Annotated in this window: 202 protein-coding genes, 7 tRNA genes, 2 pseudogenes and 1 riboswitch (1 of these 212 only partly in view); of the genes and pseudogenes, 64 read left to right on the forward strand and 147 right to left on the reverse strand. The window is 73.1% G+C overall.

Features of this window, described 5'->3' with window-relative positions:
• Positions 1-73 precede the first annotated feature (73 nt).
• Both OG309_RS06335 and OG309_RS06340 read right to left on the reverse strand, forming a co-directional pair.
• Positions 74-967 (reverse strand): hypothetical protein, encoded by an 894-nt coding sequence (locus OG309_RS06335; protein WP_329418833.1) that lies wholly within the window; start codon positions 965-967, stop codon positions 74-76.
• A gap of 22 nt (positions 968-989) precedes the next feature.
• Positions 990-2270 (reverse strand): MFS transporter, encoded by a 1281-nt coding sequence (locus OG309_RS06340; protein ID WP_329418834.1) that lies wholly within the window; start codon positions 2268-2270, stop codon positions 990-992.
• A gap of 41 nt (positions 2271-2311) precedes the next feature.
• On the opposite strand from OG309_RS06340, the gene OG309_RS06345 reads away from it, so the two are divergent.
• Positions 2312-3637: an aminotransferase class I/II-fold pyridoxal phosphate-dependent enzyme gene (locus OG309_RS06345; RefSeq protein WP_443067544.1), complete on the forward strand. Its 1326-nt coding sequence runs from the start codon at positions 2312-2314 to the stop codon at positions 3635-3637.
• Positions 3638-3689: 52 nt separating this feature from the next.
• Here the strand turns inward: OG309_RS06345 and OG309_RS06350 are convergent, their stop codons facing one another.
• Positions 3690-5663 carry an acetoacetate--CoA ligase gene (locus OG309_RS06350; RefSeq protein WP_329418838.1) on the reverse strand — a complete coding sequence of 658 codons (1974 nt, stop codon included), beginning with the start codon at positions 5661-5663 and terminating at the stop codon, positions 3690-3692.
• Between the two features lie 215 nt (positions 5664-5878).
• Here OG309_RS06350 and OG309_RS06355 point away from each other — a divergent pair, with 215 nt between their 5' ends.
• Positions 5879-8233, forward strand: a complete 2355-nt coding sequence (locus tag OG309_RS06355) for a glycoside hydrolase family 31 protein (RefSeq protein ID WP_329418839.1) — start codon at positions 5879-5881, stop codon at positions 8231-8233.
• A gap of 162 nt (positions 8234-8395) precedes the next feature.
• Here OG309_RS06355 and OG309_RS06360 read toward each other — a convergent pair whose 3' ends face one another.
• Entirely contained in the window at positions 8396-8908 is a 513-nt protein-coding gene (locus tag OG309_RS06360) for an NUDIX domain-containing protein (protein WP_329418840.1), read from the reverse strand.
• 67 nt (positions 8909-8975) lie between these two features.
• On the opposite strand from OG309_RS06360, the gene OG309_RS06365 reads away from it, so the two are divergent.
• The 3 genes from OG309_RS06365 (at position 8976) to OG309_RS06375 (ending at position 11581) form a co-directional block, all read left to right on the forward strand.
• Positions 8976-9785 (forward strand): M15 family metallopeptidase, encoded by an 810-nt coding sequence (locus tag OG309_RS06365; RefSeq protein ID WP_329428179.1) that lies wholly within the window; start codon positions 8976-8978, stop codon positions 9783-9785.
• A gap of 69 nt (positions 9786-9854) precedes the next feature.
• On the forward strand, positions 9855-10397 hold the full coding sequence (locus OG309_RS06370) for a Zn-ribbon domain-containing OB-fold protein (RefSeq protein WP_329418842.1): 543 nt from the start codon (positions 9855-9857) through the stop codon (positions 10395-10397).
• A complete protein-coding gene (locus OG309_RS06375; protein WP_443067545.1) occupies positions 10394-11581 on the forward strand; it encodes a lipid-transfer protein in 1188 nt (395 codons plus the stop codon). The genes OG309_RS06370 and OG309_RS06375 overlap by 4 nt, the downstream gene beginning before the upstream one ends.
• A gap of 172 nt (positions 11582-11753) precedes the next feature.
• Here OG309_RS06375 and OG309_RS06380 read toward each other — a convergent pair whose 3' ends face one another.
• Genes OG309_RS06380 through OG309_RS06395 form a run of 4 tightly spaced genes read right to left on the reverse strand, consistent with a single transcriptional unit; the run spans position 11754 to position 15901 of the window.
• Positions 11754-12359 (reverse strand): GTP-binding protein, encoded by a 606-nt coding sequence (locus OG309_RS06380; protein ID WP_329418843.1) that lies wholly within the window; start codon positions 12357-12359, stop codon positions 11754-11756.
• Positions 12340-12768: a DUF742 domain-containing protein gene (locus OG309_RS06385; RefSeq protein ID WP_402546809.1), complete on the reverse strand. Its 429-nt coding sequence runs from the start codon at positions 12766-12768 to the stop codon at positions 12340-12342. The genes OG309_RS06380 and OG309_RS06385 overlap by 20 nt, the downstream gene beginning before the upstream one ends.
• Positions 12765-13205 carry a roadblock/LC7 domain-containing protein gene (locus OG309_RS06390; protein WP_329418848.1) on the reverse strand — a complete coding sequence of 147 codons (441 nt, stop codon included), beginning with the start codon at positions 13203-13205 and terminating at the stop codon, positions 12765-12767. The genes OG309_RS06385 and OG309_RS06390 overlap by 4 nt, the downstream gene beginning before the upstream one ends.
• Complete coding sequence (locus OG309_RS06395; protein ID WP_329418850.1) at positions 13202-15901, reverse strand: sensor histidine kinase; 2700 nt, start codon at positions 15899-15901, stop codon at positions 13202-13204. Before OG309_RS06395 ends, OG309_RS06390 begins: the two co-directional genes overlap by 4 nt.
• A gap of 432 nt (positions 15902-16333) precedes the next feature.
• Between OG309_RS06395 and OG309_RS06400 the strand changes: the two genes are divergently transcribed.
• Entirely contained in the window at positions 16334-16684 is a 351-nt protein-coding gene (locus OG309_RS06400) for a hypothetical protein (RefSeq protein ID WP_329418851.1), read from the forward strand.
• Positions 16685-16753: 69 nt separating this feature from the next.
• On the opposite strand, the gene OG309_RS06405 is transcribed toward OG309_RS06400, so the two are convergent.
• From OG309_RS06405 to OG309_RS06425, 5 genes are all read right to left on the reverse strand, one after another.
• Positions 16754-21466 carry a hypothetical protein gene (locus tag OG309_RS06405; protein ID WP_329418853.1) on the reverse strand — a complete coding sequence of 1571 codons (4713 nt, stop codon included), beginning with the start codon at positions 21464-21466 and terminating at the stop codon, positions 16754-16756.
• Between the two features lie 84 nt (positions 21467-21550).
• Entirely contained in the window at positions 21551-22447 is an 897-nt protein-coding gene (locus tag OG309_RS06410) for a hypothetical protein (RefSeq protein ID WP_329418854.1), read from the reverse strand.
• The gene (locus tag OG309_RS06415; protein WP_329418856.1) at positions 22444-23154 is read right to left on the reverse strand and encodes a hypothetical protein; all 711 of its coding nucleotides are present in this window, start codon (positions 23152-23154) and stop codon (positions 22444-22446) included. Before OG309_RS06415 ends, OG309_RS06410 begins: the two co-directional genes overlap by 4 nt.
• Complete coding sequence (locus OG309_RS06420; RefSeq protein ID WP_329418857.1) at positions 23151-24677, reverse strand: hypothetical protein; 1527 nt, start codon at positions 24675-24677, stop codon at positions 23151-23153. The genes OG309_RS06415 and OG309_RS06420 overlap by 4 nt, the downstream gene beginning before the upstream one ends.
• An 86-nt stretch (positions 24678-24763) precedes the next feature.
• The gene (locus tag OG309_RS06425) at positions 24764-25459 is read right to left on the reverse strand and encodes a GntR family transcriptional regulator (RefSeq protein ID WP_329418858.1); all 696 of its coding nucleotides are present in this window, start codon (positions 25457-25459) and stop codon (positions 24764-24766) included.
• Between the two features lie 195 nt (positions 25460-25654).
• On the opposite strand from OG309_RS06425, the gene OG309_RS06430 reads away from it, so the two are divergent.
• From OG309_RS06430 to OG309_RS06450, 5 genes are read left to right on the forward strand one after another with little or no spacing between them, the layout of a single operon-like run.
• Positions 25655-26935: an MFS transporter gene (locus OG309_RS06430; RefSeq protein ID WP_329418860.1), complete on the forward strand. Its 1281-nt coding sequence runs from the start codon at positions 25655-25657 to the stop codon at positions 26933-26935.
• A complete protein-coding gene (locus tag OG309_RS06435; protein ID WP_329418862.1) occupies positions 26932-27057 on the forward strand; it encodes a hypothetical protein in 126 nt (41 codons plus the stop codon). Before OG309_RS06430 ends, OG309_RS06435 begins: the two co-directional genes overlap by 4 nt.
• A 56-nt stretch (positions 27058-27113) precedes the next feature.
• A complete protein-coding gene (locus OG309_RS06440) occupies positions 27114-27878 on the forward strand; it encodes a LamB/YcsF family protein (RefSeq protein ID WP_329418863.1) in 765 nt (254 codons plus the stop codon).
• On the forward strand, positions 27875-28501 hold the full coding sequence (locus OG309_RS06445) for a 5-oxoprolinase subunit B family protein (protein ID WP_329418864.1): 627 nt from the start codon (positions 27875-27877) through the stop codon (positions 28499-28501). Before OG309_RS06440 ends, OG309_RS06445 begins: the two co-directional genes overlap by 4 nt.
• Positions 28498-29361 carry a biotin-dependent carboxyltransferase family protein gene (locus OG309_RS06450; protein ID WP_329418865.1) on the forward strand — a complete coding sequence of 288 codons (864 nt, stop codon included), beginning with the start codon at positions 28498-28500 and terminating at the stop codon, positions 29359-29361. Before OG309_RS06445 ends, OG309_RS06450 begins: the two co-directional genes overlap by 4 nt.
• A 9-nt stretch (positions 29362-29370) precedes the next feature.
• Here OG309_RS06450 and OG309_RS06455 read toward each other — a convergent pair whose 3' ends face one another.
• The 6 genes from OG309_RS06455 to OG309_RS06480 all read right to left on the reverse strand — a co-directional run bounded on the left by OG309_RS06455 (position 29371) and on the right by OG309_RS06480 (position 38599).
• Positions 29371-32964 carry a hydantoinase B/oxoprolinase family protein gene (locus tag OG309_RS06455; protein ID WP_329418866.1) on the reverse strand — a complete coding sequence of 1198 codons (3594 nt, stop codon included), beginning with the start codon at positions 32962-32964 and terminating at the stop codon, positions 29371-29373.
• A gap of 4 nt (positions 32965-32968) precedes the next feature.
• Positions 32969-33928, reverse strand: coding sequence for an SGNH/GDSL hydrolase family protein (locus OG309_RS06460; protein WP_329418867.1), 960 nt, complete (start codon positions 33926-33928; stop codon positions 32969-32971).
• On the reverse strand, positions 33925-35145 hold the full coding sequence (locus tag OG309_RS06465) for a glycosyltransferase (protein WP_443067546.1): 1221 nt from the start codon (positions 35143-35145) through the stop codon (positions 33925-33927). Before OG309_RS06465 ends, OG309_RS06460 begins: the two co-directional genes overlap by 4 nt.
• A 119-nt stretch (positions 35146-35264) precedes the next feature.
• Entirely contained in the window at positions 35265-36398 is a 1134-nt protein-coding gene (locus tag OG309_RS06470) for a glycosyltransferase family 4 protein (protein ID WP_329418869.1), read from the reverse strand.
• 138 nt (positions 36399-36536) lie between these two features.
• The gene (locus OG309_RS06475; protein WP_329418870.1) at positions 36537-37958 is read right to left on the reverse strand and encodes a HEAT repeat domain-containing protein; all 1422 of its coding nucleotides are present in this window, start codon (positions 37956-37958) and stop codon (positions 36537-36539) included.
• Between the two features lie 242 nt (positions 37959-38200).
• Positions 38201-38599, reverse strand: a complete 399-nt coding sequence (locus OG309_RS06480; RefSeq protein ID WP_329418872.1) for an ankyrin repeat domain-containing protein — start codon at positions 38597-38599, stop codon at positions 38201-38203.
• 294 nt (positions 38600-38893) lie between these two features.
• Between OG309_RS06480 and OG309_RS06485 the strand changes: the two genes are divergently transcribed.
• The gene (locus tag OG309_RS06485; RefSeq protein ID WP_046907412.1) at positions 38894-39088 is read left to right on the forward strand and encodes a hypothetical protein; all 195 of its coding nucleotides are present in this window, start codon (positions 38894-38896) and stop codon (positions 39086-39088) included.
• A gap of 37 nt (positions 39089-39125) precedes the next feature.
• The gene (locus OG309_RS06490) at positions 39126-40763 is read left to right on the forward strand and encodes a hypothetical protein (RefSeq protein ID WP_329418875.1); all 1638 of its coding nucleotides are present in this window, start codon (positions 39126-39128) and stop codon (positions 40761-40763) included.
• A 135-nt stretch (positions 40764-40898) separates the two neighbouring features.
• On the opposite strand, the gene OG309_RS06495 is transcribed toward OG309_RS06490, so the two are convergent.
• A complete protein-coding gene (locus OG309_RS06495; protein ID WP_329418877.1) occupies positions 40899-42398 on the reverse strand; it encodes an SCO1417 family MocR-like transcription factor in 1500 nt (499 codons plus the stop codon).
• Positions 42399-42511: 113 nt separating this feature from the next.
• On the opposite strand from OG309_RS06495, the pseudogene yczE reads away from it, so the two are divergent.
• The 4 genes and pseudogenes from yczE to OG309_RS06515 all read left to right on the forward strand — a co-directional run.
• Positions 42512-43144, forward strand: a pseudogene (gene yczE, locus OG309_RS06500) (membrane protein YczE); the annotation flags it as partial.
• A gap of 191 nt (positions 43145-43335) precedes the next feature.
• Positions 43336-44100, forward strand: coding sequence for a glycerophosphodiester phosphodiesterase family protein (locus OG309_RS06505; protein ID WP_329418878.1), 765 nt, complete (start codon positions 43336-43338; stop codon positions 44098-44100).
• A 49-nt stretch (positions 44101-44149) separates the two neighbouring features.
• A complete protein-coding gene (locus tag OG309_RS06510) occupies positions 44150-45547 on the forward strand; it encodes an MFS transporter (RefSeq protein ID WP_329418879.1) in 1398 nt (465 codons plus the stop codon).
• 255 nt (positions 45548-45802) lie between these two features.
• Positions 45803-46177: an RNA polymerase-binding protein RbpA gene (locus OG309_RS06515; RefSeq protein WP_015032218.1), complete on the forward strand. Its 375-nt coding sequence runs from the start codon at positions 45803-45805 to the stop codon at positions 46175-46177.
• A 94-nt stretch (positions 46178-46271) separates the two neighbouring features.
• Here the strand turns inward: OG309_RS06515 and fxsA are convergent, their stop codons facing one another.
• From fxsA to OG309_RS06535, 4 genes are all read right to left on the reverse strand, one after another.
• A complete protein-coding gene (fxsA, locus tag OG309_RS06520) occupies positions 46272-46865 on the reverse strand; it encodes an FxsA family membrane protein (RefSeq protein WP_329418881.1) in 594 nt (197 codons plus the stop codon).
• A gap of 47 nt (positions 46866-46912) precedes the next feature.
• On the reverse strand, positions 46913-47692 hold the full coding sequence (locus OG309_RS06525) for a polyprenol monophosphomannose synthase (RefSeq protein WP_329418883.1): 780 nt from the start codon (positions 47690-47692) through the stop codon (positions 46913-46915).
• 402 nt (positions 47693-48094) lie between these two features.
• On the reverse strand, positions 48095-49705 hold the full coding sequence (locus tag OG309_RS06530; protein WP_329418885.1) for an amidohydrolase: 1611 nt from the start codon (positions 49703-49705) through the stop codon (positions 48095-48097).
• A gap of 67 nt (positions 49706-49772) precedes the next feature.
• Complete coding sequence (locus OG309_RS06535) at positions 49773-50213, reverse strand: Lrp/AsnC family transcriptional regulator (protein WP_329418887.1); 441 nt, start codon at positions 50211-50213, stop codon at positions 49773-49775.
• A gap of 223 nt (positions 50214-50436) precedes the next feature.
• On the opposite strand from OG309_RS06535, the gene OG309_RS06540 reads away from it, so the two are divergent.
• A complete protein-coding gene (locus tag OG309_RS06540; RefSeq protein ID WP_329418888.1) occupies positions 50437-50805 on the forward strand; it encodes a hypothetical protein in 369 nt (122 codons plus the stop codon).
• Between the two features lie 3 nt (positions 50806-50808).
• Here the strand turns inward: OG309_RS06540 and OG309_RS06545 are convergent, their stop codons facing one another.
• Together OG309_RS06545 and OG309_RS06550 are read right to left on the reverse strand one after the other, a co-directional pair.
• Positions 50809-51909 carry a phosphotransferase family protein gene (locus OG309_RS06545; protein WP_329418890.1) on the reverse strand — a complete coding sequence of 367 codons (1101 nt, stop codon included), beginning with the start codon at positions 51907-51909 and terminating at the stop codon, positions 50809-50811.
• A 15-nt stretch (positions 51910-51924) separates the two neighbouring features.
• Entirely contained in the window at positions 51925-53046 is a 1122-nt protein-coding gene (locus OG309_RS06550) for a DUF7064 domain-containing protein (RefSeq protein ID WP_329418892.1), read from the reverse strand.
• Between the two features lie 180 nt (positions 53047-53226).
• Between OG309_RS06550 and OG309_RS06555 the strand changes: the two genes are divergently transcribed.
• The gene (locus tag OG309_RS06555; RefSeq protein ID WP_329418893.1) at positions 53227-53613 is read left to right on the forward strand and encodes a hypothetical protein; all 387 of its coding nucleotides are present in this window, start codon (positions 53227-53229) and stop codon (positions 53611-53613) included.
• Here the strand turns inward: OG309_RS06555 and OG309_RS06560 are convergent.
• On the reverse strand, positions 53576-54748 hold the full coding sequence (locus tag OG309_RS06560; protein WP_329418894.1) for an acyl-CoA dehydrogenase family protein: 1173 nt from the start codon (positions 54746-54748) through the stop codon (positions 53576-53578). The genes OG309_RS06555 and OG309_RS06560 overlap by 38 nt on opposite strands.
• A 276-nt stretch (positions 54749-55024) precedes the next feature.
• Between OG309_RS06560 and OG309_RS06565 the strand changes: the two genes are divergently transcribed.
• Positions 55025-55354, forward strand: a complete 330-nt coding sequence (locus tag OG309_RS06565; protein WP_329418896.1) for a DUF6114 domain-containing protein — start codon at positions 55025-55027, stop codon at positions 55352-55354.
• Here OG309_RS06565 and OG309_RS06570 read toward each other — a convergent pair.
• Both OG309_RS06570 and OG309_RS06575 read right to left on the reverse strand, forming a co-directional pair.
• Positions 55332-55478: an SCO1431 family membrane protein gene (locus tag OG309_RS06570; RefSeq protein WP_329418898.1), complete on the reverse strand. Its 147-nt coding sequence runs from the start codon at positions 55476-55478 to the stop codon at positions 55332-55334. The genes OG309_RS06565 and OG309_RS06570 overlap by 23 nt on opposite strands.
• A gap of 75 nt (positions 55479-55553) precedes the next feature.
• Positions 55554-56945: a peptidase C39 family protein gene (locus tag OG309_RS06575; protein WP_329418899.1), complete on the reverse strand. Its 1392-nt coding sequence runs from the start codon at positions 56943-56945 to the stop codon at positions 55554-55556.
• A 176-nt stretch (positions 56946-57121) separates the two neighbouring features.
• Here OG309_RS06575 and OG309_RS06580 point away from each other — a divergent pair, with 176 nt between their 5' ends.
• Together OG309_RS06580 and OG309_RS06585 are read left to right on the forward strand one after the other, a co-directional pair.
• Positions 57122-57751: a uridine kinase family protein gene (locus OG309_RS06580; protein WP_329418900.1), complete on the forward strand. Its 630-nt coding sequence runs from the start codon at positions 57122-57124 to the stop codon at positions 57749-57751.
• A gap of 307 nt (positions 57752-58058) precedes the next feature.
• Positions 58059-59957 carry an AAA family ATPase gene (locus OG309_RS06585; protein ID WP_329428183.1) on the forward strand — a complete coding sequence of 633 codons (1899 nt, stop codon included), beginning with the start codon at positions 58059-58061 and terminating at the stop codon, positions 59955-59957.
• On the opposite strand, the gene OG309_RS06590 is transcribed toward OG309_RS06585, so the two are convergent.
• From OG309_RS06590 to ribD, 10 genes are all read right to left on the reverse strand, one after another.
• Positions 59954-61084 carry a hemolysin family protein gene (locus OG309_RS06590; protein ID WP_329418901.1) on the reverse strand — a complete coding sequence of 377 codons (1131 nt, stop codon included), beginning with the start codon at positions 61082-61084 and terminating at the stop codon, positions 59954-59956. The genes OG309_RS06585 and OG309_RS06590 overlap by 4 nt on opposite strands.
• Positions 61081-62421 (reverse strand): hemolysin family protein, encoded by a 1341-nt coding sequence (locus OG309_RS06595; RefSeq protein WP_329418902.1) that lies wholly within the window; start codon positions 62419-62421, stop codon positions 61081-61083. The genes OG309_RS06590 and OG309_RS06595 overlap by 4 nt, the downstream gene beginning before the upstream one ends.
• Positions 62422-62642: 221 nt before the next feature.
• Entirely contained in the window at positions 62643-63101 is a 459-nt protein-coding gene (locus OG309_RS06600; protein ID WP_329418903.1) for a PH domain-containing protein, read from the reverse strand.
• A gap of 59 nt (positions 63102-63160) precedes the next feature.
• Complete coding sequence (gene hisG / locus OG309_RS06605) at positions 63161-64009, reverse strand: ATP phosphoribosyltransferase (protein WP_329418905.1); 849 nt, start codon at positions 64007-64009, stop codon at positions 63161-63163.
• A gap of 88 nt (positions 64010-64097) precedes the next feature.
• Entirely contained in the window at positions 64098-64370 is a 273-nt protein-coding gene (locus OG309_RS06610) for a phosphoribosyl-ATP diphosphatase (RefSeq protein WP_046907435.1), read from the reverse strand.
• Between the two features lie 81 nt (positions 64371-64451).
• Positions 64452-64937, reverse strand: a complete 486-nt coding sequence (gene ribH, locus OG309_RS06615; RefSeq protein WP_329418908.1) for a 6,7-dimethyl-8-ribityllumazine synthase — start codon at positions 64935-64937, stop codon at positions 64452-64454.
• 36 nt (positions 64938-64973) lie between these two features.
• Positions 64974-66251, reverse strand: coding sequence for a bifunctional 3,4-dihydroxy-2-butanone-4-phosphate synthase/GTP cyclohydrolase II (locus OG309_RS06620; RefSeq protein WP_329418909.1), 1278 nt, complete (start codon positions 66249-66251; stop codon positions 64974-64976).
• Positions 66248-66838, reverse strand: a complete 591-nt coding sequence (locus OG309_RS06625) for a nicotinamide mononucleotide transporter family protein (protein WP_329428185.1) — start codon at positions 66836-66838, stop codon at positions 66248-66250. The genes OG309_RS06620 and OG309_RS06625 overlap by 4 nt, the downstream gene beginning before the upstream one ends.
• Before the next feature lie 44 nt (positions 66839-66882).
• Positions 66883-67491, reverse strand: a complete 609-nt coding sequence (locus tag OG309_RS06630; protein ID WP_329418911.1) for a riboflavin synthase — start codon at positions 67489-67491, stop codon at positions 66883-66885.
• Positions 67492-67493: 2 nt separating this feature from the next.
• Complete coding sequence (ribD, locus tag OG309_RS06635) at positions 67494-68585, reverse strand: bifunctional diaminohydroxyphosphoribosylaminopyrimidine deaminase/5-amino-6-(5-phosphoribosylamino)uracil reductase RibD (protein WP_329418913.1); 1092 nt, start codon at positions 68583-68585, stop codon at positions 67494-67496.
• 176 nt (positions 68586-68761) lie between these two features.
• Positions 68762-68892, reverse strand: a riboswitch (FMN riboswitch).
• Between the two features lie 255 nt (positions 68893-69147).
• Here ribD and OG309_RS06640 point away from each other — a divergent pair.
• The gene (locus tag OG309_RS06640) at positions 69148-71526 is read left to right on the forward strand and encodes a chitinase C-terminal domain-containing protein (protein ID WP_329418914.1); all 2379 of its coding nucleotides are present in this window, start codon (positions 69148-69150) and stop codon (positions 71524-71526) included.
• 164 nt (positions 71527-71690) lie between these two features.
• Here the strand turns inward: OG309_RS06640 and OG309_RS06645 are convergent, their stop codons facing one another.
• The gene (locus tag OG309_RS06645) at positions 71691-72818 is read right to left on the reverse strand and encodes an ROK family transcriptional regulator (protein ID WP_329418916.1); all 1128 of its coding nucleotides are present in this window, start codon (positions 72816-72818) and stop codon (positions 71691-71693) included.
• Positions 72819-72935: 117 nt separating this feature from the next.
• Between OG309_RS06645 and OG309_RS06650 the strand changes: the two genes are divergently transcribed.
• The 3 genes from OG309_RS06650 to OG309_RS06660 all read left to right on the forward strand — a co-directional run bounded on the left by OG309_RS06650 (position 72936) and on the right by OG309_RS06660 (position 76404).
• Positions 72936-74150, forward strand: coding sequence for an MFS transporter (locus OG309_RS06650; RefSeq protein ID WP_329418918.1), 1215 nt, complete (start codon positions 72936-72938; stop codon positions 74148-74150).
• 78 nt (positions 74151-74228) lie between these two features.
• Positions 74229-75629, forward strand: a complete 1401-nt coding sequence (locus OG309_RS06655; protein WP_329418920.1) for a uracil-xanthine permease family protein — start codon at positions 74229-74231, stop codon at positions 75627-75629.
• Between the two features lie 73 nt (positions 75630-75702).
• Positions 75703-76404 carry a DUF5995 family protein gene (locus OG309_RS06660; RefSeq protein WP_329418921.1) on the forward strand — a complete coding sequence of 234 codons (702 nt, stop codon included), beginning with the start codon at positions 75703-75705 and terminating at the stop codon, positions 76402-76404.
• A gap of 73 nt (positions 76405-76477) precedes the next feature.
• Here OG309_RS06660 and OG309_RS06665 read toward each other — a convergent pair whose 3' ends face one another.
• Together OG309_RS06665 and OG309_RS06670 are read right to left on the reverse strand one after the other, a co-directional pair.
• Positions 76478-78190, reverse strand: a complete 1713-nt coding sequence (locus OG309_RS06665; RefSeq protein WP_329418922.1) for a flavin monoamine oxidase family protein — start codon at positions 78188-78190, stop codon at positions 76478-76480.
• A gap of 56 nt (positions 78191-78246) precedes the next feature.
• The gene (locus tag OG309_RS06670) at positions 78247-79065 is read right to left on the reverse strand and encodes a carbon-nitrogen hydrolase family protein (protein ID WP_329418923.1); all 819 of its coding nucleotides are present in this window, start codon (positions 79063-79065) and stop codon (positions 78247-78249) included.
• A gap of 291 nt (positions 79066-79356) precedes the next feature.
• On the opposite strand from OG309_RS06670, the gene OG309_RS06675 reads away from it, so the two are divergent.
• Positions 79357-79902: a Repetin gene (locus tag OG309_RS06675; protein ID WP_329418925.1), complete on the forward strand. Its 546-nt coding sequence runs from the start codon at positions 79357-79359 to the stop codon at positions 79900-79902.
• A gap of 88 nt (positions 79903-79990) precedes the next feature.
• On the opposite strand, the gene OG309_RS06680 is transcribed toward OG309_RS06675, so the two are convergent.
• Both OG309_RS06680 and OG309_RS06685 read right to left on the reverse strand, forming a co-directional pair.
• Positions 79991-80446, reverse strand: a complete 456-nt coding sequence (locus tag OG309_RS06680) for an Lrp/AsnC family transcriptional regulator (RefSeq protein WP_030691274.1) — start codon at positions 80444-80446, stop codon at positions 79991-79993.
• Between the two features lie 10 nt (positions 80447-80456).
• Positions 80457-81920, reverse strand: a complete 1464-nt coding sequence (locus OG309_RS06685; protein ID WP_329418928.1) for an amino acid permease — start codon at positions 81918-81920, stop codon at positions 80457-80459.
• Positions 81921-82254: 334 nt separating this feature from the next.
• Between OG309_RS06685 and OG309_RS06690 the strand changes: the two genes are divergently transcribed.
• On the forward strand, positions 82255-83301 hold the full coding sequence (locus tag OG309_RS06690; protein ID WP_329418929.1) for a GDSL-type esterase/lipase family protein: 1047 nt from the start codon (positions 82255-82257) through the stop codon (positions 83299-83301).
• Between the two features lie 15 nt (positions 83302-83316).
• Here the strand turns inward: OG309_RS06690 and OG309_RS06695 are convergent, their stop codons facing one another.
• The 7 genes from OG309_RS06695 to fmt form a co-directional block, all read right to left on the reverse strand.
• Positions 83317-84759, reverse strand: a complete 1443-nt coding sequence (locus tag OG309_RS06695; protein WP_329418931.1) for a GuaB1 family IMP dehydrogenase-related protein — start codon at positions 84757-84759, stop codon at positions 83317-83319.
• A 105-nt stretch (positions 84760-84864) separates the two neighbouring features.
• Positions 84865-85206 carry a barstar family protein gene (locus OG309_RS06700; protein ID WP_329418932.1) on the reverse strand — a complete coding sequence of 114 codons (342 nt, stop codon included), beginning with the start codon at positions 85204-85206 and terminating at the stop codon, positions 84865-84867.
• Positions 85193-85681, reverse strand: coding sequence for a ribonuclease domain-containing protein (locus tag OG309_RS06705; RefSeq protein ID WP_329418934.1), 489 nt, complete (start codon positions 85679-85681; stop codon positions 85193-85195). Before OG309_RS06705 ends, OG309_RS06700 begins: the two co-directional genes overlap by 14 nt.
• Positions 85682-85766: 85 nt before the next feature.
• On the reverse strand, positions 85767-86816 hold the full coding sequence (locus OG309_RS06710; protein ID WP_329418936.1) for a sugar-binding transcriptional regulator: 1050 nt from the start codon (positions 86814-86816) through the stop codon (positions 85767-85769).
• A 186-nt stretch (positions 86817-87002) separates the two neighbouring features.
• Positions 87003-87686 (reverse strand): ribulose-phosphate 3-epimerase, encoded by a 684-nt coding sequence (gene rpe, locus OG309_RS06715; protein WP_329418938.1) that lies wholly within the window; start codon positions 87684-87686, stop codon positions 87003-87005.
• Positions 87687-87793: 107 nt separating this feature from the next.
• On the reverse strand, positions 87794-89215 hold the full coding sequence (locus OG309_RS06720; protein ID WP_329418939.1) for an RsmB/NOP family class I SAM-dependent RNA methyltransferase: 1422 nt from the start codon (positions 89213-89215) through the stop codon (positions 87794-87796).
• Between the two features lie 234 nt (positions 89216-89449).
• The gene (fmt, locus tag OG309_RS06725; protein WP_329418942.1) at positions 89450-90382 is read right to left on the reverse strand and encodes a methionyl-tRNA formyltransferase; all 933 of its coding nucleotides are present in this window, start codon (positions 90380-90382) and stop codon (positions 89450-89452) included.
• Between the two features lie 264 nt (positions 90383-90646).
• On the opposite strand from fmt, the gene OG309_RS06730 reads away from it, so the two are divergent.
• Positions 90647-91171 carry a hypothetical protein gene (locus OG309_RS06730; protein ID WP_329418944.1) on the forward strand — a complete coding sequence of 175 codons (525 nt, stop codon included), beginning with the start codon at positions 90647-90649 and terminating at the stop codon, positions 91169-91171.
• Positions 91172-91258: 87 nt separating this feature from the next.
• On the opposite strand, the gene OG309_RS06735 is transcribed toward OG309_RS06730, so the two are convergent.
• Positions 91259-93406: a primosomal protein N' gene (locus OG309_RS06735; RefSeq protein ID WP_329418946.1), complete on the reverse strand. Its 2148-nt coding sequence runs from the start codon at positions 93404-93406 to the stop codon at positions 91259-91261.
• 181 nt (positions 93407-93587) lie between these two features.
• Here OG309_RS06735 and OG309_RS06740 point away from each other — a divergent pair, with 181 nt between their 5' ends.
• From OG309_RS06740 to OG309_RS06755, 4 genes are read left to right on the forward strand one after another with little or no spacing between them, the layout of a single operon-like run.
• Positions 93588-94931 carry a helix-turn-helix transcriptional regulator gene (locus OG309_RS06740; RefSeq protein ID WP_329418948.1) on the forward strand — a complete coding sequence of 448 codons (1344 nt, stop codon included), beginning with the start codon at positions 93588-93590 and terminating at the stop codon, positions 94929-94931.
• Positions 94924-95673: a toll/interleukin-1 receptor domain-containing protein gene (locus tag OG309_RS06745; protein ID WP_329418950.1), complete on the forward strand. Its 750-nt coding sequence runs from the start codon at positions 94924-94926 to the stop codon at positions 95671-95673. Before OG309_RS06740 ends, OG309_RS06745 begins: the two co-directional genes overlap by 8 nt.
• Entirely contained in the window at positions 95670-97580 is a 1911-nt protein-coding gene (locus tag OG309_RS06750) for a hypothetical protein (protein WP_329418951.1), read from the forward strand. Before OG309_RS06745 ends, OG309_RS06750 begins: the two co-directional genes overlap by 4 nt.
• Before the next feature lie 54 nt (positions 97581-97634).
• On the forward strand, positions 97635-98771 hold the full coding sequence (locus OG309_RS06755; RefSeq protein WP_329418952.1) for a hypothetical protein: 1137 nt from the start codon (positions 97635-97637) through the stop codon (positions 98769-98771).
• A 79-nt stretch (positions 98772-98850) separates the two neighbouring features.
• Here the strand turns inward: OG309_RS06755 and metK are convergent, their stop codons facing one another.
• The 13 genes from metK to pyrR all read right to left on the reverse strand — a co-directional run bounded on the left by metK (position 98851) and on the right by pyrR (position 113325).
• The gene (gene metK, locus OG309_RS06760; protein WP_329418953.1) at positions 98851-100059 is read right to left on the reverse strand and encodes a methionine adenosyltransferase; all 1209 of its coding nucleotides are present in this window, start codon (positions 100057-100059) and stop codon (positions 98851-98853) included.
• Positions 100060-100419: 360 nt separating this feature from the next.
• Positions 100420-101634, reverse strand: a complete 1215-nt coding sequence (gene coaBC, locus OG309_RS06765; RefSeq protein ID WP_329418955.1) for a bifunctional phosphopantothenoylcysteine decarboxylase/phosphopantothenate--cysteine ligase CoaBC — start codon at positions 101632-101634, stop codon at positions 100420-100422.
• A gap of 131 nt (positions 101635-101765) precedes the next feature.
• Positions 101766-102038: a DNA-directed RNA polymerase subunit omega gene (rpoZ, locus tag OG309_RS06770; protein ID WP_046907460.1), complete on the reverse strand. Its 273-nt coding sequence runs from the start codon at positions 102036-102038 to the stop codon at positions 101766-101768.
• A 28-nt stretch (positions 102039-102066) separates the two neighbouring features.
• Complete coding sequence (gene gmk / locus OG309_RS06775; protein ID WP_046907461.1) at positions 102067-102630, reverse strand: guanylate kinase; 564 nt, start codon at positions 102628-102630, stop codon at positions 102067-102069.
• A 73-nt stretch (positions 102631-102703) separates the two neighbouring features.
• A complete protein-coding gene (locus OG309_RS06780) occupies positions 102704-103027 on the reverse strand; it encodes an integration host factor (RefSeq protein WP_030693098.1) in 324 nt (107 codons plus the stop codon).
• Positions 103028-103330: 303 nt separating this feature from the next.
• The gene (pyrF, locus tag OG309_RS06785) at positions 103331-104176 is read right to left on the reverse strand and encodes an orotidine-5'-phosphate decarboxylase (protein ID WP_329428187.1); all 846 of its coding nucleotides are present in this window, start codon (positions 104174-104176) and stop codon (positions 103331-103333) included.
• 11 nt (positions 104177-104187) lie between these two features.
• The gene (locus OG309_RS06790; protein WP_329418957.1) at positions 104188-105297 is read right to left on the reverse strand and encodes a quinone-dependent dihydroorotate dehydrogenase; all 1110 of its coding nucleotides are present in this window, start codon (positions 105295-105297) and stop codon (positions 104188-104190) included.
• Between the two features lie 80 nt (positions 105298-105377).
• Entirely contained in the window at positions 105378-108686 is a 3309-nt protein-coding gene (carB, locus tag OG309_RS06795) for a carbamoyl-phosphate synthase large subunit (protein WP_329418958.1), read from the reverse strand.
• The gene (gene carA, locus OG309_RS06800; protein WP_329418960.1) at positions 108679-109833 is read right to left on the reverse strand and encodes a glutamine-hydrolyzing carbamoyl-phosphate synthase small subunit; all 1155 of its coding nucleotides are present in this window, start codon (positions 109831-109833) and stop codon (positions 108679-108681) included. Before carA ends, carB begins: the two co-directional genes overlap by 8 nt.
• Positions 109830-110402 (reverse strand): PH-like domain-containing protein, encoded by a 573-nt coding sequence (locus OG309_RS06805; RefSeq protein ID WP_329418962.1) that lies wholly within the window; start codon positions 110400-110402, stop codon positions 109830-109832. The genes carA and OG309_RS06805 overlap by 4 nt, the downstream gene beginning before the upstream one ends.
• A complete protein-coding gene (locus OG309_RS06810; protein ID WP_329418963.1) occupies positions 110399-111685 on the reverse strand; it encodes a dihydroorotase in 1287 nt (428 codons plus the stop codon). The genes OG309_RS06805 and OG309_RS06810 overlap by 4 nt, the downstream gene beginning before the upstream one ends.
• A gap of 5 nt (positions 111686-111690) precedes the next feature.
• Complete coding sequence (locus OG309_RS06815) at positions 111691-112680, reverse strand: aspartate carbamoyltransferase catalytic subunit (RefSeq protein ID WP_329418965.1); 990 nt, start codon at positions 112678-112680, stop codon at positions 111691-111693.
• Positions 112681-112761: 81 nt separating this feature from the next.
• A complete protein-coding gene (pyrR, locus tag OG309_RS06820; RefSeq protein ID WP_329418967.1) occupies positions 112762-113325 on the reverse strand; it encodes a bifunctional pyr operon transcriptional regulator/uracil phosphoribosyltransferase PyrR in 564 nt (187 codons plus the stop codon).
• Between the two features lie 244 nt (positions 113326-113569).
• On the opposite strand from pyrR, the gene bldD reads away from it, so the two are divergent.
• Positions 113570-114070: a transcriptional regulator BldD gene (gene bldD / locus OG309_RS06825; RefSeq protein WP_189976704.1), complete on the forward strand. Its 501-nt coding sequence runs from the start codon at positions 113570-113572 to the stop codon at positions 114068-114070.
• A 305-nt stretch (positions 114071-114375) separates the two neighbouring features.
• On the opposite strand, the gene nusB is transcribed toward bldD, so the two are convergent.
• From nusB to OG309_RS06895, 14 genes are all read right to left on the reverse strand, one after another.
• Positions 114376-114813 carry a transcription antitermination factor NusB gene (gene nusB, locus OG309_RS06830; protein ID WP_329418970.1) on the reverse strand — a complete coding sequence of 146 codons (438 nt, stop codon included), beginning with the start codon at positions 114811-114813 and terminating at the stop codon, positions 114376-114378.
• 2 nt (positions 114814-114815) lie between these two features.
• Positions 114816-115382 carry an elongation factor P gene (gene efp, locus OG309_RS06835; protein ID WP_329418972.1) on the reverse strand — a complete coding sequence of 189 codons (567 nt, stop codon included), beginning with the start codon at positions 115380-115382 and terminating at the stop codon, positions 114816-114818.
• Positions 115383-115430: 48 nt separating this feature from the next.
• Complete coding sequence (locus tag OG309_RS06840) at positions 115431-116537, reverse strand: aminopeptidase P family protein (protein ID WP_329418973.1); 1107 nt, start codon at positions 116535-116537, stop codon at positions 115431-115433.
• 284 nt (positions 116538-116821) lie between these two features.
• Positions 116822-117646, reverse strand: coding sequence for an AAA family ATPase (locus OG309_RS06845; RefSeq protein ID WP_329418974.1), 825 nt, complete (start codon positions 117644-117646; stop codon positions 116822-116824).
• 126 nt (positions 117647-117772) lie between these two features.
• Positions 117773-118219: a type II 3-dehydroquinate dehydratase gene (aroQ, locus tag OG309_RS06850; RefSeq protein WP_046907476.1), complete on the reverse strand. Its 447-nt coding sequence runs from the start codon at positions 118217-118219 to the stop codon at positions 117773-117775.
• Positions 118216-119310 (reverse strand): 3-dehydroquinate synthase, encoded by a 1095-nt coding sequence (aroB, locus tag OG309_RS06855; protein WP_329418976.1) that lies wholly within the window; start codon positions 119308-119310, stop codon positions 118216-118218. Before aroB ends, aroQ begins: the two co-directional genes overlap by 4 nt.
• The gene (locus tag OG309_RS06860; RefSeq protein WP_329418977.1) at positions 119307-119828 is read right to left on the reverse strand and encodes a shikimate kinase; all 522 of its coding nucleotides are present in this window, start codon (positions 119826-119828) and stop codon (positions 119307-119309) included. Before OG309_RS06860 ends, aroB begins: the two co-directional genes overlap by 4 nt.
• A complete protein-coding gene (gene aroC, locus OG309_RS06865) occupies positions 119825-121009 on the reverse strand; it encodes a chorismate synthase (RefSeq protein WP_329418979.1) in 1185 nt (394 codons plus the stop codon). Before aroC ends, OG309_RS06860 begins: the two co-directional genes overlap by 4 nt.
• A 491-nt stretch (positions 121010-121500) precedes the next feature.
• Positions 121501-122328: a shikimate dehydrogenase gene (locus OG309_RS06870; protein ID WP_329418981.1), complete on the reverse strand. Its 828-nt coding sequence runs from the start codon at positions 122326-122328 to the stop codon at positions 121501-121503.
• Position 122329: 1 nt separating this feature from the next.
• Positions 122330-124195 (reverse strand): endolytic transglycosylase MltG, encoded by a 1866-nt coding sequence (gene mltG / locus OG309_RS06875; protein WP_329418983.1) that lies wholly within the window; start codon positions 124193-124195, stop codon positions 122330-122332.
• 101 nt (positions 124196-124296) lie between these two features.
• Positions 124297-124761 (reverse strand): Holliday junction resolvase RuvX, encoded by a 465-nt coding sequence (ruvX, locus tag OG309_RS06880; RefSeq protein WP_030316278.1) that lies wholly within the window; start codon positions 124759-124761, stop codon positions 124297-124299.
• Between the two features lie 2 nt (positions 124762-124763).
• Positions 124764-127433, reverse strand: coding sequence for an alanine--tRNA ligase (gene alaS, locus OG309_RS06885; RefSeq protein ID WP_329418984.1), 2670 nt, complete (start codon positions 127431-127433; stop codon positions 124764-124766).
• A complete protein-coding gene (locus OG309_RS06890) occupies positions 127433-127783 on the reverse strand; it encodes a hypothetical protein (protein WP_329418986.1) in 351 nt (116 codons plus the stop codon). The genes alaS and OG309_RS06890 overlap by 1 nt, the downstream gene beginning before the upstream one ends.
• A gap of 5 nt (positions 127784-127788) precedes the next feature.
• Positions 127789-128220 (reverse strand): DUF948 domain-containing protein, encoded by a 432-nt coding sequence (locus tag OG309_RS06895; protein WP_329418988.1) that lies wholly within the window; start codon positions 128218-128220, stop codon positions 127789-127791.
• Between the two features lie 184 nt (positions 128221-128404).
• On the opposite strand from OG309_RS06895, the gene OG309_RS06900 reads away from it, so the two are divergent.
• The gene (locus tag OG309_RS06900) at positions 128405-130573 is read left to right on the forward strand and encodes an ATP-binding protein (protein ID WP_329418990.1); all 2169 of its coding nucleotides are present in this window, start codon (positions 128405-128407) and stop codon (positions 130571-130573) included.
• A 56-nt stretch (positions 130574-130629) separates the two neighbouring features.
• On the opposite strand, the gene rpsD is transcribed toward OG309_RS06900, so the two are convergent.
• On the reverse strand, positions 130630-131244 hold the full coding sequence (gene rpsD, locus OG309_RS06905) for a 30S ribosomal protein S4 (protein ID WP_046907488.1): 615 nt from the start codon (positions 131242-131244) through the stop codon (positions 130630-130632).
• A 206-nt stretch (positions 131245-131450) separates the two neighbouring features.
• On the opposite strand from rpsD, the gene OG309_RS06910 reads away from it, so the two are divergent.
• Positions 131451-132146 (forward strand): DUF2470 domain-containing protein, encoded by a 696-nt coding sequence (locus tag OG309_RS06910; RefSeq protein ID WP_329428188.1) that lies wholly within the window; start codon positions 131451-131453, stop codon positions 132144-132146.
• Positions 132147-132171: 25 nt separating this feature from the next.
• Positions 132172-132270: pseudogene (locus OG309_RS38130) on the forward strand (pentapeptide repeat-containing protein); the annotation flags it as partial.
• An 81-nt stretch (positions 132271-132351) separates the two neighbouring features.
• On the opposite strand, the gene OG309_RS06915 reads toward OG309_RS38130, so the two are convergent.
• From OG309_RS06915 to OG309_RS06930, 4 genes are all read right to left on the reverse strand, one after another.
• Positions 132352-133704 (reverse strand): replication-associated recombination protein A, encoded by a 1353-nt coding sequence (locus OG309_RS06915; RefSeq protein ID WP_329428189.1) that lies wholly within the window; start codon positions 133702-133704, stop codon positions 132352-132354.
• Positions 133705-133747: 43 nt separating this feature from the next.
• A complete protein-coding gene (locus tag OG309_RS06920) occupies positions 133748-134374 on the reverse strand; it encodes a vitamin K epoxide reductase family protein (protein WP_329418991.1) in 627 nt (208 codons plus the stop codon).
• 170 nt (positions 134375-134544) lie between these two features.
• Positions 134545-135807, reverse strand: a complete 1263-nt coding sequence (hisS, locus tag OG309_RS06925) for a histidine--tRNA ligase (protein ID WP_329418992.1) — start codon at positions 135805-135807, stop codon at positions 134545-134547.
• A 10-nt stretch (positions 135808-135817) separates the two neighbouring features.
• On the reverse strand, positions 135818-136525 hold the full coding sequence (locus tag OG309_RS06930; RefSeq protein WP_329418994.1) for an MBL fold metallo-hydrolase: 708 nt from the start codon (positions 136523-136525) through the stop codon (positions 135818-135820).
• 153 nt (positions 136526-136678) lie between these two features.
• On the opposite strand from OG309_RS06930, the gene OG309_RS06935 reads away from it, so the two are divergent.
• Positions 136679-137464, forward strand: coding sequence for a peptidylprolyl isomerase (locus OG309_RS06935; RefSeq protein WP_329418996.1), 786 nt, complete (start codon positions 136679-136681; stop codon positions 137462-137464).
• A gap of 209 nt (positions 137465-137673) precedes the next feature.
• The gene (locus OG309_RS06940) at positions 137674-138903 is read left to right on the forward strand and encodes a DUF349 domain-containing protein (protein WP_329418998.1); all 1230 of its coding nucleotides are present in this window, start codon (positions 137674-137676) and stop codon (positions 138901-138903) included.
• Positions 138904-138997: 94 nt separating this feature from the next.
• Here the strand turns inward: OG309_RS06940 and OG309_RS06945 are convergent, their stop codons facing one another.
• The 16 genes from OG309_RS06945 to pgsA all read right to left on the reverse strand — a co-directional run bounded on the left by OG309_RS06945 (position 138998) and on the right by pgsA (position 154719).
• Positions 138998-141469, reverse strand: a complete 2472-nt coding sequence (locus OG309_RS06945; protein ID WP_329419000.1) for a RelA/SpoT family protein — start codon at positions 141467-141469, stop codon at positions 138998-139000.
• A 227-nt stretch (positions 141470-141696) separates the two neighbouring features.
• The gene (locus OG309_RS06950; protein WP_329419002.1) at positions 141697-142248 is read right to left on the reverse strand and encodes an adenine phosphoribosyltransferase; all 552 of its coding nucleotides are present in this window, start codon (positions 142246-142248) and stop codon (positions 141697-141699) included.
• Positions 142245-143324, reverse strand: a complete 1080-nt coding sequence (gene secF, locus OG309_RS06955; protein WP_329419003.1) for a protein translocase subunit SecF — start codon at positions 143322-143324, stop codon at positions 142245-142247. The genes OG309_RS06950 and secF overlap by 4 nt, the downstream gene beginning before the upstream one ends.
• A 1-nt stretch (position 143325) precedes the next feature.
• The gene (secD, locus tag OG309_RS06960; protein WP_329419005.1) at positions 143326-145080 is read right to left on the reverse strand and encodes a protein translocase subunit SecD; all 1755 of its coding nucleotides are present in this window, start codon (positions 145078-145080) and stop codon (positions 143326-143328) included.
• A 147-nt stretch (positions 145081-145227) separates the two neighbouring features.
• On the reverse strand, positions 145228-145650 hold the full coding sequence (gene yajC / locus OG309_RS06965; protein WP_329428192.1) for a preprotein translocase subunit YajC: 423 nt from the start codon (positions 145648-145650) through the stop codon (positions 145228-145230).
• Positions 145651-145829: 179 nt separating this feature from the next.
• Positions 145830-146909: a Holliday junction branch migration DNA helicase RuvB gene (gene ruvB, locus OG309_RS06970; protein WP_329419007.1), complete on the reverse strand. Its 1080-nt coding sequence runs from the start codon at positions 146907-146909 to the stop codon at positions 145830-145832.
• Between the two features lie 33 nt (positions 146910-146942).
• On the reverse strand, positions 146943-147575 hold the full coding sequence (gene ruvA / locus OG309_RS06975) for a Holliday junction branch migration protein RuvA (protein ID WP_329419008.1): 633 nt from the start codon (positions 147573-147575) through the stop codon (positions 146943-146945).
• Positions 147572-148102, reverse strand: a complete 531-nt coding sequence (gene ruvC / locus OG309_RS06980; protein ID WP_132914534.1) for a crossover junction endodeoxyribonuclease RuvC — start codon at positions 148100-148102, stop codon at positions 147572-147574. Before ruvC ends, ruvA begins: the two co-directional genes overlap by 4 nt.
• Before the next feature lie 109 nt (positions 148103-148211).
• Positions 148212-148964, reverse strand: coding sequence for a YebC/PmpR family DNA-binding transcriptional regulator (locus OG309_RS06985; protein WP_329419012.1), 753 nt, complete (start codon positions 148962-148964; stop codon positions 148212-148214).
• Positions 148965-149026: 62 nt separating this feature from the next.
• Positions 149027-149614: a pyridoxal 5'-phosphate synthase glutaminase subunit PdxT gene (gene pdxT / locus OG309_RS06990; protein ID WP_329419013.1), complete on the reverse strand. Its 588-nt coding sequence runs from the start codon at positions 149612-149614 to the stop codon at positions 149027-149029.
• A gap of 6 nt (positions 149615-149620) precedes the next feature.
• Positions 149621-150526, reverse strand: coding sequence for a pyridoxal 5'-phosphate synthase lyase subunit PdxS (gene pdxS / locus OG309_RS06995; RefSeq protein ID WP_329419015.1), 906 nt, complete (start codon positions 150524-150526; stop codon positions 149621-149623).
• Between the two features lie 126 nt (positions 150527-150652).
• Positions 150653-151195, reverse strand: a complete 543-nt coding sequence (locus OG309_RS07000; RefSeq protein ID WP_329419017.1) for a hypothetical protein — start codon at positions 151193-151195, stop codon at positions 150653-150655.
• A gap of 11 nt (positions 151196-151206) precedes the next feature.
• The gene (locus OG309_RS07005) at positions 151207-151833 is read right to left on the reverse strand and encodes an MBL fold metallo-hydrolase (protein WP_329419018.1); all 627 of its coding nucleotides are present in this window, start codon (positions 151831-151833) and stop codon (positions 151207-151209) included.
• Positions 151834-151937: 104 nt separating this feature from the next.
• Positions 151938-153095, reverse strand: coding sequence for a glycosyltransferase family 4 protein (locus tag OG309_RS07010; RefSeq protein WP_329419019.1), 1158 nt, complete (start codon positions 153093-153095; stop codon positions 151938-151940).
• Positions 153092-154063, reverse strand: a complete 972-nt coding sequence (locus tag OG309_RS07015) for a phosphatidylinositol mannoside acyltransferase (RefSeq protein ID WP_329419021.1) — start codon at positions 154061-154063, stop codon at positions 153092-153094. Before OG309_RS07015 ends, OG309_RS07010 begins: the two co-directional genes overlap by 4 nt.
• On the reverse strand, positions 154060-154719 hold the full coding sequence (pgsA, locus tag OG309_RS07020; RefSeq protein ID WP_329419022.1) for a phosphatidylinositol phosphate synthase: 660 nt from the start codon (positions 154717-154719) through the stop codon (positions 154060-154062). Before pgsA ends, OG309_RS07015 begins: the two co-directional genes overlap by 4 nt.
• Before the next feature lie 382 nt (positions 154720-155101).
• Between pgsA and OG309_RS07025 the strand changes: the two genes are divergently transcribed.
• Positions 155102-157315: an elongation factor G-like protein EF-G2 gene (locus OG309_RS07025; RefSeq protein WP_329419024.1), complete on the forward strand. Its 2214-nt coding sequence runs from the start codon at positions 155102-155104 to the stop codon at positions 157313-157315.
• Positions 157316-157502: 187 nt separating this feature from the next.
• Entirely contained in the window at positions 157503-159161 is a 1659-nt protein-coding gene (locus tag OG309_RS07030; RefSeq protein WP_329419026.1) for a hypothetical protein, read from the forward strand.
• 49 nt (positions 159162-159210) lie between these two features.
• Here the strand turns inward: OG309_RS07030 and OG309_RS07035 are convergent, their stop codons facing one another.
• A complete protein-coding gene (locus OG309_RS07035) occupies positions 159211-159774 on the reverse strand; it encodes an HIT family protein (protein WP_329419028.1) in 564 nt (187 codons plus the stop codon).
• Positions 159775-159839: 65 nt separating this feature from the next.
• Here OG309_RS07035 and OG309_RS07040 point away from each other — a divergent pair, with 65 nt between their 5' ends.
• Positions 159840-160526: a potassium channel family protein gene (locus tag OG309_RS07040; RefSeq protein WP_329419030.1), complete on the forward strand. Its 687-nt coding sequence runs from the start codon at positions 159840-159842 to the stop codon at positions 160524-160526.
• A 16-nt stretch (positions 160527-160542) separates the two neighbouring features.
• Here the strand turns inward: OG309_RS07040 and thrS are convergent, their stop codons facing one another.
• From thrS to OG309_RS07055, 3 genes are all read right to left on the reverse strand, one after another.
• Positions 160543-162519 (reverse strand): threonine--tRNA ligase, encoded by a 1977-nt coding sequence (thrS, locus tag OG309_RS07045; RefSeq protein ID WP_329419031.1) that lies wholly within the window; start codon positions 162517-162519, stop codon positions 160543-160545.
• 114 nt (positions 162520-162633) lie between these two features.
• Complete coding sequence (locus OG309_RS07050; protein ID WP_329419033.1) at positions 162634-163809, reverse strand: hypothetical protein; 1176 nt, start codon at positions 163807-163809, stop codon at positions 162634-162636.
• Positions 163809-164381 carry a DUF4365 domain-containing protein gene (locus OG309_RS07055; protein ID WP_329419035.1) on the reverse strand — a complete coding sequence of 191 codons (573 nt, stop codon included), beginning with the start codon at positions 164379-164381 and terminating at the stop codon, positions 163809-163811. The genes OG309_RS07050 and OG309_RS07055 overlap by 1 nt, the downstream gene beginning before the upstream one ends.
• A gap of 120 nt (positions 164382-164501) precedes the next feature.
• Here OG309_RS07055 and OG309_RS07060 point away from each other — a divergent pair, with 120 nt between their 5' ends.
• Entirely contained in the window at positions 164502-165230 is a 729-nt protein-coding gene (locus OG309_RS07060; RefSeq protein WP_329419036.1) for a 3'-5' exonuclease, read from the forward strand.
• Positions 165231-165321: 91 nt separating this feature from the next.
• Here the strand turns inward: OG309_RS07060 and OG309_RS07065 are convergent.
• A tRNA-Val gene (locus tag OG309_RS07065) sits at positions 165322-165393 on the reverse strand.
• A gap of 39 nt (positions 165394-165432) precedes the next feature.
• Complete coding sequence (locus OG309_RS07070; RefSeq protein ID WP_329419037.1) at positions 165433-165879, reverse strand: SRPBCC family protein; 447 nt, start codon at positions 165877-165879, stop codon at positions 165433-165435.
• Positions 165880-165961: 82 nt separating this feature from the next.
• Here OG309_RS07070 and OG309_RS07075 point away from each other — a divergent pair, with 82 nt between their 5' ends.
• Positions 165962-168376 carry an SCO7613 C-terminal domain-containing membrane protein gene (locus tag OG309_RS07075; protein WP_329419038.1) on the forward strand — a complete coding sequence of 805 codons (2415 nt, stop codon included), beginning with the start codon at positions 165962-165964 and terminating at the stop codon, positions 168374-168376.
• Positions 168377-168453: 77 nt separating this feature from the next.
• Here the strand turns inward: OG309_RS07075 and OG309_RS07080 are convergent.
• Positions 168454-168528 (reverse strand) — tRNA-Val (locus tag OG309_RS07080).
• Between the two features lie 53 nt (positions 168529-168581).
• Complete coding sequence (locus tag OG309_RS07085; protein WP_329419040.1) at positions 168582-169040, reverse strand: TIGR02611 family protein; 459 nt, start codon at positions 169038-169040, stop codon at positions 168582-168584.
• Between the two features lie 189 nt (positions 169041-169229).
• On the opposite strand from OG309_RS07085, the gene OG309_RS07090 reads away from it, so the two are divergent.
• Together OG309_RS07090 and OG309_RS07095 are read left to right on the forward strand one after the other, a co-directional pair.
• Positions 169230-169643: an SsgA family sporulation/cell division regulator gene (locus OG309_RS07090; RefSeq protein WP_015032345.1), complete on the forward strand. Its 414-nt coding sequence runs from the start codon at positions 169230-169232 to the stop codon at positions 169641-169643.
• 190 nt (positions 169644-169833) lie between these two features.
• Positions 169834-170391: a CGNR zinc finger domain-containing protein gene (locus OG309_RS07095; RefSeq protein WP_329419042.1), complete on the forward strand. Its 558-nt coding sequence runs from the start codon at positions 169834-169836 to the stop codon at positions 170389-170391.
• A gap of 30 nt (positions 170392-170421) precedes the next feature.
• On the opposite strand, the gene OG309_RS07100 is transcribed toward OG309_RS07095, so the two are convergent.
• Both OG309_RS07100 and OG309_RS07105 read right to left on the reverse strand, forming a co-directional pair.
• Positions 170422-170598: a hypothetical protein gene (locus OG309_RS07100; protein ID WP_329419043.1), complete on the reverse strand. Its 177-nt coding sequence runs from the start codon at positions 170596-170598 to the stop codon at positions 170422-170424.
• Positions 170599-170731: 133 nt separating this feature from the next.
• The gene (locus OG309_RS07105) at positions 170732-171157 is read right to left on the reverse strand and encodes a hypothetical protein (RefSeq protein ID WP_329419045.1); all 426 of its coding nucleotides are present in this window, start codon (positions 171155-171157) and stop codon (positions 170732-170734) included.
• 135 nt (positions 171158-171292) lie between these two features.
• On the opposite strand from OG309_RS07105, the gene OG309_RS07110 reads away from it, so the two are divergent.
• The gene (locus tag OG309_RS07110) at positions 171293-171805 is read left to right on the forward strand and encodes a DsbA family protein (protein ID WP_329419047.1); all 513 of its coding nucleotides are present in this window, start codon (positions 171293-171295) and stop codon (positions 171803-171805) included.
• A gap of 22 nt (positions 171806-171827) precedes the next feature.
• On the opposite strand, the gene OG309_RS07115 is transcribed toward OG309_RS07110, so the two are convergent.
• From OG309_RS07115 to OG309_RS07125, 3 genes are read right to left on the reverse strand one after another with little or no spacing between them, the layout of a single operon-like run.
• Positions 171828-172667 carry a GNAT family N-acetyltransferase gene (locus OG309_RS07115; RefSeq protein WP_329419049.1) on the reverse strand — a complete coding sequence of 280 codons (840 nt, stop codon included), beginning with the start codon at positions 172665-172667 and terminating at the stop codon, positions 171828-171830.
• 55 nt (positions 172668-172722) lie between these two features.
• On the reverse strand, positions 172723-173553 hold the full coding sequence (locus OG309_RS07120; protein WP_329419050.1) for an aminotransferase class IV: 831 nt from the start codon (positions 173551-173553) through the stop codon (positions 172723-172725).
• Positions 173550-174602, reverse strand: coding sequence for a chorismate-binding protein (locus OG309_RS07125; RefSeq protein WP_329419052.1), 1053 nt, complete (start codon positions 174600-174602; stop codon positions 173550-173552). The genes OG309_RS07120 and OG309_RS07125 overlap by 4 nt, the downstream gene beginning before the upstream one ends.
• A gap of 314 nt (positions 174603-174916) precedes the next feature.
• Between OG309_RS07125 and OG309_RS07130 the strand changes: the two genes are divergently transcribed.
• From OG309_RS07130 to OG309_RS07150, 5 genes are all read left to right on the forward strand, one after another.
• Positions 174917-174989, forward strand: a tRNA-Gly gene (locus OG309_RS07130).
• A gap of 39 nt (positions 174990-175028) precedes the next feature.
• Positions 175029-175102: transfer RNA gene (locus OG309_RS07135), tRNA-Cys, on the forward strand.
• Position 175103: 1 nt separating this feature from the next.
• Positions 175104-175175 (forward strand) — tRNA-Val (locus tag OG309_RS07140).
• Between the two features lie 34 nt (positions 175176-175209).
• Positions 175210-175281: transfer RNA gene (locus OG309_RS07145), tRNA-Val, on the forward strand.
• Between the two features lie 47 nt (positions 175282-175328).
• Positions 175329-175403 (forward strand) — tRNA-Val (locus tag OG309_RS07150).
• Positions 175404-175570: 167 nt separating this feature from the next.
• On the opposite strand, the gene OG309_RS07155 is transcribed toward OG309_RS07150, so the two are convergent.
• From OG309_RS07155 to OG309_RS07165, 3 genes are all read right to left on the reverse strand, one after another.
• Positions 175571-175849, reverse strand: a complete 279-nt coding sequence (locus tag OG309_RS07155; protein WP_329419054.1) for a TFIIB-type zinc ribbon-containing protein — start codon at positions 175847-175849, stop codon at positions 175571-175573.
• A 40-nt stretch (positions 175850-175889) separates the two neighbouring features.
• The gene (locus OG309_RS07160; RefSeq protein ID WP_329419056.1) at positions 175890-176846 is read right to left on the reverse strand and encodes a phosphotransferase family protein; all 957 of its coding nucleotides are present in this window, start codon (positions 176844-176846) and stop codon (positions 175890-175892) included.
• A 175-nt stretch (positions 176847-177021) separates the two neighbouring features.
• Positions 177022-177189: a hypothetical protein gene (locus tag OG309_RS07165; protein ID WP_329419057.1), complete on the reverse strand. Its 168-nt coding sequence runs from the start codon at positions 177187-177189 to the stop codon at positions 177022-177024.
• 436 nt (positions 177190-177625) lie between these two features.
• Here OG309_RS07165 and OG309_RS07170 point away from each other — a divergent pair, with 436 nt between their 5' ends.
• Positions 177626-178882: a serine/threonine-protein kinase gene (locus tag OG309_RS07170; protein ID WP_329419059.1), complete on the forward strand. Its 1257-nt coding sequence runs from the start codon at positions 177626-177628 to the stop codon at positions 178880-178882.
• 114 nt (positions 178883-178996) lie between these two features.
• Here the strand turns inward: OG309_RS07170 and OG309_RS07175 are convergent, their stop codons facing one another.
• The 8 genes from OG309_RS07175 to OG309_RS07210 all read right to left on the reverse strand — a co-directional run bounded on the left by OG309_RS07175 (position 178997) and on the right by OG309_RS07210 (position 189785).
• On the reverse strand, positions 178997-179815 hold the full coding sequence (locus OG309_RS07175) for a TrmH family RNA methyltransferase (RefSeq protein WP_329419060.1): 819 nt from the start codon (positions 179813-179815) through the stop codon (positions 178997-178999).
• A 65-nt stretch (positions 179816-179880) separates the two neighbouring features.
• On the reverse strand, positions 179881-181122 hold the full coding sequence (cobA, locus tag OG309_RS07180) for a uroporphyrinogen-III C-methyltransferase (RefSeq protein WP_329419062.1): 1242 nt from the start codon (positions 181120-181122) through the stop codon (positions 179881-179883).
• Positions 181123-181353: 231 nt separating this feature from the next.
• Positions 181354-184701 (reverse strand): nicotinate-nucleotide--dimethylbenzimidazole phosphoribosyltransferase, encoded by a 3348-nt coding sequence (gene cobT / locus OG309_RS07185; protein WP_329419064.1) that lies wholly within the window; start codon positions 184699-184701, stop codon positions 181354-181356.
• 308 nt (positions 184702-185009) lie between these two features.
• Positions 185010-186218: a precorrin-6y C5,15-methyltransferase (decarboxylating) subunit CbiE gene (gene cbiE / locus OG309_RS07190; RefSeq protein ID WP_329419066.1), complete on the reverse strand. Its 1209-nt coding sequence runs from the start codon at positions 186216-186218 to the stop codon at positions 185010-185012.
• A gap of 68 nt (positions 186219-186286) precedes the next feature.
• The gene (locus tag OG309_RS07195) at positions 186287-186919 is read right to left on the reverse strand and encodes a GNAT family N-acetyltransferase (RefSeq protein ID WP_329419068.1); all 633 of its coding nucleotides are present in this window, start codon (positions 186917-186919) and stop codon (positions 186287-186289) included.
• Positions 186920-187087: 168 nt separating this feature from the next.
• Positions 187088-187942 carry a MetQ/NlpA family ABC transporter substrate-binding protein gene (locus OG309_RS07200; protein WP_329419069.1) on the reverse strand — a complete coding sequence of 285 codons (855 nt, stop codon included), beginning with the start codon at positions 187940-187942 and terminating at the stop codon, positions 187088-187090.
• 92 nt (positions 187943-188034) lie between these two features.
• Positions 188035-188703: a methionine ABC transporter permease gene (locus OG309_RS07205; RefSeq protein ID WP_329419070.1), complete on the reverse strand. Its 669-nt coding sequence runs from the start codon at positions 188701-188703 to the stop codon at positions 188035-188037.
• Complete coding sequence (locus OG309_RS07210) at positions 188700-189785, reverse strand: methionine ABC transporter ATP-binding protein (RefSeq protein ID WP_329419072.1); 1086 nt, start codon at positions 189783-189785, stop codon at positions 188700-188702. Before OG309_RS07210 ends, OG309_RS07205 begins: the two co-directional genes overlap by 4 nt.
• 618 nt (positions 189786-190403) lie before the next feature.
• On the opposite strand from OG309_RS07210, the gene OG309_RS07215 reads away from it, so the two are divergent.
• The gene (locus OG309_RS07215; RefSeq protein ID WP_329419073.1) at positions 190404-190766 is read left to right on the forward strand and encodes a hypothetical protein; all 363 of its coding nucleotides are present in this window, start codon (positions 190404-190406) and stop codon (positions 190764-190766) included.
• A gap of 2 nt (positions 190767-190768) precedes the next feature.
• Positions 190769-191191: a hypothetical protein gene (locus tag OG309_RS07220; RefSeq protein ID WP_329419075.1), complete on the forward strand. Its 423-nt coding sequence runs from the start codon at positions 190769-190771 to the stop codon at positions 191189-191191.
• Between the two features lie 34 nt (positions 191192-191225).
• Here the strand turns inward: OG309_RS07220 and OG309_RS07225 are convergent, their stop codons facing one another.
• The 3 genes from OG309_RS07225 to OG309_RS07235 form a co-directional block, all read right to left on the reverse strand.
• On the reverse strand, positions 191226-191708 hold the full coding sequence (locus OG309_RS07225) for a GNAT family N-acetyltransferase (protein WP_329419076.1): 483 nt from the start codon (positions 191706-191708) through the stop codon (positions 191226-191228).
• A 37-nt stretch (positions 191709-191745) separates the two neighbouring features.
• Positions 191746-192267, reverse strand: coding sequence for a sigma-70 family RNA polymerase sigma factor (locus OG309_RS07230; RefSeq protein WP_329419077.1), 522 nt, complete (start codon positions 192265-192267; stop codon positions 191746-191748).
• Between the two features lie 248 nt (positions 192268-192515).
• A complete protein-coding gene (locus OG309_RS07235) occupies positions 192516-193718 on the reverse strand; it encodes a glycerophosphodiester phosphodiesterase (protein WP_329419078.1) in 1203 nt (400 codons plus the stop codon).
• 234 nt (positions 193719-193952) lie between these two features.
• On the opposite strand from OG309_RS07235, the gene OG309_RS07240 reads away from it, so the two are divergent.
• Positions 193953-194624 (forward strand): lysophospholipid acyltransferase family protein, encoded by a 672-nt coding sequence (locus OG309_RS07240; RefSeq protein ID WP_329419080.1) that lies wholly within the window; start codon positions 193953-193955, stop codon positions 194622-194624.
• 138 nt (positions 194625-194762) lie between these two features.
• Here OG309_RS07240 and OG309_RS07245 read toward each other — a convergent pair whose 3' ends face one another.
• From OG309_RS07245 to argH, 3 genes are all read right to left on the reverse strand, one after another.
• Positions 194763-196304: an MFS transporter gene (locus tag OG309_RS07245; protein WP_443067627.1), complete on the reverse strand. Its 1542-nt coding sequence runs from the start codon at positions 196302-196304 to the stop codon at positions 194763-194765.
• Positions 196304-196855, reverse strand: a complete 552-nt coding sequence (locus tag OG309_RS07250) for a TetR/AcrR family transcriptional regulator (protein WP_329419082.1) — start codon at positions 196853-196855, stop codon at positions 196304-196306. Before OG309_RS07250 ends, OG309_RS07245 begins: the two co-directional genes overlap by 1 nt.
• 141 nt (positions 196856-196996) lie before the next feature.
• Entirely contained in the window at positions 196997-198424 is a 1428-nt protein-coding gene (gene argH / locus OG309_RS07255) for an argininosuccinate lyase (protein WP_329419083.1), read from the reverse strand.
• Positions 198425-198634: 210 nt separating this feature from the next.
• Here argH and OG309_RS07260 point away from each other — a divergent pair, with 210 nt between their 5' ends.
• The 3 genes from OG309_RS07260 to OG309_RS07270 all read left to right on the forward strand — a co-directional run bounded on the left by OG309_RS07260 (position 198635) and on the right by OG309_RS07270 (position 201289).
• The gene (locus OG309_RS07260) at positions 198635-199894 is read left to right on the forward strand and encodes a hypothetical protein (RefSeq protein ID WP_329419084.1); all 1260 of its coding nucleotides are present in this window, start codon (positions 198635-198637) and stop codon (positions 199892-199894) included.
• A gap of 62 nt (positions 199895-199956) precedes the next feature.
• On the forward strand, positions 199957-200562 hold the full coding sequence (locus tag OG309_RS07265; RefSeq protein ID WP_329419086.1) for a pyridoxamine 5'-phosphate oxidase family protein: 606 nt from the start codon (positions 199957-199959) through the stop codon (positions 200560-200562).
• 37 nt (positions 200563-200599) lie between these two features.
• Positions 200600-201289: a L,D-transpeptidase family protein gene (locus OG309_RS07270; RefSeq protein WP_329419087.1), complete on the forward strand. Its 690-nt coding sequence runs from the start codon at positions 200600-200602 to the stop codon at positions 201287-201289.
• Between the two features lie 49 nt (positions 201290-201338).
• On the opposite strand, the gene OG309_RS07275 is transcribed toward OG309_RS07270, so the two are convergent.
• The 8 genes from OG309_RS07275 to OG309_RS07310 form a co-directional block, all read right to left on the reverse strand.
• Complete coding sequence (locus OG309_RS07275; protein ID WP_329419089.1) at positions 201339-201875, reverse strand: arginine repressor; 537 nt, start codon at positions 201873-201875, stop codon at positions 201339-201341.
• Between the two features lie 7 nt (positions 201876-201882).
• Positions 201883-203088: an acetylornithine transaminase gene (locus tag OG309_RS07280; protein WP_443067547.1), complete on the reverse strand. Its 1206-nt coding sequence runs from the start codon at positions 203086-203088 to the stop codon at positions 201883-201885.
• Positions 203085-204017, reverse strand: coding sequence for an acetylglutamate kinase (gene argB / locus OG309_RS07285; protein WP_329419091.1), 933 nt, complete (start codon positions 204015-204017; stop codon positions 203085-203087). Before argB ends, OG309_RS07280 begins: the two co-directional genes overlap by 4 nt.
• Complete coding sequence (argJ, locus tag OG309_RS07290) at positions 204014-205189, reverse strand: bifunctional glutamate N-acetyltransferase/amino-acid acetyltransferase ArgJ (protein WP_329419092.1); 1176 nt, start codon at positions 205187-205189, stop codon at positions 204014-204016. Before argJ ends, argB begins: the two co-directional genes overlap by 4 nt.
• Entirely contained in the window at positions 205186-206214 is a 1029-nt protein-coding gene (gene argC / locus OG309_RS07295; RefSeq protein ID WP_329419094.1) for an N-acetyl-gamma-glutamyl-phosphate reductase, read from the reverse strand. Before argC ends, argJ begins: the two co-directional genes overlap by 4 nt.
• 237 nt (positions 206215-206451) lie before the next feature.
• Positions 206452-208818 carry an excinuclease ABC subunit UvrA gene (locus tag OG309_RS07300; protein ID WP_329419095.1) on the reverse strand — a complete coding sequence of 789 codons (2367 nt, stop codon included), beginning with the start codon at positions 208816-208818 and terminating at the stop codon, positions 206452-206454.
• A 175-nt stretch (positions 208819-208993) separates the two neighbouring features.
• Positions 208994-209413, reverse strand: a complete 420-nt coding sequence (locus tag OG309_RS07305) for a VOC family protein (protein WP_329419097.1) — start codon at positions 209411-209413, stop codon at positions 208994-208996.
• 10 nt (positions 209414-209423) lie between these two features.
• Positions 209424-209930: a helix-turn-helix transcriptional regulator gene (locus OG309_RS07310; protein ID WP_329419098.1), complete on the reverse strand. Its 507-nt coding sequence runs from the start codon at positions 209928-209930 to the stop codon at positions 209424-209426.
• A gap of 124 nt (positions 209931-210054) precedes the next feature.
• Between OG309_RS07310 and OG309_RS07315 the strand changes: the two genes are divergently transcribed.
• Both OG309_RS07315 and OG309_RS07320 read left to right on the forward strand, forming a co-directional pair.
• Positions 210055-210843 carry an RNA polymerase subunit sigma-70 gene (locus OG309_RS07315; RefSeq protein ID WP_329419099.1) on the forward strand — a complete coding sequence of 263 codons (789 nt, stop codon included), beginning with the start codon at positions 210055-210057 and terminating at the stop codon, positions 210841-210843.
• Between the two features lie 191 nt (positions 210844-211034).
• The gene (locus tag OG309_RS07320; protein WP_329419101.1) at positions 211035-212636 is read left to right on the forward strand and encodes an ABC-F family ATP-binding cassette domain-containing protein; all 1602 of its coding nucleotides are present in this window, start codon (positions 211035-211037) and stop codon (positions 212634-212636) included.
• 27 nt (positions 212637-212663) lie between these two features.
• On the opposite strand, the gene OG309_RS07325 is transcribed toward OG309_RS07320, so the two are convergent.
• The 4 genes from OG309_RS07325 to OG309_RS07340 all read right to left on the reverse strand — a co-directional run bounded on the left by OG309_RS07325 (position 212664) and on the right by OG309_RS07340 (position 216534).
• Entirely contained in the window at positions 212664-213821 is a 1158-nt protein-coding gene (locus OG309_RS07325) for a methyltransferase (protein ID WP_329419103.1), read from the reverse strand.
• 86 nt (positions 213822-213907) lie between these two features.
• Positions 213908-214483, reverse strand: coding sequence for a histidine phosphatase family protein (locus OG309_RS07330; RefSeq protein ID WP_329419104.1), 576 nt, complete (start codon positions 214481-214483; stop codon positions 213908-213910).
• Between the two features lie 69 nt (positions 214484-214552).
• Positions 214553-215005, reverse strand: a complete 453-nt coding sequence (locus OG309_RS07335) for a GNAT family N-acetyltransferase (RefSeq protein WP_329419105.1) — start codon at positions 215003-215005, stop codon at positions 214553-214555.
• Between the two features lie 92 nt (positions 215006-215097).
• Positions 215098-216534, reverse strand: a complete 1437-nt coding sequence (locus tag OG309_RS07340) for an aminotransferase-like domain-containing protein (RefSeq protein WP_329419107.1) — start codon at positions 216532-216534, stop codon at positions 215098-215100.
• Between OG309_RS07340 and OG309_RS07345 the strand changes: the two genes are divergently transcribed.
• The gene (locus OG309_RS07345; protein ID WP_329419108.1) at positions 216533-217465 is read left to right on the forward strand and encodes a DMT family transporter; all 933 of its coding nucleotides are present in this window, start codon (positions 216533-216535) and stop codon (positions 217463-217465) included. The genes OG309_RS07340 and OG309_RS07345 overlap by 2 nt on opposite strands.
• Before the next feature lie 174 nt (positions 217466-217639).
• On the forward strand, positions 217640-217849 hold the full coding sequence (locus tag OG309_RS07350) for a DUF1918 domain-containing protein (protein WP_329419110.1): 210 nt from the start codon (positions 217640-217642) through the stop codon (positions 217847-217849).
• A 12-nt stretch (positions 217850-217861) separates the two neighbouring features.
• Here the strand turns inward: OG309_RS07350 and OG309_RS07355 are convergent, their stop codons facing one another.
• The gene (locus tag OG309_RS07355; RefSeq protein ID WP_329419111.1) at positions 217862-219133 is read right to left on the reverse strand and encodes a glycoside hydrolase family 10 protein; all 1272 of its coding nucleotides are present in this window, start codon (positions 219131-219133) and stop codon (positions 217862-217864) included.
• Positions 219134-219303: 170 nt separating this feature from the next.
• Between OG309_RS07355 and OG309_RS07360 the strand changes: the two genes are divergently transcribed.
• Positions 219304-220164, forward strand: coding sequence for a 3-hydroxybutyryl-CoA dehydrogenase (locus OG309_RS07360; RefSeq protein ID WP_329419113.1), 861 nt, complete (start codon positions 219304-219306; stop codon positions 220162-220164).
• Between the two features lie 77 nt (positions 220165-220241).
• Here the strand turns inward: OG309_RS07360 and OG309_RS07365 are convergent, their stop codons facing one another.
• The 4 genes from OG309_RS07365 to pheT all read right to left on the reverse strand — a co-directional run.
• Complete coding sequence (locus OG309_RS07365) at positions 220242-220772, reverse strand: NUDIX domain-containing protein (RefSeq protein ID WP_329419114.1); 531 nt, start codon at positions 220770-220772, stop codon at positions 220242-220244.
• Between the two features lie 121 nt (positions 220773-220893).
• Positions 220894-222264: a transcriptional regulator gene (locus OG309_RS07370; protein ID WP_329419116.1), complete on the reverse strand. Its 1371-nt coding sequence runs from the start codon at positions 222262-222264 to the stop codon at positions 220894-220896.
• Positions 222265-222509: 245 nt separating this feature from the next.
• The gene (locus OG309_RS07375) at positions 222510-223574 is read right to left on the reverse strand and encodes a PP2C family protein-serine/threonine phosphatase (RefSeq protein WP_329419118.1); all 1065 of its coding nucleotides are present in this window, start codon (positions 223572-223574) and stop codon (positions 222510-222512) included.
• 252 nt (positions 223575-223826) lie between these two features.
• Positions 223827-226272 carry the 3' portion of a phenylalanine--tRNA ligase subunit beta gene (pheT, locus tag OG309_RS07380; protein WP_329419120.1) on the reverse strand. It continues 86 nt past the right edge of the window, so 2446 of the gene's 2532 nt are visible here — the last part of the coding sequence; its start codon lies off the right edge, out of view; its stop codon occupies positions 223827-223829.

The raw sequence follows: 226272 nt of genomic DNA on the forward strand, positions 1-226272 counted from the left end.
CCCGGCCTGCCGTCGTAGGTCGTCGATGAAGGGGCTTCCCGTCACTCCGGTGACGGGGAGCCCCTTCGTCGTGTCAGTGGGGGTGGGTGTCGTCGTCGTCGGGGGTGAGGGGGAATCCGGCGCGGTAGTCGACGCCGGGTTCCGGGGAGATGGGTTCGCCTGTGCGGGCGTCGGTGCAGTAGGCGTCGAAGACCTCGGCCTCGGTGAGGGGGTGGAGGCGGCCTTGGTGGAGGCGCCAGCCGTGCAGGCGGGCGGGGGCGTCGGGGGCGTGGGTGCGCAGGACGACTCCGCCGGGGGTGCCGAGGGCGATGCCGGTGGCGAGGACGGTGACGAACTCCGCGCCTTCGGAGCTGTCGAGGCGGGCGGGGCCGGTGGTGTCGCGGCTGGTGTGGAGGACGGCGAGCAGCTGTTCGTCGCCCGCGGGGACGCTGCAGACGAGGTGGTGGGTGCCGGGTCCTGCCGTGTCGAGGAGGCGTACGAGGAGGCGGGAGGCGCGCTCGAAGGAGGCGTGGCCGATGTCCTTGCCGCAGTCGGCGCAGGTGCCGGCGTCGGTGAGGAGCATCGTCGCGTACTCCCAGGTGGCTCGGCGCACGGCCGTGTCGACGAGGGCGGGGACGAGCGTGGCGAGGGGTTGGCCCGTGTAGGCGAGGCGGGCTCCGGTCGCGGCGCGTTCGGCGGTGTAGCGGCCGCGGCTGGTGGGGTGGTCGGGGTCGAGGCCGGTGTCGGCGCAGTAGTCGGCGAACTCCTCGGGGTCGAAGAGGGCGAGGGTGGTGGGTCCGCCTTCGGCGGCGAGGGTGCGCAGGAGCTCCTCGACGTGGGCGAGGTAGCGGGTGTGGTCGTCGAAGGCGAAGGTCCCGTACTGCCGCATGGTGGTGAAGTCCTCCTCGTCGGCGAGGAGGGCGACGGTGCTGGGTACTTCGCTGCGCAGGGCGCGGCGCAGGGTCTCCGTGGTGCGGTGGTCGGTCATGTCTCCCCCTGAGCTCTGTCGATCAGTGCTCACTCACCGTAACCGTGGGCACTGACAGTGACGGCCGGGTCGGGGGCGTGACGCGGTCGCGGATGACGCGGCGCTGGGCGGCTCCGGCTCCGACCAGGGCGAGGCCGAGGAGGGGCCAGGCGAGGGGGCCGGCCGACATGACGCCGGTGATGAGCAGGGGGCCGACGAAGCGCTGGCTGGACTGGGCGAGTCCGTGGACGCCGAGGTAGGCGCCCTGGGCCTCGGCGGGGGCGAGGGCGACGGAGAGTTCCCAGGAGGCGGTCGCGTGGATGATCTCGGCGAAGGTCAGGGCGATGACCGCGACGACCAGGGCCGTGATGGCGAGGGGCCGTCCGCCGGCCGCGGAGGCGGCGAGGGCGAGGGTGCCGACGACGAAGAGCCCGGACAGGGGGACGAGGAGGCTCCGGGCCGCCGGGGCGGTCGCGCCGAAGCGGGAGAGGGGCACCTGGAAGAGGACGACGAGGACGGTGTTGAGGACCAGGAGCAGGGGGGCGAGGCCCACGGGGGCGGCGGTGGCGTGGACGATCCAGAGGGGTACGGCGACCTGGAGGATCGTGTCGTCGAGGAAGAGGGCCGCCTCGGTGGCCGTGTAGGCGAGGAAGGTGCGGTCGCGCCAGGGACTGGTGGGCCGGTCCTTGGGTGCCTCGTCCGAGGTGGCGACGGTGCGGGAGGGGGCGGGGGGTTCGGCGCAGCGCAGGGTGAGGACGGCGATCACCAGGTAGGTGAGGACGTTTCCGACGAGGAGGACCGTGTAGGCCCGCGGGCTGCCGGTGGCGAGGGCGGCGGCCGCGCCGAGGCCGCCGATGGACCAGCCGATGTTGACGGTGGTGCGCTGGATGGCCTGGTAGCGGACGCGGTCGGAGCCCGCGAGCCGGGCGGCGTAGAGCTTGATGAGGACGCTGCCGGCGCGGTCGGGGAGGGCGCCGAGGGCGGAGTAGAGGGTGAGGAGGAGGAAGTTGTCGGTGGTGAGGAGGGCGAGGAGGGCCGCGCCGCGCATGAGCTGGGCGCCGACGATGACGCGGACGAGGGGGAAGCGGTCGGCGAGGCGGCCCGCGAGGGGGGCGCCGGCGATGCCGACGCCGCCGGAGACGGTCATGAGGAGGCCCACCTGGCCGAGGCCGAGGCCGGAGACGTAGGTGAAGTAGAGCGCGGTGCAGCCCGCCCAGAGTCCGGTTCCGGTCTTGTCGATGATGCTGACCAGGAGCATGCGGCGGCCGTCGCGGCCTCCGGGTATGCGGTCGAGCGCGGCGCGGTGCCAGGTCGTGCGGTTCACTCGGTTCCCCCTTGACGCGAGTTATGTATTGATACATAGTTATGTACGTGGCAACACAATATTCGATCAAGGGGACGACAGCCAAGGGGATCGCCGCGTCCGTCGAGCGCGGCGTGACCGAGGGGGAGCTCGCACCGGGCGACGCACTGCCCCCCGTGCGGCGGCTCGCCGACGAGCTGGGTGTCAGTCCGGGCACGGTCGCGACGGCGTACAAGGAGCTGAGGCAGCGCGGGCTCGTCGTCACCCGCGGCCGTGGCGGCACGGTGGTCGCCGAGGCCCCCTCCGTCGCGTCGCGGCGTCCGCCGCGGGTGCCGGAGGGCCTGGTGGACCTGGCCGGCGGCCATCCCGACCCCGCCTTCCTGCCGGTGCTCAGGCCCCCGGCCGAGGTGCGGCCGGTCTACGGCTCGCACCGCGCGGCGCCCCGGCTCGCGGCCCTGGAGGAGGGGACGCGGGCGTGGTTCGCCCGGGACGGCGTCCCGGCGGATCGGGTCACCTTCGCGCACGGAGCCCTCGACTGCGTCGCCCGGCTGCTCTCCACGGAGCTGCGGCCCGGGGACGCCGTGGCCGTGGAGGACCCCGGGTTCCACCATCTCCTCGACCTCGTGCCGGCCCTCGGGCTTCGGATGGTGCCGGTGGCCGTGGACCGCGCGGGGCTGACACCCGACGCCCTGCGGGCCGCGCTGCGCGCCGGCGTGCGGGCCGTGCTCTGCAGTCCGCGCGGCCAGTCCCCCACCGGGGCGTGCTTCACGCCGGAACGGCGGGACGAACTCGCGTCACTCCTCGGGGAGTTCCCCGAGGTGCTCGTGGTCGAGGACGACCACAACGCGGAGATCTCCGGCGTCGCCGCGGTCTCCCTGGCGGCGGCCGGTCTGGAGCGCTGGGCCCAGGTACGGACGGTGTCCAAGCACCTGGGCATCGACCTGCGCTGGGCCGGGGTGGCCGGCGATCCGGTGACGCTCGCCCGGCACGACGGGCGGATGCTCATGACGTCCGGCTGGGTCAGCCACGTCCTTCAGGAGACGGTCGCCGGGCTGCTCACCGATCCCGGGGTCAGCCGGCTCGTCGCGGCCGGCGAAGCCGCGTACGCGGAACGGCGGCGGGCCCTGATCGACGCCCTCGACTCGTACAGCATCCGCTCGACCGGGCCCAGCGGCCTGAGCGTCTGGGTGCCGGTGCGGGACGAGTCTGCGGTGGTGAACGGGCTGCGGACGCAGGGCTGGTGGGTGGCCGCCGGTGCCCGCTTCCGGATCGCGACGCCCACCGGCGTGCGGATCACGACGGCGACGCTGCCCCCGGCCGACGCGCAGCGGCTCGCCGCGGACTTCGCCGCGGTGCTGGGCGACGCGCAGGCCACCTACGGGGGATGAAGAGGCCGTGTACGAAGGGCCCCGCGCGGGTGCGCGGGGCCCTTCCGTCGTCCTACTCGCCGGTGCGGGTGCGGGCCAGCTCCTCGTAGAAGCGCAGCAGGTCGAGGTTGTCGACCGAGCCGGCGTTGACGGCCCGCTCCATCGGCGTGCCCTGGAGGAGGCGCTTGACCGGGACCTCGATCCGCTTGCCGGTGAGGGTGTGCGGGACGCCGGGGACCTCGATGATCTCGTCGGGCACGTGGCGCGGGGAGAGTTCGGTGCGGATCGTGCTCTTGATCCGGCCGATGAGCTCCTCGTCGAGCGTGGCACCCTCTGCGAGATGGACGAAGAGCGGCATCCAGTAGCCGCCGTCCGGCTCCTCCAGGCCGATGACGAGGGACTCGCGGATCTCCGGGAGGCGTTCGACGGCCTCGTAGATGTCGGCGCTCCCCATCCGGACGCCCTGCCGGTTCAGGGTGGAGTCGGAGCGGCCGTGGATGACGACCGAGCCGTGGTCGGTGATCGTGATCCAGTCGCCGTGGCGCCACGCCCCGGGGAACATCTCGAAGTAGCTGTCGCGGTAACGGCTGCCGTCCGGGTCGTTCCAGAAGCGGATCGGCATCGACGGCATGGGGTTGGCGACGACCAGCTCGCCGACCTCGCCGACGAGCGGCTTGCCCGACGGGTCCCAGGACTGCAGGTCGGTGCCGAGGCCGGCGGCCTGGAGCTCGCCGATGTGGACCGGCAGGGTGGGCACGGCGCCCGCGAAACAGGAGCAGACGTCGGTGCCGCCGCTGACGGAGGCGATCCACAGGTCCGCGCGGACCTCGTCGTGGAGCCAGCGGAAGCCGTCCGGGGGCAGCGGGGAACCCGTGGTGGCGACGCACTTCACCCGGGACAGGTCGAAGTCGCGGCCGGGGTGGACGTCGGCCTTCGCGCAGGCCATCACGTACGCGGCGGAGGTGCCGTACAGGGTGGCGCCGGTGCGCTCGGCGACGCGCCACTGGGCGCCCGTGTCGGGGTAGCCGGGGCTGCCGTCGTACAGGACCACGGTGGTGCCCGTCAGGAGGCCGGAGACGAGGAAGTTCCACATCATCCAGCCGGTGGAGGTGTACCAGAAGAACACGTCGTCCGGGCCGAGGTCGCAGTGCAGCCCCAACTGCTTGACGTGCTCGACCAGGATGCCGCCCTGGGACTGCACGATCGCCTTGGGCAGACCGGTGGTGCCCGAGGAGTACAGCACCCACAGCGGGTGGGAGAACGGGACCTGCTCGAACACCGGCTCGGTGTCGGCGGCGGTGAGCTCGGCCCAGGCCAGGGCGCCTTCGGGGGCGGGCGTGCCGAGCAGCGGGATGTGGACGACCGCGCGCAGCGAGGGCAGTTCCGCGCGCAGCTCGCGCACGGTGTCGCGGCGGTCGTGCTCCTTGCCGCCGTAGCGGTAGCCGTCGACGGTGAACAGGACGACGGGCTCGACCTGCTGGAATCGGTCGAGGACGCTGCGGGCGCCGAAGTCGGGTGCGCAGGAGGTCCAGACGGCGCCGACGGCGGCGGTCGCGAGCAGGGCGACGACCGCCTCGGGGATGTTGGGCAGGTAGCCGCTGACCCGGTCGCCGGGGCGGACGCCGAGACCGCGCAGTTCGGCGGCGAGCGAGCCGACCTGGCGGCGCAGTTCGCCCCACGTCACCGGAGTGGGGCCATGTGTCTCGTCCACATGGAGCAGCGCGGTGTCGTGGGGGCGCTCCTCGGCGGCGCGCAGCGCGTGCTCGGCGTAGTTGAGGGTGGCGCCCGGGAACCACTCGGCGCCGGGCATGCCGCGGCTGCCGAGGACCCGCTCGTACGGGGTCGAGAAGCGGAGGTCGAACCACTCGGCGACGGCGGCCCAGAAGGTCTCCAGCTCGTCGACGGACCAGCGGTGCAGGGCCGGGTAGCCGCCCTCGGCGGGCGCCCCGTGGCGCTCCGCGGCCCAGGCTTGGAAGCGGGTGACGGCGGCCGCGGCGATGCGGTCCTCGTCAGGCTGCCAAAGCGGCTCGGTCTGCGCTGATGTCATGCTGTGGCTCCCTGGCTGTACGCGGGGTCTGCGTGTGTCGCGCGCACGTGCTGGGGTGTGCGCGTGACGCGGCTGACAGGGACGATGCCATGTGAGGGCCGATCGCACCAGGGTTCCCCACCCATGGTCGGGCACCTGAACATGTGCTCCCACCACGGGTGAACGGCAGTTGAACGAAGCCGGTTCGCCGTGGTCCGGATGGCAGGGTGAGCGTCATGGACGGTCGTGAGCTGGTGCGCTCGGTGAAGGTGCTGGGTTCGGTGCAGGGACTGCGTGCGGCGCGGGCGGCGTGGCGGCAGCGCCGCACCGACGCGCGGGCGCTGCCGCCGAGGGGGGCGGAACGGGCCCGGATGCCGGGTCCGATGGGTGAGGTGGAGCCTCTGCCGGGCGGGGGGATCGTCCGTTTCGCCCGCTCCGAGCTGCGGATCTCCGTGTCGGCGGGCGGCACCGTCTTCTGGGGCTGGGACGGGGCGGAGCCGCTCCCCTCGTACGCGCTGGCCGGCGAGGCGCCCGAACCCGACCCGCGGGCCGTGTTGGAGCCGGACACCGAGGGCGGCTGGCGGGTGGTGTCGGAGCGGGTGACCGTGGCGGTCTCCCGGCACGGGGCGGTGGAGGTGCGCACCCCGGGCGGTGTGGTGCTGCGCCGGGACCTGCCACCGCGCTGGTGGGAGCCGGTGGGCGGCGGCCGGGCGCGGTGGGTGCAGCGCAGCGAGGTGGCCGCGGACGCGCGGTTCTTCGGCCTCGGCGGGCGCGCGGGCGGGCCGCGGCTGCGGGACGGCTCGTACCGGCTGTGGAACACCGATCCGGGCGGCGGCTTCTCCCCCGGCGACGATCCCCTGTACATCACCATGCCGGTGCAGCTGGTGGTGGCGGACGCGGGGACGCACCTCGCCTTCCACGACAACTCCTGGGACGGGCGGGTGCTGCTCGCGGAGGGCGAGGAGGGCGCCGGGTCGGGGCACGACCGTCCGGGGACGAGCGAGGTGCGGATGGACGGCGGGCCGCTGCGGTGCTGGGTCGTGGTCGGCACGCCCGCGCGGGTGCTGCACGGCTGGGCGGCGCTGACCGGGGCGCCGGCGCTGCCGCCGTCCTGGGCGCTGGGGCCGCAGCACGCCCGTTGGGGCTTCGGCAGCGAGCGGGAGGTGCGGCGGGTGGTGGACGGCTACCGGGACCGGGGGCTGCCGCTGTCCGTGCTGCACCTGGACATCGACCACTACGACGGGCACCGGGTCTTCACCGTGGACCGGGAGCGGTTCCCGGACCTGCCCGGGCTCGCGAAGGAGCTGCGGGAGCGCGGGGTGCGGCTGGTGTCGATCGTGGATCCGGCGGTGAAGGCGGAGCCCGGCGACGCGGTGTACGAGGGCGGGCGGGCCGCCGGGGCGTTCGTGCGCGACGACCGGGGCGAGGAGGTGCGCGGGGTGGTGTGGCCCGGTGAGTGCGCCTACCCGGACTTCACCGACGCGCGGGCGCGGACGTGGTGGGGCGGCCTGTACGAGGAGCGGCTGCGGCAGGGCTTCTCCGGGGTGTGGCACGACATGAACGAGCCGGTGTCCTTCGCCCCGTTCGGCGACCGGACGCTGCCCCGCTCGGCCCGGCACAGCCTGGAGGGCCGGGGCGGGGACCATCGCGAGGCGCACAACGTGTACGGACTCGGCATGGCCCGGGCGGGGTACGAGGGGCTGCGGCGGCTGCGGCCCGACGAGCGGCCCTTCCTGTTCTCGCGCTCGGGGTGGGCGGGGATGCAGCGGTACGGCGGGACGTGGTCCGGCGACGTGTCGTCGGGGTGGCCGGGGCTGCGGGCCTCGCTGGCGCTGGTGCTGGGGCTCGGGTTGTGCGGGGTGCCGTACTCGGGGCCCGACGTGGGCGGTTTCGACGGGAGCCCGTCGCCGGAGCTGTTCCTGCGGTGGTACCAGCTGGGCGCGTGGCTGCCGCTGTTCCGTACCCATGCGGCGATCGACGCGGGGCGGCGCGAGCCGTGGGAGTTCGGGGCGGAGGTCCTGGAGCACGCGCGGGCGGCGCTGGCCGAACGGGAGCGGATGCGGCCGTACTTCGTGTCCCTGTCCCGGCTCGCGCGGCTGACGGGCGCGCCGTACGTGCGCCCCGTCTGGTGGGGCACGCCGGAGGACCGGGCCCTGCGGGACTGCGAGGACGCCTTCCTGCTCGGCGACTCCCTGCTCGTCGCGCCGGTGCTGTCGCCGGGCACGGACCGGCGTGCCGTGCGGCTGCCGCGCGGGCACTGGTACGACACGGCGACCGGGCGGGCGTACGACGGCCCGGGGCAGGTCCTGCTCGACGCGCCGCTGTCCCGGGTGCCGGTGCTCGCCCGCGCGGGTGCGGTGATCCCGGTGCGGGACGAGCGGGGCGAACTGTCGCTGGAGGTATGGGCCCCCGTCGCGGGCCGCACGGGCGGCGGCCTCGTCGTGCGCGACAACGGCGACGGCTGGGAGCCGGCGGAGGTCGAGCGGTACCAGTCGCGGCTGGTGGACGGGCGGGTCGTGGTGGAGCGGGTGACGGAGCGGGGCGCGGAGGAGGCGGGGCTGCCGGTGCGGGTGCGGGGCCTGGAGAGCTGAGCGGGTCAGGACAGCGCCGGCCCGGCCGAGCGCGGGCGCGTACGGCAGACCGTGCGAAGGGCGCGGGGCCGCCGGGCCGCCCGGGCGAATGGGGCCCGGCCGCCCGGGCGAAGGGCGCGGGGCCGCCCGGCCGGCCCGGCGAAGGGCGCGGGGCGCCCGCCCCTACGCGTACGCCCCCGTGAAGAACCTCCGCACCGCCTCCGTGTGCAACGGAAAGGCCAGCTCCTCGGCGGCGTGGAGCACATGGTGTCCGGCCGTCTCGTCGGTCGGGACCGACGGCGGCAGGGCGGTGGCGGGGCGGGGCGGGAGGAGGCCGAGGACGAGGAGGTGGCCGGCCGGGGAGCTGAGGGCGTCGGCGAGGCGGACGTCCGGGGCCTCGGCCTGGATGCCGGTCTCCTCGCGCAGTTCGCGCACGACGGCCTCGCGCCAGTCCTCGCCGAAGTCGACGAATCCGCCGGGCAGGGCGACCCGGCCGGCCTGGGGTTCGATGGTGCGGGTGATGACGACGAGCCCGGTGCCGTGGGGACCGGTCACGGGGAGGAGGGCGATGGCGACGGGCAGCGGGTTGCGGTAGGCGGTGGTGCCACAGGCGGCACAGGTGCGGGGCCAGGCGGCGCCGGCCGGGTATCGGGCGCCGCAGCCGGAGCAGTGGGAGTGCGGGGAGGAGTCGGTCACGGGCCGACCGTATGCGATCTCCCTTTCCCGGCGCTGCCGTTACTGGTAGACGGTTGCCATGACTCGACTGACTGGACTCGCCTCCGCTTTCCGTGCCCTCGGCGTGCTGGCCGCCGCCGGTCTGCTCGCCGCCACCGCGGGTGCGCCCTCGGCCGGTGCCGTGCCGGAGCCCAAGGCTCCGAAGGAGTTCGTGGCGCTCGACCGGGTGGACCCGACGATCGTCCAGGAGATGCGCTACGCCACGGAGCACGACTTCGTGGGCGAGCGGATCGACGGCTACCGGCAGCCGCTGTGCCTCCTGACCCGGCCGGCCGCCGAGGCCCTGCACCGCGCGCAGGTCCGGCTGCTCGCCCGGGGCTACACCCTGAAGGTGTACGACTGCTACCGGCCGCAGCGGGCCGTGGACCACTTCGTGCGCTGGGCGAAGGACCTGGCCGACGAGCGGATGAAGAAGGAGTTCTATCCGCTCGTCGACAAGTCGCGGCTGTTCGCGGACGGTTACATCGCCGAGAAGTCCGGGCACAGCAGGGGCTCGACGGTGGATCTGACGATCGTGCGCCTGCCGGCCGCGCCGACCCGGCCCTACGTGCCGGGCGAGCCGCAGGTGGAGTGCTTCCGGCCGCAGGCGGAGCGCTTCCCGGACGACTCCGTGGACATGGGGACGGGCTTCGACTGCTTCGACACCCTGTCGCACACCGACGACCCCAGGATCACCGGCGTCCAGCGCGCCAACCGGGATCTGCTCCGGAGCGCGCTGGCGGAGCAGGGGTTCGTGAACCTGCCGGAGGAGTGGTGGCACTACACCTTCAAGCCGGAGCCGTTCCCCGCCACCTTCTTCGACTTCCCCGTGGCGCGGCGGTCGGTGGCGGGCCACTGACGTCTTCCGCCGCCGGTCCGCCCGTGCCACACTTCTGACGCATCGTCAGATAGCGGGAGGGGCCCGTACATGGCACGGACGCGCAGGCCGGTGGTGGCCGGCTGGTTCACCGACGACGCCGAGGGGTCCGTCCCGGACGGGGGGTTCCGGCTGCTCGGGACCCGCTGCACGGCCTGCGCCTCGGTGTTCTTCCCCCGGGAGGACGACGCCTGTCGCAACCCCGGCTGCCCCGGCGGCGGCGAGCTGACGGAGACGCCGCTCTCCCGGCGGGGCCGGATCTGGTCGTTCACCGACGGCCGCTACCGGCCGCCCGCCCCGTACGTCTCCGACCCGGAGGCGCCCTGGGAGCCGTACACCCTGGTCGCGGTGGAGCTGGCGGCCGAGGCCATGGTCGTCCTCGGCCAGGCCGCGCCGGGCGTGCGCACGGCCGATCTCGCGATCGGGGACGAGATGGAGCTCGTACCGGGTGTCCTCAACGAGGACGACGAGCACATCTGGACCACCTGGCACTGGCGGCCGGTCGCCGGACGGGCCGTGTCCGCGACCACGGGCACGGGCACGGGCACGGGCACGACAGCGGACGCAGACGGGAACGGGGAGGGGACGGCGTGAACGACATCGCGGTGCTCGGCGCCGGAATGCACCCGTGGGGCAAGTGGGGACGCGGCTTCGTCGGCTACGGGACGGCCGCCGCCCGCGCCGCGCTCGCCGACGCCGGCCTGCGGTGGCGGGACGTCGGCTCCATCGTCGGGGCCAACACCATGCGCTGCGGCTACCCGGGATACGTGGCGGGGGCGACCTTCGCCCAGGCGCTCGGCTGGCAGGGGGCGCGGGTGACCAGCGTCTACGCGGCCTGCGCCTCGGGGGCGCAGGCCGTCAACGCCGCCCGGTCGCAGATCCTCGGCGGCCTCGCGGACGTGGTCCTCGTGGTGGGCGCGGACTCGGCGCCCAAGGGCTTCTTCGCCCCGGCGGGCGGCGAGCGACCCGACGACCCGGACTGGCTGCGGTTCCGCGTGCTCGGTGCGACCAACCCGGCGTACTTCGCGCTCTACGCCCGGCGCAGGATGGCCCTGTACGGGGACACGCCCGAGGACTTCGCGCAGGTCAAGGTGAAGAACGCGGCCGCCGGCGCGCTGAATCCGCTGGCCCGCTACCGCAAGCCGGTGAGCGCGGCGGAGGTGGCCGCTTCCGCGGTGGTCGCCGATCCGCTGCGGCTGCTCGACATCTGCGCGACCTCGGACGGGGGCGCGGCACTCGTGCTGTCGAGCATGGAGTTCGCCCGGCGGCACGGGCACCCGGATCCGGTCCGCATCCGCGCGGTGTCCACGGTCACCCCGACGTACCCGAAGGCGGTCCTGGACCTGCCGGACATCGCCACCGACTCGGCCGCCCTGGTCTCCCCCGCTCCGCACTCCTTCCGCGCGTCGATCGCCAGGGCCGCGTACGAGGAGGCGGGGATCGGCCCCGAGGACCTGTCGCTGGCGGAGGTGTACGACCTGTCCACGGCGCTGGAGCTGGAGTGGTACGAGGACATCGGCCTGTGCGGGGCGGGCGAGGGCGCCAAGCTGCTCCGGGACGGGGTGACCGCGCTGGGCGGGCGCGTCCCGGTCAACACGAGCGGCGGCCTCGCGTCCTTCGGCGAGGCGGTGCCGGCGCAGGCCATCGCGCAGGTCTGCGAACTGACCTGGCAGCTGCGGGGCACGGCCGGCGCCCGGCAGGTGCCGGGCGCACGGACCGGGATCACCGCCAACCAGGGCCTGTTCGGCCACGGTTCGGCGGTGGTGGCGGTCCGCTGAGACCCGGGAAGCCCGGGGACCCGGGGACCGGGGAAGCCGGGGACCCGGGGGACCCGGAAGGCGGGGGACCCGAGGATGCCGGGGACCCGGCGACCCCCGGGAACCCCTCGGGCCCCGGGAAGCCGGAGACCCAGGAAGCCGGAGCCCCGGAGACCCCAGAACCCCGCCCGTCCTAGCCGGTGACGGCGGCCCGGCCCCGGTCCGCCAGGACCAGGGCGTGTTCGACGACGGCGACCAGGACGTTCTTCACGGACTCCCGGTCGCGGGCGTCGCACATCAGCAGTTCGACCTCGGGGTCGAGGTCGAGCGCGCCGCGGACGCTCTCGGCAGGGAAGCGGCGGGAGCCCTCGAAGCAGTTGACGGCGACCGTGAAGGGGATGCCGCGCCGCTCGAAGTAGTCGATGGCGGCGAAGCTGTCCTCCAGGCGCCGGGTGTCGGCGAGGACGACCGCACCGAGGGCGCCCTGCGCCAGCTCGTCCCACAGGAACCAGAAGCGGTCCTGGCCGGGGGTGCCGAAGAGGTAGAGGACCAGGTCCTCGCGCAGCGTGATCCGGCCGAAGTCCATGGCGACGGTGGTGGTCGACTTGGTCTCGACGCCGTGCAGGTCGTCGACGGGACGGCCGGCCTCGCTGAGGATCTCCTCCGTCCGCAGCGGCCGGATCTCGCTGACCGCGCCGACCAGCGTGGTCTTGCCGACTCCGAAGCCGCCCGCGACGAGGATCTTCAGCGTGACCGGCTCGACCGGCGGCTGCTTGCGGCTAGAGCGCCCGAAGGCCATTGATCACCTCGCGAAGGATGCTCACGTCCGGCAGCTCGGCCGGCGGAACGGGGCGGGTCACATGGACGAGCTCGTCGTCGACGAGATCGCCGACCAGGACCCGTACCACCCCGACGGGGAGGTCGAGTCCCGCGGCGAGCTCGGCGATCGACTGCGGCTGCTCGGAGCAGCGTTCGACGATCTCCACGTGCTCGGGGGACAGCGTCTGGTCGCGGCCGGGGTCGTCGGCGGCCGGTTCGGGCACCACCACCGCGATCAGGTCGAGGCGGTGGCGGGTGGCGGCACTCGTCCGGCCACGGGTCATGGCGTACGGGCGGACCACGGGGCCCGCGTCGTCGTCGAACCAGTGGCCGGGCGCGTCCTGGTGGGACTGCTCCGTGTCACTCATGCCGTCCCCCTCCGCCTTCATTCGCCGTTGGGCAGCCCGGAACGGGGCGCCGTGGCCAGGTGCGCGCCGACCCGCTTGACCATCAGGGTCATCTCGTACGCGACCTGGCCGACGTCCGAGTCGGCGTCGGCGAGCACGGCGAGGCAGCTGCCGTCGCCGGCGGCGGTGACGAAGAGGAAGGCGTCCTCCAGCTCGACGACGGTCTGCCGGACCCTGCCCGCCTCGAAGTGGCGGCCGACGCCCTTGGCGAGGCTGTGGAAGCCGGAGGCGACGGCGGCGAGGTGCTCGCCGTCCTCGCGGGAGAGGTCCTGCGAGGCGCCGGTGGGCAGGCCGTCGCTGGAGAGCACCAGGGCCTTGCGGATGGAGCCGACGCGCTGGACCAGTTCGTCGAGGAGCCAGTTCAGCTCCCCGTTGCCGTGGGCGGAGCTGTGGGTTGCTGCGGCGTTCGGTGCGGTCATCGACCGTCCCCCTCGGGTGTCGTTCCTGGTGCTGTCGTTTCGGCGTTGTGCCGTCGTCCGCGCTGCCAGCCGCGCTGCATGGAGGCCATGCGGCTGCGCACCTCCTCGGCGTCGCGCTCGAAGGAGTCGGCCTCGGCGGCGGAGGCCGTCGCGGCCGGCTGGTCCTCGGCGCGCCCGCCGCCCTCGCGCAGCTGCGGCGCGAGGCTGGCCTGGCGGACCCGGCGGGGCAGCCCGCCGAACGGAGCGGGCCCTTCCTGCGGTACGGGGACGAGCGTGGGCCCGGTGCCCTGCGGCGGTACGGGCGCGGGGTGCGGCACACGGGCCAGCTCCATCGTGTCACCGTCCTCCGGGGCGCTCGGGGCGGGGTGGGCGCGGCCCGGCTCGTCCAGGCGCCGGCCGCGGTCGACGACGAGGGTCGGCTGGCGGCGGCGGGGCAGCCGCACCGGGTCGGCGGGCGGCTCGTCGTCCGTGCGGGAGCCGCCGGCGCGGGAGCCGGTCTGGTCCGGGGCCTGCTGGTGCTGGTCGCCGCGGCGGCGGTGCTCGCGGGCCCGGAACAGGCCGCCGCGCTCGCTGTCGGTGTCGAGGAGGTCGGCCGCGCCGCCGAGCAGGGCGTCGAAGCCGTCGGCGCCGAGCGGCGCCTCCAGTTCGACGGGGCCGTCGAGCAGCGGGACGGCCGGTTCGAGGGCCGGGTCGGGCACCTTGGTGAGGACCGGGCGGCGGACGGGCAGCCCCTCGACGCCGTCGGCGCCGTCGCGGTCGGCGGTCTTGCGGTCGAGGCGGAAGCCCGCGCCCTGGGTCTCGGGGGCGTCGGTGAGCAGCGCGGCCGGGATGAAGACGACCGCGGTGGTCCCTCCGTACGGGGAGGGCTGGAGCGAGACGCGCACGTTCTGGCGCTGGGCGAGCCGGCTGACGACGAAGAGGCCGAGCCGGTCGGTGTCGGAGAGTTCGAAGTCGGGGGTCTCGGCGAGGCGCAGGTTGGCGTCGAGGAGGGCGTCGGGGTTGATGCCGAGGCCGCGGTCGTGGATCTCCAGGGTGAAGCCGTTGGCGACCCGCTCGCCGAGCACCTGCACGGCGGTGTGCGGGGGCGAGAACACCGTGGCGTTCTCCAGGAGTTCCGCGATGAGGTGGGTGAGGTCGGCGACGGCCGGGCCGCCGACACCGAGCCGGGGCAGCCGGCGGACCTCGATGCGCTCGTAGTCCTCGACCTCGGCGACGGCGGCGCGGACGACGTCCATGAGCTGGACGGGCTTGCGCCACTGGCGGGAGGGGGCGGCGCCGGAGAGGATCACCAGGCCCTCGGCGTGCCGGCGCATGCGCGTGGTCATGTGGTCGAGCCGGAAGAGGTCGGCGAGCTCCTCGGTGTCCTCGGTGCGGCGCTCCATGGTGTCGAGGAGGGTGAGCTGGCGGTGGAGCAGGACCTGGTTGCGGCGGGCGAGGTTGACGAACACCTCGGAGACCCCGCGGCGCATGTCGGCCTGCTTGACGGCGGCCTCGACGGCGGCGCGCTGGAGGGTGTTGAGGGCCTGCCCGACCTGGCCGACCTCGTCGTCGTCGTACCGCAGGTGGGGCACCTCGGTCTCGACGTCGACGTGTTCGCCGGCGGCGAGGCGGCGCATGACGCTGGGCAGGCGCACGCCGGAGACCTCCTGGGCCTCCTTGCGGAGCCTGCGCAGGTCGCGGACGAGTTCGCGGCCGATGCGGACGGAGACGATGACGGAGACGAGCAGGGCGACGAAGCCGAGGACGCCGGCGACGCCGGCCTTGAGGAGCACGCTGTACGCGGCGGGCTGGACGCGGTCCTGGTAGCGGTCGCCCGCGGCGGTGTTCTCGGCGGCGAGGTCGTCGAGGACCGAGGTGGCCTGCTCCGTCCAGGCCTCCGGGGTGACGGCGCGGGGCCGGTCGGTGGGGCCGGCGGTGATGACCGCCTCCTCCGCCTTGCGCAGCGGGGCGGTCTCGGGGCTGCGCCAGTACTTCTCGAAGCGCTCGCGCTCGCTGCCTGGCAGGACTTCGAGGTTGAACTCGTAGAAGACCTCGCGGGCCGCGACGAGGTCGGAGATCGCGCGGATCTCCTCGGCCGTGACCCGCTCGGCTATGAGGGCGGAGAGGACCAGGGCGTCCTCGCGGGACAGGGCCTCGCGGGCCCGGACGACACCGACGAGGGCGCGTCCCTGCTTGTCCATCTCCACGTTCTCCAGGGCGTGGAGGGTGAGGAGGAAGCTGTAGCAGGGGTCGACGAGCCGGTTGTAGAAGTCGAGGGCCTGGAGGCGTCCGATGTCGCGGTTCTCGACGGAACGGCGCAGTGAGGAGAGGCCGTCGAGGGCGTCGAGGAGCGAGGCGAGGCGCTGGGCGGTGACCGGGTTCATCTCGGAGCGCACGCCGGAGTCGGTGGCGTTGCGGCGGATGAGGGTGATCTGCCGGTCGGTGGCCTCGCGTTGCTCGCGCAGCTTGGTCAGCGCGTCGGAGGCGCGGGGGTCGGCGAGGTAGACGAGGGACTGGCGGCGTTCCTTCTGGATGACACGGACGGTGTCCTCCAGCGGGTAGCCGACCTTGTCGACGATGTAGCCGACGTCGAGGAGCTGGCGGGCCTCACGGCCGGTGAGGACCGTGGCGAAACCCCACAGTCCGGTGAGGGAGACGAGCGGCACCAGCAGCAACGCCACGATCTTCCTGCGGATGGACTTCCCGCGAAAGCGCATGGCCTCCCCCACCTCGGCCTCCGCGGCCACGGAGGTCACTCACGTCGTCACGCCCGGCGTCAACACGCGGCGTCAACCTTCAGTTTCAACAAACGGCGGCGCGAGCCTACTACTGCATCACAGCCATCTCGAAGGCGTGTCCGGGCGATTTTCAGCCTGTCGAGTGAGTGTTGATCATGAGATGTCCTGGTATTCGGGGAGTTGGGTTCCGACAGTGTGGCGCAGGACACCTGACAGGACGCCACATTCCCGACCCGAACAGATGGCTGGAATTGCTTGTTCCGGTCTCCAGGTCGGCGCTCTGAGGGGTACCCCGGCGAAACCTTTACCCTCCTGCGTACGTCATTCTGTACGGGGTGGGTTGTGTCCGCGTAAAGCGGCTCAAGAGGGGCAGCCACCCTGAAGACGTCGGTGGTGGGGAGTGACAGCGCTATGGAACACGAGGCGCGGCCGGTTCGGCAGTTGTGGGTGGAGGACAAGAAGGGGCGCGGGCGGATGCCCGACCCCGTGCGGACGGCCGCCGTCCGCGCGGTGATGCTGACCTCGGTGACGCTGATTCAGGCGATGGTGGCCTTCTTCTGCTCGGTCACCGGATCCTGGCTCGCCTTCCCGGTCACGGTCACCACGGTGATCAGCACCGTGGCGGCGACCTGGAGCGTGCTCGACGTGTGGATCACACGTCAGGTGTGGCGTCAGCGCAACGGGGTCGTCTCGGAGCCGAGCAGCACGGCACGGCCGCGGCGCGGCGATCAGCCGGCGGAACCGCTGTCCGAGGCGGCCTGAGGTACGCACGAGAACGCCGAGTGGCCCGCACCCCGTGGGGTGCGGGCCACTCGGCGTTCGTGCGCTCGGTTACTCCGCCGCGGCGGACACCGGAGCGTCGGGCGTACGGCGGAACATGCGGGTCGCGGTGATCTCCCCGTGGATCGCCTCGCCCTCCGCGCTCGGCTGCGGCAGTCCCGGTCGCAGGTGCTCCTCGACGCTGATGTACTTCAGGCCCGCCCGCAGGTCCGCGTCGTTGCGCAGCCGGATGACCAGCGGGAACTCGGCGAGCGCGGTCGTGTCGAACAGACCGGTCGTGTACAGCAGCTGGACGCCCAGCGCGTCCGACACGGCCCGCTGGAGCTCCAGCAGGTACGTGGCGTTGGCGCGGCCGATCGGGTTGTCGAGGAAGAGCGTGCCCGCGTGGCGGTGCCTGTCCCGGCCACGGTCGTTGGAGCGCAGCGCGGCCATCGTGCAGTAGAGGGCGATGGCGGCGGTGAGCAGCTGGCCGCCGGAGAACACGTCCCCCATCTGGCCGACGGGGACGCGCTCGGCGCGCAGCACCGCGTCCGGCTTGAGGATCTCGACGGCGATGCCGCGCGGTTCGAGCGCCGCCTGGACACCTCGCAGCAGCAGGGACATGCCGTCCCGGCGCAGGTCGGAGTTCTTCCGGACGGCGGCGCGGGTCGCCTCGTCGACCACCTCGCCGAGGCGCTCGGTGAGCGTGGCCTGGTCGGGCTCCTCGAAGCGGATCCGCAGGAACTCCTGACCGGACCACTCCCCCAGCCCTTCGGGCAGCCGGGACAGCCGCTGGGCCGAACGCAGGGTGGTCAGCGAGGACTCGACGAGGCCCCGCAGCCGGTCCACGATCGAGTCGCGGTTGCGCTCCAGCTGCTCCAGCTCGTCGGTCAGCACCCGCAGCCGGGGGGCGAACGCCTCGGCCCACTTCGCGGCGTGCTCCGGCAGCGCGGCGGCGGGCAGTTCGCGGATCTGCTGCCGGGCCGGGGTGCGCACCTGCTCGAAGCGGGTCGCGTTGGCGTGCCGTACGAGGATGTCGCCGGCCTCGCGGACGGCCGCGTCGGCGGCCGACAGGTCGGCTGCGCAGCCGCGCAGCGAACGGCGGGCCTCCGCCGCCGAGTCGCGGGCCTCGGCCAGCGGGCCCGGGTACGGCTCGGGCTCCTCCTGCTCCTCCTCCGCGTGGTCGCGCAGCAGGTCGCGCAGGAGCGCGGCGGTCTCGTCGAAGCCGCCGGTCGCGTCCTCGGCGGCCCGGTGGGCCTGGAGCAGACCGGTGTGGGCGGCGCGGGCCGCCTCCAGGGCGTCGGTGCGGGCGGCCAGTTCGGTGGTGGCGGTGCGGAGCAGGCCCTGGGCGTGCTCCGCGTCGGCCGGGATCCGCTCCTCGGGCAGCTCGGTGTGCGCCTCGCCGTCCTCGGGGGCGAGGCGCTCGGCCTCGCCGCGGAGCCGGCCGAGCTTCTCGCTCGCCTCGGTGGCGCGCGACTCCAGCTTCTGCACCAGGGCCTCGGCGCGGGCGGCGGCGGCCTGGCGGGACGGGCCGTCGGCGCCGTCGGTGGACTCCAGGAGCTGTTCGGCGCGGGTGCGGACCTTGTTGGTGAGCCGGTCGAGCTCGGCGAGGGCGGCGGACTCGTCGCTCTCGGCACGGGCCTGTTCGGCGCGCAGGTCGGCGCCGACGCCGACCTTCTCGTACACCTGGGAGGCGGCCCGGTACGCCTCGCGCAGGGAGGGGAGCGCGACGCGGGGCGCGTCGGCGTCCTCCTCCGGAAGGATCTCCGGGACGCCGGCGATCTCGGCGCGCTCGGCGCGCAGGGCGCGGGCGGTGCGGTGGGCGTCGTCGGCGGTGCGCTGGGCGGTGCGCCGGTCCTCGTCGGCGGCGCGGGCGCGCTCCAGGCAGGTCTGGGCGCGGGCCTCGGACTCGGCGGCTTCGTCGGCGAGTTCGCGCAGCTTGACCTGCCAGGCGGACCGCTCGCGCAGCCGGTAGGCGAGGCCCGCGAGCGCGTCGGCGGCACGGCGGGCGCGCTGGGCGGCCTCCTGGCGCTCGTCGCGGACCCGGGCGGCGTCGGCGGCGGCCTCTTCGGCCTCCGCCCGTACCGTACGGGCCTCGGTGAGGACGCCGTCCGCGGTCTCGGCGGCGGTGCGTGCGGACGCGGCGACGGCGGCCAGCTCGGCGAGCATGCCGGGCGGGCAGTCGGCGCGCCAGGAGCCGATCCGGGCGGCCAGGGAGCGGTCGCCGGTGAGCCGGGCGGCCAGCGAGCGGATCTCCTCGTCGCGGGCGGTGGCGCGGCTGCGCAGCGCCTGGCGCTCCTCGTCGGCGGCGTGCTCGTCGTGCATGGCCGGGTTCGGCGGCACGAGGAAGACGTCCGTGTCCTGACCCGACGCGGGCGCCGGTACGGGGGCGAGCAGGGCGGCGGCGGTGCCGACGGCGACGGTGGAGCGGGGCAGCAGGGCGGCGCCGCTCAGGACCTCGCGGGCGCGGCCGTACGAGACGGGGTCGGTGATCACGACGCCGTCGACGAGCTCGGGGCGGGCGGCGAGGACGGCGGCGTGGTCGGCCGGGTCGACGGCCTGGGCGAGGTAGCGCCAGCCGGGCAGGGCGGGGATGCCGTGCTCGCCGAGGAACTCGACGGTGGCGAGGACGTCGGGACCGGGCGGCAGCAGACCGCCGTCGCCGAGGGCGCCGAGGATCCGGTTGTCGTCGGCGGCGGCGGTGCGCAGGTCGAAGAGCTGGCGTTCGGCGGAGGCGATGGACCGGTCGAGCAGGGCGCGCAGCTCGTCGGCGTACCGGTCGAAGTCGGTGACGGTGAGCGGGCCGCCGTCGGGCGCCGCGCCGAGGCCGAAGGCGGCGCCGGGGGCGGTCGCGTCAGGGCCGGGCGCGTCGCTCGCGCGCTGGCCGGGGAGCGGGGAGCCGGTGCTCTGGCCCGTGCCGGGGCCGGTGCTCTGGCCCGTGCCCGGGAGCGAGAGGAGTTCGGCCAGGCGCGGGTCGGCGGCCAGGGACTCGGCCGCGCGCCGCTCGGCGTCGTAGGCGTTCTCGGCGGCCTCGGCCGCGTCGGAGGCGCGGGCAGCGGCGAGTTCGGCGCGGGACTCGGCGGCGGCGGTCTCGCGGGCGCGCTCCGCGGCCGCGCGGGCCGCGTCGCGGGCCGCGTCCCAGGCGGCGACCGTGGTCTTCTCGGCGTCGCTCGCCGCGAGGGCGGCGCGGGCCGGGTCGGCGTCGGGGGCGGAGTCGTCGAGCCAGCCGGCCCGGACGGCCTCGGCGGTCTCCTGCTCGACCTCGGCGAGGCGCTGGCGCAGGTGTCCGGCCTCGCTGCGGGCGCGCTGGGCCTCGGTGGCGGCGGCGGTGGCGTCGCGGTGGGCGGTCTCGCCGGTCTCCTGGAGGGCGGCGGAGCGCTCCTCCTCCTCGGCGGCCTGCCGCTCCCCCTGCTCGGCGGCCGAGGCGAGGGCGCGGACCAGGTCGGCGGCGGCCTTGGCTCGGGCGGCGAGGGCCGGGGCGGCGTCGCGCTCGGCCTCGCGGATGGCGGCGGCGACTCGGGTCGAGCGGTCGCCCGCGGCGCGGTGCCGGAGCACGGACTCGGCGGCCTGCCAGGCGGCGTGCAGGGTGCGGGCGTCAGTGAGCTCGCGGCGCTGGGACGCGGCGCCCTTCTCGGCGGCGGTCAGGGCCAGCGAGGCGTGCCGGTAGGCGAGTTCGGCGGCGATGAGGGCGCTGCGGCCGCGGGCGTCCTCGGCCTCGGAGACGGCGTGGGCGGCGGAGGTGACCTGCTGGGCGAGCTCGGCGACCCGGCCGCGCTCCTGGGCGGCGCGGGCGGAGAGCCGGCGGGCCAGGGTGCGGGTGCGGCGCTCGGCCCCGGCGTGCACGTCGCGCGCGCGGGCGCGGGTGTCGGCGGCCTCGACGATGCGGGTGAGCAGGTCGACGGAGCCGGCCGTGAAGTCGCGCTCGGCGGTGAGTTCGGCGCGGCGGCCCAGCTTGTTGCCGAAGCCGCCGACGAGGTCGGCGAGGCCGTCGGTGTCGCGGGTGTCGGTGACGGCGCGGAGCAGGAGGTCGGTGAAGTCGGAGTCCTTCTTGACCGCGAAGAGGCCGGCGGCCTCGCCCTCGTCGGCGTTCATCTCCCGCTGGTAGCGGAAGAGTTCGGGGTCGAGCCCGAGGTCGCCGAGGTGCTCGTTCCAGCGGTCGTGGATCTCCTCCCAGTAGACCTCCAGGTGCGGATAGGCCTTGCCCGCCTCGGTGATCGCGTCGCGGAAGCCCTTCATGGTGCGGCGGCGGCCGGAGGCACCGGAGGCGCCCTCGACGGGCGGGCGCACGGAGGTGGCCTCGGCGACGGGGAGGTTGTCGAGGCTCAGCCCGGGACCGGGGCGGAAGGAGTACCAGGCCTCGGCGAACTTGCGCGGGTCGTTGGAGACCTGGCGGCCGCGCCACTCGCTGGCCTTGCCGACGACGACCAGCTCACCGGTGAGGGTGTGCTGCCACTCCAGGGCGACGTGGCCGCAGTCGTCGGCGAGGAGGAACTTGCGCAGCACGCCGGAGCTCGCGCCGCCGAGGGTGTTGCGGTGGCCGGGGAGCATGACCGAGAAGATCAGCTTGAGGAGGACGGACTTGCCGCCGCCGTTCTCCAGGAAGAGCACGCCCGCGGGGGCGGGGCGGCGCGGCGGGCCGACCGGCTCCTCCTCGAAGAACTCCGCCTGGGTGGGAGCGGGGTGCGGCACGGGCGCGCCGACTCCACGCAGGTCCAGGACGGTGTCGGCGTAGCGGGCACCGGCCGGACCGATGGAGTAGAGGCGGACCCGGGACAGCTCGTACATGCGGCGGACTCTCGTGCTTCTCGTACGCGGGATGGGCGGATACGTGCGGGGTGCGGTCACGCGGGGGCGATCGCGCGTCTGCGGTCACGCATGGAAGGGCAGGCCGGCGTCGGCGGCGAGCTCCAGGTCGTCGCCCTCGGGCGGCGGCAGGAGGGTCGCGGATCCGTCGCTGACGGGGACGACGCCGAGGTCGAGGAGCTCGGCCATGGCGGCGCTGCCGGCCATGTCGCGGACCTGGAGCTGGTAGCGGGCCGTGGTGCGGTAGGAGCCGCCGGACTCGTCGCCGGTCCGCTGGAGGAAGCCGGAGTCGGTGAGGAAGGCGACGGCCTTGCCGACGATGCCGGTGGTGGAGCCGGCGAGGCGGCGGGCGTCCTTGGTGGCGCCGGTGGCGCTGCGGCGGGCGTAGATCCGCCAGGCGGCCTCCAGGCCGGGGGCGTCCGAGGCGGGGTCGGTGTTCTCGCCGTCCTGCTCGGCGCGCTCTTCGAGGCGGCGGCAGGCCTGGCGGACGAAGGCGTCGACGCCGTTGACGGTGAGGCGGCCGATGTAGCCGTCGTCGGCGAGGTCCTCCGGGCGGGGGAAGGCCATGGTCGCGACGGCCAGGTGCGCGAGGCCGTGCAGGAAGCGGTCGGCGGAGTCCGTGGAGGCGCGGCGGGCGTAGTCGCCCATGCGGACGGCGAAGACGGAGTCCTCGCCCGCCGTGACGGCCATGCCGGCGCGCGGGGAGACCTCCAGGACGACCAGGCCGAGGCCGGTGGCGACGGCGTCGGCGAGACGCGCGAAGGCGGGGTTCTCGCGGTAGCGGCGCAGCAGCTCGGCGTACTCGGCGTCACGGGCGGGCAGCAGCTTGGGCTGCAGGCCGAAGGAGACGAGCCGCGCCGCGTCGGCGGCGTCGGCGGGGGTGACGGCCGGGGACGCGGGGGCGGTCTGCGGGGCCTCCGGCTCGCTCCACGCGTCGGTGTGCTCGACGTGGTGTTCGCTCACGGCTGGGGCTCCTCGGTACGGCGGGGGTGCGAAGGGGCGGGACGCCCTGACGGGACGGGGACGACCGCCGGGGCGGGGGCGCCCACGGGGGCGGCCTGCTCCGGCGGGACCTGCTCGGGCGCCGGGACGGGCGCGGGCAGGGGCAGAGGCAGGCGTACGGGGGTGACGGCGAGGGGCGCGGGCGCCGGTGCCGTCCCGGTGTCGGGGCCGCCCTGGGGCACGGCCGGTGTCCCGCTGTCGGTGTCGGTCCCGGCCGCGGCCACGGGCCCGGCGTCCGGCCGGCGCTTGCGCGGCAGCGGCACGGCGCGCACGAAGGGGCGGCGTGCGGGCGCGGGCGCCGCCCCGGCGGGGACGGAGCGCACGCGGGGGCCGTCCGCCGGCACCTCGCCGAGGCGCCGGTCGGCCCCGGGCCGGGCCAGGGGCACGGCGGCCACGCGGGGGCCGGGGGCGCGGTCGGCGGCGGGGGCGCGGTCGGCGGCGGGGGCGCGGTCGGGGGCGGAGGCACGGTCGACGGCCGTGGTGGTGCCTTCTTCGGCGCCGGGGGCCTCGGCCGTGTCCGGGCCGTGGTTCCCGTCCGGCTCCGAACCATGGGTCCCGGGCAGCTCCGAACCATGGGTCCCGGGCGGGACCGGGCCGAGGGCACCGGCCGTCGCCGGACCGCGGTTCCCGGCCGTCTCCGGCTCCTCCGGCGCGTGGGGCGTGGTCATGTGGCCTCCGTGCGGTCCGCGGCCATGCCGACGGCGTCGAGGAGGGCCGTGCCGACGATGAGGTCGGCGCCGCCGAACTGGGGGTCGTCGAGGACGGTGCCGTCGTCGACGGCGAACAGCAGGCGCTCCTCGCCCTGGCGGTAGGCGGTGCCGACCGGGGGGCTCGCCGCGTGGACGGCGAGGAGGGCGACCAGGTGGGGCAGGTCGGCGTCGCGGCGCCGGGCGTCGGCGAGCAGGCCGGAGAGGCGGCGCGGGGCGTCGTGCTCCAGGTCGAGGAGCTCCATGGCGCTCGCCAGCTGCTCCTCGCTGAAGCGGCTGTCGTCCGGGGTGGCGATCAGGTCCGGCTCGGGCATCTCCGCGCCGAGGTGCTGGCGCTCCACGGGCGGGGTGAGGAGCAGGTCGACGAGGTCGGCGACGCGGACGGAGGTGGGGGTGCGCAGGCCGGTGCCGTGGGCGAAGAAGGCGTCGGTGACGCGGGTGGCCTGCTCGACCGGGAGCGGGAGCAGCGGGGCGACGAGCTGCCCGTACAGGTCGAGGCCCGTGTAGGCGGTGGGCGCGGCGAAGGCCTGGCGGTCCTGCTCGGCACGGAAGAGCGGGCCGGCCTCCAGGAGGCGGGACTGGAGCTGGGTGTGGCGCCGGATGCAGTCCTTGACGATGTCCACGAGCTCGGCGGCGCGGCGCTTGTGCTCCTGGTCCTCGGCCTCGTCGCGGGCCTTGCGGATGTTGGTGAGGATCGCGTTCTCGTGGCGGTAGCGGTCGGCGACGTGGTCGAGCGCTTCGGCGATCATGTCGGGCACGGCGTTGAGCCAGTCGACCGCGCGGACGTTGCGCCGGGTGGCCTCCAGGGTCCTGCGGAGCGTCTCGGCGTACTGCACGGTCCGGTAGCGGGCCTGCTCGGCGGCGAGCTGGGCGTCGGCGAGGCGGCCCCTGCTGATGAGGACCTCCAGCTTCACCTCGGCGGCGATCTGGGCGCTGGTGACGTCGGTGTCGAGGGCGCCGACGAGCACGTTGACGGCCTCATCGGTGGTGCGCAGGCAGACGCCGCCGCCGTAGCCGGGGACCTCCTCGACCAGCTTGAAGTCGTAGTCGCGGCGGGTGTAGACGCCGTCGGAGCCGAACGTGCCGTACACCGCGCGGAAGCCCCGGTCGACGCTGCCGACGTTGATCAGGTTCTCCAGGACCCAGCGGGCCACCCGCTCGTGCTCGGCGGCGGGGCGCTCGGGGGCCTGGGCGGCGACGCGGGGCAGCAGCCGGGCGACGACCTGGTCGTGGTCGGCGCCGGTGTCGAAGTCCATGTTGAGCGTGACCAGGTCGATCGCGGACAGCGCCACCTCGGCCATCGCGTAGACCGAGTACTCGCCCGCCAGGTTCGCCTTGCGCACGTCCAGGTCGTGCAGCGGGGCCGTGCACGCGAGCGCGCGGAGCCGCCGCGCGAGCCCTTCGTCGGCGGCCGGGCCCTGCGCGGGGCGCGGCCCCGCGCTGAGCTGGGGCGGAGCGAGGTCCGTCGAGGCAGGCGAAGTCACGGTGCACAGAGTAGGTCCTCGCACAGACAACGGTCGAAACGGCGCTTATACGACCCGGTGTGCGACGGGGTCCCGCGGTGCCCCGTTCAGAGCTCCGGGTCGTCGACCGCCTTCGCGTACACGTCGGTGATCCGGGTGCGGGAGTCGTCGAGGTAGCGGGCGAGGAGCTGTTCGGCCCGGTCCCGTTCACCGGACAGCAGGGCGTCCAGAATCTCCCGGTTTCGCAGGAGGTACGGCTCGTGGAGTCCGCGCGGATCGTCCACGATGTGGAAGGCGAGGCGGAGTTCGGCGAGGACGCCGCGCATGAGCTCGTCGGTGCGGGCGCTGCCCGCGAGGGCGACGAGTTCGCGGTGGAAGTGGATGTTGGCCGTGGAGACGCCCTTCCAGTCCCCGGTGCGGGCGGCCCGCTCGCCCTCGGCGACGGCGGCGGTGAGGCCGTCGACGGCGAACGGCGGTTCTCCCAGGGCGTGGACGACGGCGCACTCGACGAGCCGGCGGGTGCGGTAGATGTCGGCGACGTCGTCGACGGCGAGGACCCGGACGAAGACGCCCCGGTTGAGCCGGTGGACGAGCAGCCGCTCGTGGGTGAGCAGCCGGAACGCCTCGCGCAGTGTGTTGCGGGACACACCGAGGGCGCCGCCGATGCTGTCCTCGGAGAGACGGGAGCCGGGCGGGAAGAAGCCCTCGGCGATCCGGGTGCGCAGGATGTCGGCGACCCGCTCCGCCGTGCTCGTGCGTCCCAGGAGGACGCGGTCGTCCGCCAGCTCTCCGATCGAGTCCATCGCTTTCCGTTCCCTCCGTCGTTCGTGGCCGAGTCAATCGCAGGACCGGCTCCGGAGACAAGGACGGGAGACTCCGATGACGGGACTCTTGTCGGATCGTTGAACGATCCCTACATTGAACGACACCGCACGGTACGTCAGCACGGTTCGTCAGCACGTCTCTCCCGCACTCTCCTCCCCTTCTGCGAGGTGCAGATGAGCACGACCCAGACCCGGCAGCCCACCCGGGGCGAACGCCCCGACGACACCGGCGCGTTCGCCTGGCTGCGCGCCCTCGGACCGCGCGGCAGGCGCGCGTTCGGCGGCGCCTTCGGCGGCTACGCCCTCGATTCGTACGACTTCTTCACCCTGCCCCTGTCGATGGTGGCCATCGCCGCCACCTTCGGTCTGGACAAGGGCCAGACCGGTCTCCTCACCACGGTCACGCTCGTGGTCTCCGCCGTCGGCGGCGCGCTGGCCGGCATCCTCGCCGACCGGATCGGCCGGGTGAAGGCGCTCCTGGTCACGGTGATCACGTTCGCGCTCTTCACCGTCCTGTGCGGCTTCGCGCCCGACTACGAGACCCTGATGGTCTTCCGCGCCCTCCAGGGGCTCGGCTTCGGCGGCGAGTGGGCGGTCGGCGCCATCCTGGTCGCCGAGTACGCCGATTCACGGCACCGTGGGCGCACCCTCGGGGGCGTCCAGAGCGCGTGGGCGGCCGGCTGGGCGCTCGCCGTGGTCGTCTACACGCTGGTCTTCCGCTTCGTCGACGCCGACACCGCCTGGCGCGTCATGTTCTGGACCGGCGCCCTGCCCGCCCTCCTCGTCGTCTACGTACGGCGGAACGTCGAGGACGCGCCGCAGGCGGCCGAGGCGCGCCGCGCGAGCGCCGGGCGCGGCTCCTTCACCGCCGTCTTCAAGCGCCCGCTGCTGCGCACCACGCTCTTCGCCGTGCTCCTGTCGACGGGCGTCCAGGGCGGCTACTACACGCTCGCCACCTGGGTGCCGACCTTCCTGAAGACCGAGCGCGGGCTCACCGTCGTCGGCACCGGCGGCTATCTCGCCTTCCTCATCTCGGGCGCCTTCACCGGCTATCTGACCGGCGGGTACCTCACGGACCGGCTCGGCCGGAAGAGGAACATCGCGCTCTTCGCGGTGCTGTCCGCCCTGGCCGTCCTCGCCTACACGCGCATCCCCGACGGGGCGAACACGCTCCTCCTGGTGCTCGGTTTCCCGCTCGGCTTCTGCATGTCGGCCATCTTCAGCGGCTTCGGCTCCTTCCTCGCCGAGCTGTACCCGACCGCCGTACGCGGCACCGGGCAGGGCTTCACCTACAACACCGGGCGCGCGGTCGGCGCGGTCTTCCCAGCCCTGGTCGGGTTCCTCGCCGAGAGCTGGGGCGTGGGCGGGGCGCTGGTCTTCGGCGCGGTCGGCTACGGACTGGCCCTGCTGGCCCTGCTCGGCCTGCCGGAGACCCGGGGGAAGGAGCTCGTATGACCCGCGACGCCGTCCTCGACCCGCGGACCGCCCGCGCGCGGGCCCGCTGCGGGGCCACCGGCGCTCCGGGCCGGATGCTCGTGACCGACGTACGGGACGCGGAGTACCGCGTCGGGGCCTGACCGGGGAACGCGCCCGCGCCCCTGCTCTTCTGCGCACGAAAGGAAGGAAACCCACCATGACCCGGGTCTCGATCGACCTCAACGCCGACCTCGGCGAGGGCTTCGGCCGCTGGACGCTGACCGACGACGAGCAGCTGCTCTCGGTGGTCACCAGCGCCAATGTGGCCTGCGGCTTCCACGCCGGGGACGCGGCGACGATGCGGCGCGTCTGCGAGCTGGCGGCGGAGCGAGGGGTACGGATCGGGGCCCAGGTCTCCTACCGGGACCTCGCGGGCTTCGGCCGGCGCTCCATGGACGTGCCGGCGGCGGAGCTGACGGCCGAGGTCGCGTACCAGATCGGCGCCCTGGAGGTGTTCGCGCGGGCGGCCGGCTCGCGCGTGGCGTACGTCAAGCCGCACGGCGCGCTCTACAACCGGGTCGTCCGCGACGAGGAGCAGGCGGCGGCGGTCGTCGAGGGGGTGCTGCTCGCCTCGGCGGAGCTGCCGGTGCTCGGGCTGCCCGGCTCTCGGCTGCACGAGGCCGCGGAGGAGGCCGGACTGCCCGTCGTCGGCGAGGCCTTCGGGGACCGCGCCTACCGGGCGGACGGCACCCTGCTGCCACGGGGGCAGGAGGGCGCCGTGGTGACCGATCCGGGCGAGGTCGTCGAACGGGCGGTGTCCATGGCCCGGTTCGGGGTGGTCACCGCGCACTGCGGGCAGCCGGTCGCCGTCCGGGCGCGCTCGCTGTGCCTGCACGGCGACACGCCCGGCGCGGTCGGGCTCGCCCGGCTGGTGCGCGACCGGCTCGAGTCCTCGGGCGTCCGGGTGGAGGCCTTCGCGTGAGGGCGCGCAAGGTGTACCGGGTGGGCGACCGCGGGCTGCTCGTCGAGCTGGTGAGCGGGGAGGCGTCCGAGGCCTTCCACGCCGAGCTGCTGCGGCGGCGGGAGGCGGGCGCGCTGCCCTCCGTACGGGAGATCGTGCCGGCGGCACGGACCGTGCTCCTCGAAGGGGTGACGGCGCCGGACCGGCTCGCGGCCGAGCTGCGCTCCTGGGACGTGCCCGCGCGGTGCGCGCCCGAGGGGGCCGCCGTGACGGTGCCGGTGCGGTACGACGGGCCGGACCTGGCCGAGGTCGCCGCGCTGTGGGGGGTGTCGGTGGAGGCGGCGGTGCGGATCCACACGGAGACCGTGTTCCGGGTCGCGTTCTGCGGCTTCGCGCCCGGCTTCGCCTATCTGACGGGGCTCGCGGCACGGCACGAGGTGCCGCGCCGGGCGACCCCGCGGACCGCCGTCCCGGCCGGGTCGGTGGCGCTGGCGGGGCCGTACACGGGCGTGTATCCGCGCTCCTCGCCGGGCGGCTGGCAGCTGATCGGCACCACCGACGCGGTGCTGTGGGACACGGCGCGCGAGCCGGCCGCGCTGCTCTCCCCCGGTGCCCGGGTGCGTTTCACGGCGGCGGGCCGATGAGCGATCGTGCCGTGGCCGTCGTACGGGCCGGGGCGCTGACCACCGTGCAGGACCTGGGCAGGACGGGGTACGCGCATCTGGGTGTGCCGCGGTCGGGGGCGCTCGACCCGGGCGCGGTGCGGCTCGTCAACCGGCTGCTCGGGAACGAGGAGGGCGCGGCCGTCCTGGAGACCACGCTCACCGGGTGCGCGGTGCGCCCGCGGGGTGCGGTGACGGTGGCGGTCGGCGGGGCTCCGTGCCCGGTGTCCGTGGACGGCCGGCCGGTCGCCTGGGGCACGGTCGTCCGGGTCGGTCCCGGGCGGCTCCTGGAGGTGGGCGCGGCCGTGCGCGGGCTGCGTAGTTACGTGGGGTTCGGCGGCGGCGTCGCCGTCGACCCGGTGCTCGGCAGCCGCTCCACCGACCTGCTGTCCGGGCTCGGCCCGGCGCCGCTGTCGGACGGGGAGGTGCTGCCGCTGGGAGCGGTCACGGCCGTACGGGGGTCGGTCGACGCTCCGCCCTGGCCGGGCCCGCCGGACGAACTCGTCCTGCGGGTCCGGCTGGGTCCGCGCGACGACTGGTTCACGCCCGGCGCGCTGCGGACGTTCGCGACGGGTGTGTGGCGGGTGTCCTCGGCGAGCAACCGGATCGGGCTGCGCACGGAGGGCCCTTCCCTGGAGCGGGCGGTCACGCGCGAGCTGCCCAGCGAGGGCATGTCCCTGGGCGCGGTGCAGGTGCCTCCGGACGGGCGTCCGGTGGTGTTCCTGGCCGACCATCCGACGACCGGCGGCTATCCGGTGGTGGGTGTGGTCCGGGAGTCGGACCTGGCGGCCGCGGCGCAGGCCGTGCCGGGGACAGGGGTGCGTTTCGCCCCGTACCGCTGAAAACCCTGTTCACAGGGGCGGCGGGCCGTAGCCGCCGCCTCCGGGGGTGCGGACGACGAGGACGTCGCCGGGGCCGACCTCGGCGGTGTCGACGCCGTCGAGGTGGTCGACGGTGCCGTCGGCGCGTTCGACGGTGTTGACGCCGAGGGCACCGGGCCCGCCGCCCGCCATGCCGTAGGGCGGGACGTGCCGGTGCCCCGTCAGCAGGGTGACCGTCATGGGCTCCAGGAAACGGATGCGGCGCTCGACACCGGCACCGCCGGGCCAGCGGCCCCGGCCGCCGCTGCCGTCGCGGACGGCGAAGGCGTCGACCCGGACGGGATGGCGCCATTCCAGGATCTCGGGGTCGGTGAGCCGGGAGTTGGTCATGTGGGTCTGCACGGCGTCGGCCCCGGCGAAGCCCTCGCCCGCGCCGGATCCGCTGGCGACGGTCTCGTAGTACTGCACGTGGTCGTTGCCGAAGGTGACGTTGTTCATGGTGCCGGAGCCCTCGGCCTGCACGCCGAGGGCCGCGTAGAGGGCGCCGGTGACGGCCTGGGAGGTCTCGACGTTCCCGGCGACGGTGGCGGCGGGGTGGACGGGGGCCAGCATCGATCCGGGCGGGACACGGACGTCGAGCGGCTCCAGACAGCCGCTGTTGAGCGGGATGTCCTCGTCGACGAGCGTGCGGAAGACGTAGAGCACGGCCGCCATGACCACGGCGGTGGGGGCGTTGGCGTTGCCGGGCAGCTGGGGCGAGGTGCCGGTGAAGTCGAGGACGGCGCTGCGCCGTTCGCGGTCGACGCGGACGGCGACCTGGACGAAGGCGCCGGCGTCGGTCTCGTAGCGGCAGCTCCCGTCGCGCAGCCGGGCGACGATCCGGCGGACGGACTCCTCGGCGTTGGCGCGGACGTGCCGCATGTACGCGTGGACGACGTCGAGGCCGAACTCGGCGACGGTCCGCCGGAGTTCCTCGATGCCCTTCTCGTTGGCGGCGATCTGGGCCCGCAGGTCGGCGAGGTTGGTGTCGGGATCGCGCGACGGGTAGCGGGCGCCGGTGAGCAGGGCCCTGGTCTCGGCCTCGCGCAGGCTCCCGTCGCGCACGAGGAGCCAGTTGTCGAAGAGGACGCCCTCCTCGTCGACGGTGCGGCTGAAGGCGGGCATGGAGCCGGGGGTGATGCCGCCGATCTCGGCGTGGTGGCCGCGGGAGGCGACGAGGAAGCGCAGGTCGGTGCCGGCGTCGTCGAAGACGGGCGTGACCACGGTGACGTCGGGCAGGTGGGTGCCGCCGTGGTACGGGTCGTTGATCGCGTACACGTCGCCGGGGCGCAGGGAGTCCCGGTTGCGGCGCAGGACCTCCTTGATGGACTCGCCCATGGAGCCGAGGTGGACCGGGATGTGGGGGGCGTTGGCGATGAGGTTGCCCTCGGGGTCGAAGAGGGCGCAGGAGAAGTCGAGCCGTTCCTTGATGTTGACGGAGTGGGCGGTGTTCTCCAGGCGCACGCCCATCTGCTCGGCGATCGCCATGAAGTGGTTGTTGAACACCTCCAGGAGGACGGGGTCGACGTCGGTGCCGGCGGCCACCCGCGCGGGGCGCGGGGTGACGCGGTGCAGGAGGAGGTGTCCGCCGTCGGCGGCGGTGGCGCGCCAGCCCGCGTCGACGACGGTGGTGGCGTCGGCCTCGGCGAGGATCGCGGGGCCGGTGACGATGTCGCCGGGGCGCAGGTCCTCGCGGCGGTGCAGCGGGGTGGGGACGGGTTCCCCCGCACGGTGGGTGGTGACCGTGGCGCGTGGGGTGAGCCGTCCTCGTCGTGCTCCTTCGGGGACGACGACGGGGCCGTGGGGTCCCGCGGCGCCGACGGCCTCGACGGAGACGGCCTCGACGACGAGCGGCTTGTCCATGGTGAAGGCGTAACGCGAGCGGTGGATGGCTGTGAACTCGGTTTTCATCGATTCCGTGGCGGCCAGGGGCACTGGGAGGGCGGCGTCGGTGCCGGCGTACCGCAGCAGGACGCGCGCGCGGGTGGTGATCGCGTCGTCGGGGAGGCCGTCGGCGCGGAGTTCGGCACGGGTGCGGCCGGCGAGGGCTGCGCAGAGCTCGGTGAGGCGTTCGGCCGTGCCGGGCGCGTCGAGTCCGGCCTCGACGGACTGCTCGCGCATGGCGGTGGCGTCGGCGAGGCCGATCCCGTACGCGGAGAGGACGCCGGCCAGCGGCGGGACGAGGACGGTGTCGATGCCGAGCGCGTCGGCGACGGCGCAGGCGTGCTGGCCGCCGGCGCCGCCGAAGCAGGTGAGGGCGTAGCGGGTGACGTCGTGGCCACGTTGGACGGAGATCTTCTTGACCGCGTTGGCCATGTCGAGGACGGCGATCTCCAGGAAGCCCGCGGCGACGTCCTCGGGGGTGCGGCCGCCGCCCACCTCGGCGGCGAGGGCGGTGAACCGTTCGCGTACGACGTGGGCGTCGAGCGGCTCGTCGCCGTTCTCGCCGAACACGGCCGGGAAGTGGTCGGGCTGGATCCGGCCCAGCATGACGTTGGCGTCGGTCACGGTGAGCGGGCCGCCGCGCCGGTAGCACGCCGGCCCGGGCACGGCGCCCGCCGAGTCGGGCCCGACGCGGTAGCGGCGCCCGTCGTAGTGGAGGACGGAGCCGCCGCCGGCGGCGACGGTGTGGATGCTCATCATCGGGGCGCGCATCCGGACGCCCGCGACCTGGGTGCCGAGTTCGCGCTCGAACTCCCCCGCGTAGTGGGACACGTCGGTGGAGGTGCCGCCCATGTCGAAGCCGATGACCCGGTCGAGTCCGGCCTGGGCCGAGGTGCGGGCCATGCCGACGACACCGCCGGCCGGGCCGGACAGGACGGCGTCCTTGCCGCGGAAGTGGGCGGCCTCGCGCAGGCCCCCGTTGGACTGCATGAACATCAGACGGATCCCGGCGAGTTCGCGGGCGACCTCGTCGACGTACCGGCGCAGGATCGGCGAGAGGTAGGCGTCGACGACGGTGGTGTCGCCCCGGGGGACGAGTTTGATGAGGGGACTGACCTCGTGGGAGCAGCTGACCTGGGTGAATCCGGCAGCGCGGGCGAGGGCGGCGACGCGGGTCTCGTGCTCGGTGTACCGGTAGCCGTGGACGAGGACGACGGCGGCGGAGCGCAGTCCGGCGCCGTGGGCGGCGGCGAGCTCCGCGCGGACCGCGTCCTCGTCGAGCGGGCCGACCACCTCGCCTCGGGCGTCGACCCGCTCGGGGACCTCGACGACCCGGGCGTAGACCGCCTCGGGGAGCACGATGTGCCGGTCGAAGAGGCGGGGGCGGTTCTGGTAGGCGATGCGGAGGGCGTCGCGGAAGCCGGCCGTGATCAAAAGGACGGTGGGCTCGCCGCGTCGTTCCAGGAGGGCGTTGGTGGCGACCGTGGTGCCCATCTTGACGACGTCGATCCGGTCGGCGGGGACGGGTTCCCCGGGAGCGAGGCCGAGGAGGAGCCGGATGCCCGCGACGGCGGCGTCCTGGGTGCGGGCCGGGTCGTGCGAGAGCAGCTTGCGGGTGACGATCCGGCCGTCGGGGCGCCGGCCCACGACATCGGTGAAGGTGCCGCCCCGGTCGATCCAGAACTCCCAGCCTCCGGTCATGACCTCATTGTGGCGGGGAGGCGGCTCCGAGGGCGCCCGACGCCGGCGACAGCGCGGCGGACAGGGCGGCCGCCAGGGCGTGCTCGGCGCGGGCGTCGAGCCGGGCGCGGGTGCCGGTGGCCGTGTGGCGCAGTTCGGCGGCGGCGAGCAGGAGCAGCTGCGGCAGCAGGTCGTGGCAGCGGCGCAGGACCCAGCCGGTCCCGGCGGTGGCGAGCCAGAGCGCCGCGTCCGCGCGGCCGGGCGGCGGCTGCTCCGGGTCGGGTGACGGGGGCGGTCCGTCGGCGAGGCCCCGGTCGCGCAGGAGCCGGTGGAAGGCTCCCGCGACGGCGCGGTGACCGCGCTCCCCGGGGTGCAGCCGGTCGGCGCTCCACAGCGCCCGGTCCGCGGTCCAGGCGGGTGCGTCCAGGTGCAGGTGGACGGCGTCGTAGCGGGCGGAGAGGGCGTGGACGACGCCGTTGACGGAGCTCTGGCGCCGGGCCAGGGGGCGGGCGAGCGGCGCGGGAAGGCCGAGCAGGAGGCCGGGGTCCGGCAGGCAGGCGGTGAGCAGGACGGCCCCGGCGGCGGTGAGCTCGGCGCAGACCCGGTCGAGGCGGCGGGCGAGGTGCCCGATGTCGAAGGTGCGGCGGAGGGTGTCGTTGACGCCCACGACGACGGAGGCGAGCTGCGGTTCCAGGGCGAGCGCCGCGGGCAGCTGCCGCTCGGCGACCTCGCGGCTCTGCGCCCCGCTCTGCGCCAGGTTCGTGAACGCGGTCCCGGTGTCGGTCCGCAGGCCTTCGGCGAGCAGGGCGGCCCAGCCCCGCCACCGCCCGTCGGCCCGGTCTCCGACGCCCTCGCTGAGGGAGTCCCCGAGGACGACGAAGCGGACCGGTTCCCGCGCGGTGCCGGACGCCGGGGCGGTTCCCGCGCGGGGGCCGGTTCCGGCTCCGTGGGCCGTGCCGGCGTCGGTGCCCGCGAGCGCGGTCATCTCGGGGTCTCCTGCCGGGTGGCGGCGTCGTGGGCGGCCAGGAAGGCGGCGGTCGCCCGGTCCCAGGAGAAGAGTTCCGCGCGGGCGCGGGCCGTCGCCCGCCGCGGCGCCTCGGGGAGGGTGAGGACGGTGCGCACCGCGCGGGCGAAGGCGGCGGGCTCGTCGGCGGCGCAGGCGCCCGCGTCGGCGACGACCTCGGGGAGGGCCGAGGAGGCGCTGCAGACGACGGGGGTGCCGCAGGCGAGGGCCTCCAGGGCGGAGAGCCCGAAGGTCTCGGCGGGGCCGGGGGCCAGGCACACGTCCGCCGCGGCCTGGAGGTCGGCGAGGGCCTCGCGGTCGGCGACGTGGCCGAGGAACCGTACCGGGAGGCGCTGTTCCCGGGCGCGGCGCTCCAGGGCACGGCGCAGGGGCCCGTCGCCGGCGACGACGAGGACGGCCCGCCCCCCTTGGGCGCGCAGTTCGGCGAGGGCGTCGAGGGCCGTGCCGGGGCGCTTCTCGACGGAGAGCCGGGAGCACAGCACCAGCAGCACCCGCTCCCCGGCCGCGTACCGGGCCCGCAGGACGGCGCTGCGGCGCCCGGGCCGGCAGCGGTCCAGGTCGACGCCGAGGGGGGCGCGGACGACGTTGCGGGCCCCGATCCGTACGAACTCCCGCTCGGCCCACTCGGTGGTGCACACGATCCGGGAGTAGGCCCAGGCGGTGCGGCGGTTGAGCCGGTCGGCGGCGCGGGAGGCGGCCGCCTCGGGGACGCCCCAGGTGCGGAGCACGCCGTCGGCCGTCTCGTGGGACACCATCACGGACGGCACCCTGGCCCGGCGGGCCCACTCCCCCGTCCAGCGCAGGGTGGTGCGGTCGGAGACCTCCAGACGGTCGGGGGCGAGCCCTTCGAGGACGCGCCGCAGGCGGCCCCGGTCGGCGAGCACCCGGTATCCGCCGGTGCCGGGGACCACGGGTCCCGGCAGGGTGATGACCCTCCCCTGGGCGGTCACCTCGTCGCCCGCCGCCTCGCCTGGGACGACGAGGACGGGGTCGTGCCCGGCGGCACGGTAGCCGCGGCCCAGCTGGTCGAGCGCGGTGCGCAGGCCGCCGGAGGTCGGCGTGACGAAGTTGGCGAGCCGCACGATCCGCAGCGGCCGGCCCGTCCCGGGCGGCCCGGCACCGCCCGCGCGGGCGCCCGGGGCGCTCCCGGCGTCGGCCCGGGTCCGGACGCCGTCCACGTCGACACCCCTCCCTGTGCTCCCCACGTCGGCCGGCGTCCGTGCGCTCCCCGCATCGCCCACCGTCCGAGCACTCCCCGCGTCACCCACCACCCCACGTGCGTCCCGCCCCGTCCCGCTCACGCCGCCACCGCCGTCCGCTCGCGCAGCACCTCCTGGTAGTGGCCGATCAGCTCGTCGCCGACCGCCTCCCAGGTGCGCCGCTCCACGGCGGCGCGCCCGGCCCTGCCGTACACGGCGCGCAGGGCCGGGGCGGCGACGAGGGCGGCGACGGCCTCGCGCAGCGGGCCGGGGGCGTCGGGCGGCACCAGGAAGCCGGTGCGGCGGTGGTCGACGAGGTCGAGGGGGCCGCCCGCGGCGGGGGCGACGACCGGGACGCCGGAGGCCATGGCCTCCTGGACGGTCTGGCAGAAGGTCTCGAACGGGCCGGTGTGGGCGAACACGTCGAGCGAGGCGAAGATCCGGGCCAGGTCGGCGCCGGTGCGGCGGCCGAGGAAGGAGGCGCCGGGGAGCGCGGCCCGCAGCGCCGGCTCGCTGGGCCCGTCGCCGACGACCACGACGCGGACGCCGGGCAGCGCGCAGACCCCGGCGAGGAGGTCGACGCGCTTCTCGGGGGCGAGGCGTCCGACGTAGCCGACGAGCGTCTCGCCGCCGGGTGCGAGGGAGCGCCGCAGCGACGCGTCGCGGAGCCCCGGCCGGAAGCGCGCGGTGTCGACCCCGCGCCGCCACAGCCGGATCCGGCCGATGCCGTGCGCCTCCAGGTCCCGCACCGCGGCGGTGGAGGGCGCCAGGGTGCGGTCGGCGGCGCCGTGCACCGCGCGGAGCCGGCGCCAGGCGGCGGACTCGCCCGCGCCCACGTACGTACGGGCGTATCCGGCGAGGTCGGTCTGGTAGACGGCGACGGCGGGCAGGCCGAGGCGGGCGGCGGCCGACATGCCGCGCACGCCGAGGACGAAGGGGCTGGCCAGGTGGACGATCTCGGCGCGGTGCGCGGCGATGGCGGCGGCGACCCGGCGGCTGGGCAGGGCGACCCGTACCTGCGGATAGCCCGGCAGCGGCAGCGACGGCACGCGGACGACGGGACAGGGCGCGTCGGCGTCCGGGCCGGTGGCCGCGAGGGAGCCGGGAAGGGCGGGGGCGACGACCAGGGGGTCGTGGCCGCGGCGGACGAGGTGGAGGGCGGTCTGCTGGGCGCAGTGCGCCACACCGTTGACGTCGGGCGGGAAGGACTCGGTGACGATGACGACACGCATACGGGTGTTGTCGTCGCACTCGGCGTGTCCCCGTCAAAGTGGATCTGGACGGGCGGGGAACGTCCCATGAGCGTTTGCCCCGGGCGGCGCCAAGAGCGGCGGGGGTGGCCGTTTCGGCCACCCCCGGGTGTACGGCGCTCAGACCTGGAGGTCGAGATCCGGCCCTATCCGGTTGCGCACGGCCGTCTGGACCTCGGCCTCCTCGGCGGGATCGGCGGCGAGCCGGCGCAGGCGTTCGGCGACGCGGACGTCACCCGTCTCCGCGTGGAGCGCGGCGAGCTCGCGGGTGGTCTCCTCGCAGTCCCACAGGCATTCGACGGCGAAGCCGTTGGCGAAGGTGGGATCGGTGGCGGCCAGGGCGCGGGCGGTGCGGCCGCGCAGTTGGGAGGAGGCCGTCTCACGGTAGATGTGGCGCAGCACGGGGGCCGCGCACCCGATGCCGAGGCGCCCGGCGCCGTCGACGAGGGGGTAGAGGGCGGCCGCGTCGGGGCCCTGGGCACGCACGGTCTCGCGGAGGGCGCCGAGGACGAGGGGGGAGTCCTGGGTGCCGCCGCGGAAGGCGAGCATGCCGGCCGCGGCCGTGCCGAGCGCGTCGGGGCGGTGGACCCAGCCGCGGGCCCGGTCCACGGCGGCTTCGCCGCACATGCGCTCGAAGGCGGCGACGGCCGCGTCGGCGACGGTGCGGGAGGCCTCGCCGGCGGCGAGTTCGACGAGGTCGAGGACGGCGGGGTCCTGTGCCTCGGCGAGGTAGTGCAGCGCGGCGCAGCGGGCGCCGTCGGGGCCGCGGCGGGCGGTGGCGAGGATCAGCTCGCGGTCCTCGGGGGCGGCGACGGCGACCAGGCAGCGGGCGGCGGGCCCGTGCAGCTCGGCGCCGCGCTCCAGGCCCTCCTGGGCCCAGTCGAGGACGGCCTGGACGCTCCAGCCGGGCCGGGGCCCGCTGGGGCGGAGCTGGCGCTGCCAGCGGTCGAAGGAGCCCTGTTCGCCGGCGGCCTTGATCCGGGCGCCGACGGCGGCGCGCGGGTCCTCGGCCCACAGCCGCCAGGGCCGCGGTTCGAAGGCGTCGCGGACGGCTGCCGCGAGCTCGGCCTCGCCCTCGGCGTCGGCCGGGAAGCGGGCGAGCACGGGCAGGGCGAGGGAGCGCAGGCCTGCGTCGTCGTCGCGGAGCGCGAGCTCGTCCAGGGCCCAGGCCCAGTTGGTCCCGGTGGCGGCGTACCGCCGCAGGAGCAGCAGGGCGTCGCGGCGTCCGTAGGAGGCGAGGTGGCCGAGGACGGCGAGCGCGAGCCCGGTCCTGCCCTCCTCGGTGTCGAGGTGGTCCTCGGCGCCGAAGAGGTGCGCCTCGATCTCCTCCAGACCTCCGTGGAGGTCCAGGTAGAGCCGTGCGTAGTAGAGGGAGCGGTTCTCGACCTGCCAGTCGTGGCGGGGGTCGTCGAGAACGCAGCCGTTGAGGGCCGCGAGGGCCTCGGCACGTGGCGCGGCGAGCGCGTGCAGGGTGCCGTCGCCGCGGCCCCTCTGCAACAGGCCGAGCAGGGTGCCGCTCGGCGCTATGACTGGATCGAACATGGAAGACGCCTCACATCAAGCTGTCGACACGACCGGGGGGAATCCGGGATGAACCGGGTCAGGCTGTTCGCCTAGGCCGTGCGGCAACATGTCGGGCCGCCCGTCGTCCTGCGCTTGCCAGTGACCATCTTCCTCTGCCTCTCGTCGGTGGCCCCCTGCGGGCCCGACGTCATGATGACCCACCCATTTCGCCACCGCGACCACATTTACGACGCTGCTCTCACCTGGGGTTCAGCCGGTGTTCACCCGGTTCCGAACAGCTCCAGGAGTTCGGCCTTGCCGAACATCCGCGCGGTGTCCACGGCGGACGGAGTCCCTGCCTCCGGATTTGCCCCGCCGGCGAGGAGCGCGCGGATCACGGCGTCCTCTCCCTTGAAGACGGCACCGGCGAGCGGGGTCTGGCCGCGGTCGTTGGCGCGGTCGGCGTCGGCACCGCGCTCCAGGAGGGCGGAGACCGCGTCCGCGTGCCCGTGGTAGGCGGCGAGCATGACGAGCGAGTCGCCCTTCTCGTTGGTGAGGTTCGCGGGGACCCCCGCGTCGACGTAGGCGGCGAGGGTCGCGGCGTCGCCGGTGCGAGCCAGGTCGAAGACCTTGGAAGCCAGCTCGACGACCTCGGGGTCCGGGGTCGGGCTCTCGCTCATGGTGACGCCTACCTCTCGTGCTTGACCTGCGCACGGCAGGTGAGGCCGTACGAGTGAATCGACAGGGTACTGCCCGGTCGACGACATGACCGCGCACGATCGAGGCAAAGATCACTCGCAACGCGCTCCCTTTTAGCGCGATCCGGACTTTTCGCCACCCGAAGGAGGGGCGGTTCTACGCCGGTCAAGTGAAAACGCCAGCAATTCACCCATATGCACCTTTAGTCACATAGATACTTGCTGTGAACCTGGAAGGACTGATGGTGACTGTCCCCTCAACCAGGAGAACACCTCATGATCCTGTCCATCTCAGGCGTCGTCCTGCTCGGCATCATCTGCTTCCTGTTCTTCAAGAAGGACGGCATGAAGGCCTCGCACGCCCTGGTCAGCGCCCTCTTCGGGTTCTACCTCGCGGGCACCGCCATCGCCCCCAGCATCACCGCGGGCGGACAGAGCCTCGCCAGCCTTCTGGGCGGGATCAAGTTCTGACGCCCCCCAGTCCCTTCCACCCCTTCAGGAGTACGACGTGGCCCGGCGACCACTCCCCCGCATTCTGAGCAGCGGCAGCGCCCAGATCGCTCGCAGCCGAGAGATCGCGCGCACGGCCGCCGACAGCGCCACCGATGTGCTCCATCCGCTGATCACCATCTCGCGTGGTCTGCGGAAGCTGGCCGCGACCGCGCGCGCCAAGTGGGCCGCGACCCCCAAGGAGCGGCGCGGTCCCACGCTGTTCCTGGTCGCGGCCTGCATCCTCGTCGTCGCCTTCATGCCGTACGGCCCGCTGCTCGCCCTCGTCGGGGTGATGGGCACGGCCGCCTGGCAGGGACGGGAGCGCCCGGTCGTCAAGACCGGGCCCGACGACGCCGAGGTCGCCCGGCTCAAGGGCCTGTACGAGGCCCTGGTGCCGTACTTCTCGCTCCCCGACGACCCGGAGCCGCTCTTCTCCCACGGCGGCGACTGGAGCGAGGCCTTCGCGGACTACACCTTCGACGAGGACGGCCGGCCCACCCGGCTCCGCATCTCCTACCCCCCGTACTTCACCGACGGCGAGCCCGCCGCCCGCGCCCGCATCGAGCAGCTGCTGCACGCCAAGTCGGGCCGGGGCCGCGAGTACCTGTTCGATTGGGACGAGGAGGGCAACCGGCTGACCATGCACGTGCTCGACGCGCTCCCCACCACCATCGCCGCCCAGCACTTCGTCACCGTGCCCGGCGAGACCGTGCTCGGCTTCACCGACGCCGACGCCGTCCAGCGGACCGTGCCCGTCCGGGCCGCCGACGGCACCGAGGACGCCCCGGCCGTCGTCTGGCGCACCGGGCCGCGCTCCACGGAACCGCACCTGCTGGCCGTCGGACAGCCCGGCAGCGGCACCACCTCCCTGCTGCGCTCGATCGCGCTCCAGGCCCTCCCCCACGGCGACGTGCTGGTCATCGAGGGCGGCGGCACCGGAGAGTTCGCCTGTCTCGTCGGCCGGGCCGGGGTGCTCGCCGTCGAGTGCGGGCTCTCGGGCGCCCTGGCGAGCCTGGAATGGGCGGCACACGAGACCGAGCGGCGCCTCATCGCCGCGAACCGTGCCCGCCAGGCGGGCCACCCGGCCCCCGACGACACCCGGCGCCCGCTGTGGATCCTGCTCGACCGACCGAGCGTGCTGGGCCACCTGGCCGCCGCCGACGGCCGCCCCGACCCGCAGGACCTGCTCCAGGTGCCGCTGCGGCACGGACGCGCCGCGCAGGTCACCGTCGTGGTGGCCGAGCAGTTCGACAGCCTGGAGATGCTCGGCGAGACGGTACGGACCCACACCCGGGCCCGGGTCGTGCTCGGCCCGGCCGCCCCCGAGCAGATCGCCTCGGTCCTGGGCAGCCGGCCGCACACCACGCCGGTCCCCGACGTCCCGCCGGGCCGCGGCTACGCCCGCCTCGGCACGGCGCCCGTGCTGCGCCTCCAGGTGCCGGCCACGCCCGACCCCTTCGACGACGGGACCAGCGAGGCACACCGCCAGGCGGTCCTGGAGCTGCTCCCGGAGCGGCAGACGGCCACGACGGCGACGATCGAGGTGGCCCCGGGTTCGGCCCCGGACCCGGACGCCGACGCCGACACGGCACCGACCCTGCGCAAGAGCCCCAGTCCCACCGCGCTGCCCTCCCCGGTGCCCGCGGAGGGCTGAGCCCCACAGCCCGTACGCAGAAGGGGGCGGCCGCACCTTCACCGGTGCGGCCGCCCCCTTCTGCGTACGGGCTGCGGCCGGGCTCGCGGCAGGACGCCCCCAGGGAGACGTCCTGCCGCACGCCCGGACCGACGGCTAGGCCACGAAGGACCTCGGTGCCTCGACACCGGCCCCGGCGCCCGCCTCCACCAGGCGGGCCGCGGCGGCCAGACGGGCGGCGGCCTCGTCGGCGACCGGGCCGCCGACCGTGAAGGGGAGCCGGACGTACCCCTCGAAGGCGCCGTCCACCCCGAAGCGCGGCCCCGACGGCACCCGGACGCCGACCCGCTCCCCGACCTCCGCGAGGCGTGAGCCCGACAGGCCGCCGGTGCGCACCCACAGCGTCAGGCCGCCCTTGGGCACCTCGAACTCCCAGTCCGGCAGTTCCCTGCGCACGGCCGTCACCAGGGCGTCACGGTTCTCGCGGGCCTGGGCCCGGCGCAGACCGACGGCCTCCTCCCAGCCGCCGGTGCGCATCAGCCAGTTGACGCCGAGCTGCTCCAGGACGGGGGTGCCGAGGTCGGCGTAGGCGCGGGCGGCGACGAGCGAGCGGATCACGTCCGGCGCGGCCCGCACCCAGCCGATCCGCATGCCCGCCCAGAACGCCTTGCTCGCCGAGCCGACGGTGAGGACGGTGGCGCCGGACGGGTCGAAGGCGCAGACCCGCCGCGGCATCGTCACGTCGTCGTCCAGGAAGAGCTCCGTCATCGTCTCGTCGACCACCAGCACGGTGCCGGCCGAGCGGGCCGCCTCCACCAGCTGGCGCCGCTGGTCCTCGTCGGCGAGGGCGCCGGTGGGGTTGTGGAAGTCGGCGACGACGTACGCGAGGCGGGGCGCCGCGTCCCGCAGCACCTGGCGCCAGCGGCCCAGGTCCCAGCCGTCGAGCCCCTCGGCCATGGCGACGGGAACCAGCCGGGCGCCCGCCTCCCGCATCAGCTGGAGGATGTTGGCGTACGAGGGCGACTCCACGGCGATCCGCTCGCCGCGGCCGGCGAAGAGGTGGCAGATGGCGTCGATGGCGCCCATGGCGCCGGTGGTGACCATGATCTGCTCGGGCATGGTCGGGATGCCCCGCTCGGTGTACCGGTCGGCGAGCATCTGCCGCAGCGCGGGCAGTCCCGCCGGGTAGTCGCCGTGGGTGTGCGCGTACGGCGGCAGCTCCTCCAGGGCGCCCTGGATGCCCCGGGTGAGCCAGGGCTCGGGCGCGGGCAGCGCCGCGCAGCCCAGGTCGATCATGGAGCCGAGCGACTCCGGGGGCAGCGGTTCGAGCCCGCGGGCCGGGAGCGGGTTGCCGGCCGGGACGGCCGTCCAGCTTCCGGCACCGCGCCGGGACTCCAGGAAGCCCTCGGTGCGCAGCGCCTCGTAGGCGGCGGCGACGGTGGTGCGGCTGACGGTGAGCGCGAGGGCCAGTTCCCGCTCGGCGGGCAGCCGGGCGGCGACCGGGACCCGGCCCTCCAGGACGAGGAGCCGGATGCCGTCGGCGAGGGCACGGTAGGCGGGCGGCTTGCGGACGCCGGGCACGGCGGGCCGGGCCTGCTGCGCCTGGAGCTGCCGGGCGAGCTGCGCGGGCCCCACCGCCGAAGTCCACTGGGCCATGGAAATCAGTCCACCTTCCGCGAATTGGCCATGGTTGGCTCATGTTCTCCCGCCACAGAGTGTCATGAGCCAGTCCACCACGACCACCCGGTCACCACCCAGGGGGCAATCCTGTGTCCATCGCCTCCGGCCTCCGCGGCCGGCATCTGACCCGCCGGCTCGTCCAGCTCTACGCCGGTCTCGCGCTGTACGGGATCAGCTCGGCGCTGCTCGTGCGCGGCGGGCTCGGTCTGGAGCCCTGGGGCGTCCTCCACCAAGGTCTCGCCGAGAAGACCGGTCTGACCATCGGGGTCGTGTCCATCGGCGTCGGGGCGGTCGTCCTGCTGCTGTGGATCCCGATCCGCCAGAAGCCGGGGCTCGGCACCGTCTCCAACGTCTTCGCCGTCGGCCTCGCCATGGACGGCACCCTCGCCCTCGTGCCCGACGTGGACGGCCTGCCCGCCGGGATCGCCCTGATGGTGCTCGGCATCGTGCTCAACGGCGCGGCGACCGGCCTCTACATCGCGGCGCGGCTCGGCCCCGGCCCGCGGGACGGCCTGATGACCGGCCTGCACCGGCTGACCGGACGGTCGATCCGGCTGGTCCGCACGGCGATCGAGATCGTCGTCGTCGCCACCGGCTTCGTCCTCGGCGGCTCGGTCGGCGTCGGCACGGTGCTCTACGCCCTGTGCATCGGCCCGCTGGCGCAGTTCTTCCTGCGGCGGTTCGCGATACCCGAGGCGGATTCCGGATCCGATGTCCAGGCGGTCGGATCCGACCTCCGGATCCAGGAGATCGGATCCGACATCCAGGAGCAGGGAACCGACATCCAGGGCATCGGATCGGGCGCCGGATCGGGCATCGGATCGGGCATCGGATCGGGCGCCGGGTCCCACCCGCAGACCGCCGGCCCCGCTCCCGTCGCCACCCGGGCGCCCTGACAGGCCATACTGCGGCGGTGACTCGCGTACGCCACCCCTACCTCGACCACCCGGCCCCTCTCCCGTTCGCCCACCGCGGCGGCACGGCGGACGGCCTGGAGAACACCGCGGAGGCGTTCCGGCGCGCGACCGCGGCCGGATACCGCTACTTCGAGACCGATGTGCACACGACGGCGGACGGCGTCCTCGTGGCCTTCCACGACTCGACCCTGGACCGGGTGACCGACGCCGGGGGCCGGATCAGGGACCTGCCGTGGGCGGCGGTCCGGGAGGCCCGCGTGGCCGGCAAGGAGCCGCTGCCCCTCTTCGAGGAGCTCCTGGAGGAGTTCCCCGAGGCGCGCTGGAACGTGGACCTGAAGACGGAGTCCGCCCTCGGGCCGCTGGTGGACCTGATCGCCAGGACCGGCGCCTGGGACCGGATCTGCGTGGGCTCCTTCACCGAGGGCCGGGTCGCGCGGGCCCAGCGGCTGGCCGGGCCGCGGCTGGCCACCTCGTTCGGTGTGAAGGGCGTCCTGGGGCTCCGGCTGCGTTCGCTGGGCATCCCGGCGGCGCTGCGCGCGGGCGTGGTGGCGGCCCAGGTCCCGGAGCGGCAGGCCGGCGTCCCGGTGGTGGACCGCCGCTTCGTGCGCGAGGCGCACGCCCGGGGGATCCAGGTGCACGTCTGGACGGTGAACGAGGCGGACCGGATGCACGCCCTCCTGGACCTTGGCGTGGATGGCATCATGACCGATCATCTGGAGACGCTGCGCGGTGTCCTGACGGACCGCGGACTGTGGGTCTGAGCGCGCGTACCACCACGGGGACCACGGGGACGAACGAGGGGGCGCGGCCTTGACCGACGTCGACAACACGGGCCGGCCGGACGGCCGTGCCGCCGATCCGGCCGGCCCTGCCGGTCCGGCGAGCGCTGCCGAGCGCAAGCGCGAACAGCGCGGCTGGTACTTCTACGACTTCGCCTGCTCGGTCTACTCGACGAGCGTGCTGACGGTGTTCCTGGGCCCGTACCTGACCTCGGTCGCCAAGGCGGCTGCGGACCCGGAGGGGTTCGTGCACCCACTGGGCATACCCGTGCGGGCCGGCTCCCTCTTCGCGTACGCCGTCTCGGCCTCGATCGTCGTCGCGGTGCTCGCGATGCCGCTGGTGGGCGCGGCGGCGGACCGCACGGGGCGGAAGAAGCCGCTGCTGGCGGCGTCGGCCTACGTGGGCGCGACGGCCACGACGGGGATGTTCTTCCTGGACGGCGACCGCTATCTGCTGGGCGCGTTCCTGCTGATCGTGGCGAACGCCTCGCTGTCGGTGTCGATGGTGCTCTACAACGCCTTTCTGCCGCAGATCGCCGAGCCCGACGAGCGGGACACGGTCTCCTCCCGCGGCTGGGCCTTCGGCTACACCTCCGGCGCGCTGGTCCTGGTGCTGAACCTGGTCGTGTACTCGGGCCACGAGTCCTTCGGCCTGTCCGAGGGGGCCGCGGTGCGCATCTGTCTCGCCTCGGCGGGGCTCTGGTGGGGCGCCTTCACGCTGGTGCCGCTACGGCGCCTGCGCGACCGGCGTACGGATCCGGCCGAGCGCGCGACGGAGGGAGCCGTCGGCAGTGGCTGGAAGCAGCTGCGGGCCACCCTGCGGGACATGCGCCGCCACCCGCTGACGCTCTCCTTCCTGCTCGCCTACCTCATCTACAACGACGGCGTGCAGACGGTGATCTCCCAGGCCTCGGTGTACGGCTCGGAGGAGCTGAACCTCGACCAGACGACGCTGATCACGGCGGTGCTGCTGGTGCAGGTGCTGGCCGTGGCGGGCGCGCTCGGCATGGGCCGGATGGCGCGCTCGTACGGGGCGAAGCGGACGATCCTGGGGTCGCTGGCCGTGTGGACGGCGATCCTGGCGGCGGGATACTTCCTGCCCGCCGACGCGCCCGTCTTCTTCTACTTCCTGGCGGCGGCGATCGGCCTGGTCCTGGGCGGCAGCCAGGCGCTGTCCCGCTCGCTCTTCTCCCATCTGGTGCCGCGCGGCAAGGAGGCGGAGTACTTCTCGGCGTACGAGATGAGCGACCGCGGGCTGAGTTGGCTGGGGCCGTTGGTGTTCGGTCTCGCGTATCAGCTGACCGGGAGCTACCGGGATGCCATCATCTCCCTGGTGATCTTCTTCGCTGTCGGGTTCGTGCTCCTCGCAAGGGTGCCGGTTCGGCAGGCCGTGGCCGCCGCGGGGAACCCCGTACCGGACCGGATTTAGACGCGGAAGTGAAAGGCCGGTAGTGTACGCCTTTGGCCTGCCAGGCGGACCGTTACTGCGTGCCGATTTGGCGAAGACGTTGAGTGACATCTGCTGCCAGATGTGACAAAACGGGCACTGGTGGGTACAACAAGGGGCGGCACGACGGGCGACGCATGACCCGGAACGGGAATCTTTACCGCCGACCGGACGTTGACCGGATGACGACGACAGCGACACCTGTCCTGTGGGCGACAAGCCCGGGAGGCACGATTCATGAGTGAGCGAGCTCTTCGCGGCACGCGCCTCGTGGTGACCAGCTACGAGACCGACCGCGGCATCGATCTGGCCCCGCGCCAGGCGGTGGAGTACGCATGCGAGAAGGGGCATCGTTTCGAGATGCCCTTCTCGGTTGAGGCGGAAATTCCGCCGGAGTGGGAATGCAAGGTCTGCGGAATCCAGGCTCTCCTGGTGGACGGGGACGGCCCCGAGGAAAAGAAGGGCAAGCCGGCGCGTACGCACTGGGACATGCTCATGGAGCGGCGTACTCGCGAGGAGCTGGAGGAGGTGCTGGCCGAGAGGCTGGCGGTCCTGCGCTCCGGCGCCATGAACATCGCCGTGCATCCGCGCGACAGCCGGAAGTCCGCCTGACGGACGGCCGCACGGCCTGAGAGAAACGCCGAGGGGCCCGGTACACACTTCGTGTACCGGGCCCCTCGGCGTTTCTCGTTCCGGGGCGTGCCGCTCAGGGCATCAGGGGCGGCCGGGGCGCGTGGGGCTCCCGCGGCCCCTGGGGCGCGTCCTCGCGGATGACCTCGCCCTGCACGACCTTCCCGTCCGGCCGGTGGATACGGGCCTGCTGGAAGGCGTCCTGGAGGCTTCCCTGGGGAGCGGCGCCCATCCGGCGCTCCACGGCCTTCTCCGCGTACCGCCCGAGCGCCGAGCGCACCGGCGGGATCAGGAGCAGCAGTCCGGCCGCGTCCGAGAGCAGCCCGGGGATCATCAGGAGGAGCCCGCCGAGCATCAGGAAGCCGTTGCGGTCCTCCGCGCCCGTGCGGTCGGCCTCCGTGGGCACCGCGCCCGTCCGGGCCGCCTCCTGGGCCTTCTGGAAGGTCCCGGTGAGGTTGGCGAAGGCGCGCCGGCCCGCCCGCTTGATCACGGTGGCGCCGAGCACGGCGCCGCCGACGAGCAGCAGGAGGACGGTGAGCCCGCCGGCCGCGTTCGCGACCACCGTCAGGAGCCAGATCTCGAGGACCAGCCAGGCGGCGATGGCCAGCGGGAGGAACGTACGCGCGCGGGAGCGCTTGGGGGCGAGGGGAGGCGTTGCGCCGGTCGTCATGCTCCCCAGTGTGCCTGGCGGCCCGCTGGAACGTCGTAAAGGAAAGATCAGCTCGCGGACCTGCGGCCGAGCAGCTTGCCGACCTTCTGCGCGCGGGCGCTCAGACCCCAGCCGGTGACCCGCCACAGCGCCTCGACGAGGATGTCGCGGCTCATCTTGGAGTCGCCGATCTCGCGCTCGACGAAGGTGATCGGGACCTCCACCACGTGGAAGCCGGCGGCGACCGCGCGGCGGGCGAGGTCGACCTGGAAGCAGTAGCCCGCGGAGGCCACGTCGTCGAGGCCGAGGCCCTCCAGGGTCTCCTTGCGGAAGGCCCGGTAGCCGCCGGTGACGTCGCGGATCGGCACGTCGAGCATGACGCGGGAGTAGAGGCTGCCGCCGCGGGAGATGAACTCGCGGGACTTCGGCCAGTTCACGATCCGGCCACCGGGCACCCAGCGGGAGCCGAGCACCAGGTCGGCGCCCTTGAGGGCGGTGAGCAGCCGGGGCAGCTCCTCGGGCTGGTGCGAGCCGTCGGCGTCCATCTCGACGAGGACGTCGTAGCCGTGCTCGATGCCCCAGCGGAAGCCCGCGAGGTAGGCCGCGCCGAGCCCCTCCTTGCCCTTGCGGTGCAGGACGTGGACGTGATCGTCCTCGGAGGCGATCTCGTCGGCGAACTTGCCCGTGCCGTCGGGGCTGTTGTCGTCGGCGACGAGGACGTACGCCTCGGGAACCGCCTCCCGCACCCGCGCGACGATCGGCTTGATGTTCTCCGCCTCGTTGTAGGTCGGAATGATCACCAAGGCCTTGCCGAGCGGGCCGTAACGCCTCTGGCCACCGTCGTTCACTACTGCCCCTTCGGATACATACGCGAGCCACCACCATAGCGAGCCCCGCGCACCGGGTGCGGGATCGGGGCCCGGCGTCCTTCGGGCCGACCCGGGACCCGCTGGCTGCGGGACGTCCGATGCCGTTGTCTACTGAACGCCGGGGCCCCACCCGGGTCGCACCCTCCGCCGGAAAAACCTTCCCTCGCCCCCGAGGCGCGGGCGGCGTTCGGTGCCTGCGTGGAGGTTTGAAACCGGTCGGACGTCCTTGGTGGACGTGCCGAACCTACCGGCCCCGGACCGTCGGCTGTCAACACCCGTTTGACCTGCGGTGATGAACCGTTCACGGACGTGGTCCACGAAGATCCGCAGGTCGAGGGCGAGCCCGGACGTTTTCGAGCGGCAGCTCGAAATGTCCCCACGTCACTCGTTCGGTCGTACGAACACCGATTGTCCGAACACGACCGTCCGCAGGCAGACGGGAAGATCGCGCCCCGGTGACAGATCGGGCAGACCGGGCGTCCCGGAGCGCGGATCGGTCGACCAGCGGGCCACCCGGTCGTCGGGCGCCTGGACCACCAGCTCGTCGGTGCGCCAGATCGCGTAGTCGGCGGGGGCGCCCGGCACCAGGATGCCGCCGTCGTCCCGGCCGACCGCGCGCCAGCCGCCGCGGGTGTGCGCGGTGAAGGCCGCCCGGACCGAGATCCGGTGCTCGGGGTTGCGGTGGAAGGCGGCCGCGCGGACGGTCCCCCACGGGTCGAGCGGGGTGACCGGGCTGTCCGAGCCGAACGCGAGCGGCACGCCCGCGCGCAGCAGGGCGGCGTACGGGTTGAGGGTGCGGGCCCGCTCCACGCCGAGGCGGTCGGCGTACATGCCCTCGTCGCCGCCCCAGTACGCGTCGAAGGCCGGCTGCACGGAGGCGGTCAGGCCCAGCTCGGCGAAGGCCGCGATCGACTCGGGGGTGAGCATCTCGGCGTGCTCGACGCGGTGCCGGGCGGACCGGATGCGGGCGAGGCCCAGCTTCTCCGAGGCGGCCCGGACGCCCTCCACCACGGCGTCGACGGCGGCGTCGCCGATCGCGTGGAAACCGGCCTGGAGTCCGGCCTCGGTGCAGGCCACCACGTGGGCGGTGACCGCGGCCGCGTCCAGGTGGGCGACTCCGGCGGCGGGCCGGTCGGCATAGGGCTCGTGGAGGCAGGCGGTGTGCGAGCCGAGGGAGCCGTCGGCGAAGAGGTCGCCGGCCGCGCCGAGGGCGCCGAGGGCGCGGGCTCGCTCGATGTCGAGGTCGGCCCAGTAGCCGACGATCCGGGGGCCGGGCTCGCTGCGGGCGAGGTCCATCAGGCCGGTGAAGTCGTCCTCGGAGGAGATCTCGGGGCCGCCGCACTCGTGCAGGGTGCCGATGCCGAGCGAGGCCGCGTGCCGGCGGGCGGCGCGCTGGGCCTCGGTGCGCTGCTGCGGGGAGAGCGCGGCATAGGCGGCGGCGCGGACGGCGTGGTGGGCGTCGCCGGTGAGCGGCTGCCCGTCGTGGAAGCCGGTCAGCTCGCGGACGCCGGGCACGAGGTCGAGCAGGGCGGTGGTGACGACGGCCGAGTGGACGTCGATCCGGGTGAGGTACAGGGGGCGGCCGCCGGTGAGCTCGTCGAGCTCGGCGCGGGTGAGCGGGCGGCGCTCAGGCCAGCGGGCGGCGTCCCAGCCGTGCCCGATGAGGATGCGGTCGGCCGGGCGGGCGGCGGCGTGGGCGCGGATCCGCTCCGCGGCGTCGGCGAGCGAGGCGGCGGCGGACAGGTCGAGGCCGGTGAGGGCCAGACCGGTGGCCGTGGTGTGCACGTGCGCGTCGACGAACGCCGGGGTGACGAGCGCCCCTTCGAGGTCGACCACCTCGTCCACGCCCGAGACGAAGGCGTCGGCGGCGCCCTCAGAACCCACCCAGGCGACGTGCCCGCGCTCCACCACCATGGCGGTGGCGAAGGGGTCGGCGGGGCTGTGGACTTCTCCACCGCGCAGCAGCACGGTGCGGTGTTCGTACGCACTCATGCGACCAGGCTAGGCCGTCGCGGACGCCTTCCTTACCAGCGGGTTCGGGTCCGCCGCGGGTCCGCGCTCAGACGCGCGGCGGCCTGGACTCGTACGGGGTGGAGAGGACGACGGTGGTGCGGCTGGAGACGTGGGCCTGGGAGCGGATGCGGCTGAGCAGGTGCTCCAGCTCCAGGGGGGTGGCGACGCGCACCTTGAGGATGTAGTTCTCCTCCCCCGCGACGCTGTGGCAGGCCTCGATCTCGGGGATGTCGGCGAGCCGGTCGGGGGTGTCGTCGGGGGCGCTGGGGTCGAAGGGTTTCACCGAGATGAAGGCGGTGAGCGGCAGGCCCACGGCCTCCGGGTCGACGACGGCGGCATAGCCGCGGATGACTCCGCGCTGCTCCAGGCGCCGGACGCGCTGATGTACCGCCGAGGTGGACAGGCCCGTGGCCTTGCCCAGGTCGGTGTAGCTCATGCGCCCGTCCTTGACGAGCAACTCGACGATCTGACGATCCAGCTCCTCCATGCGGTGACCCTATTGCCCCGACGGGGCCGGGGCACAGCCGAGGGCTTCCCTTATGCCTGACTATGGGCATCCACGGGGCACCTGCGACGGGCATGTGACGAACGCCACAGGTTTTGGCGGGGCTCGTGCGTGACCTCACGGTTATGCGGCCGACCGTATGGGAATTGCTTGCTGTGGTCGAGGCCACTCAGATCCGGCCGACCCGTCCGAGGGGGAGATCTCCATGCAGGAGCCTGTTGATTCCGTCGACACGTCCGACGAGCTCGACGCGTACGACACCTTTGAGATGTTCCGGGTGATCTGCCCGGACTGCGTCCAGCCCATCGCGCTGCTCGCCGACGAGGACGTGCTCCCGGAGCACGCGCTGTGCCCGACGCCGTGGAACCCCTTCGTGCTCACGGTCTGCACCGGCACGGGCCTGCCCGCCGCCGAGGCCCACCCCGCGGACGAGACGCTGGAGGTGCAGGAGCAGGACACCGCCCTGCTCCTGACGCTCCCCCAGGGCCTCGACTGGCGGACGCAGCCCTTCTCGCACGTCGGCGGTCCGGGCTCGCGTCCGATCAAGCCGTCGCAGCTGCGCCGCGCCGCCTGAGCCTCACCAGTAGCGTCCCTGCACCATCGCCGCGAGGGTGGCGTGGTGCAGGATCAGGGCGTCCGCGCCCTGGCCGTCGGCCGGCACGTCCACCTCTCCGAAGTACGCCTGCCGGTACGCGATCCTGAGCATCACGATCGCGTGCCGCAGCGCCGCGTAGAGCGTGTGGAACTCCATGTCGCGCGGGGTGTGCCCGGTGAGCCGCGCATAGCGCCGCTCGATGTCCTCGCGGCGCAGGAAGCCGGGAAGTCCCGGCTGCCCGAAGCTCACCGTCAGGTCCTGGAAGAAGCGGTGCAGATAGACCGTCCAGCCGAGATCGACCTCGCGCGGGGCGCAGGCCGCCATCTCCCAGTCGAGGACGGCGGCCGGCGTGAAGCCGTCGTAGACGATGTTGCCGATGCGCGCGTCGCCCCAGTTGAGGACGGCGGGCCCCTCGTCGGCGGGCCAGTGCGCCTCCAGCCAGTCGAAGGCCGACTCGATGAGCGGTGAGGGGGCCAGGCCCTTCACCACCCACGCGTAGTACTCCCGTTGGGCGTCGACATGGCGGCGCAGCGGACTGCCGGCGCCGTCCGGGAGCAGGAACTCGGCCTCCTTCGCGGGGAACTGCTCGTGCAGCCGGGCGATGACGCCGACCGACTCGGCCTCCAGGAGCTCGCGTTCGGCGTCGTCGGCCGCGTGCAGCCAGTTCCCCTCGTACGTGTAGGGCATGACGTCCGGCGGGACGCGGCCCTCGGCGCGGGCCATCACGAAGAAGGGCGCGCCGAGCGGGCCGGGGTCCTCCTCCAGCCAGAGCACCCGCGGCACGGGGACGTCGGTGTGCTCGCCGACCAGGCGCATCACCCGGTGCTGGCGGGCCATGTCGTAGACGGGGAAGACCGTGTACGCGGCGGGGTCGGCGGCGAGCCGCAGGGCGCAGCCGCGGACCGGGGCGCCGGGGTGGTCGAGGTCGAAGAGCAGGGTCTCGCTGGACATGCCGTTGGATCCGGGCACGGCCAGGCCGTCAACGCGGGCGCCGGGGAGCCGCTCGTCGAGCCAGGCGGTCAGCCGCCGGCCCAGCTCCTCGGGGTCCCGGGTGGTGGTGCGGGGGCGGGGCGCGGTGGCCATGGGACTCCTCGGGGCTCAGGGGGCGGTGGCGGTGTGGTCGGCGAAGCCGCTGGGGTCGTGGCGGCCGAAGGAGCCGTGCTCGAAGATGCCGTAGCCGGTGCGGCCGTCGAGGGTGAAGCGGGCGGCGTGGTCGGTGACGCCGTAGGCGGCCATGGGGTGCGCGGCCGGGTCGGAGAGGTCGTACACCCGCCGGTCGGTCCACTCGCGGCCCTGCCAGCTGCCGTGCTGCCAGTCGGTGGCCGGCGGGTACCCGGCGCCGACGGCGAGCGGCGAGGAGGCGAGGATCTCGACGCCGATCTCCAGCGGCTTGCCCGCCGGGTCGGTGACGTGCACGACGGCGCGCTCGGGGTCGCGGGTGCCCGGGCGGTACGTGATGTCGGTGCGGGGCCAGCCGAGTTGGGTGTCGCGCCGGCCGTTGCGCACGAGCAGCGCCTCGTTCAGGGTGCGGTACCCGTCGGCGTCCTCCTGGGCGACGACCATGAGGAAGCGGTCCTCGAAGCGCATGGGTATCCAGAGCCAGTGGAAACCCTCGGGGCGGAACTCGTCGGCGCGTCCGGGCTCTTCGCCGGGCAGCGGGCGCACGCCCCAGCTGCGGTCGCGGGTGCCGGTCCACTCCCCCGCGGTGACGGCGTACTCCTCGCCGCCCGCCCGGAGGGTGCCGGTGACGTGCCCGGCCTGGACGAAACGGCGGCCCTCCAGGGTGAGGCGGTCGCCGCGGCGCTGGGTGTGGTGGGGCTCCCAGACGGCGGGGAAGTCCCCGGTCCAGGTGAGGTCGAAGGAGAGGCCCTCGGGGTCGTCCGGGTCGGCCGCGCAGTGCAGGGTCAGCCGGCGGAGCGGCTCGTCGACGGTGATGCGCAGGGGACCGACGGAGAGGTTCATCCGGTCGTCGCCGAGGGCGTCGGAGGCGCGGACCGCGTGCAGCCGGTCGCCGGTGCGCAGGGTCGCGTAGGCGTCGACGACCCCGGTGTTGGGGTAGACGCCGAGGCCGGCGATGAGCAGGGCGCGGCCCTGGTGGTCGAAGACGTGGAAGATGCACCGGTCGTAGGCGTTCCGGTCACCGCTGACGTGGTGCTTCATCGAGAGCGGTGCCTGGTGCACGGGGTACTCGTCGAGCGCGACGGGCCGGTCGTCTGACACGTGTTACCTCCTGGGCGGCGAGCGGGAATTGACGGTACGTCAGAAACCGCGCCAGGGACCAGAGCCGTGCACCCCGGATGCGCCGCCGGGATCCGCGCCCCGCGCGCCCGGGGACGTGTCGAACTCCCGCTCGGCACGGCCGGGCGGTGACCGCCGGCACGGCGGGGGCGTTGTCCCGGTATGACCACGCTGTATACGACACCCAGCGGATACGGCCGGCACCGCCAGTCCGAGCCGCACTTTGAAGAATCGGTTCCGCACCAGCTTCCCGGGGCGGCTCCCGCTCCTCACCCGGCGCCCGCGCCCGCCCTCCAGCCCGCGCCCGCGCCCCACCCGGCGCCCGCGCCCGCGGCGGCACACCCGGTGCCCGTCCCCGCGCCCGTCCCCCTGCCGGTCCCCCCGGACCCGCCGATCTACCAGGCGGTGCTCAGCCTCTGGGCCAGCCACGGCAGGACCCTGCCCGGCCACCGCGACCAGGAGTGGAACCGGCTCGCCGCGGGGCCGGTCTGGGCCGACCGCACCGTACGCGTCAGCGGGACTCTGGTCCGGCGAGGTGACGCGCGATGACCATGCGCTGGATCTGGTTGGTGCCCTCGACGATCTGGAGCACCTTCGCCTCGCGCATGAACCGCTCGACGGGGAAGTCCGCGGTGTAGCCGTATCCGCCCAGCACCTGCACCGCGTCCGTCGTGACCCGCATCGCCGCGTCCGAACAGAACAGCTTCGCCATCGCCGCCCGCTGCGAGAAGGGCCGCCCCTCGTCGCGCAGCCGCGCCGCCTCCAGATAGAGGGCGCGGCCCGCCTCGACCCGGGTGGCCATGTCCGCGAGCAGGAAGCGCAGCCCCTGGAAGTCGGCGATGGGGCGCCCGAACTGGCGACGCTCGCGCGCGTAAGCGACGGCCGTGTCCAGCGCGGCCTGCGCCAGGCCCACCGCGCAGGCGGCGATGCCGAGCCGTCCCGAGTCGAGCGCGGCCAGCGCGATCGTGAAGCCCTGCCCCTCCGCGCCGACGCGCCGGGCGTCGGGGACGCGGACGCCGTCGAGGTGCACCTGGGCGGTGGGCGAGCCCTTCATGCCCATCTTCCGCTCGGGCGCGGCGGCGCCGAGCCCCGCCGCGTCGCCCGGCACGAGGAACGCGGTGATCCCCTTCGGCCCGTCCGCGCCCGTCCGGGCGAGCACGGTGTAGAAGTCGGCGATCCCGCCGTGGGTGATCCACGCCTTGGTCCCGTCGAGCACCCACTCCTCGCCGTCCCGGACGGCCCGGGTGCGCAGCGAGGCCGCGTCCGAGCCGGAGGCGGGTTCGGAGAGGCAGTAGGCGCCCAGCAGTCCCCCGCCGAGCATGGCGGGCAGGTGGGCGGCGCGCTGCTCCTCGGTGCCGAAGGCGGCGAGGGCGTGGCAGGACAGGCTGTGCACGCTGACCCCGAGCGCCACGGTGAGCCGGGCGGCGGCCAGCTCCTCCAGGACCTGGAGGTAGACCGTGTACGGCTGGTCCCCGCCGCCGTACGCGGAGTCGTACGGGAGACCGAGCAGGCCGGAGGCGGAGAGCAGCGAGAAGAGCTCGCGCGGGAAGTGCCCGGCCGCCTCCTCGTCGGCGGCGCGGGGCGCGATCTCCCGCTCGGCGATCTCCCGGACCAGGGCGATCAGCTCCCGGGCCTCCTCGGTGGGCAGCCGGCGTTCCACGTGTTGCGGGGCGCGGTCGGGCATGGCGGCGCACTCCTCCCTCTCGGGCGCGTTCGTCACTGCCGATGCTGCCCCCGTGCGTCCCCGCGCGCGCGGGGAGCGGCCGTCGGCCGTGGCGGGTGGAGTATGCCCGCGGCGGGGTGGGCTCACCCGGCGTGCGCCGGCCCGCCGCACGGGGCGCGCGGTGCGCCGCGTGCGTTGACTCCTGGGCCGGGCGTCCCTACGCTCCGCACCCCACGCGTCACTCGCCCGGCGGCGCGTCCCGGCGTCCCGCGCCGCACGGCGGAGAGGAGGGCCGCGATGCGCACCACCGCACCGCTCCGCGTCGTGCTGCCGCTCGTGGTCTGCGGCGGCGCCCTGGTGCTCGTGCAGCTCGGTCCGCCGGCCGCCCTCGCTCCGCTGGCGCTCACCGGGATCGCGGGCGCGGGCACCGGCCTCACGCTGCTCGCGGCGGGAGCACTCCTGTGGTGGTCGCCACCGACGCCCGCCCGGGCGGCACGGCACACCGCCGTCCTGGCGGCGCTGTCGGTCGCGGCGACCTGGCTGGGCGGCTACCCGGTGGGCGTGGCCCTCGGCGCGCTGGGGATGGCGGTCGGCCTGGGCCGGTTCACATCAGGCCGGCCTGGGTGACGAACATGGCGAGGACGACCACCAGGGTCCAGCCGAGCAGGTGCTCCAGGATCTTGGGGCCGTCTTCCTTGGGGCCGCCGGTGCGCGCGCGGGCGCGGGCGGCGGCGTGGGAGGTCGCGCTCATGCGCACCACCCTGCCAGCGGGCGGCGCCCCGGGGTAGAGACGTACGTCACCGTGCCCCGGGCCGCCGGGTCCCGCTCAGGAGATGCCGACGGCCGCAAGGGCCTTGCGTTGCGCGGGAGTCGGCCGGTCGGGGAAGTAGAGGTAGCAGACCCCTCCTGTGCCGGACACCACTTTCCCGCTCGCGTTGTAGCGCTTGGTGCGGAGCCAGATGTTCTCCCACTCGCGCCGGAGGTAGACCCGGCGGACGGCCTCGTTGCTGGGTGAGGCGGGGTCGTTGGCGATCACGTCGCCCTCGGCGGTGAAGCCGATCACGGTCATGAGGTGGCCCGAGGTGCCGTAGCCGGCGCCGGTGAGCTCCTCCTTGCGGAAGGACTGGGACGTTATGGCCGGGATGCCCGCGCGGACCAGGGTCTCCAGGTCGGTGAGCGAGCGCAGCCGGGTGACGACCGCGTTCATGTCGCGGTAGCTCGCGGCGTAGGCGGCGTTGAAGGGCCAGTTGCCGCAGCCCTCGTACTGGTAGTCGTAGGTGAGGCGGGCGGCGTGGCAGACCTGGGGGTCGGCGAAGGCCGGGTCCACCCAGGCGAGGTCCTCGGGCGTGGGCCGGCGCCCCCAGTACTCGACGATCATCTGCGAGGAGGTGGGGCTGCACCAGGCCTCGCCGCCGTTGTCGTACTCGGGGTACTGGCCGACGTGGACGTTCTGCGAGTAGCGCGGCACGGTCAGCTCGTGGTCGAGGCCGGGCGTGGAGGCGGGGACGGTGAAGCGGTCGGGGACGTCGGAGGCCATCGCGCCGAGCCGCCGGACGGTGGGCGTGAGGGCGGTCCCGGGCTTGCGGTAGAGGGTGAGCCGCAGGCGGTACGAGACGAGGCGCAGTCCGCTCGCGGGGTCGTCCACGGAGAAGGTGTCGGTCCAGACGGTGGCCTTGCCGTCGCTCTGGCCGTCGACGGAGGTGCGCCGGATGTCGCCGTCGCCGGCCGCCCAGCGGCCCATCACGAACCAGGGCGTCTCGGTGGCGTCGCCGTACGTGCCGCGCAGCTCGACCTGGAGCCAGGTGCCGGGCGGGGTGTCGGCGTTCCAGGAGGCGATGACTTCGGTGGCGGGCACCGTGGAGGTGTGCGTGGGCGAGGTCCAGCTCGCGTGCTCCCAGGTGCTCGCCTTCCCCGTGTGCGGGTCGGTGTAGTCGGTGCGGCCCACGGGGGTGCCGATGACCAGGCCGGGGCGATGGCCCGACACGGCCCGGGTGCCGTCGGGGGTGCCGCAGCGCCAGTCGGTGTAGGTGTGCCAGAAGCGGTTGTCGACGAGTCCGGGCGCCGGGGCGTGCCCCCGGGCGTCGGCACAACTGTCGGCGCGTTCCTCGGGCCCGGCCGCCGGGGCGGCGGAGGCGGGAGCCGCGGTGGCCGCGGCCGTGCCGGCGGCGGCCGCGAGGGCCGCGGCGAGGACGGTTCGGCGTGGGGTGGAACGGGGCATGGGCGGGGACCCCCAGTCGAGATCGGTCGATGCGAACGGACGGGGCTGCGCGCCCCACTATCGCGGCTCCCGGAGGGCTTCGGCCAGCGATTCGACGCGTGCCGCCCGAGCAATATTGGTCTCGTCCACTGGCGCCCCCCGCCCCGCTGACCTGCGGGCTCGCCTACCCTGGGGCCATGACCGACCTCGACCGCGCGGCCGCCGCGCTGCGCCGGCTGCCGCCCTCGTGCGGACCGGTGCGGCTCGTCGCGATCGACGGGCACGCCGGCTCCGGCAAGTCCACCCTCGCCGCCCGCCTCTCCGGGGCGCTGGGCTCGGCGCCCGTGCTGCGCCTCGACGACCTCGCCACCCACGCGGAGCTCTTCGAGTGGACCGGCCGGATGCTCACCGAGGTGGTCGGGCCGCTGTCCCGGGGCGAGACGGCGCGCTACCGCCCGTACGACTGGAACCTCCGCGCCTTCGGCCCGGCCCGCGCACTGGCGCCGGAGCCGGTGGTCCTCGTGGAGGGCGTGGGGGCCGGGCGGCGGGTGCTCAGGCCGCACCTCGCGCGGCTGCTGTGGATGGAGCGCGGCCCCGAGGAGTCCTGGGCGCGCGGGCGGCGTCGCGACGGTCCGGGGCAGGCCTCCTTCTGGGACGGCTGGACCGTGGCGGAGACTCGCCATTTCTCCGAGGACCCCTCCCGGCCCTTCGCCGACACCCTGGTACGGGAGCGCGAGGAGGGTTACGAGTGGCTCGCCGGGCCCTCTGTGACAGCGAGTCCGAACCAGATCATCACCCACCGTGACGACCCCTTGGCTGCGAACTGAGTGGTCGGAAGTCCACTTCCGCAAGTGCCTCAACTCCGCTTGACCCAAGGGGCGTACAGGTCTTACGTTCTGAATGTGCGGCTTTCCGAAGTCGCCGCAGACGCGAAGCCCCCGGTTGTTCCCCCGTGATCGGGGGCTTCGTTCTGCCCCCTTCCTCACCCTGGGTCACCACCCGTGAGCGGTCGACGGATCACGTCGGATCGCTGTGGATCGACTCCTTCTCCCTCATCACGCACGCCCTGCGCAGGTACGATGCCCCTCGGTGCGGTCAATTCCCGTCCACGTGATGACGGTTGTGGGGGACCCGATGGACTTCGGCACACAGGGCGCGCACGCCCCCGCCGAGCTCGCCTGGCTGCGCGGCGTCGACGCCTACACGATGGGCGCCTATCCGCAGGCCGAGGAGGAGTTCCGTACGGCGGTGCGCATCGATCCCGGCATGGCCGACGGCTGGCTCGGCCTGCACGCGCTGCGGGTCGACACCACCACCGCCCTGCTGCGCATGTACCGCAACCGCGAGCGCTTCGGCGAGCAGCGGACCCGGCACCGCAGGACCCTCAACTCCTGGTACTGGCTGGGCTGGTGGGTGCAGCCGGTGCTGGAGAGCCCGCGCGACCTGCTGCTCGCGCACGCCTCGCACTGGCTGGACGGCCGGCACGTGCCCGAGCTCGACCGGGCGCTCGCCGGACTGCCGCCGGTCGACACCGATCCGCAGGTGCGCTTCCTGCATGCCTGCCGCTCCTACCTGGTCAAGGACTGGGAGCAGCTGGTGCGGCACACCGAGACGCTCGTCGACGACCCGCTGCTCGGCATCGAGGCGGGGCTCTTCGGCGGCATGGCCCGGGTGCGGATGGAGATGTTCGGCCAGGCCGAGCCGCTGCTGTCGGCAGCCCTCATGCGCTGCCGCAGCGAGCAGCCGCAGCGCAAGGAGCTGCGCTACTGGCTGGCCCGTGCCCACGAGGGCACCGGCCGGACCGCCGCCGCGCTGCCGCTGTACCGGGCGGTCCACCGGATCGATCCGGCCTTCATGGACACCGCCGCGCGGCTCACGGCGATCGCCGAGTACGACGGCTTCGAGGGGCCGGACGATCCGGCCGGCCTCGCGCCGGTCGCGCTCGGTGGCTTCGGCCAGGACACGATGGAAGCCGTGGACTCCGCGCCGACGGATCCGGAGACCCTGGGCGGCGACGGGCTGCTGCTCAAACCCGGCTCCGTGCCGCCGCCCGCGCCTCCTGAGCCGCCGGACTTCGTCCGGCAGAAGGCGGTCGTCCCACCGCAGCCGGTGCCGCCGCGGTTCCCCGCCAGCCCGACGGACCCGGCGCTGCTCGCCGAGGCCCTCTCGGAACTGGAGCGCATGGTCGGGATGGAACCCGTCAAACGGCAGGTCAAGGCCCTCTCGGCGCAGCTGGAGATGGCCCGGCTGCGCGCCGGACAGGGACTCCCGGTCCAGCCCCCGAAACGTCACTTCGTCTTCTCCGGCCCCTCCGGCACCGGGAAGACCACCGTCGCCCGGATCCTCGGCCGGGTCTTCTACGCGCTCGGGCTGCTCGGCGGCGACCACCTCGTGGAGGCCCAACGGGCCGATTTGGTCGGCGAGTTCCTCGGCCAGACCGCGGTCAAGGCCAACGAGCTGATCGACTCGGCCGTCGGCGGGGTGCTCTTCGTGGACGAGGCCTACTCGCTCTCCAACTCCGGCTACAGCAAGGGCGACGCCTACGGCGACGAGGCCCTCCAGGTGCTCCTCAAGCGCGCCGAGGACAACCGCGACCACCTGGTGGTGATCCTCGCCGGCTACCCGGAGGGCATGGACCGGCTGCTCGCCGCCAACCCCGGCCTGTCCTCGCGGTTCACCACCCGCGTCGACTTCCCCTCGTACCGGCCGCTGGAGCTCACCGCCATCGGCGAGGTCCTCGCCGCCTCCAACGGCGACGGCTGGGACGACGAGGCCCTGGACGAGCTGCGCTCGATCAGCGCGCACGTCGTCGAGCAGGGCTGGATCGACGAGCTCGGCAACGGACGCTTCCTGCGCACCCTGTACGAGAAGTCCTGCGCGTACCGGGACCTGCGGCTGTCCGGCTACCCGACCACACCGACCCGCGAGGACCTGGCCACCCTGCGCCTGCCGGACCTGATGCAGGCCTACGGCGAGGTCCTGTCGGGCCGCGGTCCGGTCGACCGCGGCCCTCAGGAACCGCCGGGGCTCTAGCCCGGGTTCCGCCCAGGAACCGACCCGGCCAGCACCTCGGCCAGCACCTCGGCCAGCACCTCGGCCGGCGCCTCGGCCGCCCGCTCGGGCCGGGGTGCCGGGGCCAGCCGGTGGGCGGGATCGCGGACCTCGCCCACCAGCATCTCCAGGACGTCCTCCAGGGCGACCAGGCCGAGCACCCGGCCGGAGGCGTCCGCCACCTGCGCCAGGTGGGTGGCGGCCCGGCGCATCACGGTGAGCGCGTCGTCCAGCGGGAGCTCGGCCCGCAGGACGCCCATCGGGCGCCAGATCTGCTGCGGAACCGCCCGCTCCCGGTCCTCCAGGTCGAGGACGTCCTTCACGTGCACGAAGCCCATGAAGACGCCCCGGCCCTCGGAGCACACCGGGAAGCGGGAGTAGCCGGTGCGGACCGTCAGCTCCTCGATCTCGCGCGGGGTCACCGACGGGGAGACCGTCACCAGCGCTGCCGAGGGGATCAGGACGTCCGTCACGGGGCGGGTGCCCAGTTCCAGGGCGTCCTCCAGGCGCTCCTGTTCGGCCGGGTCGAGCAGTCCGGCCTGGCCGGCGTCCTCGACGAGCCGGCCGAGCTGCGCCCGGGTGAAGACGGCCTCGACCTCGTCCTTCGGTTCCACGCGGAAGGCCTTCAGGACGAGCCGGGCGCAGGTGCCGAGCGCGCTGGTGACCGGCCGGCAGAGCCGGGCGAAGCCGACCAGGCCGGGGCCGAGCCACAGCGCGGTGCGCTCGGGGTCGGCCATCGCCAGGTTCTTCGGGACCATCTCGCCGATCACCAGGTGGAGGAAGACCACCGCGGCGAGCGCGAACACGTACCCGAGGGGGTGGATCAGGCCCTGCGGCACGCCCACGGCGTGGAAGACCGGTTCGAGCAGCCGGGCCACGGTCGGTTCGGCGACCGCGCCGAGCGTCAGCGAGCAGACGGTGATGCCGAACTGGGCGGCCGCCATCATCTGCGGCAGGTTCTCCAGGCCGTACAGCACCTGGCGGGCGCGGGAGCCGCCGAGCGGCTCGATCTGGCTGCGGCGCACGGAGACGAGGGCGAACTCGGCTCCGACGAAGAATCCGTTGGCCAGCACGAGCAGCAGGGCGAACAGCAGCGGGAGCAGGCTCATCGGGCCGCCTCCGCGCCGACGGGCACCGGGGCGGTGCGGGTGATCCGCACCCGCTCGGCGCGGTAGCGGTCGACCTGGCGCACCGAGAGGCGCCAGCCGGGGAGTTCGGCCCGGTCGCCCGGGGCGGGGATCCGCCCGAGGAGGTCGGCGACGAGCCCGGCGACCGTCTCGTACGGTCCGTCGGGCACGTCGAGTCCTATCCGGTGCAGGGTGTGCACCCGGCAGGAACCGTCGGCCTCCCAGGCCTGCTGGCCGTCCTCCGAGGGGACGGCGGCCAGCTCGGGCCGTTCGTCGGCGGCGGTGTCGTGCTCGTCGCGCACCTCGCCGACGAGCTCCTCGACGATGTCCTCCAGGGTGACGACCCCGGCGGTGCCGCCGTACTCGTCGACGACGACCGCGATCGGCTGCTCGCGGCGCAGCCGCTCCAGCAGGGCCTGGGCGGGCAGCGACTCGGGGACGAGCAGCGGCGGGACGGCGATCCGGCCCACGGGGACCCGGTGCCGCTCGTGCGGGACGACGGCGAGGGCGTCCTTGAGGTGGACCATGCCGACGACCTCGTCGATCCGCTCGCGGTAGACGGGGAAGCGGGACAGTCCCGTGGCCCGGGTGAGGTTGAGGACGTCGGCCGCGGTGGCGTCCGACTGCAGGGCGCTCACCTTCACCCGCGGGGTCATCACCTGCTCGGCGGTGAGGCCGCCGAGCGAGAGGGTCCGTACGAAGAGGTCGGCGGTGTCCTGTTCGAGGGCGCCGGCGAGGGCCGAGTGCCGGGCGAGCGAGACCAACTCCCCGGGGGTGCGGACCGAGTCGAGCTCGTCGGTCGGCTCCACGCCGAAGAGCCGGACCAGCCGGTTGGCGACCCGGTTGAGCAGGGCGATCACGGGCCGGAACAGCGTGGAGAAGACGTGCTGCGGTCCGGCGACGAAGCGGGCCACCTGGAGCGGCCGGGACACCGCCCAGTTCTTGGGGACGAGCTCGCCGACCACCATCTGGACGGCGGAGGCCAACAGCATGCCGACGACCACCGAGATGCCGGAGACGGCCCCTTCGGGGAGCCCGGTGGCGGTGAGGGGCCCGTCGAGCAGCCGGGCGAGCGCGGGCTCGGCGAGCATGCCGGTGACGAGCGAGGTGATGGTGATGCCGAGCTGGGTGCCGGAGAGCTGGAAGGAGAGCTCGCGCAGCGCCTTGACGACGGTGCGGGCCCGGCGGTCGCCTTCGGCCGCGGCACGTTCGGCCTCGGGGCGTTCCACCGTGACGAGGCCGAACTCGGCCGCCACGAAGAAGCCGTTGGCGAGGATGAGCAGGAAGGCTGCGGCGAGCAGCAGAAGCGAGACGATCATGCCGCCGCCTCGGGTGAGAGGGCGGCGCGGGTACTACCGGACGATCCGTCCATTGCCGGAGGGAGTCACTCCTCGGGTCGAAGGGCTGCCCCGCGGGCCGCCGGCGGGCGGCCCTGCACACGCGAGGCGGTGGTGCCGCTCGGCACCACCGCCTCAAGAGTAGTCACGCCCCGGCCGCCGGGGGCAGGGGGTCGGCCCCGTATGGGGGACGGGTCAGGGTGTCAGGACGCCTCGTCGCCGGTGCCGTGGCTGTCGGCGAGGGCGCGCAGCGCGCGGGCGTCGCGGATGGCCGACTCCTTGGCGATGCCGGGCTGGATGCCGAGCGCGGGCAGGCTGGTGCCGTCGCTCAGGTCGAGGTAGACCCACGGGTCGCCGGGGCGCAGGTTGACCTTGAGGATCTCGGCCCACGCGAGTCGGCGCGTCCGGGTGATGTTGACGACCGTCACCCCCTGGGCGTCGGCGACGACCTTGGGGCGGCTCAGCAGGACGAGGACGCCCAGGAAGAGCGCGGCGGTGAAGACGAAGCTGGCCCGCTCCCCCGGTCCCAGCTTCTCCAGCATCATCCCGACGGCGGTGATGACGACGAACATCGCCACCCCGACGGTCAGCAGCACGACCCGGGTGCGACCCGGCCGGAAGGTGACCGGGAGGGTGGAGGCGGAGGCGGAGGAGTCGGACATACGGGTTCCTTGCGCGGGTTCCTGCGGGCGCCGCTCCGGGCGCCCGCCGGGGGGTCGGGTCAGAGGCGGCAGGCGTGGATGGCCGTGGTGAGGATGGCGCGGGCGCCCAGCTCGTACAGGTCGTCCATGACCTTCTGCGCCTCCCGGGAGGGGACCATGGCGCGGACGGCGACCCAGCCCTCGTTGTGCAGCGGGGAGACGGTGGGCGACTCCAGGCCGGGGGTGAGGGCGACGGCCTGCTCCAGGTGCTCGGCGCGGCAGTCGTAGTCCATCATCACGTACGAGCGGGCGACGAGGACGCCCTGGAGGCGGCGCAGGAACTGCTGGACCTTCGGGTCGTCGGTCGGGGCGCCGGTGCGGCGGATGACGGTGGCCTCGGAGGTGAGGATCGGCTCGCCGATGACCTCCAGGCCCGCGTTGCGCAGGCTGGTGCCGGTCTCGACGACGTCCGCGATGATCTGGGCGACGCCCAGCTGGATCGCGGTCTCGACGGCGCCGTCGAGGTGCACGACGGAGGCGTCGACGCCCTGCTCGGCGAGGTGCTTGGCGACGATGCCCTCGTAGGAGGTGGCGATCGTCATGCCCTGGAAGTCCTCGGGGCCGTTGGCGGTCCCGGGACGGGTGGCGTAACGGAAGGTCGAGCGGCCGAAGTTCAGCGGCAGGATCTCCTCGGCGTTGGCGCCGGAGTCCAGGAGCAGGTCGCGGCCGGTGATGCCGATGTCGAGCCGGCCGGACGCCACGTAGATCGCGATGTCCTTGGGGCGGAGGTAGAAGAACTCCACCTCGTTGTCCGGGTCGACGACGACGAGTTCCTTGGACTCCTTGCGCTGCCGGTAGCCCGCCTCATGGAGCATTGCCATCGCAGGTCCGGAGAGAGAACCCTTGTTGGGGACGGCGATGCGCAGCATGGGACGGGCTTCCTTTGCCTCAGGTGTAAGGGAGTGTTTCGGTGCTCACGTGCTCAGAAGTGCTCGGCGGGCCCTGGAGGGGGCGCGCTCAGAGATGGGAGTAGACGTCGTCGAGCGAGATCCCGCGGGCGACCATCATCACCTGGACGTGGTACAGCAGCTGCGAGATCTCCTCGGCGGCGGCTTCCTTGCCCTCGTACTCGGCGGCCATCCAGACCTCGGCGGCCTCCTCGACGACCTTCTTGCCGATGGCATGGACGCCCTTGCCGACCAGTTCCGCGGTACGGGAGGTCGCCGGGTCGCCGGTCTCGGCCTTGAGCTTGAGCTCGGCGAAGAGCTCTTCGAAGGTTTTGTTCGCCATGATGTCCTAAGAGTACGGGGTGTGAGAGGACGGGCGCGCAGCGCCTCCATCAGGGGTGGTGGTGGGGCGACGGGCGGGCCCTCAGCGCCAGGGTTCGCTGACCGTGCGCAGCGTGGTCGCGGTGGCGACGGCTGCGGTGACGGCCTCGTGGCCCTTGTCCTCGGTGGATCCCTCGAGGCCGGCCCGGTCCAGGGCCTGCTGCTCGTTGTCGACGGTCAGGACGCCGAATCCGACGGGTACGCCGGTGTCGATCGAGACCTGGGTGAGGCCGTGGGTGACGCCCTGGCACACGTACTCGAAGTGCGGCGTTCCGCCGCGGATGACGACGCCGAGTGCCACGATGGCATCGTAACCGCGACCGGCGAGTACCTTCGCCACGACCGGGAGCTCGAAGCTGCCGGGGACGCGGAGCAGGGTGGGCTCCTCGATGCCGAGCTCGCTCAGGGCCCGCAGGGCGCCGTCGACGAGGCCGTCCATGATCTTCTCGTGCCACTGGGCCGCGATGACCGCGACCCGGAGGTCGCCGCAGTTCTTCACGCTGAGGACGGGTGCGCCCTTGCCGCTCATGTTTCTCCTTGCCGAATGCCGGTCGTACGTGCGGGATTACTGGTTGTCGCAGGTGGAGGCGGTGGAGCCGTCCAGCCAGGGCAGGTCGTGGCCCATGCGGTCGCGCTTGGTGCGCAGGTAGCGGAGGTTGTGCTCGCCGGCCTGGACCGGCATGGGCTCACGGCCCTCCACGGTGAGGCCGTGGCGGGTGAGGGCGTCGATCTTGTCGGGGTTGTTGGTCATCAGCCGCAGGCTGCGGACCCCGAGGTCGACGAGGATCTGCGCGCCGGCCGCGTAGTCGCGGGCGTCGGCGGGCAGCCCGAGCTCCAGGTTGGCGTCGAGGGTGTCGCGGCCGCGCTCCTGGAGCTCGTACGCGCGCAGCTTGGACAGCAGGCCGATGCCGCGCCCCTCGTGGCCGCGCAGGTAGACGACGACACCGCGGCCGGCCGCGGTGACCCGGTCCATGGAGGCCTGGAGCTGGGGGCCGCAGTCGCAGCGCAGGGAGTGGAAGATGTCGCCGGTCAGGCACTCGGAGTGGACCCGGACCAGGACGTCCTCGCCGTCGCCGATCTCGCCGTGGACGAGGGCGACGTGCTCGACGCCGTCGACGATGGAGCGGTAGCCGTACGCGGTGAACTCGCCGTGCGCGGTGGGCAGCTGGACCTCGGCCTCGCGGCGGACGGTGGGTTCGGCGGAGCGGCGGTAGGCGATCAGGTCCTCGATGGAGATGATCGTCAGGCCGTGCTTGCGGGCGAAGGGGATCAGCTCGGGCAGCCGCAGCATGACCCCGTCCTCGCCGGCGATCTCGACGATCGCGCCGGCCGGGCGGAGGCCGGCGAGGCGGGCGAGGTCGACGGCGGCCTCGGTGTGCCCGTTGCGGACCAGGACGCCGCCGGGCTTGGCGCGCAGCGGGAAGACGTGGCCGGGGCGGACGAAGTCGCCGGGCTGGTGCTCGCCGCTCGCGAGCATGCGCAGGGTGGTGGCGCGGTCGGCGGCGGAGATGCCGGTGGTGACGCCGTGGGCGGCGCTCGCGTCCACGGAGACGGTGAAGGCCGTCTGCATGGACTCGGTGTTGTGGTCGACCATCTGCGGCAGCCGGAGGCGTTCCAGCTCCTCCCCCTCCATGGGGGCGCAGATCAGGCCGCGGCACTCGCTCATCATGAAGGCGACGACCTCGGGGGTGGCCTTCTCGGCGGCGATGACCAGGTCGCCCTCGTTCTCGCGGTCCGCGTCGTCCACGACGACGACGGGGCGGCCGGCCGCGATGTCGCGGATGGCCTGCTCGACGGGGTCGAGGGCGAGATCGGTGGCGTCCCAGAGAGGCAGCGCACTCATGCGTGGGCTCCTTCCAGAGCGGGGGCCGTACGGGACCGGAGCCACCAGTCGCGCATGCCCCAGATGACGAGGGCGAAGTAGATGACGTAGACGAGGCCGGAGAAGGCGAGGCCGCTGTTGAAGGCGAGCGGGACGCCGACCAGGTCGACCAGGAGCCAGGCGAACCAGAACTCGACCAGACCGCGGGCCTGGGCGACCATCGCGACGAGGGTGCCGACGAAGATGTACGCGTCGGCCCACGGGCTCCAGGAGAGCGACGGGTAGAGGGTGAAGAGCCCGCCGACGGCGAGGGTGCCGACGGCCGCGCCGGCCAGGAGGACGCCGCGCTCCTTCCAGGTGGCGAAGCGGACGGCGATCGAGCCGTCCTGGGCCTGCCGGCGGCCGCGGCTCCACTGGCGCCAGCCCCAGACGGCCACGCCGATGACCAGGAGCTGCTTGCCGACGCCGCCGCTGAGGTGGGCGGAGGCGTAGGCGCCGACGAGGATGACGCCGGAGAGCAGCTGCGCGGGCCAGGTGAGGACGGAGCGGCGCCAGCCGAGGGCCAGGGCGATGAGGCCGATCGTGTTGCCGATCATGTCGGACCACATGATGTGCTGGCCGAAGGCGCTGAACGCCTCGGAGTTGAGCCAGTTCACTTGACGTTCTCCTGAGCGTTCGGGCCGAGCAGGCGCTCGACGTACTTGGCGATGACGTCGACCTCGAGGTTGACCGGGTCGCCGGGCTGCTTGATGCCGAGCGTGGTCAGGGCGAGGGTGGTGGGGATGAGGCTGATGGTGAAGTAGTCGGCGGCGGCGTCGACGACGGTGAGGCTGACGCCGTCGACCGTGATCGAGCCCTTCTCGACGACGTAGCGGGAGAGGTGGGCGGGCAGGCCGACCTTCACGAGCTCCCAGTGCTCCGACGGGGTGCGCTCCAGGACGGTGCCGGTGCCGTCCACGTGGCCCTGGACGATGTGGCCGCCGAGGCGGTCGCCGACGGCCATCGGGCGCTCCAGGTTGACCCGGGAGCCGATCTCCAGGGCGCCGAGCGAGGAACGCTTGAGCGTCTCGGCCATCACGTCGGCGGTGAACTCCCCGTCGCCGTGTTCGACGACCGTGAGGCAGACCCCGTTGACGGCGATGGAGTCGCCGTGTTTGGCGTCCTCCGTGACCAGGGGGCCGCGCAGCCGGAAGCGGGAGGCGTCCGGCAGCTGCTCGACGGCTACGACCTCGCCCAGCTCTTCGACGATTCCGGTGAACACGGTCAGGCTCCCTTGATGGTGGTGGTGGGGACGGCGGTGACGCGGAGGTCGGATCCGATGCGCTCGGTCTCGGTGATGTCGAGCCGCAACGCTTCCGTGAGGGTGCTGATTCCGGCGTCGGCGAGGGCCGCGGGGCCCGCGCCGAGGAGGACCGGGGCGAGGTAGCCGACGACCTGGTCGACGGCGTCCGCGGCGACGAAGGAGCCCGCGAGGGTGGGGCCGCCTTCGAGGAGGACGGAGCGGACGCCCCGCGCGTACAGGTGGGTGAGCAGGTCGTGGACGCCGATCCGGCCGTCGTGCAGGGGCAGCCGGAGCAGTTCGACGCCGGGCAGGTGCCGGGTGTCGGCGTCCTCGCCCACGACGAGGAGGGTGGGTGCGGCGGCGTCGAGGACGCGGGCGGTCGGCGGGACCGTGGCGCGGGTGTCGAGCGCGACGCGCAGGGGCTGGGTGACGTCGTCGATGCCGCGGACGGCGAGGTGCGGGTCGTCGGTGCGGAGCGTGCCCCCGCCGACGACGACGGCGTCGGACTCGGCGCGCAGCCGGTGGACGTCGGCGCGGGAGTCGGCGGAGCTGATCCAGCGGGAGGTGCCGTCGGCGGCGGCGGTGCGGCCGTCGAGGGTGGCGGCGTACTTCCAGCGGACGAAGGGGCGGCCGCGGCGGACGGAGGTGAGCCAGGCGATGTTGCCGGCCTCGGCCTCGGCCTCCAGGAGGCCCTGCACGACCTCGACGCCGGCCGCGCGCAGGGTGTCGGCGCCGCCGGTGGCCTGCGGGTTCGGGTCGCCGACCGCGTATGCGACCCGGCTGATCCCGGCCTCGACGAGGGCCTGGGCGCAGGGGCCGGTGCGACCGGTGTGGTTGCAGGGTTCGAGGGTGACGTACGCGGTGCCGCCGCGGGCCAGGACGCCGGCCTCGCGCAGGGCGTGGATCTCGGCGTGCGGGCCGCCGGCGCGCTGGTGGTAGCCGGTGCCGACCGGGTGGCCGGAGGCGTCGGTGATGACGCAGCCGACGACGGGGTTGGGGCTGGTGGAGCCGAGTCCGCGGGCGGCGAGCGCGATGGCGCTCCGCATGGCGGTGATGTCGGCGGGCGTGGCCACCGGGTCCTCCTGCCTCTTCGGGCACGGACTCCGGGGCCTGTCGATGACGACAGAGAGCGGGTACGACGTCTCACGCAGGGTGCGCCGAGGCCGGAGGTCCCCTGGGGACGCCGCATCGATGCCGATACGGCGGCCAGCGGACATACGGCCGGCACACCCCTGGTAGGGGTCGCCCGCCGCGCACTGCCTCCCATCCGGACTTTCACCGTCGGTCCAGGAATCTCACCTGGTCAACCGGCCGCTGGCTTGCGGACGGGTCGCGGACTATACCGCCGGTTCGGAATTACACCGACCCCGGAGTGCGCTGCTGCTGATACAGGGCCAGTGTGCCACGGCCGGTAACCGGCCAAACGGGTGAGGCCCTGTGGGCTGGCTCACAGCCCGCGCTCACCCTCCCATGGATTCCTTCGTTGGTCCAGACCTATTGACGCACTGGTCTAGTCCTCTTAATCTCCGTGTCACCTCCGAGGTGCGGCCCACCGGTGGTGCGCACTCCACGGGCCCAACACGAGCCACCCCCTTGTTCGTTGTGTTCTGCCGACCTCCCTTGGAGGAACCGAACGTGCTGTCCCCCACGAAGAGAGCGAGCCTGCTCGCCTCCGGCGCCGCCGTCGCCGGGCTGCTGATCAGCTCTCTCGCCTCCGGCGGCGTCTCGTACGCGGCCGACAACGAGTCCTGTCGCCCCGACGGGCTCTACAAGACGCCCGGCGTCGACGTCCCGTACTGCTCGGTCTACGACACCGAGGGCCGCGAGAAGATGGGCGCGGACCACCAGCGCCGCGTCATCGGCTACTTCACCGGCTGGCGCGACGGCAAGAACGGTCAGCCCGCCTACCTGGCCAAGGACATCCCGTGGGAGAAGATCACCCACATCAACTACGCCTTCGGCCACATCGGCGCGGACAACAAGCTCTCCGTCGGCACGGACGGTCCGAACAACGCCGCCACCGGGATGACCTGGCCCGGTGTCGCAGGCGCCGAGATGGACCCCGCGTACGCCTACAAGGGCCACTTCAACCTGCTCAACAAGTTCAAGAAGCAGCACCCGAACGTGAAGACCCTGATCTCGGTCGGCGGCTGGGCCGAGACCGGCGGCTACTTCGCGGACAACGGTGACCGGGTCAACTCCGGCGGCTTCTACTCGATGGCCACCAACGCCGACGGTTCGGTCAACCAGGCCGGGATCGACACCTTCGCCGCGTCCTCCGTCGACTTCATCCGCACGTACGGCTTCAACGGCGTCGACATCGACTACGAGTACCCGACGACCATGAAGGACGCCGGAAACCCGCTCGACTGGCAGCTCGCCAACGCGCGCCGCGCCGGCCTCGTGCAGGGCTACGCGGCCCTCATGAAGTCGCTGCGCGAGAAGCTGGACGTGGCGGGCGCCGCCGACGGCAAGCACTACCTGCTGACCGTCGCCGCCCCCTCCTCCGGGTACCTGCTGCGGGGCATGGAGACCTTCCAGATGCAGAAGTATCTGGACTACGTCAACATCATGTCCTACGACCTGCACGGCGCCTGGAACGAGTACGTCGGGCCCAACGCCTCCCTCTTCGACGACGGCAAGGACGGCGAGCTCGCCGCCGCCAACGTCTACGGCTCGGCGCAGTACGGCAACATCGGGTACCTCAACACCGACTGGGCGTACCACTACTTCCGCGGCTCGATGCCGGCCGGCCGGATCAACATCGGCCTGCCCTACTACACCCGCGGCCACAAGAACGTGCAGGGCGGCACCGACGGCCTGTGGGGCAAGGCCTCCGCGACCACCTGCCCCGCCGGAGCCGGTCTGACCAAGTGCGGTGACGGCGCCACCGGCATCGACAACCTCTGGCACGACAAGGACACCAACGGCGTCGAGTCGCCCGCCGGCTCCAACCCGATGTGGCACGCCAAGAACCTCGAGAAGGGGATCGTCGGCGACTACGTCACCCAGTACGGCTTCCCGGCGAACACCACCCTGACCGGCACCTACGCCCGCAAGTACGACTCGACCCTGGTCGCGCCGTGGCTGTGGAACGCGCAGAAGAAGGTCTTCCTCTCCACCGAGGACGAGCAGTCGGTGGCCGCCAAGGCGGACTACGTGGTCAGCAAGGGCATCGGCGGCACGATGGTCTGGGAGATGGCCGGCGACTACGCCTGGAACGCCGCCAAGGGCCAGTACGAGATGGGCTCCACGCTCACCTCGCTGATGTACGACAAGTTCAAGGCCGCCACCCCGTACGGCGCGAAGAAGTCCAACGCGACCCTGCCGACGCAGGCCGTGAAGATCGACGCGCAGTTCACCGAGTTCAAGCTGGGTGACTCCAACTACCCGATCACCCCGAAGATCAAGATCACCAACAACACGGCGACCACCCTCCCGGGCGGCACGGAGTTCCAGTTCGACTACGGGACCTCGGCCCCGGCCAACGCCTCCGACCAGTCCGGCTTCGGCACCAAGGTGATCAGCAGCGACCACACGGGCAGCAACGTGGGCGGCCTGAAGGGCGACTTCCACCGGGTCTCCCTGAAGCTGCCGGCCTGGCAGTCGCTCGCCCCCGGCGCGACCGTGGACCTGGCGTTCAACTACTACCTGCCGGTCTCCACGCCGTCGAACTGGACGGTCACCATCAACGGCACCGCGTACGCCCTCGCCGGCGACCTGGCGCGCGGCACGACCGTGGTGGAGCCGGGCGCGACCACGCCGCCCACCACTCCCCCGACCACGCCGCCCACGACCCCGCCGACGACTCCCCCGACCACCCCGCCCACCACGCCGCCGACGACGCCGCCCACGGGCTGCACCGCCCCGGCGTACGTGGCCGGCACGGTCTACAACTCGGGCAGCCTCGTCTCCCACAAGGGCCACAGCTGGAAGGCCCAGTGGTGGACGCAGAACGAGGAGCCGGGCACGACCGGCGACTGGGGCGTCTGGAAGGACCAGGGCGCCTGCTAGTCCGCACCACCTGAGAAACCCCCGGCGGCGGTCTCACGGCCCTTGCCGCCGCCGGGCCTCCCACCGCGCCGCGTCCCCCTGTCCGGGGCGCGGCGCGGGCGCGTTGCACGGCCCGGGCGGCCACGGGGGGCCGGGGCGGGCTGCGGCGGCCCCGGCCGGGCGGGTCACGGGAAGAGCGCGTCCTGCGCCGCGTCACGGGCCGTGAGCAGCGCCCCGCGCAGGATGCCCGCGTCGCCCAGGGTGGTGGCGCGCACCTCGGTGCGCAGCGGCGAGAGGGTGGCGAGCCGGGCCTCGACGCGGGCGGCGAGGGCGGGGCCGCCGCGGTGGCCGGTCTCGCCGCCGAGCACGACGCAGCCGGGGTCGAGAACGGCGGCGACCGAGGCGGCGCCGATGGCGAGCCGGGCGGCGAGGGCGTCGAGGAAGCGCCCGTCGCCGGATTCGAGCGCGGTGGCGGGGTCGAGCCCGTACGAGACGGCGAGGGCGTCGACCGCCGCGGCGCAGGCCAGTTCGTCGAAGCCGCCGTCGCAGCCGTGGGCGGAGGGCAGCCCGCTGGTGCCGGGCACCGGCAGGAAGCCGATCTCGCCCGCTCCGCCGGAGGCCCCACGGCGCAGCCGGCCGTCCAGGACGACGGCTGCGCCGATGCCCTGGCCGAGCCAGAGCAGCACGAAGGTGTCGTGGGCCGCGCGGGCGGCGCCCTCGCGCAGTTCGGCGACGGCGGCCAGGTTGACCTCGTTCTCCACCAGGACGGCGGCGGGCAGCCGCCGCTGGAGGACGGAGACGAGCCGCCGGTGCCAGGCGGGCAGCTTCGCGGTGTCCCGCAGCTCCCGGGTGGCCGGGTCGATGAGCCCGGGGGCGCCGACGGCGACGCTGTGCAGCCGGCTGGCGCCCGCCTCCCGGGCGGTGCGTTCGAGGAGCGCGACCGCCTGGTCGACGGCGGGTTCCGGCGCGGTGCCGTCGCCGATGGGGACGGTGGCCTCGGCGAGGGTGGCGCCGAGCAGGTCGGAGACGACCACGGAGACCGATCGGGTGCGCACGTCGAGCGCGGCGAGGTGGGCGCGGTCGGCGACGATTCCGTACAGCTTGGCGTTGGGGCCGCGGCGTTCGGCGCCGGCCTCGCCGACGACGTGGACGAGTCCGGAGCCCCTGAGCCGTTCGACGAGGTCGGCGACGGTGGGCCGGGAGAGTCCGGTGAGCGTCTTGAGCTGGGTCGCCGTCAACGGGCCCTCGTCCTGGAGCAGGCGCAGGGCGAGCCGGTCGTTGATGGCCCGGGCGGTGCTCGGGGATGCGGCCATGCGGTGATCCTCTCAGACGGTCCGGCAGCGCCTTCCGCCCGCCCCACTATTTATCAGGGAGGGTTCCTGATAGTTTACGCGGCCAACAGCACACACCGGCTCCGGGGAGGGCATCACATGGCGGACGGAACCGTCTTCACCACCCAGCGGCTACGACGGGCCCGCTTCGCCGTCGCCGCCGTCTTCTGCGTCCACGGCGCGGTCACGGGCAGCTTCGCGACCCGGATCCCCTGGATCCAGGAGCACGCCGGGGTCAGCGCGGGCCAGCTCGGCCTGGCCCTCGCCTTCCCCGCGATCGGCGCCTCCCTGGCGATGCCGCTGGCCGGGGCCGTCAGCCACCGCTTCGGCGCCCGCACCGCGCTGCGCGGCCTGCTCGCGCTGTGGACGCTCGCGCTGACCCTGCCCTCGCTGGCGCCGAACGTGTACGGCCTGTGCGCGGTGCTCTTCCTCTACGGCGCCACCGCCGGGATGTCCGACGTGGCGATGAACGCCCTCGGCGTCGAGGTCGAGAACCGGCTCGGCCGCTCGATCATGTCCAGCCTGCACGGGATGTGGAGCGTGGGCGCCCTGCTCGGCTCCGCGGCCGGCACCCTCGCCGCCCACCTCGGCGTCGACGCCCGGGTGCACCACCTGACCGCCGCCCTGGTCCTCACCGCCCTCGGCCTGGTCTTCTGCCAGGGCGTCCTCGACCTGCGCAGCACCCCCGACGAGGAGCCGCCGCCGCGCTTCGCGCTGCCCCCGAAGTCCGCCCTGGTGATCGGCGCGATCGGCTTCTGCGCGGTCTTCGCGGAGGGCGCGAGCCTGGACTGGTCCGCCGTCTACCTCAAGGACGAGCTGGGCACCTCGGCCGGGCTCGCGGCCGCCTCGACCACCGCCTTCGCGCTGACCATGGCCGTCGCGCGGCTGGCCGGCGACCGGGTCGTGGACCGTTTCGGCGCGGAGCGCACGGTGCGGGTCGGCGGGCTCGCGGCCACGGCCGGCGGGGTGCTCGTGGTGTTCGCCCCGCACGCGGCCCTGGCGATGGCCGGATTCGGACTGATCGGGCTCGGGGTGGCCGTCGTCGTCCCGCTCGCCTTCGCCGCCGCCGGGCGCAGCGGCCCGAACCCGAGCCAGGCCATCGCGGGCGTCGCCACCATCACGTACACCTCGGGGCTCATCGCCCCCTCGGCGATCGGCGGCATCGCGAACGCGACCTCCCTGGTCGTCTCGTTCGGCCTGGTCACGCTGCTCTCCTTCGGCCTGGTGCTCGGCGCGGGCGTGCTGCGCAACCGGGCCCGGGCCACCGCGGGGGCGGCCGGGACGGGTGCGGACTTCCGGGAAGGGGTCCACTGACCGGCGGCGCATTACCATGTGGCTGATCTTTTTCGGCCATGACCCGGCCATCGGAACCCGGAGAACTGGAGCGACCACATGAGCCTCGGCGTGCGCTGGAAACTGCACGGCGACGGGAGGACACCCGCTCCGGGGGCCGTCGTCCGGCCGGACGAGCGCCTGTCCTGGCCCCGTACCGTCGGGCTCGGTGCCCAGCACGTGGTCGCGATGTTCGGCGCCTCGTTCGTCGCCCCGGTGCTCATGGGCCTGGACCCGAACCTGGCGATCATGATGTCCGGCGTCGCGACCGTGATCTTCCTGCTCGCGACCCGGGGCACGGTCCCCTCGTACCTGGGCTGCTCGCTCTCGTTCGTGGGCGTCGCCGCCGCGATCCGGGCCTCCGGCGGCACCAGCGCCACCGTGACCGGTGCGGTGTTCGTGGTCGGCGGCGTGCTCTTCCTGGCCGGCCTCGCGGTGCGGAAGTTCGGCGCGCGGATCATCCACGCGGCGATGCCGCCGGTGGTCACCGGCGCCGTGGTCATGCTGATCGGCTTCAACCTGGCCCCGGTCACGGCGTCCACGTACTGGCCGCAGGACCAGTGGACGGCCCTGCTGGTCATGCTGTTCACCGGGCTCGCCGTGGTCTGCCTGCGCGGCTTCTGGTCGCGGATCGCGATCTTCCTCGGCCTGATCTTCGGCTACGCCATCTCCTGGGTCTTCGACCTGGTCTTCGGCAAGATCCACTCGGTGTCCCCGGGCGGTCAGGTCACCGATCACTGGCGGCTCGACCTGTCCGCCGTCTCCCAGGCCGACTGGATCGGCCTGCCCACCTTCCACGGCCCGAGCTTCGAGTGGTCGGCGATCCTGGTGGCGCTGCCGGTGGTGATCGCGCTGATCGCGGAGAACGCCGGGCACGTGAAGGCCGTCGGCGAGATGACCGGCGACTCCCTGGACGACAAGCTGGGCACCGCGATCGCCGCGGACGGCGCCGCGTCCATGCTGTCCACCGCCGTGGGCGGCCCGCCGAACACCACGTACTCCGAGAACATCGGCGTCATGGCCGCCACCCGCGTCTACTCCACCGCCGCCTACTGGGCCGCGGCCGGCTTCGCGCTGCTCTTCGGCCTCTGCCCGAAGTTCGGCGCGGTCGTGGCCGCCATCCCCGGCGGTGTGCTCGGCGGCATCACCGTGATCCTCTACGGCATGATCGGCCTGCTCGGCGCCCAGATCTGGATCAACGCCAAGGTCGACCTGCGCAACCCGCTCAACCTGGTGCCCGCCGCGGCCGGCATCATCATCGGCGTCGGCGGGGTGAAGCTCACCTTCACCGACACCTTCGAGCTCGGCGGCATCGCCCTCGGCACGATCGTGGTCATCACCGGCTACCACGTGCTGCGCGCCTTCGCCCCGGCCCACCTCAAGCAGCAGGAGCCGCTGCTGGACTCGGGCACCAGCTCGTACGAGGGCACGGCGGACGAGGAGAAGACCGCCAAGCCGTAGGCGATTCGCCCGTTCTGGGGAAGCCGGGCGGCGGAACCCCTCCGTCCGGCTCCGTGACTGCCACGCTGCAACCATGGCGCAGACGCAGCACTTCCCCGTCGGGCCCTTCACCGCCGTCGACCCCGTGGTGGACCGGATGCGGGCCTTCCGCTCGGCCTGGCACCCGGCCGACGGGGTCGCGGTGTTCAACCGGGTCTATCTGACCGTCACCGAGGAGATCGGCCACGCCATCGAGGCGGGCACCTTCGCCGACCGGCGGGCCGCCGCCACCCTGGACGTGCGCTTCGCCCAGCGCTACCTCGCCGTCGTCGAGGCCGTCGGCACCGGCGCCCCGGCCCCCGCCTGCTGGCGCCCGCTCTTCCACTACCGCCGGCATCCCGGCGTACGGCCGCTGCAGTTCGCGCTCGCCGGGATCAACGCGCACATCGGGCACGACCTGGCCCTCGCCGTGGTCGACACCTGCCGGACGCTGGAGTGCTCGCCGGCGGAGCTGGAGGACGACTTCGACCGGGTCGGCGACATCCTCGTCCTCCTGGAGGAGCGCATCCGGGAGGAACTGATGCCGGGCCCGGACCTCCTGGAGGTCGCGGACCCGCTGACGCATCTGCTCGGCTGCTGGAGCCTGGACCGGGCCCGCGACGGGGCCTGGCTCGCCGCCCGCTCGCTGTGGCAGCTGCGGCGGCTGCCCGACCTGGCCGAGGAGTTCACCGAACGCCTCGACCGGTCGGTGGGCCTGGTGGGGCGGATGCTGCTCACCCCGCTGGCCCGCCCCTAGGGCCTGTCGTCAAACTCCCGTCGTCGCGGGGCAGGCGGGAGTTTGACGACAGGCCCTAGACCGGGCCGGGGGATCAGTCCTCCGGGAGCTCGACCGGGGCGATCTCGTCGTACACGTCGCCCGGGCCCGGGTTGGTGGCGTCCGTCGCGCCGCCGAAGTGGTGCATCACGCCCCAGACCGCGTTGAGCGCCGTCTGCACCGCGCCCTCGGCCCAGCCGGCCGTCCAGGAGATGTCGTCGCCGGCGAGGAAGATGCCGCGCTTGTCCTGGGGCAGGCGGTCCTGCATGAAGTGGGTGAACAGGCGCCGCTGGTAGCGGTAGTGACCCGGCAGGTTGGCCTTGAACGCGCCCATGAAGTAGGGCTCGTTCTCCCAGGAGACGGTGACCGGGTTGCCGATGATGTGCTTGCGGATGTCGACGTTCGGGTAGATCTCGCCGAGCGACTTCAGCATGACCTCCATGCGCTCGTTCGCGGACAGCGGCAGCCACTTCAGGCTGTCGTCGCACCACGTGTACGAGAGGCAGATGGTGGCCGGCTTGTCCGGGCCGTCGTCCAGGAGGTAGGTGCCGCGGGTCATCCGGTCGGTCAGCGTCATCGACATGACGTCGCGACCCGTCGGGTTCCCCTCGCCGTCGACGGCCTTGTCCAGCCAGAACGGCCGGTCCACGGGGACGAAGAGCTTCGAGGACTCCATGTAGTGGGTCCGCTCCATCGCCGTCCAGTGGTCGATCGGGAAGAGCGAGTCGTCGCACGCGATCTTGGACAGCAGCATCCAGGACTGGGCGGTGAAGATCGCCGCCTGGTACGTGCGGATGTCGCCGGACGCGTCGGTGACGGTGATCCGGTTGCCGGCCGCGCGGGTCAGACGGGTCACGGCCGGGCGCGGAGTGCCCTCGTGCAGGGAGCTCAGCGAGGTGCCCTGGGCCCAGTGGACGATCTTCCCCGGCTCGCGCTCCCACAGGCGCAGCGGCAGCTGCTGGGAGCCGCCGACGATGCCGCGGTGGTGGTCGTCGGCCTCGGTGTAGACGACCCGGAGGATCTCCAGGATGGAGTTCGGGAAGTCGGTGTCCCAGCCGCCGGTGCCGAACCCGACCTGACCGAAGATCTCGCGCTTGCGGAAGGACTGGAAGGCCTCGGACTTGCAGAGGAAGCCGTAGAAGGTCTCGTCGTCCAGCTTCGCGACCAGCTTGGCCCAGATCTCGCGGATGCGCGGGACGTCGCGCTCGCGCATCGCCTGGTTCATGTCCGAGAAGTCGGCGCCCTCGTCGAGGCAGGCGTTCCAGGCCTCGGCGACGTCGCGGTAGATCTGCGGCAGGTCGTCGATGGTCTCGGCGTAGTGGGTCTCGCCCTTGAGGTCGACGACGGTCGACGGAGTGGCCTCGGCCAGCGGGTTCGGGAACGGCGTGGTCTCCAGGCCGACCAGGTCGATGTAGTGCTGGAGCGCGGTCGAGGAGGGCGGGAAGCGCATCGCGCCCATCTCGGCCGTCAGACCCTCGGTCTCCGGGCCCTCGAAGCCGACGGTGCGCAGCCGGCCGCCGATCTGGTCCGCCTCGTAGACGACGGGCTTGAGGCCCATCTTCATCAGCTCGTACGCCGCGATGATGCCGGACAGGCCGCCACCGATGACGGCGACCTCGGTGCCGTGCTCGGTCGCGGGTATCTGGCCGAGGCCGGCCGGGTGGGCCAGGAAGTCGTCGTAGGCGTACGGGAAGTCCGGACCGAACATGGTGATCGGCGGCTGCTGCTCGTCGGCGTGCTCGACGGCGTTGGGCACGGTGGACGTCATGGGGTACGGACTCCTTGCACGAAAGAATGAAGCGGGGGAGGACGGGCGGGGGCGGCTCAGGCCCGGTCGTGGACCAGGGGGCCGTAGAGGCCCGGGCGCCGGTCGCGGAGGTAGGGGTTCTCCGCGCGGGAGGCCGCGAGGAAGTCGCTGTCGACGTCGCCCATGACGAGGTCCTCGCCCCGTCCGGCGCGGACCCGGGCGGTGCCGTCGGGGGCCGCGAGCGTGGACAGGCCGACGAACTCGAAGTCGCCCTCGGGGCCGGTCCGGTTGGCGTACGCGATGTACATCTGGTTCTCGAAGGCGCGCACGGGGACGACGGACTCGGGGACGACCTCGGCCGGGTGCATGAGCGCGGTCGGCACGAGGAGGAGGTCGGTGCCGGCGAGCGCCTGCGCCCGTACGTTCTCGGGGAACTCGACGTCGTAGCAGATCATCAGACCGACGGTGAGGCCGGCGAGCTCCGCCTGGACGACGGCGCGGTCGCCGGGGGTGAACCACTTCAGCTCGAAGTCGCCGAAGAGATGGGTCTTCCGGTAGTGCGCGAGCACGGCGCCGTCGGCGCCGAAGAGCTGCGCGGAGTTGTGGAGCACCCCGTGCGCCCCGGTGTCCCGCTCCGGGTAGCCGTAGCCGACGGCCAGGCCGTGGCGGACGGCGATCTCGGCGACGGCCTGAGCGGAGGGACCGTCGGCGGGCTCGGCGAGGCGGGCGATGTCGGCGCCGATCGCGTAGCCGGTGAGGTAGAGCTCGGGGGTGAGGAGCAGCCCGGCCCCGGCCGCCGCGGCGCGGCCCGCGGCCTCGTCGAGGATCTTCAGATTGGCGGCCACGTCACCGAGCTGTCCGGAGCTCTGGAGCAGGGCGGTGCGCAGCGCGGGCATCGGCGATCCTCGGGGGGCAGAAGGTGAGGGAGTGATTCAAAGGGAAGACGTCAAAAACGGTACGGTTTCGGGCTCTGCCGGGACAAGGCGAGACCGTTGCGGACCGACCGTCGAACCGTTGCGCGATCGTCGTCCTCGACGGTGATTCGTTGCGCGCGGCCGCGACCCGGGTCGTAGGGCTCCCCCGCCGCACGGCGGAGACACGGACCGTTCCCGGGCCCGACGCCCTGGCGCGGCCTGCGCGGAAGAGTGGTGGTCGTCCGGTTGACCTGCCGAAAGGACCGAAACGACATGAATCGCCGCACGAAGATCGCCGCCGTGGCCGCCGCCCTGCTGATCACCGCCGGAGCGGCCGGCTCCGCCACCGCCTCGGGCGACGGGAAGGGGGGCGGCCGGGAGGCCGCCGCGCTGACCGGCACCGCGAAGCTCTACCGGCCCGCCGGGGACGACATCACCTTCAGCTTCGACGCGCATCTGCCGGCGAAGGACCGCAACGATCCGCTGGCCGCCACCGGCACCTTCCGCTACAGCCACTTCAAGGGGGACTGGGGCGGCACCGCCGAGGTGAAGGTGGACTGCCTCGCGACGGGGGGCAAGGTGGCCACGGTCACCGGCGTGGTCACCGAGACCGACGTGCCCGGTCTGCTGCACAAGCGGGTCGGCGTGTCGGTGTACGACAACGGCGGGCACGACCGGCTGGGCTACAGCTGGATGGCGTCCGACCCGACGAAGGACGAGGTCCCGCCCTGCAACAGCGTCGCCCCGTTCGAGCGGGTCAAGGCCGGCACCGGCGACTTCACGGTGCTGCCCTGGCAGTTCGAGTACCCGGCCGAGTAGCCGCTGACCGCCCCACGGGGGTGGGCGGGCGAGGGGCGGCGCGGGAACCACGGCCCGCACCGTCCGGGCCCGTCCGGGCCCGTGAGGGCTACGCGGGCGAGCCGGAGGAGAAGCGCCGCAGCAGCGGCGAGAGCACCAGGACGGACTTGGTGCGCTCCACGAACGGCTCGCCGGCGATCCGCTCCAGGACCCGCTCGAAGTGACGCATGTCGGAGGCGAAGACCTGGACGACGGCGTCCGCGTCACCGGTGACGGTCGACGCGGACACCACCTCGGGATACCGCTCGAGACCTCGCCGGATGTCCTCCGGCGAGGTGTTGTGGCGGCAGTAGATCTCGACGAACCCCTCCGTCTCCCAGCCCAGCGCCGCCGGGTCCACCCGTACGGTGAAGCCGGTGATGGCACCCTCGGCCCGGAGCCGGTCGACCCGGCGCTTGACCGCGGGAGCGGAGAGACCGACCAGCGAGCCGATGTCGGCGTAGCTGCGGCGGGCGTCTTCCGCGAGGGCGTGGACGATGCGTTCGTCGAGGTCGTTGAGTCGCACTACGGGTGGATCACTTCTCTGCTGATGCCAGTCGGGAGCGGCGCATGCCGTACAGGAAGTAGAACACGAGTCCCGCGGCCATCCAGCAACCGAAGACCACCCAGGTGATCGCGTCGAGGCTGAACATGTTGTACGCGCAGAAGAGGAAGCCGAGCACCGGGAAGACCGGGCCGAACGCGACCTTGAAGGTGCGCGGCATGTCGGGGCGCGAGTAGCGGAGCACGATGACCGCGATGTTGACCAGGCCGAAGGCGAACAGGGTGCCGATGCTGGTCGCGTCGACCAGCTTGCCCAGCGGGATCACCGAGGCGAGCGCGGCGCAGAACAGGGAGACGATCACCGTGTTCACGCGCGGGGTGCCGGTCTTGGCGCTGACCTTCCCGAAGACCTTCGGGACGAGGCCGTCGCGGGACATCGCGAACAGGACGCGGGTCTGGCCGTAGAGCACGGTCAGGACGACGCTGGCGATGGAGATGACCGCACCGGCGGCGAGCATCGTGCCCCAGAAGGTCTGGCCCGTGACGTCGTTCATGATCGCGGCGAGGGTCGCCTCGGAGCCCTCGAAGTCCTTCCAGTGCCAGGCGCCGACGGCGACCGCCGCGACCAGCACGTACAGGACGGTCACGATGAGCAGCGAGAGCATGATCGCCCGCGGCAGGTCGCGCTTGGGGTTCTTGGCCTCCTCGCCGGCCGTGGAGGCGGCGTCGAAACCGATGTACGAGAAGAACAGGCTGGCGCTCGCGGCGCCGACGCCTGCCATGCCGAGCGGCATGAAGTCCTTGTAGTTGCCGGACTTGAAGCCGACGAAGCCGATGGCGCAGAAGAGCACGAGCGCGGCGATCTTCACCACGACCATGACCGTGTTGACCACGGCGGACTCACGGGCGCCGCCGAGCAGGAACACCATCGCCAGCAGGACGACGATCAGGCCGGGGAGGTTGATGACGCCGCCCTCGCCCGGGGCGGAAGACAGCACGTCGGGGAGGGTGACGCCGATGGTGCCGTCGAGCAGCTCGTTGAGGTACTCGCCCCAGCCGACCGCCACGGCGGCCACGGAGACGCCGTACTCCAGGACCAGGCACCAGCCGCAGACCCAGGCGACGAGTTCACCCATCGTTGCGTACGCGTACGAGTACGAGGAGCCGGCGACCGGTATGGAGCCGGCCAGCTCGGCGTACGAGAGGGCCGAGAAGAGCGCCGTGAGACCGGCGATCACGAAGGACAGGGTGACCGCGGGACCGGCCTTGGGCACCGCCGAACCGAGCACGACGAAGATGCCGGTGCCGAGCGTCGCACCGATGCTGATCATCGTCAGCTGCCACATGCCGAGCGTGCGGCGGAGACTGCCGCCTTCTCCCTGTCCACCCTCCGCGACCAGGTTCTCCACCGGCTTGCGGCGGGTCAGGGCGGAAAGCCCGGAGGCCTTGCGGGCGGTCGATTCCTCGACCGGGGGGGCTGCGCCATGGTCCAGCACTGCGGGGGCTCCTTATCGCTGCCTGACGATGGGGCGGGGACCGCGGCGGTACGCGGGCATGACTGAACAGCCCACGGGGGAAGGGGGAACCGCCGAGCAGGCGGTCGCCGCCACTCCTGGTACGGGGCACGAGCCTAAGGGCTCGGGCTTCGCACTCGTAATGCAGGGTTGTTGCGCAGTGGCAGATGATCATTGCGCGCTTGCGGCACAGACGGGGAAACATTGCGCTCCCCCGCATGAATCGACACATCAGGGGCATGGAGCGACCCGTGCGCGCACCTTGACTCCTCCGGACGGATGACCCACGCTGCACCCGCCTGAGACGGAGGTCCTCGTGAGCTGGCTGGAGCCCGCCCCCTTCCTTCGCGGCACGGCCTGGCTGGACGGCGACCGGCCGGTCCGCGCCGACCCCGCCGACCTGGAACGGCTGCCCTGGGACATCGCCGAGCGGGCCGCGCTGCCCATCGGGGTGCGGGTCGAGTTCACGGCCGCGCCGGGCACCCGGGCCGTGGAGCTGCGCTACCGGGCGACGGTCCCCCGGCCGGGGGACGCGCTGCGCGCGCTGCGGCACGGCTTCGCGCTGTGGCAGGGCCGGCGCTGTCTCGCCGAGGTCTTCGCGGAACCGGCGGAGGAGAGCTCGGTGCTGCTCGAACTCCCGCCCGGCGGAGGCGATTTCACGGTCCACCTGCCGGAGGACCAGGCGCCGGTCGTCGGCGGCCTGCGGGCGGTCGGCGGCGCCCTGTCCCCCGCGCCCCGGCGCCCCCGCTGGCTGGTCCACGGCGACTCCATCACCGAGGGCTGGTGGTCGACCCGCCCCGCGCACTCCTGGCCCGCGACGGCGGGCCGGGCGCTCGGCCTGGACCCGGTCAACCTCGGCTTCGCGGGCGGCGCGCGCGGCGAACTCCCGCTCGCCGAACACCTCGCCCGGCTCCCCGGCGAGCTGATCACCCTCGCCTTCGGCACCAACTGCTGGGCCGCCGTGCCCTGTTCGGCCCCGCTGCTCTACGAGACCACCCGCGCCTTCGTCGGCCTGGTCCGCCGCGGTCACCCCGGCACCCCGCTGCTGCTGCTCTCCCCCGTGCTGCGCCCGGCGGCCGAACGGACCGGCAACGCCCTGGGCGCCACCCTCGCGGAGCTGCGGACGGCCATGGAGGAGGCCGTACGGGACCTCGTGACGGCCGGCGACACCCGGTTGGCCCTGCTGCCCGGCCGGCCGCTCCTGGGGCCGCAGGACCTCGCCGACGGGCTCCACCCCAACGACCGGGGCCACCGGCGGATCGCGGCGGCGGTGGCCCGGGAGCTGCGCGCGACGGGCTTCGCGGCGCCGGGAACGCCGCGGGCCCCCGGGAGGGATCTCCCGGGGGCCCGCGGTCGGCTCTAGAGGAGCCGGGGAGCGTCAGCTCCAGCTGGCGTGCAGCGGCTTGCCCTCGGCGTAACCGGCGGCGGACTGGATGCCCACGACCGACTTCTCCTCGAACTCGGCGAGCGAGGCGGCACCGGCGTAGGTGCAGGAGGAGCGGACGCCCGCGATGATCGAGTCGATCAGGTCCTCGACGCCCGGACGCTGCGGGTCGAGGAACATGCGCGAGGTGGAGATGCCCTCCTCGAACAGCGCCTTGCGGGCGCGGTCGTAGGAGGACTCGTCGCTCGTGCGGTTGCGGACGGCACGGGCCGAGGCCATGCCGAAGGACTCCTTGTACGCACGGCCCTGGGCGTCGTGCTGGAGGTCGCCCGGGGACTCGTAGGTCCCGGCGAACCAGGAGCCGATCATGACGTTGGAGGCACCGGCGGCGAGCGCCATGGCGACGTCGCGCGGGTGACGGACTCCACCGTCGGCCCAGACGTGCTTGCCGTACTTCCGCGCCTCGGCGGCGCACTCGAGGACCGCGGAGAACTGCGGGCGGCCCACGCCGGTCATCATGCGGGTGGTGCACATGGCGCCGGGGCCCACACCGACCTTGATGATGTCCGCGCCGGCCTCGATGAGGTCCTTGACGCCCTCGGCGGCGACGATGTTGCCGGCCACGATCGGGACGTGCGGGTCGAGCGCCCGGACGGTCCTGATCGCGCTGATCATCGACTCCTGGTGGCCGTGCGCGGTGTCGATGACGAGCGTGTCCACGCCCGCGTCGAGCAGCTGCTTGGCCTTGCCCGCCACGTCGCCGTTGATGCCGACGGCGGCGGCGATGCGCAGGCCGCCCTTGGCGTCGACGGCCGGGCTGTACAGGGTCGCGCGGAGCGCGCCCTTGCGGGTGAGGATGCCGACGAGCCTGCCGTCCTTGTCGACGGCCGGGGCGTAGCGGCGGTTGGCGGCGTCGAGGGTGTTGAAGGCCTCGCGCGGCTCGATGTCGGCGTCGAGGAGCAGCAGGTCCTTCGACATGACCTCGGACAGCTGCGTGAAGCGGTCCACGCCGGACAGGTCGGCGTCGGTGACGACACCGATCGGACGCCGGTCCTCGTCCACGACGACACCGGCGTCGTGCGCCCGCTTGGGCAGCAGCGACAGCGCGTCGGCGACGGTCTGGTGGGGCTCCAGGACGATGGGGGTGTCCAGGACGTGGTGGCGGCTCTTGACCCAGCCGATGACGTCGGTGACGACCTCGATCGGGATGTCCTGGGGGATGACGACCAGGCCGCCGCGACGGGCGACGGTCTCGGCCATGCGGCGGCCGGCGATGGCGGTCATGTTGGCGACGACCAGCGGGATCGTCGTACCGGTCCCGTCGGGCGAGGAGAGGTCCACGGCCTGGCGGGAACCCACGGCCGAGCGGCTCGGCACCATGAACACATCGTCGTACGTGAGGTCGTACGGCGGCTTGACGTCATTGAGGAAACGCACGTGCTGACATCCCAGTCGTTCGGATCGGCCCCTAGGCATTTCAGCCAGGGGAAAAAGCACGTAGTTCATTGTCCCACGCCTGTACGAATACCAGCCCCGGGCGATTCATCCGAGGCTTCCGGGGTGCCTTTCGTCGTTTCCTCCGAAGACCTCCCCCAGGGACAGGAACACGGCGAGGCGCGCGGGACGCTCCTCGACGGCCGAGGCGAGGACGTCCTGGGCGAGCCGCCACTCGCGCGGGCGTGCCCCGGCGTACTCCTGCCAGCCGGTGACGACGAGCGCGACGGGCTCGGGCAGGTCGGTCAGGCAGTCGGCGAGGGCGTCCCAGTTGCGTCCGAACCAGTCGGGCAGGGCGAGCGCGGTGGCGCAGCGCTCCATGAAGGCGGCCTTGTCTGCGACCCCGTACAGGTCGAGGACGACAGGGGTGCCGAGCTCATCGAGCCTCATCCGCGACCACCTCCCGGAAGCTCTCGTAGTGGTCGTCGGTGTAGTACACGTCCCCGTCCCGCCCGGTCACGATCCGCCGGGCCCCGCGGTCGCGCTCGCCGGGGGTCCGGACCGTGTACTCGTGGTAGTAGCCGCGCTTGTGCTGCGGCAGCACGCGCTCGAAGTTCGAGAACACGGTGCCGTCCTTGGCGTACGGGAAGGGGCCGCCGCTCCTGATGAGCGCGAGGGTCCGCCGGGCCTCGGCGGGCAGCGCGCCCTCGTGGACGACGGGGAGCCGGGAGAAGCGGGTCGGGGCGGCGCCCGGGCTCCGCGTGCTCTGGGGCGGGGCGGCGGCCGTGGTGCGCGAGGCGGCGACGGTGCTCGTGGCGGTGCCGGCACCACTCGTGGCGCCGCCCGTTCCGCCGGAGCACCCGGTCAGCAGCAGCGTGAGCCCGGCCAGCAGGGCGAGCCCGAGCCGGGCGCATCGCAGGATCATGCCCCGATGCTGCCACCGAGCGCCGCCGCCGACACGAACGCCCCGCCGGGTGAGCGGCGGGGCGTGTCGGAGCGGGAGTCCCGGGTCAGTTGCCGTCCGGGTCCGTGCGGTCGAGGGCGGGGCGGGGGCCGGGGCTGGACTCGGTGAGCAGGTAGTCGGCCGCCGAGCGGTCCGTCACGAGGCTGGTGACCAGACCCGAGCGGAGCACCGCGCCGATCGCCGCCGCCTTGCGCTGGCCGCCCGCGATGGCGACGACCTCGGGGATCCGGCGCAGCCGGTCCGCCTCGACGGTGATGCACCGCTCGCCCAGGTCACGGCCGACCCGGCGCCCCTCCGTGTCGAAGAGGTGCGCGGACATCTCGGCCGCGACGCCGAGCGACGCGTAGTGGGCGCGCTCCTCGTCGGAGAGCATGTCGTGGACGGTGGAGATGCCCGGCTCCCAGGAACCGATGGAGACGCAGGCGACCGTCACCTTGTCGAAGTACTCGAAGGCCCGCGCGATCCCGGTCTGGCTGCGCAGGGCGGCCGCGGTGGCCGGGTCCGGCAGCAGCATCGGCGCGTAGATCGGGTGCGCCTCGCCGCCGGAGACCTGGGCGGCACGCCGTACCGCCTCGACCGAGCCGCGCTCGGCCGTGCCCGCGTCGTAGACGCCGGTGAGCTGGACGACGGTGCAGGGCGGCAGCCGGTCGAGAGCCGCCGCCATGTGGATGGTGGACCGGCCCCAGGCCAGGCCCAGGACGTCCCCTTCGGTGACCAGCTCGCCGAGCAGGTCCGCCGCGACCTCGCCGAGGTTCTCCGGGTCGGGCGACTCGTCCGCGCCCTCCGCCGGCGACTCGACGACGACGGCGTGGCGGAGTCCGTAGCGGGCGCGGAGCGCGTCCGAGCGCTCGGCGTCCAGCTCCGCCGGTACGCGGATCTCGATGCGCACGAGGTCGCGCTCCAGGGCGGTCTCCAGGACCCGGGCCACCTTGAAGCGGCTCACGCCGAACTCCTCGGCGATCTGGATCTTGGACTTGCCCTCGAGGTAGAAACGGCGGGCCATGGCCGCCGCCTGCACGAGCTCCGCGGGTCCCATCCGCAGGGCTGACCGTCCCGCCGACATACCCGCCACCGCGATCTCCTCACTGCTGTTCACGTACGGCTGCTCGCGTACCGCGTGACACCTGCTGCCACCGCGTCACGCTGTTGTCACCGGGGCTGAAGCGCCCGGTTCCGTTCACACTCTGGACTCACCGTTCATCCTGTCAGATCCGGTGGGTCCTGTTCGGTTCTGTCGGCGGCCCGACGGGCCGCGTTCATGTACCGGAGGCCCGTTGGCGGCTCAGTGGCCACAAGCCCAGGCCGCCGAGGCCGTCGCGGCCTCCGCGTTCGCCCGCAGGGAGCGCACGGCGGCGGCCGGGTCGGCGGCGCCGTAGACGGCGGAACCGGCCACGAAGACGTCCGCGCCGGCCTCGGCGCACCGCTCGATCGTGGACTCCGCGACGCCGCCGTCGACCTGGAGCCACAGCTCCAGACCGTGCTTCGAGATCAGCTCACGGGTGCGGCGGATCTTCGGCAGCATGATGTCGAGGAAGGACTGCCCGCCGAAGCCGGGCTCGACCGTCATGATCAGGAGCATGTCCAGCTCGGGCAGCAGGTCCTCGTACGGCTCGATCGGCGTGGCCGGCTTGAGCGCCATGGACGCCCTGGCCCCCTTGGCCCGGATCTCCCGCGCGAGGCGCACCGGCGCCGCGGCCGCCTCGACGTGGAAGGTGACCGACCCGGCGCCGGCCTCCACGTACTGCGGGGCCCAGCGGTCCGGGTCCTCGATCATGAGGTGGCAGTCGAGCGGGGTGGCCGTCGCCCGGCTGAGCGACTCGACCACCGGCACGCCCAGCGTCAGGTTGGGCACGAAGTGGTTGTCCATCACGTCGACGTGCAGCCAGTCGGCCCCGTCGACCGCCTTCGCCTCCTCGGCGAGCCGGGCGAAATCCGCGGACAGGATGCTGGGATTGATCTGCGCCATGTGCCAAGCCTGCCATGTTCTTGAGCACTTCTTTGCCGCGAAGCGGTTTGCGTGCGAAGGAGGAGGTCCCGTACTGGTACAGACCAGGTGATTCCGCCGCCCGGGTGTCAGGCGGTTCGGCGGATCAGCGCCAGATACATGGCGTCCGTGCCGTGCAGATGTGGCCACAGCTGGACGTCGGGGCCGTCGCCGAGCTCGGGAACGCCGGGCAGCAGCGGCCGGGCGTCGATCAGCTCGGCGCCGCCCACCTTCTTCAGGACGTCGTCGACGACGACCCGGGTCTCGGCCAGGTGCGGGGAGCAGGTCGCGTACCCCACGACACCGCCGACGCGCACGGCCCGCAGCGCCTCGGTGAGCAGCCCGCGCTGCAGCGGGGCGAAGCCGTCCAGGTCGGAGGGGCGGCGGCGCCAGCGGGCCTCGGGACGGCGGCGCAGAGCACCGAGCCCGGAGCAGGGGACGTCCATCAGGACCCGGTCGAAGACGCCCTCGCGCCACGGCGGGCGGGTGCCGTCGGCGGCGATGACCTGGTACGGGCCGGGGTTGCCGGCCAGGGCGCGCTCGACCAGCCGGGCGCGGTGCGGCTGCTTCTCGGAGGCGAGCAGGGCGGCGCCGCGCTCGGCCGCCAGGGCGCCCAGCAGGGACGCCTTGCCGCCGGGGCCCGCGCAGCCGTCGAGCCAGCGGGCGTCGGGGCCGTCGAGCGGCGCGTTGGCGAGGGCGATGGCGACGAGCTGGCTGCCCTCGTCCTGGACGCCCGCGCGGCCCTCCGCGACGGCCTGGAGGGCGCCGGGCTCGCCGCCCTCGGCCAGCTTCACCGCGTACGGCGACCAGCTGCCGGGCTCGGTCTCGGCGGCGGCCGCCAGTTCCTCGGTGGTGGAGCGGCCCGGCCGGGCGACGAGGGTCACGGCGGGCCGCTCGTTGTCGGCCTCCAGCAGCGCCTCGATGCCCGCGCGGCCGCCGCCGAGGGAGTCCCACAGCGCGGAGACGACCCAGCGGGGGTGCGAGTGGACGACGGCGAGGTGGTCCTCGGCGTCGGCGTCGTACGGCGGCGCGACCCTCTGCACCCAGGTGTCGAAGTCGTCCTGCGCGATCTTGCGGAGCACCGCGTTGACGAACTTGGCCCGCCCGTCGCCCAGCACCACCCGGGCCAGCTCCACGCTGGCGGAGACGGCGGCGTGGCTCGGGATGCGGGTCCCCAGCAGCTGGTGCGCGCCGAGCGCGAGCACGTCGAGCACGGGCGGGTCGACCTCGCGCAGCGGCCGGTCGATGCAGGAGGCGATGATCGCGTCGTACGTCCCCTGGCGGCGCAGCGTCCCGTAGACGAGCTCGGTCGCGAGGGCCGCGTCCCGCGCGTCGAACTTCTCGGGCCCCTCCTTCTCCCGGGCCTTCTTCAGGAGCGGCGGCAGCACGAGGTTCGCGTAGGCGTCCCGCTCGTCGACCGCCCGCAGCGCCTCGAAGGCGAGGATCCGGACGGGGTCCTTCTTGGGGCGCCGGTAGGGCTTGGGGGTACGGGGACGTGCCTGCTCGCTCAAAGGTGCTCCGCGTGAGGAATGGATCGGTGGAGAAGGTGGGGAGGGGTGCCGAAGGACGGAAGGACCCGGCAGGGGGCCGGGGGCGGCCGACTGTGCCGTGACCCACCGGGCCCCTGTGACTGCCGGAACCACCGGCATCGCTGGGACTGCCGGAACCACTGGTACCGCTGGGACTGCTGGGATGGCCGGGAGCGCGGCCCCCGGCCCTCCCAGCCTACGTCGGCCGCGGTGGCGTCAGGCGCCGACCCGCTCCCCCGGCGCGATGCGGACGCCGCGTGCCCAGTCGGCCGCCTTCATCGGCTTCTTGCCCTGGGGCTGGACCCACAGCAGCTCGACCGCGTGGGAGCCGGTGCCGACGTACACGTTGTTCTTGCCGGCGGCGAGCTCACCCGGGGCGAGGTCGGTGCGGTCCGTGACGAGGGCGGTCTGGATCAGCTTGAGGCGCTCGCCGCGGAAGAGGGTCCAGGCGCCGGGGGCCGGGGTGCAGCCGCGGACGACGCGGTCGACCCGGAGGGCGGGGTCGGCGAAGTCGACGTGCGCGTCCTCGACCTGGATCTTCGGGGCGAGCGTGATGCCGTCGGCGGGCTGCGGAACGGCCTTGAGGGTGCCGTCCTCGATGCCGTCCATGGTCGCGGCGAGCAGCCCGGCGCCCGCGAAGGCGAGCCGGGTGAGCAGGTCACCGCTGGTGTCGGTGGGGCGGACGTCCTCGGTGACCACGCCGTAGACGGGGCCGGAGTCCAGGCCCTCCTCGATCTGGAACGTGGAGGCGCCGGTCACCTCGTCCCCGGACATCACGGCGTGCTGGACGGGCGCCGCGCCGCGCCACGCGGGCAGCAGCGAGAAGTGCAGGTTGACCCAGCCGCGCGCGGGGATGTCGAGGGCCACCCGGGGCAGCAGCGCGCCGTAGGCGACGACCGGGCAGCAGTCGGGGGCGATCTCCCGCAGCCGGGCGAGGAAGGCCTCGTCGCGGGGCCGCTCCGGCCTGAGGATCTCGATCCCGGCCTCCGCCGCCCGCTCGGCGACGGGGCTCGCGACGAGCCGCCGCCCACGGCCCGCGGGCGCGTCGGGGCGGGTGACGACGGCGGCCACCTCGTGCCGCCCGGAGGCGAGCAGGGCGTCCAGGGCGGGTACGGCGACCTCGGGGGTACCAGCGAAGACGAGCTTCACGCGGGAAAACCTCGCATCTAGGGGCGGTGGCGGGCAGCGCACCAGTCTAGGCCGGGTCGCGGGACGGGGCGCCCCGGGTGCGCGTCCCGTCGGGCGTCGTTCGAAGGGGGCGTACGCGAGGACGAGCGCCCTGCGCATATGCGTGTACGCCCCCGCAGCGTGACCCAACCCCGGGTGGCGCGTTGGTCAAAGGAGATTGACCGAATCGGGTCGCCCCTCCCCCAGCGGCCCGCCCCTTTTCACGCCGGTTCGAGAGGCTTATCCATGGCCGACCACGCAACCCACGACGCCCAGGCCCGGGCGAGTCTGCACCTGCTGGTGCGGGACATCGAGCGGGTCCGGCGGCAGGTGGACGCACTGCGCACGCTGACGGCCCAACTGGGCAATGTCTACCGCCCTCGCCGCTCCGCCCCGTCCACGGGCTTCGTCGTCTACGGGCGTGCCCCCGCCCCGACCGTCCGCCTCGCCCAGGAGCTGCGGGACAGCGTCGAGACCCTGGTGACGGCGGCGGTGGACTTCGACCGCTCGCTCGGGTTCTCGTGGGACGCGGTGGGCTCCGCACTCGGAGTCACCAAGCAGGCGGTGCACCGCCGCTACGGTTCCCGCCGCGCCCCGCAGCAGGGCGCGGCCGCCGCCTTGGAGCCGGAGCGCACGCCCGAGCCCGCGGCGACCCGCACGCTGCCGGTGGTGCCCCCGGCCCGCAGCATGCCGCCGCAGCCCACCTCGGGCAGCCAGACCCTCCGCGAGGAGCCGCGCCCGCCGGCCTTCCCGGCCCCGCGCAACGGCTGACCTCCCCGCAGCCCGAAGGCCGCCGGTCGCGCACGGGACGCGACGGGCGGCCTTTCGCCGTGCGCGGGCACCGTCGCCGTGCCGCGCTCAGCCGATGTCCGGCGGGTCCACCCGCACCCGCACCGGCTCGCCCCCGCCGCGTGCCAGACGGGACGCCTGGGCGTGCTTCAGGGCCAGGGCGAGGGCGGCGCCGCTGCCCGGCGGCACGCGGATCAGGGCGCGGTCCCACTGCTCGCCGGGCGGGGTGTCGCCGGGCCGGCGCGGCCCGCCGAGGCGGGTGACGGGGAGCGGGACGGGGCCGAGGATCTCGGCGTCGGGGGGCAGCTCGGCGCCGGCCAGGAAGGCCGCGAGGGCGTCCGGGGGGCCGGCGACGGCGGCCATCCGGGAGACCGGCGGGAAGCCCAGCTCGGCGCGCTCGGCGAGCTCGCGCTGGGCGTGGCCGACAGGGTCCCAGCGGACGAGGGCCTGCACCGGCCGCAGGGTCGGTTCGGCGACGACGACGACGGTGCCGCCGTCCTCCTGGCCGCGGACGAGGGAGGCCGCGTCGATCCAGCGCCGCAGCGCCTCCTCGCCCGCGCGCAGGTCGGGCCGGCCGAGCATGGCCCAGCCGTCGAGGAGCAGGGCCGCGGCGTAGCCGCCGTCGGCGACGGGCTCGGCGCCGGGGGTGCTCACGACGAGGGCGGGGCGGCCGGGGACCCGGTCGAGGACGTGGTCGCGTCCGGAGGTGCGTACGGGCACGGCGGGGAAGGCCCGGCCGAGCTCCTCGGCGGTGCGGCGGGCGCCGACGACCTGGGCCCGCAGCCGGTTCGAGCCGCACTCGACGCAGTGCCAGTCGTCGGCGCCGCGCCCGCACCAGCCGCAGCGCAGGGCCTGCTGCTCGGGCGCTTCGAGGGGCCCGGCGCAGTGCCGGCAGCGGGCGGGCGTGCGGCACCGCTCGCAGGCGAGGCGGGGCACGTAGCCGCGGCGCGGCACCTGGACGAGGACGGGGCCGGTCTTCAGCCCCTCCCGGACGATCTGCCAGGCGAGGGTGGGCAGCCGGGCGGCGCGGGCGGCCTCGTCGCGGGCGAGGTCGGTGTCGCCGACGGTCCGTACGAGGGGGGCGGCGGTCCGTACCTGGTCGCGGCCGGCCGCGAGCGGCTGGGCCCAGCCGGTCTCGACGAGCTGGGCGGCCTCGACGGTGCAGCTGGTGGAGCCGAGCAGGAAGGCGCACCGGTCGTGGGCGGCGCGCAGGAGCAGGACGTCGCGGGCGTGCGGCTGGGGGGCGTGGGGTTCGCTGTGGCTGGTGTCGCCGTCGTCCCAGATGACGGCGAGCCCGAGGTCGCGGACGGGCGCGAACATCGCGGCCCGGGTGCCGACGACGGCGCGGACGGCGCCGCGCCGGACGGCGAGCCACTGGGCGTACCGCTTCTCGGGGCCGGCCTCGGCCGTCAGGAGGGCGTGCCGCCCGTCGCCCAGGAGCTCCGTGAGCGCCTGGTCCACGCGGTCGGCGGCCCGCCCGTCGGGGACGACGACGAGGGCGCCTCGCCCGGAGGCGAGGGTGGCGCCGACGGCGCGGGCGATCTCCTCGGCCCAGTGCGGCCCCGGCAGCGCGTTCCAGACGGCCCGGGGCGCCCCGCCGCGCGCAAGGGCGTCCAGGAAGGCGGCGCCCCGTTCGTACCGTCGCCAGCTGCCCGCCTCGGGCGCGGGCGGCGGCGGCAGCGGCGCGGGGGAGGGCCGGCTCTCGGCGCGGGCGCTGCGCGGCGGTACGGCGAGCTGGAGCACGTCGGCGAGGCTGCCGGCGTACCGGTCGGCCACCGCGCGGGCGAGGCCGAGCTGCTCGGGGCCGAGCACCGGCTCGGGCGAGACGACGTCGGCGAGCGCGGCGAGCGGGCCGGAGTAGTCCGAGTGGGCGCGCCGCTCCACGAGGAACCCGTCGATGAGCCGCCCGCCCTCCCGCCGCCCGCCCCTGACCTGGTGCGCCCCGGCCCCGAACCGCACCCGCACCCGCACACCCGGCTGCGCGGCCTCGTCGAGCTCCTCGGGCACGGCGTAGTCGAAGAACTGGTCGAGGTGGAGCACCCCCTTGTTCACCACGACCCGCGCCACCGGCAGCTCCTTGGCCAGCGCGGCCCCCCGCCACGTCCGGGGCTTGGCCCGCGGCACCTTCGCCGTGCGCACGGTCTCCCGAATGAGCGCGAGCTGCTCGGGCTCCCCGTCCCCCACGGCCTTCTCGGCCTTCTCGTTCTCGCTGCTCACAGCCTCATACCTACCAGACGGCACCGACAGTCCCCGGTGCAAGGGATCGGCCATGTGCTGGCCGAATCGGCGCTCTGTCCGCCACGCCGCCGCGAATGGAAACGTGAAACAGCTCCGACCGCCTTGTTGCCGCTTCACGAACGGACCCAGGCTGTCATGCGGAACGAGGAGGGGAGCGAGGGTGAACAGCTTGGCCAAGTTCGGCCCCGAGCTGCGCCGGAGACGGCTGGCGGCAGGCATGACGCTGGACGGGCTCGCGGCGCGCGTGCACTACAGCAAAGGGCAGTTGAGCAAGGTGGAGACGGGCCGACAGCAGCCCACTCCGGAGCTGGCGCGGCTGTGCGACGGCGCCGTCGGCGCGGCCGGGGAGCTCGCCGCCCTCGTGCCGTACGGGCCGGGTGTGCCGCGCCCGAGCCGCCGTCTGGTGATGGCGGCCGGTGCCGGTGCCGCGCTCGCGCTGGGCGGCCCTCCCTCGGGCGCGGCGGAGCCGGTACCGCCCGCCGGGGCTGCGGGGGCCGGCGGCGGCATGACCCCCGCCTCGCCGGCTCGCGCCGTCGGGGCGGCGGACCCGGCCGGGATGGCGGACGCCGTCGGCGGGCCGCTGCTCGACGGCGTGCAGGCCCTCTTCGGGGAGTTCCGACGGCTCGGCCAGACCGCCCCGGCCGCGTTCGTCCTGCCCTCCCTCGCCGCCCAGGCCCGCGCGCTGCCCTCCCTGGCCCGTGCCTCCGGAGGTCGCACGGCGCGGGGCCTGTACGTGCTCGCCTCCCGGTACGCCGAGTTCACCGGCTGGATGGCCCAGGAGAGCGGGGACGACGGGGCCGCGCTCACGTGGACGGACGCCGCCGTGCGACTCGCCGAGGCCGCGGGCGACCGGGACCTGGCGGCGTACGCCCTCGTGCGCCGGGGGCTGATCGCCTTCTACAGCGGTGACGCCAAGGCCACCGTCGAGCTCGTCCAGGGAGCGCAGGCAGGCCGATTACCGGCGCGCGTCCGTGGCCTGGCCGCCCAGCGCGAAGCCCAGGGCCATGCGCTCGGCGGCGACCGCGACTCCTGTCTTCGCGCCCTCGACCGGGCCAGGGGCCTGCTCGACCGCGCCGCGACCGCCGGGGCGGACGGCCTGCCCGTGGTCGGCACCACCCATGTCGGCGATCCCGTCTCCATGACGACCGGCTGGTGCCTGCTCGACCTCGGACTGCCACGGCAGGCGGCGGAGGCCCTCGACCGGGAGGTCGCCCTCCTCCCGGAGCACGCCCTGCGCACCCGGGTGCGCTACGGGGTGCGCCGCGCGCTCTCCCACGCGGTGGCGGGCGAGGTGGAGCACGCGTGCGCGATCGCCCTGCCGCTGCTGGCCGGAGGCGAGGCACTCGCCTCCGCGACGATCCGCGTCGATCTCCAGCGCCTCTCCCGTGTCCTCGCCCGGCACCACAGGAACCCGGCCGTGCGCGCGTTGTCGCCACTGCTCACGGCCGCACTGCACGACACCGTCCACCCCACCGTCGTACGAGAGGCAGTCCCGCGTGTCTGAGATCTTCATCAACTACCGGACCGGTGACGGGAACGAGATCGCCGCGCTCATCTACCAGGCCCTGTCGCAGCGCTTCGGCAAGGACGCCGCGTTCTTCGCCGGCGAGTCGATCCGGGCCGGCCAAAGCTTCCCCCACGAACTGCTGACCCGTGTCCGGCGGAGCAGCGTCCTGCTCCCGGTCATCGGACCGGAATGGTCGGCACACCCGCGTCTCCGCGAGGAGGACGACTGGGTCCGCATCGAGATCACGGAGGCCTGGCGCTGCGGCGTGCCCGTGGTCCCCGTCATCCGGGGCCGCCGGACGGACCGCCTGGACCCTGCCAGCCTGCCGCCGGAGCTGGCACACCTGGCGGAGCTCCAGTCCCTGCGCATCGACTCGACGAGCCACGACCGGGATCTGCGGGAGATCGGCGACGCCGTGGCCGAACTCGTGCCCCGCCTGGCGTCCCGCGACGCCCGCCGCACCGCCCCGGACACGGAGACACCGGGCACGACGCGCAACTCGATCGCCGGCGGCAACAGCGGCGTCAGCCTCCAGACACGGGACATCGGCGAACTCGGCACGATCATCACGGGCCCGACCGGCCCGGTCCACACCGGCCCCGGCGCCCAGCACAACCACACCCACACCCACCGCCCGAACATCACCGGTGACGGTACGGCGTATGTGGCCGGGGACAACCACGGGGGCATCTCACACCGCTTCGGCCACGCGGAGAGGGACGAGGCCGACGGCCGATGAGCGGAGCGTTCTTCACGGGGGTGCAGGCCGAGGGCGGGAACGTGCACGCCGGCTCGGGCCCCCAGTACATCTACAACTTCCGTGAGCCGACAGCGCCGGGTGCTCCGCCACTCCGACCGCTGGCCGAGGACCACCTCGCCTGGCTCTCCCGGCGATTCGTCCCTCCTACCGGCATGGCCAGGGCCCGTGAACGCCTGCGGCACCAGGGCACGCTTCTTCTGGACGCGCTGCCGGGCAGCGGGCGCAACGCCACGGCCCGGATGCTGCTGCACAAGCTGACGAAGTCCCGGCCTCCCCGTCAGATCCTGCCGGACCAGGACCTCGAAGCAGACCTGGCGGGCAAGTATCTCGGTGAGGGCGATCGCCTGCTGCTCGACCTCTCCGAGGCCGAGCAAGGGACATGGGACCTGGTGCTCGACAGGCTTCCCTCATTCCACCAGTCGGTACGGGACCGCAGAGCCCACTTGGTGGTCGTCCTCCCGCACCGCACCCACCCCATGAGCAACGAGGTGGCGGCCTGGCGGCACACGATCATGCGTCCGAACGGCATGGACCTCCTGATGCGCGCCCTGCGCTGTGATGACCCGCCGGTCGTGGAAGCTCCCGCGGATCTACCGCCCGTCGTCCATGCCTACATCTCGGAGTCCCCACCCCTCCGTGACATCGCCCGCCTCGCCCGGCTCGTGGGTGAGGCACGGCAGGCCAACCCCATGGAGGGCGTCGAGTCCTGGTGTGCCGTGGCCCTTCGGAGTCTGCACGCACTCGCCCCCACCGTGCAGGCGGCGGTCGACGCCCTGACCACGGGGCCCGACCGTGCCCTGCTCCTCGCGACAGCGATGCTTCCTGGGGCCCGCCCCCACGTACTGCATCACGCCGGCGTCGAACTCCTCAGGGTTGTCGGGCACCCAGCAGACGACCGGCCGCTCCTCGAACGCGAGGCAATGTCCCGGCAGCTGGCCGCCATCAAGGCATCCGTGCGCCCAGACGGCTCGGTCACCTTTGACCTGCCCGACTATGCGGCAGCCGTCCGCACCCATTTCTGGACACATATGCCGGGTCTATGGCAGCACTTACAGTCATGGGTCGGGCAGACCGTTCAGCTTCCATCGCTCACGTCCACCGACCGCGACGCACTTGTCGCCGGCTACGCGGAGCAGTCTCTGAGGACGGGCCAGCATCAGGCTCTTCTCGCCTTAGCAGAGGATTGGGCACAAAGAGACGAATCCCGATCGGTCCAGGCCGCGGTCCAGGCACTCGGGCACGGACTCAGCCATCCGAGCACCGGCCGGACTTTTCGCCAGAAGATCTACTCGTGGACCAAAGAGAGTGAACTCCCTCGCGGACTCGCCCGGGCGCTCGTAGCCGTCTCCAAGGACGTCATCGCGATCAGCCACCCGTTCGAGGCGCTGGTCCGTCTGCACCACCTGGCCCGGCGGGCCGGCCGCAACCTGGGCGCCGACCGGCACCTGCTGACGCTGGTGACGTCCGACCGGCAACTCCAGCGGAGCATGCTCGACCGCCTCGCCCGGGACCTGACCCAGCACACCTGGCGCGCCGACGTCACCCTCTTCCGCGCCTGCGCCGCCCCGCCCCTCCTCACCTCGCCCCGCGAGAACCGCCCGCCGCTCCTCGACCGCCACGACGTGGTCACGGCTCTCACCACCGCCTGGCGCGCCCTGTGCACCCGCCGCGACGAGGCCGAGTGGCTGCCCCAGGCGGAGGAATGGCTGAGCACCGCCGACGAGGACCGCCGGTACGGGGACGTGCTGCTCGATGTCCTCGCCCGGGCCGCCGGGCCCGACCCGGCCGTCGTGGCCCGGCTCTATGTCCTGTCGCTCCCTCACCCGTGCAGCGGGCGGCTGCGCCGGCGGCTCGACGCCGCGCAGGGGCTCCGGCCCGCTCGCTGATCCCCATCCGACCCTCGTCCCGGAGACATCACCGTGAGTTCTGGACACAAGACCATGACGGCTTTCCTCACACTCATCGGCGCCCTGGTGATCGTGATCGCCGGACTCTGCACCCGATGGGCTTGGTGGGCCTGGCCGGCCGCCTTCGGCGCGCTGCTGGCGGTCGCTGCTGCCGTGCTCGTCGGGGTACGCAGACGGCGACCACTCATCCCCCGCGAGTTCGTCCTCGAACCCGACCTGCCCATCCCCCCGATCGAGCGCTGGGAGAAGGTCGTCCGCAACATCGCGCTGCCCAGCCTCTCCCCCGACTACGACTTCCTGGTCACCGCCCTCGTCCGCTGGGTGCCGGTCGACGTGCCCCACGGGGCGCCCGAGGTCAGCAGTGCGGGGCTCGCGGTGGACGCCGTGCTGTCCCGGGCACGGGTGATCACAGTCGAGCAGCCGCCGCAGCGCGCCAGCCTGGTGCAGCACCAGCTGAGCGGTGAGCTGGCGACGATGCTCCCCGATGCGACCGGCCGGGTCCTGGCGATGGCGGAGAACCTCGTGGTGACGCTCTCCGACGCGGACCGGGAGCGGCTGGAGAAACTGGCCACGGTGCGGAAGGACGAGGCGGTCTGGGAGCACGAGCGCAAGTGGGAGCAGAGCAAGCGGGCCTACCTCGGCAAGGACGTGCTCACTTCCACGGGCAGCGCTGTGGTGTGGTGGCTGGCCAAGAACGACGACAAGGTCGACAAGGCCGTGGCGGACATCGGTCTGCTCGCCCAGCTCACCGCGGTCGCCAACGACGAGCCGGTACCCGAGCGGCTGCACGGCTTCCTGGGCGGCGTCGGGGAGGGAGAGGCGCTGCGGAACGCTCCCGTCGACGGCGGGGAGGGGGACGAGGGGCAGGGGGCGGACGAGGAGGCCGCCGAGACGTTCGCCGACCGTTTCACCCGGCTCATGCACGATTCCGGACTCGACGAGGACGACCCGAGGTGGCTGCTCTTCGCCCGGCGGGTCGCCGACGACGCGAGGGCCACGGGAGTACCCGGAGCCGAGACGCTGGTAGGCCTGGCCGACGAGATGGAGCGTGACCTCCAGGGTCCGCCGACGGATGATGAGGAAACGCCCGGCAATCATGAGGGTCCAGGAACGGGCCCGAGCCAGAACCACCCGACCGGCGAGGCCGGCCCGGGCGACGACCGCTGGTAGACCCACCCCTGGACACACCGAAGGCCCGGCACCCCCCAAGGGGTCCCGGGCCTTCGTACGACTGCCGTGAGGCGTGGGGTCAGATGCCCGCGGCCTTCTTCAGCGCGTCCACGCGGTCGGTGCGCTCCCAGGTGAAGTCCGGCAGCTCGCGGCCGAAGTGGCCGTAGGCGGCGGTCTGGGAGTAGATCGGGCGGAGCAGGTCGAGGTCGCGGATGATCGCGGCCGGGCGGAGGTCGAAGACCTCGGCGATGGCGTGCTCGATCTTCTCGGTCTCGATGGTGTTGGTGCCGAAGGTCTCGACGAAGAGGCCGACGGGCTCCGCCTTGCCGATCGCGTACGCGACCTGGACCTCGCAGCGGGAGGCGAGGCCCGCGGCGACGACGTTCTTGGCGACCCAGCGCATGGCGTAGGCGGCCGAGCGGTCGACCTTCGACGGGTCCTTGCCGGAGAAGGCGCCGCCACCGTGGCGGGCCATGCCGCCGTAGGTGTCGATGATGATCTTGCGGCCGGTGAGGCCGGCGTCGCCCATCGGGCCGCCGATCTCGAAGCGGCCGGTCGGGTTGACCAGGAGGCGGTAGCCGTCGGTGTCCAGCTTGATGCCGTCCTCGACGAGCTGCTTCAGCACGTGCTCGACGACGAACTCGCGGATGTCGGGCGCGAGCAGCGACTCGAGGTCGATGTCGGAGGCGTGCTGGGAGGAGACGACGACCGTGTCGAGGCGGACGGCCTTGTCGCCGTCGTACTCGATGGTGACCTGGGTCTTGCCGTCGGGGCGCAGGTACGGGATGGTCCCGTTCTTGCGGACCTCGGTGAGGCGGCGGGAGAGCCGGTGGGCGAGGTGGATCGGGAGCGGCATGAGCTCCGGGGTCTCGTCCGACGCGTAGCCGAACATCAGGCCCTGGTCGCCGGCGCCCTGCTTGTCGAGCTCGTCCTCGTCACCCTCGACGCGCGACTCGTAGGCGGTGTCGACGCCCTGCGCGATGTCCGGGGACTGCGACCCGATGGAGACCGAGACGCCGCAGGAAGCGCCGTCGAAGCCCTTCTTCGAGGAGTCGTACCCGATGTCGAGGATCTTGTTGCGGACGAGGGTGGGGATGTCCGCCCAGGCCTTGGTCGTGACCTCGCCGGCCACGTGCACGAGGCCGGTGGTGATCAGGGTCTCGACGGCGACGCGGGAGGTGGGGTCCTCCTTGAGAAGCGCGTCGAGGATGGTGTCACTGATCTGGTCAGCGATCTTGTCGGGGTGACCCTCGGTGACGGACTCCGAGGTGAACAGACGACGGGACACAACGCTCCCTGGGGTTGCAGCGGCTGCTGGCTATTCGAATGCGGACCGGCAGGGGGCTGCGCCCCGCGACGTTCCGAGAACAGTCTATCGGTCACGATCGGGTATCTGGCCAGGACTCCTGGCACGTGATTCGCGGAGGGGAGTGGAAATCACCCGTCCTGAGCGCGAGATTGTCCGATATTAGTCGTTTTGGCGGTGCCGTCGCGACGAAAACCGGACGGTCTGTTCTCTTGACGGAGACCCCGCCGCGCCACTTCTGCCACCCATGTCACACCCGACTGTGTCAGGACGGCGCCGAAGATGGCGGAGACACGTGACGCCGGAGGCGGTCGTGGGAGGTCAGGGCAGGTGCACGGCAGGTCAGGACCGCTGGGCGCGCAGGCGCGGGAGCACCAGGTCCCAGACCGTCTCCGCGAGCGCCTCCTTCGGGCCGTACGGGACGGGGGTCTCGGTGCCGTCGGCGGCGAGGACCACGGCCTCGTTCTCCTCGGAGCCGAAGGTCTTGCGCTCCCCCACCTCGTTGACGACGAGCAGGTCGCAGCCCTTGCGGCGCAGCTTCGCGCGTCCGTTGGCCAGCACGTCGTCGGTCTCGGCGGCGAAACCGACGACGACCTGGCCGGGCAGGGCGCGCTCGGCGGCGAGCTCGGCGAGGATGTCGGGGTTGCGGACCAGCTCGACGGTGGGAGCGCCGCCGTCGTCCGTCTTCTTGATCTTGCCGGAGGCGTAGGCGGCGGGCCGGAAGTCGGCGACCGCGGCCGCCATCACCACCGCGTCGGCGTCGGCGACGGCCTTGAGGACCGCCTCGCGCAGCTGGACGGCGGTGCCGACGTGCACCACGTCGACGCCGGCCGGGTCGGGCAGGCCGGTGTTGGCCTCGACCAGGGTGACCCGGGCGCCACGCGCGGCGGCGGCCTTGGCGAGGGCGTAGCCCTGCTTCCCGGAGGAGCGGTTACCCAGGTAGCGGACCGGGTCCAGGGGCTCACGGGTGCCGCCCGCGCTGACCACGACGTGGCGGCCGGCCAGGTCGGGGGCGGTGACCCCGCGGGCCAGCACGCTGCGGCAGATCTCGAAGATCTCGCCGGGGTCGGGGAGGCGGCCCTTGCCGGTGTCGACACCGGTGAGCCGGCCGACGGCGGGCTCGATGACGACGGCGCCACGGCGGCGCAGCGTCGCCACGTTCTCCTGGGTGGCGGGGTGCTCCCACATCTCGGTGTGCATGGCCGGGGCGAAGACCACCGGGCAGCGCGCGGTGAGCAGCGTGTTGGTGAGCAGGTCGTCGGCGAGGCCGTGGGCGGCCTTGGCCAGCATGTCGGCGGTGGCCGGGGCGACCACGACCAGGTCGGCGCCCTGGCCGATGCGGACGTGCGGGACCTCGTGGACGGACTCCCACACCTCGGTGGAGACCGGGTGGCCGGAGAGCGCGGACCAGGTGGCGGCGCCGACGAAGTGCAGGGCGGAGTCGGTGGGCACGACACGGACGTCGTGACCCGACTCGGTCAGCCGCCGCAGCAGCTCGCACGCCTTGTACGCGGCGATTCCGCCGCTCACGCCCAGGACGACCTTCGGCTTGGCCACGACTTCCCCTGCTCCCCGCGGTCGGATGCGTACTCGGATGCGTACTCGGATGCGTACGACTCCATGAGACACCACAGGCCCGGCGGGTGTTCCGCCGGGCCTGTGGTGACAAGCGTTACAACGTGGGTGCTCTACTGCGCCGGGTCCGCAATCTTCTCGGAGGTCAGCAGGCCCGCGTTGATCTCGCGCAGCGCGATCGAGAGCGGCTTCTCGTGGACGTGGGTGTCGACGAGCGGACCGACGTACTCAAGCAGGCCCTCGCCCAGCTGCGAGTAGTACGCGTTGATCTGACGCGCACGCTTGGCCGCGTAGATCACGAGGCTGTACTTGGAGTCCGTCGCCTCAAGCAGCTCGTCGATCGGCGGGTTGATGATGCCCTCGGGCGCGGTGATGGAAGAGGACACGCTCTACCTTCCGAAGATGGAAAAAAGATCAGACAACGTTCATCAACGTTAGCAGCTCGCGCGCGACGTCCTCGACCGAGGTGTTGACGAGGGTGGTGTCGAACTCCGACTCGGCGGCCAGCTCGACCTTCGCGGCGGCCAGCCGACGCTCGATCACCTCGGGCGACTCGGTGCCGCGGCCGGTGAGCCGGCGGACCAGCTCGTCCCAGCTCGGCGGGGCGAGGAAGACCAGCTGGGAGTCGTCCATGGACTCCTTGACCTGGCGGGCGCCCTGGAGGTCGATCTCCAGGAGGACCGGCTCGCCGGCCTCCAGGCGGTCGAGGACCGCGCCGCGGGGGGTGCCGTAGCGGTTGCCCGCGAACTCGGCCCACTCGAGGAGCTCGCCGTTGGCGATCAGCTTGTCGAACTCGTCGTCCGTCACGAAGAAGTACTGGACGCCGTGCTTCTCGCCGGGACGGGGCTTTCGTGTCGTGGCCGACACCGAGAGCCAGACCTCGGGGTGGACCTTGCGCATATGAGCGACGACCGTGCTCTTGCCCACCCCTGAGGGGCCGGAGAGCACGGTCAGCCGCGGACGTACCTCTGCTGCCATGCAGCGATTATTCCAGCTTTACCGGTGTGCCCGGGACCCGCGTCCCGGGTGCACCCGGGACGCGCGCCCTCGGTCAGGCGCCGGTGCTGCCGAACTCGCGCTCCAGGGAGGCGATCTGGTTGGAGCCGAGGCCGCGGACCCGGCGACTCTCGGAGATGCCCAGGCGCTCCATGATCTGCTTGGCGCGGACCTTGCCCACGCCCGGGAGGGACTCGAGCAGGGCGGAGACCTTCATCTTGCCGATGACGTCGTTCTCCTGGCCCGACTTGATGACCTCGTGGAGGGAGGCGCCGGAGTGCTTGAGTCGATTCTTGACCTCGGCCCGCTCCCGGCGAGCCGCGGCGGCCTTCTCGAGCGCGGCTGCGCGCTGTTCAGGGGTAAGGGGCGGAAGAGCCACGCCTACGTCACCTCGGATGTCGAACTGTCGGATACGGACCGGTGGGAAGCTGCACGCCCCACACCAGTGGAGCAGCGACCGACGTGGAGTACGCCGAACGCCGCCTCTGCCCCGGAGACTAGCGGCCAAGGCCGCTCCAGTCAGCGAGAACAGACGAAAAGTCCTGGTCAGCATCGACCGACCAGGACATTTCCGGCATAACGACTCGGTTTTGGGCCAACTTTTGTCAAGGAGTGAGACGGCCGGGACACGCCACCCGACCTGCGGGTTGGCGAGAACCGGCCGAAATCGACCCCGAGGGGGCTAGTGGCCCTCGACCGCCTCGCGGATCTCGGTCGCGTAACGTTCCGCCGCGGCTCGCAGCGCGCCCGCGTCCGGACCCTCCTTCAGGACGCCCCGGCTGACGTTCGGGACCACGTTGCGGACCGCCGCGCCGAAGACGGCGGGGAGGTCGGCCGCGGTGGCGCCCTGCGCGCCGATGCCCGGGGCGAGCAGCGGACCGTTGATGTCCAGGTCGAAGGCGGACAGGTCGCCGAGGGTGGCGCCGACGACCGCGCCGAAGGAGCCCATGGGGGTCTCCCCCGCGTTCTCCGCCGCCAGGTGGGCCAGCATCGTCGCGCCGACGGTCCGGCCGTCCTCACGGACCGCGCGCTGCACCTCCGCGCCCTCGGGGTTCGAGGTGAGGGCCAGCACGAAGAGGCCGGCACCGGACTCGCGGGCCAGGTCGACGGCCGGCTTCAGGGAGCCGTAGCCGAGGTACGGGGAGACCGTGAGCGCGTCCGAGAACAGCGGGGAGTCCTTGCGCAGGAAGGCCTCCGCGTAGGCGCCCATCGTGGAGCCGATGTCGCCGCGCTTGGCGTCCATGACCACCAGGCCGCCCGCGGCCCGCAGATCGGCGACCGCGCGCTCCAGGACGGCGATGCCGCGCGAGCCGAAGCGCTCGAAGAAGGCCGCCTGGGGCTTGAAGACGGCCACGGTGCCGGCCAGGGCCTCCACGACGGTGTACGTGAAGCGCTCCAGGCCCGCGATGTCGTCGGCCAGGCCCCAGGAGCTCAGCAGGGCCGCGTGCGGGTCGATGCCGACGCACAGGGGGCCGCGCTCGTCCATGGCGGTGCGCAGGCGGGCGCCGAACGGCGCCAGGTTCTCCAGGGTCGCTTCGGTCACTTCTCGGCCTTTCGGTGGGCGGCGCCGACGGCCTCGGCGAGGGTGGCGTACGGGGAGGCGGCCAGGCGCGCGGCGAGGCCCTTGTGGATCGCGCGGGCGTAGAACGGGCCCTCGTAGATGAAGGCGCTGTAGCCCTGGATCAGGGTGGCGCCGGCCAGGATCCGCTGCCAGGCGTCCTCGGCGTTCTCGATGCCGCCGACGCCGATCAGGACGATCCGGTCTCCCACGCGCGCGTAGAGGCGGCTCAGGACCTCCAGGGAGCGCTCCTTGACGGGGGCGCCGGACAGTCCGCCGGTCTCCTTGACCAGCGCGGGGTCGGAGGTCAGGCCGAGGCCCTCGCGCGCGATGGTGGTGTTGGTGGCGATGATGCCGTCGAGGCCGAGCTCCAGGGCCAGGTCGGCGACCGCGTCCACGTCCTCGTCGGCGAGGTCGGGGGCGATCTTGACCAGGAGCGGGACGCGGCGGCCGGTGACGGCGCGGTCGGCGGCCTCGCGGACGGCGGTCAGGAGCGGGCGCAGCGACTCGGTGGCCTGGAGGTTGCGCAGGCCCGGGGTGTTCGGCGAGGAGACGTTGACGACCAGGTAGTCGGCGTGGCGGGCGAGCCGCTCGGTGGACTTCACGTAGTCGGCGGCGGCCTCGGCCTCGGGCACGACCTTGGTCTTGCCGATGTTGACGCCCACGACGGTCCTGAAGACCGGGTCGCGGTGCGCGAGGCGGTCGGCGACGGCGGCCGAGCCCTCGTTGTTGAAGCCCATGCGGTTGATCAGGGCGCGGTCCGGGACCAGCCGGAAGAGGCGCTTCTTGGGGTTGCCGGGCTGGGCCTCGCCGGTGACGGTGCCGATCTCGACGTGGTCGAAGCCGAGCATGGCCATGCCGTCGATGGCGACGGCGTTCTTGTCGAAGCCGGCGGCGAGGCCGAAGGGGCCGTGCATGCGCAGGCCCAGGGCCTCGGTGCGCAGCTCCTTGTACCGGGGGGCGAGGACGGCCGCGACGAAGGTGCGCAGCACCGGGGTGCGAGCGGCGAGCCGGATCCAGCGGAAGGCCAGGTAGTGGGCCTTCTCGGGGTCCATCCGCTTGAAGATCAGGTTGAAGAAGAGCTTGTACATCGTCCGAAATATCCCTCGTGCGCTCATGAAGAGGGGGACACCGCGGGTGTTGCCGGTGTCCCCCTGCTTCGTACGGGCTGCTAGTCGCGGGCCGCGGTCAGGTGTTCCGCGTGCTCCTGGAGCGAGCGGACGCCCACGTCTCCGTGGTTGAGGGCGTCGATGCCCTGGACCGCCGCCGCCAGCGCCTGGACCGTGGTCAGGCACGGGACGGAGCGGGCCACCGCCGCCGTACGGATCTCGTAGCCGTCGAGGCGGCCGCCGGTGCCGTACGGGGTGTTGACGATCAGGTCGACCTGGCCGTCGTGGATGAGCTGGACGATGGTCTTCTCGCCGTTCGGCCCCTCGCCCTCGGACTGCTTGCGCACGACGGTGGCGTTGATGCCGTTGCGCTTGAGGACCTCGGCGGTGCCGGAGGTGGCCATCAGCTCGAAGCCGTGGGCGACGAGCTCACGGGCCGGGAAGATCATCGAGCGCTTGTCGCGGTTGGCGACGGAGATGAACGCGCGGCCCTTGGTGGGCAGCGGGCCGTAGGCGCCGGCCTGCGACTTGGCGTAGGCCGTGCCGAAGACGTTGTCGATGCCCATGACCTCGCCGGTGGAGCGCATCTCCGGGCCGAGGACGGTGTCCACCCCGCGGCCGTGGATGTCGCGGAAGCGCGACCACGGCATCACGGCCTCCTTGACGGAGATCGGCGCGTCGAGCGGCAGGGTGCCGCCGTCGCCGGTCTTCGGCAGCAGGCCCTCGGCGCGCAGCTCGGCGATGGTGGCGCCCAGCGAGATGCGGGCGGCGGCCTTCGCGAGCGGCACGGCGGTCGCCTTCGAGGTGAAGGGGACCGTGCGGGAGGCGCGCGGGTTGGCCTCCAGGACGTACAGGATGTCGCCGGCCATCGCGAACTGGATGTTGATCAGACCGCGCACGCCGACGCCCTTGGCGATGGCCTCGGTGGAGGCGCGCAGGCGCTTGATGTCGAAGCCGCCGAGGGTGATCGGGGGCAGGGCGCAGGCCGAGTCGCCGGAGTGGATGCCGGCCTCCTCGATGTGCTCCATGACACCGCCGAGGTAGAGCTCCTCGCCGTCGTAGAGCGCGTCGACGTCGATCTCGATGGCGTCGTCGAGGAAGCGGTCGACGAGGACCGGGCGGGTCGGGGAGATCTCGGTGGACTCGGCGATGTACGACTCCAGGCGCGCCTCGTCGTAGACGATCTCCATGCCGCGGCCGCCGAGCACGTACGAGGGGCGTACGAGGACGGGGTAGCCGATCTCGTCGGCGATGGCCTTGGCGCCGGCGAAGGTGGTGGCGGTGCCGTGCTTCGGCGCGGGCAGCCCGGCCTCGGCGAGCACCTGGCCGAAGGCGCCGCGGTCCTCGGCGGCGTGGATGGCCTCCGGGGAGGTGCCGACGACCGGCACGCCGTTGTCCTTGAGCGCCTGGGCGAGACCCAGCGGGGTCTGGCCGCCGAGCTGGACGACGACACCGGCGATCGGGCCCGCGAGGGACTCGGCGTGGACGATCTCCAGCACGTCCTCGAGCGTCAGCGGCTCGAAGTACAGGCGGTCGGAGGTGTCGTAGTCCGTCGAGACGGTCTCGGGGTTGCAGTTGACCATCACGGTCTCGTAGCCCGCGTCGCTGAGCGCGAAGGAGGCGTGGACGCAGGAGTAGTCGAACTCGATGCCCTGGCCGATGCGGTTCGGGCCGGAGCCCAGGATGATCACCGCGGGCTTCTCGCGCGGCGCGACCTCGCTCTCCTCGTCGTACGAGGAGTAGAAGTACGGGGTCCTGGCGGCGAACTCGGCGGCGCAGGTGTCGACCGTCTTGTAGACCGGGCGGACGCCGAGGGCGTGCCGGACCTCGCGGACGACGTCCTCGCGCAGGCCGCGGATCTCGGCGATCTGGGCGTCGGAGAAACCGTGGCGCTTGGCCTCGGCGAGGAGCTCGGGCTCCAGCTTCTCGGCGGCGGCCAGGTCGTCGGCGATCTCCTTGATGAGGAAGAGCTGGTCGACGAACCAGGGGTCGATCTTGGTGGCCTCGAAGACCTCCTCGGGGGTGGCGCCCGCGCGGATGGCCTCCATGACGGTGTTGATCCGGCCGTCGGTGGGGCGGACCGCCTCGCGGAGCAGCTCGGCCTTGTCGCCGGTCTCGCCGGTGAAGGCGAACTGCGAGCCCTTCTTCTCCAGGGAGCGCAGGGCCTTCTGGAGCGCCTCGGTGAAGTTGCGGCCGATCGCCATGGCCTCGCCGACCGACTTCATGGTCGTGGTCAGCGTGGAGTCGGCGGCCGGGAACTTCTCGAAGGCGAAGCGCGGGGCCTTGACGACGACGTAGTCGAGGGTCGGCTCGAAGGAGGCCGGCGTCTTCTCGGTGATGTCGTTGGGGATCTCGTCCAGCGTGTAGCCGACGGCGAGCCGGGCCGCGATCTTGGCGATCGGGAAGCCGGTCGCCTTGGAGGCGAGCGCGGAGGAGCGGGAGACGCGCGGGTTCATCTCGATGACGATGATCCGGCCGTCGACCGGGTCGATCGCGAACTGGATGTTGCAGCCGCCGGTGTCGACGCCGACCTCGCGGATGATCGCGATGCCGATGTCGCGGAGCCGCTGGTACTCGCGGTCGGTGAGCGTCATCGCCGGGGCGACGGTGATCGAGTCACCGGTGTGGACGCCCATCGGGTCGAAGTTCTCGATGGAGCAGACGACCACGACGTTGTCGTTCTTGTCGCGCATCAGCTCCAGCTCGTACTCCTTCCAGCCGAGGATGGACTCCTCCAGGAGCACCTCGGTGGTCGGGGAGAGCGTGAGGCCCTGGCCGGCGATGCGGCGCAGCTCCTCCTCGTCGTGGGCGAAGCCGGAGCCGGCGCCGCCCATGGTGAAGGAGGGGCGCACGACGACGGGGTAGCCGCCGAGGGTGTCGACGCCCTTGAGGACGTCGTCCATGGAGTGGCAGATGACCGAGCGGGCGGACTCGCCGTAGCCGATCTTGGCCTTGACGGCCTCGACGACACCCTTGAAGAGGTCGCGGTCCTCGCCCTTGTGGATGGCCTCGACGTTGGCGCCGATGAGCTCGACGCCGTACTTCTCCAGGACGCCCTGCTCGTGCATGGAGATCGCGGTGTTGAGCGCGGTCTGGCCGCCGAGGGTGGGCAGGAGGGCGTCGGGGCGCTCCTTGGCGATGATCTTCTCGACGAACTCGGGGGTGATCGGCTCGACGTACGTGGCGTCGGCGATCTCCGGGTCGGTCATGATCGTGGCCGGGTTGGAGTTCACCAGGATGACCCGCAGGCCCTCGGCCTTGAGGATGCGGCACGCCTGGGTACCGGAGTAGTCGAACTCGGCTGCCTGGCCGATGACGATCGGGCCGGAGCCGATGACCAGGACGGACTGGATATCGGTGCGCTTAGGCACGCTCGGCCTCCAGGGCGGTGTTCATCAGCGAAGTGAAGCGGTCGAAGAGGTACGCGGCGTCGTGCGGGCCGGCGGCCGCCTCGGGGTGGTACTGGACGGAGAAGGCCGGCTGGTCGAGCAGCTGCAGGCCCTCCACGACGTCGTCGTTCAGGCAGACGTGGGAGACCTCGACCCGCCCGAAGGGGGTGTCGGAGACCTTGTCGAGGGGCGCGTCGACGGCGAAGCCGTGGTTGTGCGCGGTGACCTCGACCTTGCCGGTGGTGCGGTCCTGGACGGGCTGGTTGATGCCCCGGTGGCCGTACTTCAGCTTGTAGGTGCCGAAGCCGAGCGCGCGGCCCAGGATCTGGTTGCCGAAGCAGATGCCGAAGAGCGGGGTCTTGCGGCGCAGGACCTCCTGCATGACGGCGACGGGGCCGTCGGCGGTGGCCGGGTCGCCCGGGCCGTTGGAGAAGAACACGCCGTCGGGGTTGACGGCGTAGACGTCCTCGGCGGTGGCGGTGGCGGGCAGCACGTGGACCTCGATGCCGCGCTCGGCCATCCGGTGGGGGGTCATGCCCTTGATGCCGAGGTCGACGGCGGCGACGGTGAACTTCTTCTCGCCGATCGCGGGGACGACGTACGTCTCCTTGGTGGCGACCTCGGCGGAGAGGTCCGCGCCCTTCATCTCGGGCTGCTGGCGGACCTCGGCGAGCATGGTGCCCTCGTCGGGGAGCGCGCTGCCGGAGAAGATGCCGACGCGCATGGCGCCGCTCTCGCGCAGGTGGCGGGTGAGGGCGCGGGTGTCGATGCCCTGGATGCCGACGACGCCCTGCTGCCGCAGCTCCTCGTCGAGCGAGCGCTGGGCGCGCCAGTTGGAGGAGACGCGTGCGGGGTCGCGGACGACGTAGCCGGCGACCCAGATGCGGGACGACTCGGGGTCCTCGTCGTTGACGCCGGTGTTGCCCACGTGCGGGGCGGTCATCACGACGACCTGGCGGTGGTACGACGGGTCGGTGAGGGTCTCCTGGTAGCCGGTCATGCCGGTGGAGAACACGGCCTCGCCGAAGGTCTCCCCCACGGCCCCGTAGGCGCGGCCGCGGAAGATGCGGCCGTCCTCCAGGACGAGTACGGCGGGAACCTTGGCGGCTCCCCTTGTGGAGGTCGTCATCGTGCGCCTTCCGTCGTGCTTGCGTGGTTCGTGGAGCTCATGGAGTTGATGGCCTCGACCCAGGCGGCGTGGTCGGCCGCGCGGTCGGAGCGGAAGCCGGAGTCGAGCAGCGTGTCGCCGTGCGTCCAGGTGACGACCAGGAGGCCGCCCTCGGTGAGGACCTTGCCGGCGATGCCCTTGTCCAGCCTGGCCTCGCGCAGGGCGTCGGCCGGGATGAGGAAGTCGTTCGCGCCGGGGCGGACGACCGCGATGCCCTGGTCCGTCAGGGTGAGCTCGGCCCGGCTGCGGACGCCCAGGCCGTGGGCGACGATCCGGTCGAGCCAGTGCCCGGCGGTGGTGGAGCCGTGGTAGCGGCCGGCCAGTGTCAGCCTCGCCGCTGCCGGGGCCTCGGGCACCTCGTGCAGGTCCGGGAGGCCGGACTGGAGGCTGCCGCGCCACTTCCATCCCTGGCGCATCAGCCAGTAGACGAAGGCGACGAAGAGCAGCAGTCCCGCGACCCAGCCGATGCGGCCGGCCCAGTCGGTGACCTCGGCGGACTTCTGCTCGGCCAGTTGAATGAGTGGTGTCACGCCAGCTTCCCGTCGACGAGCGTTGCCCGGCCCCGCAGGAACGTGTGGGTGACGCGCCCCGGCAGCTCGCGGCCCTCGTAGGGGGTGTTGCGGCTGCGGGAGGCGAAGTCGGCGGGGTCCACGACACCACGGTAAGCCGGATCGACCAGGGTCAGGTTGGCGGGCTCACCTGCCGAGACGGGGCGGCCGTGCTCCTTGGCCTGTCCGATCCGGGCCGGCTGGACGGACATCCGGTCGGCGACGCCGGCCCAGTCGAGCAGTCCGGTCTCCACCATCGTCTGCTGGACGACGGACAGGGCGGTCTCCAGGCCGACCATGCCCATGGCGGCGGCGGCCCACTCGCAGTCCTTGTCCTCGTGCGGGTGCGGGGCGTGGTCGGTGGCGACGATGTCGATCGTGCCGTCGGCGAGGGCCTCGCGCAGCGCCATGACGTCCCGCTCGGTGCGCAGCGGCGGGTTCACCTTGTAGACCGGGTTGTACGTCCGGACGAGCTCGTCCGTGAGGAGGAGGTGGTGGGGGGTGACCTCGGCGGTGACGTCGATGCCGCGGGACTTGGCCCAGCGGACGATCTCGACGGAGCCGGCCGTGGAGAGGTGGCAGATGTGGACGCGGGAGCCGACGTGCTCGGCGAGCAGGACGTCGCGGGCGATGATCGACTCCTCGGCGACGGCCGGCCAGCCGCCCAGACCGAGCTCGGCGGAGACGATGCCCTCGTTCATCTGGGCGCCCTCGGTGAGGCGGGGCTCCTGGGCGTGCTGGGCGACGACGCCGCCGAAGGCCTTCACGTACTCCAGGGCGCGGCGCATGATCACGGCGTCGTCGACGCACTTGCCGTCGTCGGAGAAGACGGTGACGCCGGCGGCGGAGTCGTGCATGGCGCCGAGCTCGGCCAGCTTCTTGCCCTCCAGGCCGACGGTGACGGCGCCGATGGGCTGCACGTCGCAGTAGCCGTGCTCGCGGCCGAGGCGGTAGACCTGCTCGACGACGCCGGCGGTGTCGGCGACCGGGTGGGTGTTGGCCATGGCGAAGACGGCCGTGTAGCCGCCGGTGGCGGCGGCCCGGGTGCCGGTGAGGACGGTCTCGGAGTCCTCGCGGCCCGGCTCGCGCAGGTGGGTGTGCAGGTCGACGAGACCCGGCAGCAGGATCTGGCCCTCGGCCTCGATCACCTGGGCGCCCTCGGCCGACAGGCCCGTACCGACCTCGGCGATGGTCTCGCCGTCGATCAGGACGTCCTGGGCCTCGCCGCCGAGCACCTTCGCACCACGGATAAGGATCTTGCTCATGGGGTTCAGTTCTCCTCGGTGCGGGGGGTGGCGGGGGCGGCGGGGGCGGCGGGCTCGGAGCCGCCGAGCAGCAGGTAGAGCACGGCCATGCGGACGGAGACCCCGTTGGCGACCTGCTCGACGACCGTGCAGCGGTCCGAGTCGGCGACCTCGGCGGTGATCTCCATGCCGCGGACCATGGGCCCGGGGTGCATGACGATGGCGTGCTCGGGCATCTTGGCCATCCGCTCGCCGTTCAGCCCGTACCGGCGCGAGTACTCGCGCTCGGTCGGGAAGAAGGCGGCGTTCATCCGCTCGCGCTGCACACGCAGCATCATCACCGCGTCGGACTTCGGCAGCACGCTGTCGAGGTCGTACGAGACCTCGCAGGGCCAGGTCTCCACGCCGACGGGGACCAGGGTGGGCGGGGCCACCAGGGTGACCTCGGCGCCGAGGGTGTGCAGGAGGTCGACGTTGGAGCGGGCGACCCGGCTGTGCAGGACGTCGCCGACGAGCGTGATGCGCCTGCCGTTCAGGTCCTTGCCGAGGCCGGTGTCGCGGCCGACCAGGCGGCGGCGCATGGTGAAGGCGTCCAGCAGGGCCTGGGTGGGGTGCTGGTGGGTGCCGTCGCCCGCGTTGATGACGGGGGCGTCGATCCAGCCGGAGGTGGCCAGGCGGTACGGGGCGCCGGACGCGCCGTGCCGGATGACGACGGCGTCGACGCCCATCGCCTCCAGGGTCTGCGCGGTGTCCTTGAGGGACTCGCCCTTGGAGACGCTGGAGCCCTTGGCCGCGAAGTTGATCACATCGGCGGAGAGGCGCTTCTCGGCGGCCTCGAAGGAGATCCGGGTGCGGGTGGAGTCCTCGAAGAAGAGGTTGCAGATCGTGCGGCCGCGCAGGGTCGGCAGCTTCCTGATGGGCCGGTCGGCCACCCGGGCCATCTCCTCGGCGGTGTCGAGGATGAGGACGGCGTCGTCGCGGGTGAGGTCGGCGGCCGAGATGAGGTGACGCATCATCGGGTTTCTCTCCGGGGTGGGGAGGGTGAGGGCATGCGGGCGCGCAGGGCTGTGCCCTGGACCCGTCGGGGGCCGGTCCGGCTAGGAGGCGGGCTTGCTGCCGAGCAGCACGGTGTCGCGACCGTCCTCCTCGGCGAGCTGGACCTTGACCGTCTCCCGCAGCGACGTGGGGAGGTTCTTGCCGACGTAGTCGGCGCGGATCGGGAGCTCGCGGTGGCCGCGGTCGACGAGGACGGCGAGCTGGACCGCGCGGGGGCGGCCGATGTCGCCGAGGGCGTCGAGGGCGGCGCGGATGGTGCGTCCGGAGAAGAGCACGTCGTCGACGAGGACGACCAGGCGGCCGTCGATGCCGTCACCCGGGATCTCGGTGCGGCCGAGGGCGCGCGCCGGCTTCATCCGCAGGTCGTCGCGGTACATCGTGATGTCGAGGGAACCGACCGGGACCTTGGCGCCGGTGATCGATTCCAGCTTCTCGGCGAGCCGGCGGGCGAGGTAGACACCGCGGGTCGGGATGCCGAGGAGGACCACGTCGTCGGCACCCTTGGCGCGCTCGACGATCTCGTGGGCGATGCGGGTCAGGACCCGCGCGATGTCCGGGGCCTCGAGAACGGGCCGGGCATCGGTCTGCTGCTGCTGTGCGTCCATATGAAACGGACCTCCTTCTCCGCCTCACGGGACGGATCTTAAAGGACGTCGGAATTGCGCCATTCACCTTACCAGGGGCGGGCAGGTGCCCTGCTCACCACCCTGGCGCCACTCCGGACGCCGTCCCTCGGGAGGGGGCGGTATGGACCATTCGGCTTGACGGGAGAGTGTCACGCTGCGTAACCTCACAGTGAGTTACCAGCCGCGCGGCGCCGCCGCAATCGTCACAGCGTCCGGGAGCGTTATGTCCAGCGAATACGCAAAGCAGCTCGGGGCCAAACTCCGTGCGATCCGCACCCAGCAGGGCCTTTCCCTCCACGGTGTGGAGGAGAAGTCCCAGGGCCGCTGGAAGGCGGTCGTGGTCGGTTCTTACGAGCGTGGTGACCGCGCCGTGACCGTACAGCGTCTGGCCGAGCTGGCGGACTTCTACGGGGTCCCGGTGCAGGAGCTGCTGCCGGGCACCACGCCGGGCGGGGCCGCCGAGCCGCCGCCGAAGCTGGTCCTGGACCTGGAGCGCCTTGCCCACGTCCCCGCCGAGAAGGCCGGCCCGCTCCAGCGCTACGCGGCGACCATCCAGTCGCAGCGCGGCGACTACAACGGCAAGGTGCTGTCGATCCGCCAGGACGACCTGCGCACCCTCGCCGTCATCTACGACCAGTCCCCCTCGGTCCTCACCGAGCAGCTGATCAGCTGGGGCGTCCTGGACGCGGACGCGCGCCGCGCCGTCGCCCACGAGGAGAACTGACCCCTCGGGTCGCACAGCCTCATACCAGCGCAGAAACGTGCCGCCGGGCCCCTGGGAGTCACTCCGACTCCCAGGGGCCCGGCGCTTTCGTGCGGGGCCCGTGACGGCGCGCCTGGCGACGCTCACGACCGGCACGGCCCGGGCGGCACCGCCCTGGCGGCCCTCCAGGGACGGCACGGCTCGGCGGCGCGGCAGGGGCGGCCGCGCCCGCCGATCAACGGCGAAGGGGCCCGCAGCACGAGATGTGCTGCGGGCCCCTTCGAGTGCCGTACGGACTGCTGCGGCCTGGACCGGGTCGTGCGGGACTAGGCGTCCTCGTCCCGGCGCAGGCGGGGCTTCAGGTCCTTGAAGCGGCCGAGGAGACCGTTGACGAAGGTCGGCGACTCGTCCGTGGAGAACTCCTTGGCGAGCTGCACGGCCTCGTCGATCGCCACCGCGTCGGGCGTGCCGTCCTCCCAGATCAGCTCGTACGCGCCGAGGCGCACGATGTTCCGGTCGGCGGCGGGCATCCGGTCGAGGTCCCAGTCCACCGCGTAGGTCGCGATGAGCTCGTCGATGCGCGCCACGTAGGACGCGTACCCCTCGACCAGCTGCATGGTGAACTCATTGACCGGCGGCTGGTGCTCCTCCGACCGGGCGAGACGGACCTGGTCCGCGAGGACCTCCTGGACCGAGGTACCGCGCTGGTCGGCCTCGAACAGGATCTGGAAAGCCCGCCTGCGGGCCTTGCTCCGGGCGGCCACGGTTAGCTGTTCACCCGGCCGAGGTAGTCGCTGGAGCGGGTGTCGACCTTGACCTTCTCACCGGTGGTGATGAAGAGCGGGACCTGGATCTGGTGGCCGGTCTCCAGGATGGCGGGCTTGGTGCCACCGGTGGAGCGGTCGCCCTGGACGCCCGGCTCGGTCTCCTTGATCACGAGCTCGACGGCGGCCGGCAGCTCCACGTAGAGCACCTCGCCCTCGTGCTGCGCGACCGAGGCGGTGAAGCCCTCGATCAGGAAGTTGGCGGCGGAGCCGACGTTCTTCCGGTCGATGTGCAGCTGGTCGTAGGTCTCCATGTCCATGAAGACGAAGTACTCGCCGTCCATGTAGGAGAACTGCATGTCACGGCGGTCGATGGTGGCGGTGTCGACCTTCGTACCAGCGTTGAAGGTCTTGTCGACGACCTTGCCGGAGAGCACGTGCTTGAGCTTGGTGCGCACGAAGGCGGGGCCCTTGCCGGGCTTGACGTGCTGGAACTCGACGACGGACCAGAGCTGGCCCCCGTCGAGCTTGAGCACCATGCCGTTCTTGAGGTCGTTCGTGGAAGCCACGGTTGCGGAATCTCCTGGACTGACGTGGACCTGGGAGGCGTACGCGCCCTACAGCGCGAGCAGCTCCTTGGTCGTGATGGTGAGTAGCTCGGGTCCGCCGTCCGCCTCCTGGCGTACGACGAGCGTGTCATCGATCCGGACCCCGCCCCGGCCCGGGAGGTGGACCCCCGGTTCGACGGTGACCGGCACACAAGCGTCCAGTTTACCCATGGCTGCGGGTGCGAGCTGCGGGTCCTCGTCGATTTCCAGGCCCACCCCGTGCCCGGTGAGGGGTGCGCTGGCGTCTCCGTGGCCCGCCGCGACGAGAATCTGCCGGGCCGCGCGGTCGACGTCGCGGTACTCGGCACCGGGTGCGAGCGCCTCCCGGCCGGCCCGCTGAGCGGCGAAGACGAGGTCGTACAGCTCGATCTGCCAGTCGGCGGGAGTGGTCCCGATGACGAAGGTGCGGCCGATCTCGCAGCGGTAGCCGCGGTAGTTGGCGCCGAGGCAGACGGAGAGGAAGTCACCCTCCTCGACCCGCCGGTCGGTGGGCCGGTGCCCGGCCCGCCCGGAGTGCGGCCCGGTGGCCACGGAGGTGCGGAAGGCGGGGCCGTCGGCGCCGTGGTCGACGAGACGCCGCTCCAGTTCCAGGGCGAGGTGCCGCTCGGTCCTGCCGACCAGGATCGATTCGAGGAGCTCGCCGAGGGCCTGGTCGGCGATCTCGGCGGCGATCCGCAGACAGGCGATCTCGTCCTCGTCCTTGACGATCCGCAGCTGTTCGACACCGCTCGACAGGTCGGCGAGGCGCAGTCCGGGGGCGGCGGAGCCCATGGCCCGGTGCCGGGCGACGGTCAGGTGGTGCTCCTCGACGGCGAGGGCGTCCGCCCCGGCCTTGCGGGCGAAGTCGACGGCCGCGACGGCCGGATCGCCGCTGCCGGTGGGCAGCAGCAGCTGGCGCAGCAGCTCGTCGAGCCGCCCGTCGGCCGGATCGGCGCCCGGGGCGGTGGGGCAGAGCAGCACGTCGTCCTCGGGACCGAGCAGCAGCACGGCCCCGGCGGGTGAACCGCCGGTGAGATAGCGGACGTTGGCGGGACGGGAGACCAGGGCCGCCGAGCTGCCCGCGGCCGCATACCGGTCGCGCAGCCGCACCCGGCGGTCCGCATACACCTCTGACATGCTCCGAGCCTACGAGGGGGCACGCGCCCTGGCCTGTTCAGCGGGTCCGACCGGGCGGGGGCGGGGGCCTCGGCCGGCCGGGGGCTCGCGACCGGGCCGGGCCGTCGGCCGGTGTGCGGGTGCGGGACGGGGCGCGGCCGGGCCGTCGGCCGGTGTGCGGCCCCGCGATCACCGGGACCTGGGCCTGGACCGGGACCGGGACCTGGGCCTGGACCGGGGCCTGGGCCTGGGCCTGGACCCTGGGCCGCTCCCCGGGCTCGGCGTCGCCCGAGGCCCGTGGGCGGTCAGCCCGGCTGGGGGTTGGCTATCGCGCGGGCCAGGACGTCGTCGAGGACGCGGGCGGTGGTCTCCACGTCGTACGTGGAGTTGTCGATGATCGGCAGGCCGGAGCCGTACCAGCCGGCCATCCGGCCGTGGATGGCGGCGACCTCCTCGTCCGAGAGACGCCGGTTGCCGCTGCGCTCGGCGTTGCGCTCCAGGACGATGTCGAGGCCGGGAAGCAGGACGACGGGGAGCAGTCCGGGGCCGACGTGGCGCTTCCAGCCGCCGAGGCCGACGACGGGCCAGTCGGGGAAGACCGCGTCGTCGAGGATGCACGAGATGCCGTTGGCGAGGAAGTTGCGGGCGGCGAAGCCGCAGGTGCGGCGGGCGAGGCGGTACTGGGCCTCGGAGTTCTCGTTCCACCCGGCCTGCGGGTCGGCGAAGCCGGAACAGACCCATTCGCGCACGTCGTCGAGGCTGATGTGGGCGGTCGGGACGTGCCGCCGCCGTGCCCAGTGACGGGCGACGGTGGTCTTTCCGGCTCCGGCCGGGCCGATGAGCAGCACGGCGAGGGTGGCGGCCCCGGTGCCGGTCACCGCCGGCGGCATCGCCACGTGGGCGGTGACGGGGGCGCTCGTCCAGCCGGGCGCGGGCGGCGGGCCCTGCGGCGGTCCGGGCGGCGGCGCCGCCTGCGTCGAGGGGTAGGGGTAGTGCTGCGGCGGGGCGGGCGGGACGGGAGGCGGCGCGCCCTGGGCGGCTCCGGGCGCGTGGGCCTGCGGGCCGTGCGCCCAGGCTGAGGGGTCGGCGGGCTGGTGCGGTGGCGACGGAGCCCCCATTCCGTGCTGCATCCCGGTGCCCACTCCGTCCCGTACGCCTTTTGCTTCCACTGTTGCCGGAACGTTACCGCCCCCGGCTTCCCGAGGGGAAACGGCCGGGGGCGGTACGAGGTGCCCGAGGGGCCTCTCGGGCGGTGTTCAGGCGGTCAGTTCCTCCGCGAGCGCGCGCAGGGCGAGCCGGTAGGAGCCGATCCCGAAGCCGGCGATCGTGCCGGTCGCCACGGCCGCGACGACCGAGGTGTGCCGGAACTCCTCGCGCGTGTACGGGTTGGAGATGTGCACCTCGATGAGCGGCGCGGTGCGCTGGGCGGCCGCGTCGCGCATGCCGTACGAGTAGTGCGTGAACGCGCCGGGGTTGAGCACGACCGGCAGCGAGCCGTCCGCGGCCTCGTGCAGCCAGCGGATCATCTCGCCCTCGTCGTTGGTCTCGCGCACCTCGACGTCGAAGCCCAGCTCCTCGCCGAGGGTCCGGCAGGAGTCGACGAGCCCCTTGTAGGAGGTGGCGCCGTAGATGTCGGGCTCGCGGGAGCCGAGCCGCCCCAGGTTCGGGCCGTTGAGGACGAGGACCCGGCGCGGCTCGCTCACGCGGACACCTCGCCGTAGGCCGCGATCAGGACGGCCGGGTCGGGGCCCTCCAGGACGGTCGGCTTGCCGATGCCGTCGAGGACGATGAAGCGCAGCAGGTCGCCACGGGACTTCTTGTCGACCTTCATGGTCTCCAGCAGCTTGGGCCACTGGTCGCCGCGGTAGGTGAGCGGCAGTCCGACCGACTCCAGGACGGCGCGGTGCCGGTCGGCGGTGGCGTCGTCGAGGCGGCCGGCGAGCCGGCCGAGCTCGGCGGCGAAGACCATGCCGACGGAGACGGCGGCGCCGTGGCGCCACTTGTACCGCTCGTTCTTCTCGATCGCGTGGGCGAGGGTGTGCCCGTAGTTGAGGATCTCGCGGCGGCCGGCCTCCTTGAGGTCACCGGAGACGACCTCGGCCTTGACCTGGATCGACCGCACGATGAGCTCGGCGGTGTGCGGTCCCGCGGGGGTGCGGGCGGCCTCCGGGTCCCCCTCGATGAGGTCGAGGATGACCGGGTCGGCGATGAAGCCGGCCTTGATGATCTCGGCGAGTCCGCTGACGTAGTCGTGCACCGGCAGCGAGTCCAGCGCGGCGAGGTCGCAGAGCACGCCGGCCGGCGGGTGGAAGGCGCCGACGAGGTTCTTGCCCTCGGCGGTGTTGATGCCGGTCTTGCCGCCGACGGCCGCGTCGACCATGGCGAGCACGGTGGTCGGCACGGCGATCCAGCGCACGCCCCGCAGCCAGGTCGCGGCGACGAAGCCGGCCAGGTCCGTGGTGGCGCCGCCGCCGACGCCCACGATGATGTCGCTGCGGGTGAAGCCGGTCTGGCCGAGCGCCTTCCAGCAGTAGGCGGCGACCTCGGCGGTCTTCGCCTCCTCGGCGTTGGGCACCTGGATGGCGACGGCCTCGTAGCCCTGGTCCGCGAGGTCGCCGCGCAGCGCCTCGCCGGTCTCGGCGAGGGCCTCGGGGTGGATCACGGCCACCCGCTTGGCGCCGGGGCCGATGAGGGCGGGGAGCTCGCCGAGCAGCTGACGGCCGACCAGCACCTCGTACGGATCGGTGCCCGCCGAGCCGCCGACCTGGATACGGGTCACTTCCTGGTGCGTCATGTCTCCTTCTTCAGGTCCAGAGCGTCGAGGACCGCGTCCGCGACCTCTTCGGGTGTGCGGTCGTCGGTGGCGACGACGACACTGGCGACTTCGGTGTAGAGGGGGCGGCGGGCGTCCATCAGCTCGCGCCACTGGCGGCGCGGGTTGACGGCGAGCAGCGGTCGCGCGGCGCCGAGCCCGACGCGGCGGACCGCTTCCTCGACGTCCATCGAGAGGTACGCGACGGGCAGCTCGGCCAGCAGGGCGCGGGTGCCCGCGTCGAGCACGGCACCCCCGCCGAGCGCGAGGATGCCCTCGTGCTCGGTGACGGCCGTGCGCACGGCCGCGCGCTCCAGGGCGCGGAAGTGGTCCTCGCCGTCCTCGACGAAGATGTCGGAGATCTCGCGTCCCTCGGTGGCGACGATGTCGGCGTCGGTGTCGCGGTAGGCGGCGCCGAGCCGTTCGGCGAGGAGCGCGCCCACCGTGGACTTGCCGGAGCCCATCGGGCCGACGAGGACGACCAGGGGGCCGCCGGTCACCGGATCTGGAGGTTGTCGAGGTAGGACTGCACGTTGCGGCGGGTCTCGGGGACGCTGTCGCCACCGAACTTCTCCAGCACCGCGTCCGCCAGGACCAGCGCCACCATCGCCTCGGCCACGATCCCCGCCGCCGGCACCGCACACACATCGGACCGCTGGTGATGCGCCGCGGCGACCTCACCGGTCACGACGTCGACCGTGGCCAGCGCCCGCGGCACCGTCGCGATCGGCTTCATCGCCGCACGCACCCGCAACAGCTCACCCGTGCTCAAACCGCCCTCCGTACCACCCGCGCGGCCGGTGGCACGCGTCAGGCCGTCCGGGCCCTGGACGATCTCGTCATGCGCCTGCGAACCAGGGACCCGGGCCAGATCGAAACCGTCACCCACCTCGACACCCTTGATCGCCTGGATGCCCATCAACGCGGCCGCGAGCCGGGCGTCGAGACGCCGGTCCCAGTGCACATGCGAACCGAGACCGACCGGCACACCATAGGCAAGGACCTCGACGACACCACCCAGGGTGTCACCGTCCTTGTGAGCCTGGTCGATCTCCGCAACCATCGCCTTCGACGCATCCGCATCCAGGCAACGCACCGGGTCGGCGTCCAGCCTCTCGACATCGGCCGGCGTCGGGTACACCCCGTACGGGGCCTTCGCCGCCGCGAGCTCGACCACGTGCGAGACGATCTCGATACCCGCCGCCTCCTTCAGGAACGAGCGGGCCACCGCACCGAGGGCGACACGCGCGGCGGTCTCACGGGCGCTCGCACGCTCCAGAACCGGCCGGGCCTCGTCGAAACCGTACTTCTGCATCCCGGCGAGATCCGCGTGACCGGGACGCGGACGGGTCAGCGGCGCGTTGCGGCCCGTCTCCTTCAGCTCCGCCGGGTCGACCGGGTCCGCCGACATCACCGTCTCCCACTTCGGCCACTCCGTGTTGCCGACCATGACCGCCACGGGCGAGCCGAGCGAGAGACCGTGGCGGACACCACCGAGGAAGGTCACCTCGTCCTGCTCGAACTTCATCCGGGCACCCCGCCCGTAACCCAGCCGCCGCCGCGCCAGATGGTCGGCCACCAGCGCCGTGGTGACCGGCACGCCTGCGGGAAGTCCTTCGAGGGTCGCGACCAGCGCGGGTCCGTGGGACTCCCCCGCCGTCAGCCAACGCAGCCTGCTCAACGATGCTCCTCATGCTCGCGCCTGGGCTCTGCTCCGGCGCGACCTGGGTGCGCGGCCCTGGTCCGCCTCCCCTGATCCTCCCACGTCCCGGCGCCTGATCGATCGCCGGTCCACAGGTCGGGACGCTTATCTCACGTGTCGAGTGGGGTTTCGGCCAACTCCCGCGAGGGGCTCCGTCGAGCCCTCCAAGCGTCCCGGACACGGGTCCCGACGCAGTACAGGAGGAACGCTCCCCCGAGCCCGGCGACCGGATACCGGATCCATTCCGGAAGGGCGCCGAACCCGATGCGGATGAGCCCCAGCACCAGGCGCATGAGGTCCACACCCGCGTCCCACCTGGACGCGAGCAGCACGTCTCCCCCCACCGTCTCCCCCGTTCCCGCCGTTCCTGACGGCCTCGCCGTTCCTGACGGCTTCGCTGTTCCTGACGGCTTCGCTGTTCCCGCCGCCCCTGCTGTGCCCGCCTTCCGGGCGGACTCTCCGCCCCCGCGTCAGCGCTCGGAGAGGGCCCGCTCCCCCGCCGCCCGCATCGCGGCCAGCGGCCCCGGGGCCCGCCCGGTCATCTGCTCCACCTGGAGCACCGCCTGGTGGACCAGCAGGTCGAGGCCGCCGACCACCTTGCCGCCGCGCGCCGACCAGGCGGCCGCGATCCGGGTGGGCCACGGGTCGTACAGCACGTCGAATAGGGTGCCGGGAGCGTCGGGGACGGCCGCCGCGAGGGCGTCCGTCGTCCCGGCCGGCGTGGTGGCGACGACCAGCGGGGCCGCGAAGGCCTCGGCGGCGTCCTCCCAGGCGGCGGTGCGCACGTCGACGCCGAGCCGCTCGCCCCAGCCGCGCATCTCCTCCGCGCGCGCCTCGCTGCGTACGTAGGCGGTGACGGGCCCCGAGCAGATCCTGGCCAGCGCGGCCAGCGCCGAGGAGGCGGTGGCGCCCGCGCCGAGGATCGCGGCCGAATCGACCTTCTCGACGGCCCGCTCCCGCAGGGCGGCGACGATGCCGGGGATGTCGGTGTTGTCGCCGACCCGCCGCCCGTCCTCGGTGAAGACGACCGTGTTGACCGCCTCGACCGAGGCCGCCACGTCGGTGACCTCGTCGAGCAGCGGCATGATCGCCCGCTTGAGCGGCATCGTGAGCGAGAGCCCCGCCCACGACGCGTCGAGCTCCGCCACGAACCCGGGGAGCGCGACCTCGTCCACCTCGAAGCGGTCGTACGACCAGTCGTCGAGGCCGAGCTCCCGGTACGCGGCCCGGTGCAGCACCGGGGAGAGCGAGTGGGCGATGGGCGAGCCGAGGACGGCCGCCCGCCGTCGGAAGGTCATCTCAGTTCCCTGCGTTGAACTTCTCGACGAGCCGGTCGTGCTCGGCGAGCGTCTTGGCGAATTCGGTCTTGTTCATGCCGTCCGTGGCGACGAAGTACATCCAGCCGTCCTTCGTCGGGTTGAGGGCGGCGGTCACCGCCTCGACGCCCGGGTTGCCGATCGGTCCCGGCGTGAGGCCCCGGTGCTTGTACGTGTTGTACGGGTCGGGGTTGGTGAGGACTTCCTTCCGGGTGATCTTGATCTTGCTCTGACCCATCAGGTAGTTGTACGACGAGTCGAACTGGAGCAGCTGGAAGGTCTCCTTGTTGTCCGGCTGGAGACGGTTGTAGATGACCTCGGCCATCTTCGTGAAGTCGTCGTGCGTCTTGCCCTCGGCCTGGACCAGGCTCGCGACCGTGAGCAGCTCCCACGGGCCCTTCAGCCCGAGCTGGCGCGACTTCGCCTCCAGGTCCAGCTTTCCGTACTCCTCGTTGGACCGCGCGACCATCTTCCGCAGTACGTCCTCGGGTTTGTTGCCCTTGGCGACCGGGTAGCTGGCCGGGAAGAGGAAGCCCTCCAGGGGGTCCTTGACGTCGGCGTGGTTCTTCGCCCAGTCCGGCAGGCCGAGCGAGCCCGCCTGCTTGAAGGCGGTCTCCTTCGTGGTGCCGGGCTTGAGGTCGAGGCGCTTGTCGATCTCGGCGTAGACCCAGGAGTTGCGGCGGCCCTCGGGGATGACGAAGTTGGCCTTGCTCGACGGGCTGAGCATCAGCGCGACGGCGCTCTCCGCCGACATCCCCTTCTTCATCGTGTAGACGCCGTCCTGGATGGCGACGCCCTTGGGGTTCTTCTGCTGGGCGGAGACGAAGGCGTCGACGCTCTTGACGACGCCCGCCTTCTTGAGGATGTTGCCGATGTCGTAGCCGAGGGCGCCGCGCGGGATCTCGATCTGGACGGATCCGCTGCCCTCGCCCGCGAAGTCGGGCGCCGCACCGAACTGGCCCTGCCAGAACTGGTAGCCGAAGTAGCCGATGCCGCCGACGCCGCCGCCGATGACGAGCGCCACGACCAGGCAGGCCATGCCGTTCTTGGCCTTGCGGCCCTTCTTCTTGCCCTTGCCGCCCCGGCGGTTGCCGCGGCGCCCGGCCGGCTCGTCCTCGTACTCGTCGTCGTACGCCTCGTCGTCGTACGCGTCCGCGTCCGTCGCCGTGTCACCGTCGTCCGCACGGCCACGGTCGCGACGCCCTCGGCGTCCGAGCCGCTCGTCGGCCCGCCCGTCCTGCCGGTCGTCCGGCCGGTCGTCCTCGCCGGTGAAGAACGGGTGGTCCTCCTCCGGCTCCTGCTGCGCCTCCGCCTCCCAGTCGGTCACCGGCTGGGGCGGGACCTGACGCCGGCCCGGGGGCTGCGGCGGCGGGTACGCCTCGGGGGTGCCGTAGAGGTCGGGCTGCTGGCCGCCGTACGGATCGGCGGGAGGGGCGTTGTACGGCATCGCCGCCTGGCCCGTCTCCCAGGTGCCGTCGTACTGCTGTGCGGGATACCCGGGCGTGTCGTACCCGCCCGGGTTCCCGTACTGCTGTTCGCCGTAAGCCTGCGGATAGTAAGGCTGCTGGGGCTGCTGCTGAGGCTGCTGCTGATAGGCGCCGCCGCCACCGTAGGTCTGCCCGTACGGATCCTGCTGCCCCTGGTACGCCTGCTGCTCCGGGTACGCCTGCTGGCCCTGGTGACCGGGATGCCCCTGGTGACCGGGATGGCCCTGGTGCTGCTGGTGCTGCCCGTACTGCTGCTGCGCCTGCTGCGGGTACTGCTGCTGGCCTTCCCACCCCTGGTCCCCGTACAGGGGATCCGTGGGGTGCCACGGTTCGGAGCCCGGGCTCCGGCCATACTCAGTCATCGATCCCCAAACAGCCGCGAGGCTTCCGGACGATCCGCCTCTACGTAGTGCGGCAGCTGTTCGAACACCGCCGCATCGCGCGGAACGTTACCGTATCGCGATCAGATGACCACTTCGACGCCCTCGCCGGGCGGATTACCTGATACCCGTTCGGACTCAAGAGCGTTCTGAAGGATGATCACAGCGGCGGCCTGGTCGATGACGGACCGCCCCTTCTTGGCCTTCACCCCGGAGGCCCGCAGCCCCTGGGTCGCCGTCACCGTGGTCATCCGCTCGTCGACCAGCCGGACCGGCACCGGGGCGATGCCCTTGGCCATCTCCCCGGCGAAGGCCCGGACCTTGGTCGCGGCCGGACCCTCCCGCCCGCTGAGCGAGCGGGGCAGGCCCACGACGACCTCGATCGGCTCGTACTCCTCGACGATCTGGCGCAGCCGCCGGTGGGCGGCCGGGACGTCACGTCCCGGCACGGTCTCCACCGGCGTGGCGAGGACCCCGTCGGGGTCGCACGAGGCGACCCCGATCCGGGCGTCCCCGACGTCGACCGCGATCCGGCGTCCGCGACGCATCGTCACGCGGTCTCCGTCACGAGACGCTCGACGGCCTCGATGGCCTCGCCGACGGCCTGCGGGTTCTGACCGCCGCCCTGGGCGACGTCGGGCTTGCCGCCACCGCCGCCACCGAGGGTCTTGGCCGCGGTGCGGACCAGCTCGCCCGCCTTGAGACCACGCTCACGGGCGGCCTCGTTGGTGGCGATGACCGTCAGCGGCTTGCCGTTGACGGTGGTGAACAGGGCCACGACCACCGGACGGTCCGAGGGGATGCGTCCCCGCACGTCGAGGACCAGCTTGCGCAGGTCGTCGGCGCCGGTGCCGTCCGGGACCTGGCCGGTGACCAGGGCGACGCCGCGGACGTCCTTGGCGGAGTCGACCAGACCGGCGGCGGCCTGCAGGACCTTCTCCGCGCGGAACTTCTCGATCTCCTTCTCGGCGTCCTTCAGCTTGCCGAGCATCGCGGAGACCTTCTCCGGCAGCTCCTCCGGGCGGCCCTTGACCAGCTCCTGGAGCTGGGCGACGACCGTGTGCTCACGGGCGAGGAAGTTGTACGCGTCGACGCCGACGAGGGCCTCGACACGGCGCACGCCGGAACCGATGGACGACTCGCCGAGCAGCTTCACCAGACCCAGCTGGGCGGTGTTGTGCACGTGCGTACCGCCGCACAGTTCCTTGGAGAAGTCGCCGATGGTCACGACGCGGACCTTCTCGCCGTACTTCTCGCCGAACTCGGCGATGGCGCCCTGGCGCTTCGCCTCGTCGATCGGCATGACCTCGGCGTGGACCTCCAGCTCGCGCGAGAGGACCTCGTTGATCTTCTGCTCGACGTCGGTCAGGACCGCGCCGGGCACGGCGTTCGGCGAGCCGAAGTCGAAGCGGAAGCGGCCCGGCGAGTTCTCCGAACCGGCCTGGGCGGCCGTCGGGCCGAGCGCGTCGCGCAGCGCCTGGTGGGTCAGGTGGGTGGCCGAGTGGGCGCGGGCGATGGCCCGGCGGCGCCGGACGTCGATGGCGGCGTAGGCGGTGGCGCCCACGGTCACCTCGCCGACCTGCACCGAACCCTTGTGCACGGAGACGCCGGGGACCGGCTGCTGCACGTCGCGGATCTCGATGACCGCGCCGGAGTGCAGCTTGATGCGGCCCTGGTCGGCGAGCTGGCCGCCGCCCTCGGCGTAGAACGGGGTGCGGTCCAGGACGACCTCGACCTCGTCGCCCTCCGAAGCGGCCGGCGAGGGGACGCCGTTGACCAGCAGGCCGACGACGGTGGTCTCGCCCTCGGTGTTGGTGTAGCCGGTGAACTCGGTGGCGCCGTTGCCGTCGGCGATCTCGCGGTACGCGGTGACGTCGGCGTGGCCGGTCTTCTTGGCCAGGGCGTCGGCCTTGGCGCGGTCCCGCTGCTCCTTCATGAGGCGGCGGAAACCCTCCTCGTCCACGGACAGCCCCTGCTCGGCGGCCATCTCGAGGGTGAGGTCGATCGGGAAGCCCCAGGTGTCGTGGAGCAGGAACGCCTTGTCGCCCGACAGGATCGTGCCGCCGGCGGACTTGGTCTCGGTGACCGCGGTGTCGAGGATGTTCGTGCCGCCCTTGAGGGCCTTGAGGAACGCGGCCTCCTCGGCGAGCGCGACGGTCTCGATGCGCTTGCGGTCGGTGACCAGCTCCGGGTACTGCTCGCCCATCGTGTCGATCACGGTGTCGACGAGCTCCTGCACGACCGGGCCGGTGGCGCCGAGCAGACGCATGTTGCGCACGGCGCGGCGCATGATGCGGCGCAGCACGTAGCCACGGCCCTCGTTGCCGGGGGTGACACCGTCGCCGATGAGCATCACGGAGGTGCGCATGTGGTCGGCGACCACACGCAGCGACACGTCGCTGTCGTGGGCCTTGCCGTAGGCGACGCCGGTCAGCTGGGTGGCCTTGTCGATGACGACCTGGAGGGTGTCGGTCTCGTACATGTTCTGCACGCCCTGCAGGATCATCGCGAGGCGCTCGAGACCGAGACCGGTGTCGATGTTCTTCGACGGCAGCTCGCCGAGGATCGGGAAGTCGTCCTTCCCGGTGCCCTCGCCGCGCTCGTACTGCATGAAGACCAGGTTCCAGATCTCCACGTAGCGCTCGTCGTTGACGGCCGGGCCGCCCTCGACGCCGAACTCCGGACCGCGGTCGTAGTTGATCTCGGAGCAGGGGCCGCAGGGGCCGGGGACGCCCATGGACCAGTAGTTGTCCTTCTTGCCGAGGCGCTGGATGCGCTCGGCCGGGACGCCGACGACGTCGCGCCAGATCTGCTCGGCCTCGTCGTCCTCCTGGTAGACGGTGATCCAGAGCTTCTCCGGCTCCAGCCCGTAGCCGCCGTGCTCGACCGGGGTGGTCAGCAGCTCCCAGGCCAGCTTGATGGCGCCTTCCTTGAAGTAGTCGCCGAAGGAGAAGTTGCCGCACATCTGGAAGAACGTGCCGTGCCGGGTGGTCTTGCCGACCTCCTCGATGTCCGGCGTGCGGACACACTTCTGCACGCTGGAGGCGCGCGAGAAGGGCGGCTTGACCTCACCCAGGAAGTAGGGCTTGAACGGCACCATGCCGGCGGGGACGAGCAGCAGAGTCGGGTCGTCCGCGATGAGCGACGCCGAAGGGACGACGGTGTGCCCGCGCTCCTCGAAGAAGCTCAGCCAGCGGCGGCGGATTTCAGCCGACTCCATCAGTGGTCCTCATTCCGGTTGTACGAAAACGAATACGGGGTGGTCGTGCCGGGGTCCGCGAGCGGTCCGAGCGCGGGCCTGCGGCGCGGCGCGGGGAGCTCGTGGCCGGGGTCCTGGTCCGCCGGGGCGTCCAGGCCGAGTGCCGAGCCGAGCTCGGCCTCGCGCTGCAGCATGCCCGCCCTCACGTCGAGGGCGAAGTCCTTGAGCCGGTGGCCGGTCTCGATCGCCTTGTCCGCAGCCTGGGCGGCGAGGCTCTCGGGGGTCAGCTGCTTGAGCTTGCGGTTGACCTTGGTGGTGGCCCAGACGCCGGCGGCCGCGCCGGCGGTGAACCAGAACGTACGGCGGAACATCGTGCTCAGCCCTTCTGCTTCCGGCGCCTCGCGGACGGCACGGTACGACCGACGATCACAGTACGCGGGTCGGGCGCGGGTGGCGCGTCCTGGCGGCCTCGGCCCAGTGCCCTGCGCACCCCGTAGCCGAAGGCCGCGACCTTGACCAGGGGGCCGCCGAAGGTGGAGGCGACGGTGGTGGACAGCGCCGAGGCGTTGGAGGTGACCTCCTGGACGTCCGAGGCGATCGCGTCGACCCGGTCGAGCTGGGTCTGCGCGGAGCGCACGGTCGCGGAGGCGTCGGCGAGCAGCGGGACGGCCTGTTCGGTCACGTCCGCCACCAGCTTGGTGGTCGCCTTGAGCGTCTGCGCCAGCCTCACCAGCACCACGGCGAGGAAGGAGACCAGGATCGCCCAGAACACGGCCACCAGGATCCCGGCTACCTCTCCACCGGTCACTCCGCACCGCTCTCTGCTGTCGCTCTTGCCATCGGGCCTCCGACGGGCGTCGGACCCTTGTTTACCAGTCCTCCGACCCTATCGCGCCGGAGCTCTTCCGCCGTACCGCATAAGGGCTTGCGGGAGGGGAGTTGCACCGGTCCGATTGTACGGAGCGCGCGCGGGTGAGTACGCTCCGTGTCCCATGCGACGGAGCAATCTCCCTGCGGAGCTCAACCGGTTCGTGGGCCGGGCCGCGGAACAGGACGAACTGGCCCGCCTCATCGAGGAGTTCCGCCTGGTCACGGTCGTCGGCGTGGGCGGGGTCGGCAAGACTCGGCTGGTCCTGCGCACCGCGGCGGCCGTGCAGAAACGCTACGCCGACGGCGTCCGGCTCGCGGAGCTCTCCGCCCTGCGCGATCCGGAGCTGGTGGCCCACGCCCTGGTCGAGTCCCTCGGTCTGACCGACCACACCCTGCGCGGCCCGCGGGAGGTGCTGACCGAGCATCTGGCGGAGCTGCGGCTGCTGCTCGTCGTCGACGGCTTCGAGCACCTGGTGGAGGAGTGCGCGGGGCTGCTGCGGGAGTTGCTGCGCGGCTGCCCCGGGCTCACGGTCCTGGCGGTGGGGCGCCGGCCGCTGCGGGTGGACGGCGAGGCCGTGCTGGCGCTCGCGCCGATGGACGAGGCCGACGCGGTGGCGCTGCTCACCGAGCGGGCGGCGGAGTCGGCGGGGCGGCACGCGCTGGGTGCGCCCGGGCCGGTGCGGGAGCTGTGCCGGCGCCTGGACGGGATCCCGCTCGCGCTGGAACTGGCGGCCGGGCGCCTGCCGCTGCTCTCGGTGGAGCAGGTGCTGCAGCGGCTCGACGACCGGTTCCGGCTGCTCGACGGCGGTCGGCGCGGGGCGCTGCCACGGCACCGGACGCTGCGCACGGCGATCGGCTGGAGCCATGAGCTGTGCACCCCGGAGGAGCGGCTGCTCTGGGCGCGCCTCTCGGTGTTCTCGGGCCCGTTCGACCTGGAGGCGGTGGAGTACGTCTGCTCGGGGCCCGAGTTGCCGGTGGAGCGGGTGCTCGACGTGCTCGGCGGGCTGCTGTCGCAGTCGCTGGTGGCGCGGGAGGAGTCGGCGGCGGGGCCGCGCTTCCGGATGCTGGACACGGTCGCGGCGTACGGGGCGGAGTGGCTGGCGGCGCTCGACGACACGGAGCGGATGCGCCGTCGGCACCGTGACTGGTACATGGGGCTCGCGACCTGGTGCGAGCTGGAGTGGTTCAGTCCCCGGCAGGCGGAGGTGGCGGCGGCCACGGACGTGGCGCTGCCGAACCTGCGGGCGGCGCTGGAGCTGTGCCTGGAGTCGGCCGAGGACGTCGCGCTCGCCCAGCACCTGGCGGGCACGCTCTGGTTCTACTGGGCGGGGTGCGGGCGCCTGTCGGAGGGGCGGCACTGGCTCGACCGGGCGCTGGGCGCGGGCCCGGCGGGCGCGGAGCACGAGGACGCGCGGCTGAAGGCGTTGTGGGTGCTGGGGTACGTGGCGATCCTGCAGGGGGATCCGACGGCGGCGGTGGCGGCGCTGCACGAGTGTGGTGAGCGGGCCCGCGCCACGGGCAACGCGCTGGCGGAGGCGTACGCGACGCACCGGATGGGGTGTCTGGCGCTGTTGTCGGACGACATGCCGCGGGCCGAGGAGCTGATCGGGCGGGCCCTGGAGGCGTACCGGGAGCAGGGCGAGTTGAACAGCAACGTGCTGATGGGCCAGGTCGAGCTGGCGATGGCGCGGGCGTTCCAGGGGGATCTGGAGGGCGCGGTCGCGCTGTGCGCGGAGGTCCGGGAGATCTGCGAGGAGCGGGGCGAGCGGTGGACGCGGGCGTACGCGCTCTACGTGCTGGGGTACGCGGCGCTGACGGAGGGGGATCCGGCGCGGGCGCGGGAGCTGCTCGCCGAGTGCGTCACCATCGACCACGCCTTCCACGACCTGGTGGGTCTGGTGCTGGCGATCGAGCTGCTCGCGCTGGTGCGGGCGGCCGAGGGGGACGTGCGGGAGGCGGCGGTGCTCCAGGGTGCGGCGACGCCGATGTGGGACTCGGTGGGGCTGCCGTTGTTCGGCTCGGGCCATTTCAACGGTCCGCGGGCCCTGTGCGAGCGGCAGGCGGGCGAGGCGCTGGGCGGAGAGGGCTACGGGGCCGCGTTCCGGGAGGGGCAGGCGCTGTCGCTGGAAGAGGCGGTGGACCGGGCGCTCGCCGAGCGTCGGGATCCGGCCATGATCGGCAGCCCGGGCGGGGCGGCGGCGCCGCGGCCGTTCCGCACCGCGCGGACACCGGCCCCGGACACGCGGAAGCCCCCCGGACACGCGGAAGCCCGCCGGCTCCCCCATCGGTAAGGGTGGGGAAGCGGCGGGCTGAACACCGCGGGGGTGGTACTACGCCGTTGCCGAAATCAGCGGGCGTAGTACTCGACGACCAGCTGCTCGTCGCAGATGACCGGGATTTCCTTGCGGTTCGGGTCGCGGTCGAGGCGGAAGGCCAGGGCCTTCAGGTTGACCTGCAGGTAGCGCGGGGTCTCACCGTCGGCGGCGAAGCCACCCTCACGGGCGACCTCGAACAGCGGCTTGGTGCGGCTGCGCTCGCGGACCATCACGACGTCGTCGGGACGGACGCGGAACGACGGCTTGTCGACCTTGGTGCCGTTGACCTGGATGTGGCCGTGGACGACCATCTGACGGGCCTGGTAGATGGTGCGGGCGATGCCCGAACGCAGGACCAGGGCGTCGAGGCGACGCTCGAGCTCGACGACCAGCGCCTCGCCCGTCTTGCCCTCGGCCTTCTTCGCGCGGTCGTACGCGCGGGCCATCTGGCGCTCGCTGATGTCGTACTGGGCGCGCAGACGCTGCTTCTCGAGCAGACGGACCTTGTAGTCCGAGTTCTGCTTGCGGCCACGGCCGTGCTCGCCCGGCGGGTAGGGGCGGGCCTCGAAGTACTTGACGGCCTTCGGCGTCAGCGCAATGCCGAGCGCACGGGACTTCTTGACCTTGGGACGCGACTGGTTAGGCACGTTCTCCAGACCTCCGTTGTAGGTTAGGTTAGGCTCACCTTACTCAAGGAGATCGCATGTCTCGCCCGGGGAACACCACACGCATCACGGACGGCAGCACAAAGACCGATGCTCTTTCCTCCACGGAAGCCGTGGAAGGCATCGATACGACGGAGGTCCGATCAGCTCATGGTCAGCCGCGTCCAAACGGGCTTGATCTCGCACGGATGCCGTCAGCAGCCGAGCGCACACGAACTCTCGTACAGAGTACATGCTCCGCGGTGCTGCTGATTCCGGGGGCCGGCGGGCACCGCCCGGAGCAGCTCTCCCCCGAGGCGCGCGCCGTCGGACCCGACGGCGAGGTCTTCCTGCTCTACCCCGCGGACGCGGCACCGGTACGGGCCGCCACCCACGCCCAGGACGACGAGCTGCCGGTCGTGCTGGAGCTCACGGACGTCGCCCCCGTCTCCGTCCCCCACCGTATCCGGGGCCGGGCCTGGATCTCCGGCTGGCTGACCTGCGTGCCCGGGATCGCCGAGCCCGGCCGGATGATGCTCCGCCTGGAGGTCGGCGCGGCCAACGTGGACGACCTGTGGGGCTGCGGCGAGGTCGACCCCGAGGAGTTCGCGGCGGCCGGACCCGATCCGCTGCGGATCCACGAGACCGAGCTCCTCCAGCACCTGCACACCGCCCACGGCGACCGCCTGCGCGAGCTGACCTCACTGCTCGGCACGCACGCGGCCGGCCTGGTCCCCACCCGTGACGTGGCCCCGCTCGCCCTCGACCGCTTCGGGATGCGGGTCCGCTTCAGCGCCGGCCCCGAGGCCTGCTTCGACGCGCGCTTCGACTTCCCGCAGCCGGTACGGGACGTCTCCGGGCTGCGCCGCGAGATGCACCGGCTCTTCGAGGCCGCCCACTCCTGACACGCCGCACCGGAGCCACGGACAGGTGGCCGGCGGCTCCTCCGGCGCCCGTTTCTCTGGCGCACGCTTCTCCGGCGCACGCTTCTCCGGCGCACGCTTCTCCGGCGCCCGCTTCTCCGGCGCCCGCTTCTCCGGCGGGGACGCCGTCAGGCCGTACCTGGCCTGGATGCCGGTCGACCGCCGGCCGTACGCGCACCAGAGCCGCTCAGCCGCCCTCGCCCTTCAGGCGCTCGCGCACCTTCTCCACCACGTCCGCGTAGCGCGCCTCCGCCCCGTAGCGGGTCGGCTCGTAGTAGCGCTTGCCGTGGACCGGGTCCGGGGCGTACTGCTGCGAGGCGATGGCGCCGGGGACGTCGTGCGGGTAGACGTACCCCTGGGCATGGCCCAGCTTGGCGGCGCCCTTGTAGTGGCCGTCGCGCAGGTGGGGCGGGACCGGGCCCGCGAGGCCGTTGCGGACGTCGGCCTGCGCCGCGAAGATCGCGTTCGTCGCCGCGTTCGACTTCGGGGCGAGGGCCAGGGCGATGGTGGCGTGGCTCAGGGTCAGCGCCGCCTCCGGGAAGCCGATCATCGCGACGGCCTGGGCGGCCGCCACGGCGAGCGGCAGCGCGTTCGGATCGGCGAGGCCGATGTCCTCGCTCGCCGAGATCATCAGCCGCCGGGCGATGAACCGCGGGTCCTCCCCCGCCTCGATCATCCGGGCCAGGTAGTGCAGCGCCGCGTCCACGTCCGAGCCGCGGATCGACTTGATGAGGGCGCTGGCCACGTCGTAGTGCTGGTCGCCGTCCCGGTCGTACTTCACGGCGGCCCGGTCGACGGTCTCCTCGACCGTCTCCAGCGTGATCTCCGCCTCCTGCTTGGCGAGGGCGGCGCCCGCCGCCGCCTCCAGGGCGGTCAGGGCCCGGCGCGCGTCGCCGCCGGCGATCCGCAGCAGATGGGCCTCGGCGTCCTCGGCCAGGGTGACGGCCCCGCCGAGTCCGCGCTCCTCCTCCAGGGCGCGGCGCATCAGTCCGCTCAGGTCCTCGTCCGTGAGCGGCTCCAGGGTGAGCAGCAGCGAGCGGGAGAGCAGCGGGGAGATCACCGAGAAGTACGGGTTCTCGGTGGTGGCGGCGATCAGGGTCACCCAGCGGTTCTCGACGGCGGGCAGCAGGGAGTCCTGCTGGGCCTTGGAGAAGCGGTGGATCTCGTCGAGGAAGAGGACGGTCTCCTTGCCGTACCCCCCGACCGCGCGGCGGGCGCCGTCGATGACCGCGCGGACCTCCTTGACGCCGGCGGTGATCGCGGAGAGCTCCACGAACCGCTTGTTCGTCGCCTTCGAGACCACGTACGCCAGGGTGGTCTTGCCGATGCCCGGCGGGCCCCAGAGGATCACCGAGGAGGCGCCGGCGGGGCCGCCGCCGTCACCGACCAGGCGGCGCAGGGGCGAGCCCGGCTTGAGCAGATGGCGCTGGCCCACCACCTCGTCGAGGGTGCGCGGGCGCATCCGGACGGCCAGCGGACTGCTGGCCGGGTCCTTCTCCTGACGCTCTTCGGCGGCTGCGGTAAACAGGTCGGGCTCCACGGTCATGAAGCCTAGGTCACCGCACGGACAGCGCGGGTCGCCGTCAGCTGGTCCAGAAGTCCCACCAGCGGGTCAGGACCAGCATGCCGATGATCCCGATGTGCAGCACCGGCAGCACCCAGGTGAACTCGTCGAAGAAGGTGCGCACGCCGCCGGGGGCGCGGATCACGCCCTGGCGCACGTTGTGCGAGGTGGTGTACCAGAACATGACGATGGTGGCGACCCAGGCCAGGCAGCACCACAGGCAGAGCGAGTTGATCTCGTACAGCGACTGGTACATGAGCCAGGTGCAGAAGCCGACGCCGAAGAGCGCGCCCGCGTTGAGGCCGAGCCAGTACCAGCGCCGGTAGCGGGCGCCGGCCAGCAGGCCCACGCCGATCGCGACGACCATGCCGTACGTGACGAGGCCGAGCATCGGGTTGGGGAAGCCGAAGACCGAGGCCTGCTCGCTCTTCATGATGTTGCCGCAGGAGACGATCGGGTTGAGGCTGCACCCCGGGGTGAAGTTCGGGTCCTCGAGGAGCTTGAACTTGTCGATCGTGATGACCCACGCGGCGAGCAGCCCGGCGGCACCGGTGATCACCAGGAGCCAGGCGAAGGCGCGGCTGGCGCCGATGGTGCGGGGTTCCTCCCGCACGGCGGTCTCGTTCGCGGCCGCTGCTTTCGTCATGTCGCTCTACTCGCTCTTCTCGCGCGCTGGGCTCGTTCGGCTGACCGGGGCACGGTCATTGTGCCGCACAGGGTGTCACGGGCCGCGTTCGCGGCCGGTAAGCGGGCCGGAAGCGCGGGAGGGCCCGGCCGCGTGACGCGGACCGGGCCCTCCCTCCGTACGGTGTGCGGTCAGGCCAGCTTGGCCTTCACCGCGTCGACCAGTCCGTCGAGGGCGACCGGCTGCTGCTCGCCGGACTCCATGTCCTTGAGCTGGACGACGCCCTCGGCGAGGTCCCGCTCGCCGGCGACGACCGCGAGGCGGGCGCCGGAACGGTTGGCGTCCTTCATGGAGCCCTTGAGGCCCTTGCCGCCGAAGGAGAAGTCGGCCGCGATCCCGGCCTTCCGCAGTTCGGTGATCTTGCCGAAGAGCACCCGACGGGCCTCCTCGCCGAGGGCCACCGCGAAGACGCTGGTCGCGGCCGGGAGGTCGAGCTCCACGCCCTCGGCCTCCAGCGCGAGGACGGTGCGGTCCACGCCGAGCGCCCAGCCCACGGAGGGCAGCGCCGGGCCGCCGATCATCTCGGAGAGGCCGTCGTAGCGCCCGCCGCCGCCGACCGCCGACTGCGAGCCGAGACCGTCGTGCACGAACTCGAAGGTGGTGCGGGTGTAGTAGTCCAGGCCGCGCACCAGCTTGGCGTCGTCCTCGAAGACCACGCCCGCCGCGGTGATCAGCGCGCGCACCTCCTCGTGGTACGCCTTGCACGCGTCGCACAGGTAGTCGCGCAGCAGCGGGGCGTCGGCCAGCTGCTTCTGCACCGCCTCCCGCTTGTCGTCGAGGACGCGCAGCGGGTTGATCTCGGCGCGGCGCAGGGTCTCCTCGTCCAGGTCGAGGCCGCGCAGGAAGCCCTGCAGCGCCTCGCGGTAGACGGGGCGGCACTCCTGGTCGCCGAGCGAGTTCAGCAGGATGCGGAAGTCGCGCAGGCCGAGCGAGCGGTAGGCCTGGTCGGCCAGGATGATCAGCTCGGCGTCGAGCGCCGGGTCCTCGGCGCCGATCGCCTCGGCGCCGACCTGGGAGAAGTGGCGGTAGCGGCCCTTCTGCGGGCGCTCGTAGCGGTAGTACGAGCCCGAGTACCAGAGCTTGACCGGCAGGTTGCCCTGCTTGTGCAGGCTGGCCTCCAGGGCCGCGCGCAGCACGGAGGCGGTGCCTTCGGGGCGCAGGGCCAGCTTGTCGCCGCCCTTGGTCTCGAAGGCGTACATCTCCTTGGTGACGATGTCGGTGGACTCGCCGACGCCGCGGGCGAAGAGGTTGACGTCCTCGAAGCCGGGGGTCTCGACGTAGCCGTAGCCGGCCGTGCGCAGGGGGCCGGAGATGGCCTCGCGGACCGCGAGGTACTTCGCCGAGTACGGCGGAATCAGGTCGTACGTGCCCTTGGGGGCCTTGAAGGTGCTCACGTGGATCTCGTCACATTCCTCGTCGGGGAGCCTGGGAACTCCCGAGGCCGTCGGCCACCTGCCGCAGATAGGGGTTGGTGGCGCGCTCCTGGCCGATGGTCGTCTGGGGACCGTGTCCCGACAGGACCACGGTCGAGTTGTCGAGCGGCAGGCACACGCGGGCCAGCGATCCGAGCATCTCGTCCATGTCACCGCCGGGCAGGTCGGTGCGTCCGATGGAGCCGGCGAACAGCAGGTCCCCGGAGAAGAACACGGAGGGGATCTCCGTGGTCTCGGGGGTCCGGAAGGTCACCGACCCCTTGGTATGACCGGGCGCGTGGGCGACGGAGAGCTCGAGTCCGGCCAGCTGGAGCCGGGCGCCGTCGGTGAGCTCGCGCACGTCGTCGGGCTCGCCCACGGTCAGTTCGCCCATGAGGGGCATCCCGATGGAGCGGCCGAGGGCCTTCTCCGGGTCGCTCATCATGTACCGGTCGGAGGGGTGGATCCACGCGGGTACGTCATGGGCGCCGCAGACCGGGACGACGGAGGCGACGTGGTCGATGTGGCCATGGGTGAGGACCACGGCGACGGGCTTGAGCCGATGCTTCTTGAGCGTCTCCTCGACTCCCTGGGCGGCCTGGTGGCCCGGGTCGATGATGACGCACTCCTCGCCTGCGGCGGGGGCGACCACGTAACAGTTGGTGCCCCAGGCCCCGGCGGGGAACCCGGCAATCAGCACGATCGTCCTCATTTGTCGTCCGGCAGATGGCTGCGGCGAAACGGAATGCAGCGGGTCAGAGCCTACCGGCGCTGCGTATTCCACAGCCAACCCGTATACGGTACGGGCACATCCGGCCAGGACTGAACAGACGATCGACAAGGAGCGGACCCGGTGGTCACCAGCGATCAGCGGCGGCGGCAGCTCGCCAGGGACAAGTACCAGCGTCAGCAGCAGCGACGCGCCGACGCCCGGCGCAGGTCGCGCCGGATCAGCGTCATCGCCGCCTCGCTCGCGGTCGTGCTCGCCGCGGGCGGCGCGGTGTACCTCTCGGTGGCGCTGTCCGGCGACGACAAGAAGTCGGACAACGCGGCGACCGAGCCGACGAACACGCCGAGCCCGGAGCAGAGCACGTCCTCGCAGCCCGAGCCGGCGATGTCCGTCGACAAGAAGGCCTCGTACACGATGGCCCTGAAGACCAACCAGGGCGACATCACGATCACGATGGACGCGGCCAAGGCCCCGCACACCGTGAACTCCTTCAAGCACCTCGCGGACAAGAAGTACTTCGACGGCACCAAGTGCCACCGCCTCACCACCTCGGGCATCTTCGTGCTCCAGTGCGGCGACCCGAAGGGCGACGGCACGGGCGGCCCGGGCTACGTCATCCCGGACGAGAACCTGACCGGGCTCGGCAAGGCGGGCGCGGACGGCTCCGTCACGTACCCCAAGGGCACGGTGGCGATGGCCAACGCGGGCGCGAACACCGGCGGCAGCCAGTTCTTCCTCGTGTACAAGGACACCAAGCTGCCCCCGAACTACACCCCGTTCGGCACCTTCGACGCGGCCGGCCTCAAGGTCGTCGAGGACGTGGCGAAGGCCGGCGTCCAGGGCGGCGCGGGCGACGGTGCGCCGCAGAAGGGCGTCACCATCGAGAAGGCCGTCGTCGGCAAGAAGTGACGCGACGGCGGCCCGGCGGCCGCACCCGCGCGTGACCGTTGAATTTCGGTCGTGCTGAGTGCGGACAGCCGGGCCGCCGTTCGCCTAGATTGGCGTTGTGCAGCGCCGGCCGTCGGCCGCGCTGTGGAGGGCGGGCGAGACCCGCCGGGAATCCGTGGACGATGCCAGGGGGCGGAGCCCCCACGACGGCATCATGGTGAGGAGGCGCTGTGAGCAGCGACCCGTGGGGCCGCGTCGACGAGACGGGCACCGTGTACGTGCGTACGGCCGAGGGCGAGCAGGTCGTCGGATCGTGGCAGGCCGGCACCCCTGAGGAGGCGCTGGCCTACTTCGAGCGCAAGTACGAGGGCCTGGTGGTCGAGATCGGCCTCCTCGAGAAGCGGGTGAGGACCACCGACCTCTCCGCGAAGGACGCCTCGACGGCGATCGAGCACATCCGCGAGCAGGTCCGGGAGCACCACGCGGTGGGCGACCTGGCCGCGCTGTCGGCCCGGCTCGACAAGCTGACCGAGGCGGTCGAGTCCCGCCGCGAGGAGCGCAAGGTCCAGAAGGCCAAGCAGGCCGACGAGGCGCGCTCCGCCAAGGAGGCCCTGGTCACCGAGGCCGAGGAGCTGGCCCAGAGCGAGCAGTGGCGTGCCGCGGGCGAGCGGCTGCGCGCGCTCGTGGACACCTGGAAGGGCCTGCCGCGCCTGGACCGCAAGTCGGACGACGAGCTGTGGCACCGCTTCTCCCACGCCCGCTCCGCCTTCTCCAAGCGCCGCAAGGCGCACTTCGCCGCGCTCGACGCGCAGCGCGAGGACGCCCGCAAGGCCAAGGAGAAGCTGGTCGCCGAGGCCGAGGCCCTCTCGAACTCCACCGACTGGGGCACCACGGCCGCCCGCTACCGCGAGCTGATGGCGGACTGGAAGGCGGCGGGCCGCGCCCAGCGCGAGCACGAGGACGAGCTGTGGAACCGCTTCCGCGGCGCCCAGGACGTCTTCTTCGCGGCCCGTGGCGGCGTCTTCGCCGAGCGTGACGCGGAGCAGACCGAGAACCTCAAGCTGAAGGAGGAGCTCGCGGTCGAGGCCGAGAAGCTGGTGCCGGTGTCGGACCTGAAGGCGGCCCGCGCGGCCTTCCGCTCCCTCAACGAGCGCTGGGAGGCCATCGGCCACGTGCCGCGCGACGCCCGCCCGAAGGTCGAGGGCCGGATGCACGCCGTGGAGCGCGCGATCCAGGAGGCCGAGGAGGCCGAGTGGCGCCGCACCAACCCGGAGGCGCGCGCCCGCGCCGCGGGTCTGACCGGCCAGCTCCAGGACGCGGTCGACAAGCTGCAGAAGCAGATCGACACCGCCCGCGCCGCCGGCAACGACGCCAAGGCCGACAAGCTGGCCCGCGAGCTGGAGGGCCGCCAGGCGCTGCTCGACCAGGCCCTGAAGGGTCTGCAGGAGTTCGGCGGCTGAACGCCCGTCCCAGCGGTACGAGGAAGGGCCCCCGGCACCAGCCGGGGGCCCTTCCTCGTACGCGCGGAGCTGAGCGGCGCGTGGCGCCCCGTTCTCAGGGGCGCCGGGCGCTGGTGACCCGGTAGACGTCGTAGACGCCCTCGACGCCACGGACGGCCTTCAGGACGTGTCCCAGGTGCTTCGGGTCGCCCATCTCGAAGGTGAACCGCGAGGTGGCCACCCGGTCGCGGGAGGTCTGCACGGCCGCCGACAGGATGTTGACGTGCTGGTCCGACAGGACCCGGGTGACGTCCGAGAGCAGCCGGGAGCGGTCCAGCGCCTCGACCTGGATGGCGACGAGGAAGACCGAGGACTGGGTGGGGGCCCACTCGACCTCGAGGATCCGCTCGGGCTCGCGGGACAGCGAGTCGACGTTCACGCAGTCGCTGCGGTGCACCGAGACGCCGCTGCCACGGGTGACGAAGCCGATGATCGGGTCGCCGGGCACCGGCGTGCAGCACCGGGCCAGCTTGACCCAGACGTCGTCGACGCCCTTGACGACGACACCGGGGTCGGCGTTCGACCGGCGCTTGGAGCGGCCGCGGGTCGGCGGGGCGGCCTCCTCGATGTCCTCGGTGGCGGCCTCCTCGCCGCCGAGCGCCTGGACCAGCTTCTGCACGATCGACTGGGCCGTGACGTGGCCCTCGCCGATCGCCGCGTACAGCGAGGAGATGTCGCTGTAGCGCATCTCGTGCGCGAGGGTGACGAGCGAGTCGCCGGTGAGGATCCGCTGGATCGGCAGGTTCTGCTTGCGCATGGCCCGCGCGATGGCGTCCTTGCCCTGCTCGATGGCCTCGTCGCGGCGCTCCTTGGAGAACCAGGCACGGATCTTGTTCCGGGCCCGCGGGGACTTGACGAAGCCGAGCCAGTCCCGGGAGGGTCCGGCGCCCGCGGCCTTGGAGGTGAAGACCTCGACGAGGTCGCCGTTGTCGAGGGTGGACTCCAGCGGCACGAGCCGGCCGTTGACCCGGGCCCCTATGGTGCGGTGCCCGACCTCGGTGTGGACGGCGTAGGAGAAGTCGACCGGGGTGGCGCCCGCGGGCAGCGCTATGACGTCGCCCTTGGGGGTGAAGACGAAGACCTCGTTGCGGGAGAGGTCGAAGCGCAGCGACTCCAGGAACTCCGAGGGGTCCTCGGTCTCCTTCTGCCAGTCGAGCAGCTGGCGCAGCCAGGCCATGTCGTTGAGGTGGTCGTCCTTGCCGGCCTTCTTGGGCACGTCGGCGCGGACCTTGGAGGCGCCGGCGACGGCCTCCTGCTTGTACTTCCAGTGCGCGGCGATGCCGTACTCGGCGCGCCGGTGCATGTCGAAGGTGCGGATCTGGAGCTCGACGGGCTTGCCGTTGGGCCCGATGACCGTCGTGTGCAGCGACTGGTACATGTTGAACTTCGGCATCGCGATGTAGTCCTTGAACCGGCCGGGGACCGGGTTCCATCGCGCGTGGACGGTGCCGAGGGCCGCGTAGCAGTCGCGGACGGTGTCCACGAGGACGCGGATGCCGACCAGGTCGTAGATCTCCGCGAAGTCCCGGCCGCGGACGATCATCTTCTGGTAGACGCTGTAGTAGTGCTTGGGCCGGCCGGTGACGGTGGCCTTGATGCGGGCGGAGCGCAGGTCGGCCTGGACCTCGTCGGTCACTATGGCCAGGTACTCGTCGCGCTTGGGAGCGCGCTCGGCGACCAGCCGGACGATCTCGTCGTACATCTTGGGGTAGAGGATCGCGAAGGCGAGGTCCTCCAGCTCCCACTTGATGGTGTTCATGCCCAGCCGGTGTGCCAGCGGGGCGTAGATCTCCAGGGTCTCGCGGGCCTTCTTCTCCTGCTTCTCCCGCTTGAGGTAGCGCATCGTGCGCATGTTGTGCAGGCGGTCGGCGAGCTTGATGACCAGGACGCGCGGGTCCTTGGCCATGGCGACGACCATCTTGCGGACCGTCTCGGCCTGGGCGGCCTCGCCGAACTTGACCTTGTCCAGCTTGGTGACGCCGTCGACGAGCAGGGCGACCTGGTCGCCGAAGTCGCGGCGCAGGGTGTCCAGGCCGTACTCGGTGTCCTCGACGGTGTCGTGCAGCAGGCCGGCCATCAGCGTCGCCGGGTCCATGCCCAGCTCGGCGAGGATCGTGGTGACCGCGAGCGGGTGGGTGATGTACGGGTCGCCGCTCTTGCGCTTCTGGCCGCGGTGCCAGCGCTCGGCGACCTGGTAGGCCCGCTCGATCTGGCGCAATGTCGCCGTTTCGATCTTCGGGTCGTTGGAGCGCACGATCCGCAGCAGCGGTTCGAGGACCGGGTTGTACGGGGAGGAGCGCTGGACGCCGAGGCGGGCCAGCCGGGCGCGGACGCGGCTGGAGGAGCCGCCCGAGCGGCTCGGCGTCGCGGGGGTGGGCCGTACGGCGGGGGCGGGAGCGGGGGCCTGGGCGGCGGGCCGGGGCCGGGTCTCCGCGGGCTTGTTCCGGGGCGCGTCGGGTCCCGTCGCGGCCTGGTCGGCCTGCTGCTCGGGCTGCGCGGCGGAGAGTGGCTGGGCCTCGTCTGGCAAGAGCGCTCCTCTGGGGGTACCCCCGGACGGAGTCTGGGGGAATGTCCGGGTCCCCCGGTCAGGCCCGGAAAGGCCATCGTATCGACCTGGAAGCGCCTGTGCTCACGTGGCTGCGGGCTGAGACGTCCGCGCTGCGGTGCGGGGCCCCCGTTCCGGGGTGTGTCCGGAAAACGACGGGGGCGGCCCGGGGAATTCCCCGGGCCGCCCCCGTCCGTCGGACGTGCGGGTCAGACGGTGATGAGCGCGGTGAGCGGAGCACCGGCCAGGGCCGGCTCCAGGCGGGCCCGGCCGGGCAGGAAGCCCAGCTCCATCAGGACGGCCACGCCGGCGACCTCGGCCCCGGCACGCCGGATGAGCTCGATGGAGGCCTCGGCGGTGCCGCCGGTGGCGAGGACGTCGTCGATGACCATGACCCGGTCGCCCGGGGTCAGGTCCTCGGCGTGCACCTCGATCTCGGCGGTGCCGTACTCCAGCTCGTACGCCTGCCGCAGGGTGGCTCCGGGCAGCTTCCCGGCCTTGCGGACCGGGATGAAGCCGAGACCGGCGCGGACGGCGACCGGGGCGGCCAGGATGAAGCCGCGGGCCTCCAGGCCCACGATCTTCGTGGCACCCTGCGCCGCGCACAGCCCGGCGAGGGCGTCGGTCAGAGCGCTGAACGCCTCCGGGTCCGCGAGCAGCGGGGTGATGTCCTTGAACAGCACCCCGGGCTTCGGGTAGTCGGGGACGTCACGGATGCGGCTGAGCAGCAGCTCCGTGGTGCTCTGGGCCTCGGCGGTCATCCGCGGTTCTCCGAGCGGCCGCGGCGGCCCTGGCCGACGACGGCGGCCTCACCCGCGAGGGCGCCCTCCGAGAGGTCGCTGTCCTCGTCGAGGGACTCGCCCTTGGCGGCCGCGGCGGCCCGCTTGGCCATGATCCGCTTCTTCAGGGCCTTCATCGCCGGCTCGCGCTCCTTGAAGTCGGCGACGAGCGGGGTGGCGATGAAGATCGAGGAGTACGCACCGGCGGCGAGACCCACGAACAGCGACAGCGAGATGTCGTTCAGCATGCCGGCGCCGAGGACGCCGCCACCGATGAAGAGCAGGCCGGCGACCGGCAGCAGCGCGACGACGGTGGTGTTGATCGAACGGACCAGGGTGCCGTTGATCGAACGGTTGGCGATCTCGCTGTAGGTCCAGCGGGTCTGCTTGGTGATGCCCTTCGTCTGCTCCTTGAGCGAGTCGAAGACGACGACCGTGTCGTAGAGCGAGTAACCGAGGATCGTCAGCAGACCGATGACCGTACCGACCGTGACCTCGAAGCCCACCAGCGAGTAGATGCCGACGGTGATGGTGAGGTCGTGGATGAGCGCGATGAGCGCCGCGACGGCCATCCGCCATTCGAAGGCGATGGCGAGGTAGATCACCACGAGGATCATGAAGACCGCGAGACCGGTCCAGGCCTTCGTGGCGATCTGCTCACCCCAGCTGGGGCCGACGAGCTCCGCCGCGATCTTGGACTCGGGGACGTTCAGGTCCTTGGCGAGCTCCGTGCGGACCTGGTCGGACTTCTCGGTGTCGAGACCGCCGACCTGGATGCGCAGGGAGCCGCTGCCGAGCTCCTGGACGATCGCGTCGTGGCCGGACGCCTCTTCCGCGTACTCCTGGGCCTGGGTGACCGAGACGGCCGTCTTCGGGGTGGTGAAGACGGCGCCGCCCTGGAACTCGATGCCCATGTTGAGGCCGCGCACCGCGAGGGCGACGATCGCCGTGATGGTGATCAGGATCGAGATGCCGTACCAGATCCTGCGGTTGCCGATGAAGTCGTAGCCGACCTCACCTCGGTGGAGCCGGGCGCCGAGATCTCCGAGCTTCGACATCTCACGCCTCCTTCGTGTCGACAGGGCCTGCGGCGGATACGGACTGACGGCGGGAGCGGCGCAGCGGCGGCTTGGCGCCGAGGCGCTTCGGGTCGAGGCCGGACCACTTGTGGCCGTTGCCGAAGAACTTCGTGCGGGCGAGGAGCGTCATCACCGGCTTGGTGAAGAGGAACACCACGACGATGTCGAGCAGGGTGGTCAGGCCGAGCGTGAACGCGAAGCCCTGGACCTTGCCGACGGTGACGATGAAGAGCACCGCGGCGGCGAGGAACGACACGAAGTCGGAGACCATGATCGTGCGCCGGGCCCGCGGCCAGGCGCGCTCGACGGCCGGGCGCATCGTGCGGCCCTCGCGGATCTCGTCACGGATGCGTTCGAAGTACACGATGAACGAGTCCGCCGTGATGCCGATGGCCACGATGGCGCCGCAGACGGCCGGCAGGTTCAGCGCGAAGCCGATGGCCGGGCCGAGCAGGGCCATGATCACGTAGGTGAGCAGGGCCGAGACGCCGAGGCTGAGGATCGCGATCAGCGACAGGCCGCGGTAGTAGACCACCAGGTAGATGATGACCAGCGCGAGACCGATGGCGCCGGCGATCAGACCGGCCTGGAGCTGCTCGCCACCGAGGGCGGCGGTCACGGTGTCGACGCTCTGCGTGTCGAACGTGAGCGGCAGGGCACCGTAGGACAGGATGTTGCCGAGGTCCTGGGCCGACTGCTGGTTGAAGCTGCCCGAGATCTCCGCGTTGGCGCTCAGCGTGGTGCGCACGGACGGGGCCGAGACGACCTCGCCGTCGAGCACGATCGCGAACTGGTTCTGCGGCTCCTGCTGCTGCGAGAGCTTGCTGGTGATCTTCTGGAACTTCTTGGCGCCGCCGCTCGTGAACTCCATGTTCACGATCCACATGCCGCGCTGCTGGTCGAAGACGCCCTTGGCGTCGTCGACGTCCTTGCCGTCCACCTCGGCCGGGCCGAGGATGTACTTCTCCCACTGGCCGATCGCGTTCTTGCCACAGGCGACGGCGGTGTCGGTCGCCTTGACGCCGTTACCGACGGCGGTGCGCTGCTTGGGGTCCAGGCAGTTCAGCGTGGCGAACTTCTGCTGCAGGGCGGCGGTGGCCGGGTCGGCCGGGGTGTCGGTCTTCGGCGTGCCGGTCGACTTCGGCGTCGTGGAGGACGTCGGCGTCGGGCTCGGGGCCTTCAGAGCCTCGGTGACGGCGCGGCCCTGGCTGGACGCGGTGGCCGTCGGGGTGGCGGACTTGTCCGTCTTGCCCTTGTCCGCGGTGGCGCCGGAAGCCGAGGGCTTCGGCGACGGCGAGGAGCTGGCGTTCGGCGCCGGCTGCTCGGCGGCGGCCACGGCCAGGACCGGGCGGAAGTACAGCTGGGCGGTGGTACCGACCTGCTCGCGGGCCTGCTTCTCGTTCGATCCCTTGGGGATGTTCACGATGATGTTCTCGCGGCCCTGCGTCTGGACCTCGGCTTCCGAGACACCCAGACCGTTGACACGGCGCTCGATGATGCCGACCGCGGTGTTCATGTTGGTCTCGTTGACGGCGGACTCCTGTCCGGGCTCCGCCTTCGCCTTGAGCGTGATCGACGTACCGCCCGCGAGGTCGATGCCCAGGCGCGGGGTGGTGTGCCCCGACCAGAACATGCCTCCGGTGAGCGCGACCATGGCGATCACAATGAGTGCCAGGGCGCGGCCCGGCCGGCTCTGTCCCCCCGCCGGCCTTCGGCCCTTCTTCGGTGCTGCCACCTGTCGTTTCTCCCTGTCCAAACCGCCCCGCGCCGGTTGGGCGCGCGGCGGCCACGAAGTGTGTGGTGGGGTCCTGCCCCCGCAGACGTGAAACCGTCGCCGGAACCGCGCGCGCCGGATGGGCGGACGCGCGGCTCCTGCCGCGAACTACTTCGCTTCGGTCTCGCCGTCGGCCTTGCCGTCCTTGGCGCCCTCGGCGGCGTCCGTCTTCTTGGTGAGATCGGCCTTGACGTCCTCGGTGGACTCCTCGGCGGCCTCGGTCAGCGAGGAGGCGTCGTCGGGGACGACCTCGCCGGGCTCGTCGCCGTGGACGATCCGGTTGTACTCGGAGTCCTCCAGGACGGCGCCGATGGAGTTCTTCGCGTAGACCGCGTGGACGCCGGGCGCGACCTCGAGAAGGACGGTCTCGTCGCCGATCTCCTTGACGGTGGCGTACATCCCCCCGATCGTGCGAACGCCGGTACCGGGTGCCAACTGGTTGCGCATCTCCGCCGCCTGCGCCTGCTTCTTCTTGGCAGAGCGGGTCATGAGGAACATGGCCCCGATGAGCACGATGAACGGGAGGAGCATGCCGATGTTATTCACGGGACGGAATTTCCTTCGCAAGGCCGCCGAGATGTCGCAGCCTGATTCGGGGGTGGGTGCGCCGACCATAAGGAGCGGCACCGGCGGAGTCTAGGCGAGTCCGCATCGATGGAACAACGCCCAGCATCGCACCCCGGTTCCCTGACGGGCGAGTCTCCGCGCCGTCACGCCCCGAAGAGCCCCTGTTGTCCGCTTCCTGCGCCCCCCGGCCCCGCGGCCTGCGGCGGAACCATTCCGAGGTGGTTCCAGGCGGCGGGAGTGGCGACCCGACCACGGGGTGTACGCGCGAGGAGACCCTCCCGAACGAGGAAGGGCTCGGCGACCTCCTCGACGGTCTCCCGCTCCTCCCCCACGGCGACCGCGAGGGTGGACAGGCCGACCGGGCCGCCGCCGAACAGCTTGAGCAGCGCCTGCAGCACGGCGCGGTCGAGGCGGTCGAGGCCGCGACTGTCGACCTCGTACACCCCGAGGGCGGCGGCCGCGATCTCCTGGGTGATCACGCCGTCGGCCCTGACCTGCGCGTAGTCCCGCACGCGGCGCAGCAGCCGGTTGGCGATCCGGGGGGTGCCGCGGGAGCGGCCGGCGATCTCGGCGGCGCCGGCGGTGTCGATCTCGACGTCGAGGAGACCGGCGGAGCGGTGTACCACCCGCTCCAGCTCGTGCGGCTCGTAGAACTCCATGTGCCCGGTGAAGCCGAAGCGGTCGCGCAGCGGCGGCGGCAGCAGGCCGGCCCGGGTGGTGGCGCCGACCAGGGTGAAGGGCGGGAGCTCCAGGGGGATGGCGGTGGCGCCGGGGCCCTTGCCGACGATGACGTCGACGCGGAAGTCCTCCATCGCCATGTAGAGCATCTCCTCGGCCGGCCGGGACATCCGGTGGATCTCGTCGAGGAAGAGGATCTCGCCCTCCTGGAGGGAGGACAGGATGGCCGCGAGGTCGCCGGCGTGCTGGATGGCGGGGCCGCTGGTGATCCTGATCGGGGCGTTCATCTCCGCCGCGATGATCATCGACAGGGTGGTCTTGCCGAGGCCGGGGGCGCCGGAGAGCAGCACGTGGTCGGCGGTGGCGCCGCGCTGACGGGCGGCCTTGAGGACCAGGTCGAGCTGCTGGCGGACCTTCTCCTGGCCGACGAACTCGCTCAGGTCCTTCGGCCGCAGCGCCGCCTCGACGGCCTGGTCGTCGCCCTCGGCGGAGGCGTCGACGATGCGCTCCTCGGCGGCCGGTGCCGTCTCGTCGTCCCAGTTCACGGTGGTGGGTCGCCTTCTCTTCGTACGGGGAGGTCAGCGGGCGCGGTTGAGCGTCTGCAGGGCGGCGCGCAGCAGCTGCGGAACGGGCGCGGAGCCGGTCTCGGCGAGCGCGGCCTCGGCCTGCGGGGTGACCGCGGCGACGGCCTCGTCGGCCTCGCGGCTCGCGTAGCCGAGGCCGACGAGGGCGGCGGCGAGCTGCTCGGTCCAGGGGGCGGGTCCGGCCGCGACGGCGCGCTGGGCGCCGACCAGGCCGCTGCTGCCGAGCGGGCGGCCCAGCTTGTCCTTCAGTTCGAGGAGGAGCTTCTGGGCGCCCTTCTTGCCGATGCCGGGGACGGCGGTCAGCGCCTTCTCGTCGCCGGTGGAGACGGCCAGGCGCAGCGCGTCGGGCGAGTGCACGCCGAGCATCGCCTGGGCGAGCCGGGGCCCGACCCCGCTGGCGGTCTGGAGCAGCTCGAAGACCTGCCGCTCGTCGTCGTCGGCGAAGCCGTACAGGGTCAGCGAGTCCTCGCGGACGACCAGGGAGGTGGCGAGGCGGGCGTGCTCGCCGACGCGCAGTCCGGCGAGGGTGTCGGGGGTGCACTGGACGGCCATGCCGATGCCGCCGACCTCGACGACGGCGGTCGTGGGAGCGAGGGCGGCCACCGGGCCGCTGACGAAGGCGATCATCGGATACGGCCTTTCGAGGCGTGCAGGGCGACGGCCTGCTGGAGACGGTTCTGGGCGGGGGCGCGCCAGATGTGGCAGATGGCGAGGGCGAGGGCGTCGGCGGCGTCGGCCGGCTTGGGCGGGGCGGAGAGCCGGAGCAGCCGGGTGACCATGGCGCCGACCTGGGCCTTGTCGGCGCGGCCGCTGCCGGTGACGGCGGCCTTGACCTCGCTGGGCGTGTGCAGGGCGACGGGCAGGCCGCGCCGGGCGGCGCAGAGCATGGCGACGGCGCTCGCCTGGGCGGTGCCCATCACCGTGCTCACGTTGTGCTGGCTGAACACCCGCTCCACGGCGACGAGTTCGGGCTGGAAGCGCTCGATCCACTCCTCGATGCCGGCCTCGATGCCGACCAGCCGGGTGCCGATGTCGGCGTCGGCGGGAGTGCGCACCACGCCGACCCCGAGCATGGTCAGCGGTCGCCCGGCGACCCCCTCGACCACCCCGACACCGCATCGGGTCAGTCCGGGATCCACCCCCAGAACACGCACCGTGCCCTCCCTGTTCGCTCACCTGTTTGTGCAGGCTATCTGCTGCCACCGACAACGCAGCGGGCCGACGGGGCGTGTCCCCGTCGGCCCGCTGCGGTGAAGGTCGCGATCAGGCGTCGACCTTCTCCATGACCTCGTCGCTGACGTCGAAGTTGGCGTAGACGTTCTGCACGTCGTCGCTGTCCTCCAGGGCGTCGATCAGCTTGAACATCTTGCGCGCGCCCTCCTCGTCGAGCTCGACCTGCATGGTCGGGACGAAGCTGGAGTCGGCCGAGTCGTAGTCGATGCCGGCGCCCTGGAGCGCGGTACGGACCGCGACCAGGTCGGTGGCCTCGCTGATGACCTCGAAGGACTCACCGAGGTCGTTGACCTCCTCGGCACCGGCTTCGAGCACCGACTCCAGGACGTCGTCCTCGGTCAGCTCGCCCTTGGGGAGCACGACGACGCCCTTGCGGTTGAACAGGTACGAGACGGAGCCCGGGTCGGCCATCGAGCCGCCGTTGCGGGTCATGGCGACGCGCACGTCGGAGGCGGCACGGTTGCGGTTGTCGGTGAGGCACTCGATGAGCACCGCGACACCGTTCGGGCCGTAACCCTCGTACATGATCGTCGCGTAGTCGACGCCGCCGGCCTCGAGGCCGCCGCCGCGCTTGACCGCGGAGTCGATGTTCTTGTTGGGAACGGACGACTTCTTGGCCTTCTGGATGGCGTCGTAGAGCGTCGGGTTGCCCTCGGGGTCGGCACCGCCGGTGCGGGCCGCGACCTCGATGTTCTTGATCAGCTTCGCGAAGAGCTTGCCGCGCTTGGCATCGATCACGGCCTTCTTGTGCTTCGTCGTAGCCCATTTAGAGTGGCCGGACATCTGCCTGTCTCCTTCGCGTAACCCATTACTGAACGAACCCCAGAGATCCTACAAGGATCGTCTCACCGCTCGGTGCGCACCATGGCCACGAACAGCTCGTGGATCCGGTGGTCACCGGTGAGCTCGGGGTGGAACGAGGTCGCGAGGGCCCGTCCCTGCCGGACGGCGACGATGTGGCCGTCGTGCTCGGCGAGCACCTCGACCTCCGCGCCGACCGACTCGACCCACGGGGCGCGGATGAAGACGCCCTCGACGGGCGTGTCGATCCCCGTCACGGTCACGCCCGCCTCGAAGGACTCGTTCTGCCGCCCGAAGGCGTTGCGGCGCACGATCATGTCGATGCCGCCGAAGGTCTCCTGGCCCGAGCGCGGGTCGAGGATCTTGTCGGCGAGCATGATCAGACCGGCGCAGGTGCCGTACACGGGCATGCCGCCCGCGATCCGCTCACGCAGCGGCTCCATCAGGCCGAACAGCACGGCCAGCTTGGAAATGGTGGTGGACTCGCCGCCGGGGATGACGAGGCCGTCGATCTCGGCGAGCTCCTCGGGGCGCCTGACGGGCCTGGCCACGGCGTCAGCCGCGGCCAGGGCGATCAGGTGCTCCCGTACGTCGCCCTGGAGTGCCAGGACACCAATGACGGGAGTGCTCATGGGTGCTTACCAGCCCCGGTTCGCGTAGCGCTCGGCCTCGGGCAGGGTGTCGCAGTTGATGCCGACCATGGCCTCGCCCAGGTTGCGGGAGGCGTCCGCGATGACCTTCGGGTCGTCGTAGAAGGTGGTGGCCTTCACGATGGCGGCGGCGCGCTTGGCCGGGTCGCCCGACTTGAAGATGCCGGAGCCGACGAAGACGCCCTCGGCACCGAGCTGGCGCATCAGCGCGGCGTCGGCCGGGGTGGCCACACCACCGGCGGAGAACAGCACGACCGGCAGCTTGCCGAGCTCGGCGACCTCCTTGACGAGCTCGTACGGGGCGCGCAGCTCCTTGGCCGCGGCGTACAGCTCGTTGTTGTCGAAGCCGCGCAGCCTGGCGATCTCGTTCTTGATCTGGCGCAGGTGGCGGACGGCCTCGACGACGTTGCCGGTGCCGGCCTCGCCCTTGGAGCGGATCATGGCCGCGCCCTCGGCGATGCGGCGGAGGGCCTCGCCCAGGTTGGTGGCGCCACAGACGAAGGGGGTCGTGAAGGCCCACTTGTCGGAGTGGTTGACCTCGTCGGCCGGGGTGAGCACCTCGGACTCGTCGATGTAGTCCACACCCAGCGACTGCAGGATCTGGGCCTCGACGAAGTGGCCGATGCGGGACTTGGCCATGACCGGGATGGAGACGGCACCGATGATCTCTTCGATCATGTTCGGGTCGGACATGCGGGCCACGCCGCCGTCCTTGCGGATGTCCGCGGGGACCCGCTCCAGGGCCATGACGGCCACGGCGCCGGCGTCCTCGGCGATCTTCGCCTGCTCGGCGTTGACCACGTCCATGATCACGCCGCCCTTGAGCTGCTCGGCCATGCCGCGCTTGACTCGGGAGGTGCCGATCGCGTCGGCGGACTGCGGGGTGCTGGACATGGGTACCTCACTCAGTGACAACGAGGGATTGTTGACGAGACGAGGAAACCGGCCACCAGGGGGCCACAGCAAGGGCCAATACCCACCCGGTGGATCGTTTTCGCAGGTAACGAAGGCCACACCGGGTCAGGCGGGGCGATCTGCAAGGGCCACGGGCGGCTCGTCATCCATTTCGAAGGCGAGCGGGAACGGGGCGTGACCGGCCAGCCGGAACCAGCGCACCTTGCGATGACGGCGCAGGGCCCGCGCGGCCCGTACGGCGTCGTTGTGGAAGCGACGCGCCATCGGCACCCGGCGCACGGCGGCGGCCAGCTCCCCCGCGGCCTCCTCGCCACCGGGCGCCTCGCGCACCAGCTCGACCTGCTCCGACTCCCCGAACACGGCCCGCAGCGCCTGGCTGAGCTCGCTCTCCGCGACCTCCCGGTGGTCCTCCTCGGCCTGGCGTGCCGCGTGCGCCGCCTCGTAGAGCACGATCGAGGCGGCGGGATCGAGCACGCCCGAGGTGGCGAGCTCCTGAGCGACCGAGGCCCGCCGGAGCAACTGCGCGTCGAGCGCGGCCCGTGCCGCGTCGATGCGGGTGTGCAGCCGGTCGAGCCGGCCGGCGGTCCAGCTGAGGTAGACGCCGATGAGGATGAGCGCGGCGACGGTCCAGATCAGGGTTTCGGTCACGGGCGCACAGGCTACCGGGGCGGGGGCAGCACACCTTCCCAAAGGTCGTGGTCATGGGCGAACAGGACACGCGCCGGGCGCCCGCCGCCGAGCTCTCCGAGCCGCTCCAGCCACGGCCGGTGCGGCCGCCCGAACTCGCCCGCGAAGTCGTACGCCTGACCGGCGAGCACGGTCACCCGGTCCCCGTGGTCGAGGACGAGCGACTGATGCCCCTCCGTGTGCCCGGGCGTCGGCACGACCCGGACCCCCTCGGCGACCTCGTACTCCCCGTCGACCTCCGCGTACCGCACGCCGTCCAGCAGCGAGTCGATCGTGTACCCGCCGGCCCGGGCGACGGCGAGCTCCTTCTTCTGCACGAGCACGGGGCGCCCGAGGGCCTGGTTGCCGCCGATGTGGTCGAAATGCAGGTGGCAGTTGACCACGAGGTCCACGTGCCCGACGTCCAACGCCCTGCGCACGGGCCGGTAGTGGGCGTCGGTCTCGGGCGACCCTTCACCGAGCCCGGTGTCGAACAACAGCGTGCCCCCGGCATGCCGCACGAGATAGCCGAGCACGGGCTCGGCCCGATCGTGGCTGCCGCCCCACTCCTCCGCGGGCCTGACGAGATACCCGAGATCGACCGTCTCCACAGAGATCATCACCCCAGGCTGCCACAGGGCCGGGGAGGGCCGACGGCGGGAGGCGACCCCCACCCCCGCGGAGTCGCCGGTCGCCGGTGGTCCGCGCGGGGTGGTCGTGGGCGCTACAGGCCCAGCCGGGCCCGCAACCCCCCGCCGGCCCGCTCGTCCGTGGCCACCGACGCGGCCCCGTCCGTCACCGTCTCGTAGACGGCCAGGATGTCCGCCCCCACCGTCGACCAGTCGAACCGCCGCACGTGCGCGGAGCCGCGCACGCGGAGTTCGTCGCGGCGGGCCTCGTCGCCGAGGAGGCGGATGGCCTGGTGGGCGAGGTCGTCGGCGTCCTCGTTGGCGAAGAGCTGGCCGGCCGCGCCCTGGTCGAGGACCTGGGCGAAGGCGTCGAGGTCGGCGGCGAGGACGGGCGCGCCGGCGGAGAGCGCCTCGACGAGGATGATGCCGAAGCTCTCGCCCCCGGTGTTGGGCGCGACGTACACGTCGACGCTGCGCAGCAGTCGCGCCTTGTCCTCGTCGCTGACCATGCCGAGGAACTCGACCCGGGACCGCATCTCGCGCGGCAGCGAGGCCACGGCCTCCTCCTCGTCGCCGCGCCCGGCGACGAGGAGCCGCGTGTCGGGCAGTTCGGCGAGGATCTTGGGCAGGGCCCGCATGAGGACGGGCAGGCCCTTGCGGGGCTCGTCGATGCGCCCGATGAACCCGAGGGTGCCGCCCTGCCACTCCTTCTTGGGCTCCGCGCGGGCGAAGAAGTCCACGTCGACGCCGTTGGGAATGACGACGGCGTCGCCGCCGAGGTGCTCGACGAGGGTCCGCCGGGCGTACTCGCTGACGGCGATGCGGGCGCTGATCTTCTCCAGGGCCGGCTGGAGGATCGGGTACGCGGCGATCATCGCGCGGGAGCGCGGGTTGGAGGTGTGGAAGGTGGCCACGATGGGCCCTTGGGCGGCCCAGCAGGTGAGGAGCCCGAGCGAGGGCGAGGTGGGCTCGTGGATGTGCACGACGTCGAAGGTGCCGTCGTGCAGCCAGCGCCGCACCCGCGCCGCGGAGAGGAAGCCGAAGTTGAGCCGGGCGACGGAGCCGTTGTACGGCACGGGCACCGCGCGGCCGGCGGAGACGACGTACGGCGGCAGCGGGGTCTCGTCGTCGGCGGGGGCGAGGACGGAGACCTCGTGGCCGAGCCGGATGAGGTGCTCGGCGAGGTCGCGGATGTGGAACTGGACGCCGCCCGGCACGTCCCAGGAGTACGGGCAGACGATGCCGATCCTCACGCGGTCCGGCCCTCCGGTCGTTCTTCCAGGTCAGCGAGCCACAGCCGCTGCAGCATGTGCCAGTCCTCCGGGTGGTCCGCGATGCCCCCGGCGAAGATGTCGGCGAGGGCCTGTGTCATGGAGGACGTCTTCTCGGCCCGGGTGCCTGACTCCGGCACTTCGAGGGGCGCGTGGACCTGTCCGCGCATGACGTCCGTGTCGTCGTACCAGAGCGTCACGGGCAGCAGCAGCGCCCCGGTCTGCTGGGCGAGGATCGCGGGCCCGGCGGGCATGCGGGTCGGCTCGCCGAAGAAGGAGACCTCGACGCCCGACGAGGACAGGTCGCGGTCGGCGACGAGGCAGACGAGCCCGCCGGCCCGCAGCCGTCGCGCGAGGGTCCCGAAGGCGGAGCCGCCGGTGTGGGGCAGCACCTCCATGCCGAGGGACTCGCGGTAGGCGACGAACCGGTCGTAGAGCGACTCGGGCTTGAGCCGTTCGGCGACGGTGGTGAAGGGCACGCCGAGGGCACGGGTGACCCACACGCCGGCGAGGTCCCAGTTGCCCATGTGGGGCAGGGCGAGGACGACGCCCCGGTCGGAGGCGAGGGCGTCCTTGAGGTAGTGGACGTCCTTGGGGTCGAAGCTGCCGGCGGCGCGCTCCTTGCTCCAGGTGGGCAGCCGGAAGGACTCCATCCAGTAGCGCATGTACGAGCGCATGCCGGCCTTGGAGAGCTCCCGGAGGCGTTCCGGGGTGGCGTCGGGGACGACGCGCGCGAGGTTGGACTCCAGGCGCAGGACGCTCTTGCCGCGCCGCTTCCAGGCGGTGTCGGCGATGCGGCGGCCGAGGGCCTTGGCGACCGGCTCGGGCAGCTTCTTCACGGTGGCCCAGCCGAGCCCGTAGAGACCGTCGGTGACGGTGTCCTTGAGCCCGGCCTTCTCACCGGTCGCGCTCTTCGCGCCCTTGGCGCCCTTGGCGTCGTTCCCGCTCATCCCGTCGCCTCGCTGCCCCGCGCGGCGGCTTCCGCCTCGGCGGACTCCCGGCGTACCGTCACGACGCGCTGTCCCAGGGTGACCGCCGAGCCGACGGCCACGATCCACAGGGCGATCGGCAGCAGGATCTGGATGCCGGGCACGCCGAAGTCGTGCAGTCCGGCGAGGCCGGCCGCGACCAGCGAGATCACCAGGCGTTCGGCGCGTTCGACGAGGCCGTTGACGGCGACCGGCAGGCCGATCGACTCGCCACGCGCCTTGGTGTACGAGACGACCTGGCCGCTGGCGAGGCAGAAGATCGCGACGGCGCACAGGACGTTGTCGTCGCCCTTGCCCGCGTAGTAGAGCGCGAAGCCGCCGAAGATCGCGCCGTCGGCCACCCGGTCGAGGGTGGAGTCGAGGAAGGCTCCCCAGGGGCTGGAGATGCCCGCCTGCCGGGCCATGTTGCCGTCGACGAGGTCCGAGAAGACGAACAACGTGATGACGATCGTGCCCCAGAAGAACTCCCCGCGGGGGAAGAAGACCAGCGCGCCGGCCACCACCCCGGCGGTGCCGATGAGCGTCACGGCGTCGGGGCTGACGCCCCGGCGGAGCAGAAACGCGGCGAACGGTGTGAGGACACGCGTAAAAAAGGCACGCGCGTACTTGTTCAGCATGGCCTTCCCGAGGTTCGGTGGGCCGCGCGGCCCCTACGACCACCGGCTCACCCATCGTAGCCACGCGCGCCCCCGCGGGAGCGTCGGCACCCGCCCACCGCGCCCGCGCCGTCGCATCCGGGGCGGATCCGGAGCGGATCCCGAGCGGATCCGAAGCGGATCCCGAGCGGATCCGGAGCGAATCTGCTCCGCACCCCGCCCGCCCGAGCCCCCGGTCCCGGCCGCCGCGGGTACGACGTATGGACGCACCGTGACGTCGGTGCAAAGCTCGAAGGACGACCGCGGGCACCGTCGGAGCCGCACGCGGCAGCGACACGCCGCACCACTCCCCCGCGCCCGCGCCCCCCCACCTCACCGTACGAGCAGTCGGGAGGAAGACATCATGGGCGACAAGGCGAACGCACACTCCGGGGCCGCCGGCAGGGCGCCAACGGCCGACCGGCCCTCGGCCGTGCGGAACGTGGTGCTGGTCGGCCACAGCGGATCGGGCAAGACGACCCTCGTCGAGGCCCTGGCCCAGACCGCGGGGGCGGTCAACCGGGCCGGGCGCGTCGAGGACGGCGGGACGGTCTCGGACTACGACGAGATCGAGCACCGCCAGCAGCGCTCCGTACAGCTCTCCCTCGTCCCGCTCGAATGGGGCGGGTGCAAGATCAACCTTCTGGACACCCCCGGATACGCCGACTTCGTCGGTGAGCTGAGGGCCGGTCTGCGCGCGGCGGACGCGGCCCTCTTCGTCGTCTCGGCGGCACAGGAGGCCGACGCGGTCATGGGCTCCACGCACGCGGTGTGGGAGGAGTGCGCCGCCGTCGGCATGCCGCGGGCGATCGTGGTGACCCATCTCGACACGGCGCGCACCGACTTCGCCCGGCTCACCGAGGTCTGCGCCGGACTGTTCGGCGGCGACGACCCCGACGCCGTACTCCCCCTGTACCTGCCCGTGCGCGGCGAGGAGGGCGCCGACGGGCACGCTCCGGCCACCGGTCTCGTGGGGCTGCTCACGGAGCGCATCTTCGACTACACGTCGGGGGTACGGCGGGAGGACCCGCCCGACGAGGCGCAGCGGCAGCTGATCGCCCAGGCGCGCGGACGGCTGATCGAGGGGATCATCGCCGAGAGCGAGGACGAGACCCTGATGGACCGCTATCTCGGCGGCGAGGAGATCGACCTCGAGACGCTCGTCGACGACCTGGAGAAGGCGGTCGCACGCGGCACCTTCCACCCGGTGCTCGCCGCCGCCCCCGCGGCGGACGGCGGCAAGCAGGGGCTCGGCACGGTGGAGCTCCTGGAGCTGATCACCGGCGGCTTCCCCACGCCGCTGGAGCGCGCGGCCCCGGTGGTCACGAGCCCGGAGGGCGTGCCGGGGCCGGCCCTGACCTGCGATCCGGACGGGCCGCTGGTCGCGGAGGTCGTGAAGACCTCCTCGGACCCGTACGTGGGCCGGATGTCGCTGGTCCGGGTCTTCTCGGGCACCCTGCGCCCGGACGCGACCGTGCACGTGTCGGGGCACGGGCTCGACGACGGGGACCACGAGGAGCGGGACCGGCATGACGCCGACGAGCGGGTGGGGGCGCTGACCTCGCCGTTCGGCAAGCAGCAGCGGGCCATGGCGCAGTGCGTCGCGGGCGACCTGGCGTGTGTGGGCAAGCTGGCCCGCGCGGAGACGGGCGACACGCTGTCCGCGAAGGACGCCCCGCTCCTGATGGAGCCGTGGGCGATGCCCGAGCCGCTGCTCCCGCTGGCGATCGAGGCGCACAGCAAGGCCGACGAGGACCGTCTGTCGCAGGGGCTGGCGCGGCTGGTGGCCGAGGACCCGACGATGCGGCTCGAACAGAACCAGGACACGCATCAGGTCGTCCTGTGGTGCCTGGGCGAGGCGCACGCGGACGTGGCCCTGGAGCGGCTGCGCGGCCGCTTCGGCGTGCAGGTCGACACCGTCCCGCACAAGGTGTCGCTGCGGGAGACCTTCGGCGGTGCGGCCGCCGGACGCGGCCGGCATGTGAAGCAGTCGGGCGGCCACGGCCAGTACGCGATCTGCGAGATCGACGTGGAGCCATTGCCCGCGGGCAGCGGCATCGAGTTCGTGGACAAGGTGGTCGGCGGCGCGGTGCCGCGCCAGTTCATCCCGTCCGTGGAGAAGGGCATCCGGGCGCAGGCGGCCCGCGGGATCGTGGCCGGCCATCCGCTGGTCGACATCCGGGTCACCCTGCGGGACGGCAAGGCGCACTCGGTGGACTCCTCCGACGCGGCCTTCCAGACGGCGGGCGCCCTGGCTCTGCGGGAGGCGGCGGCCGAGGTGCCGATCCGTCTCCTGGAGCCGGTGGCGGAGGTGTCGGTGCTGGTCCCGGACGGTTACGTGGGTCCGGTGATGAGCGATCTGTCGGGTCGGCGGGGCCGGGTGGTCGGCACCGAGCAGGCGGGGCCGGGGCGGACGCTGGTGCGGGCGGAGGTGCCGGAGATCGAGATCGGGCGGTACGCGGTCGACCTGCGGTCGGTCTCGCACGGCACGGGCAGCTTCCACCGTGCGTACGCGCGGCACGAGGCGATGCCTCCGCATCTGGCGGACAAGCTGCGCGAACAGGAGGAAAAGGGGTAACGGCTGACGGACCGTCGATCCGTGGGCTCCGGATGCCGCCCGGCCAACTCCCTTTCGGCGGGCGGCATTCGGACGCCTTCGTCCGGTCCCGTGACGCATCCGTCGTCGCCCGGTTACGCTGTGGTGCCCAGCTCAGAAGGTGTGCGGGGCGCGGCAGTTGGGAACAGCCCGCACAGGGACCGTGGTGATGGGGGCGGCAGTGACGATCGGCAGTTTCGGCATCGGGGCGCAGATTCCCCTGCAGGGCTCGGACGCGCAGACGGCGGCGACCCACGCCCTCGCCTCCGCCGCGTACCGCGACAGCCCGGTCGGGGCGATCCTGGACGCCAACAGCGAGTGGCACAAGTCCACGGTCAAGGAAGGCAAGTGGCACAAGCTGTTCCGGCCCGACCTCGGCGAGGCCTTCTCCCGCGCGGTGCAGGTGCGGATGCTGGGCGGCGCCCGCAAGCCGCTGATCCAGTCGTTCGGCGCCGAGCCGCAGCCCGTCGTCGAGCACTGCCTGGCCGCCACCCGCATCCGCAAGCAGCGCGACGTGAAGCTGACGCTGGTGACGCTCGTCTTCGGTCTGCTGTTCCTGCCGGGGCTGCTGCTGTGGCTGGGCGTGATCCAGCTGCGCAGGATCGCCGCCGGCTCCGACAACAAGCGGACCAGCGCCCTCGGCACCGCCCTGCTCGTCGCGGCGGGCATCTTCGCCTTCCTCGTGCTGCTGAAGCTGCCGTTCGACGGCGTGCTGCCCAACTACCTGCGCGCCATGGTGGTGGCCCCGGTGGCCGGCTGGTACCTCGCCCGCCGGATCTGCGAGAGCACCGCCCAGGACCTGCGCGAGCGCTGGACCGCCCTGCTCAGCGGCGGCGGCATCGGCGCCAAGATCCCCGAGGCCGTGCCGCAGGACCCGGGCGAGAAGACCGCGGAGGAGCTGCGGCAGAACCTGGAGAAGCTCTCCGCCGAGCAGCAGTCCAACGTCATCTTCTACGCGGGCCCCAAGGGGATACTGGGCATGGGCACCCGCTGGGGCAGCTGGACCCTCGCCGAGGAGCTGATCCCGCAGAACGGCAAGGAGATCCACGACTTCCGCGCCTGGGACGTGGTCCGCGAGATCCACACCCAGCTGACGCTGCTGGAGCGCGGTTCGCTGAAGACCGGCTTCCCCAAGCCGACGGTGAAGCACTGGATCGTCTCGCCGGTCGGCGAGGGCGCCGACGAGGTGGGCCGGCCGGAGGGCGAGAACATCGTCGCCTTCCAGGTGAAGCCGCACGAGATACAGCGCATCTGCAACGACCAGCAGTTCGGCAGTGGGAACCGGCACTATCTGGGCGTCCAGTTCACGCTCTGGGACGGGCAGCTGGTCCTCACCATGATGGTGACGGTCACCTCGCTGCACCACACGCTGCGCGTCGAGGTCACCGGCCACGCGCTCGGCCCGGTCCACTCGCTGTTCACCAGCAAGCCGAAGGCGAAGACCAAGGAGGTCTCCAAGACCGTCAGGTTCTGGGAGACCCGTGAGATCAAGCTGCCGCTGACCGACACCGACGACGTGGTGCGTCAGGCCGTCCGCGCACCGCTGACCTGGTTCCCGCCGGTCCTGGACTTCCTCGGCGGCAAGCTGGTCCTGCCGGAGCCCTTCGGCCTGCGCCACCCCTGGGCGAGCCCGCCCTGGAAGAACCGCTTCATGGCCGACGACGCCATCCGCGCCGCGACCCCCGTCCTGCGGGCGGTGCACGCCGCGACCATCAAGGTCCTCGACGACCACGGCGTGGACACGGAGCGCTTCACCAACCGCTCGCTGGTCCTCAGCGGCGGCATCCAGGACCCGGGCCCGAAGAAGGCCGACATCTACGACGCGTAGGGCCGGGGCGGCCCCACGCGTCGGATCCGGGTCCCGGGGACCGGCCGGCTCAGATGCCGGCCGGCCAGGCGTCGGCCAGCATCTTCCGGGTGTCGGCGAGGAGCTGCGGCAGCACCTTGGTGTGGCCGACCACCGGCATGAAGTTGGTGTCCCCGCCCCAGCGGGGCACGACGTGCTGGTGCAGATGGGCGGCGATCCCGGCCCCGGCGACCGTGCCCTGGTTCATGCCGATGTTGAAGCCGTGCGCGCCGGAGGCGGCCCGCAGCGCGACCATGGCCCGCTTGGTGAACTCGCCGAGCTCCGCGGTCTCGGCGGTGTCGAGGTCGGTGTAGTCGGCGACGTGCCGGTACGGCACGACCATCAGGTGGCCGCCGTTGTACGGGTAGAGGTTGAGGACCGCGTACACGCTCCGGCCCCGGGCGATCACCAGGCCGTCCTCGTCCGACTTGGAGGGGATCACGCAGAAGGGACACCCGTCGTCGGCGCCCGGCCCGGTGGGCTTGTTCTCGCCCTGGATGTAGGCCATCCGGTGAGGCGTCCACAGGCGCTGGAACGCGTCCTGCGTCCCCACTCCGATCTGCTGCTCCGGCTCAGTCGTCATGCTGTGCAGCATATTGCTTCGCCCGTTCGGATCGTGTCGCCGGGGCGGAAGATCCGTGCAGGGACCATGCTGAACCGATGAGAGACAGGCCGCCGGTCCCGCCCGCGCAGGAGCGCTGGGACAGCGAGATGGAGACCCCGCTGACGGTGACGGCCCTGGTCTTCCTCGCCGCCTACGCGGTACGGATCCTGGGGCACCACCTGCCGGACCCCGTGAAGGACCTCTGCCTCGCCCTGACGTTCGCCGCCTGGGCCGTCTTCCTCGTGGACTACGTCGTACGGATCAGGCTGAGCGGCACGGGCGTGCTGCGCTTCGTGCGCCACCATCTCCTCGACACCGTGGTGCTCATCCTGCCGCTGCTGCGCCCGCTGCGGGTCGTGAGCGTCTACGACCGGGTCCAGCGCCGCCGCGACAAGCCCCGGCTGACCCTGTACGCCCGGGTCATGGCGTACGGGGGGATGACGGCGGGGCTCCTCGGCTTCGCGGGGGCGCTGACCGTCTACCAGTTCGAGTACGACGCCCCCGGCGCGACGATCCGCACGTTCGGCGACTCGGTGTGGTGGGCGTGCGCGACGCTGGCGACGGTGGGCTACGGGGACGTGACCCCGGTGACCCCGATGGGGCGCCTGACGGCGGTCGGGATGATGGGGGTCGGCCTGGCCCTGCTCGGCGCGGTGACGGGTTCCTTCTCGTCCTGGCTGATCCAGGCGTTCACCCGCGAGGACGAGAAGGGGCCCCCGGGGAACTCCCCGGGGGCCTCCTGACCGTTCCTGCGGGCCGTCAGACCTGGACGCGGTCCTCGACGGCCTTGGCGATCTTGGCGATGGCCTCGTCGACCGGGATGCCGTTCTCCTGCGAACCGTCGCGGTAGCGGAAGGAGACGGCACCGTTGGCCATGTCCTCGTCGCCGGCGATGATCATGAACGGGACCTTCTGCTTCTGCGCGTTGCGGATCTTCTTCTGCATCCGGTCCGCGGAGGCGTCGACCTCCACCCGCAGGCCCTGCTTCTTCGCCTTGGCGGCGAACTCCTGCAGGTACGGGATGTGCGCGTCGCCGATCGGGATGCCGGTCGCCTGGACCGGGGCGAGCCAGGCCGGGAAGGCACCCGCGTAGTGCTCCAGGAGCACCGCGAAGAACCGCTCGATCGAGCCGAACAGCGCGCGGTGGATCATGACCGGGCGCTGCTTGGTGCCGTCCGGGGAGGTGTACTCCAGGTCGAACCGCTCCGGCAGGTTGAAGTCGAGCTGCACGGTCGACATCTGCCAGGTACGGCCGATGGCGTCCCGCGCCTGCACCGAGATCTTCGGGCCGTAGAACGCGGCGCCGCCCGGGTCGGGGGTCAGCGGCAGGCCCTGCTTCTCGGCGACCTGCTGGAGGACCGAGGTGGCCTCCTCCCAGACCTCGTCCGACCCGACGTACTTCTCCGGGTCCTTGGTGGACAGCTCCAGGTAGAAGTCGGTCAGACCGTAGTCGCGCAGCAGGTTCAGGACGAAGGTGAGCGTCTTGTCGAGCTCGTCCGCCATCTGCTCGCGGGTGCAGTAGATGTGCGCGTCGTCCTGGGTGAAGCCCCGGGCACGGGTCAGACCGTGCACGACGCCGGACTTCTCGTACCGGTACACGGTGCCGAACTCGAACAGGCGCAGCGGCAGCTCACGGTAGGAGCGCCCGCGCGCGTCGAAGATCAGGTTGTGCATCGGGCAGTTCATGGGCTTGAGGTAGTAGTCCACGCCCTCGTCGAGCTGCATGGGGGGGTACATGCCCTCGGCGTACCAGTCGAGGTGACCGGACTTCTCGAACAGCTTGCCCTTGGTGGCGTGCGGCGAGTAGACGAACTCGTAGCCCTCCTCCTCGTGCCGCTTGCGCGAGTAGTCCTCCATGACCCGGCGGATGATGCCGCCCTTGGGGTGGAAGACGGCGAGGCCCGAGCCGATCTCGTCCGGGATGGAGAACAGGTCCAGCTCGTTGCCCAGCTTGCGGTGGTCGCGCTTCTCGGCCTCGGCGAGGAACTCGAGGTGGGCCTTCAGCTCCTCCTTCGACGGCCACGCGGTGCCGTAGATGCGCTGGAGCATCGGGTTCTTCTCGCTGCCGCGCCAGTAGGCGGCGGCGTTGCGCATCAGCTTGAACGCCGGGATGTTCCGGGTGGTGGGCAGGTGCGGACCGCGGCAGAGGTCCTTCCAGCACAGGTCGCCGGTCTTGGCGTCCAGGTTGTCGTAGATCGACAGCTCGCCGCCGCCGACCTCGACGTTCGCGCCGTCGTCGGTCGAGGCCGAGCCCTTGATGCCGATGAGCTCCAGCTTGTACGGCTCGTCCGCGAGCTCCTCGCGGGCCTCCTCGTCCGTGACGACACGGCGGGAGAAGCGCTGGCCGCGCTTCTGGATCTCCTGCATCTTCTTCTCGATGACCTTGAGGTCCTCGGGAGTGAAGGGCTTCTCGACGTCGAAGTCGTAGTAGAAGCCGTCCCGGACCGGCGGGCCGATGCCCAGCTTGGCCTCGGGGAACAGCTCCTGCACGGCCTGGGCCATGACGTGCGCGGTGGAGTGGCGGAGGATGTCGAGACCGTCCGGCGAGGAGATCTCCACCCCCTCGACGACGTCGCCCTCGGCGAGTACGTACGCCAGGTCCTTCAGCTCGCCCGCGACACGGGCGGCGATCACGGTACGGTCGTCGGCGAACAGGGCGCCGGCCGTGGTGCCCGCGCTCACCGTCCTCTCCTCTGATCCCGAGGCGGACTGGACGGTCACACGGACTTCAGACACAGATGCTCCATACATAGGGGCGCTGGCAGACACGAAGTGCCGGCGCCGGCGGTGCGCGGCAGAGACGAGGTGCCGCGCAGGCCTTGATCCTACCGGGGGTCCGCGTCCCGCCCCTCAGTCATTTTCGCCGCACGCCTCCTCGAAGAAGTCCGCGTTCTCGATCGTCTCCTGCATCGACTTCATCAGACGGTCCCGGACCGCCTCGTCCACCTGCACCGGCGCGACCCCGCTCGCCTCGGTGAGCCGCCGGAAGCCGCCCCTGCTCTCCAGCCTGCCCACGACCCGGATCGGCAGCCCGACCAGATGGGCGTGCCCGGCCGTCCGGTACGCGTCCTCGTCGAGGGTCACCCGGACGTGCCGCACGTCCGCCCCGGCCAGCACGCGCAGCCGTACGGTGCCCTCGCCCCGCGGGCCCGAGCGGCGCATCCGGACGACGCTGCCGGTGATCCGCACCGGCACGGAGGGCTCGTCGGCCAGATAGCGGGCGGTCGCCTCGCGGAGCGCGGGCAGGTCGCCGGGCGAGAACTCGACGGGCTCGGGGCGGGCGGCGCAGCCCATGGGGGTGCCGGCCGCCGGGGACCACTCCAGGGCGACGCCGGCGCCCTCGGTGCCGCGCACCAGCGCGACCAGGGCCTCGGTCAGCTCCCGGCTCACCCCGGCCTCGACGGCGGTGTCGAAGGCCTCCATGCCGCCGGTCGCCCGCTGGTAGTCGACGGCCTCACGGGCCGCGTAGAGCGCGTGGTAGAGGCGTACGGAGACGGCCCGGCCCGGGTCGACGGGCAGGAAGGCGGTGAGCCCGCCGCCCGGCGCACCGTCGACGACGACGCTCTCCAGGGAGGCCTGGGCCTGCCTGCGGTGCCGGGCCCCGTGGTAGCCGGCGCGGCCGCGCACGGCGAGGGCGCCGGCCAGCAGCATGCCGCGGGCGGCGGACCGCAACTGCTCCTGCACCGGCCAGGGCACGCCTCCGGACGGGCCCGGCGGCACGTCGCGCCACCAGCGGATCTCGTCGCTGGGGACGGCGAGTCCGGTCAGCACCTCGCGGGCCGAGGGCGTGCCGCTGCGGGCGAGCGCGGTCAGGGCCTCGCCGATCAGGTCCTCGCAGTCGGGGAAGGCCCGGCTGTCCGGCACCAGGAGGCTGGTGCCGCGGCCGCCCGGCTCGGGGCCGGGCGGGGCCCAGCGGCTGTAGCGGCCGGCGGCGCCGCCGTGCCGCCGCCAGCCGTGCCGGGCGAGCAGCGCGCCGAGCACGCGCGGGTCGACCCCGCCGGGGTCGGGTTCGTCGATCGGCCGCATCAGGGTCTCCCTCCCACGCCGACCCGGGCCATGATCTCGCAGAGCGCCCGGTCGTCGAAGATCCGCGCCGTCGAGACGCGCACGGTGGTCCTGCGCCGTCCCGTGACCGGGTGGCCGGCCAGGTTGATCCAGTAGCAGCAGTGCCGCAGGTCGAGCCGGTCGTGGTCGGCCCGCAGCCAGTCCTCCCGGTCCCGCGGCACGAGCATCACGACCAGGATCTTGTGCACGGCCACGGGCGTCCGGGCCAGCTTCACCAGGTGCTCGTTGTCCAGGGTGAACGAGAACGCGGGTGCGGCGCCGGGGGTGCGCGGCGGCAGTTGGTAGGTGCACTTCAGCTGCACCTTGATGGTCACCTCGTCGTCGACCGTGTGCCCGGGGGCACTGTGGCTCACGTGCCAGTCGATGCCGTTGTCCGGGAACGGCTGCGACAGCGAGCAGCCCGCCGCCGCCGCGACCGCGTGGAGGTACCCCACCTGGAGGGTCTCCATGCAGGCGGTGGTGGCGAGCGAGCCGCGCAGCGGTGCCGCCCGCTGGGGCGGCGGCCCTCCCCATTCGGGCTGGGCGATCGCCATGTCAATTCCCTTCCCCGTCAGCTCTGTTGTGACCGGTTTGCGTACGGTGCAAACAGCCCGGGTATCACCGTTTCGGGCAGGGGGATGGCCATCTGCCGCGCACGTGCGAGGAGTTCGGGGATGACGACGCACTGGTTCGATGGGCCCCTGGCCGCATTCGACACGGAGACCACGGGAGTCGACGTCGAGGAGGACCGGATCGTGTCCGCCGCCCTCGTCGTCCAGGACGCCGCGGGCATGCGCCCGCGGGTGACGCGCTGGCTGGTGAACCCCGGCGTCCCGGTGCCGGCGGGAGCCACCGCCGTGCACGGGCTGACGGACGATCACCTCCAGCGCAACGGGCGCTGGCCCTCGCCGGTGGTGGAGGAGCTGGCCCGGGCGATAGCCGAACAGAGCGCGGCGGGGCGGCCCCTGGTGGTGATGAACGCGCCCTTCGACCTGACGATCCTGGACCGCGAGCTGCGCCGCCACCGCGCCTCCTCGCTCGGCACCTACCTGGACGGCGTCCCGCTGTGCGTGCTCGACCCGCGGGTGCTGGACAAGCACCTGGACCGGTACCGCAAGGGCCGCCGGACCCTGACGGACCTGTGCGAGCAGTACGGCGTGGTGCTGGACGGCGCCCACGACGCGGCGGCGGACGCCTCGGCCGCGCTCGAGGTCGTGCGATCGGTGGGGCGGCGTTTCGCCTCGCGCCTGGAGCGCCTGTCGCCGCCGGAACTGCACACGCTGCAGGCGGTGTGGCACGCGGCGCAGGCGCGCGGCCTGCAGGCCTGGTTCGCCCGGCAGGGCACTCCGGAGGCGGTGGACCCGGCGTGGCCGCTGCGTCCGGAGCTGCGGACGGCGGCGTAGGTACGGCGCCCGGACGGCTTCCGGCCGACGGCGCGGGGGTGCCGGAAACGGCTGAGGCCGGTCCGTCGTCTGACGGACCGGCCTCTCCCGGTGGGCGATACTGGGATCGAACCAGTGACCCCTTCGGTGTGAACGAAGTGCTCTCCCGCTGAGCTAATCGCCCGGGAACGGGTTGAACCATACAGGGCTTTCGGGGTCTCGTTCAAACCGCCCGCAGCAGGGCCGCGAGTCCGCGCCGCCCGGAGCGCATCATCAGGGCGTGGTTGGCGCGGAACACGGGCCGCCCGGGCACGGCGAGCGCGCGCATGAGCGGGCTGCGGACCTCGACCTCCTGCTCGTAGACGGCACGGGTGCCGACGCCCTCCGGGGCGAGCGTCCAGCGGGCCCAGCCGTCCAGGTCCCCGCTCAGCGCGACCTCCAGGACCCGCGCGCCGGGGTCGCGGCGCCGGGCCTCGGCGGTGACGACGAGGTCGTACGGGAGGAGGGACCGGAAGCGTGCGGTGCCGGTGCGCTCGTCGATCGGGACCACCTCGCGGACCTGGGGCCACCAGCGGGGGTACTCCTCGGCGCGTTCGAGCACGGCGTAGACGGCGTCGGGCGGGGCGGCGAGGCGCCAGACGCTGCGGAAGCGGTAGCGGCACCAGTCCATGCCCTCAGTGTGGGCTACTCAGGCGCGGATCTGAGTAGCCGCACCCATCCCCTCCCACCGTGTCCGGCGCCACACTCCGCGTATGGAATCCTCCCTGCCTCCCGCGGAAGAGCTGGTGCTCGTCGACCGCGAACTGGCCCGACTCGACGCCCACCGGGCCCAGTTGCTGGCCCGCCGGGACTGGCTTCTGCGGGTGCTGCACGCGCCGGTGGCGGCTCCCGCGCCGGTGCGGCCCGAGGCCACGCCGCGCAGCGCGCAGAACGTGCTGCTCAGCCTCGGCGGCGGGCTGCTGGCCGTCGCGGCGGTCGCCTTCACCCTGGTGAGCTGGGGTTCGATGGGCATCGGCGGCCGGGCGGCCGTCCTCGGCGCGGTGACCTCGGCGGCGCTCCTGGCACCGGTGGCGCTGCTGCGCAAGGGGCTGCGGTCCACGGCGGAGTCGGTGGCGGCGCTGGGCCTGGTCCTCACACTCCTCGACGCGTACGCCCTGCACCGGGTGGCGCTGGCGGACACGGGCGCCCTGGCGTACACGGCGTCGGCGGCCGGTGTCCTGGCCGCCGGCTGGGCCGGGTACGGCGCCGCCCTCACCCGGCTGCGGCTCCCGCTGCCCGCGGCCGCGGTCGCGGCCCAACTCCCGCTGCCTCTGGGAGTGCTGGCCGCCGGGGGCGGGGTGCTGTCGTTCGCGTGGGCGGCGCTGGCCACGGCCGTCCTCGACCTCGCGGTCGCCCGGCGGACCAGGCCGGCCCCGGTCCGGATCACCGCTCTCGTCACGGCGGGCGTGCTCGGCGGCTGGGCCCTGCTCACCGGTCTCGCCCTGTCGGCCGGGACGCCGCTGCGCGCGACCCCGCTGCTGCTGGCCTGCGCCGCGGTCCTGCTGTACGGGGCGGTGCGCACCGCCCCGGCGGCGCTGCCGGCGGCGACCCTGGCCGGGCTGGCGCTGATCGCGTCGGCCGGCGGGCTGCTGCGCCCGGTGCTCCCCGAGGTCTGGACGGTGCCCGGGTACGCGGTGTGCGCGGTGGTCCTGGCGGGCGTGGCCCTGTGGGGCCGGGACGTCGCCACCGTCGTGCGCGCGACGGCGCCGTCGGCGGCGGGTGCGGTGCGGCGTGGTCTGGGCTTCGCCGGTGGCGGCGTGCTCGGGCTGGCGCTGGTGTGGGCGCTGCCGCCGGTGGCGGCGGGGCTGCTGGGGCCGCTGGCCCGCGCGGGAGCGCCGTGGTCGGGCGAGCACGCGGAGCCGCTCCTGGAGGGCTACCCGGCGACGGCGCCACTGGTCCTGCTGCTCGCGGCCGCCGCCCTGGCGACGGTCCCCCGCCCGTGGGCCCGCTGCGGCACCCTCGTTCTGGCCTGGGCGCTGCTCACCGCGCTGCCGGTGTCCCTGGGGCTCCCCTACGCGGCGACGCTCGCGCTGCAGCTCCTGACGGCCGGGGCGGCCCTGGGCGTGGCCGTGCGGCCCGCGCTCCTGACGCGCGGGCTGCCGGAGCCGGAGCCGCTCGGCGCGCCCGGGGCGGGGCCCGCGCCGGAGCCGAGCGCCGAGCCCGCCGAGGTGGTGGCGTGGCTCGCGTACGCCGGTGGGCTCGCCTCCGCGCTGGGGGCGGTGGCGCTGGGTCTCGACGTGCGGGCGGCGACGTTCGCGGCGCTCGGGGTGGTTCTCGCGCTGTGCGTGGGGGTCGCGGCGGCGGGGACCGGTGCGCGGCGCCTCGTCGCGGCCTGCGGGGCGGTGCTCGCGGCGGCCGGCCTGGTCGGTGCCGGGGCCGTGGCAGCGCACGCCGGTCCGGCGGTGACCGGGCTGGCCCTCCTCGCCGTGCCGGCCGGGACCGCCGGGGTCGGCGCGTGGCTGCGGCGCCGCCCGGTGGCGGTGGCCGTGGAGGGCGCGGGCGCCGCGGTGGCGCTGTGCGCGCTCGGGCTCACCGTGGGACGGCCGGCGCTGCTCGCGCTCGCGCTGGCCCTCGGCGGGGTGCTCGCGGCGGCGACGGCGGTGCGGCCGGAGCGCCGCCCGGTCGCCTCGTGGGTCGCCGCCGCGCTGTTCCTGCTGGCCACCTGGGTGCGGCTCGCGGTGTGGGAGGTGACGACGCCGGAGGCGTACACGCTGCCGGTGACCGTGCCGGCCCTGGCCGTGGGCGTGCTGCGGCGCCGGCGGGACCCGGAGGCCTCGTCGTGGACGGCGTACGGGCCGGGTCTCGCCGTGACGCTGCTGCCGAGCCTCCTGGCGGCCTGGACGGACCCGGAGTGGGCGCGCCCGCTGCTGCTGGGGGTCGGGGCACTCGTGGTGACGCTGCTGGGTGCCCGGTTCCGGCTGCAGGCGCTGCTGGTGCTGGGCGGCACGGTGCTGGCCCTGGACGGGCTGCACGAGCTCGCGCCGTACGTCGTGCAGGTGGTGGGCGCGCTGCCGCGCTGGCTGCCGCCGGCCCTGGCCGGTCTGCTGCTCCTGGCGGTGGGGGCGACGTACGAGCAGCGGCTGCGCGACGCGCGCCGGCTGCGGGAGCGGCTGGGGCGGATGCGCTGAGCGATCCCCGCGCGCGGGGAGCGCGGGGGAACGCCGAAGGCCCGGAGACGGTGTCGTCTCCGGGCCTTCGGGCCGGGTGGTGGGCGATACTGGGTTCGAACCAGTGACCCCTTCGGTGTGAACGAAGTGCTCTCCCACTGAGCTAATCGCCCGGCGCACCGCAAACATTACCCCATGTCAGCGGGGCTCCTCGACCATGCGCGGGTCACTCGTCGATCTTCCACGGCATGACGAAGCCGAACTTCCAGAGGTAGACGGCGCAGAGCGCGGCGATGATCACCAGACCGACCGTGGTGAGGATGATGTTCCGGCGCCGGACCTTCGGGTCGAGGGCCCGCTGGGCCGCCTCGGTGACCTTGCGCTTGGTCCAGCGGAGCACCAGCTGGGCCCAGACGAACTCGGTCGCCCAGATCGCCATGCCGCCGAAGATCACCAGCCAGCCGGGGCCGGGCAGGGGCAGCATCACGATGCCGGCGCCGACGACGGCGAGGCCGACGACGAAGACGCCGACCTGCCAGCTCAGGTGCAGGGTCCGGCGGGCCTTGATGAACTCGGGGGCCCGGGACCCCAGCGGCGCTTCCTCGCCGCCGGACCCGGACTTCTCCGGGCCGTGCTCGCCGCTCACCGCGGACTCCCCCGTGCGCTCGTCACTCTCCGCATGCATGGCCCCAACCTACCGGACGGGTCGACCTTGCCGGAATGGATGTATTACCCAAAGTTACATACGCCCATACGAGCTACCTGAACGATCACAAAACAGACAGAGGGGTTTACAACGCCACCGTAGGTGGCATGTCGATTTCGCCGACGTGCGAATCCCCGAGCGCACACTGAGCGAAAGGCCCTGGCGCTTATGAACACCACGGTCAGCTGCGAGCTGCACCTGCGCCTCGTTGTGTCGAGCGAGTCCTCACTGCCTGTACCCGCGGGCCTGCGGTATGACACGGCCGATCCGTATGCCGTGCACGCCACCTTCCACACCGGAGCCGAGGAGACGGTCGAGTGGGTCTTCGCCCGCGACCTTCTCGCCGAGGGGCTGCACCGGCCCACCGGCACGGGCGACGTCCGGGTCTGGCCGTCCCGTAGCCATGGCCAGGGCGTCGTCTGCATCGCGCTGAGCTCTCCCGAGGGCGAAGCCCTGCTCGAGGCCCCTGCGAGGGCCCTGGAGTCGTTCCTCAAGCGGACCGACGCGGCCGTGCCACCGGGCACCGAGCACCGGCACTTCGACCTCGACACGGAGCTCTCCCACATCCTGGCCGACAGCTGAGCCAGGCCGAGAGCCGCACGGCGCCGTCCGACTCGGGGAGACGGCGCCGCGCGGGCAGTCACATACGGAGGACATCGGCGCTCCCCACCGCGCAGCCGGCGCGGTGCGGGGCGCCGATGCCCGTTTCCGGGTCGCGCTAGAGTCAGCGCAATTCGCGGGCGCCCGCCCGCAGCCGGCCAGGGAGCGAAGCGTGCTCATCCCCCACGACACCCGGATCGCCCTCGACACCGTCGTCGATCTGATGAACACCGCCCCCCAGGGCGATCGCGACGACGAACTCGACGACCTCCCGGCGCTGAAGTCCTTCGTGCGCGCCCACAAGATCAGCGACGTGGGCGAGCTCGGAGCCGGGGACCTGCGGGCCGTGCTCGACGTGCGCGACCGGTTCACCGCCGTCTTCTCCGCCCCGGACGCCCGGATCGCGGCCACCCTGATCAACCAGCTGGTCGCCTCCGCGGGCACGACCCCGCAGCTCACCGACCACGACGGCTACGACTGGCACGTGCACTACTTCGCGCCGGGCGCCTCGGTCTCCGACCACCTGGCCGCCGACTGCGGCATGGCGCTCGCGTTCATCGTCGTGGCGGGCGAGCAGGAGCGGCTGCGCCGCTGCGAGGCGCCGGACTGCGGCCGCGCCTTCGTGGACCTCTCCCGCAACCGCTCCCGCCGCTACTGCTCCAGCAAGACCTGCGGAAACCGCCTCCACGTCGCCGCCTACCGGGCCCGCCGCAAGGAAGCCGCGGGCTGAGCCCACCGGGGTCCGGCGGCGCCGCCGGTCTCACAGCAGGAACAGATCGTGGACGGCGGCCATCAGGAGCAGGGCGCCGATCACCGCGAGGAAGATCATCAGCGGCGGCTGGGAGAGCGCGAACAGGCAGCCGCGCGGCTCCTCCGGGGCGCTCGCCGTGGGCGTGGGCGTGGGGGCAGGGGCGGGGTCCCGCGAGGTATCCAGCATCTCGGGGGGATGATGGCGCACGGCCGCCCACGAAGATCGCGCAACACACCCCACGGCAGGGCGTGTTCACCCCATTCCGTGGACACCGGGAAAAGGAACCGCCAGAAGCGGTCAGATCACCGTCGGATCCCGGTCAAATTCCGTGCTTCTTCAGAATCGCCTCGATGTCGCTGAAGTCCTCGTCGGCCGTCTTGCCCTGCGGCCTGGGGGTGGCCCCGCGCTGTCCCGCACCGAGCGAGGGCGCGGACCCCTGGGGCGCCACCGCCTCCCGGGCCTCGCCCCGGCCGGTCTCCGCGCGGCCGGACCGGCGCCGCTCGACGGCCCGCGTGGTCGAGAAGAGCAGCCAGGCCGCGCCGAGCACGCCGAAGCCGGCCCAGGCGGTCGGACTGAAGGCGGTGTCCGCGAGCCACGCCACGGCACCGGTCATCACCAGTCCCAGCGGCACCAGCGCGTAGGCGGCGATCCGGGCCGCCGACAGGAACCGCTTGCGGTACGCCGTGACCGCGGCGATGCCCAGGCCCGCCACGGACACCGCGGAGCAGATGGTCTCGGCGAGCATGCGATCCTCCAGGTCCCGGGTGATACGTCCCTTCCATCCTGCACCGTCCCCGCCCCTGTCGGCCATGGTCCGGCGTCCGGATCAGGGAGATCTCCGGGTCGTCCCCCAGGGAGGACCGGATGGGAGACTCTTCCCATGAGTGAGTCCACCACCCCCGCCTCCCCCGTCGTCCTGGAGGCCTGGTTCGACCTGCAGTGCCCCGACTGCTTCCAGGCCCTCGACGACGTGCGCGCGCTGCGCGAGAAGTACGGCGAGCGCATCGACGTACAGCTGCGGCACTTCCCGCTGGCCAAGCACAAGCACGCGTACGCCGCCGCCCAGGCCGCCGAGGAGGCGGCCGACCAGGGCAGGGGCTGGGAGTACGCCGAGGCGCTGCTCGCCAGGACCGAGGAGCTCGGCGAGCGCGGCGAGGCCGTCCTCCTGGACGTGGCGGGCGAACTGGGCCTGGACGCCGAGGAGTTCGACACCGCCCTGATCGACGGCCGGCACCTGCTGACGGTCGACGCGGACGAGGCCGAGGGCAAGGCGATCAAGGTCACCGGCACCCCGACCTATGTGATCGACGGCGAGCGGCTCGACGGCGGCCAGAGCCAGGACGGGCTGCGCGCGCGCATCGAGCAGATCGCCGACCGCCTCCTGGAGGGCTGAGCCCCGCCGCCTCCCCGTCGGCCTACCGCAGCGTCTTGGCGCTGTTGAGGTGGGTCGTGCGGTAGCCCAGCGACTCGTAGAGCCGGATCGCCGGGGTGTTGCCCGCGAAGACGTGCAGTCCGAGCAGGCTCTCCCCGGCCGCCAGCGACAGGCGCTCGGCCAGCAGCATCAGACCGCGGCCGTACCCCTTGCCGCGCTGCTCCTCGGCGACCTCGACCTCGAAGACGAACCCGCTGCGCTCCCCCGGCTCGAGTTCGAGCCCGCCGGTCCAGAGGTAGCCCACGACCTCCGCGTCCCGCAGGGCGACGACCACCGAGATGCCCGGGGTCGCGAGGCCCTGCGGAAGGAATCTGCGACGGCTGTCCTCGGCCTTGGCCCGGGCCAGCTCCTCCGGCATCCCCCGGTCGATCCAGCTCTGCGCGAAGGCGTCCAGCGACCGCGCCGACCACTGTGCGAACTCCTCCTCGGTGACCGGCCGGAACCCGAAGCCCTCGGGCAGCTCCGGCGGCCCCGCGGCGAGCTCCTTGACCATGTTGCGGCTGCGTTCGGCGTACCCGAGCGCCTCCGCCATCCGCAGCCCGGGCGCCGACTCCGTGGGCACCGAGATCCGCACCTCGCCGCAGCCCCAGCCGCGCAGCACCTCCTCCGAGGCGAGCGCGGCCACCGTGCCCCGGCCCCTGCCCCGGTCCGGCTCGTCGACCACGAGATCCTCGATCACGCCCACCGCCCCGCCGAAGGCGGCGTCGGTGGTCAGGTGGACGGAGCCGACCCGGCGGCTGTTCACGCAGATCTCGTAGGTGCGCGAACGGCCGCCGTCGGCGGACTGCTGGAGCGGCTCGGACGGCCGCAGGGTGGTGGTCATCACGGGAGTTGTACCCACCGGACGGCCGCGCGTCATCCTGTTTTGCGCGCAGGCCCTAGCCGAGTCGCGGATCCCTGTCCTGCGCGGCCCGCTCGTCGAAGACCCGCATGGCCTTCGCGGTGACCGGCCCCGGCGCCCCGGCGAGCTCCCGGTCGTCGACCCGGTGCACGGCCTGGACGTCACGCAGGGTCGAGGTCAGGAAGATCTCGTCGGCGCTCCGCAGCACCTCCAGCGGGAGGTCGGTCTCCACGGCCCCGGTCCACTCCACGGCCAGGGCGCGCGTGATGCCCGCGAGGCAGCCGGACGAGACCGGCGGGGTGTGGACCTGTCCGTCGATCACCACGAAGACATTGGACCCGGTGCCTTCGCAGAGCTGCCCGACGGTGTTGCCGAAGAGCGCCTCCGAGGCCCCCTGCTCGCGCGCCCTGGCCAGCGCCACGACGTTCTCCGCGTACGAGGTGGTCTTCAGGCCCGTGAGCGCACCGCGCTCGTTGCGGGTCCACGGGACGGTGATCACCGCGGTGGAGTCCGGGCGTCGGCCCGTCCCGCCGAGGGCCACGACGAGGCTGGCGCCCGCGTCGCCGCGCTCGGAGCCCAGCGGCGAGAGGCCGCCGGTGTACGTGATGCGGAGCCGGCCGAGCTCCATCGGGTTCGCCTCCAGGACGGCGGCGCAGGCCCGGCGAACCTCGTCGAGGTCCGGGTCGGGCAGCCCGAGGCCGCGCGCGGAGCGGGTGAGCCGCTCCAGGTGGAGGGTGAGAGCAAACGTTTCACCGCGCTCGGCCTTGATCGTCTCGAAGATGCCGTCGCCCACGGTCAGACCGTGGTCCAGGACGGACACCTGCGCGGTCTCGGCATCGTGCAGTGCGCCGTTGACCCAGAGTTTCATCGAGATATGGCCTTTCCGCTCGCCTCGTACGCGCCCGACGCTATCGCGACCAGGCGCGAGGCCTTCAGCTCGGTCTCCGCCCACTCGCCCTCGGGGTCCGATCCCCAGGTGATGCCGGCGCCGGTGCCGAAACGGAGCACGCCCTCGGCCCGGTCGACCCAGAAGGTGCGTATGCCGACGGCGAGCTCGGCGGTGCCCGCGTCCGCGTCGACCCAGCCGATGCCGCCGCAGTAGGGGCCGCGCGGCACGGTCTCCAGCGCCTCGATGATCCGCAGCGCGCTCGACTTGGGCGCGCCCGTGACGGACCCGGGCGGGAAGGCGGCCGCCAGGAGCCCGGGCCAACCCTCGTCCTCGCGCAGCAGTCCGCTGACGGTGGAGACCAGGTGGACGAGGCCGGGGTGCTCCTCGACCGCGCACAGGTCGGGCACGGTGACGCTGCCGGTCTCGCAGACCCGTCCCAGGTCGTTGCGGACCAGGTCGACGATCATCACGTTCTCCGCGTAGTCCTTCGGGAGCAGGTCGTCCGCGGTGCGGCCGGTGCCCTTGATCGGCCCGGAGGTCACCAGGGCGCCCTCACGGCGCAGGAAGAGCTCGGGGGACGCGGTGGCGATCTCCACCCCGTGCGCGGGCAGCCGGATCGTCCCCGCGTAGGGCGCCGGGTTACCGCGGGCGAGGAGCGCGGTGAGCGCGTCCACGTCGGCCAGCGCCGGATCGGGCAGCGGCGCGGACATCACCCGGCAGAGGTTCGCCTGGTACACCTCCCCGCGCGCGATGTGCTCGCGCACGCGGCGCACGCCCGCCGTGTACGCGGCGCGGTCGAGGGACGACGTCCAGTCGCCGGCCGCGGGCCCCCGCCAGGCGCCCGGGACGGGCGCGGGGACCGGGTCCGGTCGTACGTCGCCGAAGCGGGCACAGGTGAGACGGCCCTCGAAGTCCGCGCAGACGGCCCAGAAACCGGTGGAGTCCAGAGCGGCGGGGTCACGGGTGACGTCCCGCAGATCGGTGGCGAGGAGGCCGCCGAAGCGGGCCATGGGAGCGAGGGGGTGCACGCTTGCGAGTCTAGGCGGGCGGGGAACGGCCCGGCGGGGCGAGCGCGGGGCGCGTGCGGGGGCGCGCGTGCGGGAGGGACGCCGGGGGGAGGGACGCCGGGGGGAGGGAAGGGGAAGGGAGAGGGAAGGGAGCGGCCCGGGCGGCGGCTGGGTGCCACCTCGGGGACACGTGGAGTGAACGCCGTACGAACGCTCCCGGACGCCCCGGCGGGGGCGCAGGTCAGCACGCTGCGGAAACGCGTTTTTGTACTGGCCCAGGAATCCGCTAGAGTTCAACACGTCGCCGGGACGCGCAAGCGAAACGGAAACGACAAGCGGACGTGGCTCAGTTGGTAGAGCATCACCTTGCCAAGGTGAGGGTCGCGAGTTCGAATCTCGTCGTCCGCTCGATGTGGGGGATCATCCCGAACCCCTGTATTCACTCCTGGTGGAGTGGCCGAGAGGCGAGGCAACGGCCTGCAAAGCCGTCTACACGGGTTCAAATCCCGTCTCCACCTCCAAGGACGATTAGCTCAGCGGGAGAGCACTTCCCTGACACGGAAGGGGTCACTGGTTCAATCCCAGTATCGTCCACTGGACCTTCGGGTCCTGGATCTTCGGATCCCCCGCGCGATTAGCTCAGCGGGAGAGCACTTCCCTGACACGGAAGGGGTCACTGGTTCAATCCCAGTATCGCGCACGCAGTACCATTGGTCCGGGTTCGTCCTGTACGATCCAGACCGTCCCGCGCGATTAGCTCAGCGGGAGAGCGCTTCCCTGACACGGAAGAGGTCACTGGTTCAATCCCAGTATCGCGCACCACAGAAGAAGCCCCCGGCCGCATCTCGCGGACGGGGGCTTCTTCGTGTCGAACCGTCGGGACGTCGGACGGCCGGCACGCCGGGCGTCACACGTCGGTGCGGGTGGGACGGGACGGGGCGAGCTCCGAGCTCGGGCTCCGGGCCCGAGCTCGGGAGGCCCCGGAGGGGTCAGGAGGAGAAGAGCATCCGGCCGAACCCGCGGTGGTGGCCGCCGTGGTGGCCGTGGTGACCGCCGTGCTGCGGAGCGCCCCACGCCGGAGCCGCGGGCTGCGCCGGGTAGGCCTGCGGGGCCGGCGGAGCCTGCTGCACCCACTGCGACTCCAGGCGGGTCAGGGCCTCCAGCTCGCCGTAGTCCAGGAATATGCCCCGGCAGCCGCTGCACTGCTCGATCTGGACACCGTTGCGGTTGTACGTGTGCATGGGCGCGTGGCACTTGGGACACTGCATGCTCGGCTCAACTCCCTGCCGTTCGGATGGTGCTCTCACCCTACGGGGACGCCGGCGGAGCCAACTCGGTTCGGAGCGAGGCGATTCGACCGCAGGTGTCGATCATCACGTCCTCCACCTCGTCCAGCGGGCGCCCCTCGGCGGTCGACTTGGCCAGCGCGAGCGCCGCGGTCTGCACCGTCAGGGCGCGGGCCGGGACGTCCAGGCGGGCCCACGGGTCCCCGTCCCGCTCCCCCGCGCGCCCGCTCCCGGTGGCCGGGCCGCCGGCCCCCTCGTACGCGCCCAGGAAACGCGACCAGACCTCCGGCGCCAGCAGTCCCGCCGCGAACCAGGCCGCGGGGCGGGCCAGGTCCCAGGCCGGGTCGCCGACACCCAGGTCGTCGACGTCGATCAGGAGCCAGCGCGGGGCGCGGACCAGCTGGCCCAGGTGGAAGTCGCCGTGGCAGAGGGCGAGCGGGCCCGGGCCGGGCGAGGCCGGCGGGGTCCCCGCTTCGGGGGTGAGGGTGCGCCAGGCACGCAGGACCGTCGCGGTCGCCGGGTGGTCCGGAGCCGCGCGGCGCATCCGGTCCACGGCCAGGGCGGCCTTCAGCGGCGCGCGCATCGGCGGCAGGCCGGCCGGGGCCGGGGTCCGGTGCAGCAGCGCCAGGAGGCGGCCCGCCTCCTCCCACGGGGCCGCGCCCGGGTCCTCCGGGTCGACGGGGACGCCGTACGGCCACGCGGTCACCAGGCGCCCGTCGAGCGCCGCGCGAGGGCTCGGCAGCGGCGGCAGGAGCACCCCCGCCAGCTCCGGCAGGGCCGCGACCTCCACCCGCGAACGGAGCGCCGCCCTCTCACCGTCCGGGGCGTGCGACTTCAGGACCAGACGCCCGTGCCGTACGACCGTCCCGTCGGTCCGGTCCGCGAGGACCCCGACCGCGCACGGGCACGTCGACGACGCCCCCGGATGCGCCGCGGCGCGGGCGAGGGCGTGCAGCTGAACGAGAACGGGCTCCTCCACGAGGAGGAGCCTAGACAACGGGGCCGGCCGGCCGGAAAGGCCCCGGGAAAGCGCGAGGGCCGGTCAGCTCCCCAGCTGACCGGCCACACGCTGCCGTCCGCCGCACCCCCGTCCCCACGGGGTTTCCGGCCGGATGTCCCCGACCCGGGCCGCTCTCCCGGGTCCGGAGCGCCGCTCAGCGCCCCAGCATCACGCCCACGGACGACGCCTGAGTGACCACCGCGTCCCAGCCGCCGAAGACGACTACGAGCAGGGTCGCGAGAGGGAGGACCATGGCGGTCGCCACCAGCGGGTGGCGGCGGCTGGAAGGGCGGGGGTTCATCCGCGGTGCCGAGTACGCCATGGGTCCTCTCCTGTCGAGTCTGACGCGGCGGGTGCGGTGACCTCGGGGGACGAGTGCTGCACCCGCCGCTTGACCTCAACACTAGGCAGCGGGGACGCCCCGGACGTCATGCCCGCGTACCGACTTCCGGGCCTCCGAGAGGATGACGCCCGTCCGCTCGGCGTACTCCCCTGGGTGGAGACGCCTCCCCCTGGCTCGGGGTCTTCCCCGAGGGGTGCGTGACCTCCCTCACGTCCCCGCGCGCGCTCCCGGGCGGCGAACCGGCCCCCTCCCAACTGTTGCGGTAGAGGCGGGCGTTGACACGTGGCGTGACTGACCGCCTCTCAAGTGTCGCCCACAGCACTGACAATCGATGCGGGCCCGAGGGCGCGGCCTGTGAGCGCACCGGGGCGGGGGTACGTAAGCTGTGCCACGTCGAACGGACGAGGGGACGGACATGGCGATGATGCGGCTCCGGCGCGAGGACCCGCGGATCGTCGGGTCGTTCCGGCTCCACCGCAGGCTCGGAGCCGGCGGAATGGGAGTCGTGTATCTCGGCTCCGACCGGCGCGGACAGCGCGTCGCGCTCAAGGTCATCCGGCCCGACCTCGCCGAGGACCAGGAGTTCCGCTCCCGCTTCGCCCGCGAGGTGTCCGCCGCGCGGCGCATCCGCGGCGGCTGCACGGCCCGGCTGGTCGCCGCCGACCTGGAGGCCGAGCGCCCCTGGTTCGCCACGCAGTACGTCCCCGGCCCCTCCCTGCACGACCGGGTCGCCGAAGAGGGCTCCCTGCGGGCCGCCGACGTCGCCGCGATCGGCGCCGCGCTCTCCGAGGGGCTCGTCGCCGTCCACGAGGCCGGGGTCGTCCACCGCGACCTGAAGCCCTCGAACATCCTGCTGTCGCCCAAGGGCCCCCGCATCATCGACTTCGGCATCGCCTGGGCCACCGGAGCCAGCACCCTCACCCACGTCGGCACCGCCGTCGGCTCCCCCGGCTTCCTCGCGCCCGAGCAGGTCCGGGGCGCGGCCGTCACCCCCGCCACCGACGTCTTCTCGCTCGGCGCCACACTCGCGTACGCCGCCATGGGCGACTCCCCCTTCGGGCACGGCAGCTCCGAGGTCATGCTCTACCGGGTCGTCCACGAGGAGCCCCAGCTGCACGGCGTCCCCGACGCCCTCGCCCCCCTCGTCCGCGCCTGTCTCGCCAAGGACCCGGAGGAACGTCCCAGCACCCTCCAGCTGTCCATGCGGCTCAAGGAGATCGCCGCCCGCGAGGCGCAGGGGCTCCCCGCCGCTCCCCGGGCGCCGGGACAGCGGGAGCGGGACCGGGACCGGGACCGGCCCGAGGAGCGTCAAGCCGTACGGCCGGCCGCGCGGCCCACCGAGCGGTACACCGAGCGGACCACCGAGCGGCACGGTGAACGGATCGTCGAGCGGCACGGCGAGCGCGCCGCCGAGCGGCACGCGGAGCGCCAGGCCGACCGTGTCACCGAGCGGTCCACCGGTACGCAGGGGCGGGCCGGGAAGGGCCGTCCGTCCACCTCACGCGCCGGTGCGCCGCACTCCAGGCCCGGCACCCGGCCCGGGGCCCGCAGCACCTCCACCGGACGGCGGCCCGCCAACCCCCGGCTGCTGCGTCAGCGGCTCTTCGTCTTCGTCGTGGTCACGCTGGTCGTCGCCCTGGGCATCGCCGCCGCGCAGGCACTTCAGGGCTGAGCCCGAGCCGGGAGCGCGGAGCCCGGCGGGCCGGGCGGGCCGGGAAGGTCAGGACCGGGCAGGCAGGTCGGCCCGGCAGAACGAGCCGGGCAGGCAGGCAGGCAGGCAGGGAGATCAGACCTGCGGGCGGCCGCTCGTCACCGCGTAGAAGGCGACCGCGGCCGCCGCGCCCACGTTCAGCGAGTCCACGCCGTGCGCCATCGGGATGCGGACCCACTCGTCCGCCGCGCGCAGCGCCTGCGTCGACAGGCCCTCGCCCTCCGCGCCCAGCATCAGCGCCACCCGGTCCAGCCGGTGCGGGGCCGCCTCGTCGATCGAGGTGGCCCGGTCGGCCGGCGTGAGGGCGAGCAGCTTGAAGCCGGCCTCCCTGACCGCCTCCAGACCGCGCGGCCAGGTCTCCAGGCGGGCGTACGGGACCGAGAACACCGCGCCCATCGAGACCTTCACCGAACGGCGGTACAGCGGGTCCGCGCAGTCAGGGGAGAGCAGCACCGCGTCCATGCCGAGGGCCGCCGCGCTGCGGAAGATCGCGCCGATGTTGGTGTGGTCGTTGACCGACTCCATCACCGCGACCCGGCGGGCCGTGCCCAGGAGCTCCGTCGCGCCCGGGAGCGGCTTGCGCTGCATCGACGCGAGCGCCCCGCGGTGCACGTGGTAGCCCGTCACGCGCTCGGCGAGGTCCGGCTGCACCGCGTACACGGGCGCCGGGACCTCGTCGATCACGTCCCGCATGACGTCGACCCACTTCGCGGAGAGCAGCATCGACCGCATCTCGTACCCCGCCTGCCTGGCGCGGCGGATGACCTTCTCGCCCTCGGCGATGAACAGGCCCTCGGCGGGCTCGCGCCTGCGGCGGAGCTCCACGTCGGTCAGCCCGGTGTAATCGCTCAGGCGGGGGTCGTCGGGGTCGTCGATCGTGATGAGTTCGGCCACGGGGTGATACTGCCTTGTCCGGGGTGTGGTGCCAATGTGCGGGGTGTTCGGGGTGCGCCGCGGCGCTACTTCGCCGGCTTGTCCGGGGACTCCGCGACCACGTCGCCGATGACGATCACCGCGGGCGGGCGGACCTCCTGGGTCCGCACCGTCTCCGCCACCGTCGCCAGCGTGGCGTCCACCCGGCGCTGGGTCGCGGTCGTGCCCTCCTGGACGAGGGCCAGCGGCGTGTCCGGGGACTTGCCGTGGGCGATCAGGGCCTCGGCGATCTTGTCGATCTTGTCGACGCCCATCAGGATCACCAGGGTCCCGGTGAGCTTCGCCAGCGACGCCCAGTCCACGAGGGAACGCTCGTCGTCCGGGGCCACATGGCCGCTGACCACCGTGAACTCGTGGGCCACGCCCCGGTGCGTCACCGGGATGCCGGCGGCTCCCGGCACCGAGATCGAGCTGGAGATGCCCGGCACGACCGTGCAGGCGATGCCCTCGGCGGCGAGCGCCTGGGCCTCCTCCATGCCGCGGCCGAAGACGAACGGGTCGCCGCCCTTGAGGCGGACGACCGACTTCCCGGCCTTCGCGTGCTCGATCAGGGCGTTGTTGATGGCCTCCTGGGCCATGAAACGGCCGTAGGGGATCTTCGCCGCGTCGATCACCTCGACGTGCGGCGGCAGCTCGTTCAGGAGGTCGCGGGGGCCGAGGCGGTCCGCGATCACGACGTCGGCCTCGGCGAGCAGGCGGCGGCCGCGCACCGTGATGAGGTCCGGGTCGCCGGGGCCGCCACCGACCAGGGCGACGAAGGGGGTGCGGGCGCGGTGCGTCGGCGCCGCGATCGAGCCGTCGCGCAGGCCCTCCACGATCGCGTCGCGCACGGCGGCCGAACGGCGCGGGTCGTGGCCCGTCAGCACGGCCACGGTCACGCCCTCGCTGCGGCCGGTGGCCGGGGTCCAGGCGGTGGCGGCCTCCGCGTCGTCCGAGCGGACGCACCAGGTCCTGGTGCGCTCGGCCTCCGCCGACGCCGCCGCGTTGGCGGCCGGGTCCGTGGTGGCGACGAGCGCGTACCAGGTGTCCGCGAGGTCGCCCTCCTCGTAGCGGCGCCTGGTCCAGGTGATCTCGCCGGCCTCGGCCATCGCCTCGACCGAGGGGGTCGCGGAGGGGGAGATCAGCGTGACGTCTGCGCCGGCCGCTATCAGCGCCGGAAGCCTGCGCTGGGCGACCTGGCCGCCGCCGAGCACGACGACGCGGCGGCCCGAGAGGCGCAGTCCGACGGGGTAGGCGGGGTGCTCTGCGTTGGCGGCGTGGTCGGCCATGTGCGGGCGGCTCCTCGGAGGGGCGGTGCGTGTGGGCACCACGATATCGGTGACCAGGGCTTGTCACGCTGTGACGGATCTCCCGCCGGCGGGCGGCCGGCGTCGGGGACGCTCCAGGGCCCCGCTCAGGGGGGCCGACCGGGGCGGCCCACCCCCTGAGCGGGCCGCCCCGGTCCCGTCTCCCCTCGCGGGAGCGGGGACAGCGGGGCGTTCCCTGTTCTGGTGCTGCTCCTACTTCTCCGTCACGCCCGCGGAGTCGAACGTCGCCACCTCGTGCATCGCGCGGGCGGCGCTCTGGACCAGCGGGAGGGCCAGGAGCGCGCCCGTGCCCTCGCCCAGACGCAGGTCGAGGTCGACCAGCGGGCGCAGGCCCAGCTTGTTCAGGGCCGCCACGTGGCCCGGCTCGGCGCTGCGGTGGCCCGCGATGCACGCCGCCAGGGACTCGGGCGCGATGGCCCGGGCCACCAGGGCCGCGGCTCCGGTCGAGACGCCGTCCAGGATCACCGGGGTGCGCAGCGAGGCCGCGCCGAGGATCAGGCCGACCAGCGCCGCGTGCTCCAGGCCGCCGACCGCCGCCAGGACGCCGATCGGGTCCGCGGGGTCCGGCTCGTGGAGGTCGAGGGCGCGGCGGACCACGTCCACCTTGCGGGCGTGCATCTCGTCGTTGATGCCCGTGCCGCGGCCGGTGACCTCGGTCGGGTCGACGCCGGTGTACACCGAGATGAGGGCAGCGGACGCGGTGGTGTTCGCGATGCCCATCTCGCCGGTCAGCAGGGCCTTGTTGCCCGCGGCGACGAGGTCGCGGGCCGTCTCGATGCCGACCTCGATCGCGGCGATGACCTCGTCGTGGGTCATGGCCTGGCCGATGGTGAAGTCGGCCGTGCCCGGGCGGACCTTGCGGGGAAGGAGGCCCGGCGTGGACGGGAGCTCGCTCGCCACGCCCACGTCGATCACGCAGACCTCGGCGCCCACCTGGTTCGCGAAGGCGTTGCACACCGCGCCGCCACCGAGGAAGTTCGCGACCATCTGGCCGGTCACCTCCTGGGGCCACGCCGTGACACCCTGCGCGTGCACCCCGTGGTCACCGGCGAAGATCGCCACGGCGGCCGGCTCCGGGATCGGCGGCGGGCAGGTGCGGGACAGGCCGGAGAGCTGCGCGGAGATGATCTCCAGCATGCCCAGGGCCCCGGCGGGCTTGGTCATGCGCTTCTGGCGCTCCCACGCCTCGCCGAGCGCCTTGGCGTCCAGCGGGCGGATGTTGGCCACGGTCTCCTGGAGCAGGTCGTGCGGCTCCTCGCCGGGCAGCGCGCGGCGGCCGTACGTCTCCTCGTGGACGACCCAGGACAGGGGGCGGCGCTTGGACCAGCCCGCCTGCATCAGCTCCGGCTCCTCCGGGAACTCGTCGACGTAGCCGACGCAGAGGTACGCGACCACTTCGAGGTGCTCGGGCAGGCCGAGGGCGCGGACCATCTCGCGCTCGTCGAAGAAGCTGACCCAGCCGACGCCGAGGCCCTCGGCACGGGCGGCGAGCCAGAGGTTCTCCACGGCGAGGGCCGAGGAGTACGGGGCCATCTGCGGCTGCGTGTAGCGGCCGAGGGTGTGGCGGCCGCCGCGCGTCGGGTCGGCGGTCACGACGATGTTGACCGGGGTGTCGAGGATGGCCTCGATCTTCAGTTCCTTGAACTGCTTCGCCCGGCCCTTGGGGAGCGACTTCGCGTACGCCTCGCGCTGGTGCGCGGCGAGCTCGTGCATCGTGCGGCGCGTCTCGGCGCTGCGGATGACGACGAAGTCCCAGGGCTGCGAGTGACCGACGCTGGGCGCCGTGTGGGCCGCCTCCAGGACGCGGAGCAGTACCTCGTGCGGGATCGGGTCCGAGCGGAAGCCGTTGCGGATGTCGCGGCGCTCGCGCATGACGCGGAGGACCGCTTCGCGCTCCGCCTCGTCATAGCCGGGGGCGGGGGCGGTCGGGGGGACGGTGGCGTCCTCCAGGGCCTCCAGGGCCTCCGGCGTCTCCAGGGCCTCCTCGGGCGCCGGGGTCCCCTGGGCCTCCTGCGACTCCTGGACCGCTTCCGGCGCCTCCGCCGAGCCGGGCGCCTGCGGTTCGGCCGGGCTCTCCTGCTCGGCGGTCGGCCGGGCCTCGGGCGCCTGGGCCTGGGGCTCGTCCGCCGCGGGCTGCGGGGCCGCCTCGGGCTGCGGGGCCGCCTCGGCGGGCTCCTCGACCGCGACCGGGATCTCCTCGGCCACGACGGGGACCTCGTCGGTCACGACCGGGATGTCCTCGGCCGTGACCTCTACGGGGGCGGCCTCCACCGGCGCCGCTTCCACGGGCTGCTCGGCGACGGGCTCCACCACGGGCGCCTCGGCCGCGAGCTCGGTGGCTTCCGCGACCTCCACGGCCTGCGGCTCGGGCTCACGCGGGGCGGGGACCACGGCCACCGGCGGGGTCGCCACGGGCTGCTCGGCCACCGGCTGCACGGGAACGGGCTGCTCGGGAACGGGCTGCTCGGCCACCGGCTGCTCGGCCACCGGCTGCACGGCGACGGGCTCCTGGACGACGGGCTCCTGCGCGAGCGGCTGCTCGGCGGCGGGCGTCTCGACCACGAGCTCCTCGACGACCGGCGCCTCGGCCACCGGCACCTCGACGGGCACCGGCTGCTCGGCGGCCGGCTGCTCCGGTGCGGGCTGCTCGATCAGGGGCTGCTCCGGGGCCGGCTGGTCCACCGGGGCCTCGGCCGCCGGGGCCTCGGCGAGCGGGAGCTCCTCGGGGGTCGGCTCCGGCTCGGCCAGGGGGGTCGGGGCCAGGTGCGGAGCGGTCGGGACCGAGCCCTCGACCGGGACGAACCGGGCGACCGGAGGGACGACCGTTTCTGCGGGGGCGGCCTCGGGCTGCACGGTCCACGGCACGGCGCCCTGCGGGGCGGTCTGCTGGTCCTGCGCCCCGTCCAGGTACTCCAGGCCGGCCGTCGGCGGGCCCGGGGTGTGGACCGGCATCGGGGCGGGGGCCATCGCGGCGACCTGGACGGGCGCGGGCTGCGGGGCCGGGGCGGCGGGGCCGCGGTCGGCGAGGGAGCGGACCGCGGGACCGGTGCCCTCGGGGAGCGGCGGGCCCATGTGCAGGGGGCGGCGGGCCGGCGGCGGGGTCGTCGCGGCGCCCGGCGGGGGCACCCGGACGCCGCCGAGGTCGACGGAGCCGGTGTCGCGGCCGGCGGCCTCGTGGGCGCCGGTGTCGAGGACGCCCGGCTCGTACCCGTACTCGGGCTCCAGCGGGACGCCGTGGGCCGGGGTGTGCGGGGGCAGCGGCACGCCCTGCGGCGGGGTGGCGGTCACCTGGTCCAGCGGGGCCGTCAGCGGGTCGACGGGCGGGGCGGGCACGGCGACGGGCGGTGCGGGCGGGACGCCCGGCTGGTGCTCGCTCCAGGCACCCTGGGCGCCCGGCATCAGAAGCAGGTCGTCGTCCTCGGCTGCGTGCTCGGAGGGGTCCAGGAAGGTGTACGCGCCCGGAGCGGGGATGCCCGGCTGCTCGACCATGCCTGCGTTCTCCGGCAGCCCCTCGCCCGGGATCTGGCCGGTGTCCGTCATGCTGCGTACCCCTCGCCCATCGGTTGTGCTCCTTCAGACCTTCGCCCGCCAAGACAAGAACGAGCGTGCGTGCCGTGCGGCACGAAGGACGCGCGGACACCCATGCATTGTCCCGGCCCTCGGCCATCCTGGCAGGCGGATCCGACACGGTTCGCTGTGGACTGCGCCACGTCGCGCGGCCCCCACGGCTCCGTACCACATCAGAGGCCCAAAGCGGCCCCCGGTTCAGGGCATTGGCGAACAAATCGCCGAACGTCCCGGTGCGGTACAACAATCGGCCAGCCTACCTCCCCCGCCGCTCCCCGCGATCACGGGGAGCGCCGGGCCCGGACGCCGCTGAGAAGGAACGCGACGGTCCGTTCGCGTTCGCTCCAGTCGGCCGGGTCGAGGCCCACGGTCTGCAGCAGACGGCACTCCACGGTGTAGCCGCCGTCGGCCAGGGCGGCGCCGATCGCCTCGGCCTCGTCACGGGTCGTGGCGTGCGCGACGATCCGTTCCGGACGGCGGTCGGTGCAGGCGGTGACGACGGGGACTCCCCCGCCCCCGATGCGTACGACGTCGGGTTCGGGCAGGCGTTCCAGTACGTGCGGGGCGCGGCCGGGGACGGCCTGGAGCAGGACGCCCGCGCGGCGGGCGGCTGCCTCGGTGCGGGCGCAGGCCTCCGGGTCGGCGTCGACGGCGATGACGGCGGCGCCGGAGCGGGCGGCGTCGACGGCGAAGGCGCCGTCGGCGCAGCCGATGTCCCAGACGAGGTCGCCGACGCGGGGGCCGAGGCGGGCGAGGTGCGCGGCGCGCAGGTCGGGGTCCTGGCCGGCGCGGCCGCCGGTCTCCGCGGTGGGCAGCGCCCAGCCCCGTTCGGCGGGGGTGTCGTCGCCCATGAGCCAGGCGCCGGTGCGGCCCGGGGCGGGGGTGGGGGTGCCGCCGATGACGATGACGACGTTGGGGTCGCGCCAGACGTGGTCGGCGGCCTTGTCGGAGGTGAGGACGCTGACCTGTTCGCGTGTGGTGCCGAGCTCCTCGCAGATGACGAAGGTGCGGTGGACGCCGTCGAGGAGGAGGGCGAGCTCGGCGGGGCCCGCGCCGGGCGAGGTGAGGACGGCGACCTTGGGGTGGGCGCGGCAGACGTTGACGGCGCGGCGCAGGGTGCGCTGGTGGGCGACGACGATCCGGGCGTCGTCCCAGGGCATTCCGGCGCGGGCGAAGGCGGCGGCGACGGAGGAGACGGCGGGGACCACCTCGACCTCCAGGCCGTGCTCGGGGGCGCGCAGGGTGCGGACGACGCCGAAGAAGCCGGGGTCGCCGTCGGCGAGCACGACGGCGGTGCCGCGGTGGCCGGCGATCCTGCGGGCGGCGAGGTCGACGCTGCCGAGGCGGACGCGTTCGGCGGAGGGAGGCACTTCGGGGAGGGCGAGGTGGTGCGCGGCGCCGGCGACGAGGGTGGCGGCGGCCAGGGCGGACCGGGCCGCCGCGGTGAGGGGCGAACCGTCCCAGCCGATCACCGTGACCCGGTCGGCCATCTGTCTCTGTCTCCCTGGAGGTATGTGCAGGTCGGGGGCGGAACGAGCCTACCCGGGCACGTTCCCGATCAGCTCCAGTCGGCGTAGCCGGAGTAGCCGGCCTCGGCGAGCTGGTCGGCGCTGTCCAGGTCCTCGGGGAGGAGGCTGTACACGATGTAGTCGGTGCGCAGGTCCTCCCATGCGCCGTCCTCGGCGCGGGTGCGCGCTATGCACGCGTTGCGCAGGACGCCCTCGCTGATGCAGCCGATCTTCTGGGCGACCTGCTGGGAGGCGGTGTTGTCGGCGGCGGTGCGCAGCTCGATGCGCTCGAACCGCTGGTCGCCGAAGAGCCACTGGGCGGTGGCGAGCGCCGCCTCGGAGGCGTATCCCTCGCCGCGCGCCCAGGGGGCGACGATGTACGACAGTTCGGTGGAGCGCACCCGCCAGTTGGTCTTGGCCAGCTGGACGACGCCGACCAGGCGCTGGGTGAGGAACTCGGTGACGGCGAGGTCGAGGCCGCGGCCCGCGGCGCGCTCGGTGGGGGCGTACTCCTCGATCCAGCGCCGGGCGGCGTCCTCCGTGAAGGGCTGCGGGACCGAGGTCCAGGCGGCGACCAGCTCGTCGTTCATCATCTCGGCGAGCGCGGGCACGTCGGCCGGTTCGAGCGCGCGCAGCACCAGGCGGTCCGTGCTGATGGAGATGGACGGGAAGGTCGTAGTCATGCTCAGCTCCATACGTGAAGACCGTGAACGCACAGCATGCAGCATGGGGCTGCCGCAGCGCATGCGCGGGTGAGCCGAAGGCCCCGCTCGCCGGACGGGGCGTGCGGGGCCTTCTGGTGGAGGACCGTACTACGGGGGCCTTCTGACGGGCCCTCGGGTGACGGGGTGTTACTTCGCCGCGCCGAAGGCGGGGATGACCGAGCCCTTGTAGGTGTCCTCGATGTACTTCTTCACCTCGGGCGAGTTGAGCAGCTTGGCCAGCTTCTCCACGCGGGCGTCCTTCTCGTTGCCCTGCTTGACGGCGAGGAAGTTGGCGTAGGGGTTGCCCTCCGCCTTCTCCAGCGCGAGGGCGTCCTTGGCCGGCTCCAGCTTGGCCTCGATGGCGTAGTTGCCGTTGATGACGGCGGCGTCGACGTCGTTCAGGGCGCGGGGCACGGTGGCGGCCTCCAGCTCCTTGAACTCCAGGCCCTTCTTGTCGCTGATGTCGGACAGCTTGGCGTCGGTGCCGACGCCCGCCTTCAGGGTGATGAGCCCGTTGTCGGCGAGCAGGTGGAGGGCGCGGCCCTCGTTGGTGGTGTCGTTGGGGACGGCGATCGTCTGGCCGGCCTTGATGTCCTTCAGCGACTTGACGCTCTTGGAGTAGAGGCCGAGCGGCTCCAGGTGGACGTTCACCACCGGGACGATGTGGGTGTTGTTCTTCTTGTTGAAGTCGTCGAGGTACGGCTTGTGCTGGAAGAAGTTGGCGTCGACCTGGCCGGTCTCGGTGGCGGTGTTCGGCAGGACGTAGTCCGTGAACTCCCGCACCTCCAGCTTCAGGCCCGCCTTCTCGGCCAGGTTGTCCTTGACGAACTTGAGGATGTCGGCGTGCGGCGTCGGGGACGCGGCGACGACGAGCGCCTTGTCGGCGGATCCGGCGGCGTCCTTGGAGGAGGACGGGTCGGAGGAGGTGCCGCAGGCGGTGAGGCCCAGAGCGAGAGCGGCGGTGGCGGCGATGCCCGCGGTGAGCTTGATGTTGTTGCGCACGAAGAGTGCCTCTTTCCGGTGGAGCGGTGGACGCCTGGACAACAAGTCCTGGCTTTTCTTCGGGTGACGAAGTCTGGGTGGTCCCGGCCGGGTTACGCGGTGCGGCCGCGGCGGGCGAGGAGGCGGACGGCGCCGTCGCCGATGAGCTGGACGACGGTGACGATCGCGACCAGGACGACGACGGTGACCAGCATGAAGGTGGTGTCGAAGCGCTGGTATCCGTACGTGACGGCCTTGGAGCCGAGGCCTTCGCCGCCGACCGCGCCGGCCATCGCGGAGTAGCCGATGAGCACGATCACGGTGGTGGTGACGGCGGAGACCAGCGAGGGCAGGGCCTGCGGGAGCAGGACCTTGCGGACGATGGTGGGGATGCCGCCGCCCATGGCCTGGACGGCCTCGACGAGTCCGTGGTCGACCTCGCGGATCGCGGTCTCGACGAGCCGGGCGAAGAAGGGGATGGCGCCGATGGCGAGCGGCACGATCATCGCGGTCGGGCCGATGAAGGTGCCGACGACGAAGGTGGTGAAGGGGATCAGGGCGATCAGCAGGATGATGAACGGCAGCGAGCGGCCCACGTTCACGATCGCGCCGACGACCTTGTTCACCGGCCGGTTCTGCAGCAGTCCGCCCTTGTCGGTGAGGACGAGGAGGATGCCGAGCGGGAGGCCGCCGAGGATGGTGACGACGGTGGCCCACAGGACCATGTAGAGGGTGTCGACGGTGCCCTGTTCGAGGAGCGGCTGCATTTCGGACCAGGTCACTTGGCACCTTCCTTCACCAGCGCGGGCGCCTGGGCGGGCACCGGCCGGTCCTGCGGTTCTGCGGGGTCTGCGCTCTCTTCGGGCTCGACGGGCTCCACCTGGAGGCCCTGCTCGCGCAGGAAGCCGACCGGGACGACGTTGTCCTCGTAGCGTCCGGGCAGTTCGATCCGCATGCGGCCGATCTGCCGGCCGCCGACGGTGTCCATCGCCGCGCCGAGGATCGAGATGTCGATGTTGTACGTCCGGGAGAGCTGCGAGATCACCGGCTGGGTGGCGGTCTCGCCGTGGAAGGTGACGTCCACGACCGTGCGGTCGGGGGCCGTGGCGGCGCCGCTGACCGGGAAGAGCTCGGCGGCCAGCTGGGAGCCGGGGGTCGCGAGCAGTTCGCCGACGGTGCCGGTCTCGACGATCCGGCCCCGCTGCATCAGCGCGGCCGAGTCGCAGATCGTCTTGACGACGTCCATCTCGTGCGTGATGAGCAGGACGGTGAGGCCGAGCTGCCGGTTGAGGTCGCGCAGCAGCTGGAGGATGGAGCGGGTGGTCTCCGGGTCGAGGGCGCTGGTGGCCTCGTCGGAGAGGAGGACCTTCGGCTCGCCGGCCAGGGCGCGGGCGATGCCGACGCGCTGCTTCTGGCCGCCGGAGAGCTGGCCCGGGTAGGACTTCGCCTTGTCGGCGAGGCCGACCAGGTCGAGGAGTTCGAGGGCGCGCCGGGAGCGCTCGGCGCCGGAGACGCCGAGGATCTCCAGCGGGAGCTCGATGTTGTCCTTGACGGTGCGCGAGGACAGCAGGTTGAAGTGCTGGAAGACCATGCCGATGCTGCTGCGGGCGCGGCGCAGGTCCTTGCCGGCGCGGCGGCCCTTGCCGGCGAGCGCGGTGAGGTCGACGCCGTCCACGGTCACGGTGCCCGAGGTGGGGCGCTCCAGAAGGTTGACGCAGCGGATGAGGGAGGACTTGCCGGCGCCGCTCTGGCCGATCACGCCGAAGACCTCGCCCTCGCGGACGTGGAGGTCGACGCCGTCCAGGGCGGTGACCTGGCGGCCTCTCGACTCGTAGACCTTGGTCAGGCCCGAAGTGGTGATCACAGGGGTTTCCGTCACTGTCGAGTGCGCGGCGCGGGGTCCGCCGTGCACGGGGCATACGTCGTTCGGACAGTCGGGCGCAGGCGGTCGCTGTCGCGGCTGGTGGCCGGGAGGCAGCGCGTGCGCGGGGCGGGCACGGTCCGACGCCTGGTGGCGTGGCGGAACGGCTGGCCGTCGGGGCTCGCTTCGGGGCGCGAGTCTCGGTCGGGGGCCCTCAGATGGCGCACATTCGACACATACAACGAGCACCGGGCGTCGTGATCGCCTCGGTCGCAAGGGTGCGGCTGCTCGTCGTGGTCATGGCTGCAAGTAAAGCATGCAAACGTGCGAACGAAAGGAGACTGTCCGCATAGCGGACAGCGCTGAGACGGCATGCGGACAGCCGGGCGCGGGTCCGGCGGTCGGCGAGGGACTCCGTTCCGCCCTTCGTGGCCTGCGCGGACTCCGGGGACGCGACGGTCACCACGAGCCCCGCGACGGGCCCTTCCCGGCCGCGGGTTGTGGCCAAGGCCACGATTCGCGGCTGCGAGCGGGAACGGCACGGGTCGGACCCGCTACGGGTGCGGGCGCCGGCGGGGGGCGCGCGCATCGGGCCATTCGCCCCGTAATACCCTCGGGCGCATGCTTGACGCCCTGACGGTCGCGGTCTCGGTGACCGCGCTCGCGCTCGCCGCCTGGTGCGGCTTCGCCTTCACCCGGAACCAGTCCACCAAGGACTGGCACTTCATCGGCATGGCCGTGGTCACCGTGCTCGCCCTGGTGCAGCTGGTGGTCGGGATCGTGCAGCTGGCCCGCGGCGAGAAGGCGGAGGAGGGCACGACGATCTTCATCGCCTACCTGCTGGGCGCCCTGTGCGCGGTGCCCGCGGCGGGTCTGATGTCCCTGACCGAGCGCAGCAAGTGGGGCTCGGCGACGGTGGCGGCCGGTGCGGTCGTGCTCGCCGTGCTCGAAGTGCGTCTCTACGACATCTGGACGGTGGGCTGATCATGACCGCGACCGAGACCGAGGAGCAGGGGACCGGGCGGCTGGTCACGGGCCCCGGGATGCTGCTCGTCTGGCTGTACGGCGTGATGTCGGTGGGCGCGGTCTCCCGCTCGATCTACCAGATCGCCACCGAGTTCGACCGGGCCCCGCTGGCGTACTCCCTGTCGGCGGTCGCCGCGGTGGTCTATGCCTTCATCACGTACACGCTGGTACGGGGCGGGGAGACGGCCCGCAGGGCGGCGCTGGTGTGCTGCGCCGCCGAGCTCGTGGGCGTGCTGACCGTGGGCACCTGGACGCTGGTCGAGCCGTCGGCCTTCCCGGACGCGACGGTCTGGTCGGACTACGGCTACGGCTACGTCTTCATTCCGGTGCTGCTGCCGCTGACCGGGATCTGGTGGCTGCGGCGGTCCCGCGCGGCCGTCTGACCGGCGGGACCCCCGTCGGCGTCGGGGCGGTCCGTCAGGCCGCCTTCTCCAGCGTGACGAGCGTCAGCCTCGGGCCCACCTCGCGCGTGGAGACCTGTGCGTAGCCCTTGCTGCGGTACAGGCGCAGGTTTCCCTCGCTGCGGTGGCCGGTGAAGAGCTGGAAGCGCTTGGCGGCGGGCGCCGGCTCCTCGGCGTAGTGGCCCTCGATGGCGTCCAGGAGGCGCCCGCCGAGGCCGTGGCGCTGCAGCCGCGGGTGGACGATCAGCTTGGCGATCCGCACGGTGCCGTCCTCGTCGAGCCGGCCGCGCACGGAGGCGACGATCTCGTCGCCGAGGCGGGCCACGAAGGCCTGGCCCTCGGTCAGTTCGGCACGCAGGGCGTCGAGCGACTGGGTCAGCGGCTCGATCGACCAGTCCTGGTAGATCTCGGCCTCGCGCTGATAGCAGAGGTACTGCAGCTTGAGGATGTGCTCCGCGTCCTGCGCGTCTGCCGCTGAGATGGTCACGCTCATGCCCATGTGTGCATGCCTCCCGCTCACCTGGTCCGCCGTCGGTCTACGGCACCCTTCCCCGTACGCCGGGGAGGGGAACCTCCGCAGCCAGCATTCTGCGCAGGCATCCCAGGCAACGGGAACGCATCGGGCCCAGACTTCCCTGTGAGATACCCAACGCTCCTGCGATTTCGCGGTAGGTGGGGTCCGCGGGGTGGAGCATCGCGGTCAGCAGCCGGGGGCAGTGACCGGGGGTGCGGCGGACGGCGGCGCGCACGGTGCGGCCGCGTTCGGAGACCAGCACGGTGCTCTCGGGCGACCCGTGGGACGGGTGGGCCGGCTCCTCCCGGTAGGGCCGCTCGCGCGCCGAGGCCCGGCGGGCGCGGCGCGCCTCGGCACGGACGGCGCGGCGCAGCCAGTCGGCAGGGTGCTCGGGCTCGCCGTCCTCCTGGAGCCGTTCCAGGAGGCGCAGCCAGACGGCCTGTTCGAGGTCCCCCGCCTCGACCCCGGCGGCCGGGGCCTCCGCACGGGACTCGGCGGCGAGCAGGGGCGTGAGGGTGGCGAGCAGCGCTTCGGGGGAGGTCATGCCCGCCACGATGCGGGGCGGGCACGACCTGGTTGCGGATCCGGGCGGAATACACCCGGTCGGAGGTACGGGGCCCGCCGGGCACCGGACGGGCCGTCGGGTCCGGTGCCCGGTCCGGCACGGGCCGGCTTCCGGGGCCGGGTTCCGGGTTCGGGACCTGGCCGCGGGCCCTGGCCGGGATCCGGTCGCGGGCCCTGGCCGGGATCCGGTCGCGGGCCCTGGCCGCGGGCCCTGGCCGCGGGCCGGGTTCAGCGCCCCGCCGTGAACTCCGCGGCCGCGAGCAGTGCCGTGTCGGCGTTGTCGGAGAAGAGGCCGTCGATGCCGGTCGCGAAGAACCGCTTCAGCGCGCCGAACGCGTCGCCGTAGGCCGCCGGGTCGGTGCCGCGCCGGTACTCGGCCGGCAGGAAGGTGTTCTCGTTGCGCTGGGTGTACGGGTGGAGGATCAGGCCCGCCGCGTGGGCGTCGCGGACCAGGGTGGTCTCGGCGCCGAGGCGGCCGCTCGCGTCGCGCGGCAGGATCAGGTCGAGCGTCGGCCCGATGCCCTGCGCGTACGAGGCGATCCAGCGCAGGCCCTCGGGCTTGACCAGGTCGGAGACGGTGCGCGGGTCGCCGGACTCGACGAAGTCCCAGGGGCGGGTGCCGGCGGCCGAGAGCAGGACCACGCGCGGGCAGTCCACGAGCCGGGCGAGGCGCTGGATGCTGCCGGGCTCGAAGGACTGGAGGAAGACGGGCGAGTTCGCGCGGTGGCGGCCGTAGCGGCGCAGCAGCTTGGCGAGGCGCTCCTCCAGGCCGAGGCCGAGCGAGCGGAAGTAGGTGGGGTGCTTGGTCTCGACGTGCAGCCACACCTCGCGGCCGCGGCGGCGGCCCTCGCGCTCGGCCCAGCGCAGCACCTCCTCGAAGGTGGGCACGGCCCAGCGCCCGTCGTAGAGGGTGTTCTCCTGGCGGGTGGCGGGAATCCGCTCCTTGGCGCGCAGGGTCTTGAGCTCGGCGAGGGTGAAGTCCTCGGTGAACCAGCCGGTGAGGGACACCCCGTCGATGCTCTTGGTGGTCTTCCGCGAGGCGAACTCGGGGTGGTCGGCGACGTCGGTGGTGCCGGTGATGTCGTTCTCGTGGCGGCACACCAGGTGCCCGTCCTTGGTGGGGACGAGGTCCTGCTCGATGACGTGGGCGCCCAGGTCCAGGGCGAGCTGGTAGGAGCCGAGGGTGTGCTCGGGACGGTAGCCGCTGGCGCCGCGGTGCCCGATGACGGTGGGGACGGGCAGGGAGCGGTAGCCGCGGCCGTCGCCCCCGTGCCCGCGGCCGCGGTCCGCCTCGGCGTCCGCGGCGACGGCCGACTGGACCGCCTGCGCGGTGCCCGCACCGAGGACGGCCGAGCCGCCCAGGACGGCCGCGCCCGCCGCGCCGAGGACGGCGCGCCGCGCCGGGGTCCTGCTGCTCTCACCCTGTGTCATGAACGCTCCTTCGGTGTGATGTCCCGCACCTGTCAACTGATGTCCTGACGCTAGGCAGTGCCGCCCTACGGGCGGCAGACCTCGGCGGAACATGGCGGAAACACACGTCAACACCGCGTATCCACTCCGTGAACCCGATGTGCGACAGGGGGTGACCCGCGAGTATCGTCCACACCTGCACGTGCCGCTCCACCGAGCCGCGCACGCCCGCCCCGCCCGACACCGGAGGAACCGTTGTCCCGTCTCGCGCTCATGAAGGCAGCTCTTGGGCCGGTCCTGCGCCTCATGTTCCGCCCCCGCGTCGAGGGCGCGGAGAACATCCCGGGTACGGGTCCGGTCATCCTCGCGGGCAACCACCTCACCTTCATCGACTCGATGATCATGCCGATCTGCCTGGACCGTCAGGTCTTCTTCATCGGCAAGGACGAGTACGTGAAGGGCAAGGGCGTCAAGGGCCGCCTGATGGCCTGGTTCTTCACCAGCGTCGGCATGATCCCGGTGGACCGCGACGGTGGCCGCGGCGGCGTGGCGGCGCTGATGACGGGCCGCCGGGTGCTGGAGGAGGGCAAGATCTTCTCCATCTACCCCGAGGGCACCCGCTCCCCCGACGGGCGCCTGTACCGCGGCCGTACCGGCATCGCGCGGCTGACCCTGATGACCGGGGCCCCGGTGGTCCCGTTCGCGATGATCGGCACGGACAAGCTGCAGCCCGGCGGCGCGGGCTTCCCGCGGCCGGGCCGGGTGACGGTCCGCTTCGGCGAGCCGATGGAGTTCTCCCGCTACGACGGCATGGACCGCGACCGGTACGTCCTGCGGGCGGTGACGGACTCGGTGATGGCGGAGGTCATGCGGCTCTCCGGTCAGGAGTACGTGGACATGTACGCCACCAAGGCGAAGGCCGCGTAAGGGCGCGTCACGCGTGACCGACACGGCGAAGGGCGCCCCCGGACGGGGGCGCCCTTCGCCGTGTACGACGTACGTCCTGCCGGGCCGGGCGTGGTGCGTCGGCCCGTCGGTGTGCCGGTCCGTGGGCGGACCGGCGCGTCAGTGCTCGACGCCGTCCGCCAGCTTCTGGCCCTTCAGCAGGAACCAGGCCGCGACGGCGGTCGCGAGGAGGACCGCCGCGCCGGCGCCGGCCGCGATCCGCAGGCCGTCGACGAAGGCGTCCTGCGCGGCCGAGACCAGCGCGCCGGCCTGGTCCGGGGCGAGGCCCGCGGAGGCCTCGACGGCGCCGCCGAGCGAGTCGTGGGCCGCGGCGGCCGTGTCCGCGGGGATGCCGGCCGGGGCGGTGAAGCCCCGGTAGACGCCGGTCACGATCGAGCCGAGGACCGCGATGCCGAGCGCCGCGCCCAGCTCGTAGGCCGTCTCGGAGACGGCGGACGCCGAACCGGCCTGGTCCTTCGGCACGGAGGACAGGATCACGTCGGCGGTGACGGTGAACGCGAGGCCCGCGCCGACGCCGACGACGAGCAGGCTCGCGCCGAGCAGCGGGTAGTCGGTGGACTTGCTGATGGCGGTCAGGGCCGCGAGGGCCAGTCCGATGGCGGCGAGACCGCCGGTGACGACGGACCGCACGGAGAACCGGCGGGCGACGTGGCCCGCGACCAGACCGGCCGTCACGGCGCCGACGGCGGCCGGCAGTTCGGCGAGGCCGGCCTCCAGCGGCTGGCGGCCCTGGACCAGTTGGAAGAACTGGGACAGGAAGAACACCAGGCCGGACAGGCCCAGGATGGTCAGCAGGTCGGCGAGGACGGCACCGGAGAAGCCGCGGTTGCGGAACAGGCGCATGTCCAGGAGCGGGGCCGGCAGGGTGAGCTGACGGCGCACGAACCAGGTCAGGGCGCCGATGCCGGCGACGGCGGCGACGGCCACCTCCAGGGTCACGCCGTCGGCGGCGAGCTCCTTCACGGCGTAGACGACGCCGATCATGCCGACGAGCGAGAGGCCGACGCTGGGCAGGTCCCAGGGACCCGGGTGCGGGTTCTTCGACTCGGGGATCAGCTTGACGCCGACGAGGACCAGGACGGCCATGACGGGCAGGTTGATGAGGAAGACCGAGCCCCACCAGAAGTGTTCGAGCAGGAATCCGCCGACGACCGGGCCGACCGCGGCACCGGCCGAGGCCATGGCGCCCCAGATGCCGATGGCGAGGCTGCGCTCGCGCGGGTCGTGGAACAGGTTGCGGATCAGGGCGAGCGTGGACGGCATCAGGGTGGCACCGGCGACACCGAGCAGGGCGCGGGCCAGGATCATCATCTCGGGGCTGGTCGCGTACGCGTTCAGCACGGAGACGGCACCGAAGGCGACGGCTCCGGTGAGCAGCAGCTTCTTGCGGCCGATGCGGTCACCGAGGCTGCCCATGGAGACCAGCAGACCGGCGATGACGAAGGAGTAGACGTCACCGATCCACAGCAGCTGGGTGCCGGAGGGCTTCAGGTCCTCGGAGAGGAACGGGGTGGCCAGGCCCAGCACCGTGGCGTCGACCGCCACGAGCAGGACGGCCAGGACGAGCACGGCGAGGGCGAGCCACCGGCCGGGGCGGCGGACGCCCTCGATATGGCTCTCGTGCTTGACGGTGTCGGTGATCACTTCTCCACGCTCCTGCGTGCTCCGCCGAGCAGCAGCTCGGCGATCATGTACTGAAAGTCCTTGGCGGCGACCCGCCCGTCGGCGACGGCCCAGGCACCCGAGCCGATGAGCCCGTAGAAGGCCTCGCAGAGCCAGGCGGGGGTCAGGTCGATCCGGAACACGCCCTGCTCCTGGCCGCGCCGGAAGAGTGCGGCGAGCCGGTCGTCGAGGCGGGTCCAGCCGTCGTTCTGCTGCCCGTCCTCGAAGAGCTGGTTCTCGGTGTAGAGGAAGGCGAGCAGCGGGGCGACGGACTCCGACGCGCCGATCAGCCTGCGTACGGCCTCGTCGGCCGGGCCCTCGTCGAGGCGGGCCCCGTCGAGCGCGGCCTCCGTCTCCTCGATGCACATCTGCTCCAGCGCCCGGACGAGCGCGTCCCGCCCGGCGAAGTGCCGGTGCAGGGTGGCCCGGCCGATGCCCGCTGCCCGCGCGACCTCGTCCATGGTGGCGGTCGCCTTGCGGGAGAGCAGGGCCGCGGCGGAGCGGAGCACCTCGGTGCGGTCGACTGACATGAGACGACGATACACCGAATGAGACATGATTGTCTCACGCAAGATGCTGATGACTCATTCCCGACCCCCGGAAATGGCGAAAGCGCCGCCGCCCTCCGGGGTGCGGAAGGCGGCGGCGCTGCTGGGGTGAGGGCGTACGCGCTACTTCTTGGCGTCGGCCCAGGCGTGCTGGATGACCAGGTCGGCCTTGACCTCGACCAGCTGGGCGGCGACCGCCGAGGGGGCCGTGCCGCCCCGGCCGTCGCGGGAGGCGAGGGCGCCGGGGACGTTGAGGACCGTGCGCACCTCGGGGGTGAGGTGCTCGGAGATCTTGGCGAACTGCTCGTCGGTCAGCTCGTCGAGCTCCTTGCCCTCCGACTCGGCGACCTTCACGCACTCGCCGGCGACCTCGTGCGCCACCCGGAACGGCACGCCCTGCTTGACCAGCCACTCGGCGATGTCGGTGGCGAGCGAGAAGCCGGCCGGGGCCAGCTCCTCCATGCGCTCCCGGTTGACGGTGAGCGTGGCCATCATGCCGGTGAAGGCGGGCAGCAGGACCTCCAGCTGGTCACAGGAGTCGAAGACCGGCTCCTTGTCCTCCTGGAGGTCGCGGTTGTAGGCGAGCGGGAGGGCCTTGAGGGTGGCCATCAGTCCGGTCAGGTTGCCGATGAGGCGGCCGGACTTGCCCCGGGCCAGCTCGGCGATGTCCGGGTTCTTCTTCTGCGGCATGATCGACGAGCCGGTGGAGAAGGCGTCGTGGAGGGTGACGAAGGAGAACTCCTTCGTGTTCCAGATGATGATCTCCTCCGCGATGCGGGAGAGGTTCACCCCGATCATCGCCGTGATGAAGGCGAACTCCGCGACGAAGTCGCGCGAGGCGGTGCCGTCGATGGAGTTGCCCACCGAGCCCCGCTCGAAGCCGAGGTCCTTGGCGACGGCCTCCGGGTCGAGCCCGAGCGAGGAGCCGGCCAGGGCGCCGGAGCCGTACGGGGAGACGGCCGTCCGGGTGTCCCACTGCCGCAGCCGCTCCGCGTCCCGGGAGAGGGACTGGACGTGGGCGAGGACGTGATGGGCGAAGAGCACCGGCTGGGCGTGCTGGAGGTGCGTACGGCCCGGCATGGCGACGTCCGCGTGCGCCTCGGCGAGGCCGACCAGGGCGTCCTGGAGTTCGGCGATCAGGCCGCCGACGATCCGGGCGTGGTCCCGCAGGTACATCCGGAAGAGGGTCGCGACCTGGTCGTTCCGGGACCGGCCGGCGCGCAGCTTGCCGCCCAGGTCGGCGCCGAGGCGCTCCAGGAGGCCGCGCTCCAGGGCGGTGTGCACGTCCTCGTCGGCGATCGTGCCGACGAACGAGCCGTCGGCGACGTCCGCTTCGAGCCGGTCGAGGCCGTCGAGCATGCGGGTCAGCTCGTCCTCGGTCAGCAGCCCGGCCTTGTGCAGCACTCGGGCGTGGGCGCGGGAGCCGGCGATGTCGTACGGCGCGAGACGCCAGTCGAAGTGGACCGACGCGGACAGCTTCGCCAGGGCCTCGGCGGGACCGTCGGCGAAACGTCCGCCCCAGAGCCGGACGTCACCGTTGTTGCTGCTCACTGCTGATTGCTCCTCTGGCGGGTGGTTTCGAGGCCTGAACGAGTCGGGATCCGGCGAGGTCACGTTCTCCCCTGCCCCACTCATCGATACTCACCGATACTCACTCAGCGATGGGTATAACTATGCAGACCTCCGTATGATTTTGTCAATGTGGGTTCGGTGGGTGGAAATCCGCAGGCGGGAGAGGTGGGAGCGGCCTAGGCTCCGCTCATGCCGAGCTACCTTGCCCGCCTGGACACCTGGCGCCCCGCGGCCTGGACGGACCTGGACGAGAACGTGCGCGGGGCGATCCGCCAGGGCATGCTCCGGCCGCCCGCCGACCCGCACGACCGGGCCGGGCGCGGCGGCGGCCTGGGCGCGCTGTTCCACCGCGGCCCCTCGGAGGCGGAGCTCGTCCACGCGTTGTGCGGCCCGGACGGAAGGATCCGCGAGGCCGCGCTCGGGCAGGCGGCCGACCGGCCCGCCCTGCTCCCCCTCGTCGCGATCCGTGCCACCGACTGGGCCGCGCCGGTCCGGGAGCGGGCCCTGGCCGTCCTGGCCGCCGCCCTGCCCTCGGCCGACGCGGGCACCCTCGCCGCCACCGCTCCGGTGATCCTGCGGATCCGGGGACGGCTACGCGGTGCCGAAGGCGCCGCGCTCCTGGAGGAGTGGCTGCGCACCGCCACCCCCGACGTCCTCACCGCCCTGTTCACGCACCGGGACCGGACCACCCGGCGGCTCGCCCTGAGGATCGGTGTCGAGCGGAGCCTGTTCACACCGCGCGAGCTGGCCCGTACGGCCTCCGCCGACCCCGATCCGGCCGTCCGGGACACGGCGGCCGACGCCGCCGCGGCGGCGGACGCCCCGGAGGAGACGCTCGGCCTGCTGCTCACCGCCCGCACCGGCCGGGTGCGCGCGGCCGGGGTCACCGCACTGCGCCGGGCCGGGCGGCACGCCGAGGCGGAGCCGTACCTGTACGACCGGTCGGGGACCGTCCGGGCCTGCGCCCGCTGGGTGCTGCGCCAGGACGGCGTCGCCCCGCTCGCGCTGTACCGGGCGGCCTGCGCGGAGCCGGTGACCATGCCCGACCGCGCACCCCTGGGGCTCGCGGAGTGCGGCGAGCGGGCCGTCGACCTCCCCGTGCTGTGGGCGCTGACCGGGCACCCGCGTCCGCTGGCGCGCAGCTCGGCCGTCGCGGGCCTGCGCGCGTTCGAGGTCACTGACCTCCCCCGGCTGCTGGCCCTGCTCGACGACCCCGCCCCGGGTGTCGTACGGGAGGCCGCGCGGACCCTGTCGCCGTGGGCGCACCGGCTGCCGGAGCGCGAACTCCTGGGCCGCACCGGGCCGGACCGGCTCCCGCACGTCCGGATCCGCGCCCTGCGGCTGCTGCGCGACCACGGCTCGTGGGCGTACGAGGAGACGGCCCGGCGGCTCGCCGAGGACCCCGATCCCGTCGTCCGGTACCGGACGCACCTGGCCCTCGGCCGGTGACGGTGGCGGACCCACCTCCCCCGCCCCGGCCGCTCCTACGGGGCCTCGGGGAAGATGGCGCCATGGGGAAAACATATGAACGCATCGACGGGCGACTGCGCACCTTCATCGAGGCCCAGCCGGTCTTCTTCGCGGCCACCGCGCCGCTCTCCGGCGACGGCCATGTCAACCTCTCGCCCAAGGGGCGGACGGGGACCCTCGTCGTCCTCGACGAACTGACCCTCGCCTACGTGGACTTCGGCGGCAGCACCGCCGAGACCCTGGCGCACCTGCGCGAGCCGGGCAACGGGCGGATCACCCTGATGTGGACGGCCTTCTCCGGGCCGCCGACCGTGGTGCGGGTGCACGGGGACGGCGAGGTCGTGTTCCGGGACGACCCGCGCTGGAGCGGGCTGTTCGCACGCTTCCCCGCCGAGGCGGTCGAGGGGCAGGGCAGCGCGCGGGCCATCGTCGTGGTGCACGCGCGGCGGGTCAGCGACTCCTGCGGGTTCGCGGTCCCGCGGATGGACTACCAGGAGGACCGGCAGCTGCACGCGGAGTACTTCAACCGCAAGACCGACGAGGAGTTCGCCACGTACTGCGAGGGCAAGGAGCACATCGCGACGAGCCTCGACGGGCTGCCCGCGCTGGAGCTCCCGCTGCCGCCGCTCCCCCGGTCGGCTCGCTAGCCTGGCGGGGTCCGGGACCGGCGCCTAGCGTCGCGCCATGCGACTCCTTCTCGCGCTCGGCGCGCTCGGCGCCGCCCTGACCGCCCCGCACACCGTTCCGGCGCCGCTTCCCGAGCGGATGGCGGACACCGGGGGCGGTTCGCAGCTGATCACCGCCGAGGCGCCCGGCACCGGCGCCACCACCGGCACGTTGACCTGGTGGGACCGGCGCGGCGGGCGGTGGGTGCGGGTCGGGTCCGCGCCCGCGCGGTTCGGCGCGAAGGGGCTCGCCGAGGGGGCGGGGCGCCGGCAGGGCACCCGGACCACGCCCACCGGCCTGTACCGGTTGCCGTACGCCTTCGGCGTGCAGCGGGCGCCGGCGGGGACGGCGTACGCCTACGCCCGGGTCACCGACCGCTCCTGGTGGTGCCAGGACAACGCCTCACGCGCGTACAACCGCTGGGTGGAGGGGCTGCCCGGGGACTGCCGGGCCACCGAGGCCGAGCATCTCGTCTCGTACCGGACGCAGTACGCGTACGCCCTGGTCATCGGCTTCAACTACGACCGGCCGGTGCGCGGGCGCGGCGCCGGGATCTTCCTGCACGTGAACGGGCGCGGGGCGACGGCCGGCTGCGTGTCGGTCCCCGAGGGCGCGATGCGCCGGGTGCTGGCCTGGGCCGATCCGGTCCGCCGACCGCACATCGCCGTCGGCACGCGGGGCGGGCCGACGGCGATCACGCGGTACTAGGACCTGTCGGGCACTTCCCGGGTCGGGTCAGACACGGCCCGGGGAGTGCTCAGCGGTCCTTCTGCGCCAGGCGCAGCAGGTGGTCGGCGAGCGCCTGTCCGCCGGCCGGGTCGCGGGAGATGAGCAGCAGGGTGTCGTCGCCCGCGATCGTGCCGAGGATCGCGTGGAGCTCGGCCTGGTCGATGGCCGACGCCAGGAACTGCGCGGCGCCCGGCGGGGTGCGGAGCACCACCAGGTTGGCCGAGGCCTCCGCGGAGATCAGCAGCTCGCCGGAGAGGCGGCGCATCCGCTCCTCCTTGGCGGACTCGCCGAGCGGGGCCTGCGGGGTGCGGAAGCCGCCCTCGCTGGGCACGGCGTAGATCAGTTCCCCGCCGGTATTGCGGATCTTCACGGCGCCGAGCTCGTCGAGGTCCCGGGAGAGCGTCGCCTGGGTGACGCTCAGTCCGTCGTCCGCGAGGAGCTTGGCGAGCTGGCTCTGCGACCGCACCGGCTGCCGGTTGAGGATGTCGACGATCCTGCGGTGGCGTGCGGTGCGGGTCTGCGGAACGGACGGCCCGCCGTGCTCGTTCTCCTGCGCGTCGGTCATCGTCGTCTCATTCTCCGGTTCGTCCTTCCCCGTTCACCACGTCCAGGACGCCGGGCAGGGCCCGGAGGAACACGTCCACCTCGGCATCGCCGATGACGAGCGACGGCATCAGCCGTACGACATCGGGGGCGGGCGCGTTCACCAGGAGACCGGCGTCCTGAGCCGCCTGCTGCACCTGCGGCGCGACGGGCTCGGTGAGCACGATACCCAGCAGGAGGCCCGCACCACGGACATGGGAGACCAACGGGTGGCCCAGGGACTCGATTCCGTCGCGCAGCTTCTCGCCGAGTCGCTTGACCTCGTCGAGCGCCGCGTCGGCGGCGAGGGTGTCGATGACGGCGAGGCCGGCGGCGCAGGCGACCGGGTTCCCGCCGAAGGTGGTGCCGTGGTGGCCGGGCGTGAACAGCTCCGCGGCGGGTCCGAAGGCGACGGTCGCGCCGATGGGGAGGCCGCCGCCGAGACCCTTGGCCAGGGTGACGATGTCGGGGTCGACGCCGTCGTGGGCCTGGTGCTCGAACCAGTTCCCGGTGCGGCCGATGCCGGTCTGGACCTCGTCGAGGACGAGCAGGGTGCCGGTGGCGCGGGTGATCTCGCGGGCGGCCCTGAGGTAGCCGGCGGGCGGCACGACGACGCCGTTCTCGCCCTGGATGGGCTCGATGATCACGAAGGCCGTCTCCTCGGTGACCGCCTCGCGCAGCGCCTCGACGTCCCCGTACGGCACATGTGTGACGTCCCCGGGCAACGGCAGGAACGGGGTCTGCTTGCCGGGCTGGCCGGTGAGGGCGAGGGAGCCCATGGTGCGCCCGTGGAAGCCGCCGCCGGTGGCGACCATGTGCGGGCGGCCGGTGAGCCGGCCCAGCTTGAAGGCGCCCTCGTTGGCCTCGGCCCCGGAGTTGCAGAAGAAGACCCTGCCGGGGCGGCCGAAGAGCTGGAGCAGCCGCTCGGCGAGCGCGAGCGGGGGCTCGGCGACGAACAGGTTGGAGACGTGCCCGAGGGAGGCGATCTGCCGGGACACGGCCTCGACGACCGCCGGGTGGGCGTGGCCCAGGGCGTTCACGGCGATGCCGCCGACGAAGTCGAGGTACTCGGTGCCGTCCGCGTCCCAGACGCGGGCGCCCTCGCCGCGGACCAGCGGCAGCCGGGGCGTGCCGTAGTTGTCCATCAGCGCGTCCCGCCACCGCTGGGTCAGTCCGGCGTTGCTCACCTGCGTCATGACGTCTCCCCCGTGGTCGCGTCGGGCACGACCATCGTGCCGATTCCCTCGTCCGTGAAGATCTCCAGCAGGATCGAGTGCTGGACCCGGCCGTCGATCACGCGGGCCGTGGTGACCCCGTTGCGCACGGCGTGCAGACAGCCCTCCATCTTGGGCACCATCCCGCTGGAGAGCTCGGGCAGCAGCTTCTCCAGCTGGGTCGCGGTGAGCCGGCTGATGACCTCGTCGCTGTTCGGCCAGTCCTCGTAGAGGCCCTCGACGTCGGTCAGGACCATCAGGGTCTCGGCGCCCAGCGCCGCAGCGAGTGCCGCAGCCGCCGTATCAGCATTGACGTTGTAGACATGATCGTCGTCCTGGGAGCGGGCGATGGAGGACACGACCGGGATCCGGCCGTCGTCCAGGAGGGCCTGGATGGCGCCGGTGTCGATGGCGGTGATCTCGCCGACCCGGCCGATGTCGATCCGCTCGCCCTCGATCACGGGCCGGTGCTTGGTGGCGGTGATCGTGCGGGCGTCCTCGCCGGTGAGGCCGACGGCGAGCGGGCCGTGCTGGTTGAGCAGCCCGACGAGCTCGCGCTGGACCTGCCCGGCGAGCACCATCCGCACGACGTCCATCGCCTCGGGGGTGGTGACCCGCAGGCCGGCCTTGAACTCGCTGACGAGTCCGGCCTGGTCGAGGGCGGCGCTGATCTGCGGGCCGCCGCCGTGCACGACGACCGGCTTGAGGCCGGCGTGGCGCAGGAAGACGACGTCCTGGGCGAAGGCCGCCTTGAGCTCGTCGTCGATCATGGCGTTGCCGCCGAACTTGATGACGACGGTCTTGCCGTGGTGGCGGGTGAGCCAGGGCAGCGCCTCGATGAGGGTCTGCGCCTTGGGCAGCGCGGTGTGCTTGCGGGCCGAGTTCGTGGACTCGTTCGTGGAGCCGCTCATGAGGAGTACGCGCTGTTCTCGTGGACGTAGTCGGCGGTGAGGTCGTTGGCCCAGATGACGGCGGACTCGGACCCGGCGGCGAGGTCGGCGGTGATGACGACCTCCCTGTAGCGCATGTCGACGAGCTCGCGGTCCTCGCCGACGGAGCCGCTGCGGCAGACCCAGACGCCGTTGATGGCGACGTTGAGCTCGTCGGGCTCGAAGGCGGCGGAGGTGGTGCCGATCGCGGAGAGCACCCGGCCCCAGTTGGGGTCCTCGCCGTGGATGGCGCACTTGAGGAGGTTGTTGCGGGCGATGGAGCGCCCGACCTCGACGGCGTCGTCCTCGGTGGCCGCGTTGATCACCTCGATGCGGATGTCCTTGCTGGCGCCCTCGGCGTCGCCGATCAGCTGGCGGGCGAGGTCGTCGCAGACCTCCCGTACCGCCTCGGCGAACGCGTCCTGCGCGGGGGTGACTCCGGCGGCGCCGGAGGCGAGCAGGAGCACGGTGTCGTTGGTGGACATGCAGCCGTCGGAGTCGACCCGGTCGAAGGTGAGCCGGGTGGCCTGCCGCAGGGCGGCGTCCAGGCCCTTGGCGTCGACGTCGGCGTCGGTGGTGAGGACGACGAGCATGGTGGCGAGGCCGGGGGCGAGCATGCCCGCGCCCTTGGCCATGCCGCCGACCGTCCAGCCTCCCCCAGACTCCGTCCGGGGGGACCCCCAGGAGACCACGGCCGTCTTGTGGACGGTGTCGGTGGTCTTGATGGCGATGGCGGCCTTCTCGCCGCCGTGCGCGGAGAGCTCGCCCGCGGCCTTCTCGACGCCCGGCAGCAGCTTGTCCATGGGGAGCAGGACGCCGATGAGTCCGGTCGAGGCGACGGCGACCTCGCCGGCGCCGATGCCGAGGACCTCGGCGGCCTTCTCCGCGGTGGCGTGGGTGTCCTGGAAGCCCTGGGGGCCCGTGCAGGCGTTGGCACCGCCGGAGTTGAGGACGACGGCGGTCAGCTCGCCGTCGGCGAGGACCTGCTGGGACCAGAGGACGGGGGCGGCCTTGACGCGGTTGGAGGTGAAGACTCCCGCGGCGGCGCGGCGGGGCCCGGTGTTGACCACGAGGGCCAGGTCCGGGTTGCCGTTCTCCTTGATCCCGGCCGCGATGCCCGCGGCCGTGAATCCCTTCGCTGCGGTGACGCTCACGGAGCGACTCCAATCGTGGAAAGTCCGGTCGCCTCGGGGAGGCCGAGGGCGATGTTCATGCTCTGCACCGCACCGCCGGCGGTGCCCTTGGTGAGGTTGTCGATGGCGCTGATGGCGATGATCCGGTTCGCGGCCGGGTCGTGGGCGACCTGGATCTGAACGGCGTTGGAACCGTGGACGGAGGCCGTGGCCGGCCACTGCCCCTCGGGGAGCAGGTGGACGAACGGCTCGTCCGCGAAGGCCTTCTCGTACGCGGCGCGCAGGGTCTCGCCGGTGACGCCGGGCCGGGCGGTGGCCGAGCAGGTGGCGAGGATGCCGCGGGGCATCGGCGCGAGGGTGGGCGTGAAGGAGACGGTGACCCGCTCCCCCGCCGGCCCGCTGAGGTTCTGGATCATCTCGGGGGTGTGCCGATGGCCGCCGCCGACGCCGTACGGGGACATGTTGCCCATGACCTCGGAGCCCAGGAGGTGCGGCTTGGCGGCCTTGCCGGCGCCGGAGGTGCCGGAGGCGGCGACGACGACGGCCTCGGGCTCGGCGAGCCCGTTCGCGTACGCCGGGAAGAGGGCGAGCGAGACGGCGGTGGGGTAGCAACCGGGCACCGCGATGCGCTTGGACCCCTCCAGCGCGGCGCGGGCACCCGGCAGTTCGGGGAGGCCGTAGGGCCAGGTGCCGGCGTGCGGGGAGCCGTAGAAGGTCTCCCAGTCGGCGGGGTCCCGGAGCCGGAAGTCGGCGCCCATGTCGACCACCAGCGCGTCCGGCCCGAGTTGTTCGGCGACGGCGGCGGACTGCCCGTGCGGCAGGGCGAGGAACACCACGTCGTGCCCGGCGAGGACCTCGGCGTTCGTCTCGGCGAGCACCCGGTCGGCGAGCGGCAGCAGGTGCGGCTGGAGGCCGCCGAGGCGCTGGCCCGCGTTGGAGTGGCCGGTCAGGGCCCCGATCTCGACCTCGGGGTGCGCGAGGAGGAGACGCAGGAGCTCTCCGCCCGCGTATCCGCTCGCACCGGCGACCGCTGCTCGTACCGTCATCGAAACCCTCCTCATGGATGGCATGACTATACGCACAGCCGCAGTTTTATGCAAAGCCTCGACAGGGGGGCCGCTCGACTTGACGCATTGGCCTAGACCTATTGCGCGTCCCTGTCCGTCCCTTCAGCCAGGAGCGCCCGGACATCATCGTGCTCTGGGTCAGATGCCGACGGGCACGGCCGGCCCCGGAAGGTTCCGGGGCCGGCCGTGCCGTGCGGGTCGGACGCGCGAGGCGGGTCAGGCGCCGACGTACGCCGCCAGGTGCTCGCCCGTGACCGTGGAGCGGGTGGCGACGAGGGTGGCGGGCGTGCCCTCGAAGACGATCGTGCCGCCGTCGTGGCCGGCGCCCGGGCCGAGGTCGATGATCCAGTCGGCGTGCGCCATGACCGCCTGGTGGTGCTCGACGACGATGACGGACTTGCCCGAGTCGACCAGGCGGTCGAGCAGGCCGAGGAGCTGCTCGACGTCGGCCAGGTGGAGGCCGGCTGTCGGCTCGTCGAGGACGTACACGCCGCCCTTGTCCGCCATGTGGGTCGCCAGCTTGAGCCGCTGGCGCTCGCCGCCGGAGAGCGTCGTCAGCGGCTGCCCGAGGGTCAGGTAGCCGAGGCCGACGTCGGCGAGGCGTTCGAGGATCTTGTGCGCGGCCGGGGTCCGCGCCTCGCCCGCGCCGAAGAACCGCTCGGCCTCGCTGACCGGCATCGCGAGCACCTCGCTGATGTCCCGGCCGCCGAGGCGGTACTCGAGCACCGAGGCGTCGAACCGCTTGCCCTCGCAGTCCTCGCAGGTCGTGGCGACGCCCGCCATCATCCCGAGGTCGGTGTAGATGACCCCGGCGCCGTTGCAGGTCGGACAGGCGCCCTCGGAGTTGGCGCTGAACAGCGCCGGCTTGACGTCGTTGGCCTTGGCGAAGGCCTTGCGGATCGGGTCGAGCAGCCCCGTGTACGTCGCCGGGTTGGAGCGGCGGGAGCCCCGGATCGCGCCCTGGTCCACCGAGACCACCCCGTCGGAGGCGGGGATCGACCCGTGCACGAGCGAGCTCTTGCCCGAACCCGCCACGCCCGTCACGACGGTCAGCACCCCGAGCGGCACGTCGACGTCGACGCCCTTCAGGTTGTGCGTCCGCGCACCGCGGATCTTCAGCGCGCCGGTGGGCTCCCGCACCTCGTCCTTCAGGGAGGCCCGGTCGCCGAGGTGGCGGCCGGTGACCGTGCCGCTCTTCCGCAGCCCCGCGACCGTCCCCTCGAAGCAGACCGCGCCGCCCGCCGTGCCTGCGCCCGGGCCGAGGTCGACGACGTGGTCGGCGATCTCGATGACCTCGGGCTTGTGCTCGACGACCAGCACCGTGTTGCCCTTGTCGCGCAGCCGCAGCAGGAGGTCGTTCATGCGCTGGATGTCGTGCGGGTGCAGCCCCGTGGTCGGCTCGTCGAAGACGTACGTGACGTCGGTGAGCGAGGAGCCGAGGTGCCGGATCATCTTGACCCGCTGCGCCTCGCCGCCCGACAGGGTGCCCGAGGGCCGGTCGAGCGCGAGGTAGCCGAGACCGATCTCGACGAACGAGTCCAGCGTCTGCTGGAGCGCGGTGAGCAGCGGCGCCACCGAGGGCTCCTCGATGCCGCGCACCCACTCCGCCAGGTCGCTGATCTGCATCGCGCAGGCGTCGGCGATGCTGACCCGCTTGATCTTCGACGCCCGGGCCTCCTTGCTGAGCCGCGTCCCCTCGCACTCCGGACAGGCCGTGAAGGTGACCGCCCGGTCCACGAACTCCCGGATGTGCGGCTGCATGCCCTCCTTGTCCTTGGCGAGCATCGACTTCTGGATCCGCGGGACCAGACCCTCGTAGGTCATGTTGATGCCCGCGATCTTCATCCGGACCGGCTCGTGGTGGAGGAAGTCGTGCAGCTCCTTCTTCGTGAACCTGCCGATCGGCTTGTCGGCGGGGAAGAAGCCGGACTCGCTGTACAGGCGGTAGTTCCAGCCGCCCGGCTTGTAGCCGGGGATGGTGAGCGCGCCCTCGTCGAGTGACTTCGCGCCGTCGTAGAGCTGGGTGAGGTCGAGATCGGTGACGCTGCCGCGGCCCTCGCAGCGCGTGCACATGCCGCCGGTGCGGTGGAAGGTCGCCTTCACCGTCTTCTTGTCGCCGCGCTCGACGGTGATCGCGCCGCTCGCCCTGACCGAGGGGACGTTGAAGGCGTAGGCGCCGGGCGGGCCGATGTGCGGCTTGCCGAGGCGGCTGAAGAGGATGCGCAGCATGGCGTTGGCGTCGGTCGCGGTGCCGACCGTGGAGCGCGGGTCGGCGCCCATCCGCTGCTGGTCGACGGTGATGGCGGTGGTCAGCCCGTCGAGGACGTCGACCTCCGGGCGGGCCAGGGTCGGCATGAAGCCCTGCACGAAGGCGCTGTACGTCTCGTTGATGAGCCGCTGCGACTCCGCGGCGATCGTGTCGAAGACCAGCGAGCTCTTGCCCGAACCCGAGACACCGGTGAAGACGGTGAGGCGGCGCTTCGGGATCTCGATGCTGACGTCCTTGAGGTTGTTCTCGCGCGCGCCGAGCACGCGGATCACCTCGTGGCTGTCGGCGGCGTGCGGCGCGCTGGCCTTGCTCATCGTCTCGTCTCTCCTCTGTGGGGCGGGCGGGCTCTACTGGGCGGCTCCGACGGACCGGCTCCGGTGGGCCTGCTCCGGTCGGCCTGCTCCGTCGGGCGGGTCGACGCCCGCGGCCGGGCCTGGAGGCCCGGGGTCGCGGGCGGTGAGGCGTCGCGTGCTGTCGAGCGGGATTCCGCTACTGCTTGCGCGGCTGGTTGAAGCGGAGCATGTTGCCGGCCGGGTCGCGGAAGGCGCAGTCCCGCACACCGTACGGCTGATCGACCGGCTCCTGCAGGACTTCGCCGCCGGCCGCCCGGATCCGCTCGAAGGTGGCGTCCACGTCGTCGGTGGAGAAGATCACTCCGCGCAGCAGGCCCTTGGCGAGCAGCTCGGACATGGCCTGCCGGTCGGCCTCCGGGGCCGTGGGGTCGGCGAGCGGCGGTTCGAGGACGATCTCCACGTCCGGCTGGTCGGGCGACCCGACGGTCACCCACCGCATGCCCTCGAACCCGACGTCGTTGCGGACCTCCAGGCCGAGCACGTCACGGTAGAAGGCGAGCGCCTTGTCGTGGTCGTCGACGGCGATGAAGCACTGGGAGAGGTTGATGCTGTTCATGCCTCCGAAGCTACGAGGCCGCGGCGGATTCCGCTTCTCCGATACTGATCGGTTGCCCGGCCGGTGCCTCGGGGACGGTCCGGAGGGGGGCGTCGGCCCGCGCGTCGGGGGCCGGCTTCGGACGCCCGTTCTTCAGCGGCCTGGTGATCACCTTGGCGACGCACGCCGGGATCGGGGCGCCCGACTCGTGGCTGCGGGCCCGGTAGGCGCTGGGGGTCTCGCCGACGAGCTCGGTGAAGCGCGAGCTGAACGACCCCAGCGACGTACAGCCGACCTCGAAGCACACCTCGGTCACGCTCAGGTCGCCCCGGCGCAGCAGCGCCTTGGCCCGCTCGACGCGGCGGGTCATGAGGTAGTTGTACGGGGTCTCCCCGTACGCGGCGCGGAAACTGCGGGAGAAGTGCCCGGCGGACATGAGCGCGACCCTCGCGAGCGCCGGGACGTCCAGCGGCTGCGCGTAGTCACGGTCCATCGCGTCCTTGGCGCGACGCAGGCGCACGAGATCCTCCAGGTTCATCCCCCCAGGGTCCCACGCGGCCCCGATGCACGCGGGGGCTTCTGTCACATCCTCGCGGGCCCGGGCGTCAACGCGGTGACGGGCCGGGCCGGGCCCGCCCGGCCCCGACGAGGAGAGATGCCCCGTGCACGACGAGACCAGCTACCTGACCGCGCAGTTCGACGCCCACCACGAGCAGCTGCGGGCCCTGGCGCGGCGGATGCTCGGCACCTCCCGCGAGGCCGAGGAGGTGCTCGCGCAGGCCCGCGCCGAACTCGGCGGCGGGGCGGGGATCCGGGAGTGGCTGGTCTCCTCGGTGGGGCGGACCTGCGTGCGGCGGCTCCAGGGACGGGCCGGGGCCGAGCCGGTCGCGCCGGACGCCCCCGACGGCCCCGACCCGGTGTGGCTCGCGCTCCTCGTCGTCCTGGAGGCCCTGGAGCCGGGGGAACGGCTCGCGTACGTCCTGCACGACCTGTTCGGGCTGCCCCTCGACGACACCGCGCGGATCACCGGAGACACCCCGGAGCAGGCCGGCCGGCTCGCGAGGGCGGCGCGGCGGCGGGTGCGGGGTGCCCGGGCGGGCGGCGATCCGGCGCGGCAGCGGGCCGTGGTGGAGCTCTTCCTGACCGCCGCCCGCGCCCGCGACGCGCGTGCCCTGGCGGCCGTGCTCGACCCGGAGGTCGTCGCCTTCTCGGAGCGGGGCCCGGTGCACGGCGCCCCCGCCGTCGCCGAGGGCGCGGCCGCCTTCGCCCGCCGGGACCGGGTGACGAGACCGGCGCTGGTCGACGGGGCGATCGGGGTGGTGGCCTTCGCCGGCGGCCGCCCGGTCTCGGCGGTGGCGTTCACGCTGCGCGGCGACCGCATCGTGGCGCTGGACATCACGACCGGGGAGGAGCGGGTACGGGGGCTGGATCTGACGTTCCCGGATGTGTGAGCGGGGGGGGCCGGGGTCGGTGAGGGCGGGGGCGGCGGCCCGAGCGGGAGCGGCGGCTCCGGGGAAAACCGGATGCGGGGCCCCGCGCCCTCCCCTAGCCTGGGACCCATGTCGACGCCCCGAATCTCCTAGCTCAAGGACCCGCTTCCACGCCACCCGTGTGTCCTTCTGCTTGTTCGGAGCGTTCCCTCATGATCACCCTTCGTGGTGCCGACGTGCGCGTCGGCGCCCGTCTCCTCCTGTCCGGCATCTCCTTCCACGTCGCGCCCGGCGACCGGATCGGCCTGGTCGGCCGCAACGGCGCGGGGAAGACGACCCTCCTCGACACCCTCGCGGGGCTGCGCGCCCCGGCCGCCGGCAGCGTGCTGCGGACCGGCGACGTCGGCTATCTGGCGCAGGACTCGCGCGCCGCCGACCCGTCCGCCTCCGTCACCGACCGGATCCTGTCCGCGCGGGGCATGGACGTGGCCGTCCGCCGGCTGCGGGCCGCCGCCGACCGGCTCGGTGAGCGCGCCGACGAGCGGGCGCTGGACGCGTACGTCCGGGCCGAGGCCGCGTTCGAGGCCTGCGGCGGATACGCGGCCGAGGCCGAGGCGGCGCGGGTCGCCGCCGGGGTCGGGCTGCCCGCCGAGCTGATGGGGCGCCCGGTCGGCACGCTGTCCGGCGGGCAGAAGCGCCGGGTGGAGCTGGCCCGGATCCTCTTCGCCGGGCACGGCCGCGACGGCACCCTGCTGCTCGACGAGCCGACCAACCACCTCGACGCCGACTCGGTCGGCTGGCTGCGCGGGTTCCTCGCCGCGCACCAGGGCGGTCTCGTCGTCATCAGCCACGACCTCGATCTGATCGCCGCCACCGTCAACCGGGTCTTCCACCTGGACCCGCAGCGGGCGACCGTCGACGTCCACAACACCGGCTGGGCCGCGTACCTCGCCCAGCGGGACGCCGACGAGCGGCGCCGGACCCGCGAGCGCGCCAACACCGAGCGGAAGGCGGCCGCACTGCACGCCCAGGCGGACCGGATGAAGGCCCGCTCGGCGACGGCGGTCACCGCCCGCAGCATGGCGCGGCGCGCCGACCGGATGCTCGACGGCCTGGAGGAGGTCCGGCGCTCGGAGCGGGTGGCGCGGATCCGGCTGCCCGAGCCCGCGCCCTGCGGCCGCATGCCGTTGGGGGCGATCTCGCTGACCAAGGGGTACGGGGGCGGGCGCCCGGTCCTCGACGGCGTGGACCTCGCGGTGGACCGGGGCTCCCGGCTCGTCGTGCTCGGGCTGAACGGCGCGGGGAAGACGACGCTGCTGCGGCTGCTCGCGGGCGTCGAGGCCCCGGACTCGGGGCGGGTCGTGCACGGGCACGGGCTGCGGCTCGGCTACTTCGCGCAGGAGCACGAGACGCTGGATCGGGCGCGCACCGTCCGCGCCAACCTGGCGGCGGCGGCCCCGCACCTCACGGACGGCGAGGTCCGGCGGGTGCTGGGCGCGTTCCTGTTCCGGGGCGACGACGCCGACAAGCCGGCCGGGGTCCTCTCCGGCGGCGAGAAGACCCGGCTGGCGCTGGCCGGTCTCGTCCACTCGGGCGCGAACGTCCTGCTGCTCGACGAGCCGACCAACAACCTCGACCCGGCCTCGCGCGACGAGGTGCTGGCCGCCGTCGGCACGTACCCGGGCGCGATCGTGATGGTCACGCACGACGAGGGCGCGATCGACGCGCTGCGTCCGGAGCGGGTGTTGCTGCTGCCGGACGCGCAGGAGGACCTGTGGAACGAGGAGCACCGGGAGCTGGTGTCCCTGGCGTAGCCGCCGCTCCCGGCACCGGCCCGGCGGCTACCGCTTCACGGCCCGCAGCACGACGAACTTCGGGTCACCGGCGACGAGTTCGCTGTTGCCGAAGATGCGGCGCAGGCTGACGTGGTAGCCGAGGTGCCGGTTGCCGACCACCCAGAGCTCGCCGCCGGGCCGCAGGGCCCGGCGGGACTCGGCGAACATGCGGCGGGCGGTGCGGTCCGTGGTGGCCTGGTGGCTGTGGAACGGCGGGTTGTTGAGCACGAGGTCCACCGAGCCGGGGGCGACGTCCGCCAGGCCGTCGCCGACGGCGAACTCGGCCGTGCGGGCGGTCCCGGCGTGCGTGCGGAAGTTCTCCTCGGCGGAGGCGACGGCCTGGTACGACTCGTCGGTGAAGAGCAGTTCGGCCTCGGGCTCGGCGAGCGCGACGGCCAGCCCGACGACGCCGTTGCCGCAGCCGAGGTCGACCACGCGGGAGCGCCCGACGCCGTGCGGGAGGTGCTGGAGGAGGAAGCGCGTGCCGATGTCGAGGCGGTCGGCGCAGAACACCCCGGCCTGGTTGGCGACCGTGCGTCCGGCGAGCCCGGCCGGGGCGTCGGCGGGCAGCGCGTACCGGAGGGGCCACGGGTTCGAGGGCCGCGCCACCCCGGCGGCGGGGGTGGTGTGGATGAGCCGGGCCTTCTTCACCGCGAGGGAGGTGCGGGTCGGCCCCAGGATCCGCTCGAAGAGCCTCAGCGTGGAGGTGTGGATCTCCTTCACCATGCCGGTGCCGACCACGACGGTCCCCGCGTGCACGGCGGGGGCGAGCCGGTGGAGCTGGTCCTCCAGGAGCGCGAGGCTCTTGGGTACGCGGACGAGCAGCACGTCGACCCGTTCGGGCGGCGGGTCCTGCGTGGTGAGCAGCCGGACCGCGCCGGGTGCGGCGCCGGAGCGGGCGAGGTTGTCGCCGGTGGCCCGGCGGCCGAGGTACGAGTCGGAGATCTGGACGAGCTGCCCGGTCCCGGCGGCGGCGAGCGCGGTGACGAGGGCGCCCCAGCGGTCCCCGACGACGGCGACGGTGCCGGACAGGTCGGTGCCGCTCTCCGCGAGGTGCGCGAGCAGGTACTCGTCGGCGGCGTCCCAGGCGCGGAGGGGATCGCGCGGGTCCTCGGGGTGCCGGGTGAGCGGGAAGGTGCCCCATGACGTGGTCAAACGGTTCATCGTGCCCCCAGGCTAGCGGTCCCGGAGGGTCGCGGGCGCCGCCGAGGGCGCGGGGCCGGGCGAAGGCGGCGGGTCGCCCGGGCGCGTCACCCGACCGCCGCCGCCAGCTGGAGGTGCCACAGCCCGGGGCGTCCCGTCAGGGTGACGGTGGAGAGGGGGCGCACGTCGACGTTCCAGTACGTGGCGGGCGGGGCCTTCAGGGCGTAGACGAGGGCCGCCCGTACGACGGCGGGCTCGGCGACGGCGACGATGGCGCCGTCGTCGGCGGGGCGGGTGTCGAGCCAGCCGCCGACCCGGGTGATGAAGGAGAGAAGCGTTTCTCCTCCGTGCGGCGCCGTGTGCGGGTCGCGGAGCCAGGCGTCGACGGCTCCCGGTTCGAGCGCGGCGACCTCGGCCAGGGTGAGCCCCCGCCAGCGCCCCATGTCGCAGTCGCGCAAGGCCGGCTGGACCAGCGGCGCGTAGCCGAGCGCCGTGCCGGTGGCGCGGCTGCGGGGCGTCGGGGAGCAGTAGCGCAGCTCCGCCGCGCCGAGCGGAATGAGCCGTGGCGCGGCGAGCTGCACCTCGTACCAGCCGGCCTCGTCGAGCGGCCGGTCGTCGTCGAAGCGTTCGGCGAGCAGGGAGGAGCTGCGTGCCGCCGCGACGAGCGTGACCCGAAGACCCATGGCGGCGATCGTGAGGCCGGGGGCCCCGCAGGTCAAGGGGTCATTGAGGGAAGCGCGGCGGGGCCGCGCTCACTGCTGTCCGAGTGCCATCCACTTGTCCGGATTCTGCAGTGGCGTGAAACCGACCTTCTCGTACACGCCGTGCGCGTCGGCGGTGGCGAGCATGATCCGGCGCAGCCCGTACACCTCCAGGTCGTCACGGACGGCGGTGGCGAGGGCGGTGCCGAGCCCGGTGCCGCGCGCCGCGCGGTCGACGTAGACGTCGCAGAGCCAGGCGAAGGTGGCGTAGTCGGTGACGACACGGGCGTAGGCGCTCATCTCGCCCGACTCGCGGTGGTAGGCACCGTAGTTGAGCGAGGCGGCGATGGCGCGGTCCTGCTTCTCCCGAGGTCGGCCGAGGGCCCAGTAGGCGTCGGTGGAGAGCCAGTGGTGGACGCGCGCCACGTCGATCCGGGCGAGGTCGGCTGAGATCTCGTACGCCCCGTGTATGACGGGGCCGGCGGTGGCCGTCGTGTCGCTCATGAGCACAGGCTGGCAGCCCCGCCGTCCCTTGTCAGGTGAAAATGCCGGGGGCGAGCGCCGGGGCGGCGGTGCGCGCCCCGGCGCGGCCGGGGTCAGCCGAGGAGCCCGTCCACGGCGGTCCGCAGCCGCCGCACCCCCTCGGCGATCTCCGCGGGGCCCGCGACACCCGCGAAACTCAGCCGGATGTGGCCGGCGGGCGGCTCGGCACAGAAGTACGGCCGGCCGGGCGCCACCGCGACGCCGTGACGCAGGGCCGCGGGGACGAGCGCGGCCTCGGGAAGGGTGTCGGGGAGGCGGAGCCAGAGCTGGTAGCCGCCGGAGGGGACGTGCGGCAGGGCGAGTTCGGGCAGGTGGTGGGCGACGGCGCCGGCCAGGGTGTCGCGGCGGCTCTTCAGCTCGGCGGCGAGGGAGCGCAGATGGCGGCTCCAGGCCGGGGAGCCGACGAGTTCGAGGGCGGCCTCCTGGAGGGGCCGGGGGACGAAGAAGCTGTCGACGACCTGGATGGCGCGCAGCCGCTCCAGGACGGGTCCGCGGGCGGCCAGGGCGCCCACCCGCAGGCTCGCGGAGGTCGGTTTGGTCAGCGAGCAGACGTGCACGACGACGCCGTCGGGGTCGTCGGCGGCGAGCGTGGCGGGCAGCGGCCCGGCGTCCTCGTGGACGAGGCGGCGGGCGAAGTCGTCCTCGACGACGAAGGCGCCGGCCGCGCGGGCGATCCGGACGACGGCGGCGCTCCGTTCGGCGCCGAGGGCGGCACCGGTGGGGTTCTGGAAGAGCGGCTGGCAGACGAAGACGCGGGCACCGGTGGCGCGGAAGGCGGCTTCGAGCAGCTCGGGGCGTACACCGTCGGCGTCGGTGGGGACGGGGACGGGGCGCAGTCCGGCGGCGCGGGCGATGGCGAGCATGCCCGGATAGGTGGGCGATTCGACGAGGACGGGGGTGCCGGGCGGGGCGAGGGCGCGCAGGGCGGTGGTGAGGGCGGGCTGGCCGCCGGCGGTGATGAGGACCTCGGCGGCGGTGACGCCGCCGCCGATCTCGCGGGCGAACCATTCGCGCAGCTCGGGCAGCCCGTCGGTGGGCGGCCGGCCCCAGGCGCCAGGGCGGCGGCCGGCCCGGGCGAGGGCGCCGGCGAGGGCGCGCTCGGGCTGGAGCGAGGGGTGGAGGTAGCCGCCGTTGAACTCGATGACGCCGGGCTGGGGCGCGGAGAGGGTGACGAGGACGCCGGAGGCGTCGACGGACCGGGGGACGAGTTCGGTGGCGGTGTCGGCGCTGAGCGCGAGCTGCTGCCAGGAGGTGTCCCCGGCGGCGGGGGCGGCGGCGCGGGGCTCGGCCCGGTAGGCGCCGGCGCCGGGCCGGGTGACGACCAGGCCTTCGGCGGCGAGCTGGGCGAGGGCCCGGGTGACGGTGACCGGGGAGACGCGGTAGCGCTCGACGAGAGCCCGGCTCGACGGCAGCTTCTCACCTACGGAGTAGCGGTTCAGCTCCGACTTGAGGGATTTCGCCAGTTCTCCCACACTGCTACTCTCATTCATGAGAGCACAGAATAGCGCTACCCCGCCGATGACGATAGCGGTCGCGAACCCCCGGGCCGAGGCCGAGCCCGCCGCCGCCCGCCGCGGGACGCTGCTCGCCGCGCTCGGCGTGGTCTCCTTCTCGCTGACCTTCCCCTCCACCGTCTGGGGCCTGGAGAGCTTCGGCCCCTGGTCGCTGGTGGCCGTGCGTTCGGTGCTGGCCGCGGTGATCGCCGGGGCCTTCCTGCTCGTGGGCCGGGTGCCGATGCCCGAGCGGCGCCACTGGGCCGGGCTCGCGGTCGTCGCGGGGGGCGTGGTCGTCGGCTTCCCGCTGCTGACGACGCTGGCGCTGCGGACCTCCACCACCTCGCACGCCGCCGTGGTCGTCGGGCTGCTCCCGCTGACCACCGCGGCCTTCGCCGCCATCCGTACCGGCCGGCGCCCGTCCCGCACCTTCTGGGTCGCGGCCGTCGCCGGGGCCGTCGTGGTGCTGGGCTTCACGCTCCAGCAGAGCGGCGGGGCGGTGTCGCAGGGCGATCTCTACCTCTTCGGGGCGCTGCTCGTGTGCGCCGCCGGGTACACCGAGGGCGGCCGGCTCGCCCGGCTGATGCCGGGCTGGCAGGTCATCGGCTGGGCGCTGGTGCTCTGCCTGCCGCTGACCGTGGCGGGCTCGGCCGTGGCGCTGGCGCACGAGCCCGTGCACCTCACCGCCCACGGGATCGCGGGGCTCGTCTGGGTGGCCGCCGGGTCCACGTTCTTCGGGCTGTACGTCTGGTACCGGGGCATGGCCGCGATCGGCATCCCGCGCGCGAGCCAGCTCCAGCTCGCCCAGCCGCTGCTCACGCTGTTCTGGTCGGTGACCGTGCTCGGGGAGCACCTGTCGCCGGCCGCCCCGGTCGCGGCGGGCGCGGTGCTGGTCTGCATCGCGGTGACCCAGCGGGCGAAGAGCTGACCCGGCGCCGCCCCGTCCCGGCCCCGCGTGAACCCGGACCCCGGCCCCGCGCGAACCGGCCCCGCGTGACGGCGGGGGTGACCGGGGTCACAATGGCAGACAGAGGCAGACAGGCGGACATGGCCGGCCGAAGACTCTGTGCAGGGCACGCCCGGCCGCGAGGAGGTCACCCCGATGCGTGCGAACGTGGGCGACGAGTTGCTGGTGCACGGCCGGACCGTCGGTCAGCACGACCGTACGGCGAAGGTCGTCCAGGTACTGGGGGAGAACGGCACTCCCCCGTACCGCGTCAAGTACGAGGACGACGGTCACGAGGCCCTGATGTCACCGGGCCCCGACACCGTCGTACGCCACCACCCGGAGACGCGGCCCACCGACCGGTGAGCCGTCCCGGAGTCACGCCCCGCGCGGGGTGTCGTCGGCGAGGACCGCGGTGAGCGCCCCGAGCGGATCCTTGGCGACCTCCTTCGTCGCGAAGTAGGCGTGGCCGCCGACGGTCGGATGGTCCCTGCCGAGCCGCACATGGCGGACGAGCTCCTGGGGGTCCTGCCAGGCGGCGGGCTGCGCGGGGTCGCCGACCTTGTAGAGCGCCTCGCCGAGGTAGAGCCGTACGCCGGTGTCCCGGACCACGGCGTCCCACCAGGGCACCAGCTTGGCGTAGTCGGCGGGGCCGTAGCCGATGTGCCAGTAGAGCTGCGGGATCACGTAGTCGACCCAGCGCTCCTTGACCCACTTGCGGCTGTCGGCGTGCAGGTCGTCGTAGCTCGCCCCGGCCCGGGTGTCGGAGCCCAGCGGGTCGGCGGAGGCGTTGCGCCAGACGCCGAAGGGGCTGATGCCGAAGGCGACGTGCGGTTTGAGCTCCTTCACCCGGGCGGAGGTCTCGGAGACCAGCAGGTCGACGTTGTTCCGCCGCCAGGCCGCCCGGTCGGCGAACCCGGCTCCGTACCGGCGGAAGCTGTCGTCGTCGGGGAAGTCCTCCCCGGCCACGGGATACGGGTAGAAGTAGTCGTCCCAGTGCAGCGCGTCGACGTCGTAGCGGCGTACGGCGTCGAGCATGGCGTCCTGCACGTGGCGCCGGACCTCGGGCAGGCCCGGGTCGTAGCAGAGCCCTCCCCCGTACTCGAGCGCCCACTCGGGGTGGAGCCGCACCGGGTGGTTCGGCGCCAGTCGCGTCCGGTCGGTCTGCGTGGCGACCCGGTACGGGTTGCACCAGGCGTGCAGCTCCAGACCGCGCGCGTGCGCCTCGGCGACGGCCGTGCCGAGCGGGTCCCAGCCCGGGTCGCCGCCCTGGACGCCGGTGAGGCAGCTCGCCCACGGCTCGTACGGGGAGGGCCACAGGGCGTCGGCGGAGGGCCGGACCTGGAGCATGACGGCGGTCATCCCGCGCCGCACCGCGAGGTCGAGCCGGGCGATCAGCTCGGCGCGCTGCACGGCGGCGGTCAGGCCGGTCCGGGAGGGGAAGTCACGGTTGAAGACCGTCGTGATCCACATGCCCCGGAAGCCGGCGGTTGCGCGCCGTCCGCCGCCGCGGCCTCCTCCGGCAGCCCTCGCCTCGGGTGCCGTGCCCGACGCGGTGGATCCGGCGGCCCCGGCCGCTCCGCTTCCCCCGGTCCCGAGGACGCTCAGCGCCGCCCCCGCCACGAACCCTCTTCTGCCGATCAGCGGCATTTGTCATCCCTCGCTATCGGATACGTCACAGCCCCTCGGAGAGCATGCCCGGCCCAGAACGATCGATCATCCGCTCCGTCGGGAGTAACGTCGTGGGGTCGAGGCGGACGCTCCGGAATCACACGGGCCCGCCGCCAGTAAAGAGCGAAAGGCACGAGGTGACGGACTCCATGGCCGACATTGAGCGCGTCGGAGTGGTGGGCTGCGGCCAGATGGGCGCGGGCATCGCTGAGGTGTGTGCCCGCAGCGGTCTCGAGGTGAAGGTCGCCGAGACCACCGGCGAGGCGCTGGAGATCGGCCGCACACGGCTCTACAACTCGCTGTCCAAGGCCGCCGAACGCGGCAAGATCAGCGAGGAGGAGCGGGACGCCACGCTGGCGCGGCTCAGCTTCACCACCGACCTGGGCGAGTTCGCCGACCGCGACCTCGTGATCGAGGCGGTCGTCGAGAACGAGCAGGTCAAGACCGAGATCTTCAAGGTGCTCGACCAGGTGGTGACCCGGCCGGACGCCATCCTGGCCTCCAACACCTCCTCGATCCCGCTGGTGAAGCTGGCCGTGGCGACCTCCCGCCCCGACTCGGTCATCGGCATCCACTTCTTCAACCCGGCCCCGGTGCAGAAGCTGGTCGAGCTGATCCCCGCCCTCACCACCTCCGAGGGCACGATCAGCCGGGCGCAGCTGTTCGCCGAGAAGACCCTGGGCAAGCACGCGATCCGTGCGCAGGACCGCTCGGGCTTCGTGGTGAACGCCCTGCTCGTGCCGTACCTGCTCTCCGCGATCCGGATGTTCGAGTCGGGCATCGCGAGCCGCGAGGACATCGACAACGGCATGGAGTTCGGCTGCGCCCACCCGATGGGCCCGCTGAAGCTGTCGGACCTGATCGGCCTGGACACGATCGCCTCGATCGCCGACTCGATGTACACCGAGTACAAGGAGCCGCTGTACGCGGCGCCGCCGCTGCTCCAGCGGATGGTGGACGCGGGCCGTCTCGGCCGCAAGACGGGCTCGGGCTTCTACCCGTACTCCTGACCCCCGCTCGGCGCGCACCCCGGACGGCCCGTACACCGCACAGGTACGGGCCGTCCGGCGATTCCGCGCGCGTGGTCTCAGCCGAGCCGCAGGTGGCGCAGCATCAGCAGCCCGGCGGCCATGTTGGCGGCCGGGACCTCGCCCCGGGCGATCAGCTCGGGAACGCGTTTGAGCGGGACCCAGGCGACCCGCGAGGACTCGAAGGCGTCCTGCGGGGGCCCGGTGCAGCTCGCCTCGTCCGCCCAGTAGAGGTGGTGGCGGGCGTCCGTGAGGCCGTTGGACGCCTCCACGGTGAGGAGCGGGCGCAGCGGCCCGGGGCGCCAGCCGGTCTCCTCCTCCATCTCGCGGGCGGCGGCGGCCTCGATGTCCTCGCCGTCCTCGACGACGCCGGCGGCCAGCTCCCAGCCCCAGCTGTCGGTGATGAAGCGGTGGCGCCAGATCAGCAGGGCCTCGTCGGCGTCGTTGACGACGGTCGCGGCGGCGACGGGGCGGAGCCGGATGAGGTAGTGGTCGAGGCGGCGGCCGTCGGGGAGTTCGACGTCCGCGAGGTTCACCCGGAACCAGCGGTTCTCATAGACGGGCTGTTCACTTAACTTCGTCCACTGCACGATTTTGCCACCTTCCGACTGGTCGGTGATTACTTGGTGGCAATATCGCAGCAGGGTCCGGGCCACAAGGCAAAGCACGCCCACCGAGGCAGACGCCCGGGGACCCGCTCGCGGCGGCACCTCACAGGGGCACGCGCAGGGCCCCGTCGATCAGCTCGGCCGCCTCCCGGGCGTCCCCTCCCCCACGGGCCAGCAGATGCTCGCGCACCTCACGGAGCCGGTCCCGCAGCCGCTGCGACTCCATCCCGCGGGCCCGCTCGGTCATCTCCACCGCCGTGCCCGCCGCCCGCTCGGTCTCCCCCTGCCGCAGCTCGATCTGGCACAGCATGGCGAGCCGGTGCACCCGCCCCCGGTCGTGCGCGGGCGTCTCGACGGCCGCCGCCGCGTGCTCGTGGGCCGCCGTCAGATCACCCAGACGGAGCAGGGCCTCCGCGACCTGCACGTTGACGAGGCCCGGCTGGACGTACCCGGTCTCGGCCGGCTCGGCGCCCGGGCTGATCCGCGCCGCCTCCGTCTCCGCCCGCCGGATGCAGGCGAGGGCCGCCGACCCGTCGCCGAGGTGCGCGTACGCCTTGGCCTGCATCGCCGTCAGATCGGCGGCGAGCGCGGGCGTGATGTCCCGCCCGGCCGCGCGCAGCGCCGCCTCCGCGAACGCGACCGCCTGCCGGTACTCCGCCATGAACAGCGACTGGTTGACCAGCAGTGCGATCACATAGGCGCCGAGCCCCCGGTCGCCGCTCGCCTTCGCGAGGCGCAGCGCCTGGTGGAAGTAGCGCTGGGCGAGCCCCTGGGCGTCGGAGTCGTAGGCGCAGATCCCGGCCACCGCCACCAGGCCCCCGCTGGCGCGGTGCAGCCGCCGCCCGAGGGAGTCGCTGTAGGCGCCGCGCAGCAGCGGCGCGGTCTCGGCCGTGAGGAAGCCGACGACCCGGGCGCGGGTCGCCATGCCGCCGGCCTTGCGGTACATCTGCTCGTAGTGCGCCCGGGCCGCGCTCAGCATCCGCACGTCCGCGACGGAGACCCGGGTGCGCCCGTCGCGGGAGACGTCCACGTCCTCCGGCGGGTTCTCCCACTCCCAGACCGGCATCACCGCCGGGGTGCCGGTGACCGCCTGGGCACCCAGGACGTGCGGGCGCTGCTGCTCGTCGCAGCGCCACAGGGCGGTGGCCCGCTCGACGAAGCCGGAGAGCGGGCAGCCGGCCGCGGGCAGTCCGGCGCCGGGCACGCCGAGGCCGATGTCGTCGAGTGTGACGGCGCGGTGCAGCCGGCCCGCGAGCACCTCACAGATCAGGTCGGGGACCTGGCCGCGCGGCCGCTGCCCCTTCAACCAACGGGCCACGGCGGTGTGTTCGTAGCGCAGGGCGAGACCGCGGGCCCGGCCGGCCTGGTTCACCCGGGTGGCGAGCCCGCTGTGGGACATCCCCGCCTCGTCGAGCAGGGAGTCCAGCAGGGTGTTGGGCTGGAGATGGGGAGGGGGCTGCGGCTGGGACTGCATGGGACCGCTCCGGTGGATCGGGGGCGTTTCACACGGGGTGTGAACGAAGTACTCGTTCTCCCGGTCCGTACGCACTGTCTCCGATGCGTCCGGACCGCTTGACTGAACTCCCTCGCCGCAAGGCGAGGACCGGGCCGCCGGCTCCCCCTCGAACAGTGCGGCCGCCCGGTCAGCGCCGTCCGCGCTGTTGATCTGCCCGACACTCCGTGGCAGCGCGGACGGCGCCGGCCTCCGGACCCGGCCCACTAGTGGGAGGAGGGCGCAGGCCGGGTACGGCGCAGCCCGGGTTCGGCGGGCTGCGCCGGTACCCGCACCCGGTCGTTGCGTACGACGAGCAGGGCGACGTCGTCGGTGAGCCGGCCGCGCGTGTGGCGCAGCAGCGCCGCGTGCACCCGGCGGACGAGCTCGGCCGGTGCCTCCCCGGCCGCTGCCGCGAGGGCGCGGTCCAGGGGGAAGAACCCGCCCCGGCGGTCGCGGGCCTCCTCCGCGCCGTCCGTGTGGAGGACCAGCGTCTCGCCCGGCCGCAGCCGGGTCGCGGGGTACGGCACGAGGTCGGCGGGCAGCGGGAAGGCGCCGAGCGGGGGCAGCGGCTCGCCGACGGGCACCGCCTCGACGCGGCGGCCGAGGCGGTACGGGCCGGGGTGGCCGCAGTCCAGCACGTACACCACTCCGTCGGCGCGGATCTCCAGGAGCAGCAGCGTCACGAACTCCTCGGCGGCCGGATGTTCGGGCGCCCGCCCCGCCCTGGCCGGGTGCTCCTCCCGGGCCCGCTCGCACAGGTGCCGTCCGAGCGCCCGGTCCAGGCGGCGCAGCACGCCCGCGAGTTCGGGCTCGTCGTGGGCGGCCTCGCGGAAGCTGCCGAGGACGGCGACCACCGCCCCGAGCGCGGCGAGCCCGTGGCCCCGCACGTCCCCGATGACCAGGCGCACCCCGTACGGCGTGGCCACCGCCTCGTACAGGTCACCGCCGACGACGGCACCGCGGGACGCGGACAGCTGCCCGGCCGCCACCGAGAGCCCGTCGAGGCGCGCGGGCGGCGGGCGGAGCAGCACCTGCTGCGTGGCGTCGGCGACGGCCCGCACCCGCGCCAGCTCCCGTTTGAGACCTCGCCGCGCCCCGAGCACGAGGCCGGTCCCGACGGCGAGGAACACGACGCCGTCGGCGACGCGCATCGGCATCCCGGGCTGTCGGGCCACCGGACACCCGACCTTCCAGGCGACGGCGACGAGCCCCCACACGACCGGGGCCGCCAGCGGAGCCACCCGGCGTATCCGGGAGCCTTCGGCATCCAAAGCCTTGTCACGGAACATCCACGGCCCTTCCCGAGGCCCGCCAGCGCCCGAAGACCCTGCGGCACACAGGCCCGCCCCTGTGGCCGGGTCGATTCTCGCGGGGGAAGGGGGCGCGCGGGAACCTCCGCCGGGGATCTCACCCGAAGGAGTGAGCGGCCCCGGACGGGAGTGCGGCGACGGAGGACACCCCGGACACGGGGAAGGGGTCCCGCCCCGGGTGATCACCCGGGGCGGGACCCCTTCCCTCGACGGCTCACGTCACCGCGCGCGTCACGCGCCGCGCAGCACCGCTCCCGTGTGCTCCGCCGCCAGGGCGACCGCCGCGTCGCGGGCGGCCGTGGCCTCCTCGACCGTCAGGGTGCGGTCGGGGGCGCGGAACTTCAGGGCGTACGCGAGGGACTTCTTGCCCTCGTCGATCTGGTCGCCGGTGTAGACGTCGAACAGGCGGATGGACTCCAGGAGTTCACCCGCGCCGCCGGCCAGGTAGTACTCCACCATCGCCGAGGGGACGCCCTTGTCGACGACCAGGGCGACGTCCTGGGTCGCGACCGGGAACGAGGAGATGCGCGGGGCCTTCAAGGGCCCCTCGCCCGCCCGCTCCAGGAGGTCGAGGTCCAGCTCCATCGCGCAGGTGCGGGCCGGCAGGCCCAGCGCCTTGACGACGCGCGGGTGGAGCTCGCCGCCGTGGCCGACCAGCGTCTTCTCGCCGTCGATCACGACGTGGAAGGCGGCGCAGCGGCCCGGGTGCCAGGGGGCGTGCTGGTCGGCGTCGACCAGCAGGCCGACACCGGCCTCGGCGGCCACCACACGGGCGGCCTGGATCGCGTCCGCCCAGTCGGACGGACGGCCCTTGCCCCACCAGCCGGCCTGCTCACGGGCACCGGCGAGGACGACGGCGACGCGACGCGGCTGCGCGGGCAGCGCGGAGTCGACGCGGGCGATCTCCTCGTCGGTGGGACGCCCGTCGACGCCCAGGCGGACGGCGACGCCCGGCTGGCCCCCGGTGGGACGGAAGACCAGGCCGGTCTCGAAGAGGGCCAGGTCGTGGCTGCCGCGCCCGTCGTTGCGGCGCAGCGCGCCGAGCAGGCCCGGCAGCAGCGTCGTACGGAGGGCGGGCTCCTCGTCGGAGAGCGGGTTGACCAGCTTGACGACCCGGCGGCGGGCGTCGTCCGCGTCGAGGCCGAGCTGGTCGAAGACCTGCTCGCCGATGAACGGGTAGTTCAGCGCCTCGACGTAACCGGAGCCGGCCAGCGCGCGGCCCACCCGGCGGTGGGTGCGCTGGCGCTCGGTGAGGCCGCGGCCGGCGGGCGGCTTCGGCAGCGTGGAGGGCAGGTTCTCGTAGCCCTCCAGGCGGATGACCTCTTCGGCCAGGTCGTTCGGCACGTTCAGGTCGGGGCGCCAGGTCGGGACGGTGACGACGAGCTCGTCCTGCCCGTAGACGTCGCAGCCGATCTCCTGGAGGCGGCGGACGACGGTCTCGCGGCCGTAGGCCACGCCCGCCACCCGGTCGGGGTGGTCGGCCGGCATGGCGATGGTGCGGGGCGCCGTCGGGGCGATGACCTCGGTGACGCCGGCCTCGGCCGTGCCGCCCGCGAGCAGCACGAGCAGGTCGACCGTGCGCTGCGCGGCCGCGGCGGCGGCCTGCGGGTCGACGCCGCGCTCGAAGCGCTTGGACGCCTCGGAGGACAGCTTGTGGCGGCGGGCCGTGCGGGCGATCGAGATCGCGTCGAAGTGCGCGGCCTCGACGACGACCTCGGTGGTGCCGGTGACGATGCCGGTCTCCGGGTCGGTGACCGGGTCGGCGATCTCCGTGTCGGCACCGCCCATGACGCCCGCGAGGCCGATCGGCCCGCGGTTGTCGGTGATGACCAGGTCCCCGGAGTCGAGGACGCGCGCGGTGCCGTCGAGGGTGGTGATCTTCTCCCCGGCGGCGGCGCGGCGGACCCCGATGGGGCCGTCGACGCGGGTGCGGTCGTAGGCGTGCAGCGGCTGGCCGAGCTCCAGCATCACGTAGTTGGTGATGTCGACGGCCAGCGAGATCGGGCGCATGCCCGCCTTCTGGAGGCGGCGCTGCAGCCAGATCGGGCTGCGGGCCTCGGGGTCGAGGCCGACGACCGTGCGCGCGGTGAAGCGGTCGCAGCCGATCGGGTCGGAGATCTGGACCGGGTAGCCGTACGAGTTCGGCGCGGGCACGTCGAGCAGCGCCGGGTCGCGCAGCGGCAGGCCGTACGCGATGGCGGCCTCGCGGGCGACACCGCGCATCGAGAGGCAGTAGCCGCGGTCCGGGGTGACGGCGATGTCGAGGACCTCGTCGAACAGCTCGAGGAGGACCGTGGCGTCGAGGCCGACCTCGTGCTCCGGCGGCAGCACGATGATGCCGTGCGAGCCGTCGTCGCCCATGCCGAGCTCGCCGCCCGAGCAGATCATGCCGCGCGAGACCCGGCCGTACGTCTTGCGCTCGGCGATCCGGAAGTCTCCGGGCAGCACGGCGCCGGGCAGGGCCACGACGACCTTGTCGCCCACGGCGAAGTTCCGGGCGCCGCAGATGATCTCCTGGGGCTCGCCGGTGCCGTTGGCCTGGCCGACGTCGACGGTGCAGAAGCGGATCGGCTTCTTGAACTCCGTCAGCTCCTCGATGGTGAGGACCTTGCCGACCACCAGCGGGCCGGTCAGGCCGGCGCCGAGCCGCTCGACGGTCTCGACCTCGAGGCCTGCC

The sequence above is a fragment of the Streptomyces sp. NBC_01268 genome, from assembly GCF_036240795.1.
Classification (GTDB): domain Bacteria; phylum Actinomycetota; class Actinomycetes; order Streptomycetales; family Streptomycetaceae; genus Streptomyces.

What these genes read in the sequence shown, in the direction of transcription:
- OG309_RS06335 (WP_329418833.1), bottom strand. Translation starts at nt 967, where the DNA reads ATGACCGACCACCGCACCACGGAGACCCTGCGCCGCGCCCTGCGCAGC.
- OG309_RS06345 (WP_443067544.1), top strand. Translation starts at nt 2,312, where the DNA reads ATGTACGTGGCAACACAATATTCGATCAAGGGGACGACAGCCAAGGGG.
- OG309_RS06350 (WP_329418838.1), bottom strand. Translation starts at nt 5,663, where the DNA reads ATGACATCAGCGCAGACCGAGCCGCTTTGGCAGCCTGACGAGGACCGC.
- OG309_RS06355 (WP_329418839.1), top strand. Translation starts at nt 5,879, where the DNA reads ATGGACGGTCGTGAGCTGGTGCGCTCGGTGAAGGTGCTGGGTTCGGTG.
- OG309_RS06370 (WP_329418842.1), top strand. Translation starts at nt 9,855, where the DNA reads ATGGCACGGACGCGCAGGCCGGTGGTGGCCGGCTGGTTCACCGACGAC.
- OG309_RS06380 (WP_329418843.1), bottom strand. Translation starts at nt 12,359, where the DNA reads ATGGCCTTCGGGCGCTCTAGCCGCAAGCAGCCGCCGGTCGAGCCGGTC.
- OG309_RS06385 (WP_402546809.1), bottom strand. Translation starts at nt 12,768, where the DNA reads ATGAAGGCGGAGGGGGACGGCATGAGTGACACGGAGCAGTCCCACCAG.
- OG309_RS06390 (WP_329418848.1), bottom strand. Translation starts at nt 13,205, where the DNA reads ATGACCGCACCGAACGCCGCAGCAACCCACAGCTCCGCCCACGGCAAC.
- OG309_RS06395 (WP_329418850.1), bottom strand. Translation starts at nt 15,901, where the DNA reads ATGCGCTTTCGCGGGAAGTCCATCCGCAGGAAGATCGTGGCGTTGCTG.
- OG309_RS06400 (WP_329418851.1), top strand. Translation starts at nt 16,334, where the DNA reads ATGGAACACGAGGCGCGGCCGGTTCGGCAGTTGTGGGTGGAGGACAAG.
- OG309_RS06405 (WP_329418853.1), bottom strand. Translation starts at nt 21,466, where the DNA reads ATGTACGAGCTGTCCCGGGTCCGCCTCTACTCCATCGGTCCGGCCGGT.
- OG309_RS06415 (WP_329418856.1), bottom strand. Translation starts at nt 23,154, where the DNA reads ATGACCACGCCCCACGCGCCGGAGGAGCCGGAGACGGCCGGGAACCGC.
- OG309_RS06425 (WP_329418858.1), bottom strand. Translation starts at nt 25,459, where the DNA reads ATGGACTCGATCGGAGAGCTGGCGGACGACCGCGTCCTCCTGGGACGC.
- OG309_RS06430 (WP_329418860.1), top strand. Translation starts at nt 25,655, where the DNA reads ATGAGCACGACCCAGACCCGGCAGCCCACCCGGGGCGAACGCCCCGAC.
- OG309_RS06435 (WP_329418862.1), top strand. Translation starts at nt 26,932, where the DNA reads ATGACCCGCGACGCCGTCCTCGACCCGCGGACCGCCCGCGCGCGGGCC.
- OG309_RS06440 (WP_329418863.1), top strand. Translation starts at nt 27,114, where the DNA reads ATGACCCGGGTCTCGATCGACCTCAACGCCGACCTCGGCGAGGGCTTC.
- OG309_RS06450 (WP_329418865.1), top strand. Translation starts at nt 28,498, where the DNA reads ATGAGCGATCGTGCCGTGGCCGTCGTACGGGCCGGGGCGCTGACCACC.
- OG309_RS06455 (WP_329418866.1), bottom strand. Translation starts at nt 32,964, where the DNA reads ATGACCGGAGGCTGGGAGTTCTGGATCGACCGGGGCGGCACCTTCACC.
- OG309_RS06460 (WP_329418867.1), bottom strand. Translation starts at nt 33,928, where the DNA reads ATGACCGCGCTCGCGGGCACCGACGCCGGCACGGCCCACGGAGCCGGA.
- OG309_RS06470 (WP_329418869.1), bottom strand. Translation starts at nt 36,398, where the DNA reads ATGCGTGTCGTCATCGTCACCGAGTCCTTCCCGCCCGACGTCAACGGT.
- OG309_RS06475 (WP_329418870.1), bottom strand. Translation starts at nt 37,958, where the DNA reads ATGTTCGATCCAGTCATAGCGCCGAGCGGCACCCTGCTCGGCCTGTTG.
- OG309_RS06480 (WP_329418872.1), bottom strand. Translation starts at nt 38,599, where the DNA reads ATGAGCGAGAGCCCGACCCCGGACCCCGAGGTCGTCGAGCTGGCTTCC.
- OG309_RS06485 (WP_046907412.1), top strand. Translation starts at nt 38,894, where the DNA reads ATGATCCTGTCCATCTCAGGCGTCGTCCTGCTCGGCATCATCTGCTTC.
- OG309_RS06495 (WP_329418877.1), bottom strand. Translation starts at nt 42,398, where the DNA reads ATGGCCCAGTGGACTTCGGCGGTGGGGCCCGCGCAGCTCGCCCGGCAG.
- OG309_RS06515 (WP_015032218.1), top strand. Translation starts at nt 45,803, where the DNA reads ATGAGTGAGCGAGCTCTTCGCGGCACGCGCCTCGTGGTGACCAGCTAC.
- fxsA (WP_329418881.1), bottom strand. Translation starts at nt 46,865, where the DNA reads ATGACGACCGGCGCAACGCCTCCCCTCGCCCCCAAGCGCTCCCGCGCG.
- OG309_RS06530 (WP_329418885.1), bottom strand. Translation starts at nt 49,705, where the DNA reads ATGAGTGCGTACGAACACCGCACCGTGCTGCTGCGCGGTGGAGAAGTC.
- OG309_RS06535 (WP_329418887.1), bottom strand. Translation starts at nt 50,213, where the DNA reads ATGGAGGAGCTGGATCGTCAGATCGTCGAGTTGCTCGTCAAGGACGGG.
- OG309_RS06540 (WP_329418888.1), top strand. Translation starts at nt 50,437, where the DNA reads ATGCAGGAGCCTGTTGATTCCGTCGACACGTCCGACGAGCTCGACGCG.
- OG309_RS06545 (WP_329418890.1), bottom strand. Translation starts at nt 51,909, where the DNA reads ATGGCCACCGCGCCCCGCCCCCGCACCACCACCCGGGACCCCGAGGAG.
- OG309_RS06555 (WP_329418893.1), top strand. Translation starts at nt 53,227, where the DNA reads ATGACCACGCTGTATACGACACCCAGCGGATACGGCCGGCACCGCCAG.
- OG309_RS06560 (WP_329418894.1), bottom strand. Translation starts at nt 54,748, where the DNA reads ATGCCCGACCGCGCCCCGCAACACGTGGAACGCCGGCTGCCCACCGAG.
- OG309_RS06565 (WP_329418896.1), top strand. Translation starts at nt 55,025, where the DNA reads ATGCGCACCACCGCACCGCTCCGCGTCGTGCTGCCGCTCGTGGTCTGC.
- OG309_RS06570 (WP_329418898.1), bottom strand. Translation starts at nt 55,478, where the DNA reads ATGAGCGCGACCTCCCACGCCGCCGCCCGCGCCCGCGCGCGCACCGGC.
- OG309_RS06575 (WP_329418899.1), bottom strand. Translation starts at nt 56,945, where the DNA reads ATGCCCCGTTCCACCCCACGCCGAACCGTCCTCGCCGCGGCCCTCGCG.
- OG309_RS06580 (WP_329418900.1), top strand. Translation starts at nt 57,122, where the DNA reads ATGACCGACCTCGACCGCGCGGCCGCCGCGCTGCGCCGGCTGCCGCCC.
- OG309_RS06585 (WP_329428183.1), top strand. Translation starts at nt 58,059, where the DNA reads ATGGACTTCGGCACACAGGGCGCGCACGCCCCCGCCGAGCTCGCCTGG.
- OG309_RS06590 (WP_329418901.1), bottom strand. Translation starts at nt 61,084, where the DNA reads ATGAGCCTGCTCCCGCTGCTGTTCGCCCTGCTGCTCGTGCTGGCCAAC.
- OG309_RS06595 (WP_329418902.1), bottom strand. Translation starts at nt 62,421, where the DNA reads ATGATCGTCTCGCTTCTGCTGCTCGCCGCAGCCTTCCTGCTCATCCTC.
- OG309_RS06600 (WP_329418903.1), bottom strand. Translation starts at nt 63,101, where the DNA reads ATGTCCGACTCCTCCGCCTCCGCCTCCACCCTCCCGGTCACCTTCCGG.
- hisG (WP_329418905.1), bottom strand. Translation starts at nt 64,009, where the DNA reads ATGCTGCGCATCGCCGTCCCCAACAAGGGTTCTCTCTCCGGACCTGCG.
- OG309_RS06610 (WP_046907435.1), bottom strand. Translation starts at nt 64,370, where the DNA reads ATGGCGAACAAAACCTTCGAAGAGCTCTTCGCCGAGCTCAAGCTCAAG.
- ribH (WP_329418908.1), bottom strand. Translation starts at nt 64,937, where the DNA reads ATGAGCGGCAAGGGCGCACCCGTCCTCAGCGTGAAGAACTGCGGCGAC.
- OG309_RS06620 (WP_329418909.1), bottom strand. Translation starts at nt 66,251, where the DNA reads ATGAGTGCGCTGCCTCTCTGGGACGCCACCGATCTCGCCCTCGACCCC.
- OG309_RS06625 (WP_329428185.1), bottom strand. Translation starts at nt 66,838, where the DNA reads ATGTGGTCCGACATGATCGGCAACACGATCGGCCTCATCGCCCTGGCC.
- OG309_RS06645 (WP_329418916.1), bottom strand. Translation starts at nt 72,818, where the DNA reads ATGGCCGCATCCCCGAGCACCGCCCGGGCCATCAACGACCGGCTCGCC.
- OG309_RS06650 (WP_329418918.1), top strand. Translation starts at nt 72,936, where the DNA reads ATGGCGGACGGAACCGTCTTCACCACCCAGCGGCTACGACGGGCCCGC.
- OG309_RS06655 (WP_329418920.1), top strand. Translation starts at nt 74,229, where the DNA reads ATGAGCCTCGGCGTGCGCTGGAAACTGCACGGCGACGGGAGGACACCC.
- OG309_RS06660 (WP_329418921.1), top strand. Translation starts at nt 75,703, where the DNA reads ATGGCGCAGACGCAGCACTTCCCCGTCGGGCCCTTCACCGCCGTCGAC.
- OG309_RS06665 (WP_329418922.1), bottom strand. Translation starts at nt 78,190, where the DNA reads ATGACGTCCACCGTGCCCAACGCCGTCGAGCACGCCGACGAGCAGCAG.
- OG309_RS06670 (WP_329418923.1), bottom strand. Translation starts at nt 79,065, where the DNA reads ATGCCCGCGCTGCGCACCGCCCTGCTCCAGAGCTCCGGACAGCTCGGT.
- OG309_RS06675 (WP_329418925.1), top strand. Translation starts at nt 79,357, where the DNA reads ATGAATCGCCGCACGAAGATCGCCGCCGTGGCCGCCGCCCTGCTGATC.
- OG309_RS06700 (WP_329418932.1), bottom strand. Translation starts at nt 85,206, where the DNA reads ATGAGGCTCGATGAGCTCGGCACCCCTGTCGTCCTCGACCTGTACGGG.
- OG309_RS06705 (WP_329418934.1), bottom strand. Translation starts at nt 85,681, where the DNA reads ATGATCCTGCGATGCGCCCGGCTCGGGCTCGCCCTGCTGGCCGGGCTC.
- rpe (WP_329418938.1), bottom strand. Translation starts at nt 87,686, where the DNA reads ATGGCGCAGATCAATCCCAGCATCCTGTCCGCGGATTTCGCCCGGCTC.
- OG309_RS06730 (WP_329418944.1), top strand. Translation starts at nt 90,647, where the DNA reads ATGGCCGACCACGCAACCCACGACGCCCAGGCCCGGGCGAGTCTGCAC.
- OG309_RS06750 (WP_329418951.1), top strand. Translation starts at nt 95,670, where the DNA reads ATGAGCGGAGCGTTCTTCACGGGGGTGCAGGCCGAGGGCGGGAACGTG.
- OG309_RS06755 (WP_329418952.1), top strand. Translation starts at nt 97,635, where the DNA reads ATGACGGCTTTCCTCACACTCATCGGCGCCCTGGTGATCGTGATCGCC.
- gmk (WP_046907461.1), bottom strand. Translation starts at nt 102,630, where the DNA reads ATGGCAGCAGAGGTACGTCCGCGGCTGACCGTGCTCTCCGGCCCCTCA.
- OG309_RS06790 (WP_329418957.1), bottom strand. Translation starts at nt 105,297, where the DNA reads ATGTACAAGCTCTTCTTCAACCTGATCTTCAAGCGGATGGACCCCGAG.
- carA (WP_329418960.1), bottom strand. Translation starts at nt 109,833, where the DNA reads ATGACGACCTCCACAAGGGGAGCCGCCAAGGTTCCCGCCGTACTCGTC.
- OG309_RS06810 (WP_329418963.1), bottom strand. Translation starts at nt 111,685, where the DNA reads ATGAGCAAGATCCTTATCCGTGGTGCGAAGGTGCTCGGCGGCGAGGCC.
- OG309_RS06815 (WP_329418965.1), bottom strand. Translation starts at nt 112,680, where the DNA reads ATGATGCGTCACCTCATCTCGGCCGCCGACCTCACCCGCGACGACGCC.
- pyrR (WP_329418967.1), bottom strand. Translation starts at nt 113,325, where the DNA reads ATGGACGCACAGCAGCAGCAGACCGATGCCCGGCCCGTTCTCGAGGCC.
- bldD (WP_189976704.1), top strand. Translation starts at nt 113,570, where the DNA reads ATGTCCAGCGAATACGCAAAGCAGCTCGGGGCCAAACTCCGTGCGATC.
- OG309_RS06840 (WP_329418973.1), bottom strand. Translation starts at nt 116,537, where the DNA reads ATGTCAGAGGTGTATGCGGACCGCCGGGTGCGGCTGCGCGACCGGTAT.
- OG309_RS06845 (WP_329418974.1), bottom strand. Translation starts at nt 117,646, where the DNA reads ATGCAGCACGGAATGGGGGCTCCGTCGCCACCGCACCAGCCCGCCGAC.
- aroB (WP_329418976.1), bottom strand. Translation starts at nt 119,310, where the DNA reads ATGACGCACCAGGAAGTGACCCGTATCCAGGTCGGCGGCTCGGCGGGC.
- OG309_RS06870 (WP_329418981.1), bottom strand. Translation starts at nt 122,328, where the DNA reads ATGACCTTCCGACGGCGGGCGGCCGTCCTCGGCTCGCCCATCGCCCAC.
- mltG (WP_329418983.1), bottom strand. Translation starts at nt 124,195, where the DNA reads ATGACTGAGTATGGCCGGAGCCCGGGCTCCGAACCGTGGCACCCCACG.
- ruvX (WP_030316278.1), bottom strand. Translation starts at nt 124,761, where the DNA reads ATGCGTCGCGGACGCCGGATCGCGGTCGACGTCGGGGACGCCCGGATC.
- alaS (WP_329418984.1), bottom strand. Translation starts at nt 127,433, where the DNA reads ATGGAGTCGGCTGAAATCCGCCGCCGCTGGCTGAGCTTCTTCGAGGAG.
- OG309_RS06890 (WP_329418986.1), bottom strand. Translation starts at nt 127,783, where the DNA reads ATGTTCCGCCGTACGTTCTGGTTCACCGCCGGCGCGGCCGCCGGCGTC.
- OG309_RS06900 (WP_329418990.1), top strand. Translation starts at nt 128,405, where the DNA reads ATGCGACGGAGCAATCTCCCTGCGGAGCTCAACCGGTTCGTGGGCCGG.
- OG309_RS06910 (WP_329428188.1), top strand. Translation starts at nt 131,451, where the DNA reads ATGCCGTCAGCAGCCGAGCGCACACGAACTCTCGTACAGAGTACATGC.
- OG309_RS06920 (WP_329418991.1), bottom strand. Translation starts at nt 134,374, where the DNA reads ATGACGAAAGCAGCGGCCGCGAACGAGACCGCCGTGCGGGAGGAACCC.
- OG309_RS06950 (WP_329419002.1), bottom strand. Translation starts at nt 142,248, where the DNA reads ATGACCGCCGAGGCCCAGAGCACCACGGAGCTGCTGCTCAGCCGCATC.
- secF (WP_329419003.1), bottom strand. Translation starts at nt 143,324, where the DNA reads ATGTCGAAGCTCGGAGATCTCGGCGCCCGGCTCCACCGAGGTGAGGTC.
- yajC (WP_329428192.1), bottom strand. Translation starts at nt 145,650, where the DNA reads ATGCTCCTCCCGTTCATCGTGCTCATCGGGGCCATGTTCCTCATGACC.
- ruvA (WP_329419008.1), bottom strand. Translation starts at nt 147,575, where the DNA reads ATGATCGCCTTCGTCAGCGGCCCGGTGGCCGCCCTCGCTCCCACGACC.
- OG309_RS06985 (WP_329419012.1), bottom strand. Translation starts at nt 148,964, where the DNA reads ATGTCCGGCCACTCTAAATGGGCTACGACGAAGCACAAGAAGGCCGTG.
- pdxT (WP_329419013.1), bottom strand. Translation starts at nt 149,614, where the DNA reads ATGAGCACTCCCGTCATTGGTGTCCTGGCACTCCAGGGCGACGTACGG.
- pdxS (WP_329419015.1), bottom strand. Translation starts at nt 150,526, where the DNA reads ATGTCCAGCACCCCGCAGTCCGCCGACGCGATCGGCACCTCCCGAGTC.
- OG309_RS07005 (WP_329419018.1), bottom strand. Translation starts at nt 151,833, where the DNA reads ATGATCTCTGTGGAGACGGTCGATCTCGGGTATCTCGTCAGGCCCGCG.
- OG309_RS07015 (WP_329419021.1), bottom strand. Translation starts at nt 154,063, where the DNA reads ATGAGCGGGAACGACGCCAAGGGCGCCAAGGGCGCGAAGAGCGCGACC.
- pgsA (WP_329419022.1), bottom strand. Translation starts at nt 154,719, where the DNA reads ATGCTGAACAAGTACGCGCGTGCCTTTTTTACGCGTGTCCTCACACCG.
- OG309_RS07025 (WP_329419024.1), top strand. Translation starts at nt 155,102, where the DNA reads ATGGGCGACAAGGCGAACGCACACTCCGGGGCCGCCGGCAGGGCGCCA.
- OG309_RS07030 (WP_329419026.1), top strand. Translation starts at nt 157,503, where the DNA reads ATGGGGGCGGCAGTGACGATCGGCAGTTTCGGCATCGGGGCGCAGATT.
- OG309_RS07035 (WP_329419028.1), bottom strand. Translation starts at nt 159,774, where the DNA reads ATGCTGCACAGCATGACGACTGAGCCGGAGCAGCAGATCGGAGTGGGG.
- OG309_RS07040 (WP_329419030.1), top strand. Translation starts at nt 159,840, where the DNA reads ATGAGAGACAGGCCGCCGGTCCCGCCCGCGCAGGAGCGCTGGGACAGC.
- OG309_RS07050 (WP_329419033.1), bottom strand. Translation starts at nt 163,809, where the DNA reads ATGCGGCCGATCGACGAACCCGACCCCGGCGGGGTCGACCCGCGCGTG.
- OG309_RS07055 (WP_329419035.1), bottom strand. Translation starts at nt 164,381, where the DNA reads ATGGCGATCGCCCAGCCCGAATGGGGAGGGCCGCCGCCCCAGCGGGCG.
- OG309_RS07060 (WP_329419036.1), top strand. Translation starts at nt 164,502, where the DNA reads ATGACGACGCACTGGTTCGATGGGCCCCTGGCCGCATTCGACACGGAG.
- OG309_RS07070 (WP_329419037.1), bottom strand. Translation starts at nt 165,879, where the DNA reads ATGGACTGGTGCCGCTACCGCTTCCGCAGCGTCTGGCGCCTCGCCGCC.
- OG309_RS07075 (WP_329419038.1), top strand. Translation starts at nt 165,962, where the DNA reads ATGGAATCCTCCCTGCCTCCCGCGGAAGAGCTGGTGCTCGTCGACCGC.
- OG309_RS07085 (WP_329419040.1), bottom strand. Translation starts at nt 169,040, where the DNA reads ATGCATGCGGAGAGTGACGAGCGCACGGGGGAGTCCGCGGTGAGCGGC.
- OG309_RS07090 (WP_015032345.1), top strand. Translation starts at nt 169,230, where the DNA reads ATGAACACCACGGTCAGCTGCGAGCTGCACCTGCGCCTCGTTGTGTCG.
- OG309_RS07100 (WP_329419043.1), bottom strand. Translation starts at nt 170,598, where the DNA reads ATGCTGGATACCTCGCGGGACCCCGCCCCTGCCCCCACGCCCACGCCC.
- OG309_RS07105 (WP_329419045.1), bottom strand. Translation starts at nt 171,157, where the DNA reads ATGCTCGCCGAGACCATCTGCTCCGCGGTGTCCGTGGCGGGCCTGGGC.
- OG309_RS07110 (WP_329419047.1), top strand. Translation starts at nt 171,293, where the DNA reads ATGAGTGAGTCCACCACCCCCGCCTCCCCCGTCGTCCTGGAGGCCTGG.
- OG309_RS07115 (WP_329419049.1), bottom strand. Translation starts at nt 172,667, where the DNA reads ATGACCACCACCCTGCGGCCGTCCGAGCCGCTCCAGCAGTCCGCCGAC.
- OG309_RS07120 (WP_329419050.1), bottom strand. Translation starts at nt 173,553, where the DNA reads ATGAAACTCTGGGTCAACGGCGCACTGCACGATGCCGAGACCGCGCAG.
- OG309_RS07155 (WP_329419054.1), bottom strand. Translation starts at nt 175,849, where the DNA reads ATGCAGTGTCCCAAGTGCCACGCGCCCATGCACACGTACAACCGCAAC.
- OG309_RS07165 (WP_329419057.1), bottom strand. Translation starts at nt 177,189, where the DNA reads ATGGCGTACTCGGCACCGCGGATGAACCCCCGCCCTTCCAGCCGCCGC.
- OG309_RS07170 (WP_329419059.1), top strand. Translation starts at nt 177,626, where the DNA reads ATGGCGATGATGCGGCTCCGGCGCGAGGACCCGCGGATCGTCGGGTCG.
- cobA (WP_329419062.1), bottom strand. Translation starts at nt 181,122, where the DNA reads ATGGCCGACCACGCCGCCAACGCAGAGCACCCCGCCTACCCCGTCGGA.
- cobT (WP_329419064.1), bottom strand. Translation starts at nt 184,701, where the DNA reads ATGACGGACACCGGCCAGATCCCGGGCGAGGGGCTGCCGGAGAACGCA.
- cbiE (WP_329419066.1), bottom strand. Translation starts at nt 186,218, where the DNA reads ATGGCCGACCGGGTCACGGTGATCGGCTGGGACGGTTCGCCCCTCACC.
- OG309_RS07195 (WP_329419068.1), bottom strand. Translation starts at nt 186,919, where the DNA reads ATGACTACGACCTTCCCGTCCATCTCCATCAGCACGGACCGCCTGGTG.
- OG309_RS07215 (WP_329419073.1), top strand. Translation starts at nt 190,404, where the DNA reads ATGCTTGACGCCCTGACGGTCGCGGTCTCGGTGACCGCGCTCGCGCTC.
- OG309_RS07220 (WP_329419075.1), top strand. Translation starts at nt 190,769, where the DNA reads ATGACCGCGACCGAGACCGAGGAGCAGGGGACCGGGCGGCTGGTCACG.
- OG309_RS07225 (WP_329419076.1), bottom strand. Translation starts at nt 191,708, where the DNA reads ATGGGCATGAGCGTGACCATCTCAGCGGCAGACGCGCAGGACGCGGAG.
- OG309_RS07230 (WP_329419077.1), bottom strand. Translation starts at nt 192,267, where the DNA reads ATGACCTCCCCCGAAGCGCTGCTCGCCACCCTCACGCCCCTGCTCGCC.
- OG309_RS07235 (WP_329419078.1), bottom strand. Translation starts at nt 193,718, where the DNA reads ATGACACAGGGTGAGAGCAGCAGGACCCCGGCGCGGCGCGCCGTCCTC.
- OG309_RS07250 (WP_329419082.1), bottom strand. Translation starts at nt 196,855, where the DNA reads ATGTCAGTCGACCGCACCGAGGTGCTCCGCTCCGCCGCGGCCCTGCTC.
- OG309_RS07260 (WP_329419084.1), top strand. Translation starts at nt 198,635, where the DNA reads ATGCCGAGCTACCTTGCCCGCCTGGACACCTGGCGCCCCGCGGCCTGG.
- OG309_RS07265 (WP_329419086.1), top strand. Translation starts at nt 199,957, where the DNA reads ATGGGGAAAACATATGAACGCATCGACGGGCGACTGCGCACCTTCATC.
- OG309_RS07270 (WP_329419087.1), top strand. Translation starts at nt 200,600, where the DNA reads ATGCGACTCCTTCTCGCGCTCGGCGCGCTCGGCGCCGCCCTGACCGCC.
- OG309_RS07275 (WP_329419089.1), bottom strand. Translation starts at nt 201,875, where the DNA reads ATGACCGACGCGCAGGAGAACGAGCACGGCGGGCCGTCCGTTCCGCAG.
- OG309_RS07280 (WP_443067547.1), bottom strand. Translation starts at nt 203,088, where the DNA reads ATGACGCAGGTGAGCAACGCCGGACTGACCCAGCGGTGGCGGGACGCG.
- argB (WP_329419091.1), bottom strand. Translation starts at nt 204,017, where the DNA reads ATGAGCGGCTCCACGAACGAGTCCACGAACTCGGCCCGCAAGCACACC.
- argC (WP_329419094.1), bottom strand. Translation starts at nt 206,214, where the DNA reads ATGACGGTACGAGCAGCGGTCGCCGGTGCGAGCGGATACGCGGGCGGA.
- OG309_RS07300 (WP_329419095.1), bottom strand. Translation starts at nt 208,818, where the DNA reads ATGAGCAAGGCCAGCGCGCCGCACGCCGCCGACAGCCACGAGGTGATC.
- OG309_RS07305 (WP_329419097.1), bottom strand. Translation starts at nt 209,413, where the DNA reads ATGAACAGCATCAACCTCTCCCAGTGCTTCATCGCCGTCGACGACCAC.
- OG309_RS07310 (WP_329419098.1), bottom strand. Translation starts at nt 209,930, where the DNA reads ATGAACCTGGAGGATCTCGTGCGCCTGCGTCGCGCCAAGGACGCGATG.
- OG309_RS07320 (WP_329419101.1), top strand. Translation starts at nt 211,035, where the DNA reads ATGATCACCCTTCGTGGTGCCGACGTGCGCGTCGGCGCCCGTCTCCTC.
- OG309_RS07325 (WP_329419103.1), bottom strand. Translation starts at nt 213,821, where the DNA reads ATGAACCGTTTGACCACGTCATGGGGCACCTTCCCGCTCACCCGGCAC.
- OG309_RS07330 (WP_329419104.1), bottom strand. Translation starts at nt 214,483, where the DNA reads ATGGGTCTTCGGGTCACGCTCGTCGCGGCGGCACGCAGCTCCTCCCTG.
- OG309_RS07335 (WP_329419105.1), bottom strand. Translation starts at nt 215,005, where the DNA reads ATGAGCGACACGACGGCCACCGCCGGCCCCGTCATACACGGGGCGTAC.
- OG309_RS07345 (WP_329419108.1), top strand. Translation starts at nt 216,533, where the DNA reads ATGAGAGCACAGAATAGCGCTACCCCGCCGATGACGATAGCGGTCGCG.
- OG309_RS07340 (WP_329419107.1), bottom strand. Translation starts at nt 216,534, where the DNA reads ATGAATGAGAGTAGCAGTGTGGGAGAACTGGCGAAATCCCTCAAGTCG.
- OG309_RS07350 (WP_329419110.1), top strand. Translation starts at nt 217,640, where the DNA reads ATGCGTGCGAACGTGGGCGACGAGTTGCTGGTGCACGGCCGGACCGTC.
- OG309_RS07355 (WP_329419111.1), bottom strand. Translation starts at nt 219,133, where the DNA reads ATGCCGCTGATCGGCAGAAGAGGGTTCGTGGCGGGGGCGGCGCTGAGC.
- OG309_RS07360 (WP_329419113.1), top strand. Translation starts at nt 219,304, where the DNA reads ATGGCCGACATTGAGCGCGTCGGAGTGGTGGGCTGCGGCCAGATGGGC.
- OG309_RS07370 (WP_329419116.1), bottom strand. Translation starts at nt 222,264, where the DNA reads ATGCAGTCCCAGCCGCAGCCCCCTCCCCATCTCCAGCCCAACACCCTG.
- OG309_RS07375 (WP_329419118.1), bottom strand. Translation starts at nt 223,574, where the DNA reads ATGTTCCGTGACAAGGCTTTGGATGCCGAAGGCTCCCGGATACGCCGG.